223 protein-coding genes, 2 tRNA genes and 5 pseudogenes (1 of these 230 cut by a window edge) are annotated in these 224,839 nt (G+C 70.6%); 125 read left to right on the top strand and 105 right to left on the bottom strand.

Going from position 1 to position 224,839, the window contains the following annotated elements:
• Positions 1-519 precede the first annotated feature (519 nt).
• Positions 520-1,518, top strand: a complete 999-nt coding sequence (gene trpS / locus ACWFR4_RS28360; RefSeq protein ID WP_453655176.1) for a tryptophan--tRNA ligase — start codon at positions 520-522, stop codon at positions 1,516-1,518.
• Positions 1,519-1,584: 66 nt separating this feature from the next.
• Here trpS and ACWFR4_RS28365 read toward each other — a convergent pair whose 3' ends face one another.
• The gene (locus ACWFR4_RS28365) at positions 1,585-2,613 is read right to left on the bottom strand and encodes a GlxA family transcriptional regulator (protein ID WP_453467552.1); all 1,029 of its coding nucleotides are present in this window, start codon (positions 2,611-2,613) and stop codon (positions 1,585-1,587) included.
• Positions 2,614-2,687: 74 nt separating this feature from the next.
• On the opposite strand from ACWFR4_RS28365, the gene ACWFR4_RS28370 reads away from it, so the two are divergent.
• Positions 2,688-3,290, top strand: a complete 603-nt coding sequence (locus ACWFR4_RS28370) for a cysteine hydrolase family protein (RefSeq protein WP_453655178.1) — start codon at positions 2,688-2,690, stop codon at positions 3,288-3,290.
• Between the two features lie 692 nt (positions 3,291-3,982).
• Here the strand turns inward: ACWFR4_RS28370 and proC are convergent.
• From proC to ACWFR4_RS28385, 3 genes are all read right to left on the bottom strand, one after another.
• Positions 3,983-4,795, bottom strand: coding sequence for a pyrroline-5-carboxylate reductase (gene proC / locus ACWFR4_RS28375; protein ID WP_453467547.1), 813 nt, complete (start codon positions 4,793-4,795; stop codon positions 3,983-3,985).
• Between the two features lie 71 nt (positions 4,796-4,866).
• Positions 4,867-5,604, bottom strand: coding sequence for an ABC transporter permease (locus tag ACWFR4_RS28380; RefSeq protein ID WP_453467545.1), 738 nt, complete (start codon positions 5,602-5,604; stop codon positions 4,867-4,869).
• Positions 5,601-6,455, bottom strand: a complete 855-nt coding sequence (locus tag ACWFR4_RS28385; protein WP_453467543.1) for an ABC transporter ATP-binding protein — start codon at positions 6,453-6,455, stop codon at positions 5,601-5,603. Before ACWFR4_RS28385 ends, ACWFR4_RS28380 begins: the two co-directional genes overlap by 4 nt.
• A 267-nt stretch (positions 6,456-6,722) precedes the next feature.
• Between ACWFR4_RS28385 and ACWFR4_RS28390 the strand changes: the two are divergent.
• Positions 6,723-7,884: pseudogene (locus tag ACWFR4_RS28390) on the top strand (SulP family inorganic anion transporter).
• Positions 7,885-7,952: 68 nt separating this feature from the next.
• Here the strand turns inward: ACWFR4_RS28390 and ACWFR4_RS28395 are convergent.
• Together ACWFR4_RS28395 and ACWFR4_RS28400 are read right to left on the bottom strand one after the other, a co-directional pair.
• On the bottom strand, positions 7,953-8,726 hold the full coding sequence (locus tag ACWFR4_RS28395; protein WP_453655180.1) for a class I SAM-dependent methyltransferase: 774 nt from the start codon (positions 8,724-8,726) through the stop codon (positions 7,953-7,955).
• 172 nt (positions 8,727-8,898) lie between these two features.
• A complete protein-coding gene (locus ACWFR4_RS28400; RefSeq protein ID WP_453467539.1) occupies positions 8,899-9,426 on the bottom strand; it encodes an EamA/RhaT family transporter in 528 nt (175 codons plus the stop codon).
• A 140-nt stretch (positions 9,427-9,566) separates the two neighbouring features.
• Here ACWFR4_RS28400 and ACWFR4_RS28405 point away from each other — a divergent pair, with 140 nt between their 5' ends.
• Entirely contained in the window at positions 9,567-10,265 is a 699-nt protein-coding gene (locus ACWFR4_RS28405) for an alpha/beta fold hydrolase (RefSeq protein ID WP_453467537.1), read from the top strand.
• A gap of 86 nt (positions 10,266-10,351) precedes the next feature.
• Here ACWFR4_RS28405 and ACWFR4_RS28410 read toward each other — a convergent pair whose 3' ends face one another.
• Positions 10,352-10,690 (bottom strand): peptidase, encoded by a 339-nt coding sequence (locus tag ACWFR4_RS28410; protein ID WP_453467535.1) that lies wholly within the window; start codon positions 10,688-10,690, stop codon positions 10,352-10,354.
• Positions 10,691-10,853: 163 nt separating this feature from the next.
• Between ACWFR4_RS28410 and ACWFR4_RS28415 the strand changes: the two genes are divergently transcribed.
• A complete protein-coding gene (locus ACWFR4_RS28415; protein WP_453655377.1) occupies positions 10,854-13,163 on the top strand; it encodes a protein kinase domain-containing protein in 2,310 nt (769 codons plus the stop codon).
• Positions 13,164-13,394: 231 nt separating this feature from the next.
• Here ACWFR4_RS28415 and ilvD read toward each other — a convergent pair whose 3' ends face one another.
• The 4 genes from ilvD to ACWFR4_RS28435 all read right to left on the bottom strand — a co-directional run bounded on the left by ilvD (position 13,395) and on the right by ACWFR4_RS28435 (position 18,056).
• Positions 13,395-15,248 (bottom strand): dihydroxy-acid dehydratase, encoded by a 1,854-nt coding sequence (gene ilvD, locus ACWFR4_RS28420; RefSeq protein ID WP_453655182.1) that lies wholly within the window; start codon positions 15,246-15,248, stop codon positions 13,395-13,397.
• Between the two features lie 238 nt (positions 15,249-15,486).
• Positions 15,487-16,119, bottom strand: coding sequence for a TetR/AcrR family transcriptional regulator (locus ACWFR4_RS28425; protein ID WP_453458860.1), 633 nt, complete (start codon positions 16,117-16,119; stop codon positions 15,487-15,489).
• A complete protein-coding gene (locus ACWFR4_RS28430) occupies positions 16,116-16,940 on the bottom strand; it encodes a sugar phosphate isomerase/epimerase family protein (protein WP_453458857.1) in 825 nt (274 codons plus the stop codon). Before ACWFR4_RS28430 ends, ACWFR4_RS28425 begins: the two co-directional genes overlap by 4 nt.
• A gap of 183 nt (positions 16,941-17,123) precedes the next feature.
• Positions 17,124-18,056, bottom strand: coding sequence for a Ppx/GppA phosphatase family protein (locus ACWFR4_RS28435; RefSeq protein ID WP_453458855.1), 933 nt, complete (start codon positions 18,054-18,056; stop codon positions 17,124-17,126).
• A 71-nt stretch (positions 18,057-18,127) separates the two neighbouring features.
• On the opposite strand from ACWFR4_RS28435, the gene ACWFR4_RS28440 reads away from it, so the two are divergent.
• Positions 18,128-19,057 carry a hypothetical protein gene (locus ACWFR4_RS28440; protein ID WP_453458852.1) on the top strand — a complete coding sequence of 310 codons (930 nt, stop codon included), beginning with the start codon at positions 18,128-18,130 and terminating at the stop codon, positions 19,055-19,057.
• Positions 19,058-19,089: 32 nt separating this feature from the next.
• On the opposite strand, the gene ACWFR4_RS28445 is transcribed toward ACWFR4_RS28440, so the two are convergent.
• Positions 19,090-20,808, bottom strand: a complete 1,719-nt coding sequence (locus ACWFR4_RS28445) for a BACON domain-containing protein (protein WP_453458849.1) — start codon at positions 20,806-20,808, stop codon at positions 19,090-19,092.
• Between the two features lie 243 nt (positions 20,809-21,051).
• Between ACWFR4_RS28445 and radA the strand changes: the two genes are divergently transcribed.
• Both radA and disA read left to right on the top strand, forming a co-directional pair.
• Positions 21,052-22,461, top strand: coding sequence for a DNA repair protein RadA (gene radA / locus ACWFR4_RS28450; protein ID WP_266561540.1), 1,410 nt, complete (start codon positions 21,052-21,054; stop codon positions 22,459-22,461).
• 112 nt (positions 22,462-22,573) lie between these two features.
• The gene (disA, locus tag ACWFR4_RS28455; RefSeq protein WP_362900849.1) at positions 22,574-23,698 is read left to right on the top strand and encodes a DNA integrity scanning diadenylate cyclase DisA; all 1,125 of its coding nucleotides are present in this window, start codon (positions 22,574-22,576) and stop codon (positions 23,696-23,698) included.
• A gap of 387 nt (positions 23,699-24,085) precedes the next feature.
• Here disA and ACWFR4_RS28460 read toward each other — a convergent pair whose 3' ends face one another.
• Entirely contained in the window at positions 24,086-24,886 is an 801-nt protein-coding gene (locus ACWFR4_RS28460; RefSeq protein ID WP_453655184.1) for a hypothetical protein, read from the bottom strand.
• A 185-nt stretch (positions 24,887-25,071) separates the two neighbouring features.
• On the opposite strand from ACWFR4_RS28460, the gene ACWFR4_RS28465 reads away from it, so the two are divergent.
• Positions 25,072-25,713, top strand: coding sequence for a phosphatase PAP2 family protein (locus tag ACWFR4_RS28465; protein WP_453655186.1), 642 nt, complete (start codon positions 25,072-25,074; stop codon positions 25,711-25,713).
• Here ACWFR4_RS28465 and ACWFR4_RS28470 read toward each other — a convergent pair whose 3' ends face one another.
• Positions 25,714-26,361, bottom strand: a complete 648-nt coding sequence (locus ACWFR4_RS28470) for a response regulator transcription factor (protein WP_453458871.1) — start codon at positions 26,359-26,361, stop codon at positions 25,714-25,716.
• 933 nt (positions 26,362-27,294) lie between these two features.
• Positions 27,295-27,579: pseudogene (locus ACWFR4_RS28475) on the bottom strand (histidine kinase); the annotation flags it as partial.
• 524 nt (positions 27,580-28,103) lie between these two features.
• Between ACWFR4_RS28475 and ACWFR4_RS28480 the strand changes: the two are divergent.
• The 5 genes from ACWFR4_RS28480 to cseC all read left to right on the top strand — a co-directional run bounded on the left by ACWFR4_RS28480 (position 28,104) and on the right by cseC (position 32,704).
• On the top strand, positions 28,104-29,000 hold the full coding sequence (locus ACWFR4_RS28480; RefSeq protein WP_453458837.1) for an A/G-specific adenine glycosylase: 897 nt from the start codon (positions 28,104-28,106) through the stop codon (positions 28,998-29,000).
• 181 nt (positions 29,001-29,181) lie between these two features.
• The gene (locus tag ACWFR4_RS28485; RefSeq protein ID WP_116511432.1) at positions 29,182-29,730 is read left to right on the top strand and encodes a SigE family RNA polymerase sigma factor; all 549 of its coding nucleotides are present in this window, start codon (positions 29,182-29,184) and stop codon (positions 29,728-29,730) included.
• Positions 29,718-30,374 carry a hypothetical protein gene (locus ACWFR4_RS28490; protein ID WP_453458834.1) on the top strand — a complete coding sequence of 219 codons (657 nt, stop codon included), beginning with the start codon at positions 29,718-29,720 and terminating at the stop codon, positions 30,372-30,374. The genes ACWFR4_RS28485 and ACWFR4_RS28490 overlap by 13 nt, the downstream gene beginning before the upstream one ends.
• An 81-nt stretch (positions 30,375-30,455) precedes the next feature.
• Positions 30,456-31,172 carry a two-component system response regulator CseB gene (cseB, locus tag ACWFR4_RS28495; protein ID WP_366121611.1) on the top strand — a complete coding sequence of 239 codons (717 nt, stop codon included), beginning with the start codon at positions 30,456-30,458 and terminating at the stop codon, positions 31,170-31,172.
• Between the two features lie 152 nt (positions 31,173-31,324).
• Positions 31,325-32,704 (top strand): two-component system sensor histidine kinase CseC, encoded by a 1,380-nt coding sequence (gene cseC, locus ACWFR4_RS28500; RefSeq protein WP_453458831.1) that lies wholly within the window; start codon positions 31,325-31,327, stop codon positions 32,702-32,704.
• A gap of 22 nt (positions 32,705-32,726) precedes the next feature.
• Here cseC and ACWFR4_RS28505 read toward each other — a convergent pair whose 3' ends face one another.
• From ACWFR4_RS28505 to ACWFR4_RS28515, 3 genes are all read right to left on the bottom strand, one after another.
• Positions 32,727-33,173, bottom strand: a complete 447-nt coding sequence (locus tag ACWFR4_RS28505) for a VOC family protein (RefSeq protein ID WP_453458828.1) — start codon at positions 33,171-33,173, stop codon at positions 32,727-32,729.
• 52 nt (positions 33,174-33,225) lie between these two features.
• Positions 33,226-33,663, bottom strand: a complete 438-nt coding sequence (locus tag ACWFR4_RS28510) for a helix-turn-helix transcriptional regulator (protein ID WP_453458869.1) — start codon at positions 33,661-33,663, stop codon at positions 33,226-33,228.
• Between the two features lie 173 nt (positions 33,664-33,836).
• Entirely contained in the window at positions 33,837-35,573 is a 1,737-nt protein-coding gene (locus ACWFR4_RS28515; RefSeq protein WP_453655188.1) for an MDR family MFS transporter, read from the bottom strand.
• A gap of 147 nt (positions 35,574-35,720) precedes the next feature.
• Between ACWFR4_RS28515 and ACWFR4_RS28520 the strand changes: the two genes are divergently transcribed.
• Positions 35,721-36,293 carry a TetR/AcrR family transcriptional regulator gene (locus ACWFR4_RS28520; protein WP_453458822.1) on the top strand — a complete coding sequence of 191 codons (573 nt, stop codon included), beginning with the start codon at positions 35,721-35,723 and terminating at the stop codon, positions 36,291-36,293.
• 71 nt (positions 36,294-36,364) lie between these two features.
• Here the strand turns inward: ACWFR4_RS28520 and ACWFR4_RS28525 are convergent, their stop codons facing one another.
• Entirely contained in the window at positions 36,365-37,042 is a 678-nt protein-coding gene (locus ACWFR4_RS28525; protein ID WP_453458819.1) for a M23 family metallopeptidase, read from the bottom strand.
• A gap of 464 nt (positions 37,043-37,506) precedes the next feature.
• Here ACWFR4_RS28525 and ACWFR4_RS28530 point away from each other — a divergent pair, with 464 nt between their 5' ends.
• Positions 37,507-40,545 (top strand): NACHT domain-containing protein, encoded by a 3,039-nt coding sequence (locus tag ACWFR4_RS28530; protein WP_453655190.1) that lies wholly within the window; start codon positions 37,507-37,509, stop codon positions 40,543-40,545.
• Between the two features lie 80 nt (positions 40,546-40,625).
• Here ACWFR4_RS28530 and ACWFR4_RS28535 read toward each other — a convergent pair whose 3' ends face one another.
• On the bottom strand, positions 40,626-43,154 hold the full coding sequence (locus tag ACWFR4_RS28535) for an ATP-dependent Clp protease ATP-binding subunit (RefSeq protein WP_453458814.1): 2,529 nt from the start codon (positions 43,152-43,154) through the stop codon (positions 40,626-40,628).
• Between the two features lie 442 nt (positions 43,155-43,596).
• On the opposite strand from ACWFR4_RS28535, the gene ACWFR4_RS28540 reads away from it, so the two are divergent.
• Positions 43,597-44,172 (top strand): SCO3374 family protein, encoded by a 576-nt coding sequence (locus tag ACWFR4_RS28540; RefSeq protein ID WP_453655192.1) that lies wholly within the window; start codon positions 43,597-43,599, stop codon positions 44,170-44,172.
• On the opposite strand, the gene ACWFR4_RS28545 is transcribed toward ACWFR4_RS28540, so the two are convergent.
• The 11 genes from ACWFR4_RS28545 to ACWFR4_RS28595 form a co-directional block, all read right to left on the bottom strand.
• A complete protein-coding gene (locus ACWFR4_RS28545; RefSeq protein ID WP_453458808.1) occupies positions 44,151-44,489 on the bottom strand; it encodes a histone-like nucleoid-structuring protein Lsr2 in 339 nt (112 codons plus the stop codon). The genes ACWFR4_RS28540 and ACWFR4_RS28545 overlap by 22 nt on opposite strands.
• A 239-nt stretch (positions 44,490-44,728) precedes the next feature.
• The gene (locus ACWFR4_RS28550) at positions 44,729-45,271 is read right to left on the bottom strand and encodes an amino-acid N-acetyltransferase (protein ID WP_116511473.1); all 543 of its coding nucleotides are present in this window, start codon (positions 45,269-45,271) and stop codon (positions 44,729-44,731) included.
• Between the two features lie 9 nt (positions 45,272-45,280).
• Positions 45,281-45,799 (bottom strand): BlaI/MecI/CopY family transcriptional regulator, encoded by a 519-nt coding sequence (locus ACWFR4_RS28555; protein ID WP_453655378.1) that lies wholly within the window; start codon positions 45,797-45,799, stop codon positions 45,281-45,283.
• Between the two features lie 97 nt (positions 45,800-45,896).
• Positions 45,897-46,079: a hypothetical protein gene (locus tag ACWFR4_RS28560; protein ID WP_266672987.1), complete on the bottom strand. Its 183-nt coding sequence runs from the start codon at positions 46,077-46,079 to the stop codon at positions 45,897-45,899.
• 13 nt (positions 46,080-46,092) lie between these two features.
• Positions 46,093-46,728, bottom strand: a complete 636-nt coding sequence (locus tag ACWFR4_RS28565) for a hypothetical protein (RefSeq protein WP_453655194.1) — start codon at positions 46,726-46,728, stop codon at positions 46,093-46,095.
• A gap of 142 nt (positions 46,729-46,870) precedes the next feature.
• Positions 46,871-48,469 carry a hypothetical protein gene (locus ACWFR4_RS28570; protein WP_453458803.1) on the bottom strand — a complete coding sequence of 533 codons (1,599 nt, stop codon included), beginning with the start codon at positions 48,467-48,469 and terminating at the stop codon, positions 46,871-46,873.
• 241 nt (positions 48,470-48,710) lie between these two features.
• Positions 48,711-49,508: a type III pantothenate kinase gene (locus ACWFR4_RS28575; RefSeq protein ID WP_375986166.1), complete on the bottom strand. Its 798-nt coding sequence runs from the start codon at positions 49,506-49,508 to the stop codon at positions 48,711-48,713.
• Positions 49,509-49,513: 5 nt separating this feature from the next.
• Positions 49,514-50,497 (bottom strand): carboxylating nicotinate-nucleotide diphosphorylase, encoded by a 984-nt coding sequence (nadC, locus tag ACWFR4_RS28580; RefSeq protein ID WP_453458801.1) that lies wholly within the window; start codon positions 50,495-50,497, stop codon positions 49,514-49,516.
• Positions 50,498-50,502: 5 nt separating this feature from the next.
• The gene (locus ACWFR4_RS28585; RefSeq protein WP_453655196.1) at positions 50,503-52,257 is read right to left on the bottom strand and encodes an L-aspartate oxidase; all 1,755 of its coding nucleotides are present in this window, start codon (positions 52,255-52,257) and stop codon (positions 50,503-50,505) included.
• On the bottom strand, positions 52,254-53,243 hold the full coding sequence (gene panC, locus ACWFR4_RS28590) for a pantoate--beta-alanine ligase (protein ID WP_453458795.1): 990 nt from the start codon (positions 53,241-53,243) through the stop codon (positions 52,254-52,256). Before panC ends, ACWFR4_RS28585 begins: the two co-directional genes overlap by 4 nt.
• A complete protein-coding gene (locus tag ACWFR4_RS28595) occupies positions 53,240-54,169 on the bottom strand; it encodes a Rossmann-like and DUF2520 domain-containing protein (protein ID WP_453458792.1) in 930 nt (309 codons plus the stop codon). The genes panC and ACWFR4_RS28595 overlap by 4 nt, the downstream gene beginning before the upstream one ends.
• A 134-nt stretch (positions 54,170-54,303) precedes the next feature.
• On the opposite strand from ACWFR4_RS28595, the gene ACWFR4_RS28600 reads away from it, so the two are divergent.
• A complete protein-coding gene (locus ACWFR4_RS28600) occupies positions 54,304-55,494 on the top strand; it encodes a threonine aldolase family protein (RefSeq protein ID WP_453458790.1) in 1,191 nt (396 codons plus the stop codon).
• Between the two features lie 25 nt (positions 55,495-55,519).
• On the opposite strand, the gene ACWFR4_RS28605 is transcribed toward ACWFR4_RS28600, so the two are convergent.
• On the bottom strand, positions 55,520-55,738 hold the full coding sequence (locus ACWFR4_RS28605; RefSeq protein WP_453458787.1) for a hypothetical protein: 219 nt from the start codon (positions 55,736-55,738) through the stop codon (positions 55,520-55,522).
• A gap of 232 nt (positions 55,739-55,970) precedes the next feature.
• Between ACWFR4_RS28605 and ACWFR4_RS28610 the strand changes: the two genes are divergently transcribed.
• Complete coding sequence (locus ACWFR4_RS28610) at positions 55,971-57,077, top strand: DUF5937 family protein (RefSeq protein ID WP_453458785.1); 1,107 nt, start codon at positions 55,971-55,973, stop codon at positions 57,075-57,077.
• Positions 57,078-57,090: 13 nt separating this feature from the next.
• Here ACWFR4_RS28610 and ACWFR4_RS28615 read toward each other — a convergent pair whose 3' ends face one another.
• Positions 57,091-57,765: a response regulator gene (locus ACWFR4_RS28615; protein ID WP_453458783.1), complete on the bottom strand. Its 675-nt coding sequence runs from the start codon at positions 57,763-57,765 to the stop codon at positions 57,091-57,093.
• A 54-nt stretch (positions 57,766-57,819) separates the two neighbouring features.
• Positions 57,820-59,022 (bottom strand): sensor histidine kinase, encoded by a 1,203-nt coding sequence (locus tag ACWFR4_RS28620; protein ID WP_453458780.1) that lies wholly within the window; start codon positions 59,020-59,022, stop codon positions 57,820-57,822.
• A gap of 181 nt (positions 59,023-59,203) precedes the next feature.
• Here ACWFR4_RS28620 and ACWFR4_RS28625 point away from each other — a divergent pair, with 181 nt between their 5' ends.
• Positions 59,204-60,229 (top strand): SAM-dependent methyltransferase, encoded by a 1,026-nt coding sequence (locus ACWFR4_RS28625; protein ID WP_453655198.1) that lies wholly within the window; start codon positions 59,204-59,206, stop codon positions 60,227-60,229.
• Here ACWFR4_RS28625 and ACWFR4_RS28630 read toward each other — a convergent pair.
• Positions 60,194-61,345: an NADH-quinone oxidoreductase subunit D gene (locus ACWFR4_RS28630; protein ID WP_453458774.1), complete on the bottom strand. Its 1,152-nt coding sequence runs from the start codon at positions 61,343-61,345 to the stop codon at positions 60,194-60,196. The genes ACWFR4_RS28625 and ACWFR4_RS28630 overlap by 36 nt on opposite strands.
• A 31-nt stretch (positions 61,346-61,376) precedes the next feature.
• On the opposite strand from ACWFR4_RS28630, the gene ACWFR4_RS28635 reads away from it, so the two are divergent.
• Entirely contained in the window at positions 61,377-61,889 is a 513-nt protein-coding gene (locus tag ACWFR4_RS28635; protein WP_453655200.1) for a PH domain-containing protein, read from the top strand.
• Complete coding sequence (locus ACWFR4_RS28640; RefSeq protein ID WP_453655202.1) at positions 61,886-63,232, top strand: PH domain-containing protein; 1,347 nt, start codon at positions 61,886-61,888, stop codon at positions 63,230-63,232. The genes ACWFR4_RS28635 and ACWFR4_RS28640 overlap by 4 nt, the downstream gene beginning before the upstream one ends.
• A 97-nt stretch (positions 63,233-63,329) precedes the next feature.
• On the opposite strand, the gene ACWFR4_RS28645 is transcribed toward ACWFR4_RS28640, so the two are convergent.
• From ACWFR4_RS28645 to ACWFR4_RS28660, 4 genes are all read right to left on the bottom strand, one after another.
• On the bottom strand, positions 63,330-64,379 hold the full coding sequence (locus ACWFR4_RS28645) for a hypothetical protein (protein WP_453655204.1): 1,050 nt from the start codon (positions 64,377-64,379) through the stop codon (positions 63,330-63,332).
• 129 nt (positions 64,380-64,508) lie between these two features.
• A complete protein-coding gene (locus ACWFR4_RS28650; RefSeq protein ID WP_453468030.1) occupies positions 64,509-65,486 on the bottom strand; it encodes an ABC transporter substrate-binding protein in 978 nt (325 codons plus the stop codon).
• Between the two features lie 119 nt (positions 65,487-65,605).
• On the bottom strand, positions 65,606-66,286 hold the full coding sequence (locus ACWFR4_RS28655) for an ABC transporter permease (RefSeq protein WP_453468028.1): 681 nt from the start codon (positions 66,284-66,286) through the stop codon (positions 65,606-65,608).
• Complete coding sequence (locus ACWFR4_RS28660; protein ID WP_453468026.1) at positions 66,283-67,062, bottom strand: ABC transporter permease; 780 nt, start codon at positions 67,060-67,062, stop codon at positions 66,283-66,285. Before ACWFR4_RS28660 ends, ACWFR4_RS28655 begins: the two co-directional genes overlap by 4 nt.
• 184 nt (positions 67,063-67,246) lie before the next feature.
• Here ACWFR4_RS28660 and ACWFR4_RS28665 point away from each other — a divergent pair, with 184 nt between their 5' ends.
• Complete coding sequence (locus ACWFR4_RS28665; RefSeq protein WP_453468024.1) at positions 67,247-68,395, top strand: ABC transporter ATP-binding protein; 1,149 nt, start codon at positions 67,247-67,249, stop codon at positions 68,393-68,395.
• Positions 68,396-68,440: 45 nt separating this feature from the next.
• Here the strand turns inward: ACWFR4_RS28665 and ACWFR4_RS28670 are convergent, their stop codons facing one another.
• Positions 68,441-69,556: an alpha/beta hydrolase gene (locus ACWFR4_RS28670; protein WP_453468022.1), complete on the bottom strand. Its 1,116-nt coding sequence runs from the start codon at positions 69,554-69,556 to the stop codon at positions 68,441-68,443.
• Between the two features lie 185 nt (positions 69,557-69,741).
• Here ACWFR4_RS28670 and ACWFR4_RS28675 point away from each other — a divergent pair, with 185 nt between their 5' ends.
• From ACWFR4_RS28675 to ACWFR4_RS28700, 6 genes are all read left to right on the top strand, one after another.
• Entirely contained in the window at positions 69,742-71,559 is a 1,818-nt protein-coding gene (locus tag ACWFR4_RS28675; RefSeq protein ID WP_453655206.1) for a phosphatidylglycerol lysyltransferase domain-containing protein, read from the top strand.
• 60 nt (positions 71,560-71,619) lie between these two features.
• Positions 71,620-72,483, top strand: coding sequence for a dihydropteroate synthase (gene folP, locus ACWFR4_RS28680; protein WP_453655208.1), 864 nt, complete (start codon positions 71,620-71,622; stop codon positions 72,481-72,483).
• Positions 72,480-73,031: a nuclear transport factor 2 family protein gene (locus tag ACWFR4_RS28685; protein WP_453655210.1), complete on the top strand. Its 552-nt coding sequence runs from the start codon at positions 72,480-72,482 to the stop codon at positions 73,029-73,031. Before folP ends, ACWFR4_RS28685 begins: the two co-directional genes overlap by 4 nt.
• Positions 73,032-73,248: 217 nt before the next feature.
• Positions 73,249-73,608: a dihydroneopterin aldolase gene (folB, locus tag ACWFR4_RS28690; RefSeq protein WP_116511517.1), complete on the top strand. Its 360-nt coding sequence runs from the start codon at positions 73,249-73,251 to the stop codon at positions 73,606-73,608.
• Positions 73,605-74,216 carry a 2-amino-4-hydroxy-6-hydroxymethyldihydropteridine diphosphokinase gene (folK, locus tag ACWFR4_RS28695; protein ID WP_453468014.1) on the top strand — a complete coding sequence of 204 codons (612 nt, stop codon included), beginning with the start codon at positions 73,605-73,607 and terminating at the stop codon, positions 74,214-74,216. Before folB ends, folK begins: the two co-directional genes overlap by 4 nt.
• Positions 74,217-74,274: 58 nt before the next feature.
• Positions 74,275-74,763 (top strand): DUF3180 domain-containing protein, encoded by a 489-nt coding sequence (locus tag ACWFR4_RS28700; RefSeq protein ID WP_453468012.1) that lies wholly within the window; start codon positions 74,275-74,277, stop codon positions 74,761-74,763.
• Positions 74,764-74,857: 94 nt separating this feature from the next.
• Here ACWFR4_RS28700 and folE read toward each other — a convergent pair whose 3' ends face one another.
• The 6 genes from folE to dacB form a co-directional block, all read right to left on the bottom strand.
• Complete coding sequence (gene folE / locus ACWFR4_RS28705; protein ID WP_453468010.1) at positions 74,858-75,463, bottom strand: GTP cyclohydrolase I FolE; 606 nt, start codon at positions 75,461-75,463, stop codon at positions 74,858-74,860.
• Positions 75,464-75,542: 79 nt separating this feature from the next.
• Entirely contained in the window at positions 75,543-77,552 is a 2,010-nt protein-coding gene (ftsH, locus tag ACWFR4_RS28710; RefSeq protein WP_453457753.1) for an ATP-dependent zinc metalloprotease FtsH, read from the bottom strand.
• 197 nt (positions 77,553-77,749) lie between these two features.
• Positions 77,750-78,310, bottom strand: a complete 561-nt coding sequence (gene hpt / locus ACWFR4_RS28715) for a hypoxanthine phosphoribosyltransferase (RefSeq protein ID WP_116511523.1) — start codon at positions 78,308-78,310, stop codon at positions 77,750-77,752.
• Positions 78,311-78,355: 45 nt separating this feature from the next.
• The gene (tilS, locus tag ACWFR4_RS28720; protein WP_453457756.1) at positions 78,356-79,378 is read right to left on the bottom strand and encodes a tRNA lysidine(34) synthetase TilS; all 1,023 of its coding nucleotides are present in this window, start codon (positions 79,376-79,378) and stop codon (positions 78,356-78,358) included.
• Between the two features lie 214 nt (positions 79,379-79,592).
• Positions 79,593-80,735 (bottom strand): zinc-dependent metalloprotease, encoded by a 1,143-nt coding sequence (locus ACWFR4_RS28725; RefSeq protein WP_453457759.1) that lies wholly within the window; start codon positions 80,733-80,735, stop codon positions 79,593-79,595.
• 115 nt (positions 80,736-80,850) lie between these two features.
• On the bottom strand, positions 80,851-82,335 hold the full coding sequence (gene dacB / locus ACWFR4_RS28730; RefSeq protein ID WP_453457761.1) for a D-alanyl-D-alanine carboxypeptidase/D-alanyl-D-alanine endopeptidase: 1,485 nt from the start codon (positions 82,333-82,335) through the stop codon (positions 80,851-80,853).
• Between the two features lie 86 nt (positions 82,336-82,421).
• On the opposite strand from dacB, the gene ACWFR4_RS28735 reads away from it, so the two are divergent.
• Entirely contained in the window at positions 82,422-82,913 is a 492-nt protein-coding gene (locus ACWFR4_RS28735; protein ID WP_127832557.1) for an inorganic diphosphatase, read from the top strand.
• A gap of 89 nt (positions 82,914-83,002) precedes the next feature.
• Positions 83,003-84,700, top strand: a complete 1,698-nt coding sequence (locus tag ACWFR4_RS28740; protein ID WP_453655212.1) for a threonine/serine ThrE exporter family protein — start codon at positions 83,003-83,005, stop codon at positions 84,698-84,700.
• Positions 84,701-84,779: 79 nt separating this feature from the next.
• On the opposite strand, the pseudogene ACWFR4_RS28745 reads toward ACWFR4_RS28740, so the two are convergent.
• Positions 84,780-85,439: pseudogene (locus tag ACWFR4_RS28745) on the bottom strand (DedA family protein); the annotation flags it as partial.
• Between the two features lie 131 nt (positions 85,440-85,570).
• On the opposite strand from ACWFR4_RS28745, the gene ACWFR4_RS28750 reads away from it, so the two are divergent.
• Positions 85,571-85,936 (top strand): YbjQ family protein, encoded by a 366-nt coding sequence (locus ACWFR4_RS28750; protein WP_453457767.1) that lies wholly within the window; start codon positions 85,571-85,573, stop codon positions 85,934-85,936.
• 6 nt (positions 85,937-85,942) lie between these two features.
• Here ACWFR4_RS28750 and ACWFR4_RS28755 read toward each other — a convergent pair whose 3' ends face one another.
• A complete protein-coding gene (locus tag ACWFR4_RS28755; RefSeq protein WP_453655214.1) occupies positions 85,943-86,701 on the bottom strand; it encodes a MerR family transcriptional regulator in 759 nt (252 codons plus the stop codon).
• Between the two features lie 139 nt (positions 86,702-86,840).
• Here ACWFR4_RS28755 and ACWFR4_RS28760 point away from each other — a divergent pair, with 139 nt between their 5' ends.
• Both ACWFR4_RS28760 and ACWFR4_RS28765 read left to right on the top strand, forming a co-directional pair.
• Positions 86,841-88,118 carry an ion channel protein gene (locus ACWFR4_RS28760; protein ID WP_453655216.1) on the top strand — a complete coding sequence of 426 codons (1,278 nt, stop codon included), beginning with the start codon at positions 86,841-86,843 and terminating at the stop codon, positions 88,116-88,118.
• 107 nt (positions 88,119-88,225) lie between these two features.
• Complete coding sequence (locus tag ACWFR4_RS28765; RefSeq protein ID WP_453457772.1) at positions 88,226-89,638, top strand: glutamate decarboxylase; 1,413 nt, start codon at positions 88,226-88,228, stop codon at positions 89,636-89,638.
• Positions 89,639-89,710: 72 nt separating this feature from the next.
• Here the strand turns inward: ACWFR4_RS28765 and ACWFR4_RS28770 are convergent, their stop codons facing one another.
• From ACWFR4_RS28770 to ACWFR4_RS28785, 4 genes are all read right to left on the bottom strand, one after another.
• Complete coding sequence (locus tag ACWFR4_RS28770) at positions 89,711-90,481, bottom strand: ABC transporter permease (RefSeq protein ID WP_453655218.1); 771 nt, start codon at positions 90,479-90,481, stop codon at positions 89,711-89,713.
• The gene (locus tag ACWFR4_RS28775) at positions 90,478-91,455 is read right to left on the bottom strand and encodes an ATP-binding cassette domain-containing protein (protein ID WP_453655220.1); all 978 of its coding nucleotides are present in this window, start codon (positions 91,453-91,455) and stop codon (positions 90,478-90,480) included. Before ACWFR4_RS28775 ends, ACWFR4_RS28770 begins: the two co-directional genes overlap by 4 nt.
• A gap of 85 nt (positions 91,456-91,540) precedes the next feature.
• Positions 91,541-92,182: a PadR family transcriptional regulator gene (locus ACWFR4_RS28780; RefSeq protein ID WP_453655222.1), complete on the bottom strand. Its 642-nt coding sequence runs from the start codon at positions 92,180-92,182 to the stop codon at positions 91,541-91,543.
• An 18-nt stretch (positions 92,183-92,200) separates the two neighbouring features.
• On the bottom strand, positions 92,201-92,737 hold the full coding sequence (locus ACWFR4_RS28785) for a DinB family protein (protein ID WP_453655224.1): 537 nt from the start codon (positions 92,735-92,737) through the stop codon (positions 92,201-92,203).
• Between the two features lie 156 nt (positions 92,738-92,893).
• Here ACWFR4_RS28785 and ACWFR4_RS28790 point away from each other — a divergent pair, with 156 nt between their 5' ends.
• From ACWFR4_RS28790 to ACWFR4_RS28805, 4 genes are all read left to right on the top strand, one after another.
• Positions 92,894-93,280, top strand: coding sequence for a glyoxalase superfamily protein (locus ACWFR4_RS28790; RefSeq protein ID WP_453655226.1), 387 nt, complete (start codon positions 92,894-92,896; stop codon positions 93,278-93,280).
• Between the two features lie 5 nt (positions 93,281-93,285).
• Positions 93,286-93,642 (top strand): ArsR/SmtB family transcription factor, encoded by a 357-nt coding sequence (locus ACWFR4_RS28795; RefSeq protein ID WP_453457788.1) that lies wholly within the window; start codon positions 93,286-93,288, stop codon positions 93,640-93,642.
• A complete protein-coding gene (locus ACWFR4_RS28800; protein WP_453457791.1) occupies positions 93,639-94,082 on the top strand; it encodes an SRPBCC family protein in 444 nt (147 codons plus the stop codon). Before ACWFR4_RS28795 ends, ACWFR4_RS28800 begins: the two co-directional genes overlap by 4 nt.
• Before the next feature lie 141 nt (positions 94,083-94,223).
• Positions 94,224-94,466 (top strand): DUF397 domain-containing protein, encoded by a 243-nt coding sequence (locus ACWFR4_RS28805; protein WP_100597687.1) that lies wholly within the window; start codon positions 94,224-94,226, stop codon positions 94,464-94,466.
• Between the two features lie 174 nt (positions 94,467-94,640).
• Here ACWFR4_RS28805 and ACWFR4_RS28810 read toward each other — a convergent pair whose 3' ends face one another.
• Positions 94,641-95,123 (bottom strand): ATP-binding protein, encoded by a 483-nt coding sequence (locus ACWFR4_RS28810; RefSeq protein WP_266672906.1) that lies wholly within the window; start codon positions 95,121-95,123, stop codon positions 94,641-94,643.
• 266 nt (positions 95,124-95,389) lie between these two features.
• Here ACWFR4_RS28810 and ACWFR4_RS28815 point away from each other — a divergent pair, with 266 nt between their 5' ends.
• The gene (locus tag ACWFR4_RS28815; RefSeq protein WP_453457794.1) at positions 95,390-96,256 is read left to right on the top strand and encodes a helix-turn-helix domain-containing protein; all 867 of its coding nucleotides are present in this window, start codon (positions 95,390-95,392) and stop codon (positions 96,254-96,256) included.
• A gap of 158 nt (positions 96,257-96,414) precedes the next feature.
• Complete coding sequence (locus ACWFR4_RS28820; RefSeq protein WP_453655227.1) at positions 96,415-97,872, top strand: aldehyde dehydrogenase family protein; 1,458 nt, start codon at positions 96,415-96,417, stop codon at positions 97,870-97,872.
• 123 nt (positions 97,873-97,995) lie between these two features.
• Here ACWFR4_RS28820 and ACWFR4_RS28825 read toward each other — a convergent pair whose 3' ends face one another.
• Both ACWFR4_RS28825 and rpmG read right to left on the bottom strand, forming a co-directional pair.
• Positions 97,996-98,250 carry a type B 50S ribosomal protein L31 gene (locus ACWFR4_RS28825; RefSeq protein WP_453457800.1) on the bottom strand — a complete coding sequence of 85 codons (255 nt, stop codon included), beginning with the start codon at positions 98,248-98,250 and terminating at the stop codon, positions 97,996-97,998.
• A gap of 5 nt (positions 98,251-98,255) precedes the next feature.
• Complete coding sequence (gene rpmG, locus ACWFR4_RS28830) at positions 98,256-98,420, bottom strand: 50S ribosomal protein L33 (RefSeq protein WP_376599878.1); 165 nt, start codon at positions 98,418-98,420, stop codon at positions 98,256-98,258.
• 93 nt (positions 98,421-98,513) lie between these two features.
• Between rpmG and rpmB the strand changes: the two genes are divergently transcribed.
• The 3 genes from rpmB (at position 98,514) to ACWFR4_RS28845 (ending at position 99,622) form a co-directional block, all read left to right on the top strand.
• Entirely contained in the window at positions 98,514-98,750 is a 237-nt protein-coding gene (gene rpmB, locus ACWFR4_RS28835) for a 50S ribosomal protein L28 (RefSeq protein WP_453457805.1), read from the top strand.
• Entirely contained in the window at positions 98,750-99,055 is a 306-nt protein-coding gene (gene rpsN, locus ACWFR4_RS28840) for a 30S ribosomal protein S14 (RefSeq protein ID WP_453655230.1), read from the top strand. The genes rpmB and rpsN overlap by 1 nt, the downstream gene beginning before the upstream one ends.
• A 75-nt stretch (positions 99,056-99,130) precedes the next feature.
• Complete coding sequence (locus ACWFR4_RS28845; protein WP_453655232.1) at positions 99,131-99,622, top strand: hypothetical protein; 492 nt, start codon at positions 99,131-99,133, stop codon at positions 99,620-99,622.
• A 140-nt stretch (positions 99,623-99,762) separates the two neighbouring features.
• Here the strand turns inward: ACWFR4_RS28845 and ACWFR4_RS28850 are convergent, their stop codons facing one another.
• Complete coding sequence (locus tag ACWFR4_RS28850; RefSeq protein WP_453655234.1) at positions 99,763-101,949, bottom strand: FUSC family protein; 2,187 nt, start codon at positions 101,947-101,949, stop codon at positions 99,763-99,765.
• A 48-nt stretch (positions 101,950-101,997) separates the two neighbouring features.
• The gene (locus ACWFR4_RS28855) at positions 101,998-103,188 is read right to left on the bottom strand and encodes a DUF2786 domain-containing protein (RefSeq protein ID WP_453655236.1); all 1,191 of its coding nucleotides are present in this window, start codon (positions 103,186-103,188) and stop codon (positions 101,998-102,000) included.
• 194 nt (positions 103,189-103,382) lie between these two features.
• Between ACWFR4_RS28855 and ACWFR4_RS28860 the strand changes: the two genes are divergently transcribed.
• The 6 genes from ACWFR4_RS28860 to ACWFR4_RS28885 all read left to right on the top strand — a co-directional run bounded on the left by ACWFR4_RS28860 (position 103,383) and on the right by ACWFR4_RS28885 (position 110,672).
• The gene (locus ACWFR4_RS28860; RefSeq protein ID WP_453655238.1) at positions 103,383-104,273 is read left to right on the top strand and encodes an ABC transporter ATP-binding protein; all 891 of its coding nucleotides are present in this window, start codon (positions 103,383-103,385) and stop codon (positions 104,271-104,273) included.
• The gene (locus ACWFR4_RS28865) at positions 104,267-106,483 is read left to right on the top strand and encodes an ABC transporter permease (protein WP_453655240.1); all 2,217 of its coding nucleotides are present in this window, start codon (positions 104,267-104,269) and stop codon (positions 106,481-106,483) included. The genes ACWFR4_RS28860 and ACWFR4_RS28865 overlap by 7 nt, the downstream gene beginning before the upstream one ends.
• Before the next feature lie 133 nt (positions 106,484-106,616).
• Positions 106,617-106,820, top strand: coding sequence for a hypothetical protein (locus ACWFR4_RS28870; RefSeq protein WP_453655242.1), 204 nt, complete (start codon positions 106,617-106,619; stop codon positions 106,818-106,820).
• Between the two features lie 15 nt (positions 106,821-106,835).
• Positions 106,836-107,762: an NADP-dependent oxidoreductase gene (locus ACWFR4_RS28875; protein ID WP_453655244.1), complete on the top strand. Its 927-nt coding sequence runs from the start codon at positions 106,836-106,838 to the stop codon at positions 107,760-107,762.
• Positions 107,763-108,058: 296 nt separating this feature from the next.
• Entirely contained in the window at positions 108,059-108,898 is an 840-nt protein-coding gene (locus tag ACWFR4_RS28880) for a nitrilase-related carbon-nitrogen hydrolase (protein ID WP_453457821.1), read from the top strand.
• An 82-nt stretch (positions 108,899-108,980) separates the two neighbouring features.
• Positions 108,981-110,672: a bifunctional 3'-5' exonuclease/DNA polymerase gene (locus ACWFR4_RS28885; RefSeq protein ID WP_453655246.1), complete on the top strand. Its 1,692-nt coding sequence runs from the start codon at positions 108,981-108,983 to the stop codon at positions 110,670-110,672.
• 183 nt (positions 110,673-110,855) lie between these two features.
• Here ACWFR4_RS28885 and ACWFR4_RS28890 read toward each other — a convergent pair whose 3' ends face one another.
• The 14 genes from ACWFR4_RS28890 to bldG form a co-directional block, all read right to left on the bottom strand.
• Positions 110,856-112,130, bottom strand: a complete 1,275-nt coding sequence (locus ACWFR4_RS28890; protein ID WP_453655248.1) for a hypothetical protein — start codon at positions 112,128-112,130, stop codon at positions 110,856-110,858.
• Positions 112,131-112,167: 37 nt separating this feature from the next.
• Positions 112,168-112,677: a SigE family RNA polymerase sigma factor gene (locus ACWFR4_RS28895; protein WP_453457828.1), complete on the bottom strand. Its 510-nt coding sequence runs from the start codon at positions 112,675-112,677 to the stop codon at positions 112,168-112,170.
• Positions 112,678-112,991: 314 nt separating this feature from the next.
• The gene (locus ACWFR4_RS28900; protein ID WP_453655379.1) at positions 112,992-113,447 is read right to left on the bottom strand and encodes a carboxymuconolactone decarboxylase family protein; all 456 of its coding nucleotides are present in this window, start codon (positions 113,445-113,447) and stop codon (positions 112,992-112,994) included.
• A 270-nt stretch (positions 113,448-113,717) separates the two neighbouring features.
• Positions 113,718-113,791 (bottom strand) — tRNA-Thr (locus tag ACWFR4_RS28905).
• A gap of 129 nt (positions 113,792-113,920) precedes the next feature.
• Complete coding sequence (locus ACWFR4_RS28910; protein ID WP_453457849.1) at positions 113,921-115,495, bottom strand: alpha/beta hydrolase; 1,575 nt, start codon at positions 115,493-115,495, stop codon at positions 113,921-113,923.
• A 78-nt stretch (positions 115,496-115,573) separates the two neighbouring features.
• Positions 115,574-116,779, bottom strand: a complete 1,206-nt coding sequence (locus tag ACWFR4_RS28915; protein WP_453457852.1) for a DNA polymerase III subunit delta' — start codon at positions 116,777-116,779, stop codon at positions 115,574-115,576.
• Between the two features lie 170 nt (positions 116,780-116,949).
• Complete coding sequence (tmk, locus tag ACWFR4_RS28920) at positions 116,950-120,195, bottom strand: dTMP kinase (RefSeq protein WP_453655250.1); 3,246 nt, start codon at positions 120,193-120,195, stop codon at positions 116,950-116,952.
• 163 nt (positions 120,196-120,358) lie between these two features.
• Positions 120,359-123,181 carry a type I DNA topoisomerase gene (gene topA, locus ACWFR4_RS28925; protein ID WP_453457858.1) on the bottom strand — a complete coding sequence of 941 codons (2,823 nt, stop codon included), beginning with the start codon at positions 123,179-123,181 and terminating at the stop codon, positions 120,359-120,361.
• Between the two features lie 249 nt (positions 123,182-123,430).
• On the bottom strand, positions 123,431-123,628 hold the full coding sequence (locus ACWFR4_RS28930) for a hypothetical protein (protein WP_453457861.1): 198 nt from the start codon (positions 123,626-123,628) through the stop codon (positions 123,431-123,433).
• Positions 123,629-123,828: 200 nt separating this feature from the next.
• On the bottom strand, positions 123,829-125,352 hold the full coding sequence (locus ACWFR4_RS28935; protein WP_453457864.1) for a DUF7059 domain-containing protein: 1,524 nt from the start codon (positions 125,350-125,352) through the stop codon (positions 123,829-123,831).
• 305 nt (positions 125,353-125,657) lie between these two features.
• Positions 125,658-126,248 (bottom strand): small secreted protein, encoded by a 591-nt coding sequence (locus ACWFR4_RS28940; protein WP_453457866.1) that lies wholly within the window; start codon positions 126,246-126,248, stop codon positions 125,658-125,660.
• A gap of 218 nt (positions 126,249-126,466) precedes the next feature.
• Positions 126,467-128,872, bottom strand: coding sequence for a sodium-translocating pyrophosphatase (locus ACWFR4_RS28945; RefSeq protein WP_453655252.1), 2,406 nt, complete (start codon positions 128,870-128,872; stop codon positions 126,467-126,469).
• A 331-nt stretch (positions 128,873-129,203) separates the two neighbouring features.
• On the bottom strand, positions 129,204-129,641 hold the full coding sequence (locus ACWFR4_RS28950; RefSeq protein ID WP_453655253.1) for an ATP-binding protein: 438 nt from the start codon (positions 129,639-129,641) through the stop codon (positions 129,204-129,206).
• A gap of 97 nt (positions 129,642-129,738) precedes the next feature.
• Complete coding sequence (gene bldG / locus ACWFR4_RS28955; RefSeq protein WP_003975386.1) at positions 129,739-130,080, bottom strand: anti-sigma factor antagonist BldG; 342 nt, start codon at positions 130,078-130,080, stop codon at positions 129,739-129,741.
• An 80-nt stretch (positions 130,081-130,160) separates the two neighbouring features.
• Here bldG and ACWFR4_RS28960 point away from each other — a divergent pair, with 80 nt between their 5' ends.
• The gene (locus ACWFR4_RS28960) at positions 130,161-132,704 is read left to right on the top strand and encodes a DEAD/DEAH box helicase (protein WP_453461154.1); all 2,544 of its coding nucleotides are present in this window, start codon (positions 130,161-130,163) and stop codon (positions 132,702-132,704) included.
• A gap of 42 nt (positions 132,705-132,746) precedes the next feature.
• Here the strand turns inward: ACWFR4_RS28960 and ACWFR4_RS28965 are convergent, their stop codons facing one another.
• The 6 genes and pseudogenes from ACWFR4_RS28965 to ACWFR4_RS28990 all read right to left on the bottom strand — a co-directional run.
• Positions 132,747-133,169, bottom strand: a complete 423-nt coding sequence (locus ACWFR4_RS28965; RefSeq protein WP_453461151.1) for an Rv3654c family TadE-like protein — start codon at positions 133,167-133,169, stop codon at positions 132,747-132,749.
• Positions 133,166-133,606: a TadE family type IV pilus minor pilin gene (locus tag ACWFR4_RS28970; RefSeq protein WP_453461148.1), complete on the bottom strand. Its 441-nt coding sequence runs from the start codon at positions 133,604-133,606 to the stop codon at positions 133,166-133,168. The genes ACWFR4_RS28965 and ACWFR4_RS28970 overlap by 4 nt, the downstream gene beginning before the upstream one ends.
• Positions 133,599-133,802: a DUF4244 domain-containing protein gene (locus ACWFR4_RS28975; RefSeq protein WP_453461166.1), complete on the bottom strand. Its 204-nt coding sequence runs from the start codon at positions 133,800-133,802 to the stop codon at positions 133,599-133,601. The genes ACWFR4_RS28970 and ACWFR4_RS28975 overlap by 8 nt, the downstream gene beginning before the upstream one ends.
• 118 nt (positions 133,803-133,920) lie before the next feature.
• A complete protein-coding gene (locus ACWFR4_RS28980; protein WP_453655255.1) occupies positions 133,921-134,706 on the bottom strand; it encodes a type II secretion system F family protein in 786 nt (261 codons plus the stop codon).
• A complete protein-coding gene (locus tag ACWFR4_RS28985; protein WP_453655257.1) occupies positions 134,703-135,635 on the bottom strand; it encodes a type II secretion system F family protein in 933 nt (310 codons plus the stop codon). Before ACWFR4_RS28985 ends, ACWFR4_RS28980 begins: the two co-directional genes overlap by 4 nt.
• Positions 135,636-135,728: 93 nt before the next feature.
• Positions 135,729-136,310 (bottom strand): annotated as a pseudogene (locus ACWFR4_RS28990) (ATPase, T2SS/T4P/T4SS family); the annotation flags it as partial.
• 100 nt (positions 136,311-136,410) lie between these two features.
• Between ACWFR4_RS28990 and ACWFR4_RS28995 the strand changes: the two are divergent.
• Complete coding sequence (locus ACWFR4_RS28995) at positions 136,411-137,889, top strand: recombinase family protein (RefSeq protein WP_453655259.1); 1,479 nt, start codon at positions 136,411-136,413, stop codon at positions 137,887-137,889.
• A gap of 54 nt (positions 137,890-137,943) precedes the next feature.
• Here ACWFR4_RS28995 and ACWFR4_RS29000 read toward each other — a convergent pair whose 3' ends face one another.
• A complete protein-coding gene (locus ACWFR4_RS29000) occupies positions 137,944-138,660 on the bottom strand; it encodes a helix-turn-helix domain-containing protein (protein ID WP_453655261.1) in 717 nt (238 codons plus the stop codon).
• A 146-nt stretch (positions 138,661-138,806) separates the two neighbouring features.
• On the opposite strand from ACWFR4_RS29000, the gene ACWFR4_RS29005 reads away from it, so the two are divergent.
• From ACWFR4_RS29005 to ACWFR4_RS29245, 49 genes are all read left to right on the top strand, one after another.
• Entirely contained in the window at positions 138,807-139,022 is a 216-nt protein-coding gene (locus ACWFR4_RS29005; RefSeq protein WP_453655263.1) for an excisionase family DNA-binding protein, read from the top strand.
• On the top strand, positions 139,019-139,174 hold the full coding sequence (locus ACWFR4_RS29010) for a hypothetical protein (RefSeq protein ID WP_453655265.1): 156 nt from the start codon (positions 139,019-139,021) through the stop codon (positions 139,172-139,174). Before ACWFR4_RS29005 ends, ACWFR4_RS29010 begins: the two co-directional genes overlap by 4 nt.
• A 17-nt stretch (positions 139,175-139,191) precedes the next feature.
• Positions 139,192-139,644: a hypothetical protein gene (locus tag ACWFR4_RS29015; RefSeq protein ID WP_453655267.1), complete on the top strand. Its 453-nt coding sequence runs from the start codon at positions 139,192-139,194 to the stop codon at positions 139,642-139,644.
• A gap of 80 nt (positions 139,645-139,724) precedes the next feature.
• The gene (locus tag ACWFR4_RS29020) at positions 139,725-139,871 is read left to right on the top strand and encodes a hypothetical protein (RefSeq protein WP_453655269.1); all 147 of its coding nucleotides are present in this window, start codon (positions 139,725-139,727) and stop codon (positions 139,869-139,871) included.
• On the top strand, positions 139,868-140,056 hold the full coding sequence (locus ACWFR4_RS29025; protein ID WP_453655271.1) for a hypothetical protein: 189 nt from the start codon (positions 139,868-139,870) through the stop codon (positions 140,054-140,056). Before ACWFR4_RS29020 ends, ACWFR4_RS29025 begins: the two co-directional genes overlap by 4 nt.
• A complete protein-coding gene (locus tag ACWFR4_RS29030) occupies positions 140,053-140,319 on the top strand; it encodes a hypothetical protein (protein ID WP_453655273.1) in 267 nt (88 codons plus the stop codon). The genes ACWFR4_RS29025 and ACWFR4_RS29030 overlap by 4 nt, the downstream gene beginning before the upstream one ends.
• An 83-nt stretch (positions 140,320-140,402) precedes the next feature.
• Complete coding sequence (locus ACWFR4_RS29035; protein ID WP_453655275.1) at positions 140,403-141,263, top strand: toprim domain-containing protein; 861 nt, start codon at positions 140,403-140,405, stop codon at positions 141,261-141,263.
• On the top strand, positions 141,260-142,864 hold the full coding sequence (locus ACWFR4_RS29040; RefSeq protein WP_453655277.1) for a YfjI family protein: 1,605 nt from the start codon (positions 141,260-141,262) through the stop codon (positions 142,862-142,864). Before ACWFR4_RS29035 ends, ACWFR4_RS29040 begins: the two co-directional genes overlap by 4 nt.
• A 156-nt stretch (positions 142,865-143,020) precedes the next feature.
• Positions 143,021-143,440, top strand: a complete 420-nt coding sequence (locus tag ACWFR4_RS29045; protein ID WP_453655279.1) for a hypothetical protein — start codon at positions 143,021-143,023, stop codon at positions 143,438-143,440.
• Positions 143,437-143,751: a hypothetical protein gene (locus ACWFR4_RS29050; protein WP_453655281.1), complete on the top strand. Its 315-nt coding sequence runs from the start codon at positions 143,437-143,439 to the stop codon at positions 143,749-143,751. Before ACWFR4_RS29045 ends, ACWFR4_RS29050 begins: the two co-directional genes overlap by 4 nt.
• A 74-nt stretch (positions 143,752-143,825) precedes the next feature.
• Positions 143,826-144,335 (top strand): single-stranded DNA-binding protein, encoded by a 510-nt coding sequence (locus ACWFR4_RS29055; protein WP_453655283.1) that lies wholly within the window; start codon positions 143,826-143,828, stop codon positions 144,333-144,335.
• A 14-nt stretch (positions 144,336-144,349) separates the two neighbouring features.
• Positions 144,350-144,550, top strand: coding sequence for a hypothetical protein (locus ACWFR4_RS29060; RefSeq protein ID WP_453655285.1), 201 nt, complete (start codon positions 144,350-144,352; stop codon positions 144,548-144,550).
• Positions 144,547-145,173, top strand: a complete 627-nt coding sequence (locus tag ACWFR4_RS29065; RefSeq protein ID WP_453655287.1) for a hypothetical protein — start codon at positions 144,547-144,549, stop codon at positions 145,171-145,173. The genes ACWFR4_RS29060 and ACWFR4_RS29065 overlap by 4 nt, the downstream gene beginning before the upstream one ends.
• Positions 145,173-145,337 carry a hypothetical protein gene (locus ACWFR4_RS29070; RefSeq protein WP_453655289.1) on the top strand — a complete coding sequence of 55 codons (165 nt, stop codon included), beginning with the start codon at positions 145,173-145,175 and terminating at the stop codon, positions 145,335-145,337. Before ACWFR4_RS29065 ends, ACWFR4_RS29070 begins: the two co-directional genes overlap by 1 nt.
• 62 nt (positions 145,338-145,399) lie before the next feature.
• Positions 145,400-145,609, top strand: coding sequence for a hypothetical protein (locus ACWFR4_RS29075; protein WP_453655291.1), 210 nt, complete (start codon positions 145,400-145,402; stop codon positions 145,607-145,609).
• 101 nt (positions 145,610-145,710) lie between these two features.
• The gene (locus ACWFR4_RS29080; protein WP_453655293.1) at positions 145,711-146,025 is read left to right on the top strand and encodes a hypothetical protein; all 315 of its coding nucleotides are present in this window, start codon (positions 145,711-145,713) and stop codon (positions 146,023-146,025) included.
• A complete protein-coding gene (locus tag ACWFR4_RS29085) occupies positions 146,022-146,399 on the top strand; it encodes a DUF6907 domain-containing protein (RefSeq protein WP_453655295.1) in 378 nt (125 codons plus the stop codon). Before ACWFR4_RS29080 ends, ACWFR4_RS29085 begins: the two co-directional genes overlap by 4 nt.
• Entirely contained in the window at positions 146,396-147,205 is an 810-nt protein-coding gene (locus ACWFR4_RS29090; RefSeq protein ID WP_453655297.1) for a helix-turn-helix domain-containing protein, read from the top strand. The genes ACWFR4_RS29085 and ACWFR4_RS29090 overlap by 4 nt, the downstream gene beginning before the upstream one ends.
• On the top strand, positions 147,202-147,366 hold the full coding sequence (locus ACWFR4_RS29095; RefSeq protein ID WP_453655299.1) for a hypothetical protein: 165 nt from the start codon (positions 147,202-147,204) through the stop codon (positions 147,364-147,366). The genes ACWFR4_RS29090 and ACWFR4_RS29095 overlap by 4 nt, the downstream gene beginning before the upstream one ends.
• Entirely contained in the window at positions 147,363-147,689 is a 327-nt protein-coding gene (locus ACWFR4_RS29100; protein ID WP_453655301.1) for a hypothetical protein, read from the top strand. Before ACWFR4_RS29095 ends, ACWFR4_RS29100 begins: the two co-directional genes overlap by 4 nt.
• A gap of 102 nt (positions 147,690-147,791) precedes the next feature.
• Entirely contained in the window at positions 147,792-148,127 is a 336-nt protein-coding gene (locus tag ACWFR4_RS29105; protein ID WP_453655303.1) for a hypothetical protein, read from the top strand.
• 87 nt (positions 148,128-148,214) lie between these two features.
• Positions 148,215-150,341, top strand: coding sequence for an FtsK/SpoIIIE domain-containing protein (locus ACWFR4_RS29110; RefSeq protein WP_453655305.1), 2,127 nt, complete (start codon positions 148,215-148,217; stop codon positions 150,339-150,341).
• A gap of 187 nt (positions 150,342-150,528) precedes the next feature.
• Complete coding sequence (locus tag ACWFR4_RS29115; RefSeq protein ID WP_453655307.1) at positions 150,529-150,729, top strand: hypothetical protein; 201 nt, start codon at positions 150,529-150,531, stop codon at positions 150,727-150,729.
• Between the two features lie 193 nt (positions 150,730-150,922).
• Positions 150,923-151,183, top strand: a complete 261-nt coding sequence (locus ACWFR4_RS29120) for a hypothetical protein (RefSeq protein WP_453655309.1) — start codon at positions 150,923-150,925, stop codon at positions 151,181-151,183.
• 63 nt (positions 151,184-151,246) lie between these two features.
• A complete protein-coding gene (locus tag ACWFR4_RS29125; protein ID WP_453655311.1) occupies positions 151,247-151,537 on the top strand; it encodes an HNH endonuclease in 291 nt (96 codons plus the stop codon).
• 233 nt (positions 151,538-151,770) lie between these two features.
• Entirely contained in the window at positions 151,771-151,992 is a 222-nt protein-coding gene (locus ACWFR4_RS29130) for a hypothetical protein (protein WP_453655313.1), read from the top strand.
• Positions 151,955-153,514 (top strand): terminase large subunit domain-containing protein, encoded by a 1,560-nt coding sequence (locus ACWFR4_RS29135; RefSeq protein ID WP_453655315.1) that lies wholly within the window; start codon positions 151,955-151,957, stop codon positions 153,512-153,514. The genes ACWFR4_RS29130 and ACWFR4_RS29135 overlap by 38 nt, the downstream gene beginning before the upstream one ends.
• 13 nt (positions 153,515-153,527) lie before the next feature.
• Positions 153,528-154,694: a phage portal protein gene (locus ACWFR4_RS29140; RefSeq protein ID WP_453655317.1), complete on the top strand. Its 1,167-nt coding sequence runs from the start codon at positions 153,528-153,530 to the stop codon at positions 154,692-154,694.
• Positions 154,695-155,369: an HK97 family phage prohead protease gene (locus ACWFR4_RS29145; RefSeq protein WP_453655319.1), complete on the top strand. Its 675-nt coding sequence runs from the start codon at positions 154,695-154,697 to the stop codon at positions 155,367-155,369.
• A gap of 87 nt (positions 155,370-155,456) precedes the next feature.
• Positions 155,457-156,683: a phage major capsid protein gene (locus ACWFR4_RS29150; protein WP_453655321.1), complete on the top strand. Its 1,227-nt coding sequence runs from the start codon at positions 155,457-155,459 to the stop codon at positions 156,681-156,683.
• Between the two features lie 64 nt (positions 156,684-156,747).
• The gene (locus ACWFR4_RS29155; protein WP_453655323.1) at positions 156,748-156,972 is read left to right on the top strand and encodes a hypothetical protein; all 225 of its coding nucleotides are present in this window, start codon (positions 156,748-156,750) and stop codon (positions 156,970-156,972) included.
• A 3-nt stretch (positions 156,973-156,975) separates the two neighbouring features.
• Complete coding sequence (locus tag ACWFR4_RS29160; protein ID WP_453655325.1) at positions 156,976-157,566, top strand: phage gp6-like head-tail connector protein; 591 nt, start codon at positions 156,976-156,978, stop codon at positions 157,564-157,566.
• An 8-nt stretch (positions 157,567-157,574) separates the two neighbouring features.
• Positions 157,575-158,024, top strand: a complete 450-nt coding sequence (locus ACWFR4_RS29165) for a hypothetical protein (protein ID WP_453655327.1) — start codon at positions 157,575-157,577, stop codon at positions 158,022-158,024.
• The gene (locus ACWFR4_RS29170) at positions 158,024-158,761 is read left to right on the top strand and encodes a hypothetical protein (protein WP_453655329.1); all 738 of its coding nucleotides are present in this window, start codon (positions 158,024-158,026) and stop codon (positions 158,759-158,761) included. The genes ACWFR4_RS29165 and ACWFR4_RS29170 overlap by 1 nt, the downstream gene beginning before the upstream one ends.
• A 6-nt stretch (positions 158,762-158,767) precedes the next feature.
• Positions 158,768-159,178 (top strand): hypothetical protein, encoded by a 411-nt coding sequence (locus ACWFR4_RS29175; protein ID WP_453655331.1) that lies wholly within the window; start codon positions 158,768-158,770, stop codon positions 159,176-159,178.
• A gap of 35 nt (positions 159,179-159,213) precedes the next feature.
• The gene (locus ACWFR4_RS29180; RefSeq protein WP_453655333.1) at positions 159,214-159,693 is read left to right on the top strand and encodes a hypothetical protein; all 480 of its coding nucleotides are present in this window, start codon (positions 159,214-159,216) and stop codon (positions 159,691-159,693) included.
• A 7-nt stretch (positions 159,694-159,700) separates the two neighbouring features.
• The gene (locus ACWFR4_RS29185; RefSeq protein ID WP_453655335.1) at positions 159,701-160,111 is read left to right on the top strand and encodes a hypothetical protein; all 411 of its coding nucleotides are present in this window, start codon (positions 159,701-159,703) and stop codon (positions 160,109-160,111) included.
• Positions 160,108-160,263 carry a hypothetical protein gene (locus ACWFR4_RS29190; protein WP_389942951.1) on the top strand — a complete coding sequence of 52 codons (156 nt, stop codon included), beginning with the start codon at positions 160,108-160,110 and terminating at the stop codon, positions 160,261-160,263. Before ACWFR4_RS29185 ends, ACWFR4_RS29190 begins: the two co-directional genes overlap by 4 nt.
• Positions 160,264-160,292: 29 nt before the next feature.
• Entirely contained in the window at positions 160,293-162,395 is a 2,103-nt protein-coding gene (locus tag ACWFR4_RS29195; protein ID WP_453655337.1) for a phage tail tape measure protein, read from the top strand.
• A gap of 11 nt (positions 162,396-162,406) precedes the next feature.
• Positions 162,407-166,357, top strand: coding sequence for a hypothetical protein (locus tag ACWFR4_RS29200; RefSeq protein ID WP_453655339.1), 3,951 nt, complete (start codon positions 162,407-162,409; stop codon positions 166,355-166,357).
• A 12-nt stretch (positions 166,358-166,369) separates the two neighbouring features.
• Positions 166,370-166,891 carry a hypothetical protein gene (locus ACWFR4_RS29205; protein ID WP_453655341.1) on the top strand — a complete coding sequence of 174 codons (522 nt, stop codon included), beginning with the start codon at positions 166,370-166,372 and terminating at the stop codon, positions 166,889-166,891.
• A gap of 9 nt (positions 166,892-166,900) precedes the next feature.
• A complete protein-coding gene (locus ACWFR4_RS29210) occupies positions 166,901-167,125 on the top strand; it encodes a hypothetical protein (protein ID WP_453655343.1) in 225 nt (74 codons plus the stop codon).
• Positions 167,126-167,133: 8 nt separating this feature from the next.
• Entirely contained in the window at positions 167,134-168,090 is a 957-nt protein-coding gene (locus ACWFR4_RS29215) for a GH25 family lysozyme (RefSeq protein ID WP_453655345.1), read from the top strand.
• 15 nt (positions 168,091-168,105) lie between these two features.
• Entirely contained in the window at positions 168,106-168,312 is a 207-nt protein-coding gene (locus ACWFR4_RS29220) for a hypothetical protein (RefSeq protein ID WP_453655347.1), read from the top strand.
• A 33-nt stretch (positions 168,313-168,345) separates the two neighbouring features.
• Entirely contained in the window at positions 168,346-168,612 is a 267-nt protein-coding gene (locus ACWFR4_RS29225; RefSeq protein ID WP_453655349.1) for a hypothetical protein, read from the top strand.
• Positions 168,609-169,286, top strand: a complete 678-nt coding sequence (locus ACWFR4_RS29230; RefSeq protein ID WP_453655350.1) for a collagen-like protein — start codon at positions 168,609-168,611, stop codon at positions 169,284-169,286. Before ACWFR4_RS29225 ends, ACWFR4_RS29230 begins: the two co-directional genes overlap by 4 nt.
• Positions 169,287-169,403: 117 nt before the next feature.
• The gene (locus tag ACWFR4_RS29235; protein WP_453655351.1) at positions 169,404-170,639 is read left to right on the top strand and encodes a helix-turn-helix domain-containing protein; all 1,236 of its coding nucleotides are present in this window, start codon (positions 169,404-169,406) and stop codon (positions 170,637-170,639) included.
• Positions 170,640-170,735: 96 nt separating this feature from the next.
• On the top strand, positions 170,736-170,945 hold the full coding sequence (locus ACWFR4_RS29240) for a hypothetical protein (protein ID WP_453655352.1): 210 nt from the start codon (positions 170,736-170,738) through the stop codon (positions 170,943-170,945).
• Positions 170,942-171,268 carry a hypothetical protein gene (locus ACWFR4_RS29245; RefSeq protein WP_453655353.1) on the top strand — a complete coding sequence of 109 codons (327 nt, stop codon included), beginning with the start codon at positions 170,942-170,944 and terminating at the stop codon, positions 171,266-171,268. Before ACWFR4_RS29240 ends, ACWFR4_RS29245 begins: the two co-directional genes overlap by 4 nt.
• Before the next feature lie 963 nt (positions 171,269-172,231).
• Here ACWFR4_RS29245 and ACWFR4_RS29250 read toward each other — a convergent pair.
• Together ACWFR4_RS29250 and ssd are read right to left on the bottom strand one after the other, a co-directional pair.
• Positions 172,232-172,810, bottom strand: a pseudogene (locus tag ACWFR4_RS29250) (ATPase, T2SS/T4P/T4SS family); the annotation flags it as partial.
• Between the two features lie 159 nt (positions 172,811-172,969).
• On the bottom strand, positions 172,970-174,091 hold the full coding sequence (gene ssd / locus ACWFR4_RS29255; protein WP_453461139.1) for a septum site-determining protein Ssd: 1,122 nt from the start codon (positions 174,089-174,091) through the stop codon (positions 172,970-172,972).
• A 582-nt stretch (positions 174,092-174,673) separates the two neighbouring features.
• On the opposite strand from ssd, the gene ACWFR4_RS29260 reads away from it, so the two are divergent.
• On the top strand, positions 174,674-175,519 hold the full coding sequence (locus tag ACWFR4_RS29260; protein WP_453655354.1) for an HAD family hydrolase: 846 nt from the start codon (positions 174,674-174,676) through the stop codon (positions 175,517-175,519).
• A 404-nt stretch (positions 175,520-175,923) separates the two neighbouring features.
• On the opposite strand, the gene ACWFR4_RS29265 is transcribed toward ACWFR4_RS29260, so the two are convergent.
• Entirely contained in the window at positions 175,924-176,748 is an 825-nt protein-coding gene (locus tag ACWFR4_RS29265) for an oxidoreductase (protein ID WP_453461134.1), read from the bottom strand.
• A gap of 101 nt (positions 176,749-176,849) precedes the next feature.
• On the opposite strand from ACWFR4_RS29265, the gene ACWFR4_RS29270 reads away from it, so the two are divergent.
• Positions 176,850-177,830, top strand: a complete 981-nt coding sequence (locus tag ACWFR4_RS29270; RefSeq protein WP_453461131.1) for an ATP-binding protein — start codon at positions 176,850-176,852, stop codon at positions 177,828-177,830.
• Between the two features lie 28 nt (positions 177,831-177,858).
• Here ACWFR4_RS29270 and ACWFR4_RS29275 read toward each other — a convergent pair whose 3' ends face one another.
• Positions 177,859-179,139, bottom strand: coding sequence for a hypothetical protein (locus tag ACWFR4_RS29275; RefSeq protein WP_453655355.1), 1,281 nt, complete (start codon positions 179,137-179,139; stop codon positions 177,859-177,861).
• Positions 179,140-179,486: 347 nt separating this feature from the next.
• Between ACWFR4_RS29275 and ACWFR4_RS29280 the strand changes: the two genes are divergently transcribed.
• From ACWFR4_RS29280 to ACWFR4_RS29305, 6 genes are all read left to right on the top strand, one after another.
• Entirely contained in the window at positions 179,487-181,841 is a 2,355-nt protein-coding gene (locus ACWFR4_RS29280) for a bifunctional SulP family inorganic anion transporter/carbonic anhydrase (protein WP_453655356.1), read from the top strand.
• Positions 181,842-181,962: 121 nt separating this feature from the next.
• Positions 181,963-183,963, top strand: coding sequence for an acetate--CoA ligase (gene acs / locus ACWFR4_RS29285; RefSeq protein ID WP_453461122.1), 2,001 nt, complete (start codon positions 181,963-181,965; stop codon positions 183,961-183,963).
• Between the two features lie 208 nt (positions 183,964-184,171).
• Positions 184,172-185,575: a Na+/H+ antiporter NhaA gene (gene nhaA / locus ACWFR4_RS29290; protein WP_453655357.1), complete on the top strand. Its 1,404-nt coding sequence runs from the start codon at positions 184,172-184,174 to the stop codon at positions 185,573-185,575.
• A 99-nt stretch (positions 185,576-185,674) separates the two neighbouring features.
• Positions 185,675-186,184, top strand: coding sequence for a phage holin family protein (locus tag ACWFR4_RS29295; RefSeq protein WP_453461117.1), 510 nt, complete (start codon positions 185,675-185,677; stop codon positions 186,182-186,184).
• The gene (locus tag ACWFR4_RS29300) at positions 186,181-187,131 is read left to right on the top strand and encodes an alpha/beta fold hydrolase (RefSeq protein WP_116511637.1); all 951 of its coding nucleotides are present in this window, start codon (positions 186,181-186,183) and stop codon (positions 187,129-187,131) included. Before ACWFR4_RS29295 ends, ACWFR4_RS29300 begins: the two co-directional genes overlap by 4 nt.
• A gap of 151 nt (positions 187,132-187,282) precedes the next feature.
• A complete protein-coding gene (locus ACWFR4_RS29305) occupies positions 187,283-187,471 on the top strand; it encodes a hypothetical protein (protein WP_100596324.1) in 189 nt (62 codons plus the stop codon).
• Between the two features lie 36 nt (positions 187,472-187,507).
• Here the strand turns inward: ACWFR4_RS29305 and ACWFR4_RS29310 are convergent, their stop codons facing one another.
• The 3 genes from ACWFR4_RS29310 to nth all read right to left on the bottom strand — a co-directional run bounded on the left by ACWFR4_RS29310 (position 187,508) and on the right by nth (position 190,553).
• On the bottom strand, positions 187,508-188,707 hold the full coding sequence (locus ACWFR4_RS29310; RefSeq protein ID WP_453461112.1) for a MarP family serine protease: 1,200 nt from the start codon (positions 188,705-188,707) through the stop codon (positions 187,508-187,510).
• A 13-nt stretch (positions 188,708-188,720) separates the two neighbouring features.
• Positions 188,721-189,431, bottom strand: a complete 711-nt coding sequence (locus tag ACWFR4_RS29315; protein ID WP_453655358.1) for an NUDIX hydrolase — start codon at positions 189,429-189,431, stop codon at positions 188,721-188,723.
• A gap of 66 nt (positions 189,432-189,497) precedes the next feature.
• Positions 189,498-190,553, bottom strand: coding sequence for an endonuclease III (gene nth / locus ACWFR4_RS29320; RefSeq protein ID WP_453655359.1), 1,056 nt, complete (start codon positions 190,551-190,553; stop codon positions 189,498-189,500).
• A 342-nt stretch (positions 190,554-190,895) separates the two neighbouring features.
• On the opposite strand from nth, the gene ACWFR4_RS29325 reads away from it, so the two are divergent.
• From ACWFR4_RS29325 to ACWFR4_RS29335, 3 genes are all read left to right on the top strand, one after another.
• Entirely contained in the window at positions 190,896-191,570 is a 675-nt protein-coding gene (locus ACWFR4_RS29325; RefSeq protein ID WP_100596519.1) for a Crp/Fnr family transcriptional regulator, read from the top strand.
• A 106-nt stretch (positions 191,571-191,676) separates the two neighbouring features.
• Positions 191,677-192,477, top strand: coding sequence for a nucleotidyltransferase domain-containing protein (locus ACWFR4_RS29330; RefSeq protein WP_453461107.1), 801 nt, complete (start codon positions 191,677-191,679; stop codon positions 192,475-192,477).
• Positions 192,478-192,496: 19 nt separating this feature from the next.
• Entirely contained in the window at positions 192,497-193,372 is an 876-nt protein-coding gene (locus ACWFR4_RS29335; protein ID WP_453655360.1) for a sigma-70 family RNA polymerase sigma factor, read from the top strand.
• Here the strand turns inward: ACWFR4_RS29335 and ACWFR4_RS29340 are convergent.
• The 4 genes from ACWFR4_RS29340 to ACWFR4_RS29355 form a co-directional block, all read right to left on the bottom strand.
• Positions 193,369-194,199 (bottom strand): MBL fold metallo-hydrolase, encoded by an 831-nt coding sequence (locus ACWFR4_RS29340; RefSeq protein ID WP_116511645.1) that lies wholly within the window; start codon positions 194,197-194,199, stop codon positions 193,369-193,371. The genes ACWFR4_RS29335 and ACWFR4_RS29340 overlap by 4 nt on opposite strands.
• Complete coding sequence (locus tag ACWFR4_RS29345; protein WP_453461102.1) at positions 194,196-195,071, bottom strand: NUDIX hydrolase; 876 nt, start codon at positions 195,069-195,071, stop codon at positions 194,196-194,198. Before ACWFR4_RS29345 ends, ACWFR4_RS29340 begins: the two co-directional genes overlap by 4 nt.
• Positions 195,072-195,572: 501 nt before the next feature.
• Complete coding sequence (locus tag ACWFR4_RS29350; RefSeq protein ID WP_453461099.1) at positions 195,573-196,043, bottom strand: RidA family protein; 471 nt, start codon at positions 196,041-196,043, stop codon at positions 195,573-195,575.
• Entirely contained in the window at positions 196,040-196,198 is a 159-nt protein-coding gene (locus ACWFR4_RS29355) for a DUF4177 domain-containing protein (protein ID WP_266672772.1), read from the bottom strand. The genes ACWFR4_RS29350 and ACWFR4_RS29355 overlap by 4 nt, the downstream gene beginning before the upstream one ends.
• Positions 196,199-196,279: 81 nt before the next feature.
• Here ACWFR4_RS29355 and ACWFR4_RS29360 point away from each other — a divergent pair, with 81 nt between their 5' ends.
• Entirely contained in the window at positions 196,280-197,257 is a 978-nt protein-coding gene (locus ACWFR4_RS29360; protein WP_227296510.1) for an ArsA family ATPase, read from the top strand.
• Between the two features lie 6 nt (positions 197,258-197,263).
• Positions 197,264-198,667, top strand: coding sequence for an ArsA-related P-loop ATPase (locus tag ACWFR4_RS29365; protein WP_453655361.1), 1,404 nt, complete (start codon positions 197,264-197,266; stop codon positions 198,665-198,667).
• A gap of 78 nt (positions 198,668-198,745) precedes the next feature.
• Here ACWFR4_RS29365 and ACWFR4_RS29370 read toward each other — a convergent pair whose 3' ends face one another.
• Complete coding sequence (locus ACWFR4_RS29370; protein ID WP_206302096.1) at positions 198,746-199,090, bottom strand: WhiB family transcriptional regulator; 345 nt, start codon at positions 199,088-199,090, stop codon at positions 198,746-198,748.
• A gap of 428 nt (positions 199,091-199,518) precedes the next feature.
• On the opposite strand from ACWFR4_RS29370, the gene ACWFR4_RS29375 reads away from it, so the two are divergent.
• Entirely contained in the window at positions 199,519-201,741 is a 2,223-nt protein-coding gene (locus tag ACWFR4_RS29375) for a transglycosylase domain-containing protein (RefSeq protein ID WP_453461093.1), read from the top strand.
• 130 nt (positions 201,742-201,871) lie between these two features.
• Here ACWFR4_RS29375 and ACWFR4_RS29380 read toward each other — a convergent pair whose 3' ends face one another.
• Positions 201,872-202,336, bottom strand: a complete 465-nt coding sequence (locus tag ACWFR4_RS29380; protein ID WP_453468595.1) for a GatB/YqeY domain-containing protein — start codon at positions 202,334-202,336, stop codon at positions 201,872-201,874.
• A gap of 76 nt (positions 202,337-202,412) precedes the next feature.
• Between ACWFR4_RS29380 and ACWFR4_RS29385 the strand changes: the two genes are divergently transcribed.
• Together ACWFR4_RS29385 and ACWFR4_RS29390 are read left to right on the top strand one after the other, a co-directional pair.
• Positions 202,413-203,351 (top strand): metallophosphoesterase, encoded by a 939-nt coding sequence (locus ACWFR4_RS29385; protein WP_453468594.1) that lies wholly within the window; start codon positions 202,413-202,415, stop codon positions 203,349-203,351.
• A 91-nt stretch (positions 203,352-203,442) separates the two neighbouring features.
• A tRNA-Pro gene (locus ACWFR4_RS29390) sits at positions 203,443-203,516 on the top strand.
• Between the two features lie 837 nt (positions 203,517-204,353).
• Here ACWFR4_RS29390 and ACWFR4_RS29395 read toward each other — a convergent pair.
• A complete protein-coding gene (locus tag ACWFR4_RS29395) occupies positions 204,354-204,944 on the bottom strand; it encodes a hypothetical protein (RefSeq protein ID WP_453655362.1) in 591 nt (196 codons plus the stop codon).
• A gap of 592 nt (positions 204,945-205,536) precedes the next feature.
• Between ACWFR4_RS29395 and ACWFR4_RS29400 the strand changes: the two genes are divergently transcribed.
• Positions 205,537-205,662 carry a hypothetical protein gene (locus tag ACWFR4_RS29400; protein ID WP_453468592.1) on the top strand — a complete coding sequence of 42 codons (126 nt, stop codon included), beginning with the start codon at positions 205,537-205,539 and terminating at the stop codon, positions 205,660-205,662.
• Between the two features lie 40 nt (positions 205,663-205,702).
• On the opposite strand, the gene ACWFR4_RS29405 is transcribed toward ACWFR4_RS29400, so the two are convergent.
• The gene (locus tag ACWFR4_RS29405; RefSeq protein ID WP_453468591.1) at positions 205,703-206,269 is read right to left on the bottom strand and encodes a flavoprotein; all 567 of its coding nucleotides are present in this window, start codon (positions 206,267-206,269) and stop codon (positions 205,703-205,705) included.
• Between the two features lie 201 nt (positions 206,270-206,470).
• Positions 206,471-206,902, bottom strand: a complete 432-nt coding sequence (locus ACWFR4_RS29410; RefSeq protein WP_453468590.1) for a hypothetical protein — start codon at positions 206,900-206,902, stop codon at positions 206,471-206,473.
• 257 nt (positions 206,903-207,159) lie between these two features.
• Here ACWFR4_RS29410 and ACWFR4_RS29415 point away from each other — a divergent pair, with 257 nt between their 5' ends.
• Both ACWFR4_RS29415 and ACWFR4_RS29420 read left to right on the top strand, forming a co-directional pair.
• Complete coding sequence (locus ACWFR4_RS29415; protein ID WP_453655363.1) at positions 207,160-208,155, top strand: ATP-binding cassette domain-containing protein; 996 nt, start codon at positions 207,160-207,162, stop codon at positions 208,153-208,155.
• On the top strand, positions 208,152-208,997 hold the full coding sequence (locus ACWFR4_RS29420) for an ABC transporter permease (protein WP_453655364.1): 846 nt from the start codon (positions 208,152-208,154) through the stop codon (positions 208,995-208,997). The genes ACWFR4_RS29415 and ACWFR4_RS29420 overlap by 4 nt, the downstream gene beginning before the upstream one ends.
• 102 nt (positions 208,998-209,099) lie before the next feature.
• Here the strand turns inward: ACWFR4_RS29420 and ACWFR4_RS29425 are convergent, their stop codons facing one another.
• Complete coding sequence (locus ACWFR4_RS29425) at positions 209,100-212,267, bottom strand: BTAD domain-containing putative transcriptional regulator (RefSeq protein ID WP_453655365.1); 3,168 nt, start codon at positions 212,265-212,267, stop codon at positions 209,100-209,102.
• 181 nt (positions 212,268-212,448) lie between these two features.
• On the opposite strand from ACWFR4_RS29425, the gene ACWFR4_RS29430 reads away from it, so the two are divergent.
• Entirely contained in the window at positions 212,449-212,724 is a 276-nt protein-coding gene (locus tag ACWFR4_RS29430) for a hypothetical protein (RefSeq protein ID WP_453468610.1), read from the top strand.
• 85 nt (positions 212,725-212,809) lie between these two features.
• On the opposite strand, the gene ACWFR4_RS29435 is transcribed toward ACWFR4_RS29430, so the two are convergent.
• Both ACWFR4_RS29435 and ACWFR4_RS29440 read right to left on the bottom strand, forming a co-directional pair.
• Positions 212,810-213,217 (bottom strand): rodlin, encoded by a 408-nt coding sequence (locus tag ACWFR4_RS29435; RefSeq protein WP_453468609.1) that lies wholly within the window; start codon positions 213,215-213,217, stop codon positions 212,810-212,812.
• 109 nt (positions 213,218-213,326) lie between these two features.
• Complete coding sequence (locus tag ACWFR4_RS29440) at positions 213,327-214,226, bottom strand: LCP family protein (protein WP_453655366.1); 900 nt, start codon at positions 214,224-214,226, stop codon at positions 213,327-213,329.
• Positions 214,227-214,602: 376 nt separating this feature from the next.
• Here ACWFR4_RS29440 and ACWFR4_RS29445 point away from each other — a divergent pair, with 376 nt between their 5' ends.
• The gene (locus ACWFR4_RS29445; RefSeq protein ID WP_453468607.1) at positions 214,603-214,842 is read left to right on the top strand and encodes a hypothetical protein; all 240 of its coding nucleotides are present in this window, start codon (positions 214,603-214,605) and stop codon (positions 214,840-214,842) included.
• Positions 214,843-214,851: 9 nt separating this feature from the next.
• Here the strand turns inward: ACWFR4_RS29445 and ACWFR4_RS29450 are convergent, their stop codons facing one another.
• Entirely contained in the window at positions 214,852-215,262 is a 411-nt protein-coding gene (locus tag ACWFR4_RS29450) for a rodlin (protein WP_453468606.1), read from the bottom strand.
• Positions 215,263-215,497: 235 nt separating this feature from the next.
• On the opposite strand from ACWFR4_RS29450, the gene ACWFR4_RS29455 reads away from it, so the two are divergent.
• From ACWFR4_RS29455 to ACWFR4_RS29465, 3 genes are all read left to right on the top strand, one after another.
• Positions 215,498-215,911 carry a rodlin gene (locus ACWFR4_RS29455; protein ID WP_453468605.1) on the top strand — a complete coding sequence of 138 codons (414 nt, stop codon included), beginning with the start codon at positions 215,498-215,500 and terminating at the stop codon, positions 215,909-215,911.
• Positions 215,912-216,137: 226 nt separating this feature from the next.
• Entirely contained in the window at positions 216,138-216,320 is a 183-nt protein-coding gene (locus ACWFR4_RS29460; protein WP_453468612.1) for a chaplin, read from the top strand.
• A gap of 96 nt (positions 216,321-216,416) precedes the next feature.
• The gene (locus ACWFR4_RS29465) at positions 216,417-217,229 is read left to right on the top strand and encodes a chaplin (protein ID WP_453655367.1); all 813 of its coding nucleotides are present in this window, start codon (positions 216,417-216,419) and stop codon (positions 217,227-217,229) included.
• A gap of 253 nt (positions 217,230-217,482) precedes the next feature.
• Here the strand turns inward: ACWFR4_RS29465 and ACWFR4_RS29470 are convergent, their stop codons facing one another.
• The gene (locus tag ACWFR4_RS29470; RefSeq protein WP_453655368.1) at positions 217,483-217,854 is read right to left on the bottom strand and encodes a hypothetical protein; all 372 of its coding nucleotides are present in this window, start codon (positions 217,852-217,854) and stop codon (positions 217,483-217,485) included.
• A gap of 139 nt (positions 217,855-217,993) precedes the next feature.
• Here ACWFR4_RS29470 and ACWFR4_RS29475 point away from each other — a divergent pair, with 139 nt between their 5' ends.
• Positions 217,994-219,334, top strand: a complete 1,341-nt coding sequence (locus tag ACWFR4_RS29475) for a glycoside hydrolase family 26 protein (protein WP_453655369.1) — start codon at positions 217,994-217,996, stop codon at positions 219,332-219,334.
• Between the two features lie 34 nt (positions 219,335-219,368).
• Here the strand turns inward: ACWFR4_RS29475 and ACWFR4_RS29480 are convergent, their stop codons facing one another.
• The 6 genes from ACWFR4_RS29480 to ACWFR4_RS29505 form a co-directional block, all read right to left on the bottom strand.
• A complete protein-coding gene (locus ACWFR4_RS29480) occupies positions 219,369-220,490 on the bottom strand; it encodes a GNAT family N-acetyltransferase (RefSeq protein ID WP_453655370.1) in 1,122 nt (373 codons plus the stop codon).
• On the bottom strand, positions 220,490-221,152 hold the full coding sequence (locus ACWFR4_RS29485) for a lipopolysaccharide biosynthesis protein (RefSeq protein WP_453466954.1): 663 nt from the start codon (positions 221,150-221,152) through the stop codon (positions 220,490-220,492). Before ACWFR4_RS29485 ends, ACWFR4_RS29480 begins: the two co-directional genes overlap by 1 nt.
• 7 nt (positions 221,153-221,159) lie before the next feature.
• Complete coding sequence (locus ACWFR4_RS29490) at positions 221,160-222,302, bottom strand: glycosyltransferase (protein ID WP_453655371.1); 1,143 nt, start codon at positions 222,300-222,302, stop codon at positions 221,160-221,162.
• On the bottom strand, positions 222,299-223,000 hold the full coding sequence (locus tag ACWFR4_RS29495) for a polysaccharide deacetylase family protein (RefSeq protein ID WP_453466972.1): 702 nt from the start codon (positions 222,998-223,000) through the stop codon (positions 222,299-222,301). Before ACWFR4_RS29495 ends, ACWFR4_RS29490 begins: the two co-directional genes overlap by 4 nt.
• A 97-nt stretch (positions 223,001-223,097) precedes the next feature.
• Entirely contained in the window at positions 223,098-224,759 is a 1,662-nt protein-coding gene (gene murJ / locus ACWFR4_RS29500) for a murein biosynthesis integral membrane protein MurJ (RefSeq protein ID WP_453655372.1), read from the bottom strand.
• Positions 224,756-224,839, bottom strand: partial view of an O-antigen ligase family protein gene (locus ACWFR4_RS29505; protein WP_453655373.1) — the final stretch only. 1,296 nt of this gene lie beyond the right edge of the window; the window shows 84 of its 1,380 coding nt (coding positions 1,297-1,380); its start codon lies beyond the right edge, outside the window — the gene reads right to left on this strand; its stop codon occupies positions 224,756-224,758. Before ACWFR4_RS29505 ends, murJ begins: the two co-directional genes overlap by 4 nt.

A 224,839-nucleotide genomic window follows, 5' to 3' on the forward strand; every position in this document is an offset into this window, starting at 1 on the left:
TTTCCCTTTCCGGCGGTTCCGACTCTATCAGATCCTTTCGGGCCTGACTCCCAGTCAGTGGGGCTTGTCTTCGCGGCTGTTGGGCCGTTCCGACGAGTGAGACTTTAGCGGAGTCCTGGCTCCCGAGCTAATCGGGGGCGTCCTTTCGAACGCGGATTCCTCATTTCGCAAAGACGCATGAAAACGAGCCGTGGCGCATCTCAGAGAGAGGCGACATCGATCGTTGAATGGTTCTTGCGGAATGGCCACCCGGGGACCGGTCAGGGACCGGAGCTCACGTCGGGCAACTCGGAGAACACTACGTACCGGGCCCAGGAGTGTCAACTTCACGCCTGTGAGGTCTACTCTTGGGCTCGTGACTACGCATGCGCACACCCAGCAGTGGTGGGCCGCCTGACGGCGGCCGGCAGAAGCATGCACCCAACGGCCGCCGCCTCGGCGGCCGTTCTTGTATCTCCCTCCTGGAGACCACGGAGCCCGGCAGCCGGGCCGCTGCGGTCCTGACCAGGAGGTGGAGTAATGACGCGAATCTTCAGCGGGGTCAAGCCGACCGGGCATCTGACGCTGGGGAACTATCTGGGCGCCGTACGTCAGTGGGCTGAAGTCGATCAGTACAGGGCTGACGCTCTGTTCAGCGTCGTCGATCTGCACGCGTTGACCGTGGACCACGATCCTGGGCGGGTGCGGCGACTCAGTAAGCAGGCAGCGACGTTGTTGCTTGCCTCGGGGCTCGATCCCGAGGTGTGCACCGTGTTCGTACAGAGTCATGTGGACGAGCACGCCCGGCTGTCGTATCTCCTCGAGTGCGTCGCCACGGACGGCGAGATGCGGCGGATGATCCAGTACAAGGAGAAATCCGCGCGCGAGCGGGAGCGGGGCGGGAGTCTACGGCTGTCGCTCCTGACGTACCCCGTGCTGATGGCGGCGGACATCCTCGCTTACGGGGCGGACGAGGTTCCTGTGGGCGATGACCAAACGCAGCACGTCGAGCTATCCCGGGATCTGGCGGTGCGGTTCAACCAGCGGTATGGGCACACCTTCGTGGTGCCGCGGGCGACGCCGCCCGCTGTCGCGGCGCGAGTCATGGACCTCCAGGACCCGACTTCCAAGATGGGGAAGTCGCATGACAGCGGGGCCGGGATCGTCTATCTCCTCGACGAGCCGGACGTCGTGCGGAAGAAGATCCTGCGGGCGGTCACGGACAGCGGCACGGAGGTCGAGTACGACCGCGAGGCCAAGCCCGGGGTGTCGAATCTGTTGGAGATTCTGGCCGCTTGTGAGGGTGGGAACCCGGAAGGCTTGAGCGGTGTACATGAGTCGTATGGCGCGCTGAAGAGGGCGACCGCGGAGGCCGTGGTGGAGTTTCTTACGCCACTGCAGAAGAGGCACAAGGAACTGGTTGCGGATCCCGCGTATGTAGAGGAGGTGCTGCGGCGGGGAGCTGAGCGGGCGAGGGAGATGGCGAAGCCGACCGTGGACGCCGCCTATCGGGCGATCGGGCTGCTTCCCCCTATCTGAGCGTCCCAATCTGAGCGTGCCTATTGGCGGCACGTTCCTGGATGGGCGTTTCTAGGAGAGGCATTCCTAGGAGGGAGTGAAGGGCCGCTGGGCGAAGGAGGCCCGGTAGGAGCGTGGGCTGGTGGCGAGGCGCGATGCGAAGTGCTGGCGCATCGTGACCTCGCTGCCGAAGCCCGCGCGGCGTGCGACCTCGGGCATGGAGAGGTCGGTGCGTTCGAGCAGCTTCTGCGCTGCCGCCATGCGCTGGTCCAGGAGCCAGCGCAGAGGAGTGGTGCCAGTGGCTGCGGTGAAGTGACGGGCGAAGGAGCGCGGGGACATGCCGGCGCGGGCGGCGAGGCCGGCGACGGTGAGCGGTTCGTGGAGGTGCTGGAGTGCGTATGCGCGTACGGAGGTGAGGGCGTCGGCGTCGCGGTTGGCTCGTGGCGTGGGGTGCTCGATGAACTGGGCCTGCGTTCCTGTGCGGAAGGGGGCCGTGACCATCGAGCGGGCGATGGTGGCGGCGGTCTCCGCGCCGTGGGTCCTGCGGACGAGGTGCAGGCAGAGATCGATGCCGGCGGCCGTGCCGGCGGCGGTCCAGATGTTGTCGTCCTCGATGAAGAGGGCGTCGGGTTCGACGGTGACGAGGGGGTGATGGGCGCGGAGCAGGTCGACGAGGTTCCAGTGGGTGATCGCGCGGCGGCCGTCCAGTAGGCCGGCTTGGGCGAGTGTGAAGGCGCCTCCGCACAGCGCCGCGATGGTGACGCCGCGGGCGTGGGCGCGGCGCAGGGACTCGAGGACCGGTTCGGGCGCGGGGGTGAGGTGGTCGTCGAGGCCGGGGACGACGAGCAGGTCGGTGGCCGGCGTGAGGCGTGTCAGCCAGGTGAGGGTGCGATCCGGGGTGAGCGTGAGTCCGCCCCGCATGGGGACGGGTGTCGGGTCTTCGGCGATGCGCCGGAGGTCGAAGGCGGGGACGCCGCGGTCGGTGCGGTCGGTGCCCCAGACCTCGGTGATGACCGAGACGTCGAAAGCCCGGATGCCGGGGAAGGCGAGGAGGGCGATGCGCTGAGTGGGGCGCGGCAGTGTGTGCGGGTCTGCGTGCGGGTCTGGGTACGGCACGGTGGCAGTAAACCATCGATCGCTGTCTTTTGCGCCTCTGGGGCAGGCGCGCTCCCGGCGGCAGCATCGTGGGCATGGAGATCGCAGAGAACACAGCGCTGATCGTGGTGGACGTGCAGAAGGGGTTCGAGGAGGAGGGGTTCTGGGGACCGCGGAACAACCCTGGGGCTGACGAGAACATCGCGTCGCTGATCGACGCGTGGCAGTCGACGGGGCGACCGGTCGTCTTCGTGCGGCATGACTCGCCGAAGCCTCAGTCACCATTGCGGCCGGGGTATGCCGGGAACGGCTTCAAGGAGTACGTGGAGGAGCGGCGTGGGAAGGGGGACGGAGAGGAGCTCCTGGTGACGAAGTCCGTGAACTCGGCGTTCTACGGGACGCCGGACCTGGACGCGTGGCTCAGGGCGGCCGGCATCGCGCAGTTCGTGGTGGCCGGGATCCAGACCAACATGTGCGCGGAGACGACAGCACGCATGGGCGGGAATCTGGGGTACGAGGTGCTGTTCGCATTGGACGCGACGCACACCTTCGACCTGGAGGGCCCGTTCGGCTGGCGCCGCACAGCGGAGGAGCTGGCCCAGGCCTCAGCGGTGTCACTGCACGGGGGCGGCTTCGCCCGGGTGGTCACGACGGCGGAGGTTGTGGCTGCGGCGGAGGCGGGGGCGCTTCGCGGGTGACGGTCGGCACTGGTTCGGTGTTGCCGGCACGCGTGCGGGCGGGCGCGGGGCAGCCAGGTGGCGGGGGCGGCAGCGTCTACCTCGGGTGTGATCCGTCGGGCGCCGGTGCGGCATCACCGTGCCGCGTGTTCGTGGGGTGCCGGGATGACCGGATCGGCCGCCCTGCGGGGTGAGCTGCCGCGTCCAGGTCGGTGCGGGTCGTCGCGGCGCGGGGGTGGGTCGCCCTCGCAGGACCTGGCTCGCGCGGGCGAGTGGTCTGCGGCCCGAGGGAGACGGTAGGGCGCTGCAGTGGCGGGGCGGCCAGATCGGCAGCCAGGTGCGGCGAGCCGCTGCGGCCCACCGCATCCCGGCCCTGCCCGGGCCGGGATGCGGTGGGGTCGGCCCGGGCGAGGTGAAGCTCGCCGCCACGTCGGGCCAGCCCCCGGTTCCGGGCAAGTCGCGTCGAGGCAGGACGGGCCGAACTTCAGCAAGGGCCAGGATCAGCCGGTCACCGGAGATGGCCAGGCCGGGGCAACCCGGCCTGGGTAGCCAGGCCTCGCATCGCCCCAGGCCAGGGTGGCCAGGCCGAGCGTCGCCCGGGTGAGAAATCAGCCACGTGCGTGTTGAGGCCTGTAGGGCGTACGTCCGTGGGGGCATGGGTCCGTGGGGGCATGGGTCCGGGGGGCATGGGTCCGGGGGCGTACGTCGGTGGGTCAGTTGTTGCCGGAGGCCAGTTCGCGGCTGCGGTCTCGGGCGGCTTCCAGAGCGGCGATGAGGGCGGCGCGGACTCCGTGGCTTTCGAGTTCGCGGATGGCGTTGATGGTGGTGCCGGCGGGGGAGGTGACGTTTTCGCGGAGCTTGACGGGGTGTTCGCCGCTGTCGCGGAGCATCGTGGCGGCGCCGATCGCGGACTGGACGATCAGCTCGTGGGCCTTGTCGCGGGGCAGGCCGAGCAGGATTCCCGCGTCGGTCATGGCCTCGACCAGGTAGAAGAAGTACGCCGGGCCCGAGCCGGACAGAGCGGTGCAGGCGTCCTGCTGGGACTCGGGGACGCGGAGCGTCTTGCCGACGGCGCCGAAGATCTCCTCGGCGTGGGCGAGGTGGGCGGCCGTGGCGTGGGAGCCGGCGGAGATGACGGACATCGCCTCGTCGACGAGGGCGGGCGTGTTCGTCATGACGCGCACGACGGGGGTGCCTTCGGGGAGGCGCTCCTCGAGGAAGGTGGTGGGGATGCCCGCCGCGCCGCTGATGACCAGGCGGTCGGCGGGGAGGTGCGGGGCGAGTTCGGTGAGGAGGGCGCCCATGTCCTGGGGCTTGACCGTGAGGATCAGGGTGTCGGCCCGCTTGGCGGCTTCCGCGTTGGTGACGGGGGTGACGCCGTGGCGGGTGCGGAGCTCTTCGGCGCGTTCCGGGCGGCGGGCCGTGACCAGGAGGTTGGCAGGGGCCCAGCCCGCTCGGATCATTCCGCTGAGCAGGGCCTCGCCGATCTTTCCGGTGCCGAGGACTGCGACGTGCTGCTGGGGCATGGAGGCCACCCTTCGGGGCGCGAGGTTCGGTGCGGTTGCGTCCGTCGGGGTCATCCTCGCATCGGCGGCGCTCAGGCCGTACGGCGGCGGAGCGTTGCGGCGCCGAGGGCCAGGACCAGGACGGCGCAGCCGGCGACGACGGCCGCGTCGCGGATGAAGTCGGCCGTGAGGTCGGTGTGGCGGAGGACTTCGTTCATGCCGTCGACGGCGTACGACATGGGGAGGACGTTGGAGATTCCTTCGAGGACGGGCTGCATCTTGTCGCGCGAGATGAACAGGCCGCACAGGAGCAGCTGGGGAAAGATCACCGCCGGCATGAACTGGACGGCCTGGAACTCGGAGGCCGCGAAGGCGGAGACGAAGAGGCCGAGGGCGGTGCCGAGCAGGGCGTCGAGGAGGGCGACCAGGAGCAGCAGCCAGGCGGAGCCGGTGACGTCGAGGCCGAGGCCCCACAGGGCGAGGGCCGTCGCCAGTGCGGACTGGACGACCGCGAGGGCGCCGAAGGCGAGGGCATAACCGGCAATGAGGTCGCCCTTGCCGAGGGGCATGGCGAGGAGGCGTTCGAGGGTGCCCGAGGTGCGTTCGCGCAGGGTGGCGATGGACGTGACCAGGAACATCGTGATGAGCGGGAAGATGCCGAGGAGGGAGGCGCCGATGGAGTCGAAGGTGCCGGGGCTGCCGTCGAAAACGTAGCGGAGCAGGAAGAGCATCACGCACGGGACGAGCAGCATCAGGGCGATGGAGCGCGGGTCGTGGCGGAGCTGGCGCAGGACTCGGGCTGCGGTGGCGAGGGTGCGGGCTGCGTTCATCGGGGGCTCCGCTGGAGGGTGTTGGCCTGGTCGACGAGGTGGAGGAAGGCGTCTTCGACGGTCGCGGCGCCGGTGCGGGCTCGTAGGGCGTCTGGGCTGTCGTCGGCGAGGATCTCGCCTTCGCGCATGAGGAGGAGGCGGTGGCAGCGCTCGGCCTCGTCCATGACGTGAGAGGAGACGAGGAGCGTGGCGCCGCGCTCGGCGGCGATGGAGTGGAAGAGGTTCCACAGATCGCGGCGCAGGACGGGGTCGAGGCCGACGGTGGGTTCGTCGAGGACGAGGAGTTCGGGGGTGCCGAGGAGGGCGACGGCGAGGGAGACCCGGCTGAGCTGGCCGCCCGAGAGGTTGCCGGCGAGGGCGTCGGCGTGGGAGGTGAGGTCCACTTCGGTGATGACGCGGGCGACGTCGTCCCGGCGGTGGGAGGCGGCGGCGCGGCCCGGCTGGAGTACTGCCGAGAAGTAGTCCAAGTTTTGGCGGACTGTCAGGTCTGCGTATACGGAGGGGGCTTGGGTGACGTATCCGATGCGGGAGCGGAGTTCGGCGGAGCCCGCCGGGTGGCCGAGGACGGTGAGCGTGCCGGTGACCTTGGCCTGGGTTCCGACGATCGCGCGCATGAGCGTGGACTTGCCGCAGCCCGAGGGGCCGAGGAGGCCGGTGATCTGACCTCGGGGGACGGTGAAGTCCAGGGCGTGCAGGACGGGGCGGGGGCCTCGGACGACCGTGAGGTCCGTGGCGCGGACGGCGGCCGCCGGTGGTTCCGACGAAGAGGCGGGCGGGGAGGAGGGCCCAGCAGAGGGAGAGGGAGGGGGAGAGGGCTCCGGGGAGGATGACCCTTCGGAGATATTCATCATGTGATGAATATTCCTCGGGTGGGGCCGGGCCGTCAAGCGCCAGGGGGCGCTTTGGCGGCGCCGGTGCTCGTGGGAGCGATCGGAAGCGGGGCCTCCGGGGGCGGGCGCCTCCGCGCTCTCGAGGACATCGGGATGTAACCGCAGCTCGGTCTGTCATCAACTCCCTTACGTGCCAATGGATTTCAGTGCCGGGGCCTCCCCCGCTGCGGGCGCCCACCCACCCCTGCCCCCGCCCGTTGCCTCCCCCGTGGCTTCTCCAGTGCCGATCTGGGCGCGTCCCTCGTCGTCTTTCTTGTCGCGCTCCCCTTGTGTGTCGGCGGACTCGTCGCCGGAGCGCTGCCCGGCAGCAGCCTGCAGGTCAGCGGGCCCGTGGCCGGGCTGACCGTCCTCGTCTGCGAGGCCGTGCACACCCACGCCCCCGTCGCGCTCGGCGTCCTGGTGGCGGCTGCCGGACTCCTGCAGATCGGGCCGGGGGTGCTGCGACTCGGGCGGTGGTTCCGGGCCGTGTCCGTCGCCGTCGTGCAGGGGATGCTCGCGGGGATCGGCCTCGTACTCGTCGCAGGTCAGGTGTACGCGATCGGGGACGCCGCGTCCGTGCCCGCGAGCGGGGTGGCAAGGTGCTCGGGCTCGCGGCGCTGCCCGGTGCGTCGGATCCTGTCGCGCTCGCGGTCGGCGTCGGGACCGTCGTCGTACTGGTGCTATGGCCTCGCTGGTGGCCGGCGGCTGCGGTGACCGGGCGTTCGGGTTACCGGTGCGCAGGGTGGAGGTGCGCGGACTGTTCGACGCGGTGCAGCTGCCCTCGTCGGCGAGTGCGGGGCTGCTGACGCAGGCCGGAGTCGTCGGCACCGTCCCCGCGTTCGCGCTCATCGCGTCCGCGGCGTCCATGTTCAGCGCGACGGCCGTCGACCGGTTGCACGGCGGACCGCGGACGGACTACGACAAGGACCTGATCGCCCAGGGCGCCGGGAACACGGTGTGCGGGGTGCTCGGGGCGCTGCCCATGACCGACGTGATCGTGCGGAGCGCGGCCAATGTACGGGCCGGGGCGCGGACCAAGACGTCGCGGATCCTTCACGGGGTGTGGCTGCTGCTCGCGGCCGCGCTGCCCGCCGCGCTGGGGCTGATTCCGCTGGCGGCGCTCGCGGGGCTCCTGGTGCACGCGGGCTGCAAGCTGGTGCCGGTGCGGGAGTTGGTGCCGCTGTGGCGTGAGCATCGAGAGTCGGCGGGCTGCGGGTCTGGTCGTACGGGTGGCCGGAATGCCACGTTTCTGCGGCTGCCGAAGCTGCTCGACGCTCTGGAGGCGTTGCCTGCCGACCGGGACGTGCGGCTGGAGCTGAGTGGGCTGAGTGGGCTGAGGCATCTTGATCACGCGTGCGCCACGGCGTTGGAGGGGTGGGTGGCGGGGCGGATGTTGACGACGGTGTCGTGAGGTTGTGCGGGCGGCCGCCGCATTCGTGAGGCGGCGTGGGCGGCCGCCGGTGTCGTAGTGGCTGTGGGTCAGGTGCGGGTGGTTACCAGGAGTTCGACCACGTAGGTCTCCTCCACCGTGCCGTCCGGAAAGAGCTCACTGACCCGGGCGCGCTCCTCGGTGAGGAAGGCCTGCGCGTCGCCCTCTTCGAGGACGAGGAACGCCGAGTGGCTGCCGATGTTGGCGAGGTGCGTGTCCAGCGGGACAAGCCGGCTCCAGCGCACATGTCGAAGGGCGACCTCACCGCGTCCCGGCAGGTCCGTAAGGCCCGACAGTTCGGTGGCGCGGGCCTCGTCGGGGCGCTGCCTGGCCCCCGTCTCCACGCCTACGTGGCGCGCGATGCGTTCGTGCTGCGCGGCGATCCACGGGACGTCGAGGGCAACGGTGTTCCACCACAGCGCGAGCGCGCCGCCCGGGCGCAGGACTCGCATCGCGTCGGGGGCCGAGCGGGCCGGCTCGGTCCAGTGCCGCGACTGGGCGTAGGTGAGGAGGTCCAGGGAGGCGTCGGCGAAGGGGAGGGCGTTGCCGTCGCCCCGCACGATCGGTACGCCGGGCAGCGCCCGGCGGAATTCGACCGCCATGCCCTCGCCCGGCTCGACGGCGACCACGTGGGCGCCGCGCGCGTGCAGGAGGGCGGTCGAGATGCCGGTTCCCGCGCCTACGTCGGCCACGCGGGCGCCGGCGAGGGGCCGTCCGGCGGCGTCCTCGACGGCGTCCAGGAGGGCGGGTGGGTAGGACGGGCGGTTCGCGGCGTACTGGGCGGCCGCGGCGTTGAACGAGTGGGCGCGCGAGACGGTGGGCATGCCGCCATCCTGTCCTGTGCGGGGGACTCTCGTCAGTACGTAATGTGTGGCTCGGGCGGTGGCGGGTGCGCGCGCCTGTGGGCCGTGGGCCCGTACGGCTCGCATGCCCGTGGGCCCTTGAGCCCGTAAGCCCTTGAGCCCGTGAGCTAGTAGACCCGTGAACCCGTGGGCGTCAGCCCTTGCGCTTCTTCTTCGACGGGTTGCCGGTGCGGCGCGTGCTGCGGCGTTCGTACTGTTCGCGGGCGGTCGCGTACTCCTGCCTGCGGAGCTTCTCGCCCGGGGCCTCGGAGAAGCAGCGCAGGCAGTAGGCGAGCAGTACGCCGACGAAGCCGATCGACATGAAGCCGCGCAGGGACGCCTGCGCCTCGGGGTCCGGACGCTTGGAGAAGCCGTCCCACGTGCGGCGGAAGGCAAGGGCGCTGCAGATCGCGAACATCAGGACCACTAGTACGTTCACGAAGGAACCGACATCGGCGATGGCCAGGCCCTCGTACGCGAAGCGCAGCACGAAGCAGCCGGCCGCCGCGCCGACGAGCGCGCCCGCGGCGACCGCGACGCGGCGCCAGATGTAGCCGCCGTCGTGCTCGACCCAGGTCCTGCCAAAGAAACGGATCTCCTCGGGCTGGGGGCCCGCGGGGATGCCGCCGGCTGCTTCCGGGGGCTCGGGGGCGGGGCGGGGGGTGCCGGATTCGTCGCTCACGTGTCGATTATGGCGGGCGCCCCCGGCGTCTCCGGGGGCGGAGGTGGGACTGGGGTGAGGCTGGGGTGAGGCCTGCTTGCGGCTTGGGTGGCGGCAGGCGGGTCCAGGGCATTGTCGGACCCCTCCCCTACATTGCACGCATGACGGAATACGTACTAGTCGCAGGCGCGTGGCTCGGGGCGTGGGCGTGGGACGACGTGGTGCCGGAGCTGCGCGCGGCCGGGCATGGCGCGCACGCCGTGACGCTCTCCGGGGTCGCCGACAAGCAGGGCCTTCCGGCCGGGCAGAAGACCCATGTCCAGGACATCGTCGACGAGGTGGAGCGCCTCGGACTGCGCGATGTCGTCCTGGTCGGACACAGCTACTCGGGCATCCCGGTCGGCCAGGCCGCCGAGCGGATCGGTGACCGGCTGAAGCGCGTGGTGTTCGTCGACTCGAATGTTCCGGCGGACGGGGAGTCGTTCGTGTCCGGGTGGTGGCAGGGGCCGGCGGCGCTGGAGGCCGTACTCGCGGCGAACGATGGTTACTGGCCGCCGCTGACTGCTCCCGAGTGCGAGGGGCAGGGGCTCGACGACGCGCAGGTCGCGCGGATCGTAGGCGGGGCCACACCGCACCCGGGGGCGTCCCTGTCGGAGCCGGCCGTGCTGTCCCGCCCGCCGGGCGAGCTTGCGGCGACGTACATCAAGTGCCTGCTCGACGGGCCCGAGCCGACGGACGACGTGGCCGAGCTTCTGCGCGGCGAGAACTGGCGGCTGCGGGAGATGGACACGGGGCACTGGCCGATGTTCTCCCGGCCGGAGGAGCTGACGCGGATTCTTCTTGAGGAGGCCGGGGGGTGAGGGCGGGGTAAGGGCGGCCCCGGGCCGGCGGTGAAGTGACGGGCCGGTCGCGCAGGTCGGACTGCGCAACCGGCCCCCGCCATCCGCTACGCGCAGCGCGGAGCCACATAACCGTCGTTGCCGGTCTTCACGTACGCGTCGGAGACGTACTGGCCGTTCGCGATGTTGTCCCAGAGGTTCGTCGTGCCGTACGTGCCGCTGATGGTCTCGCCCGGCTTCTGGCAGTTGATCGGTACGCGGGCGCCCAGCGGCAGGACCTTGACCAGCTGGTAGTGGGTGCCCGGTCCGCTGCGTACCTTCAGGCGGACTCCGGGGGCGACCGGGTAGCGGATGGCGAGCGCGTCGGCGCTCAGCTCCTCCGCCGACCCCCCGGCCTCATCCGCCGCGATGCCCTCAATCGTTCCCGCACCGTCCTCAACAGCCATGCTGTTTCTCCCCCGTTGATCACTCTGACGTCTGTTTCTGACATCCATGCAGATGCGTACGTGTCGTGCGACCCGCGCAGGCTAGCAAGCCCCTCCGACATCGCACGCACCATCGACTAGGCTCCGTGCGTCGCGCTTGCGGACACAGACACGGGGGTGGGCGATGCCGCCGCTGCGCAGCACCGGGCCGGGCCGGGAAGCGGAACATCCTGAGTACGCCGGGCAGTACCGTCTTGAGTCATGCCTCGGCGCGGGCGGCATGGGTGTGGTGCACCTGGCGACGTCCGCTTCGGGGCTGCGCCTGGCCATCAAGGTCGTACATGCCGAGTACGCGGCGGATCCCGAGTTCCGGGCCCGTTTCCGGCAGGAGGTCAATGCCGCGCGAAGGGTCAGCGGTGCCTTCACCGCGCCGGTGGTCGACGCGGATCCGAATGCTGAACTGCCCTGGATGGCCACGCTGTTCATCCCTGGCGACACGCTCGCCGAGCGGGTGAAGCGGAATGGCGCGCTGGCTCCCGACGACGTACGCAGGCTGGGTGCGGGGCTCGCAGAGGCGCTGCGCGACATCCATCGCGTCGGCGTCGTGCACCGTGACCTCAAGCCGAGCAACGTCCTGCTCGCCGCCGACGGCCCGAAAGTCATCGACTTCGGCATCTCCCGCCCGACGGACAGTGATCTGCGGACCGAGACGGGCAAGTTGATCGGCTCGCCGCCCTTCATGGCGCCCGAGCAGTTCCAGCGGCCGCGTGAAGTGGGGCCCGCCGCAGATGTGTTCGCCATGGGCGCCGTGCTGGCCCACGCGGCGACAGGGCGTGGACCTTTCGACTCGAACAGCCCGTACATCGTCGCCTACCAAGTCGTCCACAACGAGCCAGACCTGGCCGGGGCGCCCGAGGACCTCGCGCCGTTGATCAGGCGTTGCCTCGCGAAGGAACCCGGGGAGCGGCCCCTGCCGGGCGAGATCATGGAGGCGCTCCGGCAGCCTTACACGGCCGGGGCGGGGGCGGCCGGTTCCGGGGCCGGTGCGTTCATACCCGCCCAGCGGCGCCCGAGCGGGCAGCGGGACCCGGACGGGCAGCCGGACGCGGACGACGGACGCGAGCAGAGCACCCAGTGGACCCGGCGGATCCGCCGCCAGGACCGGCCCGCACCCGCACCCGCACCCGCACCCGCACCCGCCGGCCTGGACTCCCCCGCGTCCCGGGCGGACCAGCCCACCCGCCCCCGGCCAAGCGAAAGAGCCAGGCCCGAGCCACCGCGGCACCGTCGCAGCTGGGCGCTGACGGCAGGAGCCGTACTCGCGCTGGCGGCCGTCGGCGCAGGCATCGCGCTGCACACGGGGGAAGACGGTAACGCGACCGGCCCCGGCGGAACGGCCGTGCGACAACAAGCCGGCTCCTTCAAGCCCTGGCACAAGAACCTCGGCGGCGCGAGCGACACCGCCCCGGCGTGTGCCTCCGGGCCTGGTGCCCTCTACTGCGTCAGCGGCGGCGGCAGGACAACGCGCCTCGACCCTCTGAACGGCCACGTCGTGTGGGCCTCGGCCGCGCCCGGGGAGCGGCACAGCTCCGGCACGGCCGCACAGCGGGCCACTCCGGCTGCGCCCACGCTGTCCGGAGGGCTGCTGCACCTGGTCGACGACGGCCGGATCAGGGCTCTGGATCCGCGTACGGGCGAGGAGCGTTGGGCCGTCGACGCGTCCGCGTACGAGGCCGTGGAGCACGGCGCGGACACGACGCTGCTGATCGGATCGGGCGGAACCGTGCGCGCCCTGAACAGCGCGACCGGCGAGCCGCGGTGGACGAAGCACGTCGGAGGCCTCGGCACCCAGTGGATCGCCGGACCGGGCGGCGACGGCGAATTCTTCGCCGTGACGGCGTCCGCCGACGGAGGCACCACGTCGGTCAGCGCGATCGATACCCACGGGGGCGCCGTGAAGTGGACCGCCGAGGCTGCGGGCAGCCTCAGCCCGTTCGGCGCGTCGGACGGCGCCGTGTACCTGCTGTCCACCGACACGGACCTCTTGGTGGACGCCGTCGTACGGCTCGACACCGCCGACCGGAGCGCACACCGTTTCCCGCTGACCACGCCCGCGGACCAGGCCGAGGCCACCGAGAGCGGCGGCATCGCCTACGTGTACGGGGCCGGCGGCTCGCTCGTCGCCGTCGACACCACGGCCGCGAGCCCGCAGAACGCGGTCAGTTGGCGCCTGGAGACCTCGGTCAGTCGCCCTTCGCGGCCCGTCGTATCGGACCGGACGCTCTACCTCACCGCCCCCGACGGCCGCCTGCTCGCCACCGACATCCGCACCGGCAAGCCCCTCGGCCAGACGCGTCCCCGGCTGGGGAGTGAACCCGGGCGGGTCGTCGGGGAGTTGCCCGCGCCCGTCGCGGGTGAGGGAGGTCGCGTCTACGGGAGCGCGCCCGACGGAAGTGTGTTCGGGGTGGACGGGCGGGAGCCTGGGCGCTGGTGATGTGGGCCCGTACGGGCCCTGCCGCCGCCGCCCTCGGCCGGACCGGGCCCTGATGACCTCGGCCGAGACAACACGCATACCTGACGCCGTCCTCGTACAGACATGAGCCCGCCCGGCAGCGAATTCGCCGCCGGGCGGGCTCACGCCTCAGGCAGAACCAGAGCCGGAGTCGAGGTCAGACCCAGAGCCATGGTCAGGCCACCGGTTCAGCCGGAGGCAGCCGGCCGGTCCTCAGCCCAGCTTCGAGACGTCCCGCACCGCGCCCTTGTCCGCGCTCGTTGCCATCGCGGCGTACGCGCGCAGGGCGGCCGAGACCTTGCGGTCCCGGGCGACCGGGGCGTAGACGCCGTTCAGGGCGGTGCGGCGGGTGGCCAGCTCGTCGTCGGAGACGAGGAGTTCGATCGAGCGGTTCGGGATGTCGATGCGGATGCGGTCACCGTCCTGGACGAGGGCGATCGTGCCGCCGGACGCCGCCTCGGGCGAGGCGTGGCCGATGGACAGGCCCGACGTGCCGCCGGAGAAGCGGCCGTCCGTGACCAGGGCGCAGGTCTTGCCGAGGCCGCGGCCCTTGAGGAACGACGTCGGGTAGAGCATCTCCTGCATGCCTGGGCCGCCCTTGGGGCCCTCGTAGCGGATGACCACGACGTCGCCGTGCGTGATCTCCTTCTTGAGGATCTTGTCGACGGCGTCCTCCTGCGATTCGCAGACGACCGCCGGACCCTCGAACGTCCAGATCGACTCGTCGACGCCCGCCGTCTTCACGACGCAGCCGTCGACCGCCAGGTTGCCCCTGAGGACCGCGAGGCCGCCGTCCTTCGAGTACGCGTGTTCGGCGGACCGGATGCAGCCGTTCTCGGCGTCCAGGTCGAGGGCCTCCCAGCGCTCCGACTGGGAGAACGCCTCCGCCGAGCGGACGCAGCCGGGGGCCGCGTGCCACATCTCGACGGCCTCCGCGGACGGGGAGCCCGCGCGCACGTCCCACGTCTTCATCCAGTCGGAGAGCGACGGGCTGTGGACGGAGTGGACGTCCTCGTTCAGGAGGCCGGCACGGTACAGCTCGCCCAGCAGGGCGGGGATGCCGCCGGCGCGGTGCACGTCCTCCATGTAGTACGTGCGGTCCTTCGCCACGTTCGGCGCGACCTTGGCGAGGCACGGCACGCGGCGCGAGACCTCGTTGATCTCGTCCAGACCGAAGGCGACGCCCGCCTCCTGCGCGGCGGCCAGCAGGTGCAGGATCGTGTTGGTGGAGCCGCCCATGGCGATGTCGAGGGCCATGGCGTTCTGGAAGGCGGCGAAGGTGGCGACGTTGCGCGGCAGGACCGACTCGTCGTCCTGCTCGTAGTACCGGCGCGTGACGTCCATGACGGTGCGGGCCGCGTTCTCGTACAGCGCCTTGCGGGCCGTGTGCGTCGCGAGGACCGTGCCGTTGCCGGGGAGGGAGAGGCCGATGGCCTCCGTCAGACAGTTCATCGAGTTGGCCGTGAACATGCCGGAACAGGAGCCGCAGGTCGGGCAGGCGTTCTCCTCGATACGGAGGATGTCCTCGTCCGAGATCTTGTCGTTCACGGCGTCGGAGATCGCGTCGACCAGGTCGAGCGTGCGGACGGTGCCGTCGACCAGGGTGGCGCGGCCGGACTCCATCGGGCCGCCGGAGACGAAGACCGTCGGGATGTTCAGGCGCAGGGCCGCCATCAGCATGCCGGGGGTGATCTTGTCGCAGTTCGAGATGCAGATCAGGGCGTCGGCGCAGTGCGCCTCGACCATGTACTCGACGCTGTCCGCGATCAGGTCGCGGGAGGGGAGCGAGTAGAGCATGCCGCCGTGGCCCATCGCGATGCCGTCGTCGACGGCGATCGTGTTGAACTCACGCGCGATGCCGCCCGCCGCCGTGATCGCGTCGGAGACGATGCGGCCGACCGGCTGGAGGTGGGTGTGGCCGGGCACGAACTCGGTGAACGAGTTGGCCACGGCGATGATCGGCTTCCGGCCGATGTCCGCACCGGGTACCCCGGAGGCGCGCATAAGGGCGCGTGCGCCCGCCATGTTGCGTCCGTGGGTGACTGTGCGGGACCTCAGCTCGGGCATCGTCGCTCGCTCCTTCAAGGGCCCGTTCAGGGGCCCGTGCGGCAGATAGGGCTGCTATCGAGCGTACGCCGCCGATCCAAGATCCGGACAGGGTGTCCGGAATACGGGACGCGTGTCTCGCTGTACGTGCCCCCGACCGTGGCGTCCCGTCCGGGTACCCCGGCCCTCGCGTCCCGTCCGGGCGCCCGGCGGCCGGGTCTCGCGACGGTTCGGGTGGGCATGCCAGGTGGGGCGTGCGTCACTCCCCCGTCAGATGCCCCTGCACCACCGGTGCCACCCGCTCGACGATCCGCTCCATGTCCGCCGACGCCAGCGGTTCCACCTTGATCACGTAACGCAGCATCGCGATCCCCACGAGCTGCGCCGCCGCCAGCTCCGCCCTGAGCTCGGCCTCCTCGGGCGGCAGGTCCAGCTGCCTGGCGATCTTCCGCAGCAGCTGTACGGCGACCAGGCGCCGGAAGACGGCCGCCGCGGTCTCGTTGTTCACGGCCGAGCGGACGATCGCGAGGAGCGGGGCGCGGGTCGCCGGGTTCTCCCACACGGAGAAGATGAAGCGGGTGAGGCGCTCGCCGACGCCGTCCAGCGGGCCGTCCTCGATCGCGGCCGGTGCGTCCAGAGCGGGGGCGAAGGCGACCTCGATGGACGCCTCGAAGACCTGCTCCTTCGTACCGAAGTAGTGGTGCACCAGCGCCGCGTCCACGCCCGCCGCCTTGGCGATGCCGCGTACCGACGTCTTCTCGTAGCCGCGCTCGGAGAACTCCGCGCGGGCGGCCTCCAGGATGCGGTCGCGGGTCGCGGGGCCGGCCGCCTCCGTCTGTGTACGGGAAGGCCGCCCCCTGCGGCGTACGGGCGGGACCTCCGGGTCGGTCATGAGCGGGGGACCCGGACCGCCGACGCGAGGTGGAGGCGGGTGAAGGCGAGGGCCTCGGCGAGGTCGGCCTCACGTTCGGCGCTGGACATGGCGCGGCGGGTGTTGACCTCGATCACGACGTGCCCGTCGAAGCCGGTCAGGGCGAGGCGCTCCAGGAGCTCGGAGCAGGGCTGCGTACCGCGGCCGGGCACCAGGTGCTCGTCCTTCGCCGATCCCCTGCCGTCCGCGAGGTGGACGTGGCCGAGGCGGTCGCCCATGCGGTCGATCATCGACATCGCGTCGGTACGGGCCGTCGCGGTGTGGCTGAGGTCGATCGTGAAGTGCCGGTAGTCGTCCTTGGTGACGTCCCAGTCGGGGGCGTACGCGAGCATCTCGCGGTCGCGGTAGCGCCAGGGGTACATGTTCTCGACAGCGAAGCGGACGTCCGTCTCGTCGGCCATGCGCCAGATGCCGTCGACGAAGTCGCGCGCGTACTGGCGCTGCCAGCGGAAGGGCGGGTGGACGACGACCGTGGACGCGCCCAGCTTCTCGGCCGCCGACTTCGCGCGCTGGAGCTTGGTCCACGGGTCCGTGGACCAGACGCGCTGGGTGATCAGCAGACAGGGCGCGTGCACGGCGAGGATCGGGACCTGGTGGTAGTCGGCGAGCCGGCGCAGGGCCTCGATGTCCTGGCTGACGGGGTCGGTCCAGACCATGACCTCGACGCCGTCGTAGCCCAGGCGTGCCGCGATCTCGAAGGCCGTCGCCGTCGACTCCGGATAGACCGAGGCCGTCGACAGGGCGACCTTCGCATCCGGGATGCGCACCACTGGTTCTGCCACGCAGACAGAGTACGGGCCCCGGCTGAGCCCCGGGGAGATGGTCGGCCCGCGGGTGCTGTGGGGTGCGCCTCAGTACGGCGGCGCCGTGCCGGGTGGGCCCGGGCGGGCGGACCCGGGCGGTGACGGGAGCCTCCGCCCGGGTGCCAGTGATCGCGGCTCGGCCTCCGGCTGCGGTACGTCCCGTCAGACCGTCGGCATGTGGTCGAGCCGCCTGAGGATCACGCCCTCCCGGAGCGCCCAGGGGCAGACCTCCAGGGTCTCCACCCCGAACAGGTCCATGGCCCCCTCGGCCACCAGCGCGCCGGCGAGCAGCTGGCCCGCGCGGCCGTCCGAGACCCCGGGGAGCTCGGCGCGCTCCGCCTCCGTCATCGAGGCCAGGCGCGGCACCCAGTCCTCCAAGGACTTGCGCTTCAGCTCCCGCTGGACGTACAGCCCCTCGGTGGAGCGGGCCGCTCCGGCCAGACGCGCGAGCTGCTTGAACGTCTTTGACGTGGCCACGACGTGATCGGGCTTGCCGAAGCGCGTGAACTCGCCGACCGAGCGCGCGATCTGCGCCCGCACGTGCCTGCGCAGCGCCTTGATGTCCGCGGGGTCCGGCGGGTCGCCCGGCAGCCAGCCCGCCGTCAGGCGCCCCGCCCCGAGGGGCAGCGACACCGCGGCGTCGGGCTCCTCGTCGATGCCGTACGCGATCTCGAGGGAGCCGCCGCCGATGTCCAGGACGAGCAGCTTCCCGGCCGACCAGCCGAACCAGCGACGGGCCGCGAGGAAGGTGAGCCGGGCCTCCTCCTCGCCGGCGAGGACGCGCAGCTCGACGCCGGTGTCCTCCTTGACCCGCGCGAGTACCTCGTCGGCGTTGCTGGCCTCGCGTACCGCCGAGGTGGCGAAGGGCACGAGGTCCTCGACGCCCTTGTCCTCGGCCGCCTCCAGGGCGTCCCGCACGGTGGCGGTCAGCCGGGCCACGCCGTCGGGGCTGATGGCGCCGCGGTCGTCGAGGAGTTGCGCGAGCCGCAGCTCCGCCTTGTGCGAGTGCGCGGGCAGCGGGCGCGCGCCCGGGTGCGCGTCCACCACAAGCAAGTGCACCGTGTTCGAACCCACGTCGAGGACACCGAGTCTCATATACGGAACGCTACTGCGCGTGGCCCGGGCGTCAGTCCCCGAGGGCACCGCAGCGCGTTTACCCTGGAACCGTGCCAAAGACGAAAAAGGCCAACGCCGACAAGAGCGACAAGCGCGGTAAGAGCGACAAGGAAGCCAAGTCGGCCACTAAGCCGTCGAAGGCGCCGAAGTCCAAGGAATCAGGGACGAAGCAGTCCGTAACGAAGGGTTCATCGCCGAAGGTGTCATCACCGAAAGGTTCCGCCCCTGACGAGAAGGGTCTGGACTTCGCCCGCGCCTGGGTCGAGTTCCCCGACCCCGCGGACGACGAGCAGATCTTCCGCTGCGACCTGACGTGGCTGACCTCGCGCTGGAGCTGCATCTTCGGGAGCGGCTGCCAGGGCATCCAGGCGGGCCGCGCGGACGACGGCTGCTGCACGCTCGGTGCCCACTTCTCCGACGAGGACGACGAGAAGCGCGTCGCCGGGTTCGTGGCGCGCCTCACGCCCGACATCTGGCAGCACCACGAGGTCGGTACGCAGACGGGCTGGGTCTCCAAGGACGAGGACGGCGAGCGCCAGACCCGCCCGTACAACGGCTCGTGCATCTTCCAGAACCGGCCCGGCTTCAAGGGCGGCGCGGGCTGCTCGCTGCACATCCTGGCGATCAAGGAGGGCCGCGAGCCTCTGGAGACCAAGCCGGACGTGTGCTGGCAGCTGCCGGTCCGCCGGACCTACGAGTGGATCGACCGGCCCGACGACACCCGTGTGCTCCAGGTGTCCATCGGTGAGTACGACCGCCGTGGCTGGGGCCCGGGCGGCCACGATCTGCACTGGTGGTGCACCTCGGCGACGTCGGCCCACGGGGCGGGCGACCCGGTGTACGTCTCCTACCGGCCCGAGCTGACCGAGCTGATGGGCAAGGAGGGCTACGACCGTCTCGCCGAGCTGTGCGAGGAGCGCCTGGCCTCCCAGCTGCCGCTGCTCGCGCCGCATCCGGCCGATCCCACCACCACTTCCTGAGACCTGCCCCTGCCGGCTCCCGCCGGCCCGCGCTAGCCGCCGCTCGGGCTCGCACCGCCGCCGTCGCTCGGCGGCGGTGCCGAGTCCGTGGGGGCCGACGGGCTCGGTGACGGATCGGACGGCGTGGGGCTCGGGTCGGACGGCGTGGGGTCCGGGTCGGACGGCGTGGGATCGGACGGCGTGGGATCGGACGGGCCGGGGCCCGGGTTTCCCGTGTTCGACGGGTCAGGGCCCGGGTCCGAGGTGCCGGGCTGCGAGGGGCCCGAACTCCCGTGTCCCTCTATTGAGATGACTGCCCCTGAGGGGTCGATGCCGATGCGCGCCGACCAGTGACCGGCGGGCTCCCGGTCGTGATCGACGTACACCCGGATCGTGAACGACTCGCCGGGCCGCAGGGTTCCCGACGTGCTCGTCAGGTAGAGCCAGCTCGCTCCGGTGTGTGCGGACCAGTGGACCGGTGAACTACCGGACGCCGTCAGCGTGATGAGGGTCGCGGAGCCGCTCGGCTGCGCCTCCACGGTGAGTCGGCCCGGGCCGGAGTGCGAGGGCCCGCCGGGGCTGATGACCTCCACGGAGACGTCCGGGGAGCGGCTACCCGCGGTGAAACGCGGGTCGGGGGTCGTACGCGCGTTGCCCGCGTTCTCGTAAGCGCCGTCCGCGCGATTGCCGTCGAGCCCGCCCGGGTCGCCGGCTTCGCTCGCGCTGATCGAGCGCCCGTCCTGACCCTCGCCCGTCTGCGGCGCCCCCCGGTACGCCGCCCACAGCGCCAGCACCGGGGCGGCCACGACGGTGGCGACGACCGTCGTCGTGACGGCACGCGCGCGTAGCCGGTCCCGGCGGGCCGCCCTGTCCTTGGGGTCCATCGGGAATCCGCGCCGGTCGAAGCGGGGAGCCGCGCCTCGCTGGGGGCGGTTGGCGTGGGCCATCGCCCGGTGCAGGGCCGCGCGCGGGGCCGTCGCGATGGGCAGGGCGGCCGGGGTGACCGCCGTGCCGGGCCAGGCGCCGGGGGCGGCGCGCTCGGCGGTGCGGCGGCAGCGGGGGCAGTCGTCGACGTGCCGGACCAGTTCGCGGCGCAGGGCGGAGCTCAGCAGCAGCTGGTTGTCTCCGGTGAGGCGGGCGACGCTCGGGCAGGCGCCCGTCTCCACCACGGCGAGGGCGGCGCGGGTGCGTTCCACCTCACAGGCGGCGGAGGCGAGCAGTTCCCGGGTGAGCCCCGGGTCCGTACCCAGTGCGGCGGCGACCTCTCGGGGCGACAGCTGATGCCGTACGGCCAGCTCCAGCGCCTCGCGCTGTTCGGGCGTCGTGCCGGCGGCCTCCGGCCAGGCCAGGAGCGCGAGCTCTCGGCGGCGCTGCGCCTGGATCTCCTCGGAAGAGGTCTCTTTGGTGTGCGGGGCTTCGGGATGGGGGCGGCCCGAGGCGTGCGTCCCCTGTCTGCGGCGCTTCGCCTCCGCCAGCGCCCGCAGGCACGACCAGCGGGCGAGCGCGTACAGCCACGCCTTACGGTCGGTCTCGGTTTCGGGGCCGCGGGAGCCACGGCGTTCGGCGAGCGCCAGGGCGTCGCCCAGCGCCGCGATGGCGTCGTCGTGATCGCACAGGACGGACAGGCAGTACGTGAACAGGCCGTCCAGATACGGCTCGTAGCGCGATGTCGGGCGCTGGGGTACGGTCCGCGGCGCAGGTCGCCCGCGCCCTTCGCGGTGCGCCCGGTGTGCGCCGGTGGTCTGCGTGGGAGTTTCCGGCCTGCTGGTCATCACCCGTGCGACCGTAGGCGGATGGTGCCGCACCCTTCCTCCCCCTTGGGGACATTTAATCCGTACGGGTGAAACGATCCCTCAAAAGGGGACGGGAATACCAAATTCCATACAGGGGAACATGCGCTCGGCGCATATATGTACGCCGGGGCGCACAGGCGCACACCCGGCGCGGGGCCCTCCGGGAGGCGGCGGGTGGTGGTCGGTGCCGGGTTGTCAGTGGTCTCCGTTACGGTTCGGTGCATGGCTGCCCGTACGAAATCCGGCAAGGACCGGCCGTCCTACCGCTGCACCGAGTGCGGCTGGCAGACGGCGAAATGGCTGGGTCGCTGCGGCGAGTGCCAGGCGTGGGGGACGGTCGAGGAGTACGGCGCTCCCGCCGTGCGGACGACCGCGCCCGGCCGGGTCACGACGTCCGCCGTCCCGATCGGCCAGGTCGACGCCCGGCAGGCCACCGCCCGCTCCACCGGCGTGCCCGAGCTCGACCGGGTCCTCGGCGGGGGCCTCGTCCCCGGCGCCGTCGTCCTGGTCGCGGGCGAGCCCGGCGTCGGTAAGTCCACCCTCCTGCTCGACGTCGCCGCCAAGGCCGCCAGCGACGAGCACCGCACCCTGTACGTCACGGGCGAGGAGTCGGCCAGCCAGGTCCGGATGCGCGCCGACCGCATCAAGGCGATCGACGACCATCTGTATCTCGCCGCCGAGACCGACCTGTCCGCGGTCCTCGGCCACTTGGACGCCGTCAAGCCCAGCCTCCTGATCATGGACTCCGTACAGACCGTCGCCTCCCCCGAGATCGACGGCGCCCCCGGCGGCATGGCCCAGGTCCGCGAGGTGGCCGGCGCCCTGATCCGCGCCTCGAAGGAGCGCGGCATGGCCACCCTCCTCGTGGGTCACGTCACCAAGGACGGCGCCATCGCCGGACCCCGCCTCCTCGAGCACCTCGTGGACGTCGTCCTCTCCTTCGAAGGCGACCGGCACGCGCGCCTGCGCCTCGTACGCGGCGTGAAGAACCGGTACGGGACGACCGACGAGGTCGGCTGCTTCGAGCTGCACGACGAAGGCATCACCGGACTCGCCGACCCCAGCGGGCTGTTCCTCACCCGCCGCGACGAACCCGTCCCGGGCACGTGCCTGACCGTCACCCTGGAGGGGCGGCGGCCTCTCGTCGCCGAGGTTCAGGCCCTCACCGTCGACTCCCAGATCCCGTCCCCTCGGCGCACCACGTCCGGTCTGGAGACGTCTCGCGTCTCGATGATGCTCGCCGTGCTCGAGCAGCGCGGGCGGATCAGTGCGCTCGGAAAGCGGGACATCTACTCCGCGACCGTCGGCGGCGTGAAGCTCTCCGAGCCCGCCGCCGACCTCGCCATCGCCCTCGCCCTCGCCAGCGCCGCCAGCGACACCCCGCTCCCCAAGAACCTCGTCGCGATCGGTGAAGTCGGCCTCGCGGGCGAGGTCAGACGGGTGACCGGCGTGCAGCGCCGGCTCGCCGAGGCGCACCGGCTCGGCTTCACCCACGCCCTCGTACCGAGCGATCCGGGCAAGGTGCCCGCCGGTATGAAGGTCACCGAAGTCGCCGACATGGGGGACGCTCTGCGCGTGCTGCCCAGGAGCCGTCACCGAGAGGCCCCACGGGAGACGGAGGAGCGCCGGTAGACTTTGCCCTGGTCTCGCCCGTGCGTACGAACCCTGGGCATTCAAGATCTGCGCGTTCCGCAATATCTGGGACTTCTGCGATATCTGCGACATCTGCGACCGGAGGAGTGCAGTGGCAGCCAACGACCGGGCAGCAGCTCCCGGCAAGTCCGGCGGGAGCTCCGGTGCCGATGGGCTGATGCGCGCCTCACTGAGCGCGGTCGCGCCCGGTACGGCGCTGCGTGACGGCCTCGAGCGAATCCTCCGCGGCAACACCGGCGGACTCATCGTTCTCGGCTGGGACAAGACCGTCGAGTCGATGTGTACCGGCGGTTTCATCCTGGACGTCGAGTTCACCGCGACGCGTCTGCGCGAGCTGTGCAAGCTCGACGGCGGCATCGTCATCGACAAGGACATCACCAAGATCCTGCGGGCGGGCGTGCAGTTGGTGCCCGACCCCACGATCCCCACGGAGGAGACGGGCACGCGGCACCGCACCGCGGACCGGGTGAGCAAGCAGGTCAGCTTCCCCGTGGTCTCGGTGTCGCAGTCGATGCGGCTCATCGCCCTTTACGTGGACGGGCAGCGGCGCGTCCTCGAGGACTCGGCCGCGATTCTCTCGCGTGCGAATCAGGCGCTCGCCACTCTTGAGCGGTACAAGCTCCGCTTGGACGAGGTGGCCGGGACGCTCTCCGCGCTCGAGATCGAGGATCTCGTGACCGTGCGGGATGTGACCGCGGTCGCACAGCGGCTGGAGATGGTGCGGCGCATCGCCACCGAGATCGCCGAGTACGTGGTGGAGCTCGGGACGGATGGGCGACTGCTCGCCCTTCAGCTCGACGAGTTGATCGCCGGTGTGGAGCCCGAGCGGGAGCTCGTCGTTCGGGACTATGTGCCCGAACCTACGGCCAAGCGGTCCCGGACCGTTGACGAGGCGCTGTTCGAACTCGACGCGCTGACGCATGCCGAGCTTCTCGAACTGTCCACCGTGGCACGCGCGTTGGGGTACACCGGGTCTCCGGAGACCTTGGACTCGGCCGTTTCGCCTCGTGGGTTCCGGCTGTTGGCGAAGGTGCCTCGGCTGCCCGGGGCCATCATCGACCGGCTTGTCGAGCACTTCGGGGGGCTGCAGAAGCTGCTCGCCGCCAGCGTCGATGATCTGCAGACCGTGGACGGCGTCGGGGAGGCCCGTGCCCGGAGCGTGCGGGAAGGGCTCTCGCGGTTGGCCGAGTCGTCGATCCTGGAGCGGTACGTCTAGGGGTGCCTAGGGGCGCCCAGGGGCGTCTCTTGGGGGCTGCTTGTGGGGGCTGCTTGTGGGCCTGGGGTGGGGTCCCGAGTGCGGCTCGGTGGGCTCGCCCCGCCGTCTTCGGGTGCGGGGCCGCGCCGGGATGTACGTGCTCGCTGTTCTACGGGGCCTCGTCACCCAGCTGATCACCTGTACGTGGTGCTGGTGGCTCCGCGCGCACATCCCGCCACGGCCCCTCCCGTTTCGTACGCGGCTGATCGCCGGTGAGGCGCTCGTCGGCCCCTATCGTTTCGCGCTCGGCTGACGCCGGTAGGGCGCTCGTTCGCCCCTCCCGTTTCGCGCTCGGCTGATGCCGGTGGGGCGCCTCGGGCGGGTTCTCCGGGCAGAGGGCAGGTGGTGTTAGTCCTTGGCCAGTACGAAGGATGCCTGGGCCTTGGGGAGTTGGGGTGCCTTTGCCTCTACCAGGTAGGTGCCTGGCGTCACCGGGCCCGTCTTCGGGGTTGCGCACTCGGGGGCGCCGGCCTTGCGGTCCCACTCGATCGTGTGCGTGATGCGGGTGCCTGCCGGTACGCGCAGCAGGAGGCTGCCGGCACCCTTGGGGCAGTCGCCGGAGGACCAGATCTCGGTATCGCTGGAAGCCTGAGTGATCGTCAGGACCGCGCTCTTCGGGCCCAGATCGACCTTGCAGTCCTTCGCCGTCGTGTTCTTGGCGATCAGCTCGAACTTCGGCTTCTCGCCCGGCGCGTACGAGTTGTGGACGCTGCGCAGCGTCAGCGTCACGCCGCCTGTCGTGCAGTCGGGGAGGCTTGAGCTCGCGGGGAGTCGGTCGCCCGCGCCTGTGCCGCCCTTCGCGCCGTCATCGGATCCCGCCCCTGAGCCGGCCGTGTCGGAGCCCGAGCCCGAACCGTCGCCGTTGGCGCCGTCGGAGGAACCGTCGTCACCGCCGCCGCCCGACTCGTCGCGGCCGCCCGGGTGTTCGCTGATCGCCGGTCCGGACCCGGAGGGGCCGGGCGTGATGGAGGAGGGCGCGGTGTCCTTGCCGTTCGAGCCACCGGCGCCTGTCTTGCTGCCTCCGGCACCGGAGTTGACGGCCCATACGATCAGCAGCGCGAGCAGCGCCACCATGGACAGCAGAACGGCCCTCCGTCGCCAGTAGATGGTGGAGGGAAGCGGCCCGATCGGATTGCGCAGAGATCCCACGGCGCAAACTGTACGAGAGATCAGCCCGTTCTCCCGCCCCCACCCGCCGCCACGGCCCGCGAGTTTTGCGGATCATAGTCCCGGGCGGCGGTTTCGGCGCGGGGACAACCCCTGTCTTTCGTCAGGTACGGGACGAGACCATCGCGGGATGTGATGGTGCTGGGGCATTACGTACCGTCCGTGTCATGGGAATCTTCGACTCCGACCTCTACCGCGACATCACCGGCTTCGCCCACGACACCCCGTCGTGGTTCCAGCACCTCATGGAGGTGTTCACCGAGCTGGGGCTGTTGGTCTTCGCCGTGCTCTTCGTCGCCGCCTGGTGGCGGGCCCGGCGCGGTGATCCACGGGCCCTGGCCGTCGCGGTGCTCGCCCCGCTGGCCACCGGCGTCGCCTATGTGTGCAGCGAGCTGGTCAAGTCCGGTGTCGACGAAGAGCGTCCCTGCCGGGCCGTCTCCGGCGCCCTGACCTCTCTTGTCGCGTGTCCGCCTCATGGTGACTGGTCGTTCCCCAGCAACCACGCCACCATCGCTGCCGCCTCCGCCGTCGGCCTCGCCCTCGCCTGGCCCGCCATCGGCTGGCTCACTGTCCCCCTCGCCCTCCTCATGGCCTTCTCCCGCGTCTTCGTCGGCGTCCACTACCCGCATGACGTGGCGGTGGGGCTGGGGGTCGGGGCTCTTGTCTCGTTCGTCGTGGTGCGGCTCTGTGTGGGGAGTGGGGCTCGGGTCGTCGTTGCCATGCGGGGGTCCGGGAGTGGGGTTGTTCGCTGGTTCGCCGGGCCGGCGGCGGTGAGCGGGTATGCGGCCGTCGGCGGTCATCGGCGGTGATCAGACCAGGCCCGCCTCGTACGCCACGATGGCCGCCTGCACTCTGTTCTTGACCTCCAGACGGTCCAGGACCGCGCTCACGTAGGCCTTCACCGTGCCCTCCACCAGGTGCAGACGGCGCGCGATCTCCGGGTTCGAGAGGCCCGCGCCCACCAGGCCCAGCACCTCCCGTTCGCGTGGGGTGAGCGTGGCCACACGGGCCCTGGCCGCCGCCTCTCGGCCCAGGCGCTGTGCCCCGAAGCCGTCGATGACGTGGCGCGCCACCTTCGGTGACAGGAACGCGGCCCCGTCCGCCACCGCTCTGACCCCCGCCATCAGTTCGTGCGGGTCACCGGACTTGAGGAGGAATCCGGTGGCCCCGCCGGCCAGAGCACGGGCCACGTACGCGTCCTCCGAGAACGTCGTCAGCATCGCCACCGCCGTGCCCGGCACGGCTCGTACCATCTCCTCCGCCGCCGCCAGGCCGTCCAGGCGTGGCATACGGATGTCCAGGAGCGCCACGTCGGGGCGGTGGGCCTGCGCCAGGCTCACCGCCTCGCGGCCGTCCGCCGCCTCCGCCACCACCTCGAAGTCGCCACCCGCCGCGAGGATCGCGCTCACGCCCGCCCGGATCATCGCCTCGTCGTCCGCCAGCAGGACCCGGATCATCTCGCCCACCCTCGCCTCTGTTCCTGCGCCTGGTCTGTCGTGCCTGGTCTGGGGATCACGCTCTTCTCCGATTAGTTCGTGGTTGTTGTCCTTGTCGAAGCAGAGCCTGAAGTGGTCCACGGGGACGAACAGTTCGCCGCTCGCCCTGTAGTAGCGGCAGTCCGTTCCCGGTGGTGGTGGGGTTGGGGGCCCCTCCACCGGCGGGTCGCCGATCGTGCGGTCCGGCAGCCGCGGGACCGTCTCCTCCAGCGGCGTTCCGATCTTCAAGGCCGCGTAGGCGGTCGGCGTCAGCACCGCGTGCGTCTTCGTGTACGCGTACCAGGCGAACGCCCCTCCGATCAGGACCGCCCCCACCGCTGCCGCCGCCCCGAACGCCACCCCGACCCGGCGGTGTGCCAGGCGCCTCGCCGATGTGAAGAGGGCGCCCGGTGTTGCGGTGTCGGGGGTGGGTGTCTTCCTGGTCGGGATGTCGGCGCTGACGCGGTAGCCCTCCTCGTGCGGGCCCGCCTCGAATGAGCCGCCCAGTGCCGTGACGCCGGCCCGCAGGCCGATGAGGCCCGTACCGCTGCCCGCCGGGCCCGGGCGGTGCCGGGGGCGGCCGTTCGTGATTTCCACCGTCGTCCCGGTTTCGTTCTGCGTGTGTTCGACGGTGACAGGGGCTCCGGGAGCGTGTTTCGCCGCGTTCGTCAGTGCTTCCTGGATCACTCGGTAAGTGGTGCGGGTCGTGGCGTTCGTGGTGCGGGTCGTGGCGTTCGTGGTGCGGCTGGTGGCGTTGGTGTCTGTTCGGTGCAGTGTTACCGGGAGGCCTGAGTCCGCCGCTCTTTCGATCAGGGCCGCGATGCTTTCGCCCGGTGGCGCCAGAGGGGCCGGCTCGTCGTCCTCGCGCAGCAGGCCGACTATGCCGTGCAGGCGGTCCGTCGCGTCCGACGCCGCCGCGCGCAGTTCGGCCACCGCCGTGCGGTGCGCCTCGGCCATGCCCGGTGCTACCTGGAGCGCGCCCGCGCGCAATGCGATGAGGCTCAGTTCGTGGCCCAGTGAGTCGTGCATGTCCTGGGCGATCCTGGCCCGCTCCCGCAGCCTCGCGCGGTCGGCGATGATCCGGTGCTCGCGTTCCAGCTGCTCCGCCCGTGCCCAGCCCGCCGCGGTCAGCTCCCGGCTCTGGCGCCAGTAGCGGCCGATCAGCCAGGGGAAGACCGCGCCGAACAGCAGCGTGCCCATGAGGACCAGCCACTCGGCGGCCGGGTCGACCTGGCGTACCGCGATCTTGGCCGTGCCCGCCGCCGCCACCGCCGCGAACGAGAGCAGCCCGACACCCGTCGCCGTGCCCCGCAGGCCCAGCAGGAAGGCGAAGACCACCGGCGCGCAGCCGTACGAGAGCGTGAAGAGGGAGGGGGACGTCGCGATGCCCGGTGCGGCCGCGAGCAGGAACGCCGTCGCGGGCCAGGTGCGGTGCAGGGCTGTTGCGGCGGCCAGCACCGCGAGACCGGTGAGCTGCGCCCACAGCGGGCTTCGCTCCAGGCCGAGGCGCTCTGCGGCGGCGACGGGGACGGCCAGGGCGGCCCAGAACAAGGGGCCTGTGCTGCGGGCTGGAGGTCTCACGTCTTCCGAAGGTACAAGCGCCGGCCGGGTCGCCGCCCCTGCCGATCGTCAGGGTGGGCGTCAAGCGAGCGAGGCCGAGCCAACCCGTTTGCGTCACAACGTGGCCGCGCCGTTCCCGTTCCCCATGGCAGGATCGTCCTGCCATGACTGCGCCCACGAGCACCAGCACCGAGTCCCTGCACGCCCCCGTCATCGACTGGTTCGCGGAGAACGCCCGCGACCTGCCATGGCGCCGCCCCGACGCCGGTCCCTGGGGCGTGATGGTCAGCGAGTTCATGCTCCAGCAGACGCCGGTGAGCCGCGTCCTTCCCGTGTACGAGCAGTGGCTCGCTCGGTGGCCGCGCCCCGCCGATCTGGCCAAGGAGGCGCCCGGCGAGGCCGTGCGCGCCTGGGGCAGGCTCGGCTATCCCCGCCGCGCGCTGCGGCTGCACGGCGCCGCCGTCGCCATAACGGAGCGGCACAGCGGCGACGTACCGGCCGCTCACTCCCAGCTGCTCGCGCTGCCCGGCATCGGCGAGTACACGGCCGCCGCCGTGGCCTCCTTCGCGTACGGGCAGCGGCACGCCGTCCTCGACACGAACGTGCGGCGCGTGTTCGCGCGGGCCGTGAGCGGTGTGCAGTACCCGCCGACCGCCACGACCGCGGCCGAACGCAAGCTCGCCCGCGCCCTGTTGCCCGAGCAGGAGTCGACGGCCTCGCGCTGGGCCGCTGCCTCCATGGAGCTCGGCGCCCTCATCTGTACGGCGAAGAACGAGAGTTGCCACCGCTGCCCCATCGCCGCCCAGTGCGCGTGGCGGCTCGCCGGCAAGCCCGAGCACGTCGGTCCGCCGCGCCGCGGGCAGACGTACGCGGGCACGGACCGGCAGGTGCGCGGGAAGCTGCTCGCCGTGCTGCGGGAGGCCGTCTCGCCCGTTCCCCAGGCGGCGTTGGACCGCGTGTGGGACGAGCCGGTGCAGCGGGCGCGCGCCCTGGACGGGCTCGTCGCGGACGGGCTCGTGGAGCCGATGCCGGACGGCTTCTACCGGCTGCCGCTGAGCTGACGGGCATACGGGTTTACCCACGTCTTACGTCTGTTACACAACCGACGGACAGCCGTGCGCCCGCCGCAGGCTGAAGCGGACAACCCCGTGACAACGCCTCCGTAGCTTCTTCCCTGTACCGATCACCCACAGGTGACGGACAGGGAAAGCGCGAACGGTTCGCGAACGGGAGGCGGTTGGCATGGCGCACGGCGAGGTGCTCGAGTTCGAGGAGTACGTCCGCACTCGGCAGGACGCCCTGCTGCGCAGCGCCCGGCGCCTGGTGCCGGACCCCGTCGACGCCCAGGACCTGCTCCAGACGGCGCTGGTGCGGACGTTCGGCCGCTGGGACGGCATAGCCGACAAGCGTCTCGCCGACGCCTATCTGCGCCGCGTCATGATCAATACGCGTACGGAGTGGTGGCGCGCCCGCAAGCTCGAAGAGGTGCCCACCGAGCAGCTGCCCGACGCGAGCATCGACGACTCGACCGAGCAGCACGCCGACCGCGCGCTCCTCATGGACATCATGAAGGTGCTGGCTCCCAAGCAGCGCAGCGTCGTGGTGCTGCGACACTGGGAGCAGATGTCCACAGAGGAGACGGCCGCCGCCCTCGGCATGTCGGCCGGAACCGTGAAGAGCACGCTGCACCGGGCGCTGGCCCGGCTCCGTGAGGAGCTGGAGAGCCGGGACCGCCACGAGTCCGGCCACCGCGTGCTCGAACGGGAGGAGACGGAGCGTTGCGCGGCCTAGGCATACGTGCCGGTCGGGTCCTGAAGGCGGGGAGTACGGCGGTGGCCGCGCTCGCCGCCACCGGCCTTTTCCTCGGCGCCCTCACGGCCTGCTCGGCCGGCGGCACCGGCGCCCGCGACGAAGGGCCCGCCCGCTCCGACCCGGGGCCCTCGGCCGCCCCGAAAGCCGTGTCGTCCTCCCCGGCCTCCCCTGCGCCCAAGACGGTGAACGCGGTCCGGCTCGTCAAGGACGACCCGGCGGTGAGCACGGAGGTCAAGCGCGACCTCAAGCCCTGCGTGGGGCACGAGTACCCGGTTGACGTGTCCTACGGGAACCTGACGGGGAACACGTCGAGCGACGTCGTGGTCAATGTCATGACCTGCGGAGACGCCGTCAGCATCGGCAGCTACGTGTACCGCGACACCGGCGGGAAGTACGAGAACGTCTTCAAGGCCGAGGAGCCTCCGGTGTACGCGGAGATAGACCGGGGCGACCTCGTCGTCACCAAGCAGGTGTACGAGAAGGGCGACTCCGTGGCGTATCCCTCGGGTGAGGACGTCCTGACGTACCGCTGGACCACCGGCCGGTTCGTCGAGCAGGCCAGGACGCACAACGACTACAGCAACGCGGTGAACGGGGACACGCCCGAGCCGTCCGACAACTGAGCGGCGGGCCGGGCAGCCCCGACCATGCAGATGACGGACCAGACCACTTTTCGGACGACGTATCAGGAGCAGCGGATTCGGATGGCAGAGCACACCCACGTCCTCTTCGTCGAGGACGACGACGTCATCCGCGAGGCCACCCAGCTCGCCCTCGAGCGGGACGGCTTCGTGGTCACGGCCATGCCGGACGGCCTCGCGGGCCTGGAGGCGTTCCGCGCGAACCGGCCCGACATCGCGCTGCTCGACGTGATGGTGCCGGGCCTGGACGGCGTGAGCCTGTGCCGCCGCATCCGTGACGAGTCCACCGTCCCCGTGATCATGCTGTCGGCGCGGGCCGACTCGATCGACGTGGTGCTCGGCCTGGAGGCCGGCGCGGACGACTACGTGACCAAGCCGTTCGACGGGGCCGTCCTCGTGGCGCGGATCCGGGCCGTCCTGCGGCGCTTCGGGCACGCGAGCGGGTCGGCGTCCGGCGCGGCGCCGGCCGTCCCTGACGACTCCGGCGCGACCGGCAGTGTCCTGCACTTCGGTGATCTGGAGATCGACACCGAGGGCATGGAGGTCCGCAAGGACGGGGCCACGGTCGCGCTGACACCGACCGAGATGCGGCTGCTCCTGGAGTTCTCGTCCGCGCCCGGCACGGTCCTCTCCCGCGACAAGCTCCTCGAACGCGTGTGGGACTACGGCTGGGGCGGGGACACCCGCGTCGTCGACGTCCATGTGCAGCGGCTGCGCACGAAGATCGGCCAGGACCGGATCGAAACGGTCCGCGGCTTCGGCTACAAGCTCAAGGCCTGACGGGCCGTGCTGGGGCGGGGTGTCGTGCCGGGGCGGGGTGTCGTGTCAGGACCGGGTGGCTTGTCCGGGCCGGTTGTCCGGACGACCGTTTGCCCGGTCGGTACGTGTGCCGGCCGGGTCATTCACTGTCCGACGAGGAACGGGATCGGGATATGAGGGGGGCCGCCGCGACCGTGCGCGCCCGGCTCGGGCAGCCACTGCGGCTGCCGCTGAGACGGCTGCGCCCGGTGCTGCACACCGGGGTCCGCTGGAAGATCAGCGTCGCCATCGCCCTGGTGGGGGCGCTCGTCGCCGTCGCCCTGAGCCTGGTCGTGCACAACGCGGCGCGCGTCTCGATGCTCGACAACGCGCGCGACGTGCAGGACGAACGCATCCAGTTCGTGGCGCGCCAGTACGAGGCCACCGGGCGCGGCCTCCCCGTCGGCTTCAAGGTCGACGACCCGGGCATACCCCGTGACCTGCGCAAGAAGGCGATGGCCGGGCGGCGCGCCACTTTCGTCTCCGAACAGGCCGGCGGCGTACCCGACATCTGGGCCGCGGTCCCGCTCGGCGACGGGCGCCTGCTGTCCGTGCACACCCGCTTCACCGACCGCAGCGCCACCGTCATGAAGGACCTCGACCAGGCCCTGATCATCGGCTCGATCTCGGTGGTCTTCGGCGGGTGCGCCCTCGGCGTGCTCATCGGCGGCCAGGTGTCACGGCGCCTGCGCAAGGCGGCTTCCGCGGCCAGGGAGGTCGCGCAGGGGCGGACCGACGTACGGGTCGGGGACGCCATCGGCGGCGTCGTACGCGACGAGACCGACGATCTCGCACAGGCCGTCGACGCGATGGCCGACGCCCTGAAGCAGCGCCTCGAGGCCGAGCGCCGGGTCACCGCGGACATCGCGCACGAGCTGCGTACGCCGGTGACCGGACTGCTCACCGCGGCCGAGCTGCTGCCGCCCGGACGCCCGAGCGAGCTGGTCAAGGACCGGGCCCAGGCGATGCGCACCCTCGTCGAGGACGTGCTCGAAGTGGCGCGTCTGGACAGTGCGGCCGAGCGCGCCGAGCTCCAGGACCTGCTGCTGGGCGAGTTCGTGACGCGGCGGGTCGGCGCGCGCCACGCGGACGTACGGGTGAGCGTGGTGCACGAGTCGGAGGTCACCACCGACCCGCGCCGCCTCGAACGCATCCTCTTCAACCTCCTCGCCAACGCCGCGAAGCACGGCAAGCCGCCGGTCGAGGTCAGCGTCGAGGGCCGGGTGGTGCGCGTGCGCGATCACGGACCCGGGTTCCCGGAGGAGCTGCTCGACGAGGGGCCGAGCCGCTTCCGTACGGGCGCGGCGGACCGCGCGGGCCATGGGCACGGTCTCGGTCTGACGATCGCCGCGGGTCAGGCGCGCGTGCTCGGAGCCCGCCTTACGTTCCGCAACGTGCGCCCGCCGGGCGCTCCTTCAAAGACTCCGTCCGAGGGCGCGGTCGCGGTGCTGTGGCTGCCGGAGCACGCGCCGACGAACACGGGAAGCTTCCCGATGCTGCGCCTGCCGGACTGAGGGCGGCTCCGAACGAGAGGCCCTAGCTGGTGGCCCACTCCTTGTCGAGGTCGAGCCCCTCGTTCCGCTGCGTGAACGAGAACCAGTTCCCGGAGTCGTCGCGGAAGATCGCCTCGGTCCCGTACGGGCGCTCCTGCGGCTCCTGGAGGAACTGCACCCCGCGCTCCTTGAGCCGCTCGTAGTCCCCGTGGATGTCGTCCGTGACCAGGACGCCGGCCCCGAGAATGCCCTTGGAGACCAGCTTCTTCACCGCCTCGGCCGACTCGGGGTCCATCGCGGGCACCCCGGGCACCATCAGCGTCAGCTCGACGTCCGGCTGGTCCTTGGCGCCCACGGTCAGCCAGCGCATACCGCCCTCGCCCATGGTCATGTCCGTACGCACCTGGAGCCCCAGCTTCTCGGTGTAGAACTCCTTGGCCCTGTCCTGGTCGAGAACCCAGACGGTGGAAATGGCGAGTCCCTTGATCATGATGCGCTCCGCTGTGGTCGGGACACGTGCCGGGGAATCCGGCCGTGCCCTGTCACCGTAGGCAGTCACCCCCCGCTCCCGCTTCTCCAGAATTGCGCTCCTCGGCTGCCCCCTGACCCGCACTCCCGGACGGCCCCCTGCCGGGGAAGCCGCCGGCCCACAACATCGCGTAGCACCCGGGAATGAGCGCCGCCCCGCGCCCCACGTGTTTCGCCCGGTACTCGCTCGGTGTCAGGCCCGTCTGTCTCTTGAACCGGGACGAGAACGTGCCCAGGCTGCTGAACCCCACGAGGCCGCAGATCTCCGTGACCGACAGGTCCGCCGATCTCAGCATCTCCTCGGCCCGCTCGATCCGACGGCGCGTCAGATACTGCCCCGGCGTCTCCCCGTACGCCTCCTTGAAGCACCGGACGAAGTGGTAACGCGAATAACCGGCATGGGCCGCCACCGCGTCCAGATCGAGCTCCGCCTCGGCCCAGTCGCGGTCCATCGCGTCCTTCGCGAGCCGCAGCTGCCGCAATTTCTCCACGCCACCGATGCTGGCACGCCCCACTGACAACGCGGCCGCCCCGGCTGACGACGGCCCCGGCACGGCGAAGGCCCCCGGTGCACGTCAGCGCACCGGGGGCCTTCAGAAAGCCGAGGAGGATCGGGACGACCCGCTCAGACGGTCTCGGAGACCGTCCTGCCGTCCGCCGCGGCGTCCCCTGCCGCGACCCCCTCGACCGGCTTCGCGTCGGCCGTGGCCGTACCGTTCGCAGCCGCGTCGGCCGTAGCCGTACCGGCCTTGGCCATGTCGACCGGCTGCGCGTCCGCCGGACCCGCGACCTCGGGAGAGCTCGACGCCTCCTTGGCGGGGCCCGCGCCCCGCAGCGGCACCTCCTTCACGAAGACCGCCGCGATCAGCGCCACCACCGCGATGACCGAGCCGAGCAGGAACGCCGAGTGCGTACCGGCCGATACCGCGTGCAGGTAGGCGTCGCGCACCACGTCCGGCAGCTTGGCCAGGCCTTCGGCCGTCAGCTGCGTGGAATGCTCCGCGACCTTGCCGCCCATCGCCCCGGCCCGCTCGGCCATCACGTCCTGGACGCGGTTGTTGAAGATCGCGCCCATGATCGCGACGCCGAAGGAGGAGCCGAGCGTACGGAACAGGGTCGTGGAGGACGAGGCGACGCCCATGTCCTTCATGTCGACGCTGTTCTGCGCGACCAGCATCGTGATCTGCATCAGGCAGCCCATACCCGCGCCGAGCACGGCCATGAACAGGCCGGACGTGAGCCGTGTGGTCTCCGTGTCCATCTGCGCGAGCAGGAACAGTCCGGCCACCATCAGGACGCTGCCGACCAGCGGGAACACCTTGTACCGGCCGGTGTTGGTGGTGACCCGGCCCGCGATGAGCGAGACGACCATCATCGAGAGCAGCATCGGCAGGAGCAGCAGACCGGAGTTGGTCGCGTTCGCGCCCTGCACGGTCTGCTGGTAGAGCGGCAGGAAGAGCACGGCGCCGAACATCACGAAGCCGGTGACGAAGCCGATGAGGGACATGACCGTGAAGTTGCGGCTGCGGAAGATGTGCAACGGCATGATCGGCTCGGCCGCCTTCGTCTGCACGAAGAGGAAGCCGACGAGCGCGGCGACACCGATCGCGGCGAGCTCCATGATCACGGCGGAACCCCAGGCGTACTGCGAGCCGCCCCAGGTCGTCACGAGCACGATCGACGTGATGCCGACGGTGAGCAGCGCGGCGCCAAGGTAGTCGATCTTCCCCTTGGAGCGCTTCTTCGGCAGGTGCAGGACCGCGCTGACCATGGCGAGGGCGACAATGCCGAGCGGCAGGTTTATGTAGAAGGACCAGCGCCAGCCCCAGTTGTCGGTGATGGCGCCGCCGACGAGCGGTCCGCCGATCATGGCGAGCGCCATGACGCCGGCCATCATGCCCTGGTACTTGCCGCGCTCCCGCGGCGGAATCAGGTCACCGATGATGGCCATGACGCCGACCATCAGACCACCGGCGCCGAGACCCTGGATCGCGCGGAACGCGATGAGCTGGTTCATGTCCTGGGCCATGCCGCTGAGCCCGGAGCCGATCAGGAAGATCACGATCGAGGTCAGGAAGGCGCCCTTCCTGCCGTACATGTCGCCGACCTTGCCCCAGATGGGGGTCGAGGCGGCGGTCGCGAGCGTGTACGCGGTCACGACCCACGAGAGATGTTCGAGGCCGCCCAGGTCGCCGACGATCGTGGGCATCGCGGTGCCCACGATCATGTTGTCGAGCATCGCGAGCAGCATCGCGATCATCAACGCCATCAGGACTACGCGCACACTGCGCGGCTGCCGCTCCTTGGTGGCCGCCGCGCCGCCCCCGCCGGTGTCCACCGCCACTGTTCCGGTCTCCGCCATGATCCCCACTCCCCAGTTGCTCACTCGCCGCTACTTACTTGCCGCCCGGCAAGTTGACTACACTGAGGGAAGATAGAGCGCTAACTAGCCGGGCGTCAAGTAAGTTTTCGCCCAAGGCCCGCCACCAGCACGAAGGAGCAGCCACAGATGGGCAGCAGCAAGCAGCGCCGCGGGAACACGCGGCAGCGCATCCAGGACGTGGCGCTGGAACTGTTCGCCGAGCGGGGCTACGAGAAGACCTCGCTGCGCGAGATCGCCGAGCACCTCGACGTCACCAAGGCGGCGCTCTACTACCACTTCAAGACCAAGGAAGACATCGTCGTCAGCCTCTTCGAGGACCTGACGCGGCCCATCGACGAGCTGATCGAGTGGGGCCGGGAGCAGCCCAACACCCTGGAGACCAAGCAGGAGCTCATGGACCGCTACAGCCTGGCGCTGCACGGGGCGGGGCCGCTGTTCCGCTTCATGCAGGAGAACCAGGCGACCATGCGCGAGCTGAGCATCGGCGAGCTCTTCAAGGACCGCATGAAGGCGCTCCTCGACCAGCTCCTGCCGGAGGACGCCACCCTGACCGAGCGGGTCCGCTGCTTCAGCGCGATCTTCTCGATGCACGCGGGCCTGTTCGTCCTCAAGGACGTCGAAGGCGACCCCGAGGAGAAGCGCAAGGCCATCCTCGAGGTCGCCACCGATCTCGTCACCCAGGCACAGCGGGACGCCTGAGTTCTGTCATGCGGTTGTGCTTCCTGTGCGGGTGAGCTCATCCACGCGGATGGGCTCGCTCACGCAGCAGGTCAGACGGCGACGCCCATCGACTTCAGGAAGTTGACCGGGTTGACCGCGGAACCGTAGTTCGGGGTCGTGCGGATCTCGAAGTGCAGGTGCGGGCCGCTGGAGTTACCGGTGTTACCGGAGAGCGCGATGTGCTGACCGGTGGAGACCGTCTGGCCGATGCGCACGTCGATGCGGGACAGGTGCGCGTACTGCGAGTACGTGCCGTTGCCGTGCTTGATCACGACGGCGTTGCCGTACGCCGGGCCGTCGCCGCCGCCGTAGGGGCCGGCCTTGACGACGGTGCCGCTGTGGGCGGCCATGACGTTCGTGCCGATCGGCACGGCGAAGTCCTGGCCGGAGTGCTTGTGCGACCACATGTTGCCGCCGAGGCCGAAGCCCGCGGACAGCTTGTAGCTCTTGACCGGGTCTATCCAGCTGACGGCCTTCTTCGCCGCGGCCTTCTTGACCTGCGCGGCGTGCACCTTGGCCTGCTCGGCGGCCTTGGCCTGGGCCTTGGCCTGCGCCTGGACCGAAGCGGCAGCCACGCTGGGCAGCGCGACGGTTCCCTGAGTGCTTTCGGCGGCGACCGCGGCCCCTGCACCCAGCAGCGCCGTGGCTCCCATGGCGGCGGTGACGACGGCCGCCCGAGTACGGAGCAGGGACGAGCCGGAAGAAAGAGTCATGGTGCGCTTCGACATTCGGGGATTACCTCCGCGTTGATGACAGGAGCAGACCGGCACTCGTTGGTGACGTGCCGGGCTGGCTGTTCATTGGTAACCCGGGACCCCATCTCGACTCAAAGGCCCCATCTACTACCCAAAGCCGTACCAAAAGGTCGGGACTTCGACCTCTTGACAGCCCCCGAAGACCCCCTGCGATCTGTCGGTTTTATGCCTCGATTCCAGGTTTAGGGGCACTTCACGCCCTTGCGCCCCGGGGCCCCACCGGCCGCACGCCCTACCGATCCAAGAAACGGACATTTCGGTAGAACCTGTCGATGCCGCAATAACCCCCCATCCTTGCAACGCATCCACTATTGCGGCTAGTACCGGACAAAACGCCTGTGCGCCATGTCACCGGGAGGCAAGATCCAGAGCCCCGCGAATGTGACGCGGGCTACGCTGAAGCGCCTGGTTTCACGGCCTTTCGGGGGGAAGCGCAGATGGATCCCGCAGTCCTCGGCACCCGCCTGGCGTCGAGCGTGCTCTCGCCTCTGGTGAAGCAGCTCCTCACCCGTGACGGCCCCGGCGCGGGCCTGGTGGACAAGCCCGTACGCCTCTCGGGCCTCGTCACCTTCCGCGGCGAGAAGCGGGCCCTCGGGGAGAAGGAGGTCGGGCACCTCGCCGCCCGTCTGGTGCGGGAGGCCGTGCAGTCCCCGGGCGAGCCGCCGTTCCCCGCGGACGAGCAGGAGGCGGTCACGGCCGCCCTCGCCCGCAGGCTCCTCGCCCTCGGCGACCTGGACATGGACGACGTCCAGGCGGTCCGCCTCGGCCACCGGCAGCTGGCCCGCACCCTGCGCGAGGCGGCCCCCTCGCCCGGCCTCACCACCGACGCCGCCTACTTCCTCGACTCGGTCACCGAGTGGGCCTGCCTGCACATCCTGCACTTCTTCACCCAGCGCTCCACGTTCGTGGCCCGCACCCTGGTCGAGCAGAGCCGCGCCCAGTCCGAGCTGATCGCCAAGGTGGACGCGCTGATCACGCGCACCCCACCGCGCGACGGGCAGGACACCGCCTTCGAGGCTCGCTACCGCGCCCACCTCGCGGAGCGCCACAACCGCGTCACCATCTTCGGCCTCGACCTGCGCGACTCCCCCGACGCCTGGCCCCTCGACGTCGCCTACCTGAGCCTCGAAGCCACCCGCGAGACCGGCCCCGAGGACGCGCACGGCGGGCCCCAGGGAGCGACGACGGTCCAGGTCAGGGCCGAGGACGCGTTCGACGGCCACGACCGGGTCCTGCTGCGCGGCGAGGCGGGCTCCGGCAAGACGACCCTCATCCAATGGCTGGCGATCACCACCACGGGCCGTATCCCCTACGTGCTGCCGCTGCGCACCCTGATCCGCGCCGCGGGGCTCCCCTCTCCCGCCGCCTTCCTCGCCTCCGCCGACTGCCCGCACACCCCGCCGGACGGCTGGGCCGAGCGCGTCCTGACGGCGGGGCGCGGCCTCGTGCTGGTCGACGGCCTGGACGAGGTCCCCTCGGCCGACCGGCCCCGCGTGCGCGACTGGCTGCTCGGCCTCGTCCGCGCCTTCCCAGGCAACCGCTGGCTGCTCACCGCCCGCCCCACCGCCGTGCGCTCCGACTGGCTGGCCGGGGGCGCGTTCGCCGAGCTGTCCCTCGCCCCCATGGGCCGCCAGGCGGTCGGCGCGTTCGTACGGCGCTGGCACGCGGCCGCCGGCGCGGCCGAGCACGAGGAACAGCTCCTGGACGCCCTGCGCGCCAAGCCGGACCTGTCGCTCCTGGCGACCAACCCCCTCATGTGCGGGATGATCTGCGCCCTCCACCGCGCGCGCCGCGGCTATCTCCCGCCGCGCCGCAAGGCCCTGTATGACGCCGCACTCCAGATGATCCTCACCGACCGCGACCGCCAGCGCGGCATGGGCGGCCTCGACGGCATCGAACTCGACACCGAGGACCAGACCGAACTCCTCCAGCGCCTCGCCTACGCCCTGGTGCTCGCGGGCCGCACCGAGATGGACGAGGCCACCGCGCTCACCCTCCTCGAACGCGCCCTGCCCTCCGTCCCTGACGCCGCGCGCCAGGGCGACGCCCCCACGATCCTGCGCCATCTCCTGCTGCGCAGCGGCGTCCTTCGCAGCCCCGCCCCGCAGGTGGTCGACTTCGCGCACCGGACCTTCCTCGACCACCTGGGCGCGCGGTACGCGGTCGAGGAGGGCCACCTCGACGTCCTGCTCGGCCACGCAAGCGACACGCAGTGGGAGGACGTCGTACGGATGGCCGTGGCCCACGCCCGTACCCGCGAGCGGACGACGCTACTACGGGGCCTGCTGGCCGTGGACAGCCCGCGCGTGACCCTCCTCGCGCTGGCGAGCCTTCAGGACGCCTCGGCGGTCGAACAGGAGGTCCTCGAAGAGGTACGGGAACGGGCCGCCGCCCTCATCCCGCCCCGGACACCCCAGGAGGCCGAAGAGCTCGCGCAGGCGGGCCTGTTCGTCCTCGAACTCCTCCCCGGCCCAAAGGGCCTGACGGACGATGAGGCCCACGCGGTGGTGACCACGGCCTCCCGCCTGGGCCACGAGGGCTCCCTGCCGGTCCTGAAGCGCTTCCGTGCCCACACATCACTCGACGTACGACGCCAACTCGTCGGCACCTGGCGGAGGTTCGACGCCCAGGAGTACGCGAACGAGGTGCTCGCGCATGTGGGGCGGGAGGGGCTCGACCTGACCGTCACGAGCGAGGAGCAGGTACGGGCGATGTGGACGATGCCGCCGTGGCTGCGGGTCGACCTCAGCGGGGAGTATCCGCTCGACGCGTTCATGGGAGCGCTGGACCCCGACGCCGCCCAGCACTTGACCCTCCGCAGCAACCCCCACATACAGGACATGCGGGCCCTGCACGCGCTGCCCTCGCTCACCTTCCTGTCCCTGATGTACTGCCCAGAGGTCCGCGACCTGGCGCCCCTCGCCGAGATGCGGCTACGGCATCTGTCGGTGATCGACCTGCCCGCGCTGCCGGCCCTCACCGGCCTGTCCCGGGTGACCAGCCTTTCCTCGCTCAGCGTCGTCCAGCCGGTCCCCGGCGACTCGCTCGCCGCGTTCCTGCCGGTCGGGGCGCCGCTCGACCAGCTCATCCTCGGCCGAGGCGCCACGGAGACCACCGGACTCAACGGCCTGGCCGCGTTCCCCGAGCTGACCTGGCTGAACCTGTCCAGCGATGCGGCCGCGCTCGGCCCACGCGACTGGGAACAGCTCGCCCGGCACCCCGCGCTCACCCGCCTCTCCCTCGGTGGCCGGCTCCTGCCACCGCACGGCCCGGCCACCGAGCTGACGGGCGTCCGCGTCCTCTCCCTCCACCTGGAGGCGGGAACCGAGAAGCACGTCTCCCGATTCGCCCCCGCCGTCCCGTACGCGGACGACGTGCGCCTCTTCTTCGCCGAGGACGCCGCACCGGCCGCCGACGAGGTGTACGCCGGCCTCTTCCCGCAAGCCGAGGTCACCGTCCACCGCTGGGGTCGCTGAATCACGGGAGCACGGCAAAGGGGCTGCCCGAGGACCGAAGTCCTGGGGCAGCCCCTTCGTCTCAGCGCATCCCCGAAGGGTTACGCCTCCTTGCTCAGATTCGGCCCGGCTCCGCCGGCCGCCTGCTCGATCGGCGGGACGTCCGGCAGCGCAGACTTCTCCTCGCCGCGGAAGGTGAACGTCTTGGCGTCACCCTCGCCCTCCGTGTCGACGACCACGATGTGGCCCGGACGCAGCTCACCGAAGAGGATCTTCTCGGAGAGCGAGTCCTCGATCTCGCGCTGGATCGTGCGTCGCAGCGGACGCGCGCCGAGCACGGGGTCGTAACCCTTCTTGGCCAGCAGGTCCTTCGCGGACTGGCTGAGCTCGATGCCCATGTCCCGGTCCTTGAGGCGCTCGTCGACCTTGCCGATCATCAGGTCGACGATCTGCAGGATGTCGTCCTGGGTCAGCTGCGGGAAGACGACGACGTCGTCCACGCGGTTGAGGAACTCGGGACGGAAGTGCTGCTTGAGCTCGTCCGAGACCTTGTTCTTCATCCGCTCGTAGTTGGACTTCGTGTCACCCGTGGCCGCGAAGCCCAGGTTGAAGCCCTTCGAGATGTCCCGCGTGCCGAGGTTGGTCGTCATGATGATGACCGTGTTCTTGAAGTCCACGACCCGGCCCTGGGAGTCGGTCAGGCGACCGTCCTCCAGGATCTGCAGCAACGAGTTGAAGATGTCCGGGTGGGCCTTCTCGACCTCGTCGAAGAGAACCACCGAGAACGGCTTGCGCCGCACCTTCTCCGTCAGCTGGCCGCCCTCTTCGTAGCCCACATAACCGGGGGGCGAACCGAAGAGACGCGAGACCGTGTGCTTCTCGCTGAACTCCGACATGTCGAGGGAGATCAGCGCGTCCTCGTCACCGAAGAGGAACTCGGCGAGCGCCTTGGACAGCTCGGTCTTACCGACACCGGACGGGCCCGCGAAGATGAACGAGCCACCGGGGCGCTTCGGGTCCTTCAGACCGGCACGCGTACGGCGGATCGCCTTCGAGAGCGCCTTGACGGCGTCCTTCTGACCGATGACGCGCTTGTGGAGCTCGTCCTCCATGCGCAGCAGACGCGAGGACTCCTCCTCGGTCAGCTTGAAGACGGGAATGCCGGTCGCGGTCGCGAGGACCTCGGCGATCAGCTCGCCGTCGACCTCGGCGACGACGTCCATGTCGCCGGCCTTCCACTCCTTCTCGCGCTTGGCCTTCGCCGCCAGCAGCTGCTTCTCCTTGTCGCGGAGCGAAGCTGCCTTCTCGAAGTCCTGGGAGTCGATGGCCGACTCCTTGTCACGGCGCACGCCCGCGATCTTCTCGTCGAACTCGCGGAGGTCCGGCGGCGCGGTCATCCGGCGGATGCGCATCCGGGAACCGGCCTCGTCGATCAGGTCGATCGCCTTGTCCGGCAGGAAGCGGTCCGAGATGTACCGGTCGGCCAGCGTCGCAGCCTGCACGAGGGCCTCGTCCGTGATGGAGACGCGGTGGTGTGCCTCGTAGCGGTCGCGCAGACCCTTGAGGATCTCGATCGTGTGCGGCAGCGACGGCTCCGCGACCTGGATCGGCTGGAAGCGGCGCTCGAGGGCGGCGTCCTTCTCCAGGTGCTTGCGGTACTCGTCGAGCGTGGTCGCACCGATGGTCTGGAGCTCACCACGGGCCAGCATCGGCTTCAGGATCGAGGCGGCGTCGATGGCGCCCTCGGCGGCACCCGCACCGACCAGCGTGTGCAGCTCGTCGATGAACAGGATGATGTCGCCGCGGGTGCGGATCTCCTTGAGGACCTTCTTCAGGCGTTCCTCGAAGTCACCGCGGTAGCGGGAACCGGCGACCAGCGCGCCCAGGTCGAGGGTGTAGAGGTGCTTGTCCTTGAGGGTCTCGGGCACCTCGCCCTTGACGATGGCCTGCGCGAGGCCCTCGACGACGGCGGTCTTGCCGACGCCGGGCTCGCCGATGAGGACCGGGTTGTTCTTCGTGCGGCGGGACAGCACCTGCATGACCCGCTCGATCTCCTTCTCGCGCCCGATGACCGGGTCGAGCTTGGATTCGCGGGCGGCCTGCGTGAGGTTCCGGCCGAACTGGTCGAGGACCAGGGACGTGGAGGGCGTGCCCTCGGCAGGACCGCCACTGGCGCCGGCGGTCTCCTTGCCCTGGTAGCCGGAGAGCAGCTGGATGACCTGCTGCCGCACCCGATTGAGATCGGCGCCCAGCTTGACCAGGACCTGGGCGGCGACGCCCTCGCCCTCACGGATCAGGCCGAGCAGGATGTGCTCCGTGCCGATGTAGTTGTGACCCAGCTGAAGCGCCTCGCGGAGCGACAGCTCCAGGACCTTCTTGGCACGGGGGGTGAAGGGGATGTGCCCGGACGGGGCCTGCTGGCCCTGGCCGATGATCTCCTCCACCTGCTGGCGGACCGCCTCGAGCGAAATCCCGAGGCTCTCCAGGGCCTTAGCGGCGACACCCTCACCCTCATGGATCAGGCCCAGGAGGATGTGCTCGGTGCCGATGTAGTTGTGGTTGAGCATCCGGGCTTCTTCCTGAGCCAGGACGACAACCCGCCGCGCGCGGTCGGTGAACCTCTCGAACATCGTTAATCGCTCCTCAGAGCGGTCAGGCAGTAAGGGGACGCTCCCCTCCCTGTCCTTCCGCAGCTTAGTCCCGCAAGCGGGGACCGCTCATTCCAACTGCCGACACCCGGACCCCATCTCGGAGGTTCTCCTGACCCGAACGCCGACACCTGCTCCAACACCGATGGTGCGAGACGATGTTCCCGCAGGCCAGGCAGTTACCCCCACCATCAGTACGCCGATGGCGAACGCAAGAGGGCCAGAACCCACGTGTCGCCCCTCCTCACTAGGGATGTCTTACCCGCCAGGAGTGACAGTCCATGCGGCGCGCCCCGGTTCCCTCCGCTACGGGCGAACACCCTTGCGCCGCCCAACAGCTCCGCACGCCCCCATTTGAGAAACTCTGCGCACTCATCCGACAACGCTGCGTAACCCGCGAGGGTTCCCGGCGGTTGCTCCGGACATGGTCTCCATCGTGCCCATCGTGCCCCTGCCCCGTCGGCCGCTCGACGCGGGCGACCCGGTGCGGGAGTGGTACGAGAACGCGCTCGGCTGGGCCACCGCACCGGGCCCTGAGCGCCTTCAGCTGCTGACGGGGCTGCGCTTCGACGTACTGGAGCTGCCCGCGGAGGCGGGACGTGCAGTGCTGCGGCGGCTGGACCCCGGATGTCCGGTGGCCCTGCAGGGGGAGACGATGCGCCTGCTGGTGGCCGCGGGCAGCGCGGAGGAGCTGCCCGGGCTGCTCGACTGGCTGGAGTGGGGGGCGCTGCCCCTCGATCTCACCGTGGTCGGTGCGGGCGGGCGGATCGACGCGCCCGCGCCCCCGGGAGTGCCGGACCCGCAGGAGGCCGCTGTCTGGGTGCGGCCCCCCGAGGCCGGACGCGACGTCGAGCCGACACTTCCGGCTCTGACGGCGCTGTCGGCCGTAGGGGGCGGTGGGGGCGCCCCCGGTCTCGTACGGCTGGTGGAAACGGCGGCGACTCAGTGCCACCGGATCCGGCTGCGACGTGCCTGCGCTCAGCCGTTGGCCTTCTCGTAGGCCTCACGGATGGACGCGGGGACACGGCCGCGGTCGTTGACCTCGTAACCGTTCTCCTTGGCCCAGGCACGGATCTGCGCCGTGTCCTGGCTGCCGCCGGCCACCGCGGCGCGCGCCTTGCCACGTCCGCCGGCGGAACGGCCTCCGGTGCGACGGCCACCCTTGAGATACGGCTCAAGAAGTCCGCGGAGCTTGTCCGCGTTGGCGGTGGTGAGGTCGATCTCGAAAGTCTTGCCGTCCAACGCAAACGTCACGGTCTCGTCCGCCTCGCCACCGTCGAGGTCGTCGACAAGAAGGACCTGAACCTTCTGTGCCACCGGATTTCCTTTCATCGATATCTGCAGGGCCGGACCCCACGACCTCAGTCGTTGATTCGCCGTCCCCTTGTTATATGCAGTACGCAGTACGTCGGAAAGCAAACCGCTTTTGCTGGAAAAACACAAACCCCTGGGAGAGATCCAGTAGAGGCCAAGGACCCCGAGAAGCCCGGAAAGATGCGCGTTTCGGACATAGGGCACCTGGGCAGGGAGCCGCTCAGGAATACCGGGGGGGGCGATCACAGATGCAGAAGCATCCGGCTGTTGCCCAAGGTGTTCGGTTTCACTCGTTCGAGACCGAGGAACTCCGCGACACCCTCGTCATAGGAACGCAAGAGCTCGCTGTAGACATCGGTGTCGATCGTATCGACGGGTGCCTCTCCGATCTCCACGAAGCCGTGGTTCGCGAAGAACTCCACTTCGAAGGTGAGACAGAAAACCCGGCGAACACCGATCCAGCGCGCGGTCTGCAGCAACTTCTGAAGCAGCTGATGACCGACACCAGCGCCCCTGACCACCGGATTCACGGCTAGGGTACGGACTTCCGCGAGGTCTTCCCACATCACATGCAGGGCGCCGCAGCCGACGACCTCCGCGTTGTCGTCGCGTTCCGCGACCCAGAACTCCTGGATGTCCTCGTAAAGCGTCACGGTGGCTTTGTCGAGCAGGATCCCCTCGCGGCTGTACGCGTCGAGGAGTCGGCGCACGGCCGGCACATCGGCCGTCCTCGCCCTGCGTACGGTGACTGCTTTTGCGGTGACTTCGGGGAGCTGTGCTGGCATGAGCGGACGCTATCGCCCGTCGTCCGTTGCCGGCTCCCCGGGTCCTTCAGGTTCCTCGGGCCCTTCGGCTGCTTCAGACGCTTCGGGCTGTTCGGAGTCCTGTGGCTCTTCACGCCCTTCGCCGGCTCCAGATCCTTCCGGCTCTTGAGTCGTGAGGGTCTGCGCCTGAGGTCCCTGCACCATGCGCACGGCATCGCTCAGCGCTTCGCGTTGTTCCGGCGACATCATGCCGAAGAAGGCGACGAGAGCCGCCGCCGGGTTGTCACTCTGGGACCATGCGTCGTTCATCAGCGCGGCGGAGTAGGCGGCGCGGGTGGAGACGGCCTCATATCGATAGGCCCGGCCTTCCGCTTCGCGGCGCACCCAGCCCTTCTGGTGGAGATTGTCCAAAACGGTCATGACCGTGGTGTAGGCGATGGACCGTTCCTGCTGGAGGTCTTCCAGGACTTCGCGAACCGTCACGAGGCGGTTCCACTTCCACACCCGTGTCATCACTGCGTCTTCGAGTTCTCCCAATGGGCGCGGCACGAGCAGCACACTAGTGGCAGAAGTCGGCAATAGGGCACCGGACGTGGCGAACGGCGCCGAATAACGACAAAAAGGGCGCCCGGTGGGGGCGCCCTTCTCAGATGTCGCTCAGCTGCGGGCCGGCCTGGCGGGCCGCCTCGGCGCGGGCGATCGCCGCGTCGACGGCCGCGTCCTCCTTGGCCTTCTTGTCGCCGCCCTGGGACTTCACGATCGTCACGATGAGACCGATGAAGAAGACGGCCATCACTACGGGGGGCACGAGCGCGGAGACGTAGTCCATGCCCCCAGAGTAGCTATCCGACGGCGAGCTCCTGCGGCGGGGCCGCAGGGGGCGCGGGGCGGCGCTTGGGCGGGAAGACCTCGGCCGGGGTGGGCATGGGGCGCGGCGGGGCCGGGGGGTTCGCCGGGGGCCTGGGGTCGGATGCCGGCTTCCCGGTGGCGGCGAGGCCCCCGGGCAGGGCGAGCAGCCGGGTACGGGAGGCCGGGACGCGGGGCTGTGCGCCGCGCGTTTCCGCGCGCGCCGGTGCCCAGCCCTCGAGTCTGGCCCGCACGTCGCGCTCGGCGAGCGTGCGGCAGCGTTCGAGGAGGATGGCGGCGGAGGGGTTGGCGCGCAGGGCGCGCAGGGCGGCGAGGTCGTCGGCGCCGGGCTGGTAGCCCGCCGCGAGCACCTCGTCGAGCAGTTCCAGATAGCCGGTGGTGGTGCCGGGCAGGGCGGCCCGGTAGCGGGCGAGGTCGGCCAGCAGGAAGGCGCGGATGCGGGCGCCTTCGTCGGCTGCCTCGTCGACCGATTCGGCGAGCCGGAGGCAGTCCTGGATGTCCTCGGCGGAGACGGGACTCGGGTGAAGGGCAAGGGCGAGGGCGCGTCGGAGCACACGCAGCTCTTCAGCGCCGAACGCCATGCCGCCGCGGTTTCCGTAGGGCGTGGGCATGGGCCGACGATACGCAGCACGACGGACAAAATCCGCTTAACCGCCAATTTGCGGCGTGGCTCACCGCCGGGCCGCCCACCTGGGTCACTCGGCCCTGAGCCACTCGCCCCGGGTCACTCGCCCCCGGGGCACTCTGCCCAGGTCACTCCGCCCGGCGGCGCGACATGGCGAACACGATCGCGCCCACGCCGAGCGCCGCCGCGGCCGCCGCGGCCAGCCACGGCAGGAACCCCGCACCGGTCGCCGCCATGGACCCGGACGTGCCCGAAGTCCCCGAGCCGCCCGACGTCACGGAGGCCGTGGCGGAAGCGGAGGGCGAGGGGGTCGCGGTGCCGCCCGAGGCCGACGGGGACGGCGACGGGGAGGAAGAGGCGTCACCGACGGTGATCGCCGCCTCGTCGTTCGACTGGTCCGGGTCGTTCAGGACGATCCCGTCGCCGGGGCGCACGGTGACCGTGCCGCGGGCGGCGCCGGCGGCGAGGTCCTTCTCGTAGCCGACCTGGAAGCGGTACATCTGGCCGTCGCCGCTCTCCTCGGAGACGGTGTCCGGGCAGAGGTAGCGGCGGTGGCCCGGCTCGAAGGGCGAGGTCTTGCCGCCGGTGTACGTGTAGCAGTTGCCGCTCGCCTGGTCGTCGGGCTCCTCGTCGACGCCCACGCTCTTGGCGACGACGCCCTCGGGGAGCGTCACCTCGGCGTAGGCCACGGGCTTGCCGTCGGGGTGGGCGATCACGGCGGGGCCCGCGTTGCGCAGGCCGAAGGCCAGCGGGTGGGTGGAGCCCTTCTTGCCGGGCACGAGGACGGCGCCGACCGCGAGGAAATCGGCGGCGTTGTCGGCGTCGTACGTCACCCGGCGGCTGTCGGCGAAGTCCTTGCCCGTGGCGGGGGTCAGGGTGAGCGCTGCGCCCTTGCCGGGGGTGCCGCCGGTGTCTGTACCGGAGGAGGCCGGGAGGGCCTCTGCGGTGATGTCGGTCCAGGTGTGGAAGGCGTCCTTGCCGAGGGACCCTTCGAGCGGGTCGGAGAATCCAACCGTGTCACCCGGGGCGATCGCCGTCTTGAAGACGCAGGTCACGTCGGCGTCGTCCCTGCCGAAGTCGCCCGGCAGATAGAGGCAGTTGCTGTGCTTCCCGGCGAACGCGACCCCCGGGCTGCTCGTGAGGCGGACGGTGATCTGTTCGGTGGGCAGGTCGCCGGTGTTGCGCAGGACCACGGGGTAGTCGACGGACTGGCCGGGCGTCAGGCCGGACCTGGCGGGCAGTGCGGCGACCTGGATCTTCGGGGAACCGATGACGACCTTGGAGGTCTCGGTGTCGGGGGTCGCCTTGTCCGCCGTGACCTCGTAACGCAGCGTTCCGGTGTCGCCGGGCTTCGTGCCGGCGACCGCGCTGAGCGTGAAGGGCTCGAACGGGCCGTGCAGATTGCCGTTGTCCAGGCACGTGACAACGGCGCCGTCCGTCGTGCACTGGTCGTTCTTGGCCTTGATCGTGGCGATGCCCTTCAGGCCGCTCGCATCGATCACCAACTTGGCGTTCTGCGGCAGCGGGAGCCCGTCCACTCCGTCGTCGGCGAAGCCGTAGCCCACCTCGGGGGCGATGGCCGTGCCCGCCGCCGGGACGGCTATCTGCGCGGGCGCCGTGATGACCGCGTAGGGCTGGGTGGGGGGCGTGGGGCCGTCCGCGGCCCGGGCGGTGGCGCTCGTGAGACCGACCCCGGTCAGCGTGATCGCCGCCGTCGCAGCCGCCAACTGTCTGCCCTTACGCCACATTTCGCCCCACATCCCTCGCATGCCGACTCGTGCCCCGTCTCTGCGGAGACGAGCGAAGCGTACGAACGGTTGCGCCCTTCGCGCACGCCCTGTCGAAAGTCCGTGCGCGAAGGGGCAGTTGAGGCGCCGCCAAATAGGCATGCTGCCGAAAAGGTCAGCCGCCGAAATTACCGGCCGCCGAACGGGCGTGCTGCCGAACGGGCGTGCTGCCGAAGCGGCGTCAGGAGCGAGAGATGTTCCGCTCATAGACCAGGCGCAGGCCGATCAGCGTCAGCCACGGCTCGTGCTCGTCGATCACCGCGGCCTCACCGAGCACCATGGGCGCCAGGCCTCCGGTGGCGATGACGGTCACGTCGTCCGGGTCGTCGGCGAGTTCGCGCGCCATGCGGGTCACGACGCCGTCGACCTGGCCCGCGAAGCCGTACAGGATGCCGGACTGCATGGCCTCGACGGTGTTCTTGCCGATGACGCTGCGCGGGCGGGCGATCTCGATCTTGCGGAGCTGGGCGCCCTTGACGCCCAGGGCCTCCACGGAGATCTCGATGCCGGGGGCGATGACTCCGCCGGCGTACTCCCCGCGCGCGGAGACCGCGTCGAAGGTGGTCGCCGTGCCGAAGTCGACGACGATGGCGGGCCCCCCGTAGAGCTCGACCGCCGCCACCGCGTTGATGATGCGGTCGGCGCCGACCTCCTTGGGGTTGTCCATGAGGATCGGGACGCCGGTCTTGATGCCGGGCTCCACGAGGACGGCGGGCACGTCTCCGTAGTAGCGCCGGGTGACCTCGCGCAGCTCGTGCAGGACCGAGGGGACGGTGGAGCAGATCGCGATGCCGTCGATGCCGTCGCCGAGTTCGTCGCCGAGCAGCGGGTGCATGCCCATCAGGCCCTGAAGGAGCACGGCGAGTTCGTCGGCGGTGCGGCGGGCGTCGGTGGAGATGCGCCAGTGCTCGACGATCTCCTCCCCGTCGAACAGGCCGAGGACGGTGTGCGTGTTGCCTACGTCGATGGTGAGCAGCATGGCGACTACTCCGCCGCGCGCAGGTCGAGGCCGATGTCCAGGATCGGCGACGAGTGGGTCAGCGCGCCCACCGCGAGGAAGTCGACACCCGTCGCGGCGTACTCGCGCCCGTTCGCCAGGGTCAGCCGGCCCGAGGACTCCAGGAGGGCGCGGCCGCCCACGATCGCGACGGCCTCCTGGGTCTGCGCGGGCGTGAAGTTGTCCAGGAGGATCAGGTCGGCGCCCGCCTCCACGACCTCGCGCAGCTGGTCCAGAGTGTCGACCTCGACCTCGACGGCGAGGCCGGGGAAGGACTCCCGTACGGCCTTGAAGGCCTGCGCGACGCCGCCGGCGGCGACCACGTGGTTGTCCTTGACCAGGGCCGCGTCGGAGAGCGACATGCGGTGGTTGACGCCGCCGCCCATGCGGACGGCGAACTTCTCCAGGGAGCGCAGGCCGGGCGTCGTCTTGCGGGTGTCGCGGACCTTCGCCGTGGTCCCCTCCAGCGCGTCCGCCCACGCGCGCGTGGCGGTCGCGATGCCGGACAGGCGGCACAGGATGTTGAGGGCGCTGCGCTCGGCGGTCAGCAGGTCGCGGGTGCGGGTGGTGACGCTGAGGAGCTTCTGCCCGGCGGTGATCCGGTCGCCGTCCTCTGCGTGCCGCTCGACCTCGAACTCGTCCGTGCAGACCACGGAGAGCACGGCCTCGGCGACGCGCAGGCCCGCCACGACGCCGTCCTCGCGGGCGGTGAAGTCGGCGGTGGCGACGGCGTCCTCGGGGATGGTGGCGACCGTGGTGACGTCCACGCCGCCGGAAGCCATGTCGAGGTCTTCGGCGATGGCCATGTGCGCGATGTCCTCGACCTCCACGGGGTCGAGCCCCGCGTCGGCCAGGAGCTGGGAGAGGGCGGGGTCGAGGCCGCACTCCATCATGTCGGCGTCGGCTCCGCCGCAGCCGCAGCCGTCGCCGCAGCCGCCGCTCTCGGCGAGGGGGAGGTCGGGGGTACTCACGTCTCTCACTGCTCCTGCTGGTTTGTACGGCACTCGGGGCGGGTCGGGGGGAATTCTGCGGTGGGCGTGGTGTGCGCGGCCAGCGTCCGGTCGGGATTCAGCCGTACGACGATGTGGCGGCGCCAGGCCGCGTCATCGCGGTCGGCGTGGTCCTCGCGCCAGTGGCAGCCGCGGGTCTCCTCGCGGCGGCGGGCCGCGGCGACGAGGACGCGGGCGACGCACAGGAGATTGGTGGCCTCCCAGGTGTCGACGCCGGGCTCCGCGGTCTTGCCGTTCTCCGCGAGAGCGCCCGCCGCTTCGGCGTGGATGCGGCCGAGTCCCGCGGCGGCGTCGGCGAGGGAGTCCGCGGAGCGCAGCACGCCGGCGCCCTGCGTCATGACGCGCTGGATGGCGAACCGCGCCTCGGGCGGCATCAGGGGGTGGGTCGGGGTCTCCGGGTGCGGGACGGGCACGGGCACGCGCGCGTGGAGACCGTTCTCCCGGTGGCTCGCGGCGATGTCGTCCGCGATGCGCTCGGCGTAGACCAGGCCCTCCAGGAGGGAGTTGGAGGCGAGGCGGTTCGCGCCGTGGACGCCGGTGCAGGCGACCTCTCCGCACGCGTACAGGCCCGGGACCGTCGTGCGGCCCTGGAGGTCCGTGCGGACGCCTCCGGAGGCGTAGTGCGCGGCGGGCGCCACGGGGATGGGCTCGGTGACCGGGTCGATGCCGTGGGCGCGGCAGGCGGCGAGGATCGTGGGGAACCGGGTCTCCCACATCTCGGCGCCGAAGTGCCGGGCGTCCAGGTACATGTGCTCGGCGCCCAGCTCCTGCATGCGGCGCGTGATGCCCTTGGCGACGATGTCGCGGGGCGCGAGCTCGGCCAGTTCGTGCTGGCCGACCATGAAGCGGACCCCGTCGGCGTCGACGAGGTGGGCGCCCTCGCCGCGTACGGCCTCGGAGACGAGCGGCTGCTGGCCCTCCGCGTCCGCGCCGAGGAAGAGCACGGTCGGGTGGAACTGCACGAACTCCAGGTCGGAGACCTCCGCGCCCGCGCGCAGGGCGAGCGCGACGCCGTCGCCGGTGGAGACGTACGGATTGGTCGTGGCGGAGAAGACCTGGCCCATGCCGCCGGTCGCGAGGACCACGGCGGGCGCGAGCGCGGCGCCGACGCCGTCGTGCTGGCCCTCCCCCATGACGTGCAGGGAGACGCCCGCCGTGCGGCCGTCGGCGTCCGTGAGGAGGTCGAGGACCAGGGCGTTCTCGACGGTCCTGATGCCACGCGCGCGTACCGCCTCGACGAGGGCGCGGGAGATCTCGGCGCCGGTGGCGTCGCCGCCCGCGTGCGCGATGCGGCGGCGGTGGTGGCCGCCCTCCCGGGTGAGCGCGAGGGCGCCGTCGGCCGACTCGTCGAAGTGGGCGCCGGTCGCGATGAGCCGCCGTACGGCGCCGGGGCCCTCCGTGACGAGGGTGCGGACCGCTTCCTCGTCGCACAGGCCCACGCCCGCGACGAGCGTGTCGTCGAGATGCTGCTCGGGGGTGTCGCCCTCGCCGAGCGCCGCGGCGACGCCGCCCTGTGCCCAGCGCGTGGAGCCGTCGTCGAGGCGGGCCTTGGTGACGACGACGGTCCGCAGTCCGGCCGCCTGGCAGCGCAGGGCCGCGGTGAGCCCGGCGACACCGGAGCCGACGATCACGACATCGGCGGTGACGGACCAGCCGGGCGCGGGCGCGTGCAGGCGTATGCCGGTCGCTGTACCGGTGGCTGTGGTCCCTGTGGCACTCATACGGGAGCTCCGAAGGTCAGGGGGATGTTGTCGATCAGCCGCGTCGCACCGACCCTGGCGGCGACGGCGAGCACGGCTTCTCCGGTGTAGCCGCGCTTCACGTCGGTGAAGTCGGCCGGGTCCACGAGGGCGAGGTAGTCCAGCATGAGCGGCGGCCGGACCCGGGCGGCCTCGTCGAGGACCTGGCGGGCCGCGGCGCGGACGGCTTCGGGGCCGCCGGGCGACGCCTTCGCGACGGCGTGCGCGTCGGCCGCGGCACGAGCCTCGCCTATCGCGTTCAGGGCATCGGCGCGCGCGTGCGTGGAGGGCGCCTCGTGGGCACGAGCGCGCAGGGCCTCCTGGGCGGCGTGCCGGTCGCGGCCGGCGAAGAGCGCCTGGGACAGAGCGAGCGCGGTGCGCCGCTCTTCGGCGGAGAGGTAGCGGTTGCGGCTGGAGAGGGCCAGGCCGTCGTCCTCGCGCACGGTGGGTACGCCGACGATCTCCACGGGGAAGTTCAGGTCGCGCACCATGCGGCGGACCAGGGCGAGCTGCTGGGCGTCCTTCTGCCCGAACAGCGCGATGTCGGCGGCGGTCAGGTGCAGCAGCTTGGCGACGACGGTGAGCATGCCGTCGAAGTGGCCGGGTCGTGAGGCGCCTTCGAGGCGCTCGCCCATGGGGCCCGCGGCGACGCGGACCTGGGGCTCGCCGCCGGGGTAGACCTCTTCCGCGGAGGGCGCGAACACGACATCGGCGCCCGCCTGCTCGGCGATCTTGACGTCGGAGTCGAGGGTGCGCGGATAGCGGTCCAGGTCCTCGCCCGCGCCGAACTGGAGCGGGTTCACGAAGACCGTCGTCACCACTTCTCCGTCGGCGCCCGCGATCGAGCGGGCCGTGCGGATCAGTTCGGCGTGGCCGTCGTGCAGGGCGCCCATCGTCATGACGACGGCGCGCCGGCCCGCACGCGTGCGCGTGCGCAGGTCATCGGCGGTGTGCAGCACTGTGGTCATCGCTTGTCTCCCTCGGCGCCGTCGGCCAGGACCCCCAGCAGGTCCTCGGCGAGTTCGGGCTTGAGCAGACCGTGCGCGAGGGCACGGTCGGCGGTGGCGCGGGCCATCGCCAGATACCCGGCGACGGTCTCGGGCGCGTGCTTCCGCAGCTCGGCGACATGGGCGGCGACCGTGCCCGCGTCCCCGCGCGCGACGGGCCCGGTGAGCGCCGCGTCACCGGACCTGAGGGCGTTGTCGAGGGCCGCGCCGAGCAGCGGGCCGAGCATCCGGTCGGGGGCTTCGACACCCGCGGTCCGGAGCAGTTCCATGGACTCGGCGACCAGCGTGACCAGGTGGTTCGCGCCGAGGGCGAGCGCCGCGTGGTACAGCGGGCGCGACTCCTCGCGGATCCACTCGGGCTCGCCGCCCATCTCGATGACGAGCGCCTCCGCGGCGAGCCGCAGCTCCTCGGGCGCGGTCACGCCGAAGGCGCAGCCGGCCAGCCGCTGTACGTCTACGGGGGTGCCGGTGAACGTCATGGCGGGGTGCAGCGCGAGCGGCAGGGCGCCGGCCCGCAGCGCGGGGTCGAGCACCTTCGTGCCGTAGCGCCCCGAGGTGTGCACGATCAGCTGTCCCGGGCGTACGGAACCGGTCTCGACGAGCCCTTCCACGAGGCCGGGCAGCGCGTCGTCGGGCACCGTGAGGAGCACGAGTTCGGCGCGCGCGAGGACCTCGGCGGGCGTCACGACGGGGACGTCGGGCAGCATGAGGCCGGCCCGGCGCACGGATGCCTCGGAGACCGCGGAGACGGCGACCGGGCGGTGCCCCGCGAGGGCCAGGGAGGCCGCGAGGGCGGGGCCGACACGGCCCGCGCCGACCACTCCGACGGTGAGCCGGGCGGGGCGGTCCCTTGGGTCGGTGGGTTCAGGTCGAGGAGGTGCGTTCACAGGACGACGGCCTTCCGTTCCAGTCCGCTCGGGGTACCGGACGATTTCTCGTCATGTTAACGCGATCTGCTCCACGGGCTCCGGTCCGTCCACAGGCTGTGGGCAACCGCACGCGCGTACGACATCATCGGCGGATGACGGAAAGCGAAGAGCGGGAGAACCCCGCGGCGGACGACGCGACGAAGGCGCGGGAGCGCCGCGCCGCGGCCGTGCGGGGCGCCGAGCGGATCCTGGGCGTGCACGGCCTCGACGCCACCATCGGTGAGCGTCTGACGGCCCTCACGGAGGCCGCGTGGTCCGTCACCGACCCGGGCCGGACCGGCGATCTGTACGGCGACGGCATCGTCGCCGACCTGGAGGAGCGCGTGGCGGGGCTCCTCGGTACTGAGGCGGCCGCCTACTTCCCCACCGGCACGATGGCGCAGCAGGTCGCCCTGCGCTGCTGGGCGGGCCGTACGGGGAACCCGACGGTCGCCCTGCACCCGATGGCACACCCGGAGCGGCACGAGCGCGGCGCCTTCAGCGCGCTGAGCGGCCTGCGCACCGTCCACCCGACGACCGAGCCGCGGCTGCCCGACGCCGACGAGGTGCGCGACTTCGCAGAGCCCTTCGGCGCGCTGATGCTCGAACTGCCCCTCCGGGACGCCGGTTACGTGCTGCCCACGTGGGACGAGCTGGTCGCCGTCACCGAGGCGGCCAGGGAACGGGACGCCGTCGTGCACTTCGACGGGGCGCGCCTGTGGGAGTGCACCACCCACTTCGGGCGCTCCCTGGCCGAGATCGCCGACCTCGCCGACAGCGTGTACGTGTCGTTCTACAAGACCCTCGGCGGCCTCAGCGGAGCGGCGCTCGCCGGGCCCCGGTCGTTCATCGAGGAGGCGAAGACCTGGCGCCACCGCTACGGCGGCCAGCTCTTCCAGCAGTTCCCCGCGGTGCTCTCGGCCCTGATCGGCCTGGAGCGGGAGCTGCCGCGTGTGCCCGAGTACGTGGCTCACGCGCGCGTGGTCGCCGAGGCGCTGCGCGAAGGCTTCACCGAGGCCGGGGTGCCGTGGGTGCGGGTGCACCCCGAGGTTCCGCACACGCACGAGTTCCAGGTCTGGCTGCCGTACGCCTCCGAACGGCTCGACGAGGCGTCGGTGACGCAGGCCGAGCAGACCCGGACGTCGCTGTTCCGGCGCTGGCACGAGCAGGGCCCTCCGGGGCTTTCGGTCACCGAGGTCACGGTCTCCGCGCGCGGGCTCGAATGGACCGCCGACGACGTCCGCGCGGCCGTCGCGGACTTCGTGGCACTGATCCCCCCGGAGACCGCCGCCCAGGACGCCTGACCGGCGTCCGTCAGAGGCCGGCAGGTCAGCAGCCCGCCGCGCCGCGGTGCGGGTGGATCAGGCGGGACAGGGCCGCCCGGATCCGGCCGTGCGCCGGGCGGCCGGCGACGACCGCGCGGAAGCGGCGGTAGTCGCGCAGCTCACGGATGGTGCTCCAGTCGTGGACGCCCGGCGCCGGCGGGGCGGGCTCCCCGTGCAGGGAAGCGCGGTAGACATCCAGTGCGTACTGCTGATTGATGCTCATGACGTACCCCTCACTGGTCTTCTCATTGTCACGTCATGACGAAGAATGCGGCTATTCGTAGAGCTTTATTTGCTTTGCAGGGCTTTATTGGCACTGTCTGGCATTCATCGCTCTTTGCCGCTTCGGTCCGACCTAAAGGAGACTCCGCCCGGCGGCCCCGCCCGGTCACGTGGATTGACGGGAGCCGTCAATCGAGAACTCGGTTGTCCGACCCTGCGTGCACCATGGGGTCATGAGCGTGAGCATCGACATCAGCGGGCTGGCCCCGGAGCAGATCAGTGTCGTGCCCTCACCCCTGTCCGAGCTGGGCATGGCGCTGCACGCGCTGGCCGAGCCCGCGCACCACCCGGGGCTCCAGGGCTGGACGACCGCGGTGTCCGCGCGCCTCGACCCGTGCCTCGCGGACCGGCTCTGCGAGGCGGACTTCCTGTGGCGGGCGACGTTCTCGGACGTGTTCGCGCCGTTCGCCGGGATCCCGGGCCGGGCCACCCTGCCCGGCGCCACCCTCGCCGAAGAGCTCGACCTGCTAGACAAGCTGACCGACCGTCAGTTCGTGGACGCGGCACTCGAGTTCACCTGCCAGAACAGCTACGCGTTGCGCGGGGCCAACCCGCTGGACGACCCGGACATGCGCCGTCGCGCCCTGGATCTCGCGGCCACGCGCGGGCTGCCCCAGGTCCAGTTCACCCAGCGGCTCCTGGACGACCCGCCCGCCGTGCGCGCCTGGTTCCGCCGGCTCGTGGAGGACTGCGAGGAGGCGTTCTTCGCGGACATCTGGGCCCGCGTCCACCACCAGCTGGCGGCCGACGCCCGGCACAAGACCGAGCTCCTGAGGCGCAAGGGCCTGGCCGAGGCACTGACGGCGGTGTCGTCGGTCGTCACGCTCGACGAGACGGCGAACCTGATCACCGTCGACAAGATCACCGTGGGCCGCACGACCACGGAGGACGGCGGCCTCGTCCTCGTGCCGACCAGCCTCGGCTGGCCGCACCTCATGGTGCTGCACCGCTTCGGATGGCAGCCGGCGATCACGTATCCCGTCGGCTCACCCGGCCTCACCACACCGGCGACCGTCGAGCAGCTCACGCGCCGGATGACGGCCCTCGCGCACCCCGTACGCATGCGTCTGTGCCGCCATCTCGCACGCGGCGCGTACACGACGAGCGAGCTCTCCGACGCGCACGGGATGACGGCACCGGAGATATCCCGGCATCTGACCGTGCTCAAGAAGGCGGGCCTGATCACCACGCGCCGCCGGGGCCGCTACGTCCAGCACCAGCTGGATCTGACGGCCGTCGCCCGCCTGGGCAGCGACTTCATCGAGGGCGTACTGCGCTGACCGCTCGGGAAGGTCAGGCAGCTCCTCCGCCGGCCCGTACGAGCCCCGTCTCGTAGGCGAGTACGACGACCTGGACGCGGTCGCGCAGGTTCAGCTTGGTGAGGATGCGGCCCACGTGCGTCTTCACGGTCGCCTCCGACAGGACGAGCCGGGCGGCGATCTCGCCGTTCGACAGACCCTGCGCGACGAGGATCATGACCTCGCGCTCGCGCTCGGTGAGCCGGCCGAGCTCGGCGAGCTGCGGCTCCTTCCCGGAGCTGGGCAGCATCGGCGCGAAGCGGTCGAGCAGCCGCCGCGTCGTCGACGGCGCGACCACCGCGTCGCCGCTGTGCACGGCCCTGATCGCGCCGAGCAGCTCGGCGGGCGGCACGTCCTTGAGCATGAACCCCGACGCCCCGGCCTTCAGCCCCGAGAAGGCGTACTCGTCGAGGTCGAACGTCGTCAGGATGAGCACCTTCGGCGGGTTCTCCTCCATGCAGATCCGCCGGGTCGTCTCCACGCCGTCCAGCTTCGGCATGCGGACGTCCATCAGGACCACGTCGACCGCCGTGCCGCGCAGCACCTCCAGAGCCTCGACCCCGTCGCCCGCCTCGGCGACGACCTCCATGTCCGGCTGGGCGTCGAGCACCATCCGGAAGCCGGTGCGCAGCAGCACCTGGTCGTCGACGAGCATCACGCGGATCGCCATGAAGGGGGTCCCTTTCGGTACGTGTACGGGGTCGGGTTCAGTACGTGTACGGCGTCAGTGGGCGGGCTTGAGCGGCAGCAGCGCGCTGATCCGGAATCCACCGCCGGGGCGCGGTCCCGCGTCGAGCGTCCCGCCGACCATACCGACGCGCTCCCGCATGCCGATGAGTCCGTGCCCGCGGCCGTCGGCGCCCCCGTCCTCGTACAGCTCGTGCGGGGCGCCCTTGCCGTCGTCCTCGACGAGCAGGCCGAGGCCGTCGTCGAAGTAGACGAGCCGGACGCTCGCGCCCGCGTTCGCGCCGCCGTGCTTACGGGTGTTGGTGAGCGCCTCCTGCACGATGCGGTACGCGGTCAGCTCGACGCCGCTGGGCAGCGGGCGCGGGGTGCCCTCGACCTTGAAGTCGACGGGCAGGCCCGCCGTGCGCACCTGCTCGATCAGCTCGTCGAGCTGCTCGACGTCGGGCTGCGGCACGTACTCGCCGCTCTCCTGGTGCTCACCGGTGCGCAGCACTCCGAGCAGGCGCCGCATCTCGGCGAGCGCCTGCCGGCCGGTCCCGGAGATCGTCTCCAGGGCCTTCCTCGCCTGCTCGGGAGCCGTGTCCATGACGTACGCGGCACCGTCCGCCTGCACCACCATCACCGACACGTTGTGGGCGACGACGTCGTGCAGCTCGCGCGCGATCCGGGCCCGCTCGGCGGCGACCGCGACCTTCGACTGGGCCTCGCGCTCCTTCTCCAGACGCGCGGCGCGCTCCTCCAGCTGCGCCAGGTAGGCGCGGCGCGTGCGGACGGAGTCGCCGAGCACCCAGGCCAGGGCGAACGGCACCATCTGGAAGATGGTGATCAGCACGTTGCCCGCACTGCTCGTCTCGTGCATCGGCCAGCGCAGCTGCGAGAGAGGCGCCGCGCACAGGCCGCCGATGAGCGCGAATCTGGACGCCCAGCGCGGGCTGTCCGCCGCCACGGTGTAGATGATCACCAGCATGGCGAAGTCGGCCGGCTGCACGCGGACGTCCGCGACGAGCTGGTAGACGCCCACCACGGCGATGAGGATCAGCATCCGCTCGGGAACGCGCCTGCGCAGGGCGACGGCCAGGCTCAGCGCCAGGACGACGGGGATGCCCAGGAGGCGGGCGTCGCCCTGCATGTTCTCCTGCCCCGCGATCAGACTCATGCCGGAGACCCCGAGGAGGACGACGGCCCAGAAGCTGTCGACCCACGTCGGGTGTAGGCGGAAGAAGTCGTAGAGGCGCTGCACGTAACCCAGCGTAAAGAAGCGTGCAGTGTGCAGAGGTCAACCGGAGGATCGATCCGAGTACCGCCGGCGTACTCCCCAAGGTGGAGGCCGACCCCTTCTCCACGCCTAGGGCCTCTCGTTCGGATCGGGCTGGAGCCCACGAGCCCAGCCTGCTCCGAACGAGAGGCCCTAGCCTTTTCCTGTGACGAACGAGCGGTGGGGTGCCGGGCGCGGGTGGCGCGAGGCGACGGAGGAGGCGCTGTACGGGCCGTGCGGCTTCTATCGCAGGCCCGAGGGGCCCGCGGGGCATTTCCGCACGTCGGTGCATGCGTCGTCGCTGTTCGCCGGGGCCGTCGCGCGGCTTCTGTGCCGGGTGGACGAGGCGCTCGGGGGCCCGCCGGAACTCGACTTCGTCGACATGGGCGCGGGCCGCGGCGAGCTGGTGACGGGCGTCCTGGGGGCGCTGCCCGCCGAGGTGGCGGCCCGCACGCGCGCGTACGCGGTGGAACGGGCGGAGCGTCCCGTCGGCCTCGACCACCGCATCGAGTGGTGCGCACACCCTCCGAAGGGGGTCACCGGGCTCCTCTTCGCGAACGAGTGGCTCGACAACGTCCCCCTGGACGTCGTCGAGGCCGACGCCTTCGGAGTGCCGCGCCACGTCCTCGTACAGCAGGACGGGACCGAGGAGCTCGGGGAGCCCGTGGTGGACGGGCCGGAGGCGGAGTGGCTCGCCCGGTGGTGGCCGCTCGCCGGCGAACCGGGGCTCCGCGCGGAGATCGGCCTCCCCAGGGACGCCGCCTGGGCCGCGGCCGCGGGGACGCTGGAGCGCGGTGCGGCGGTTGCCGTCGACTACGCGCACTCCCGGGATGCCCGGCCCCCCTTCGGGACTCTCACGGGCTTCCGCGAGGGCCGTGAGACCCCGCCCGTGCCGGAGGGCTCGTGCGACATCACGGCCCATGTGGCGCTCGACGCGTGCGCGCTCCCGGGCGCCCTGCTGCTCACGCAGCGCGCGGCCCTGCACGCCCTCGGGGTGAGCGGCGGCCGTCCGCCGCTGTCGCTCGCCTCCAGCGATCCGGCGGCCTACGTGCGGGCCCTGTCCGGGGCGGGAGAAGCCGCCGAGCTGACCGCGGCGGGCGGACTCGGCGACTTCGGCTGGCTGGTGCAGCCCGTGGGCGTACGGGCGCGGGACCTGCTACTTGTCGATGTCGCCGACGACGAAGAACAGTGACCCGAGGATCGCCACCATGTCCGAGACGAGCGTGCCGGGCAGCAGCTCGGCGAGCGCCTGGATGTTGTTGTACGAGGCGGACCGCAGCTTGAGCCGGTACGGCGTCTTCTCGCCCTTGCTGACCAGGTAGTAGCCGTTGATCCCGAGCGGGTTCTCGGTCCACGCGTACGTGTGGCCCTCGGGCGCCTTGAGGACCTTCGGTAGGCGCTGGTTGACGGGGCCGGGCGGCAGCTCGGCGAGCCGGTCCAGGCAGGCGTCGGCGAGGTCCAGGGCGTTGTGGGTCTGCTCCAGGAGGACCTCGAAGCGGGCCAGGCAGTCACCCTCGCGCCGCGTGACGACCTTCAGGGTGTCCTGGAGCTCCCCGTACGCGAGGTACGGCTCGTCGCGGCGCAGGTCGAAGTCGACGCCGGAGGCCCGGGCGATCGGACCGCTCACTCCGTAGGAGTGCACCGCCTCCGGGGACAGCACGCCCACGTTGCGCGTGCGGCCGCGGAAGATCTCGTTGCCGAGGACCAGGTCGTCGTACACGCCCATGCGCGAGCGCACCGAGGCGACCGCCTCACGCGCGCGGGTGGTCCAGCCGGCCGGCACGTCCTCCTTGAGGCCACCGACGCGGTTGAACATGTAGTGCATGCGGCCGCCGGACATCTCCTCCATGACGTTCTGGAGTTCCTCGCGCTCCCGGAAGGCATAGAACACCGGAGTGATTCCGCCCAGTTCGAGCGGGTACGAACCAAGGAACATCAGGTGGTTGAGGACCCGGTTCAGCTCCGCGAGCAGGGTGCGCAGCCACACCGCGCGCTCAGGGACCTCCATGCCGAGCATCCGCTCGACGGCGAGGACGACCCCGAGTTCGCTCGAGAAGGCGGAGAGCCAGTCGTGGCGGTTGGCCAGCATCACGATCTGCCGGTAGTCGCGGGCCTCGAAGAGCTTCTCCGCGCCGCGGTGCATATAGCCGATGACCGGCTCGGCCTGCTGGATGCGCTCGCCGTCGAGGACGAGGCGCAGGCGCAGCACCCCGTGCGTGGACGGGTGCTGCGGGCCGATGTTGAGCACCATGTCGGTGGTCTCGGCGGCGCCGCCGATGCCGACCGTCGTCTCCGTCGTGGGCGTCATGGGAACAGTGTCTCGTACGTAGGGTGGGTGCATGGAAACGGGGACTGAGGGGATGGCGGCTCCGAGGGCGGGAGCCGGGGCGGAGCCGGTGTGGACCGGGCTCCCCAGGGGGCTGCTGAAGGTGCGCAGGCTGCTGCTCGTGCTGTGGCTGGTGCCGCTGACGGCAGCGGTGGGGGTGCTGCTCGGGGTGTTCGCCGGCGGCGTGTGGGCGGCGTTCGCGCTGCTGCCGCTCGCCGGGCTGCTGTGGGGATGGCCGATGCTCGGGCGCAACTGGCGCTCGTGGCGCTACGCAGAGCGCGCCGACGACCTGCTGATCAGCCGGGGCGTCCTGTGGCACGAGGAAACGATCGTGCCGTACGGGCGCATGCAGCTCGTCGAGGTCACGTCCGGGCCTCTCGAGCGGAAGTTCGGGCTCGCGAGCCTCCAGCTGCACACGGCGGCCGCGGCGACCGACGCCACGATCCCCGGCCTGACGCCCGCCGAGGCCGAGCGCCTGCGCGACCGGCTCACCGAACTCGGCGAGGCCCGATCGGCGGGGCTGTGACCACCCCGGACGTCCACGCGGACGTACGGGACCAGGATCTGACCGCCGAGGCGCGGGAGCGGCGCCTGCACCCCGTCACGCCGCTGCGCCGGGCCTGGGCGCCCGTCGCGATCGTCCTCGGCTGGGCGGTCCACGACCTGAACGAGGCGCAGCGCAGGCTCGCCCAGCTCACCACGACCACCCTCCTCATCGGCATCGCCGTACTGGTCCCGGCCGCCGCCCTCTACGGGTTCCTGACCTGGTGGTTCACGCACTTCTCCGTCACCGACGCCGAACTGCGCATCCGTACGGGCCTGTTGTTCCGCCGCACCGCCCACATCCGGCTCGACCGGATCCAGGCCGTGGACGTCACCCAGCCGCTGCTCGCCCGCTTCGTGGGCGTCGCCAAGCTCAAACTGGATGTCATAGGCGCGGACAAGAAGGACGAACTCGCCTATCTCGGTGAGCGCGAGGCCCGCGAGCTGCGCGCCGAACTGCTCGCCCGCGCGGCCGGGTTCGCGCCCGAGACCGTGCGCGACGTCGGCGAGGCACCGGCCGAGCAGATCCTGCACGTGCCGCCCCGCATGCTCGCCGTCTCGCTTCTGCTCACCGGCGGGCCCTGGGCGATGCTGCTCGCCGCGGTCGTCGTGCCGACGCTGCTGTGGTTCGCCACCCACAACCTGTGGACGGTGCTCGCCGTGGCCGTCCCGCTCGCGGGCGGCGCCGGCACGAACAGCGTGGGCCGCTTCATCAAGGAGTACGACTGGACGGTGGGCGAGTCGCCGGACGGCCTGCGCATCGACCACGGCCTCCTCGACCGCGACCATGAGACGGTGCCGCCGGGACGGGTGCAGACCGTACGGATCGTGGAGCCGCTGCTGTGGCGGCGACGTGGCTGGGTGCGCGTGGAACTGGCCGTGGCCGGCTCGTCGAACTCCGTCCTCGTGCCGGTCGCGCCGCGCGAGATCGCGGAGGGTGTGGTTGAGCGGGTGCTTCCGGGGGTGACGGTGCCCGGCGCGGAGGCGCTGACCCGGCCGCCGAGGCGCGCGGCGTGGTGCGTGCCCGTGTGGTGGCGGGGCTACGGGCTCGTGACGACCGACGCGGTGTTCGCGTCCCGGCACGGTCTGATGCGGCGGCGGCTTGCGCTGGTGCCGCACGCGAAGGTGCAGAGTGTGCGGCTCACGCAGGGACCCTGGGAGCGGTTCCGGGGCGTGGCCGACGTCCATGTGGACACGGGCGCCAACAAGACGGTGACGGCCCGGCTGCGGGACGCCGGGGAGGCGGCGGAACTCCTGCGCGCCCAGGCGGACCGCTCACGGACGGGACGGAAGGTGGCACGGCCCGACCGCTGGATGGCCCCGTGAGGGCGGCGGCATGGCGATGGGGCGGGGCCTCGGTGTGTGTCACACCGAGGCCCCGCCCCATTTACGTCGTACGTGCTTACGTCCCCGCCGCCGGAACCTACGCCCGCAGCGCCGACCGCAGCTCCGCCACGTCGATCTGTTCCGTCTCGTCATGAGCGGTCAGGTCGATGACCTGACTGACGCCCTCGCCCGAGGTCGTGGCGTCGGCCTGCTTGAACTCGGCCTCCGCGTCCGCCTTGTGGAGCGCGAGCGCCTCCTCGCCGACGACATCCGCGAGGTCCGTGTTCTGCACGGCCTCCAGGGCCGCGGGCGCCACGCCCTTCGTACCGAAGAAGTCGAATCCACCCTCGACCAGGGGCCGCCGCACCGCCGCGGGCGGCACGACCGCCGCCGCGGCCGGCACGGTGAAGTGGCCGGGGACGCCGGACGGCAGGGCGGCCACGTGCTCGTGCTCCTGTGCGCGGGCCGCCTCGGTCTTCCCCTGCGGCTCACCGCCCTCGGGAGCCTCGGCCTTCGGGCCGTCGCCCCGCGGGGGGTTCGCGGCGCGCGCCATACGGTCGAGCGCGGCATTCGCCCGCAGATAGAGCACCGGAGAAGTCACCGGTGCGCCGGCCGACGTGGCGCGCTGCGCCGGGACGAGCTCGGCGCCGGGCGCCGGGGAGGCGGCCGCGGGCAGCGCACGCGCCGGGGCCGATGCCTCTATCGCGAGCTGCCTGCGGCCCTCCAGGGCGCTGGCCCGCTCCGTCTCCGCGGTCGCGTAGCGCTGCAGCAGGGCCGCGTGCTCGTTGCGCAGGGCCGCCAGCTCCGTGCGCTTGCCCCGCAGCTTCGCCTCCATCTTGAAGCGCAGCTCACGCGACTCCTCGAGGTCCGTCTCGAGCTCGGCGACCCGCTCGTCGTGACGCCATTCGTCGCTCACCCGCGACCGGTTCAGCTCGGCGACGCGCTTGCCCGCCAGCCGGTCCCAGCTGCGCATGACGACCGCGCCCACCACGGCGGCGCAGGCGGCGGCACCGACCAGGCCGCGCAGCACGAGCGGCTCCGCGGTCAGCCAGGCGCCGGCCGCGCAGACGAGCGGGACGCCTGCGATCGCCGAGGGGGGAAGCAGCCTGTGCAGGGGTGGGGAATGGCGGTGACGTCCACGTGGCATGGCCAGAAACTTACCGCGCGTAGGCGAATCGTGGTGCCCCGGCAGCCAAAATCCCGTGGTCTTCTGTCCTGCCACTCCCATTCACCCCTGCAATCGGCGCCTTTGCCGATCAGTCCCTCAGCGGACCGTTCAGTTCTTCAGGAGGCCCTTCGACTGGAGATACTCCTTGGCCACATCGGCCTCCTTCTGGCGCTCCGCGTCGACCTTCCGGTTGAGCTCGACGAGATCGCCGGTCGTCAGCGTCTTGGTCAGCTTCCCGAGCACGGCGGCTATCTCCTTGTCGCCCGCGTCCTTGGTGTTCACGACCGGAACGATGTTGTCCGCGTTCTGGAGCTTCTTGTCGTCCTCCAGGAGCACCAGGCCGAAGTTCTTCAGCGTGGCGTCCGTGGTGGTCGTGAGGACCAGCTGGTCCTCACCGTTCTTGACGGCCTGCTTGGCCTGCGTGGTGCCGACGCCCTTGGGGTCGATCCCGCTGACCTTGATGCCGTACGTCTTCTCGAGACCCGGGGCGCAGAAGGGCCGCTTCTCGCATTCGTCACCGGCCGCGATCTTGACCTTCTGGCCGGACTTGCCGAGGTCCGAAAGAGTCTTCAGCTGGTGCTGTTTCGCGTAATCCGCGCTCACCGCGAAGGCGTTCTGGTCGACGGCCTCTCCGGCGTCGAGCACGGTCAGTCCTTCGGGCCCGGCGAGTCCGCGCAGCGCGGTGACCGTCGCATCAAGGTCACTTGAGGCGACGGGCTTGGCGTCGGCGCCGTTCTTCTTGAGATTGAGGAATTCCGCGAGCGTCGCCGCGTATTCGGGAACGACATCGATGGCGCCCTTGGCGAGCTGGGGCTCGTAGATCTCGCGGTTCTCGACGGTCTTGACCGAGGCGGAGTATCCGGCGTCGGCCAGAACCTGCTTGTAGAGCTCCGCCATCACCTTCGACTCGGTGAACCCGGCGGCGCCGATGACGACCGTGCCCTTCTTACCGCTCCCCGCCGAGCCGGAGCCGGCCTTGTCGCTCTTGCCGCCCTCAAGGCTGTCCCCGCCGCACGCGGTGAGTCCGGTGGTGAGCGCGCCGACGGCGACCGCCGCCACGGCGATCCGTCGCGTTCTGCTGTTCATCGTTGTCCACCCAATCGAAAGCCGGAATGATCGAAAAGCCTTGACGAGATATCAAGTTGGCGTCCCGCCCGCCGCGGCGCCCGTCGGGGTTTCAGCCCGCCGCGCCGCCCGGCCGGGTTTCAGCGCGCCGCGCCGGAGCGGCCCTTCATCGGATCGAGAACCCGCCCCGCGCCCGCCAGGACGCCCTCCACGAGCAGCGCGAGCAACGCCACCAGGACCGCGCCGGCGACCACCTGAGGGGTGTCCTGGAGGTTGAACCCGGCCGTGATGATCCGCCCGAGCCCGCCCTTGCCGGCCATCGCGGCGAGCGTCGCCGTGGCGATCACCTGCACCGCCGCCAGCCGGATCCCGGTCATGACCATCGGGTACGCCAGCGGGAGTTCGACCCGCCGGAACACCTGTCCCCCACTCATCCCCATCCCCCGCGCCGCCTCCACGACGGCCCGGTCGACCTCGCGCATCCCGATGTAGGCGTTGGTCAGCAGCGGCGGCACCGCGAACAGTACGAGCGCGATGAACGTCGGCAGTTCCCCGTGGCGGCCCAGCGGCGTCAGGGTGAGCAGGACGAGCACCGCGAGCGTGGGTACCGCGCGGCCCGCGTTCGAGATGTTGACCGCGAGGCCGCCGCCCTTGCCGATGTGCCCGAGCCACAGCGCGAGCGGCAGGGCGATCAGGCAGGACACGGCGAGAGTGACGCCGCTGAAGTACAGATGCTCGGCCAGGCGATGCCACACCCCCTTCTCGCCCTGCCAGTTGGCCCCTGTCGTCAGCCAGTCGTAGGCCCCCGATATCGCGCTCATGCCGCCTGCGCCGCCTTCTCCTTACGTCGCTCCGTGTCGCCGGAGCCGCCACCCGGGCGGTCCGGACTGCCGGAGCGGTCCGTGCGTCTGCGTATGCGGGTCGTCCCGGACGCGACGCGGGTCCAGGGGGTCAGCCACCGCTGGAGGCCGAGCAGCAGCAGATCGGCGCCCACGGCGAGGAGCACGCACAGCACGGACGCCGTGAGCACCTGGGCCTTGAAGTCGCTGTCGAGCCCGTCCATGATCAGCGTGCCCAGGCCGCCGTAGTCGACGATCGCGCCGACCGTCGTCAGCGCGACCGTGGAGACCGTGGCGATCCGCACGCCCGCGAGCATGGCGGGCAGCGCCAGCGGCAGTTCGACCTCCCACAACAGCCGGACCGGCCCGTACCCCATGCCGCGGGCCGCTTCTCTGGCCTCGTCCGGCACGGCCTGGAGGCCCGCCAGGAAATTCCGCACCAGGATCGTCAGGGTGTAGAGGACGAGTCCGGTGATCACGAGCGAGGCGGAGAGCCCGAACAGCGGGAGCAGCAGCGAGAACATGGCCAGCGACGGGATCGTGTAGAGCACCGTCGTCAGGCCGAGCACCGGGCCCGCGAAGGCGCGCCGGTGGCGGGCCAGGAGGGCCAGCGGGAAGGCGATCAGCACGCCGATCACGACGGAAGCGGCCGTGATGCCGATGTGCTGGACGACCGCGTCGACCAGCTCCGGCCTGCGGGTGCGCAGGTATTCCCCGCACACCCACTCATTGGTCACCATGCAATTGGGACTGCTCACCCGCCCCACCTCCCCCGAATCCCCGTACATATGTCTTGAAACCGCTCGCGCGAGCGCCTGATTCCGACTGCGGACGACCCTAGCCCCCACCACTGACAATCGCCGAGACCCCTCGTCACGACGCAACATGGCCTTCACACAGCGGCCGCCCACAGGCAGCGACTGCCCGGCACAATGGGGACCCATGATCCGGTTCGAGCACGTCACCAAGCGCTATGCCGACGGGACAACGGCCGTCGACGACCTGTCCTTCGAGGTGAACGAGGGGGAACTCGTCACGCTCGTCGGCCCGTCGGGCTGTGGCAAGACCACCACGATGAAGATGGTCAACCGGCTCATCGAACCGAGCGAGGGCCGGATATTGCTCGACGGCGACGACATATCCGGCATCGACCCGGTCCAACTCCGGCGCCGCATCGGCTATGTGATCCAGCAGGTCGGCCTCTTCCCGCACAAGACGGTCCTCGACAACACGGCAACCGTCCCGCACCTCCTCGGCGTCAAGCGCGCCAAGGCCCGCGAGCGCGCCGCCGAACTGCTCGACCTCGTCGGACTCGACCCGCGCACCTTCGGCGACCGCTACCCCGACCAGCTCTCCGGCGGACAGCGCCAACGGGTCGGCGTGGCACGGGCGTTGGCGGCGGATCCGCCCGTACTCCTGATGGACGAGCCGTTCGGCGCGGTCGACCCGGTCGTGCGCGAACATCTGCAGAACGAGTTCCTGCGCCTCCAGCAGGCCGTGCGCAAGACGGTCCTGTTCGTCACCCACGACATCGAGGAGGCCGTCCGGCTCGGCGACCGGATCGCCGTGTACGGGCAGGGCCGGATCGAGCAGTTCGACACCCCGTCGACCGTACTCGGCGCGCCCGCGACCGAGTACGTGGCCGACTTCGTCGGCGCGGACCGCGGCCTCAAGCGCCTGTCCGTCACGCCCATCGAGGAGAGCGACCTGGAGCAGCCGCCCGTCGTACATCTCGACGACCCGCTGCCGGCGAAGCTCGCCGCCCCCTGGGCGGTGGTCCTCGACGGCGACAACAACCTGCACGGCTGGATCTCCGCGGAGCACGCGCGCGTGCACAGCGGCACGGTCCGCGAGCATGCCCGCCGTATGGAGGCGTGGCTGCCGGTCGGGGCCTCCCTCAAGCAGGCGTTCGCCACGATGCTCCAGCACGACGCGGGCTGGATCGCCGTCATCGACGAGCACAGCGAGGGCCGCTTCCTCGGCGTCCTCACCCCCGCGCGGCTGCACGAGGCGCTGCGCCGCTCGACGGCGGCGGACGCCCGGGACATCCCGCGCGCGGAGGTCGAACTGGAGACGGTGACGGGGGCCTGAGGGTTCGTGAGCCCCGAAGCGTGAGCCCCCGGAGCCCCCAAGCCCCTACTCCGTGATGCGCGCGCTCACCCACGCCAGCGTGGCCGGGATCTCGCGGCGCCAGGTGTTGAAGTTGTGGCCGCCGCTGTCCAGGACGATCGACGAGACACCGGTGGGCGGCTTCACCTCGCGGATGAACCTCATCGTGTTCCCGTAGTTGCTCTCGCCGTGCCTGCTCGTGGTGACCAGCAGCGACGTGGCGGGCGGCCTCCCGTGTTCCAGGGTCCACATCAGGTCGGCGTGCCGCTCCAGTGCCTCGTCGCCGTGGAAGAGGTCGCCCGTGGTGGGGTCGACGGGCGCCTTGTAGTACGCGGACAGGCCCGCCCCCGCGCCGTAGACCCGGGGGTGGTGCATGGCGAGTTTCAGGGCGCAGTAGCCGCCCGTGGAGTCGCCCACGATGCCCCAGCCGCCGGACTTCCTGTTCACCCTGTAGTGCGCCGAGATGACCTGGGGCAGGTCCTGGGCGAAGAACGTCTCCGTCTGCGGGCCGCCCGGCACGTCCACGCACTCCGTGTCCCGCGGCGGCGCCACGGTCGGGCGCATCATCACCAGGATCATCGGCCGCATCGCGCCCGCCCTGGCCTGTTCGTGGGCGGTGGTCGGGTAGCGCAGTCCCTTGATGAGCGCCTCGGCGGTGCCGGGATAGCCGGTGAGGACGACCGAGGCGGGGAAAGTGTGGTCTCTGTAGTGGTGCCTGAAGTACTCGGGCGGCAGATAGACGTACGCGGACGTGGCGATGTGCGAGCGCTTCCCGACGATGTCGACCTTCTGGATCTGGCCGCCGACCTTGGGCCGTGAGCCGCCCTGCACGTTCACGTACCGCGTGCCGACCACCTGCAGGGGCCCCCGGGTGCTCACTGCGCCGAGGTCCGTGACCACGCCCTGGCCCTGCTCCCGCCCGAGGAGGTCGTCCCACGTGGCGTAGAACCCGAACGCCTGGTTGACGCCGAGTCCGACCGAGAGGAACAGCGCGAGCTGCGTCGCGAGCAGCAGGCCCACCCGCCCGGCGACGGATCCCCAGGTGCGGCCCGCCAGGCGCGGCCACAGCCAGACCGTGCCGGCGAAGAGGAGCACGGCCAGAATGACCGTGAGCGCAAGGACCTTGCTGCTCGTGAGACCCATCGTGCTGTAACCGCCTACGCTTTCTGGCTTCTGAACCTTTTCCGCCGGTTTACCTGGCCGAGTGAACCCGCCTCCCACAAGTCCCGTCCTAGAGGGCGCAATGTGACCGGATGCCGGAAATGGCACCGGCTTCGAGCTCTCTCGCGGAACCATGGGATGCGATGTCTGTCAGGGTAGATGCTGATATGTCAGGCGAGGTTCCGGGCAGAACGCAGCATCTGCGCCGGATACTGCGGGGCCCCCGGCCCGAGGCTGTCCCCACCCTGATCGCCCGGGCCTGCATCCTCGTCGGACTCCTCGACATCGCGGCGGGCGTCTTCCCGCGGTTCCGGCACAGCCGCATGTACGCGCTGGCCGAGGTCCTGCCCGGCGCCCTCGGCCCGTTCGCGGCCGCACTCGCCATCAGTACGGGCGTCCTGCTGCTCCTCCTCGCGCACGGGCTGCGCCGCCGAAAGCGGCGGGCCTGGCGCGCGGCCGTGGTGCTCCTGCCCCTCGGCGCGCTCGCGCAGTTCGCGTACCGGCACTCTCTGTTCGGTGTGCTGATCCCGCTCGTACTGCTCACGATGCTGCTGCGCCACCGGAGTGAGTTCGCGGCGCTGCCCGACCCGCGCAGCCGCTGGCGGGCGCTGGCGAACTTCGTGCTCATGGGCGCCGGTTCCATCGTCATCGGCCTCGCCATCGTGAGCGCCCACCCGAAGAAGCTGGTGGGCGACCCGAGCCTGTCCGACCGTCTGGAACACGTCCTGTACGGCCTGTTCGGCATGGACGGGCCCGTCGACTACGCGGGCCGCACCTCCTGGACCGTGGCCTGCTCGCTCGGCGCGCTCGGCCTGCTCACCGCGCTGACGACCATCTATCTGGCGTTCCGCCCCGAACACCCGGCCGCACGCCTCACCGAGGACGACGAGGCGCGGCTGCGCTCCCTCCTGGACAAGCACGGCGCCCGGGACTCCCTCGGCCACTTCGCGCTCCGCCGCGACAAGGGGGTCGTCTTCTCGCCCAGCGGCAAGGCTGCCGTCTGCTACCGCGTCGTGTCGGGCGTGATACTCGCGAGCGGCGACCCCGTCGGGGACGTGGAGGCGTGGCCCGGAGCCATCGAGCGGTTCATGGACGAGGCCAAGGCCCACTCGTGGACCCCGGCCGTCATGGGCTGCTCCGAGAGGGGCGGCGAGGTCTGGACCCGCGAGACCGGCCTCGACGCACTCGAACTGGGCGACGAGGCGGTGGTGGACACCGCGGATTTCTCCCTGGCCGGGCGTGCGATGCGCAACGTACGCCAGATGGTCAAGAGGATCGAGCGCAATGGCTACGAGACCAGGGTGCGGCGCATCCGTGACCTCGGCGACCAGGAGCTGGAGCGGATCAGGCGCGCCGCCGACGACTGGCGCGGCACCGACACCGAACGCGGCTTCTCCATGGCGCTCGGCCGCATCGGCGACGCCGCGGACGGCGACTGCCTGGTCGCCACGGCCCACAAGGCCGACGACCCGGCCGGCCCCCACGGCGACCTGAAGGCCGTACTTCACTTCGTCCCCTGGGGCACCGACGGCGTCTCCCTCGACCTGATGCGCCGCGACCGCGCCGCCGACCCCGGCATGAACGAACTCCTCATCGTGGCCACCCTCCAGGCCGCCCCGAAGCTCGGCATCACGCGGATCTCGCTGAACTTCGCAATGTTCCGCGCAGCCCTCGCGCGCGGCGAGAAGATCGGCGCAGGCCCGGTCCTGAGGGCCTGGCGCGGGCTGCTCGTCTTTCTGTCCCGCTGGTTCCAGATCGAGTCGCTGTACCGGTTCAACGCGAAGTTCCGGCCGCGCTGGGAGCCCCGCTTCGTGGTCTACCGCTCCCCGCGCGACCTGCCCCGGATCGGCTTCGCCGCCATGCAGGCGGAGGGCTTCGTGAACCTCGGCATGCCGCGCGTCCTGCGGCGGCGTACGGCCGCGCCCCGGCCCTGCGCCCACGACGGCGCGTCCGACGGCGGTCAGCGCGGAGTACGGGCCGCCTGAGGCCGGTCCGGTATCCCACCGTGGCACGGCCACCGGGCCGCCGGGCCTAGGCTTGAAGGCATGAGCACGTCGCAGGGCCGTCGCGGCCACGTCACAGGCCTTCCCGAATGGGACCGCTGCGCGGTCATGGGAGTCGTCAATGTGACGCCCGATTCCTTCTCCGACGGGGGCCGCTGGTTCGACACGACGGCCGCCGTGAAACACGGCCTCGACCTGGTCGCACAGGGCGCCGACCTCATCGACGTCGGCGGCGAGTCGACCCGCCCCGGCGCCACCCGCGTCGACGAGGACGAGGAGCTCAAGCGCGTCATCCCCGTCGTGCGGGGCCTGTCCTCCGAGGGCGTCGCCGTGTCCGTCGACACGATGCGTGCCTCCGTGGCCGAGCGCTCCCTGGCGGCCGGCGCCTCCCTCGTCAACGACGTCAGCGGCGGCCTCGCCGACCCGGCGATGATCCCCGTCGTCGCCGCGGCGGGCGCCCCCTTCGTCGTCATGCACTGGCGCGGCTTCCTGGAGGGCGGCAACGTCAAGGGCACGTACGAGGACGTGGTCTCCGAAGTCGTCGCCGAGCTCCACGCGCGCGTAGAGGCCGTCATCGAGGGCGGCATCACCCCCGAGCGCATCGTCCTCGACCCTGGCCTCGGCTTCTCCAAGGAGGCCGCCCACGACCTGAAGCTCCTGGCCCACCTGGAAGAGCTGCGCGCGGTGGGCCACCCCCTGCTGGTCGCCGCCTCCCGCAAGCGGTTCCTCGGCCATGTGCTGGCCGGCGACCAGGGCGCCCCGCCCCCGGCCCGCGAGCGCGACGCCGCCACGGCCGCCGTCTCCGCGATCGCGGCCCATCAGGGCGCCTGGGCGGTCCGCGTCCACGAGGTCCGCGCCACGGCGGACGCGGTCCGTGTCGCCCGCGCGGTAGAGGGAGCCCAGTGACCCGACCGAGGGAGCCCGACGAGCCGCGCGGTGCGGCAGCCCGGCGCACCGACGCGGCGGCCGTGGACCGCGCCAACCGCGCCTTCTACGAGGCACTGGAGCGGGGCGACTTCGAACTGCTGACGGCGCTCTGGCTCGCCCCCGAGGACGTCTCGTACAGCGAGGACTCCGACGAGGCCGAGGACACGTCCATCAGCTGCGTGCACCCCGGCTGGCCCGTGCTCACCGGCCGCGGCGAGGTCCTGCGCTCGTACGCGCTGATCATGGCGAACACCGAGTACATCCAGTTCTTCCTCACGGATGTGCACATCAGCATCGTCGCCGACACGGCTCTGATCAACTGCACCGAGAACATCCTCAGCGGCGGCCCGGCCCCCGAGGAGGGCGACGAACTCGGCCCGCTCGTCGGCCAGCGCGTCGTCGCCACAAATGTGTTCCGTCGCACACGTGACGGCTGGAAACTGTGGTCGCACCACGCGTCGCCCGTACTCGCCGAGTCCGAGACCGAGGGCGACGCCGACGAGGAAAACGACGAGACACCCTCCTGAGTCGCTCCTGACGGGGTAGGCGGGTCCACGTGGTGCCCCCACGTGATTGCCGGAGCGCGCTGGTGGGTAGGGGCGCCGCTACCAGCGGTGAGCCGCCCTGTCCATAGCCCCCGCGGGCGAGCGCTGTCGGTGCTCGCAGGTAGATTCGATCGAGGCTGGTGTGCCGACCGCACTCGGTACGAACCCGCCGCTACCGACGATTGCAGGAGTGATTCGCGTGGATCGTGTCGCGCTGCGCGGCCTCAAGGCCCGCGGGCACCATGGCGTCTTCCCCAAGGAACGCGAGGAAGGCCAGACCTTCATCGTGGACCTGGTGCTCGGACTGGACACACGCGCGGCCGCGGCCGACGACGACCTGGCGAAGACCGTGCACTACGGCATCGTGGCGGAGGAGGTCGTGGCCGTCGTCGAAGGCGATCCGGTCGATCTCATCGAGACGCTCGCCGAGCGCATCGCCGGGACGTGCCTGAAGCACGAAGGAGTCCTGGAGGTCGAGGTCTGCGTCCACAAGCCGGACGCCCCGATCACCGTCCCCTTCGACGATGTGACCGTCACCATCACCCGGAGCCGAGTATGACTGCATCTTTCACCGAGGGCCCCAGCGACCCGACCGTACAGCCGGTGCCCGCCTCCGTGGTCGAACAGGTGGACGCGGCCGACACCACACTCTCCAACCCCAAACGCGCGGTGCTCGCCCTCGGCTCGAACCTGGGGAACCGCCTCGAGACGCTTCAGGGCGCCATCGACGCGATGGAGGACACCCCCGGCGTCCGCGTGAAGGCCGTCTCGCCCGTCTACGAGACCGAGCCGTGGGGCGTCGAGCCGGGCAGCCAGCCCGCGTACTTCAACGCGGTGATCGTGCTCCGCACGACCCTTCCCCCGTCCTCCCTCCTGGAGCGGGCGCACGCCGTCGAGGAGGCCTTCCACCGCGTCCGTGACGAGCGCTGGGGCGCCCGCACGATCGACGTCGACATCGTCACGTACGCCGACGTCGTCTCCGACGACCCGGTCCTCACGCTCCCTCACCCGCGCGCGCACCAGCGGGCCTTCGTCCTCGCCCCCTGGTTCGACGTGGAGCCGGAGGCGCAGCTGCCGGGCCACGGACCGGTCGCGGAGCTGCTCGCCGCGGTCACCCGCGAAGGCGTCGCGCCGCGCGCCGACCTGGAACTCCAGCTGCCCGAATAGCCGTTAGGGTCATGCGGGCACACGAAGACAGCGCGGGGACTGAGGGGCGACCACCGGAATGAAGCAACTGCGCATCAGGACGCTGGCCGGCCTCTTCCTGGTCGCCGGTGTACTGAGCTGGGCGGGCGCCCGCCTGTGGGATTCGATCGGCACGCTGCCGAAGGTCCCGCTGGCGGCGCCGATCGTCCTCGCCGTGATCGCCGTCATCCTGCTGGCGACCGCGCTCTCCATCCGGGCCCGGCTGCGCGCCCAGCGCGAGCGGCGCCCCGGCGCCAAGGGCGTCGACCCGCTGATGGCGGCCCGCGCCCTCGTCTTCGGCCAGGCCAGCGCCCTGGTCGCCGCCCTGGTCGCCGGGATGTACGGCGGCACGGGCGCCTACCTGCTCGAGCACCTCGACGTCCCGCCCCGCCGCGACCAGGCGATCTACGCCGGTTTCTCGGTCCTCACCGGCATCGCCGTGATAGCGGCCGCCCTCTTCCTGGAGCACGTCTGCAAGCTCCCTGAGGACAACGACGAGGACCACGGCGGGGCCGCACCGGCGGCCTGACCCGCCGAGGGCCTGACCCGCCGAGGGCCTGACCCGCCGAGGGCCCGGGGGCCACCGAGGGCCCGCGACGTGCCTGCCGCATGCCCGCAAGGGCTCAGCGCGCGATGATCAGGCTCATCGCCTCGTTGCGCGTCGCCGGGTCGCGCAGCTGGCCGCGCACCGCGGACGTGATGGTCTTCGCGCCCTGCTTGCGCACCCCGCGCATCGTCATGCACATGTGCTCGCACTCGACGACCACGATCACCCCGCGCGGCTCCAGGATCTCCATCAGGGAGTCGGCGATCTGCGTGGTCAGACGCTCCTGGACCTGCGGGCGCCGGGCGTAGACGTCCACGAGGCGGGCCAGCTTCGACAAGCCCGTGATCTTGCCGTCGCCCGACGGGATGTAGCCGACGTGGGCGACGCCGACGAACGGCACCAGATGATGCTCACAGCTGCTCTGGACCTCGATGTCCTTCACCAGGACCATCTCGTCGTGACCGAGGTCGAACGTCGTCGTCAGGACGTCCTCGGGCTTCTGCCACAGGCCCGCGAATATCTCCTTGTACGCCCGAGCCACCCGCGCCGGCGTCTCCTTGAGGCCCTCGCGGTCCGGGTCCTCGCCGACCGCGATGAGCAGCTCACGCACAGCGTTCTCGGCCCGCTTCTCGTCGAACTCGCCGATCGGCCCCTCGCCGTCCAGCGTCACCGGGTCGGTCATCTGTGCCTCTTCCTTGAACAAAGAACCGCGTCCCCCACACCGTAAGGCGTGGGGGACGCGGTTATCCATTCCGGGGTGATCAGACCTCGGGACTGTCCGTAGGAGCGATGTCCAGCCCGGACTCGACGCCCGTTGCCGTGCCGTTCGAACCGTTCGTCAGTGACAGCTCCCTGGGGGAGAGCACCGGCGGGCGGGTCGAGGGGGTACGGCGGGAGGAGCCGGTCCACGCGGGGCGGGCCGGGCGCTTCACGATCAGAGCGAAGATCTCGGCGATCTGCTCCTTGTTCAGCGTTTCCTTCTCCAGAAGCGCGAGGACCAGGTTGTCGAGAACGTCTCGGTTCTCGACGAGGATCTCCCAGGCCTCGTTGTGCGCGGTCTCGATGAGCTTCTTGACCTCTTCGTCGACGAGCGCGGCGACCTCTTCCGAGTAGTCGCGCTGGTGCCCCATCTCCCGGCCGAGGAACGGCTCGGTGTTGTCGCCGCCGAACTTGATCGCGCCGAGCCGCTCGGTCATGCCGTACTGCGTGACCATGGCCCGCGCGGTCGTGGTCGCCTTCTCGATGTCGTTCGCCGCGCCCGTGGTCGGATCGTGGAAGACCAGCTCCTCGGCCGCGCGCCCGCCCAGCATGTAGGCGAGCTGGTCGAGCATCTCGTTGCGCGTGGTGGAGTACTTGTCCTCGTCGGGCAGGACCATCGTGTAACCGAGGGCCCGTCCACGGGACAGGATCGTGATCTTGTGCACCGGGTCGGAGTTGGGTGAAGCCGCCGCGACCAGGGCATGTCCGCCCTCGTGGTACGCGGTGATCTTCTTCTCCTTGTCGGACATGATCCGGGTCCGCTTCTGCGGGCCCGCCACCACGCGGTCGATCGCCTCGTCCAGCATCGAGTTGTCGACGAGCTTGAGGTCGCTGCGCGCCGTGAGGAGCGCCGCTTCGTTCAGCACGTTCGCCAGATCGGCGCCGGTGAAGCCCGGGGTACGCCGGGCGACGGCGGAGAGGTCGACATCGGGTGCGACCGGCTTGCCCTTCTGGTGAACCTTGAGGATCTCCAGACGGCCCTGCATGTCCGGGCGGTCGACCGCGATCTGCCGGTCGAAACGTCCCGGGCGCAGCAGTGCCGGGTCGAGGATGTCGGGCCGGTTCGTGGCGGCGATCAGGATGACGCCGCCCTTCACGTCGAAGCCGTCCATCTCGACGAGCAACTGGTTGAGCGTCTGCTCGCGCTCGTCGTGACCGCCGCCGAGACCCGCACCACGGTGCCGGCCGACAGCGTCGATCTCGTCGACGAAGACGATCGCCGGGGCGTTCGCCTTGGCCTGCTCGAACAGGTCACGGACTCGGGAGGCACCGACACCGACGAACATCTCGACGAAGTCGGAACCCGAGATCGAGTAGAAGGGAACCCCCGCCTCACCGGCAACGGCGCGCGCGAGCAGCGTCTTACCGGTTCCGGGCGGGCCGTAGAGCAGCACACCCTTGGGGATCTTGGCGCCGACGGCCTGGAACTTCGCCGGCTCCTGGAGGAACTCCTTGATCTCGTGGAGCTCCTCGACGGCCTCGTCCGAGCCCGCCACATCGGCGAACGTCGTCTTCGGGGTGTCCTTGGTGATGAGCTTCGCCTTGGACTTCCCGAACTGCATGACTCGGGAGCCGCCGCCCTGCATCTGATTCATCAGGAACAGGAAGACGACGACGATCAGGACAAAGGGGAGCAGGGAGAGCAAAATCCCCACGAAGGCGTTCTGCTTCGTCGGAGCGACGGTGTACCCGTCGGGGATCTGCTTGCTCTCGAACTTGGCCTGCAGATCCTTGGCCACCTCGACGCCCTGGTCGCCGATGTAGCTCGCCTGGATCTTGCTGCTGCCCTGGACCTTCTGGCCGTCCTTGAGCTCGACCTTGATGTTGTTTTCGTCGCCGGTGGTCAGCTTGGCCGACTGCACCTTGTTGTCGTCGATGGCCTGAATGACCTGGCCGGTGTCCACCGTCTTGTAGCCACCGGACGAACCGACGACCTGCATCAACACGACCACGGCAAGGACGGCCAGCACGATCCACATGACCGGCCCACGGAAGTATCGCTTCACGTCCATCCCTACGGAGCGATGCCGCCCCGTCCCTCCTGCCATAGTGAGTTTGATAAAGGCTGTTTTGAAGACTGTTCTTCGGACGGTACCCCAGCATTGTCACCCGAAGTCGCAGGGGACGGCTGGGAATCTCGCCCACGCATGCTCCAACGGCGGGAAACCCGCAAGGGTTCCCGACCGTCTCACATGGCTTCGGCGGCCGTTCAGCCGCCGTAGACGTGGGGAGCCAGAGTGCCGACGAACGGCAGGTTCCGGTACTTCTCCGCGTAGTCCAGGCCGTACCCGACGACGAACTCGTTCGGGATCTCGAACCCGGTCCACTTCACGTCGATGGCCACCTTCGCCGCCTCCGGCTTGCGCAGCAGCGTGCAGACCTCGAGGCTCGCGGGCTCGCGGGTGCCGAGGTTGGTGAGCAGCCACGACAGCGTCAGGCCGGAGTCGATGATGTCCTCGACGATCAGGACGTGCTTGCCCTTGATGTCGGTGTCGAGGTCCTTGAGGATCCGCACGACGCCGGACGACTGGGTGCCCGCGCCGTACGAGGACACCGCCATCCAGTCCATCGTGACGGGGGTGGACAGCGCACGCGCCAGGTCCGCCATGACCATCACGGCGCCCTTGAGGACACCGACGATCAGCAGGTCCTTGCCCGCGTATTCCGCATCGATCTTCGCGGCCAGCTCAGCCAGCTTCGCGTCGATCTCTTCCTTGGTGATGAGCACCGACTGAAGGTCGGTGCCCATGTCTTTCGCGTCCACCCGCATCACTTTCGGTCGTCCCACCGGCCGCTGAAGGACTCGCGCCCCTCGTCAGCCTTGCCGGATGACCAGTCTGCCACCCTGGCGCTGAGCCACGACCTTGCCGGGGAGGTTGATCTCCCCCTGGCCGCGCCAACCGGTGATCAAACGGTCGACCTCTTCGATGTGCCGGGCGAACAGAGCGCCCGCCGGGGCGCCGGCCTCGATGGCCGCGCGGCGCAGTACACGGCGGCGTACGGCGGGCGGCAGCGCGTAGAGCTTGGCGCACTCCAGGAGGCCCGCGGGGTCCCGCACCATGGATTCGGCCTGCGCGGCCCACGTGTCCAGGGCGTCGGCGTCGTCACGGGACAACTGGGCCGTACGGGCGAGCGCCTCGACGACGCCCTTGCCGAGCGCCTTCTCCAGGGCGGGCAGCCCCTCGTGGCGCAGCCGGGAGCGCGTGTACGCCGGATCGGCGTTGTGGGGGTCGTCCCAGACGGGCAGCGACTGGGCCATGCACGCCTTGCGGGCGGTCTGGCGGTCGACGTGCAGGAAGGGCCTGCGGTAACGGCCGTCGACCCCCGAGGTCGCGGCCATTCCCGACAGGGAGCGGATGCCGGAGCCGCGGGCGAGGCCGAGCAGGACCGTCTCTGCCTGATCGTCGCGGGTGTGGCCGAGAAGGATCGCGGCGGCGCCGTGCTGGTCCGCGGCGGCGTCGAGCGCGGCGTATCTGGCGTCCCTCGCGGCGGCTTCGGGCCCGCCGTCGCGGCCGACGTGCACGGCCGCGGACTCGACGGGGTCGAGGCGCAGGGCGGTGAGCCGCGCGACGACTTCGGCGGCGCGGAGATCCGAGCCGGGCTGCAGACCGTGGTCGACCGTCACGCCACCGGCGCGGATGCCGAGCTTGGGGGCCTCGAAGGCGAGGGCGGAGGCGAGCGCCATGGAGTCGGCACCGCCGGAGCAGGCGACAAGCACCAGGGGCGGGGTGCGCGGGGCTTCTGGCACCGTCCGGGGGGCGCTTTGGTCGTTGAGTACGTCGTGAAGTACGCGGCGGACCGCCAGGCGTATCGCCGCGACCGCAGGATGGGGACCCATGTCCGGTTCCCTTCATGAAGTTTTCGGTGGGGGTGTGGCTCGGACTAGTCACTCAACTGTGACTCGGTGATTCAGTCACTCAGAGTGTGTCGATGGTGACAGAGCCGGGCCATTCCCCGAGCATTGCACGCCTACCCAGGGCCCACGGTCCCTCGGATGGGTGATTACGGGGGCGTTCTCCTGCCGTTGGCCGTATTTGTTTCACGACCCTGCCTTACGGTGCACCCTCCGACTTGCGGTGCACCCGCGCGACCCAGTCCGCCGGTTTGGCGATCTCCGCCTTGGTGGGGAGCGTGTTCGGCGATGTCCATACGCGATTGAATCCGTCCATACCCACCTCGTTCACCACGGCCCTGACGAACCGCTCGCCGTCGCGGTACTGGCGCAGCTTCGCGTCGAGGCCCAGGAGCTTGCGCAGCGCCAGGTCCAGGCGGGACGCACCCTTCTGACGGCGCTCCTTGAACTTCTCCCTGATCTCGGCAACCGACGGCACCACCGCGGGCCCGACCCCGTCCATCACGAAGTCCGCGTGCCCTTCGAGCAGCGACATCACGGCGGTGAGCCGGGCGAGGATCTCGCGCTGGGCCGGGGACTGCACGAGCTCGACCAGGGAGCGGCCCCCGTCGTCGCCCTCGCCCTGCTCGCCCTCGGGGCGTGCGCCCGCCAGGGACTGGGCCGCCTCCCGGATGCGCTCCAGGAACGTCATCGGGTCGACGTCGGTCTCGGCGAGGAATGACTGGATCTCGCCCTCGAGGTGGTCACGCAGCCAGGGCACGGCCGTGAACTGCGTGCGGTGCGTCTCCTCGTGCAGGCACACCCAGAGCCTGAAGTCGTGCGGATCCACGTCGAGTTCGCGCTCCACGTGCACGATGTTCGGCGCGACGAGGAGCAGTCTTCCGCCGCCGTTCGGCGCGGCCGGCAGGTCCCGGGTGGCGGGGGCGAAGGTCTCGTACTGCCCGAGGACGCGGGAGGACAGGAACGACAGCAGCATGCCGAGCTCGACGCCCGTGACCTTGCCGCCGACGGCGCCGAGGACCGCTCCGCCGGGGCCGGAGCCGCGCCGCTCCTCCATCTTGTCCAGGAGGGGCTTGAGGAGCTCCCTGAACCCCGCCACGTTCGCCCGGACCCAGCCGGGGCGGTCGACGACGAGGACGGGCGTGTCGTGCGCCTCCTCGGTGGCCATCCGTGTGAAGCCCCGAACGTGTTCCTCGGAGGCCTTGGCGTGCCGGCGCAGCTCCGCGACGATCGTCCGCGCCTCGTCCCGGGTCACCTCCGGACCCGGCCGCACGAGTCGGGTCGCGGTCGCCACCGCGAGATTCCAGTCGACCATCCCAGAAGCACCACCGATGCTCGTCATGCGTCAACCGTACGTGCTCGGGTCCTGGTGCACAGGGCCTTGGCCCCGGACAGCGCCCCGGTTGTGCCCCCTAGGGGACACGGCCGGGACAGGCGGGGCCGGGGTGCGGGGCGGGTCAGCGGCAGCCGCAGTTCGCGACCGTCGACGCGAGCCGGTCCAGGGCCGCCTGAGCCTGTCCCGGGTTCACGGTGCCGTCCGTCATGAACGCGAAGACCAGGAGCCGACCGTCCGCGTCGACGACCGTTCCGGCCAGCGTGTTCACCCCGGTCAGCGTGCCGGTCTTGGCCCGTACGAGGCCGATGCCCGCCGCGTCTGCCGCGTCGGTGTACCGCTTGCTCAGCGTGCCCGTGAAGCCGGCGACGGGCAGTCCGGTGAGGACCGGGCGCAGCCCGGGGCGCTCGCGTTCGACGGCGTGCGCGAGGACCTGGGTGAGCAGGTCGGCGGAGACCTTGTCGGCGCGGTCGAGGCCGCTGCCGTCCGCGAAGTGGCTTCCGGAGAGCGGGAGTCGGAGCTTGTCCAGCTCCTTACGGATCGCCTCGCCCCCGCCGTCGAAGCTCGCGGCCTCGTCCGTGGCGAGCGCCACCTGACGGGCCAGGGCCTCCGCGATGTCGTTGTCACTGTGCGTCAGCATGCGCTCGACCAGGGCCGACACGGGCGGCGACGACACCTTGGCCAGCTTCTCGGCGTTGCCCGACACCTTGCCCGGGCCCGGCTCGCCCTTCGTCTTGATGCCGCGGTCATGCAGCAGATCCGCGAACTTCCGCGCGGCGGCGGCCGCCGGGTCGGACTCGCGGGGCGCCGGGCCGCTCGACGAGTCGTCCATGCGCGCCTCGTCGGCCATCAGGGCGCTGACCGGCGCGATGTTCTCGTTGGGCCCGATGGGGTGCAGGAGCGGTCCCGAGTAGAGCGAGGTGTCGTACGAGAGCGTGATCTCGTCCGTGTCCCGGTCCTTGAGTTCCTTCGCGGTGGCGTCGGCGAGGGCGCGCAGGCTCGCGTTCGGTCCGGCGTCCTTGCGGGCGGTGAGCGTGGGGTCGCCGCCGCCGACGAGGACGACCTCGTGCGCCGACGAGCCGGGCCCGATGACGGTCTTCGTGTCGATGCGGTGGTCGGATCCCGGCATCGACAGGGCGGCGACCGCCGTGGCGAGCTTGGTGGTCGACGCGGGCGTCAGGGCGTCGCCGGAGCTCTTGCCGTACAGCCGCTCGCCGGTGGCCGCGTCGACGACGGCCGCGGTGCGCCGCTTGCCGAGGGCCGGGTCGTTCAGGAGCGGGTCGAGCACGTCGGCGAGCGCGCCCTTGGTGGGGCCGGGGACCGAGTCGCCCGGCGCCGCGAGGACGGCACGGGCGCTCGGGGCGATGTCCGGCTCGTCGGGGCGCCCGTCGCGGCCGTGATCTGTGCCACCCCCGGCCTCCTGGGACACAGCCCGGCGCGCCTCCGCCGTACGCTGACCGCTGGAGTCCCACGGACCGGCCGAGGCCACCGCCACGGCCGAGAGCGCCAGGCCCAGGGTGGCAGCGCCCGCTGTGAGCTGCCAGGTCTTGACCTTCGTAAGCACCTTCACTGCCTGTGAAACTGCCTGCGAAGCCTTGCGCTCGGGCACCACGGACCAGCCCCTTTCGCGATCACACACCTGCGTGAGGGACACTTAACCACCAGTCGTATGTGTTGATCATGGAGGAGCCACCGGTGGAGTTCGACGTCACGATCGAGATTCCGAAGGGTTCGCGGAACAAGTACGAGGTGGACCACGAGACCGGTCGGATCCGCCTGGACCGTCGACTCTTCACCTCGACCAGCTACCCGGCCGACTACGGATTCGTCGAGAACACGCTCGGTGAGGACGGGGACCCGCTGGACGCGCTGGTCATCCTGGAGGAGCCGACCTTCCCCGGCTGCCTCATCAAGTGCCGCGCCATCGGCATGTTCCGGATGACGGACGAGGCCGGCGGCGACGACAAGCTGCTGTGCGTCCCCGCCTCGGACCCCCGCGTGGAGCACCTGCGCGACATTCACCACGTGTCCGAGTTCGACCGCCTGGAGATCCAGCACTTCTTCGAGGTCTACAAGGACCTGGAGCCCGGCAAGTCCGTCGAGGGCGCCGACTGGGTCGGCCGCACGGAAGCCGAGGCCGAGATCGAGCGGTCCTACAAGCGCTTGAAGGACCAGGGCGGTCACTGACCTCCCCCGCCACTCACGGGCTGTCCGACTCCTTCGGGGGTGGGGCGGCCCGTTCGCGTATCTGTGCTCATACTGAGGCGTACCGGGAGGTGCGCAAGCGTCATACGAAGGGCGAGTTGGTGACGGAGCGGGAGCCGGAGGCGGCCGAAGACCGCAAACCGCAGTCGGACGAGGCACGCAGCGCCTTCACCCCGCCGCAAGGGGTGGTGCCGCAGACCCCGACGCCCGAGCAGGACGAGTCACAGACGACGTCCGAGTTCGCGCTCCCCGACGGGCTCAGCACCCTGGCCGCCGCACCCGCCGACACCAGCGGCTCGGCCTTCACGCCCCCGCAGACCTACAGCTCCCGGCAGGCGCCGCCCGCGTTCACACCCGCGCACGGCATCCCCATGGTCAAGCTGACCAAGGAGGCGCCCTGGCAGGACCGGATGCGCACGATGCTGCGCATGCCGGTGGCCGAGCGCCCCGCGGCAGAGCCCGTGCAGAAGCACGACGACGAGGGCCCGGCCGTTCCGCGCGTCCTCGACCTGACCCTGCGTATCGGCGAGCTGCTCCTCGCGGGCGGTGAGGGCGCCGAGGACGTGGAGGCGGCGATGTTCGCCGTGTGCCGCTCCTACGGCCTCGACCGGTGCGAGCCGACGGTGACGTTCACGCTGCTCTCGATCTCGTACCAGCCGTCGCTGGTCGACGACCCGGTGACCGCGTCACGGACCGTGCGGCGGCGCGGCACCGACTACACGCGCCTCGCGGCCGTGTTCCAGCTGGTGTACGACATCAGCGACCCGGAGGTCGAAGTCTCCCTGGAGGAGGCCTACCGCCGTCTCGCCGAGATCCGCCGCAACCGTCACCCCTACCCCGGCTGGGTGCTCTCCGCGGCCACCGGACTCCTGGCGGGCGGCGCCTCGATCCTCGTCGGCGGTGACCTCATCGTCTTCGTCGCGGCGGCGCTCGGCGCGATCCTCGGCGACCGGCTGGCCTGGCTGTGCGCCGGCCGCGGGCTGCCGGAGTTCTACCAGTTCACCGTCGCCGCGATGCCGCCCGCCGCCATAGGGATCCTGCTGACCCTCGCGCACAACCTCGTGGACGTGCGCGCCTCCGCGGTGATCACCGGTGGGCTGTTCGCGCTGCTGCCGGGGCGGGCCCTCGTGGCGGGCGTGCAGGACGGTCTGACCGGCTACTACATCACCGCGGCCGCGCGCCTGCTCGAAGTCATGTACTTCTTCGTCGGCATCGTCATCGGTGTCCTGATCGTGCTCTATCTCGGCGTCCAGCTGCACGCACAGCTGAACCCGGAGGCGGCCCTCCAGGTCATCGACCGCCCCTACTGGCAGATCGCGGCCTCGATGGCGCTCTCGCTCGCCTTCGCCGTCCTGCTTCAGCAGGAACGCTCCACCGTGCTCGCGGTGACGCTGAACGGCGGTGTGGCGTGGGTCGTGTACGGGGCCATGCACGTCGTCGGCGGGATCTCGCCGGTCGCCTCGACGGCGGCGGCGGCCGGGCTCGTCGGCCTGTTCGGGCAGCTCTTCTCGCGCTACCGGTTCGCGTCCGCGCTGCCGTACGTGACGGCGGCGATCGGGCCGCTGCTGCCGGGTTCCGCGACGTACTTCGGGCTGCTGGCCATCGCGCAGAACGATGTGGACGCGGGTCTGGTATCGCTGACGAAGGCGGCGGCACTCGCCATGGCCATCGCGATCGGGGTGAACCTCGGGTCCGAGATCGCGCGGCTGTTCCTGCGCTCGCCCGGGGCGGCGGGGCGCCGGGCGGCGAAGCGGACCCGAGGGTTCTAGTACTCCGCTGCCGGAGTACCAGGACGCTGCGAAGCGCCCTGGCGGTCTAGCGCTTCGCGTGGCGGCCGCGCTGGCCCTGCGGCGGCGTCTGCTGCTGAGGCATGGCCGCCTCGGCCTTCTTCGACTTGCTGCGCGCCCTCAGGAACTCGATCGCGATGGGGACCACCGAGACGAGGACGATCAGGATCAGGATCGCCTCGACGTTCTTGTGGACGAACTCGATGTTGCCCAGCCAGGAGCCGAGGAACGTGACGCCCGCGCCCCAGAGCACGCCGCCGATGACGTTGAACGTGATGAACGAGCGGTACTTCATGCCGCTGACGCCCGCGATGATCGGCGTAAAGGTGCGGACGATGGGCACGAAGCGGGCCAGGACCAGGGACTTCGGGCCGTACTTCTCGAAGAACTCGTGGGCCTTGACCACGTTCTCCTGCTTGAAGAGGCGGGAGTCCGGGCGGTTGAACAGCGAGGGGCCGACCTTCTTGCCGAAGAGGTAACCCGCCTGGTCACCGAGGATCGCGGCGACGCAGATCAGGCCGACGGCGCCCCACAGGGGGAAGTCCAGCGTGCCGGCGGTGATCAGCAGTCCGCAGGTGAACAGCAGGGAGTCGCCCGGCAGGAAGAAGCCGATGAGCAGGCCGGACTCCGCGAACACGATCAGGAGCAGGCCCCAGATGCCGAACGTGTTGAGCAGGTGGTCCGGGTCCAGCCAGCTTGGTCCGAGAGCAAGCGTCGTCACGGTTCCGGACTCCTGAGGGGTGGTGAAGCGAGGGCAATGGCGGTGCAAAGTTATCAACGCCGGATGACGCCACCAGGTTCCAGCGGCCCCCTCAGGATGCACTGTGCGTCAACTGTGGCAAACCTGTGTCTATGGGTATCGAAGACTTCGGCGGCGGCCAGAATCCGCAGACGGATGTGCTCGTCGTCACTACGAACGACGTGCCGGGCTACCGGGTGGAGAAGGTGATCGGCGAGGTCTTCGGCCTCACCGTCCGCTCCAGGCACCTGGGCAGCCAGATCGGCGCAGGCCTCAAATCGATGATCGGCGGCGAACTGAAAGGCCTCACCAAGACGCTGGTGGAGACCCGTAACCAGGCGATGGAGCGGCTCGTCGAGCAGGCCCGCTCCCGCGGCGCCAACGGGGTGCTGATGTTCCGCTTCGACGTGTCGGAGGCGGCGGACGTCGGCACGGAGGTGTGCGCGTACGGGACGGCGGTGGTGATCGCACCGATGTAGCGCGGGCTACGCGTTGCGGGCGGCGTTCGCGTGGATCGCGTCCCGCAGGTGCTCGGCGACGCCCTCACCCATGGAGTCGTAGAACGCCTTGAAGCGTTCGTCGGCCACGTACATGTCGCCGAAGCAGACGTGCATCTCGTAGGAAACCTCGAAGTAGTTCTGGCTGACGTGCTGCCGGTGCTCCTCGGCGAGAGCCATCGCAGCCTCGCCGGACGGCTGCTCGCCGGCCGCCACGAGCGCCGCGTACCGCCGGCCCCAGTCGTCGACCTCCGCCTGGATGCGCTGCCAGTCCTCCTTCGTGTACGTGGCCGCGCGGCGCTGGGACTCGGCCCAGGCCTCGGTGTTCCCCCAGCGCTGCTCGGCCTCCTCCTGGTACTGCTCGGGGTCCTTGTCCCCGAAGACCTCGAAGCGCTCTTCCGGTGTGAGCTGGATTCCCATCTTCTGTGCCTCCATGGCGTGTTCGACGGCGTCGGCCATCTTCTGCAACTTCTCGATACGGACGGTCAGCACCCGGTGCTGGCGCCGGAGGTGTTCGCGCGGGTCGATCGCTGGGTCGTCGAGCAGGGACTGGACCTCGTCCAACGGGAAGCCGAGCTCCCGGTAGAACAGGATCTGCTGGAGCCGGTCCAGGTCGGCGTCGCTGTAGCGCCGGTGACCCGCGTGACTGCGCCCGACCGGCGCGAGCAGGCCGATCTCGTCGTAGTGGTGCAACGTGCGCACCGTGACGCCGGCGAACCCGGCGACCTGCCCCACGGAGTAGCTCACGGCTCCCGCCCTCTCCCTGCCGGTGTCGTTGCCGGTGTCGTTGTCGGTACGGGTCCCAGCGTGCGGCCTCACGTCACGTGAGGTGCAAGCGGCATTTTCTCCGGGTGTTGTGCGGCTTTCATCCGCTTATGGTGTGCCGGTGACCACCGACGCGCAGGCCGCGCCCCAGGAGACCACCCCGGCACGGACGTTGCTCCCGCTGGTCGTCCCCGCGCTCGTCGTAGGCGTCGCGTGCAGCCTGCTGTACCTCGGCCTGAGCGAGCTCGCCGAGAAGCTCCAGCACGTGCTGTGGAAGGACCTGCCCGACGCGCTCGGCATCGGCGGGTACTCCTCGCTCTGGATGATCGTCATGCTGACCGCGACCGGCATCCTCGTGGGCCTCGTCGTCTGGAAGGCGCCCGGTCACGCGGGCCCCGACCCGGCCACCATCGGGCTCGCGAGCGCGCCGCTGCCGCCGTTCGTGCTGCCCGGGCTGCTCGTCGCGACCGCGCTGATGCTGGCCGGCGGTCCCAGTCTCGGCCCCGAGAACCCGATCATCGCCGCCAACATCGCCCTCGTGTTCTGGCTCGGCGCGAAGGCCCTGCCGGCCCTGTCCCCCACGCTGTGGGTCTCGCTGGCCGAGGCGGCGACGCTCGGCGCGCTGTTCGGCACGCCCGTCGCCGCCGCCCTCGTCATCTCCGAGGCCCTCGCGGGCAGGAAGATCAGGGGCTCGCTGTGGGACGCCCTGTTCGCGCCGCTCACCGCGGCCGCCACAGGCGCGATGACCACGACCCTCGTCGCACACCCCGCCTTCGACCTCGGCCTGCCCTCCTTCCCCCGGCCGGGCTGGGGCGACCTCCTCGCCTCCCTGGTGATCGCCTCCGCGGCCGCGGTCCTCGGCATGGCGGCCGTCTACGCCTTCCCTCACACGCACGCCGCGTTCGGGCGCCTCAAGCACCCCCTGCTGATGCTGCCCGCGGGCGGGCTCGTGCTCGGTCTGCTCGGCGCGCTCGGCGGACATCTCACGCTCTTCAAGGGCCTCGACGAGGTCGCCGAGCTGGCCCGGAACCCCGACGGCTGGTCGGCCGGCGAGTTCGCCCTGATGACAGTGGTGAAGCTGGCGGCCCTGCTGGTCGCCGCCTCCTGTGGCTTCCGCGGCGGCCGGATCTTCCCCGCGGTCTTCATCGGGTCGGCCTTCGGCCTCCTCGCCCACGCGCTCGTGCCCGGCGTGCACCCCGCCGTCGGAGTCTCGGCGGGCGTCCTCGGCATCCTGCTCGCCATCACCCGGCAGGGCTGGATCAGCCTGTTCACCGCGGCCGTCCTCGTCGCGTCCCCGGCGATCATCACCCTGCTGTGCATCGCCTCGCTGCCGGCCTGGATCCTGGTCACCGGACGCCCCCAGATGCAGCTGCACGACGACGGCACGTCCGTGCGCTGAGCGGTACCGCCGAACGGCGCGGGCGCGCGGTCTCGCCGGGCGGTACGCCCCACCCCTCCGTATCCTCGCGATGAGGCCACGACCCCGTATACAGGGAGCCCGCGACGATGCCGCTGCACCACGGTCCCCACAAGCACGACGAGCGCCCGATGGCCGTCAACCCCTTCTACGGCGAGGCCAATCCGGTCAGCGGCATGACCGACGCCCCGCCCAAGCACCGGCTGCCCGGCAACCCCATGCCACCCTCCACGGCGTACCAGCTGGTCCACGACGAGCTGATGCTCGACGGCAACGCACGGCTCAACCTCGCCACCTTCGTCACCACATGGATGGAACCGCAGGCCGGCGTCCTGATGGGCGAGTGCCGCGACAAGAACATGATCGACAAGGACGAGTACCCGCGCACCGCGGAGCTGGAGCGGCGCTGCGTGTCGATGCTCGCCCACCTGTGGAACGCGCCCGACCCGGACGGCGCGGTCGGCTGTTCCACGACCGGGTCGAGCGAGGCGTGCATGCTCGCCGGGATGGCCCTCAAGCGCCGCTGGATGAAGCGGAACGCCGACCGCTACCCCTCCGAGCACGCCCGCCCGAACCTCGTCATGGGCATCAACGTCCAGGTCTGCTGGGAGAAGTTCTGCAACTTCTGGGAGGTCGAGGCGCGCCAGGTCCCCATGGACGGCGACCGCTTCCACCTCGACCCGCAGGCCGCCGCCGAGCTGTGCGACGAGAACACCATCGGCGTCGTAGGCATCCTCGGCTCGACGTTCGACGGCTCGTACGAGCCGATCGAGGAGCTGTGCGCCGCCCTCGACACCCTCCAGGAAAAGACCGGCCTCGACATCCCCGTCCATGTCGACGGCGCCTCCGGGGGCATGATCGCGCCCTTCATCGACCCCGAGCTGGTCTGGGACTTCCGTCTGCCGCGGGTGTCGTCCATCAACACGTCGGGCCACAAGTACGGCCTCGTCTACCCCGGCGTCGGCTGGGCCCTGTGGCGTACGGCGGACGATCTGCCGGAGGATCTGGTCTTCCGGGTCAACTACCTGGGCGGCGACATGCCGACCTTCGCCCTCAACTTCTCCCGGCCCGGCGCGCAGGTCGTCGCGCAGTACTACACGTTCCTGCGCCTGGGCCGCGAGGGCTACCGCGCGGTCCAGCAGTCGACCCGGGACGTCGCCCGGGGCCTCGCCGAACGCATCGAGACCCTCGGCGACTTCCAGCTCATCACGCGCGGCGACCAACTGCCCGTCATCACCTTCACGACAGCCCCCGAGGTGAAGGCGTACGACGTCTTCGACGTGTCGCGCCGTCTGCGCGAATTCGGCTGGCTCGTGCCCGCGTACACCTTCCCCGCGCACCGCCAGGACCTGGCGGTGCTGCGACTGGTGTGCCGCAACGGCTTCTCGGCGGACCTGGCCGCGCTCTTCCTCGCCGACCTCAACCGGCTGCTGCCCGAACTGCGCCAGCAGGCGCACCCGCTGACCCGCGACAAGGAAGCGGCGACCGGGTTCCATCACTAAGACTGTTTACGGGCCCCATCTGCTGAGCCCCATCTGGTGAGCCCCATTTACCGAGCGCCCCTCTGCTGAGCCCTATGTGCTGAGCGCCGCGAACTTCCGTACCGCCAGCGGGAAGAACACCGCGAGCAGCGCGAGCGGCCAGAGCACCGCGGCCCACAGATGCCCCGGCTCCCCACCGGGGCCGCCGAACAGGTCCCGTACGGCCGTCGCCGTGTGCGACATCGGGTTCCACTCGACGACCGTGCCCAGCCAGCCGGGCATCGAGCCGGGCTCGGCGAGCGCGTTCGACAGGAATCCGACCGGCCAGACCAGGATCTGCACGGCCTGCACCAGCTCCGGCTTCCCCGCCACCATCGCCAGATGGATGCCGATCCACAGCATCGCGAACCGGAAGAGGAGCAGCAGGCCGAGCGCGCCCAGGAGGGCCCCGGTCGAGCCGTGCGGACGCCAGCCGATCACGTAACCGACGCCGGTCATCACGACAAGCGCGGCCGCCGACTGGAGCATGTCGGCAGCCGAACGGCCCACCAGCACCGCCCCGTTGACCATCGGCATCGATCTGAACCGGTCGATCACGCCCTTGTTGAGATCCTGCGTCACCGCCAGCATCGTCGCCTCGAGCCCGAAGGCCATGGTCAACGCAAGCATGCCCGGCACCAGATAGTCGACGTACTCGCCCTCGACGCCCTTGCCGCCGCCGATCAGGAAGCCGAACATCAGCAGCAACATCGCCGGGAAGACCAGACCCACCACGATCTGCGTGGGCTGCCGCGCCCAGCGCGCAAACTCGCGCCGCGTCATGGTCCACGAGTCGGCGACGGCCCAGCTCATCGGCATACTCATGCGGTCACCTCCGGCCGGTCCGCCACGTGTCCACGTTCCGTCGTGCCCTTCTGTCCCGGTCCCGTCAGATGCAGGAACACCTCGTCCAGCGTCGGTCTGCGCACCGCGATGTCCTCCGCCTCCACACCCGCGTCCTGAAGCGCGCGCACGGCCTCGGCGAGGGCGGCCATCCGGTCGGCGACGGGCGCGCTGACCAGCCGGCGGTCCGCGTCGACCGTGGCACCGTCCGGCAACAGCCCTGCCGCTACGTCCAGTTGAGCCCCGTCCCGCACGACGACGTCGATCCGGTCACCGCCGAGCCGCGCCTTCAGCTCGTCGGCCGTCCCCTCGGCGGCGACCCGGCCCCGGTCCACGACCGAGATGCGGTCGGCGAGCTGGTCGGCCTCCTCCAGATACTGCGTCGTGAGCAGCACCGTCGTACCGCCCCCGACCAGCGAGCGCACCGCGCCCCACACCTCGGCGCGCCCACCCGGATCGAGGCCCGTCGTCGGCTCGTCCAGGAAGAGCACCTCGGGGTCCGTGATGAGCGAGGCGGCCAGATCGAGCCGGCGCCGCATGCCGCCGCTGTACTGCCTGACCGGCTTGCGCCCGGTCCCGGCGAGGCCGAAGCGCTCAAGGAGTTCGCCGGCCCGCACTCGCGCGCGCCGGGCGCCCAGGTGGTGGAGGCGTCCGAACATCTCCAGGTTCTGCCACCCGCCGAGCTCCTCGTCCACCGCCGCGTGCTGGCCGAGGAGCCCGATGCGGCGCCGCACCTCGCCCGCCTGCCGCCGCACGTCGTAACCCGCCACCTCGACCCGGCCCTCGTCGGCCCGCAGCAGCGTCGTCATGGTGCGGACGGCCGTCGTCTTGCCCGCGCCGTTCGGCCCGAGCAGCCCGTGGACGGTGCCGCGGGTGACCGTGAGGTCGAGCCCGTCCAGCGCCCACTTGTCCCCGTACCGCTTCCGTGCGCCCTCGACGATGATCGCGTCGGTCATCCGGCTCCTCCCACCGAGAACCTAAGTACTCAAATTTGACTACCTCGCGAAAGGTATCTCCGCCCTCATCGCTAGTCAAACTTGATTAATGCGAATCCTCGGGATGCGGCTCACCCTTGGCGTAGGGGTTCTCCTGCCCCTCGGCGAGCACCCCGACAAAGGGCTCACCCTCCCCTGCGAACGTGTACGCGCCGCCCTCGATCCGGCCGATCAGCCCCCGCGTCCACTCCGCGCCCGTGTCGGCCGAGTGCACCCAGAAATTCATGATCTCGCCGATGTGGCCGAGCCGTTCGGGCCCGTCCTCGGGCGTGTAGTACTCGGTGACCGCGCGCCGCCATTCCTCGATGCCGTCCACGCGCCGCCGCAGCAGCTCCACCGCTTCCCGCCGCGGCAGATCGACGATGAAGCCGAGCGCGGCCGAGAGGACGTCCGGCTTCTGGTCGTACGTCACGAGCGCCTCCCGCAGGAGCGTGAGGAACTCCTCGGTGCCCCTGTCCGTGATCTCGTACTCGGTGCGCGGCGGGCCGCCGGCCGTGGAGGGCGCGATCTCGTGCGCGACGAGGAATCCCTGCTTCGCCATCTGCTTGAGCGCGTGATAGATCGACCCGGGCTTGGCGTTCGACCACTCGTGCGCGCCCCAGTACTCGAGGTCGTTGCGCACCTGGTAACCATGCGCGCGGCCGTGCTGGCGTACGGCCCCGAGGACCAGGAGGCGGATCGCTGACATGGGCCCCAGCGTAGGACGTCACTCCCGCGCCATCGCCACCAGCTCGTACGCCGTCTTCCCGTCCAGGGACTCGCGGATGATGTCCGCGTGCCCCGCGTGCCGGGCCGCCTCCCGGATCAGATGGAGCAGCAGCCACCGCACGGACACCTCCCCCTCGTCCGGCGACCAGTGATGACGGGGCAGCGGGAACGTGTCGTCGAGGCTCGGCACCGACCGGATGAACTCCTCGGTGGCCAGCGCCACCTTGCCCCAGTAGGCGAGCACCGACTCGACGGACTCGTCGCCCACGAGCTGGAAACTGTCGGCCCAGTTCGCCTCGGTGCGCTGCATGTCGGGCGCGACCTGCCGGGCCCGCGCCACCCAGCCCTGCTCGGTCTCCGCGACGTGCTTGACCAGCCCGGACAGCGACAGGGCGCTGGCGCTCGGCGTCGTCGCGGCCTGCTCGTCGGTCAGCCCGAGCACGGCCCGGCGGACGGCGCCGCGCTGCCCGGCGAGGAAGATCAGGAGCGTGCCGCGTTCGTCGCCGCGGATCTCCGCGTTCCCTTGAGTCGCCATCGTGGGCCGCCTTCCATCGGTTCCGCCGCCTGTACGGACGAAGGTAGGGGGAATCGCGGTCCACTCCTGTCCCTTGAGCGGCACCACCCGGGAACGTATCGCGTAGGAATTTCCCTACCTTTGACGCGTAGGGAAATTCCTACCTATAGTCGGGGCATGAGCAGCCACACGAACATCACGCACGCCTCCTTCATCACCCTCCCCGTCGCCGACCAGGACCGCGCTCTGCGCTTCTACGTCGACGTACTCGGCTTTGAAGTCACGGCCGACCGCGAGATGCCGCCGGGCCGCTGGCTCCAGGTCGCGCCCGCGGGCGCGCGGACCGTCTTCACGCTGGCGGGACCGGGCATGGGGGATTTCACCCCGGGTTCGGCGCGGGGGATCATGTTGGTGACGACCGACGTCGACGCCGACTGCGCGCGGCTCACCGCCGCCGGAGCCGAGGTCACCGGCCCCGACGACGTGCCGTGGGGGCGTATGGCCTCCTTCAGCGACCCGGACGGCAACGCACTGATGCTCATCACGGAGAAGGAAGGCTTCTGACGCCGATGGCGACTACGAGCGCGACCGACACCGCCGGCCAGGACCGGCTGTTCGCCGCGCTCGCCAACGGAACACGACGCGAGGTGCTCCGCCTCCTCAGGGACGAGGGCCCACAGCCCGTCCAGGCCCTCGCCGACCACTTCGCGATGCGCCGGCCCAGCCTCTCGGAGCACCTCAAGGTGCTGCGCGAGGCCGGCCTCGTATCGGAGGAGCGCGCGGGACGGCAGCGCATCTACCGGCTCGAGGGCGCCCCCCTGGCCGAGGTGCAGGACTGGCTCCATCCGTACGAGCGGTTCTGGCGCGGCCGCCTGAACGGGCTCGCCGAACTCCTCGACCGCATGCCCGACGATGACGGGTCATGAGCCTCACGAGCATCACCGTCGACCAGTTCCTCCCCCACCCGCCCGCCAAGGTCTGGCGCGCCCTCACCGAACCCGAGCTGATCGCCCAGTGGCTGATGCCGGGCAGTGCGGACTTCCGCCTCGAGGTGGGCCACCGGTACGTGATGACGACCGTGCCGCGACCCAACACCGGCTTCTCCGGCACCGTCGACGTCGAGGTCCTCGCGTACGAGGAGGAGCGGATGCTCAGCGTCCGGTGGCAGGACCGGGATCCGGCCAATTCTGCGGACTGGACCATTACGTGGAACCTGGAGCCAGAAGGCCGTGGCACGCGTCTCTTCCTAGTGCACGACGGATTCGATCCGGACGATCCGGCACAGATGATGGCGCGGAAGATCATGGACGGGGGCTGGCGTTCGCATGTCATGCGGGCGCTGGGGCAGACGCTCGAAGAGCTGTAACCGTGGGAACACCCCCCGTGCACGTGCATCTGCCCATGCATCGGCATGTGAACGCAGCTATGATCCAGGACAGTTGACCACTACACCTGACTCACTGGCCACATGAGCCTCATAGGCCACAGCACGACCGGGGAGCGACCTGTGCACCACGTGTACAACGGCATGGCGGCCACGGAACTTCACGGTGTGGTCTGGCAGAAGAGCAGGCACAGCAACTCACAAGGCTCCTGCGTGGAGTTCGCGAAATTGCCGGGGGGACGAGTGGCTATGCGCAACTCGAACTTCCCGGAGGGCCCGGCCCTCGTCTACACGCCCGCCGAAATCGAGGCGATGCTGCTGGGCGTCAAGGACGGGGAGTTCGACCACCTGATAGCTGACGGGTGACAGTTGCCGGGCGACACCTGACAGATGACAACTGACGGGTGACAACTGGCAGATGACAGATGACGATATCTGTCAGCTGACGGTCAGCTGCCGGGTGACAGGTGACAGCCGCAAGTCGTCACCCGCCACTCATCAGCCGTCAACTGAAAAATAGCACTGGCCAGTTGCCGGGCCTCACAGCCGGAACAGCGCCCACACCACTTTCCCGTTCAGCGTGCCGGCCAGCGGATGCCAGCCCCAGCTGTCGCTGAACGAGTCGACCAGGAACAGGCCGCGGCCCGATTCGGCATTGAAGTCGTCCTCCGCCTCGCGGGCGACAGGGCTCTCGTCGCTGGGGTCGCGCACCGCGCACACCAGGCGTGAGGTCCAGCGCATCAGGTGCAGCCGCACCGGCGGGTCCTGCGAGCGCGGGGTGTCCGAGGGCAGCGCGTGCCGCAGGGCGTTGGTGACGAGTTCGGAGACGACGAGACAGACGTCGTCGAATCTCTCCGCCACGTCCCAGCCGTCGAGCGTCCCGCGCGTGAACTTACGGGCGCTGCCCACCGCTTCGTACCGTGCGGGAAGTGCGCAGGAGGCGGAGCTGGAAACGGCTGAAGGGTCGAGTGGCGGAAGCCCCTGCCTTAACGGCTCGAGCATGGCCGGTCCATTCGTCCCCATGCGAGGCACTCCCGGGATTCGCGGTACATAGCGAGTGGAGCGGTGGTGCGTGGGCCATCGTTCCGAATGCGTACAGCAGATGCAAGGGCAGATGCACGTGCACGCGCCCGTCCTGTCCCCCCGCGTACCACTTGTTGCTCATTTCTTCCCACGACTTCTTGTGGAGACCTTTCGCAACCTTTCCGTTTCTGTAACCGAACGAGTACGGGCCGGAGCGTTTTAATGGCAGACTTCGGCTGCTGGAGCGATCGGGAGGGTGGAGCGACGTGAGTGCGGGAGAGTCGAGCGGCTCGGTGGTGCGACGCATCCTGCTGGGCTCGCAACTGAGGCGTCTGCGCGAATCGCGTGGCATCACCCGGGAAGCGGCCGGCTACTCGATCCGCGCATCCGAATCGAAGATCAGCCGCATGGAGTTGGGACGGGTGAGCTTCAAGGCCAGGGACGTCGAGGACCTGCTGACCCTGTACGGAGTCGCCGACGAGGCGGAGCGCGGCGCGCTCCTCTCCCTCGTCAAGGAGGCCAACGTCGCGGGCTGGTGGCATACGTACTCGGACGTCCTGCCCGGCTGGTTCCCCACCTATGTAGGCCTGGAGGGCGCCGCGTCGCTCATCCGCGCCTACGAGGTGCAGTTCGTGCACGGGCTGCTGCAGACCGAGGGGTACGCGCACGCGGTCGTCGCCCGGGGCATGAAGGACGCACCGAGGGCGGACATCGACCGGCGCGTGGCGCTGCGCCTCGAGCGGCAGAAGCTCCTCGTCTCCGAGCACGCCCCCGAGTTCCACGTGGTGCTCGACGAGGCGGCGCTGCAACGCCCGTACGGCGGACCGAAGGTGATGCAGGGTCAGCTCCAGCATCTGATCGACATCTCCGAGCGGTCCAACGTCACACTTCAGGTCATGCCGTTCGGCTTCGGTGGCCACTCGGGTGAGACCGGCGCCTTCGCGATGCTCAGCTTCCCGGAGTCCGACCTCTCGGACATCGTCTACATGGAGCAGCTCACCAGCGCCCTGTACCTCGACAAGCGCGAGGACGTCACGCAGTACGCGCGGGCGATGGAGCAGCTTCAGGCGGAGTGCCCGACGCCCGCGGAGAGCGTGGACATTCTCCGGGGCCTGCTGGCGAAGGCCGCCTGACCCATACCTGCTGACCAAGGCTGGCCAGAAACCGCTCCTTCCGGCACGATTCCCGATCGGCGGCGATCGGCCAGGCGTCCCAACCAGGCCACAACTCGACTGGTACAGACGTAAGATGACGAGCCATTAGGTGTCTGCCGGCAGCAGCAAGGGATCTCATGTCCTACTTCACCGAACTGGCCCAGCAATACATCGACGGTTCATGGCGTCCCGGCAGCGGGGCGTGGGACATCATCGACTTCAACCCGTACAGCGGCGAGAAGCTGGCCTCCATCACCGTGGCGTCGGCCGACGAGGTCGACGAGGCCTACCGCGCGGCCGAGCGGGCGCAGAAGAGCTGGGCGGACACCAACGCCTACACACGACGCCTGGTGTTCGAGCGGGCGCTGCGCCTGGTCGAGGAGCGCGAGGACGAGATATCCGACGCGATCGTCGACGAGCTCGGCGGTACGCGGCTGAAGGCCGGGTTCGAGCTGCATCTCGCCAAGGAGTTCCTGCGCGAGTCGATCCAGCTGGCGCTGCGCCCGCAGGGGCGGGTCATCCCGTCGCCCGTCGACGGCAAGGAGAACCGGGTCTACCGCGTTCCCGTCGGCGTCGTGGGCGTCATCAGCCCCTTCAACTTCCCGTTCCTGCTGTCGCTGAAGTCGGTCGCGCCCGCGCTGGCCCTCGGCAACGCCGTGGTTCTCAAGCCGCACCAGAACACTCCGATCTGCGGTGGCTCCCTGGTCGCGAAGATCTTCGAGGATGCGGGCCTTCCGGCCGGTCTGCTCAACGTCGTCATCACCGACATCGCCGAGATAGGCGACGCGCTCCTCACCCACCCCGTGCCGAAGGTCATCTCCTTCACCGGCTCCGACGCGGTGGGCCAGCACGTCGCGACGGTGTGCGCCTCGCAGTTCAAGCACGCCGTCCTGGAGCTGGGCGGCAACAGCGCACTGACCGTGCTCGACGACGCGGACGTCGACTACGCCGTCGACGCGGCGGTCTTCAGCCGGTACGTGCACCAGGGCCAGGTCTGCATGGCCGCCAACCGGATCCTGGTGGACCGCAAGGTGGAGAAGGAGTTCACCGAGAAGTTCGTCGCCAAGGTCAGGTCCCTCAAGGTGGGCGACCCCCGCGACCCGTCGACCGTCATCGGCCCGGTCATCAACTCCACGCAGGCGGAAGCCGTTTCGGGCGTCGTCGACCAGGCGCTCGCGGAAGGCGCGACCGCGTTGCTGCACGGCAAGACCGTCGGCAATCTGGTCGAGCCGAGCGTCCTGACGGGCCTGCCGGCCGACTCCCCGGTGCTGCGGCAGGAGATCTTCGGTCCTGTCGCGCTCCTCATCCCCTTCGACGGGGACGAGGAGGCGGTGGCCGTCGCGAACGACACCCCGTACGGGCTGAGCGGGGCCGTGCACACGCGGGACGTGGAGCGGGGCGTCGCGTTCGCGCGGCGCATCGACACCGGGATGATCCACGTCAACGACGGGACGGTGCACGACGAGCCGCTCGTCGCGTTCGGCGGCGAGAAGCGGTCCGGGCTCGGCCGGCTGAACGGCGAGGCGACCATCGAGGCGTTCACCACGCAGAAGTGGATCTCCGTGCAGCACGGCCGGAGCCAGTTCCCGTTCTGACGCGCGCGTTCGACCCGCTCCTGGAGGTCTGAACGCGAGCGGCGGCCCGGCGCGTTTGCGCGCGCAGGCCGCCGATACGCGTTTGCGCGTGCAGGCCGCCGACGATCACTGCTGGCAGCCGGGTCACCGACCGCCCCGCTTCCCGAAGCGCCGCTCGAAGCGCTCCACGCGCCCGGCGGTGTCGAGTACCCGCGCGTTGCCCGTGTAGAAGGGGTGGCTCACGTTCGAGATCTCGACGTCGATGACGGGGTAGGTCCGGCCGTCCTCCCACTCGACGGTCTTGTCGCTGGTGGCGGTCGAGCAGGTCAGGAAGGCGTGGTTCGCGGCACGGTCACGGAAGACGACCGGGCCGTAGGAGGGATGGATGTCCTTTCGCACGGGGCTCAGCGCTCCTCTCGGAAGTCGACGTGGTGGCCTGCGACCGGGTCGTACTTGCGCAGGGTCACGCGGTCGGGGTCGTTACGGCGGTTCTTGCGGGTGACGTAGGTGTAGCCCGTACCCGCGGTGGACCTGAGCTTGATCACTGGGCGGAGTTCGGTGCGTGCCATGTGGCTAGTATATGAAAATGAATCCCGTTTCCAAAATGATCCGGGTCACAGCTCCGCTTACGGGGCCACATTCACCGAGAGAGGTGCGTCGCCATGTCCGCACACTGCATGCCGACCGGGGCCGCCCCCGGCTTCGGCAACCGCATCTCCCACTCCCACCGGCGCACGTCACGCCGCTTCGACCCCAACGTCCAGCGCAAGCGCTACTGGCTGCCGAGCGAGGGCCGGCACGTACGGCTGCGACTGAGCGCCAGGGCGATCAGGACCGTCGACGCGATCGGCGTCGAGGCCGCCGTCGTCAGGATTCGTGCCCGTGGAGTGAGGATCTGATGACCAAGAAGAGCAAGATCGCGAAGAATGAGAAGCGCCGGAGGGTCGTCGCCCGCTGCGCCGCGCGCCGGGCCGAGCTCAACGAGATCGTCCGCCGGCTGTCGTCCACCGGGATGGAGCGGGCAGCCACACAAGAGGAGTTGGCAGGTCAGCCGAGGGACGCGAGCGCCACGCGCGTACGCAACCGCGACAGTGTCGACGGCCGGCCGCGCGGGCGCCTGCGCACCTTCGGTCCCTCCCGGGTGAACCTGCGTGAGCAGGCGCAAGCGGGCTTCCTGCCCGGAGTGCGGAAGTCTTCCTGGTGACGTGAGGGGCGGCTGGTAGCTTGCTGCGGGCCGGGCCACGTACCGGCAGTCACATCCGCAACGTAGGGGGATCTTGTGCTCAAGCGCGTACGGATCGGTGCCGCCGCGGCGGGAGTTGCCGCGGCGCTCGTGATCACCGGATGCAGCAGCGACAGCGGCGACGGGGGCGACAGCGGCAAGTCCAAGGAGACGCCGCAGACCTCGGCGTCCACGGGGGCCGACACGGGTGGGTCCGGTTCCGGTTCCGGCGGGAAGTCCGGGAGCCTTCAGGGGAGTTGGGTCACCGCGTCCCAGGGCAAGAGCGTCGCCCTGCTCATCAGCGGCAAGAAGGTGGCCCTGGTCGGCGAGCACGTGTGCAGCGGGACCGCCGGCGACGAGATGGGCATGCAGATGGTCACCCTGAAGTGCGCCGACGGGAACACCGACCGGAACATGGGGCAGGTCAAGTCCGTCGACGCCACGACGCTGAAGGTGTCGTGGGAGGGCTTCGGGGACGACACGTTCCGCAAGACGGACGACGGGAAGCTGCCGTCGGGGTTCCCGACAATGGGGCTGCCCAAGTCCTGACGCGGGGCCGAGTCGAGCGACTCGGGCGGCTCGGGCGGCTCGGGCGGCTCGGGCGGCTCGGGCGGCTCGGGCGGCTCGGGCGGCTCGGGCGGCTCGGGCGGCTCGGGCGGCTCGGGCGGTTTCTTCGTCGTTGCTCCCCGTTATTGGGCCGCTCGATCCTCCGGACCGGGCGGCCCTTCGGCTTTCCGCGCGCCGAGCTTCGGGGCGCCGGGCTTCGGGGTGTCAGGCGTGTGCGGGCCGTCGGGCTTCAGGGTGATCGGGGGTACGTCGGTGTCGAGTGCGTCCGAGAGGTCCTCCAGGGCTTCGAGGAGCAGGCCCGCGCCCCTGCGTACGACCCGGTCCGGTACGCCCTCGCCGTCCCAGTCCGCGAGAGCGTCCCGTACCGCCTGCCAGCGCGGCACCCGGCGCTCGCGCACCGAACGCGCGCCGTCCTCCGTGGCGGTGAGCAGCGCCTTCACGAGGCGGGCGGCCGCCGGGACCGGGGTCGCGTCACGTTCGGGGAGGTGCGCCTCCATCAGCATCTCGACCCGGCCGATGTGCCGCAGGGCGTGTTCGGCGTCGTCGGCCGCGGCGCGTGAGAGGCCGCGGTGGCGCACCGGTTCGGTCCGCGCCCTGGACGCGGCCTCCTGCCAGGCGAGTTCGGCCGTGCGGGCGGCGAGCAGGGCCTCGCGCACATCGGGCAGGTTCCCGCCGCCGGGCTCCGCGTAGCGGCCGATCACGGCGGCGCCGTACCGGCCGAGGGCGAGCAGCCAGTCCGCGAGCCGCGTGCGCAGTCTGGGCGTCTCCCAGGCCGGGTACACCGCGTACGCCAGCATCGCGAGGAGGCCGCCGACGAGCGTGAGCACGACCCGCTCGGGGACCGTCTGGTCCCACGCCTCACCGCCCATGCCGAGCAGGAACACGACGTACGCGGCGACGCAGGCCTGCGCGGCGAGCTGGCCCGTACGCATCACGAGGTACATCAGGCCCGCGCAGATCACGGCGAGCGTCGCGGAGAGGCCGGTGTCCGGGTGGGCGACCTGGACGAGCCCGGTGGCGAGGGCGACCCCGATGAGCGTGCCGCCGAAACGGGCCACCGCGCGCGAGTACGTCTGCGAGAAGTCGGGGCGCATGACCATGACGGCGGCCATCGGCGCCCAGTAACCGTGACCGAAGGGGAGGGCGGTGCCGATGAGGTAACCGACCGCCGCGACGGCCGACACCCTGATGGCGTGCCTGAGAATCGGCGACCCGCGGTACAGCTCCCTGCGCATCGCTCCCGCCGCGATGGGGACCAGCCGGACGAGGGTGGGGCGGCTGAGATGGGCGGTCTCGTTGCGGGGCTCGGGGTGCTGGGTGTCCGTCCGCGCGCCCGCTGTCTCCAGTACGTCCGTCAGGAGCGAGCCGAGGCGTGCCGCCGCTCGCTTCGCCGGGCCGGACAGGATCGCCCCCGTGTCGGGCGTCTTGAACGTGGCGACCGCCGCCGGGGGCACCGTGACCGGCGCGCCGTGGCGGATCGCCCGCGCCGCCGCGTCCAGGATCGAGCCCGCCGCGCCCAGGAGTTCCAGGACACGCTCGCGTTCGGGCCCCTCGTCCGGGACGCCGACCGCCGGGTCCGCGAGCGAGGCGAGAACCGGGCGGATGCGTTCGGCGATGCCGCGGGCGCCGCGCAGCTGGGCCGGGCGGGTGCGGGCCTGGCGCGGGGTGAGCGCGGCGGCGTTGCGCGCCAGCATCAGCGGTTCGCCGTCGAACGGGGCGACGGGGTCGTGGCGCAGCCGACGCGCGTAGTCGGCCTCCGCGGCGAGCGCGTCGGCCAGGGCGTCGCGGTGCGCGCCCCATCTGCGTACCGGGAAGAGGACCACGAGGGCAGCCTGGACGAGACCGCCGAAGATCATCATCGCGGCGTGCCCGGCGGCGTTCGCGACCGACGTCGGCAGGGTGATCGTGACCAGCATCATCGCGACGTTCGACGACGCGATGATCCCGATCGTCGGGCCCGCCGCCCAGGCCAGACCCGCCAGGAACGTCCACAGGACCAGGAGCGCGAGGAAGAGGACGAGGTGGCCGCCGGTGAGGTAGCCGAGGAACGTCGAGACGCCCAGGCTCGCGCCGGAGACGACGGCCAGCTCGGGGCGGGGGCGCCAGCTGCGCTGGAACGTGGCGATCGCCGCCTGGAACGCACCGAACGCGGAGCTCGCCGCGACCGCCGGGCCGAAGAACGTGAGGCTGACCGTGATCACGATGGCCAGACCGGCGGCGCCACGCAGCGCGACCAGGGGTTCCAGGCGTTTCCGCTCGACACTCAGGCCCGAGCGGGTGGTGTCCTTCAGCGCCCGGAACCAGCTCACTCCGTCAGGATACGGGCGAGTCAGGCATATGGGTCGCGGTGGTTCGGTTCACCGGGGCGTGCCGCCGCCGCGCACCTCGGCGCGGCCGGAGCCGCGGGCGCGGTCCGTGACGCGGGCTCGGTCGGCGGCCGCCACGCCCTCCGCCCAGCCGGCGCCGTCGCTGACGCCCCGTACCCGCGTCGTCACTGTCTGCGGGAACATGTCGTCGGTCCGGCCGGCCACCGCGACATCGCGCGCCGCCAGGACCGGCAGCAGCCCGCCCTCCTGGCTCTGGCCGGTCACCTCCTCCGCCACCGCCGCGAGCCGGTCGCCTATGCGGTGCGCGTACGCGGCGAGGAACGCCTGCCTGAACGTCTTGGTCCGCTTACGCCCCCCGGCGCGCTGCTCGGCCTCGGCCCGCGTCATCGCCGCCGTGCCCTGCACCAGCAGCGACGTATGGAGCAGCTCCACCGCCTCCAGGTCGGACTCGAAGCCGACGACCGTGGAGAAGCCGAAACCGCTGTTCCACACCGCGCGGCAGCGGTTCGCCGACGCGACCGCGTCCAGGAGGGCCGCCTTCGCCATCTCGTACGGGGCGTCCACACCGATCCGGCACGCGACGGGCGTGTCCTTCGCGTGCGTACGGGCCGCGAGAAGCGCCGCGTCGACGCTGTGCCTGGTCATCAGCTCCTGCGCCTTCGCCGCCAGCGCCTCGGCCTCCGGCGGGTAGGCGGTCGCCTCGGCCTTGGCGAGCAGCGCACGGATCCGGGCGAGCTCGCGCGGCTCCCCCGCGACGGGCCGCGCCATGGACTCGCCCGGCACGGGCCCCACGGCCTCGATCGGCGGGAGCCGCAGGAGCAGGCGATACAGCTCCAGGACGGCGGTGGCGTACGAGAAGCGGTCCAGACGCGGGCCCCCGCCAGCACTCGTGTCCTGCGGCAGGTCGGCGAGCTGCACGTCCCAGCGCGGGGGCAGGTACTCGTAACGCGCGGTCTCGGCCCGGATCAGGCGGGCCGCGACGTGTCCGTGCGGGGCCTCTTCGAGGTCGCGTACGACGATGCGCATGACGTCGGCGGGCTGCCAGCCGCGCTCCCAGGCCCGGCGTACGAACTCCTGTCCACGCAGGGCGAGTTGGGTGTCGGCGGACAGGTCGGCGGCGAGCAGGGACGCGCCCGTGTCGAGCCCGGCCTCCGCACCCTCCCCGTACAGGGCGGCGGCGAAGGCCTGCTCGACCGTGGTCCGCGTCGTACGTTCCGTCATGCGGGGGCGCCGCCTCCTTGCCTGTCTGATCTGCCGCGCGGTCTGCCATACGGTCTGCCGTGCGGCCTCCCGTGCGGCCTGCCGTGTCTTCTCTTCCATGGTCTCAGGCGGATACGGGGGGTAGGGCTGGCCATACCCCCGAGACGCCCCCCAGTGGTCGTGTTCGCGGGACTCCGCGGCGGTTGGGTTGAGGCATGACCACACCTGCTGTGCGACTCACCGCCGTACGCCGCGAGTACCGCGGCGTCACCGCCCTCGACGGGGTCGACCTCGACTTCCTCGCCGGGACCTTCACCGCCGTGATGGGGCCCTCCGGCTCCGGGAAGTCGACGCTGCTCCAGTGCGCCGCGGGCCTGGACCGTCCGACGTCGGGCACCGTCACCGTCGGCGGGACCGACCTCACCGGACTCGGCGAACGGGCGCTCACACTCCTGCGCCGGGACCGGATCGGTTTCGTGTTCCAGTCCTTCAACCTGCTGCCGTCGCTCACTGCCGCGCAGAACGTGGCACTCCCCCTGCGGCTCGCCGGTCGGCGACCCTCGCGCGCGCAGGTGCGCGAGGCGCTGGTGCGCGTGAGTCTCGCCGAGCGCGCGGGGCATCGCCCTTCACAGCTCTCCGGCGGCCAGCAGCAGCGGGCGGCCCTGGCCCGCGCCCTGATCACCCGGCCGGCCGTCCTCTTCTGCGACGAGCCGACAGGCGCCCTCGACACGACGACCGGCCATCAAGTCCTTGCTCTGCTAAGGGAGTTGGTCAATCGAGAGGGCCAGACGACGGTGATGGTGACGCACGACCCGGTAGCCGCGGCCCGCGCGGACCGGGTGGTGTTCCTGGTCGACGGGAGGGTCGTGGACGAGCTCCTGGCACCGGATGCGGAGACGGTCGCGGCGCGGATGACGGGGCTCGAGGGGGGTTCGGGCGAGGGTGCGGGGGGTTCGGGGCGTTCCAGGGATTGGGAAGCGGGTGCGGAAGCGACTGCGGGTGCGGGTGCGGGTGCGGGTGCGGGTGCGGGTGCGGGTGACACGTTCGCCGCTACTCGCTTGCTGCCCGGCGGCAACGCGCCCGGCAAGGAGGTCGACGCATGCTGACCACACTCACCTCCGCCTGGGCGAACCTGCGGACGCGCTGGCACCTCTTCGCGGGAGCATTCGTCGCCGTCGCGCTGGGGGTGGCCCTGGTCGCGAGCATGGGGCTGGGGCTAGCGGCGGCCGACGACCCACCTGCGGGCAAACCTCAGCAGTTCGCCGCACAACCCGTCGTGGTCATGCCACACGACACCCTGACCGTTGAGGTCGACCATGGCCCGCACCGCGCCCACGACTCGAAGAAGATTCCCCATCCACAGCCTGTGGACAAAGAACTGCTGCGCGAGCTCACCGAGCTGGGCACCGTCCACCGTGATCATCTCGCGCCGGACGCGGTCGGCGTCGACGCCTCGACTGCCGCCGTACGCGAGGTGGTCGGCGACCGGGCGCAGGTCCTGACCGGCGCGGCACGGCACCTGGCCGACCCGGGCGCGGAGCGCGACGCGCAGGCGGTCGTCGCGGTGCGGGCGATGCTGGGCACGGCCGGCGGAGTCTCCGCGTTCGTCGCCGTCTTCGTCACGGCGTCGACGTTCGCGTTCGTGGTCGCCCTGCGCAGGCGGGAGTTCGGGCTGCTGCGGCTCGCGGGCGCCACTCCGGGACGTGTACGGCGTCAGCTCTTCACCGAGGCCCTCGCGGTGGGGGTCGCGGCGAGCGCCACGGGCTGCGCCCTCGGCTCCTGGGGCGCGCCGCTGCTCGCCCGGGCGCTGATCGACAACGGCATCGCGCCCCCGTGGTTCACGGTGAGCGGCACCGGTACGCCACAGTCGACCTCATGGACCTCATGGCCGTTCCAACTCGCCTTCTGGACCGGCCTGTTCGTGGCGGTCGCGGGAGCATGGGCCGCTTCGCGGCGCGCCGGACGCATCGGCCCGGTGGAAGCGCTGCAGGACGCCGACGTGGACACGGACGTCATGCCGTGGAGCCGCCGGATCGTCGGCGCGGCGCTCCTCGCCCTGGGACTCGGCCTGACGGTCCACACCCTCTGGACCGACCCGTCGGCGCTCCTTAAGCGCAAGACGTACACCACCCAGCCGATGATCCTCATCACCGCGGCGGCCGCACTCGCACCGCTCCTTGTCCGCCCGGTGCTGCGGCTGATCCGGCTGCCGGGAGCCGTCGGTCTCCTCGTCCGCGAGAACGCCGCCGCCTCCGTCCGCCGCACCGCCGCGGTCGCCGCACCCGTACTGGTGACAGTGGCACTCGCGGGCTCCCTGATGGGCTCGGCGGAGTCGGTGAGCGCGGCGAAGGCACAGGAGGCGAACGAGCAGACGAACGCCCAACTCATCGCAACGGGTGATGAGTTGAGCCTGGCACGACGGCCGGTGCCGGGCGCGGCGGCCGTGTCCCCGTCCGCCTCCACCGCGGTCTTCGTGCGGGAGGAGGGCACCGCCCTCGTCCGCTCCGAGGCGCGAGCCGTGAGCGACCCCGCGGCCCTCGCCACGACGAGCCGCCTCCCCGTCGTCTCCGGCGACATACGCCACCTCGACGACCACTCCATCGTCGTCAACGAGGAGTGGGAACACCACCGCGTCGGCGACCGCCTGACCGTCTGGCTCGGCGACGGCCGCCGCACCACACTCCGGGTCGCCGCCGTCCTGGCGCGCGGCACCGGTGACAACGGCGCATACGTCACCACGGCCAACGCCGGCGCGGCGCCGGTCGACCGGATCGACGTACGCCTGACACCGGGCGCCTCACTTGCGGCGGTGACGGACGCGCTGCGAGCGGCCATGTCCGGGCACGACGTGCGCGTACGCACCGCAGCCGCCTGGCTCGACGCCACCCACCCCAGGATCAAACCCCAGACCCGGCAAGGGATGTTGCTGCTCCTGGGCATCGCCCTGACCTATACGGCGATCTCGCTCGCCGGAACACAGTTGATGGCCGCGTCCGTACGAAACGGGGAACTGCGCGCCCTGCGCCGGGCGGGGGCCACCCGGGCGCAGGTCAGGTGGATGCTCGCCGGCGAGGCACTGGTCGCGGTCGCGGCGGGCACGGCCCTCGGACTGGCCGTCACCGCGCTCAACCTGGGCGGACTCGCGGCCGCGCTCGGCCTCCTCTCGCCGGAGCCCGGCGCGGGGGTGGGGCCTGAGGCTGAGGTCGTGGTGCCGTGGGGTGTCGTCGGTTCGGCCGTGGGCGTGTGCGCGGTGGTCGCTGTGGGGGCGGGGGTGCTCGGCGCGGGATGGGGGCGCCGGAGTGGTGTGGGTGGGTGAGAGGGCAGGGCGAGAGGGCGGGGATGGGGGGCGCGGGTGACGCATGGCGGGTGCCCGAGTCACGCCACCCGCAGCCCCGCAGCCCCGCAGCCCCGCAGCCCCGCAGCCCCGCAGCCCCGCAGCCGCAGATTCCATGCCCGTCTCGGAATCCATGGCCGTCTCGGGCGGGTGGTCTTTCGGACAGGCCGAACTGTTCGAAGGGCGGGGCGGCCCGCCCCCGGAGACGATCGACTCCGGGGAACGTATCTCTGGAGAGCGCAGGACAACGTACGAGATCGCCAGGGACTCCAGAGAACACCAGCAGGACCAGCCCCCGCCCGGTTCGACGAAGCAGTGAGAGGTAGACACCGGCATGGAAGCCATCGTTTTCGAGGAGTTCGGCGGACCCGAGGTACTGCGCTTCAAGGACGACGTCGCGGAGCCGCACGCGGGTCCCGGCCAGGTCCGGGTGAAGGTCGCGGCCGTCGGGGTCAACCCCATCGAGTACAAGATCAGGAACGGTTGGATGGAACAGATCTTCCCGACCGCCCTGCCTGCCGTACCCGGCAACGAGTTCGCCGGGACCATCGACGAGGTCGGCGAGGGCGTCACCGGCCTCGCCGTCGGCGACGAAGTCCTCGGCTGGACCGAGACCGGCGCCTACGCGGCCTACGCCCTGGCTCAGGCCTCCGCCATCGCCCCACGGCCCACCGGACTCGAACCCGCCAAGGCGGCGACCCTCCCCATCGCAGGCGAGACGGCCCAGCGCGTACTCGACCTGCTCGGCGTACGCAGCGGCGAGACGCTGCTGATCCACGGCGCCGCGGGCGCGGTCGGCTCCATGGGCGTACAGCTGGCCGTGGCGCTCGGCGCGACGGTGATCGGCACGGCCTCCCCCGCCAACCACGAGTACCTGCGCTCCATCGGCGCCATCCCCGTCGCTTACGGGGACGGGCTCGTGGAGCGGGTGCGGGCGGTGGCCCCGCAGGGGGTGGACGCGGTGTTCGACGCGGCGGGCAAGGGCGCGCTGGCGGACTCGGTCGAACTGCTCGGCGGCACGCCGGACCGGGTCGTCACCATCGCCGACCCCGACGCGGCCAAATACAACGTGGCCTTCGCGTCCGGCGGCAGCAACCGCGCCAAGGCCCGCGACGGCCTCACCCACCAGGCCGCACTCGCCGCGAACGGCAAGCTCCACATCTCGATCGCCGGCACGTTCCCCCTCCGCGACGCGGCCGAGGCGCAGACGCTGAGCGAGTCGGGCCACGTACGGGGCAAGCTGGTGCTTCTGGTGGGGTGACGCGACTGGTGATCCCGGCGGGCCTGGTGGGCCTGGTGGGCCTGGTGGGCCTTGGTGGGGCCAAGTGGTCCCGGTGATCCCGGTGGGCCAAACAGTCCCGGTGATCCCGGTGGGCCAAACAGTCCCGATGGCCCTCGTGACGCTGATGGCCCTGATGGGGTGTGGCCCTCCCCGCTGGCCCCGGGATAGGCCGGCGCACCCGCCCCAGCCCGCCCGCGGGAACCCCGCCTCCACCAACCGGGACGCCACCCGCCCCTGCGGATGCCGACTCCGCCGGACGCTGCGACGCTCGGGGTATGAGAGTGGCGCTTGCGCAGACCGACTGTGTGCTCGGCGACGTGGACGCGAATCTGGCCGTCGCCCGGGAGGAGACCGAGCAGGCGGCGGCCCAGGGCGCCGACCTCGTGGTGTTCCCCGAACTGAGCCTGCACGGCTATCACCTCGGCGCCCTGCACCAGGACGCCTCCCTCCCGGTGACGGACCCGCGACTGGCCGCTCTCTCGACGCTCGGCGCGGACGTCGTGATCGGCCTGCACGAACACACCAGCCTGCGCGCCTACAACACCTCCGCCTACTACGCGAATGGCCAACTCCTCCACGCCCACCGCAAGTTGTACCTGCCGAACTACCTGGCCTGGGAGGAACGCAAGCACGTCAGCCCCGGCCAGCATCTGCGCGCGTACGACCTGCCGCACGGGCACGGCCGCGCCGCGACCCTCGTCTGCAACGACGCCTGGCAGCCGGCCCTGCCGTGGCTCGCCGTGCAGGACGGCGCCGAGGTCGTCATCGTCCCCGCGAACAGCGCGGCGACACTCGACCCTGAGGCCATGGACACGGGCCTGTACTGGGACACGCTCCTCGCCTACACCGCGAAGATGCTCCAGTGCTGGGTCGTCTTCGTGAACCGCGTCGGTAACGAACATGGCGCCTCCTTCTGGGGTGGCTCCCGCGTGGTCGACCCACGCGGGACAGTCGTGGCCCAGGCCCCCAAGTGGGACCCAGCACTGGTGACGATCGACATCGACCTCCACGAGGCCCGCCGGCAGCGCAGAGCCGTCCCTCTGGTCGCGGAGGCCCGCCTCGGCCTGATCGAACGGGAGGTCCGCCGCCTGATCGACGAGGGCGGCGACAGCTGACCCGTGCCCAGGCCCGGTCCCCCGCCCGGACGGGCTCCCCACGCACCCGGCGCTGTCAGTGCTGGGTGTAAGACTCACCGGCATGACCGAGAAGTGGGCCATCGCAGCCACCGAGGACGGCGGAGCCCAGCTCGCGCCGCTCGGTGCCGACGGCACACCCGCCGCCCCGGTCCGTCAGGAGCCCAGCCTCGCGGAAGCGGTCCGCTCCCGTCCTGACGTCACACGCTGGATCTGGCGATCTACAGCGGCCGTCTACCCCAGCCTGCTCGCCGCGGGCGTCCGCGTGCCGCGCTGCTACGACATCGAGGACGCCGAGACCCTCCTCCTCGGTCACGCCGGCCACTTCGGGGAACCCCGCTCCGCGGCCGCCACCCTGGCCAGAATCCGCGGGACGGCCGTCCCCCCGGACCCCCCGCAACGCGCCGCGACCCCCGGCTCCCAGTCCTCCCTCTTCGAACCACAACCCGTTCATGTCCCCCTCGAAGAGCTCATAGAGGTGTACGCCGATCAGCAGCGCCGCCACGACGCCACCGCCCATCCGGGCCGGATGCGGCTGCTCACCGCCGCCGAGTCCGCCGCCATGCTCGTAGCGGCCGAGATGAACACGGCGGGCCTCCCCTGGAGCGCCGACGTGCACCGCTCCGTACTGCACGAACTGCTCGGCGAGCGCTACGCGGGCGGTGGCGAACCTCGCCGCCTCGCCGAACTGGCCGACGAGGTGTCCGAGGCCTTCGGCCGCCGCGTACGCCCCGATCTGCCCGCCGACGTGGTGAAGGCGTTCGCCCAGGCCGGCGTGAAGATCACGTCCACGCGCCGCTGGGAGATCGAGTCGATCGACCATCCGGCGGTGCGGCCCCTGATCGAGTACAAGAAGCTGTACCGGATCTACACCGCACACGGCTGGTCCTGGCTCCAGGACTGGGTCCGCGACGGCCGTTTCCGGCCCGAGTACCTGCCCGGCGGTACCGTCACGGGACGCTGGGTCACCAATGGCGGCGGCGCACTCCAGATCCCCAAGGTCATCCGGCGTGCCGTCGTCGCCGACCCTGGCTGGCGGCTCGTCGTCGCCGACGCGGACCAGATGGAACCCCGCGTCCTCGCCGCCATCTCCCGCGACCCCGGCCTGATGGAGGTCGCCGGACGGGAGACCGACCTCTACCAGTCCGTCTCCGACCGGGCCTTCTCCGGCGACCGCGCCAAGGCAAAGCTGGCGGTGCTCGGCGCGGTGTACGGCCAGACGTCAGGTGACGGCCTCAAGAATCTCGCTGCCCTCCGCCGCCGCTTCCCGCAAGCCGTCGCCTACGTCGACGACGCGGCCCGCGCGGGCGAGGAGGGCCGCCTCGTGCGGACCTGGCTCGGCCGCACCTGCCCACCGGTCGCCGGCGCCGGCGACCAGGAGGAAGCAGGCATCCCCCAGGACGACCCGACGCCCGAACAGACCTCGGGAGGCACCGAGTTCACCCCCGGCTACGCCTCCTCGAACTCCCGCGCCCGCGGCCGCTTCGCCCGCAACTTCGTCGTCCAGGGCAGCGCCGCAGACTGGGCCGACCTGATGCTCGCAGCCCTGCGCCGGTCCTGCACCGGGATGGCGGCAGAACTGGTCTTCTTCCAGCACGACGAGGTGATCGTGCACTGCCCGGAAGAAGAAGCGGAAACAGTGACCGCGGCAATCCGCGAGGCCGCAGAGCTGGCCGGCCACCTCACGTTCGGCGACACCCCGGTCCACTTCCCTTTCACCACCGCAGTGGTGAAGTGCTACGCCGACGCGAAGTGACGTCCGTCGGTAGAGCCACTCACAGCCCACCAGAACCCACAGCCGACGACCGCTGATCGCCGGTCACCAATCTCTGGTCAGCACATACTGCTCACCGGGCACCGGCCCCGAGCCCCGAGCCCCGAGCCCCGAGCCCCGAGCCCCGAGCCCCGAGCCCCGAGCCAAAGAGTGCCCCAATGCGCCTTACCCCCGCCACTTCCCACTCGTGGCTATCGCCTTGAGTTGTGTCATGGTCAGCGCGGGCGTGGTCCTCGTGGCCGCGGTGTTCTGCGCGCCCGAGTTGAACGCCGATATCACCACGCGGAACCCGTCCTTGCGGATCGTGTCCACGGTCCACATCACCACGCCCTGGCCCCCCTTCTCGCCGGGCCCCTGATGCGTGACGACCTTCGTGCCGTCAGGCAAGGTCTGCACGCCGGAGCCGAAGAGCTCACCCTCCACGTCCGACATGTTCGGCTGCACATTGATCTGGACGAGGCTCGCCCCCCTGCCGTCGTTCACCACGACGTACGCGGATCCGTCTTCGCCCTGGCTGGTCGTCACCTTGGCGCTCTTCGGCAGCAGCGACTTGAGGTTCTTGAGGATGGTGTCGCCGCTGGAGGCCTGCGGGACCGGCTGCTGCACGGGCTCGTCCTGGGGCTTCGGCAGCGCCCGCAGTATCGGACGCCACTCCTTGGAGGTCACCAGGGCCCTCAACTGTGCGGTGCTGAGCGGTGGTTCGTCCCGGGATGCGGGTTCGCCCTTCTCCGCCGGTGAGTTCCATTCGCTGGCGTCGACGGTGTAGCCCTCCGGCGTCACCACGTACGCGTGCCACCACTTGGTGTCCGCGCGTTTGTCCGGGTACTCGTAGCCCTGCAGGAGCAGCAGCCGGGAGCCGTCGGCCAGCGTCTTGCTCGAGCAGGAGTCGTACGGCGTGTAGACCTTCTCGGGACAGGCGAGCTGCTCCGCGACTCTCGTGCCCTCAGGGTCGACCCGGCCCAGACTCAGGCCGATCGCCGCCTTACCCCTGCCGTCGTCGAAGACGACCGAGGCGAGCGGCCCGAGCCCATCCGCCGTACCGCGGCCCGACTCGTTGCTGAACTTGCCGTCGGGCAGCAGCCCTTCGAGGGTCTTGATCAGATGGCTGGCGGAGAACTGCGGTCCCTCGCCCGGCCTGCTCGTCTTCCCCTGGGTCGTGCTGCCCGGCTCGGGCTGCGCGGCCACCGGGCTGCCGTGCCCGGCCTCGGCCCCGAAGGCCCCGGCTGCGTATGACGCGCCGAATCCGACCGCGGCGAGCGCGGCGAAGCTCCCGGTGACCGTCGCGGCCTGCCGGCGCCGCAGCCTGCGGCGGCCGCGCGCCATGCCGCCGTCGACCAGCGGCCCACCCGTGGCGTTGAACGTCTCACCGGTTATCCGCAGGGCCTCCCCGAGGCCACCCACGAAGGCTTCCTGGTCACGGTCTTCGTCTGTTCCTGACATACCGAACCACCACTCCTCACACCGAATCGAGTCAAGCTCATGACGCGGCGAACTCAGCCACGCTGCCGCCCAGTTGTTCCCGCAGCCGGGCCAGCGCCCGCGTGCTCCGCGTACGCACCGCCGCCGAGCTGACGTTCAGAATCTCCGCGGTCTCCATCACGGATCGGTCCTCCCAGTACCGCAGCACGATCACCGCCCGGTCCTTCGGCGGAAGCTGCCGCAGCGCGTCGAGAAGAGTGATCCGCAGCGAGGCGTCGCCCGGTGCAATGTCCGAGGTCTCCGGAAGCTCGTCGCTGGGCCGCTCCTGCGCGGAACGCCGCCGCTGGTGCGCGAGAAAGGCACGTATGAGCACGGTCTGGGCGTACGCCGCCGGGTTCCCGACCCGTGGCGACCGCCCCCACACCACGTACATCCGCCCCAGCGTCTCCTGCACCAGATCCTCGGCGAAGTGCGTGTCGCCACTGGTCAACAGGCATGCCGAACGGAACAGGTGTCCTGTCCGGGCTTCCGCGAACTCCCGGAACCCGCTTTCCTTGGACCGCCTCATCAGGCGCCCTCCCCCTCATCGCCCCACACCTTTTAGATGCGGTGAGGCGGACGGGATGTTTCAGCGACGCCGCGATCTCCGAGAGCCTGCGGCGCGCACTCTACGATCGCCGCAAGATACGACGCGGCCCGGTCCGCCCACCCACCTCAAGCCGAGGCGAGCGGACCGGACCGGGCCGTGCCGTGCCGTGCCGTGCCGTGCAATGGAGTCAGAACTCGCGTACCGACCCCTGAACTCACGTACCGGAACTCAGTTGATAGAGCCAGAAATCACGTAATGACGAACCGCGCCAAGGCGGCGCGGGGCAGCCCGCTCTACCAACTCGCGCCCGCCGGCTGCCGCGTGGTCACGTTGAACCGGTTGAAGAGATTGGTGACGCCGATCATGAGCGTCAGCGCCGCGAGCCCGCGCTCGTCGTAGTGACGGGCAGCCTCGTCCCAGACGGCGTCCGGCACCGGGTCCGGAGAGTCGGCGAGCCGGGTCGCCGACTCGGCAAGGGCCAGCGCGGCCCGCTCGGCGTCGGTGAAGTACGGCGCCTCACGCCACGCGGCGACGGCAAACAGCCGGTCGTCACTCTCCCCGCCCTTACGCGCACTGCGCACACCGGCGTCGACGCAGTAACTGCACCCGTTGATCTGACTGGCCCGCAGGTGCACCAGTTCGAGCGTGCTCTCAGGCACACCGCCCTCACGGGTGGCCTTGAGAAGCGCCAGCACGGGCTGCGTAACCCCGGGAATCAGCTGGGCCGGGTTCTGTATGCGCGCCTGGATAGTCATGACTTGCCCTCCGTCAGCTCTGTCTCTCTGCCTTCGATGAACTGACGGATCCCGAGACAAGAGTGTGACGACCTGAACGAAGAATCTTCCTCCGGTCGGCAGCGGCCAGGCCACCACACGCAATCGGGCCCGCTCCGCCCTGCGGCGAGGCGCCGGGCGATGCCATGCAGAAGGCCCCCCGCGATCTTCATCCCGCGGAGGGCCACCACACCAGAACAAGCAAAAGCCCCAGATCACGGCGAGTGAGTTCTGGGGCTTCCACAGAGCCGCCTTCGGGATTCGAACCCGAGACCTACGCATTACGAGTGCGTTGCTCTGGCCATCTGAGCTAAGGCGGCGCGCCGTCTGCACCATGGTGCGGTCAGCAACGTCGCCAAGTCTACACAGTTTTCGGGGGTGCTCTGCACACCCTCTGCGGAGGCCCCGGAACGCGCGCCCCGGGGTGCCGAAAAGTGCCCCCTCACCCCTTATGAGCAGCGCTTTCCGTCCTTGGGCGGGGTGCCGTCCAAGAGGTACGCGTTGATCGCGGAGTCGATGCAGGCGCTGCCGCGGCCGTACGCGGTGTGGCCGTCGCCCACGTAGGTGAGGAGCGTGCCGGAATCGAGCTGGCCGGCGAGGGCCTGCGCCCAGCGGTACGGGGTGGCCGGGTCGCGGGTCGTGCCGACAACGACGATCGGGGCGGCACCCTTCGCCTCGATGCGGTGGGCCTCGCCGGTAGCCTTCACCGGCCAGTACGCGCAGTTCAGCGCCGCCCACGCAAGGCCGTCGCCGAAGACCGGGGACGCCTTCTCGAAGGACGGCAGGGCCGCCTTCACGTCGTCGGGGCTCTTGAAGGACGGTGGCAGGTCGAGGCAGTTCACGGCCGCGTTGGCCGCCATCAGGTTCGCGTACGTGCCGTCGCCGTCGCGCTCGTAGTAGCTGTCGGAGAGTGCGAGCAGGCCCGCGCCGTCCTTCTTCTTGATCGCCGAGCTGAGCGCGGAGCGCAGTTGAGCCCACTCCCCCTCGTCGTACATCGCCGCGATCACGCCGGTCGTGGCGAGGGCCTCGCCGAGCTTGCGGCCCGCGGGGTCACCGGTGGGGATGGGGGTGCGGTCCAACTCGGCGAAGAAGGACTTGAGGTGCTTGCCCGCGTCGGCGACGCTCCCGGTGCCCAGCGGGCAGTCGGAGCGCCGTACGCAGTCCTTCGCGAACGACTGGAACGCCGTCTCGAAGCCGGCCGTCTGATCGCGGTTCATCTCCTGCGCCGACAGGGACGGGTCCATCGCGCCGTCCAGGACCATGCGGCCGACCCGCTCCGGATAGAGCCCCGCGTAGGTCGCCCCGAGGAACGTGCCGTACGACGCCCCGACATAATTCAGCTTGTCGTCGCCGAGCGCCGCGCGCAGGATGTCCATGTCGCGGGCCGCCTCGACCGTGGAGACGTGCGGCAGCACCTCGCCGGACCTCGTCTCACAGCCGGCCGCGAACTTCTTGAAGGCCGCCGACAGTTCGTTCGTCTCCGCCTGGTCGTCGGGCGTGACGTCGGTCTGCGTGAACGCGTCCATCTGCTTGCCGTCGAGGCACTCGACCGGTTCGCTGCGGGCGACGCCGCGCGGATCGACCGCGACCATGTCGTAGCGGGCGCGGACCGCCGCCGGGTAGCCGAGGGCAGCGTACGACTGGAGGTAGCCGATCGCCGAGCCGCCGGGCCCGCCGGGGTTGACCAGGAGCGAGCCGAGGCGCTTGCCCGGGCCGGTGGCCTTCTTGCGGGCGACGGCCAGCTTGATGTCACCGGCGTCCGGCTTCTCGTAGTCCAGCGGGGCCTTCATCGTGGTGCATTCGAAGCCGGGTACGCCGCACTCGCGCCAGCTCAGCGACTGCCCGTAGTAGGCGGTCAGGTTGGCGGGGGTCTCCCTGGGCAGCGCGGCCAGCGAGACGTCCGCCGTTCGTGTGCTCCCCGAACTCCCTGGTGAGCACGCGGACATGAGGAGCCCGGCGGCGGCGAGCAGGGTTCCACAGGCCCGGAGGCCTCGGACGGGGGAATGGTGACGCCTGAAGTACATCAGTCGAGCCTAACTGTCCGCGTTCGGTCAGTAGCGATGTGTGGCGACCGCGCCCCGTACGAGTTAACCGAAGGCGTGTCAGCCCGCCCGCAGCGCCATCGTCATCGCCTCCACCGCGAGCAGCGGCGCCACATTGCGGTCGAGCGCGTCACGGCATTCGGCGATCGCCTCGATGCGGCGGAGCGTGGCCTCGGGCGAGGCCGCGCGGGCGAGGCGCTCCAGGGTGTCCTGCGCGTCGGTGTTCGCGAGGGCGACGCGGGAGCCGAGCTGCAGGGCGAGCACGTCGCGGTAGAAGCCCGTGAGGTCCGTGAGGGCCAGGTCGAGGCTGTCTCGCTGCGTACGCGTTCTGCGGCGCTTCTGGCGGTCCTCCAGATCCTTCATGGCGCCCGCCGTGCCGCGCGGCATCCTGCTGCCGCTCTGTCCGCCGAGCGCTGCCTTCAGCTCCTCGGTCTCCTTGGTGTCGACCTCCTCGGCGAGCTGCTTGGTGTCCTCCGCCGCCGTGTCGATCAGCTCCTGCGCGGCCTTGAGGCACCCGCCGATGTCGTCGACCCTCAGGGGCAGCTTCAGCACCGCCGCCCTGCGCGCCCGCGCGCGGGGATCCGTGGCCAGGCGCCGCGCGCGGTCGATGTGGCCCTGCGTGGCGCGGGCCGCTTCGGCGGCGACGGCCGGCTCGATGCCGTCGCGTCGTACGAGCATGTCGGCCACCGCTTCGACCGCGGGTGTACGCAGCGTCAGGTGGCGGCAGCGGGAGCGGATCGTGGGCAGGACGTCTTCGAGGGAGGGTGCGCAGAGCAGCCAGACGGTCCGCGGGGCGGGCTCCTCCACGGCCTTCAGAAGTACGTTCCCCGCGCCCTCCGTGAGGCGGTCCGCGTCTTCCAGGACGATGACCTGCCAGCGGCCCACGGCGGGCGACAGCTGTGCTCTGCGGACGAGCTCGCGGGTCTCCTTCACGCCGATGGAGAGCAGATCCGTACGGACGATCTCCACGTCGGCGTGCGTGCCGACGAGGCTCGTGTGGCAGCCGTCACAGAATCCGCAGCCGGGGGCTCCGCCCAGCGCTCGGTCCGGGCTGACGCACTGGAGCGCTGCGGCGAACGCGCGCGCCGTCGTCGCCCGCCCCGAGCCGGGAGGACCGGTGAAGAGCCAGGCGTGCGTCATCCTGGAGGTCTCGGGCAGCGGCGCCTTCGTCGCCGTGGCCGTGACGAGCGCGTCGGCGTCCCGCGCGGCGGCGTCGAGCTGCGCGGCCACGCGCTCCTGACCCACCAGGTCGTCCCATACAGGCATGGACTACCACCTCACCGTCGAACTCCGGCACTTCGCTCCACGGATTCATTGTGCGGGACGGCACTGACAACGCCGTCCGGCGACCGATCCGGCGCCCCAGCGATCGGGCCGGCAATCGGTCACCGGACGGCGACAGGTCCCCGGCCGGCTCGACGCCGGCCCCGGTCGGATCAGCGCCGCCCCCGGCGCCTGCCGCCCGCGCCCTCGTCGCCGTCGTCGTCGTGCCCGCCGAGCAGTTCGTCGGCCAGCGTCGGCAGGTCGTCCAGCGGGGTCTCCTCCGCCCAGTCGGGCCTCGGCCGCTGACGGGGCCGGCCCTCCTCGTCGACCTGGGGCAGCTCACGCGTCCGGTCATTCGAACCATGACCGGCACCCGCGCCAGCACGCCCGGCCGACGGCGCCGAAGTCTGGCGCTCATCACGGAAGTACCCCGGCGGAACCCGATCCGCCGACCCGTCATCGCCAACACCAGCACCAGCACCAGCACCGCTACCGACGGAGTCATCACGCACCGGCTGCAGCACCGCCGTCTCGTCGGCGGCCTTGGCCTGCTGTGCGGGATTCGGCGGCATCGGCAGCTGAGTGGTCTCGTCGTTGTCCCCACCCTGCCAAGCACCACGCCCGGCACCAGCACCAGAGGCAGTCCCAGCCGCGGAACCCTTAGCTGCGTCCCTGACCGGCGGCAGCACGGCCGTTTCGTCGGCCGCGCCACCCGTGGGATTCACCACGGGCGTGGGAACGGTGGTCTCGTTGTCGGCCCTCGAGGGCCGGCCGGCGCCCTCGGACCCGGGCCCAGCCGCAGAAGCCGCCACGGACTCGGACGCAGCCGAAGCCGCCGCCGCAGACGCCGCCGCCAGCCGACGGGCCTCCTCCGCCCGCAGCAGCGCCTCCTCCGCCTTGCGCTGCTTCTCCAGGCGTCGTTCCTCAGCCTCCGCGCGCAGGCGCGCCTCTTCCTCCGCCTGACGGCGGCGGCGTTCCTCCTCGGCGGCCCGGGTCTGCTCCTCGGCGAGGAGCCTGGCGCGCTCCTCCTCGGCACGGCGACGGGACTCCTCGGCGCGTTGGCGGGCCGCTTCGGCCTGGCGCTCGGCCTCGCGCCGCTGCGCCTCCTCCAGCTCGCGCTGCTTGCGCTCCTCCTCCTCGGCGCGCAGCTTGGCGAGCTGTGCCAGCCGCTCGCGTTCGACGCGCTCCTCCTCGGCCTTGCGGTCGGCCTCGGCCTCGGCCTTCCTGCGGGCCTCCTCCTCGGCGGCCTTACGGGCCTCTTCCTGGGCCTTCACCTCGGCGTCGGAGAGCGGCAGCACCATGTCGAGCCGGTGCCGGACCACGGTCGTGACGGCTTCCGGCTCCTGGGCCGCGTCGACGACGAGGTAGCGGCCGGGGTCGGCGGCGGCGAGCGTGAGGAAACCGGAGCGCACGCGCGCGTGGAACTCGGCCGGCTCCGATTCGAGGCGGTCGGGCGCCTCCGTGAACCGCTCACGTGCCGCCTGCGGGTCGACGTCGAGCAGAACGGTCAGATGCGGTACGAGTCCGCCGGTCGCCCAGCGGTTGATGCGGGCGACCTCGGTCGGCGACAGGTCGCGACCGGCGCCCTGGTAGGCGACGGACGAGTCGATGTAGCGGTCGGAGATCACGACGGCGCCGCGCTCGAGGGCGGGCCGTACGACGGTGTCCACGTGCTCCGCGCGGTCGGCGGCGTACAGGAGGGCCTCGGCCCGGTGCGAGAGGCCGGCCGACGACACGTCGAGGAGGATCGAACGCAGCCGCTTGCCGACCGGGGTCGCGCCGGGTTCGCGCGTGACGACGACCTCGTGGCCCTTGTCACGGATCCACTCGGCGAGCGCCTCGGCCTGGGTCGACTTCCCGGCGCCGTCACCACCCTCCAGGGCGATGAAGAAGCCGGTGGCGGCGGGGGCCTGCGCCGGATCGTTCCCGCCCATCAGCGCGTCGCGCAGGTCGTGCCGCAGGGGCACTCCGCTGCGGTCGTCGGCCTTGGCGAGTACGAGGGCGGCCACGGGCAGCAGCAGGGCGCCGACGAGCATCAGCGTGAAGGCGGCGCCGCCGTGCGCGAACACGAACTTGCCGTTGACCAGCCGGTGCGGGCCGATCGCGGCCGCGAGCAGGGGCGCGGCGACGGCGGCGACCGCGATGGACACGCGGACGACGGCCTGGAGGTGCTCGGTCGTGCGGGCGCGCCGGTAGTCCTCGGACTCCTGGTCGAGGAGGGTGTGCCCGGTGTTGGCGGCGATGCCCGCGGTGACGCCGGCGAGGGTGACGATCAGCAGGACGCTGGTGACGTCGGGGACCAGGCCGGCGGCGAGCAGGGCGATGCCGGTCAGAGCGATCGCCAGCGCGAGGAGCCTGCGGCGCGACAGCGACGGCAGCACGGAGGGCGCTGAGCGGATGCCGACGACCGTGCCGCCCGTGAGCCCGAGCACGAGCAGCCCGAACATCACCGGGCCGCCGGACAGGTCCTTGGCGTGCAGTACGGAGACAGCGACGGCCGCCGAGATCGCCCCGGCGACGGCGGCGCAGGCGAGGACGAGGAGCGGGATGGCTCCCGTGCGTCCCTTGTCGACACCGCTGCCGGTCTTGGGGCGGCGCATGCCCTCGAGCGGGGACCGCGCGCGCGGGGTCTGCGTGTCGGGCAGTTCGAGGAAGAAGACGACGGAGAGCGAGGCGGCGAACAGACCGGCCGCTACGTAGGAGGCCAGTGCGGCCTGGTGCAGGCCGAACCAGTCGACCCCGGCCCCGATCAGGTTCCCCACGAGAGTGACGACGACGAGCGCGGCTGCCGCGAGGGGCAGCGCCACGAAACCGGTGCGCAGGGAGAGGCGCCGCAGCGCGTCCATGTGGTCGGGCAGCGGGCGTACGGCCGCGCCTTCGAGGGGCGGCGCGGGCAGCAGCGCGGGCGCCGCGCTCTCGCGCGACACGGTCCAGAAGCGCTCGGCGACGCCGGCCACGAAGGCGGTGACGAGCAGGACCGCCAGCGCGTTGTCCGGGGTCCAGTCGATCCACAGGGGCGCGACGATGAGGAGCGCGGCCCGCACACCGTCCGCGCCGACCATCGTCCAGCGCCGGTCGAGGGGACCGTCCTTGGAGGTCAGCGACGTGAGCGGGCCGAGGAGTACGGCTCCGAAGAGCAGAGTCGACAGGACGCGCGCGCCGAACACGGCGGCGACGGCGAAGGCCACGCCCCGGTACCCGCCCCCGAACGAGCCCTCGGAGACGGCTACCTGAAGGGCCAGCACCACGAGCACAAGAAGCCCGAGCGCGTCACCGATGCCGCCCACGAGTTGGGCGCTCCACAGTCGTTTCAGCTGCGGCACCCGCAGCAGGGCGCGGACAGCGCGCTCCCGGGAATCTGCGACCAGGGCGTCGTCGGGGGCCGGATTCTTGGCCGTTGGCTGCTCGGCTCGCGTCATTCGTCCAGCCTATCCGGACCCACTGACTCCCCGAAGGTCCACCCGAACATACGGCCGCCGGGGCACTCGCCCCGGCGGCCGTATGACATTCACGCGCGCGTGCACACTCCCGTGTGCCTACTCCTCCGTAGAAGGACCTCCGTGGAGGACGACTACAGGAGGACTACTCCTCCGTAGAGGTCGATTTCGTAGCCGTCGCCTTCTTGGCGGTCGTCTTCTTCGCGGCGGTCGTCTTCTTCGCAGTCGTCGTCTTCGAAGCGGCGGTCTTCTTGGCAGCCGTCTTCTTGGCGGGCGCCTTCTTTGCCGGAGCCTTCTTGGCCGTCTTCTTGGCGGGGCTCTTCGCCCGCTTCTCGGCGAGCAGTTCGTAGCCGCGCTCGGGCGTGATCTCCTCGACGGAGTCGGACGACCTGAGCGTCGCGTTCGTCTCGCCGTCCGTGACGTACGCGCCGAAGCGGCCGTCCTTGACGACGACGGGCTTCCCGCTGACCGGGTCCTCGCCGAGCTCCTTCAGCGGCGGCTTGGCGGCCGCGCGCCCGCGCTGCTTGGGCTGCGCGTAGATCGCGAGAGCCTCCTCCAGCGTGATGGCGAAGAGCTGCTCCTCGGTCTCCAGGGAGCGCGAGTCGGTGCCCTTCTTCAGGTACGGCCCGTACCGCCCGTTCTGCGCGGTGATCTCGACGCCCTCGGCATCGGCGCCGACCACGCGCGGGAGGGACATCAGCTTGAGGGCGTCGTCCAATGTGACCGTGTCGACGGACATCGACTTGAAGAGCGACGCCGTACGCGGCTTGACCGCGTTCTTGCCGGTCTTCGGGGTGCCCTCGGGGAGCACCTCGGTGACGTACGGCCCGTAACGACCGTCCTTCGCGATGATCTGGTTCCCGGAGACGGGGTCAGCGCCCAGCTCGAAGTCACCGCTCGGCTTGGCGAGGAGCTCCTCCGCGTACTCGACGGTGAGCTCGTCCGGAGCGAGTTCCTCCGGCACGTCCGCGCGCTGGTGGTTCTCGGAGTCGCGCTCGCCGCGCTCGACGTAGGGGCCGTAGCGGCCGACCCGCAGGACGATGCCTTCACCGACGGGGAAGGACGACACCTCGCGGGCGTCGATCGCGCCCAGGTCGGTGACGAGCTCCTTGAGGCCGCCGAGGTGGTCGCCGTCGCCGTTGCCCGCGTCGGCGGCTCCTCCGGAGCCCTCGCCCTCGCCGAAGTAGAAGCGCCGCAGCCACGGCACGGCCTGCGCCTCACCGCGGGCGATGCGGTCGAGGTCGTCCTCCATCCTGGCGGTGAAGTCGTAGTCGACGAGCCGCCCGAAGTGCTTCTCCAGGAGGTTGACCACGGCGAAGGACAGGAAGGAGGGCACAAGGGCCGTCCCCTTCTTGAACACATAGCCGCGGTCGAGGATGGTCCCGATGATCGACGCGTACGTCGACGGGCGGCCGATCTCGCGCTCTTCCAGCTCCTTGACCAGGCTGGCCTCGGTGTAGCGGGCCGGAGGCTTGGTCGCGTGGCCGTCGACGGTGATCTCCTCGGCGGACAGAGCGTCGCCCTCGGAGACCTGCGGCAGCCGGCGCTCACGGTCGTCGAGCTCGGCGTTCGGGTCGTCCGCGCCCTCGACGTAGGCCTTGAGGAAGCCGTGGAAGGTGATCGTCTTGCCGGAGGCGGAGAACTCGGCGTTGCGGCCGTCGGCGGAGGCGCCGCCGATCTTGACCGTGACGGAGTTTCCGACCGCGTCCTTCATCTGGGAGGCGACGGTCCGCTTCCAGATCAGCTCGTAGAGCCGGAACTGGTCACCGGTCAGGCCGGTCTCGGCGGGCGTGCGGAAACGATCACCCGACGGGCGGATCGCCTCGTGCGCCTCCTGCGCGTTCTTGACCTTGCCGGCGTACGTGCGCGGCTTGTCCGGCAGGTAGTCGGCCCCGTACAGCTGCGTGACCTGCGCACGGGCGGCCGAGACCGCCGTGTCGGACAGGGTCGTGGAGTCCGTACGCATATAGGTGATGAAGCCGTTCTCGTACAGCTTCTGGGCCACCTGCATGGTGGCCTTCGCGCCGAAGCCGAGCTTGCGGCTCGCCTCCTGCTGGAGCGTCGTCGTACGGAACGGGGCGTACGGCGAGCGGCGGTACGGCTTCGACTCGACGGACCGTACGGCGAAGTTCGTGTTCTCCAGGGCGGCGGCGAGCGCGCGGGCGTTCGTCTCGTCCAGGGCCAGCACGTTCGCGGACTTCAGCTGGCCGAGCGAGTCGAAGTCGCGGCCCTGCGCGATGCGCCTGCCGTCGACCGCGCTCAGGCGGGCCACGAGGTTCGACGGGTCGCTGGCGTCGCCGGAGCGGCCGGTCGCGAAGGTGCCTGTCAGGTCCCAGTACTCGGCGGAGCGGAAGGCGATGCGCTCGCGCTCCCGCTCGACGACGAGGCGGGTGGCCACGGACTGGACGCGGCCCGCCGACAGGCGCGGCATGACCTTCTTCCACAGGACCGGCGATACCTCGTAGCCGTAGAGGCGGTCGAGGATGCGGCGGGTCTCCTGGGCGTCGACCATGCGCTTGTTGAGCTCGCGCGGGTTGGCGACGGCGCTGCGGATCGCGTCCTTGGTGATCTCGTGGAAGACCATCCGGTGGACGGGGACCTTGGGCTTCAGGACCTCGAGGAGGTGCCACGCGATGGCTTCGCCCTCGCGGTCCTCATCGGTGGCGAGGAAGAGTTCGTCGGAGTCCTTCAGCAGGTCCTTGAGCTTCTTGACCTGGGCCTTCTTGTCCGCGTTGACCACATAGATCGGCTGGAAGTCGTGTTCGACGTCCACACCGAGCCGGCGCACCTCGCCGGTGTACTTCTCGGGCACCTCGGCGGCGCCGCTCGGGAGGTCGCGGATGTGCCCGACGCTCGCTTCGACGACGTATCCAGGACCGAGGTAGCCCTTGATCGTCTTCGCCTTGGCAGGCGACTCGACGATGACGAGTCGGCGGCCGCCGTGTGCGGTCTCGCTGGTCGGGGACAACTTCGCTCTTCTCTCCGGTCGGCGCTGGGGATCCCCCGCGCCCTCAGGACGTGGGGGTCGGCACTGCGGTACGTGCGGTGTCGCTGCGGAGTGTGACGGTACCTCCCGCCCCCGTGTCAAACGGGAAAAGCTCGCAACGGCCACTCGAACGGTAACCCGACTACCGACGATCCTGCCGCCCGGAGTGCCCACAGGGTGTCCGGGACGTCCACCGGGCCCTCACCCGGAACGCCCCCTGCGGGCCGCCGCTCAGAACCGGCCGAAGCACCACACCCCGAGCACCAGAGAGGCCACTGCGACCAGGGTGGCGAGCGTCGCCGATGCGACAGGGTTCACACCGTCCGCGACGGGTGAGCGGTGCATGACACGCACCCCGGTCCACAGCAGCAGTCCCGCCCCGAACAGCGTGAACACGGTCCCGGCGAAGATCGCTGGTCCGCTTTCCATGGCTTTTCCTCCCGGTGCTGGGGTCCCAGGCCGGTGAGGCTGACACGCGCGGGAGGCGTCAGGGCGAACCCCGGGTGAACGACCGCCGTGGCGGGCCTTTGGCAACGATGTCACGGGGCGCCGTCAGAGATCTTTTGAGGTCTTTCGGAAGATCTCCCGAGATCTTCCGAAAGAAAAGCGGAATCGCGTCAGCCCTCGCCTCAGACCTGAGCCGGCTCCAGGAACCCCTGCTCGACGAGCATCCTGATCTGCGCGGGCGTGCGGTCCCGCAGCAAGACCGGATCTTCCCCCACGAGTTGTGCGATGGCGTCGAGGATCCGGCCGGCGCTGAGGGTGCCGTCGCAGACGCCCGCGAACCCGGCGCCGATCGTGTCCACCTTCGTGGCCCGGCGCATCCCGCGGTGCTGGCGCAGCACCACATGCTCCGGGTCCTCGGCCCCCGGCAGCCCGACCTGCTCCTGCACGACCTCGCCCGCGAGCCTGAAGTGGGCGCCGAGCAGGGCGGCGTCGTCGTGCGTGCGCAGATAGTCGAGGCGCTCGAAGTGCGCCCGCACCGTGTCCCCGAGGGGTTGTTCGACGGAGTGCGGCCACTCCTCCACCGTGACGGACGGCTCGACGCCCTCCGGGGCCTTGCGCAGGGTGATCCAGCCGAACCCGACGCCCCGCACCTTGCGCGCCTCGAACTCGTCGAGCCACGCGTCGTACAGCGCCGCGTACTCCGCCGGGTCCGTGCGGTGATCCCCGGCGTCCCGCAGCCACAACTCGGCGTACTGCGTGATGTCCTGCACCTCGCGCTGCACGACCCACGCGTCGCACCCGCGCGGCACCCAGGACCGGAGCCGGTCGGTCCACTCCTCCCCGTCGACGTGCTGCCAGTTGGCGAGAAACTGCGCGTACCCGCCCTCGTTCAGTCGTGCCCCCGCCTCCTGAACGAGCGTGCGGCACAGATCGTCCCCGGCCATCCCGCCGTCGCGGTATGTCAGCCGCGCGCCCGGCGAGATGACGAAGGGCGGATTCGACACGATCAGGTCGTACGTCTCGTCGCCCACGGGCTCGAACAGTGAGCCCTCGTGCAGGTCGGCGGGGCCGGTACCGGAGAGGGCGAGGGTCAGCGCCGTCATGTGGAGGGCGCGCGGGTTGAGGTCGGTGGCGACGACACGCGTGGCGTGCCGGGTGGCGTGCAGGGCTTGGATCCCGGAACCCGTACCTAGGTCGAGCGCGCTCTCCACGGGCGTCCGCACGGTGATCCCGGACAGTGTCGTGGACGCACCGCCGACGCCCAGGACGACGCCCTCGGCGCGACTGCCGATGCCTCCGGCGCCGCCGACGGCGCACCCGAGGTCGGACACGATGAACCAGTCCTCGCCGTCGGGCCCGCCGTACGGCCGTACGTCGACGGACGCGGCGACCTCGTCGTCACCGGCGCGTGTCAGCCACCCGCTCTCCAGGCACTCCTCGACCGGCAGAACGGCCGCCACGCGCGCGTACTCCGCGGGCTGTTGCAACAGGAACAGCCGTACGAGCGTCTCCAGCGGGCTGTCCCCGCGGGTCGCCCGCAGGGCGGGGACGGTCTCGCTCCGCGCGAGCGCCGCGTAGGCAGGCGCCCCGAGCAGCTCGAGCAGGCCGTCGGCGGTGAACTCGGCCCCCAACAGGGACTCCCGCAGCCGGGCGGCGACATCGTCACGGTCAATGGACGGCAACTTGGACAGACTGGAGCTACTCACGCCCCCATTGTCACCCCGGACCCCCGATGGCCACCCACATACGACGTGTCCCCGGCACCGTGTGAAGACGGCACCGGGGACACGGGGGAAACGTCAGCCCTCTGAGTCAGCTCACCCCAGAGCCAGCACCCGGAGTCCGCTCACCGTAGAGCCGAGTCGCTCCGGAGCCAGCTCACCGTAGAGCCGGCTCCCGGAGCCAGCTCACGCAGAGCCGACTTCCGGAGCCAGCTCACCTGAGCCCGCACCCGAAGCCAGCCCCCGAAGTCAGCTCGCCTGAGCCAACTCCTGGGAGCGGCTCACCCGCGTCAGCTCTTGGAGGGAGCCGGGGAAGCGGACGCGCTCTTGCAACTGTCCTGCTTCGCCATCGCCTTGCCGACGTCGCCCTCCTCCAGCTTCTTGAGCGCGTCGCTCCCGCTCTGGCTCAGCTTGTCGAGCTCGCCCGCGATGCCCTTGAGGCCGTCGGCGAACTTCGCCTGGTCCTTCGTGTCGAGCTTGTCGACCTGCTTCTTCAGGTCCGCGTACGAGGCCGAGATCGCGTTGAGTTCCTTGACCGCGTTCTTCTGCTTCTTGTCGCCGCCGTCGACGGGCGGGGCGCCCGCGTTGTCCACGGCCGAACCGATCGCCTTGTAGGCGTCGGACATGTCCTGGAAGGCCTGCGAGTCGGTGCTCTGGACGTCCGCGGGCTTGCTGTTGTCCGAGGTCTCCTTCTGGATCGCGGCGTTGGCGTCCTCGATCTTCTTGGCCTGCGGCTGGACCGAGTCACAGACCTTCTTGGCCCAGGAGTCCAGCTTCTCGTTGCCGTTGTCGCTGCTGCATCCCGACAGCGCAAGCACCAGTACCGCACCGCCGGACAGTGCGGCTGCAAGCTTCTTGTTCACCGGATTGGTCCCTTCCATGGCTCTCGGCCCCGGAACATACACGCCAAGTGGGCGACAATCGCTTGCTGAACGTCCGTTACGAGTGCTTTATCGGCTTTTTATAACCATTTGCACCAAGAGAGATAAGCCTCACTGAAGAACCGTCACCTGACACGGGCGGGCGAGCAGCGCGTCAATACGCGCTGCCCGCCCGCCCGTTGAGCTCGCGGCCGTACCTGACCAGGTGAAACCCGGGGTCAGGAAACCACCGCCGGATCCGCCTGCTGTTTCGCTACCTGGTCGGAGTTGTCGTCGTCGCCGACTGTGATGCCGCGCCTCTTGGAGACGTAAACGGAACCGACGATCACGCCGATCGACAGCACGGCGACGACGATCCGTACGCCCAGGCTCGCGTCCGCCCCGAAGCTGAACTTGACGACCGCGGGCGCGATAAGAAGCGCCACCAGGTTCATCACCTTCAGCAGCGGGTTGATCGCGGGCCCGGCCGTGTCCTTGAACGGGTCGCCGACCGTGTCGCCGATGACGGTCGCGGCATGGGCCTCGCTGCCCTTGCCGCCGTGGTGCCCGTCCTCGACGAGTTTCTTCGCGTTGTCCCACGCGCCACCGGAGTTGGCGAGGAAGACCGCCATCAGCGTGCCGGTGCCGATCGCCCCGGCGAGGAACGAACCGAGGGCACCGACGCCGAGCGTGAAACCGATCGCGATGGGCGCGAGAACGGCGAGCAGACCCGGCGTGGCCAACTCCCGCAACGCGTCCTTCGTGCAGATGTCGACGACGCGCCCGTACTCCGGCTTCTCCGTGTAGTCCATGATTCCGGGGTGTTCGCGGAACTGCCGCCGCACCTCGTAGACCACGGCACCCGCGGACCGCGACACCGCGTTGATCGCGAGTCCGGAGAAGAGGAAGACGACCGCGGCGCCGGCGATCAGGCCCACCAGATTGTTGGGCTGCGAGATGTCCATCACGAGGTTCATCGGGCCGCCGTCGCCGACCTTCTCGCCGACATCCCTGGCGGCGGAGACGATCGCGTCACGGTAGGACCCGAAGAGCGCCGAGGCCGCGAGTACGGCCGTGGCGATGGCGATTCCCTTGGTGATGGCCTTGGTCGTGTTGCCCACGGCGTCCAGGTCGGTGAGGACCTGCGCGCCCGAGCCCGTCACGTCACCGGACATCTCGGCGATGCCCTGCGCGTTGTCGGAGACGGGTCCGAAGGTGTCCATGGCGACGATGACGCCGACCGTGGTGAGCAGGCCCGTGCCCGCGAGGGCGACCGCGAACAGCGCCAGCATGATCGACGTGCCGCCGAGCAGGAACGCCCCGTACACGCCGAGACCGATCAACAGGCCGGTGTAGACGGCCGATTCGAGGCCGACGGAGATTCCTGCGAGCACCACGGTGGCGGGTCCGGTGAGCGACGACTTGCCGATGTCGCGGACCGGGCGCCGACTGGTCTCGGTGAAGTAGCCCGTGAGCTGCTGGATCAGCGCGGCGAGCACGATACCGATGGCCACGGCGACGAGGGCCAGGATCCGCGGATCACCGTCCTTCACCTTGATCGCCGCGTCGGTGATGCCGTTGAGCTCGGCATACGTCGCCGGCAGATACGTGTAGACCGCTGCGGCCACCAGGGCGAGCGAGATGACCGCGGAGATGAAGAACCCGCGGTTGATCGCGCTCATCCCGCTGCGATCGGTCCGGCGCGGCGCCACGGCGAAGATTCCGATCATGGCCGTCACTACGCCGATCGCGGGAACGATCAGCGGGAAGGCGAGCCCGGAGTCGCCGAAGGCCGCCTTGCCGAGGATCAGCGCGGCGACCAGCGTGACGGCGTACGACTCGAAGAGGTCGGCGGCCATACCGGCACAGTCGCCGACGTTGTCGCCCACGTTGTCGGCGATGGTCGCGGCATTACGCGGATCATCCTCCGGAATGCCCTTTTCGACCTTGCCGACCAGGTCGGCGCCGACGTCGGCGGCCTTGGTGAAGATGCCGCCTCCGACACGCATGAACATCGCGATGAGCGCCGCGCCGAGGCCAAATCCTTCGAGGACCTTGGGCGCGTCGGCCGCGTAGACCAGCACGACACAGGAGGCGCCGAGCAGACCCAGCCCCACCGTGAACATGCCGACTACGCCACCCGTGCGAAAAGCGATCTTCATGGCCTTGTGCGAGACGGCGGTGAGATCTTTTTCCGGCTCGCCTTCGGCCGGGGTGGCTTCCCTGGCCGCGGCGGCGACGCGCACATTACTGCGCACCGCGAGCCACATTCCGATGTATCCGGTGGTCGCCGAGAACACCGCGCCGATCAGGAAGAAGATCGAACGCCCGGCTCGCTGATTCCAATCGTCCGCGGGCAGCAGCATGAGCAGGAAGAACACCACGACGGCGAATACCGCGAGGGTCCGCAGCTGCCGTCCGAGATAGGCATTCGCGCCTTCCTGGACCGCTGCCGCGATCTTCTTCATGCTGTCGGTGCCCTCGCCTGCCGCCAGTACCTGGCGTACGAGCACTGCGGCCACCACGAGGGCGGCGAGCGCGACGATCCCGATCACCATGACGATGAGGCGGTTGTCGTCGGTCAGGACCGCGGCTGCGAAGGTTGAGGGGTGGTCAAACGCTTGAGGGGTAGAAAGCCCCGCCATTCGTCCTCCTTGACGCTTGGGCTGAGCTCAAGATGTGGACGGATTGTAGGGAGTGGCGCCTGATCAAAACAGTGCGCGAGAAACGGAATTTGCCATCCGTTACTACCCGGCGAATGATCGTCCAACACGATGGGCGCACAAGAAGCGGTAATGCCCTGAAAGCATTGAAGCTTGATCCAATTATGATCGACGATCTAGGAAACGCAAAAGGACCCTGCTCACCGGGGTGACTGCAGGGCCTCTAGCCAGAAACGATCACATGGGGGTACCGCCGGGCGAAGCCACGGGCGGGCGGATCAGGGGGCGTTGCGTGGACGCCGGGGGGACCGCGTCAGGACGGAAGAGTCACCGGCGTGGTCGGCCAAGTCATCCGAATGAGTCCACCGGACTCGTCCGTGGTGACCTCTACGTCGTCGACGAGGCCACTGATGACGGCGAGGCCCATGTCGTCCTCACCCTCCGCCTCCAGATCGTCCGACCCGCCGGGCGCGCCGGACGACTGATCGCCGGGAACACTCCGCGGAGCCTCGTCCCCGACCTCGATGGAGAACTGCTTCTCCTCCTCGGTGAGAAGTACCCGAACGGGTGCAGTGATACCGCTACTCCGGTGAAGACCGACGGCGCGGCTGCAGGCCTCGCCGACAGCGAGCCTGACCTCGTCGAGCACGGCCTCGTCCACTCCGGCCCTGCGCGCCACCGCGGCCGCCACCAGGCGGGCGGTTCTGACGTGCTCGGGCTGCGCGCTGAATCGGAGTTCGACGGTGGCCATGCATCCCCCTCGGATGTACGGGCGTGCTCTGAAGGGACCGGGCCATCGGCCCGGCCCCCACTTCCGCTCAGCCACCGGCCCGCGGGCCGGCGACCGATCAGTCGGTAGCCGCTACGGCTTCCTCGACCGAGGTGTGGATGGGGAACACCTTGGTCAGGCCGGTGATACGGAAGATCTTGAGAATGCGCTCCTGGTTGCAGACCAGTCGCAGCGAGCCCTCATGGGCCCGCACTCGCTTCAGTCCGCCCACCAGCACGCCGAGCCCGGTGGAGTCGAGGAAATCGACTCCCTCCATGTCGACGACAAGGTGGAAGCTGCCGTCGTTCACCAGCTCGACCAGCTGCTCTCGCAGCTTGGGCGCGGTATATACATCGATTTCGCCACCGACCTCGACGACCGTACGATCGCCGACGGTACGGGTCGACAGGGACAGGTCCACGGATCCTCCAGCACCTTGCTATCGAGCGGTCGTCCCTCGGGACACCTCGGCAGAGCCCCCGGGACGGATCGCCAGCCGCAATGGCATTCAATCACTTACCGGCAGGCGTGCACGACGCCTTAGGAGCATTGTCCGTCACGCCAGTGACACACTCGGTGTCGATGGCCAAGAATCACCGTCGCGGACAACCCACGGCGGACACCGCTTCCCGCCCCTCTCCAGGGGCGATTCTCGACCGGCTCGCCTCGGGTCCGAGCCGGGCTTCGCGCATCACTCATACGGAGCACTTGCCCCCGCGACCGGGTCGTCATGCCGTATGGCCCGACCGCATCCGATCCGAGGTCATCGCCGCCGTCCAGTCGGCCGGAATCGAGCACCCCTGGGCCCACCAGGCACTCGCCGCCGAGCACGCGATGGACGGCGAGTCGGTCGTCGTCTCCACCGGAACGGCCTCCGGAAAGTCCCTGGCGTACCTCGTCCCGGTGCTCTCCCGGCTCCTCGACGGCTCCGAGGCACCGAACGGGCGTGGCGCGACCGCGCTCTACCTCGCACCGACGAAAGCCCTCGCCGCGGACCAGTGCCGATCGGTGAAGGAACTTTCACAACCGCTCGGCACGGCGATCCGCCCCGCCGTCTACGACGGCGACACCCCCGTCGAGGAACGCGAGTGGGTGCGGCAGTACGCCAACTACGTCCTGACCAACCCCGACATGTTGCACCGCGGGATATTGCCCTCACACCCCCGCTGGTCCTCCTTCCTCAAGTCGCTCAAGTACGTCGTCATCGACGAGTGCCACACCTACCGCGGCGTCTTCGGGTCCCACGTCGCCCAGGTCCTGCGCCGTCTGCGCCGCCTGTGCGCCCGCTACGGCTCGGAACCCGTGTTCCTGCTGGCGTCCGCCACCGCCGCCGACCCGGCCGTCGCTGCGGAGCGCCTGACGGGCCTCCCGGTCCTCGAGATCGCCGACGACGCGTCGCCCCGCGGAGAGCTCGTCTTCGCCCTCTGGGAGCCCCCTCTCACCGATCTCCACGGCGAGAAGGGCGCCCCCGTCCGCCGCACCGCCACCGCCGAGACGGCGGACCTGCTGACCGACCTGACCGTGCAGGGCGTCCACTCCGTGGCCTTCGTACGCTCCCGGCGCGGCGCCGAGCTGATCTCGGTGATCGCCCAGGAACGCCTCGCCGAGATCGACCGCTCCCTTGCCCGCCGCGTCGCCGCGTACCGCGGCGGCTACCTGCCCGAGGAACGCCGCGCCCTCGAACGCGCCCTGCACTCCGGCGAACTGCTCGGCCTCGCCGCCACCACCGCCCTCGAACTCGGCATCGACGTCTCGGGGTTGGACGCCGTCGTCATCGCCGGCTACCCGGGCACCAGGGCGTCGCTGTGGCAGCAGGCGGGCCGCGCCGGACGATCAGGACAGGGCGCGCTCGCCGTCCTCGTCGCCCGCGACGACCCACTGGACACATACCTCGTCCACCACCCAGAAGCCCTCTTCGACCAGCCGGTGGAGTCCACGGTCCTGGACCCCGACAACCCGTACGTCCTCGCCCCCCATCTGTGCGCAGCCGCAGCCGAACTCCCGCTCACCGACGACGACTTGCCCCTCTTCGGTCCGACCACCGCCGAGCTGCTCCCCCAGCTGGAGGACGCGAAGCTGCTGCGCCGCCGCACCAAGGCCTGGCACTGGACCCGCCGCGAACGCGCCGCCGATCTGACGGACATCCGAGGCGACGGCGGCAGCCCCGTACAGATCGTCGAGGCGGGTACGGGACGCCTCCTGGGCACCGTGGACGCCGGCTCGGCGCACACGACCGTCCACGACGGCGCGGTCCACCTCCACCAGGGCCGCACATACCTCGTGAAGCACCTGGATCTGGAGGACTCGGTCGCCCTCGTCGAGGAGGCCAACCCGACCTACTCGACCACCGCTCGCGACACCACTGCCATCTCCGTACTGGAGACGGACATAGAAGTCCCTTGGGGTGAGGGCCGGTTGTGCTACGGCTCCGTCGAAGTCACCAACCAGGTCGTCTCCTTCCTGCGCCGTCGCCTCATCACCGGCGAAGTCCTCGGCGAGACCAAACTCGACCTCCCTCCCCGCACCCTCCGCACCCGCGCCGTGTGGTGGACGGTGACGGAGGATCAACTCGACGCGGCCCGCGTGAACCCGGAGATCCTCGGCGGCGCGCTCCATGCCGCCGAACACGCCTCCATCGGCATGCTGCCGCTGTTCGCCACCTGCGACCGCTGGGACATCGGCGGCGTCTCCATCCCGCTCCACCCGGACACCCTGCTGCCCACGGTGTTCGTGTACGACGGCCATCCCGGCGGGGCGGGATTCGCGGAGCGCGCGTTCCACACGGCCCGCGAGTGGCTCACGGCCACCCTCGAAGCGATCGCCTCCTGCGAGTGCGAGGCGGGCTGCCCGTCCTGCATCCAGTCCCCCAAGTGCGGCAACGGCAACGACCCTCTCCACAAGCGTGGCGCGGTACGGCTGCTGAAGGTCCTGCTGAGGGACGCGCCTCCGGCAGGGGCGCCGTCGGCTACGGCGGCACCTGCGGCGCAGGCCTCGCCCGAGGGGCGGCCGACATCGCAGCATCAGGAACCCCGGTCAGGACGCTGACTGACTGATCTTGCGAGGTCCCTCACCCGGGATCGAGGCCCCTCACCCGGGATCAGCGTGGCCGACCGGATCATCCGGATCAGCCGGACCTGCTGGGTCGGTCGGAACCTCAGGTGACACCGGACCCGCAGGCCCCGCCCGGGCCCTGACCTCCGTCGTCAGCGGCGCCACGCCGGCCGCCGCGGTGACATCGGAGACCTCTCCGTACACCGCACACCGCACGAGCCGCGTGTCCTGGGCGGCCGCCACCCTCGCCGCGTGGGCGCAGGCCGCCTTCCGGCCCTCCATCCAGTGATCAGCGGCCGCGAGAGCCGCCAGGTCGGCCGCCCCGCCTGCCCTGTGGCGTACGACGACGGCCTGCCCCATGGTCAGTACACACCCGAAGACCAGCCCGAGCGCGGCCATCGCCATCACTGCCCACACGGTCGCGGAACCCCGGTCCTCAGACTCCCTCCGCCGCTTCATGACTCACCCACCACCTCCGCTGTCCCGGCTACCGCGTCTGCCTCAGCCCTCCCCACCGTCTCCTCAGCCGCCCCCACTGTCTCCTCCGCCAACGCCACCGCGTCGGCCCGCAGATGGACGTTCAGCACCCCCGGCCCGGGCGCGGCGGCCTCGACGGCGACGCGGACCAGGTCGCCCTCCCGGCTCACGGCGACCTTCGCGCCACGCGGCGCGACCCTCTTCGCCGACTCCACGGCCGACCCCTGCGGGTCCTGGCGGGCGAGCGCCCTGGCGCCCGCCCTGGCCGCGTCCACGCACTGGATCTGCGCGGACGCGGCCATCAGCGCCCAGACCAGCGCCAACGTGAAGGTCACGAGCACCGGCAGCACCACGGCCGCCTCCGCCGTCACGAACCCCCGGTCACCGGCCCGTCGCCTGAGCGGGCCGGCCCTACCCATGGAGCGCCCTCTCGACGATCCCCTGCAGCGCAGCCTGCACCTGTCCGCTGGTCAGCACCTTCAGCAGCAGCCCGGCGAACCCGACCGCCGCGATCAGCCCCATCGCGTACTCCGACGTGACCATCCCCGCGTCCCGCTTCGCCGCACGCATCCGACGCACCCACATCCCGGCACGCGCCCGCATCACTCCGTACATTCCAACCCCCATGAAATTCCTCGAAGTTCCTCTGCCGTTCCCCACCAGCTGACGCTCACATGACGTCCACCGAACTCGGGCCACATCGCGCACCGGCCCGGGCCGCCCCCGCGGCCTCTCACCGACCTCCCAACAGCCCGCCGGCCACCCCGATCACCACGGGCAGCACTCCGATTGCCACGAACGCGGGCAGGAAGCACAGGCCCACCGGCGCCGTGATCAGCACGGCCGCCCGGCGCGCCACCGCGGCGGTCGCTCGCCCTCGCTCGGCCCGGGCCTCCGCGGCCAGCCGCGCCACCGGCTCTGCGGCCGGCGCGCCCGAATCACCGGCCCGTTCAAGAAGCCCGGCCAGCGCACCGGCCCCCGGTATCGACGCCAACTGCCGCCACGCAGCGCGTGGTTCACCGCCAAGCCGCACCTGGGCCGCGCCCCGCGCCAGAACCTCCCCAACCTGCCCGCCCAGCGACTCCCCCACAGCCCTCGCCGCCCTCACGGGATCGGCGCCGGCGGCGATGCACGCGGCCAGCAGATCAGCGGCCAAGGGCAGTTGCCGACGCGCCTGTGCGTGTGCGGCCTCCGAGGACGACGCCACGTCGGCCGCCGCACGGGCCCTTCGCCTCCACCGCCACACCCCGAACGCCGCGACCAGCCCCAGACCCAGCCCGGCCGCCCCGCCCACCAGCACGTATCCGGCACACACCGCCCCCATTGACGGCCCCCACCGGCCGACAGCGCCCCGCACATCCACATCCCGCCCCGCGGGCTTCTCAGCCGCAGCCTCCAGCAGGGCATTCAACCTCCGCAGCAGCGCCCGTCCCCTGCGGCATACCGCCACCTCTTGCACGACCCATCCCAGGGCCGCCACGACGCACAGCACGAGCCCCAGCCTGTGGACAACGTTCATCGCTCCTCCGCTCCCCGTACGATTCGCAGCGCCCACCACAGCCCCACTCCCTCCAACACCCCACCCACCAGCAGGCACCCGAACCCCGCACCGGTGTGCAACAGCACCCTCAACGGCCGGGCTCCGAGCACACTCCCCAGCAGCAGCCCCAGAAGGGGAAGCCCCGCGAGCATCACCGCCGTCGACCGCGACCCGGCCAACTGGGCGCGCAGATCAGCCCTTTGGTCCCGTTCGGCCCGCAGGGCGCCCGCGAGACGCTCCAGCCCAGCCGCGAGCCCCGCACCCCGGTCCACCGCCACCCGCCAGCACGCCGCGAGCCCCGACAGCCCCTCGGCCCCCGGCTCCCGCGCCGCCTCCCGCAGGGCCCCCGGCACGTCCCCACCGAACCGGGCAGCGGCCACCACCGCCCCATCGCCGACGCCCGAGCCGCCCACGCCTGCTCCCGTCTCCCCCTCCTCACGAACCGCCACGATCAGCGCCTCCCCCGGCTGCCGCCCCGCGCGCACCTCCCCCGCCAACACCCCGCACAGCGAGATCACTGCGTCCGCCCGACGCTCCCGCACCCGTCGCGCCTCCCGGTCCCGCCGCACCCGCGCCGCCAGAGGCACCCCCGCCGCGCCCACCACCAGCGGCACCACGGAAGCCCCGAGGGCCGCGAACACGGCCCCTACGACCAGCACCCACCACTCCCATCGCTCCCGCCACCGCGCCCAACCCTCACGCCACGCCTGCGCACCCCACGGCACACCACCGCCGGGACCCAGCAGCTCTCTCGCCCGCCGCACCTCCCGCCCGTGCCCACCACCGGCAACCCAGGCCGCGGCCCCCACACAGACCAGAGCCGCACAACCATCAGGCCCCACCCCGACTCCCACCGCCCCAACGCCAGTGCCAACCCCAGCCACAACAACCGTCCCCTCCACGGACATCACCCCTCACCAACCCACGCCCCGCCCAAAGAGCCGCGCCGCCCAACCACCCCGACCGCCCCCACACACCGGCCCACACCAGCCCCAACACGCCTAACCCCCCTCCGCGAACTCCCCGAGCAACCCCCGCAACCGCCCCCACCCCCGCTCCCGTACGAACTCCCCCTCGCCCCACCGCAGCGCCGGCACCGTGACCACCCAGCCGGCCGCGTCACGTTCCAGAACATGGACGTCGGCGATGCGACGGCGGCCCCTCCGGTCCCGTACGAGGTGAAGCACCACCGATAGGGCCGCCGCCAACTGGCTGTGCAGCGCGCCGCGATCGAGGCCGGCCGCCGTCCCCAAGGCCTCGAGGCGGGCGGGCACATCATGGGCAGCGTTTGCGTGGACCGTGCCGCAGCCACCTTCGTGTCCCGTGTTCAGCGCGGCGAGGAGCGCCACCACCTCCGGGCCCCGCACCTCGCCCACCACAAGGCGGTCCGGCCGCATGCGCAGCGCCTGACGTACCAGATCGTCCAGGGCCACGAGCCCCGCCCCTTCCTGGTTGGCCGGCCGTGCCTCGAGCCGCACCACATGCGGATGGTCGGGCCGTAGCTCGGCGGAGTCCTCGGCGAGCACCACGCGCTCCCCCGGCCCCACCAGGCCGAGCAACGCACTCAGGAGCGTCGTCTTCCCGAACACCTGACGAGGACACCACTGGACTGTCAGACTCGGGGCTATGAGCCCAACTCTTCGCTCCGCCGTTGACGTTGCTGCAGGTGGAAAGACTCGCGCGGTGATCTACTGCCGTATCAGCCAGGACCGCACGGGCGCCGGCCTCGGCGTCGAGCGGCAGCGCCAGGACTGCGAGGCGCTCGCGGAACGTAACGGCTGGGAAGTCGTGGAGACCTACGTCGACAACGACGTGTCCGCGTTCAAGGGCGGCAAGAAGCGCAAGGACTACCACCGGATGCTCGCCGACCTCGAGCAGGGCACCGCCACGATCGTCATCGCCTGGCACACCGACCGCCTGCACCGGTCCCCCACCGAGCTCGAGGCCTACATCGATCTGTCCGAGCGCCGGGGTGTAGCTACACACACCGTGCAGGCCGGGACGATCGACCTCGCCACACCGTCCGGCAGGATGACCGCCCGCATCCTCGGCGCCGTCGCCCGCCAGGAGTCCGAGCACAAGGGCCACCGCGTGGCCCGCGCCCGCCAGCAGAAGGCGATGGCCGGCGAATGGGCAGGCGGCATCCGCCCGTTCGGCTGGGGCGTGCCCACCGACGAGACGCGCAAGCGGGTCGACTGGAAGACGGGCGAGGAGTCCGAGGTGCCCGTCCTCGACATGAGCAAGGCCGTACCCGAGGAGGCCGCGGCGATCGAGACGGGCACGGACATGCTCCTGTCCGGCGGCTCGATGAGGAGCTGGGTGAAGTGGCTGGCAGACAAAGGGTTCACCACTCCGCGCGGGAATCCGATCACTCACGTCGAGGGGCGAGACATGCTGATGCGCCCCAGGAACGCCGGGATCGCCATCTACAAGGGCGAGGAGGTCGGGCGCGGGCAGTGGGAGCCGATCGTGCCCGAGGAGAAGTTCAGGGCCGTCGTGGCGATCCTGAAGGATCCGGCCCGGCGGACGAGCCCCGGCGCCCAGCCGAAGTGGCTCGGATCGATGCTGTTCGTCTGCGGCCGCGATGGCTGCGGTGGCGGCGTCAAGGTGACGCAGTCGGGCGGGAAGGCCTACCCGTCGTACAGGTGCCCGACCGGGCACGGCGGCGGACGCAGGGCCGAGATTGTCGACCAGTACGTCGAGGACGTGCTCGCCGAGCGGCTGTCACGTGATGATGCGCAGGACCTGCTGCTGCCCGGTCCGGACGACGTGGATGTGCCGGGGCTGCAGGCGGAGAGCGAGCAGATCCGCCGGCGCATGACGGACCTCGCGGCACTGTTCGGGTCGGGGCAGATCGACATGGTCCAGTTCACGGAGGGCACGGACATCGCGCGCGCCCAGCTGGAGGGTGTGACGCAGCGGCTGGCGCGGGCTGCGACCACCGACCCGCTCGTCGGCCTGGTCGGCGCACCCGATGTGCGTAAGGCCTGGCGGGCGCTGGAGTTGGACCGGAAGCGCAACGTACTGCGCGCCCTGGTCACGATCACGCTGCTGCCGCCGCGCACGGGCCGCATGCCCGACGGCGGGTACTTCGACTACGACGCCGTGCAGTTCGATTGGAAGCGCGGCGCAGCCGACTCGCCGTCATCGCCGAGGCAGTAACAACGCCGGTACGTCGGACCCTTCACGGATACCTCCAGGCCTCGGTCAGTAGGCCTACGACTCATTGTCGCCGTCGCTCGGGAACTCGCGGTATCGCTCCTCGTTCACATTCCGTACCGCCTTCTCTCTACGCCAAGCGGTTGTCGCCTGCATGACGACCTGTTCGACCTGCTTCTCGGTGAGGCCCTGGTCGAGCGCTTCCCCGACCGCTCGCGTGACTCCGCCCATTGCGCTCTGCACGTCCTCGGCTACACCGAAGTGGGCTCGAAGTGGGGGCAGTTGGTTTGCCGCCCGGAATCGTTCCACCCCCCCTTCCGGGAAGGTCACCTTTTCCTCATCGTGCAGGCGCCAAATCTCCCCCAGCGGAACGTCACCCAACGCCCAAGGCCAGGCGTCCCACGGCTCAAGCGCCAGCTCTGGGGCCAGACGGATGACAGGGATGGCAGCACGCTTCTTGCCGCTGGAATCTGTCCAGTCGTTCCACTCCCAGGCCTCTTGATGTGCGGGATCGTCTGCTGTCCCGTCGGTGGGCGGAGGGCCCAGGAGTAGCCGCGTCGGCGTGACCTCGAGGGCCACCGCCAGGGCAACCAAGTCATCGGCGTCTACACGCCGCTGCCCCTGTTCGATCTTGGTGATGCCCGACGGCAGGATCGGCCGGCCGAGCTTGGACAGCCGCGACGAGAGCTCACGTACCGAGGTGCGTCCCCGTAGGCGCGCCACCTCCTTTGCCAGCCGCTGCCCAACACTGCCGAGCTTTGTCGTTGTTTCCATGACACGAACGGTAGATGCCGAAACGGGTACTGCCAACCCTTGTCGCGTTTCCAAAACACGAACAGTCGATGCCACTTGACGAACACCCAACGTTTGCCGCAGTCTGTTTCCACCTTCCGCTGATGCGTTTCCAGAAGGGAAACACCATGACTGCTGCCGAGCAGCACGAGGAGCAGCGCCGCCCCCTGGCTACGCCGGATGAACTGGCCGTCTACCTGGGAGTTCCGAAGGCGACCATCTACCAGTGGTCGTCTCGCGGCGGCGGGGTTCCCCTGATCCGCGTTGGGCGTCACCTGCGAGCACGCTGGTCCGACGTCGACGCCTGGCTGGAGGAGCAGGCGTGCGGGGTGAGTGCGGCATGACGGCCGCCGAGATCCTCGACCAGCCCGCGCTCATCCCGCAGGAGACCGGCACCGCTTCCGTGTACCAGCCGGAAGCGTCCGCCGGAAACGACGAAGAGGCCGGGTACCAGCCGGCCTCTCCTGTCGAGCAATCCGCAGCTACCGCGAAGTAAGAAACGGAAAAGCGCTCATGACCAGAGTATCCATGGCGACAGCGTCGTCGCCTACCCCGACCGACCAGCGCGTGCGCCTCGTCCTCGAGGCCGAAAACTTCCAGGACCCCGACGGCGGACCCGACTCCCTCATCGTCACCACCGACGACCTCGCGTGCGAGCCGATGAGCCCCGCCCGCCTGCTCGGCATGGTCGCCGACGCCCGCGCCCAGCTCGACGCGATGGAGCGGATAGCGAAGGAGTTCGAGGCCCGCGACACGCTTCGCGCCATCGTCGCCGAACACGACCTGCAGCTCGAGGAGCTCGACACCGAGACGCTCTTCCCGGAGCACCTCCGCGGACAGCTCATGGCTTGGTACGGCGAGGTGGAAGACAGCAAGAAGATCGTCGCCGTCCCCGCCGGCCAGAACCCCATCGAGCGCGTGAACGCGGTCGCCGCCCTGGTCAACGACCTGCAGGCCCGGGCATGACCGAGCCGAGGGAACAACTCGCGAATTCCGTGCTCTCCTTGAACTCGGGCGCGGGGCCTGAGCAGTTGGAGGAAGACTGCATGGCCCTTCCGTGCCCTCCGGCCCGCCCCGCCGGTTACTGGGACCGCGTCCGTCGCATCGTCGATCAGGCGCCGCCCCTCACCGACGACCAGCGCGCCCGCATCCGCGCCGCCTTCCACCAGCCCGCATCGCGGGAGGCGGCATGACCGACGCCCTGCGGCCTGAGTGCCGCCACTGGGTCGGCTCCGAACGCCGTCACTGCCGCGAGGCCGACGGCGTCCGCCAGTACCTCCCCGGCCCGCGCTGCCCCGCCCACACCCCGGCCGCCCTGCAGGGCAAGGCCGAACCCCCGACCGGCCCCGGCTGGCCCAGCCTCAAGGAGACGCAGTGACCCAGCACCGTCCCGGGCAGTGGCCCGTCACCGAGCCCGTCGACCTCGACGCCATCGAGCACCAGCACGCCGACGACCAGGGCGAGCTGTACATGAAGCGCGCCGCCGAGAAGGCCCTGCACGAGATGGCCCTCGACTCCATCCGGCACGACCTGGAGCAGCAGCCGAGCCCGCTCACGGTCGTCACCGCCGCACGCAACTGGTGCACGCGCATCACGGCCGCCGCCGAGGAGATCGCCCGCGAGAAGCGGCGCGCCGCCTGAGTCACGGGCAGGCGCAGCCACCCCCTGCTGCGCCTGCCCGTACCCACGAACCACTGATCCAGCTCGTAGAAGAGAGCACGTTCGTGACTGACACCATCGCCTTCAACCGGCTCGCGGATCTCCTCCGCGACATGGGCGAACCCACGCGCTACCAGGGCGGCGCATTGCGTACCCGCGGTATCTGCCACGACGGTGACTCCCCCGACACCGTCGCAGCCCGGCGCGGTAACAAGAACAACGTCGTCATCCACTGCCACAAGTGCGACGGCAACACTGACTTCCTGGCGGCCATCGGCTGGACCGAAGCCGACACCTTCGACGAGCCCCTCGAGCGGCAGCGCGATCGGCCGGCCGACGACACCTGGGTCCCGTGCCGTGACCGCGGGCATAAGCGCGTCGCCCAGTACCAGTACCGCGACGAGAACGGCGCCGTCGTCCACGGCGTCACCCGCTGCGATCACAAGTGCTTCGCCCAGTGGCGCCCCGACAACAGCGCCAAGAGCGGGCGCCGCTGGAGCCTCAACGACAAGGAAGGCAACCGGCTCGTCAGGGTCGTGCCCTTCCGGCTGCCCGAGCTCCTCAAGGCCAAGGTCGACGACCAGGTCGTGTTCATCTGCGAGGGCGAGAAAGACGCGCTCGCGCTCGTCGACAACGGGTTCGCCGCCACCTGCAATGCGGGCGGCGCCGGGAAGTGGACGGCCGAACACGCCCGCCACCTCGAGGGGCTGGACGTCACCGTCTTCGCCGACCGGGACGAGCCCGGCCGCGATCACGCCGTCCACGTCGTCGAGACCCTCACCGGTATCGCCCGCTCCATCTACGTGGTGCAGGCGCTCAGCGGCAAGGACGCCGCCGATCACTTCGCCGCCGGGCACAAGGCGGATCAGTTCGTGCAGGTGTGGGCGCCCGTCCCGTACCCCGGCGACCCGGCGGTGACCGAATGAGTGCCGCGCCCAACTGGGCCCCGAACGTCGAATCCCCGTCGTGGGACAAGGGCGTTCACGCGGAAGACCTCAAGGGCTGGGACGAGCCCGTACCGCTCGACCCGCCGCCGGCACCGCTGTTGGATGCGGTCAAGCTGCGGGGCGTCGGACGGATGGCGCAGGCCGTCGCCGACTCCCTGCAGGTCCCCGTCGACCTGCCCGCCTGGCTGGGCATGGCCGTGGTGTCCACGGCCATCGGCGGCCGCCGCACCGTGAGCCCCAAGCCGGACTGGGTCGAGCCCGTCACCCTCTACACGATGCCCGTCGCAGCGCCCGGCGAGATGAAGTCACCCGCCCTCGGGCTCATGGCGAAGCCGATCTTCGAGGAGCAGAAGCGGCGCCGGCTGGAAGACGGCCCGTCCATCGCACGGGATCAGCAGGACCGGCGCATCGCCGAGGCCTGCGTCTCTGACGCCGAGTCCAAGGTCATCAAGGCGGGCGACCCCGCCAAGCGCAAGTCCATGCGAACCCTCCTCGACGCCGCACGCGATGACCTCGAATCGCTCGGCGAGCCCAAGGTGTTCACGCAGCTCATCGCCGACGACACCACCCCCGAGGCTGCGACAGACGTCATCGCCGAGCAGGGCGAGCGGCTGGCCGTGCTCTCCACCGAGAGCTCGTTCCTCGGCAACGTCGGCGGCAGGTACAGCAAGAACGCCAACCCCGAGATCGTGCTGAAGGCGTGGAGCCAGGAGCCCCACGCGGTCAACCGCAAGAGCGGTCGGCCGCTGCTGCTGGAGCGCCCCAACCTGTCCCTCGGCCTGGCCGTACAGCCCGGCTTCCTGACCGGCATGGGGGAGACCGGCGACGTCTTCGAGGCCCGCGGCCTCATGGCCCGCTTCATCTTCTCCATGCCCGCCAGCCGGGTCGGCGACCGCGTGTACGACACCGACCCCATCCCGCCCGAGACGAGCCAGGCATGGGGTGCACGGGTCAAAGACATGATGGCGTCGATCTGGGACGACGAAGAGCCGCAGGAGATGCAGCTCGACCGCAAGGCGAAGGAATCCTTCCGCTCGTTCTGGGAGGCGCTGGAGCCCCGGCACAAGTCGCACGGCGACCTCGCCGCCATCGAGGGCTGGGCGAAGAAGCTGCCCGGCCAAGTCCTTCGGATCGCCGCGGTGTTGACCCTCTTCGAGAACCCTGAGGCGCTGATCGTGCCGGGCGACGTGATGGACGACGCCGTATCCCTCGTCCCGTACCTGATCGCGCACGCCCGCCTCGTCTCCGATCTGATGTCGGCCGAGCGGCAGTCGAAGCTCGGTCCCGCCCGCGCCGTCCTCGACTGGCTGCGCCGGAAGGAAGTCGAGGGACGCTTCGCCGCTGGCGATATCGAGAAGGGCGTTCGCGGTCAGGCCTGGTGCACGGAGGTGGCCGACGTCGACGACGCCCTCGACGCGCTGGTGCGAGCGGGCTGGGTCCGTCAGATCGACCCGCCCGAGCGCAAGGAGGGGCAGAAGGGGCGCCCGCAGAAGCGCCGGTTCGTGGCCCACCCGGATGTGACGAGCAGGACGGAGAGCCGGGTTATCTCCATTAATTCCATGCCCCGGGGTGCCGCGTAACCCGCCCCGGCATTACTTCCAGAACTCTCCGTAAGCCTATTTCTAACTAATTATTACTCTGCGTAACCAATAACTAACCCCACGGCTACCGACCGCCCCGAGCCTCCCCACCCTGAACGACCCCCATCGCATGGAATTAATGGAGGAAAGCCCGCCGTGAACGTCGACGACATAGTCGCGGCCAAGATCGCCGCCGCCCGCGCCCGAGCCGAGGCAGCCAAGCGCCGGCGCGCCACCCTCACCGCCGCCCGGCAACGCGGCCTCTCCCACCGGCACGCCCAGAAGCTCCGCAACCTCAACCGTGGCGATATCGACACGGTTGCCGACCCAACCGTGGTCCAGAGAGCCACGGTTGCCGAGGACGACGTGGTGACCGAGGTGACCGAGGTGACCGAGGCCGAGTTCCACGCCGCGGTCCGTACCTCGCTCGCCCGGCTCGGCCTCACCTACGCCGAGCTCGAAGACCAAGCCCGCCGCCGCGACTTCACCAGCGCCCAAGCCCAAGTCCTGTGGGTGTCCATCGGCGGCGCCGTCAACACCGACCTGCTCAACACCGACACCGAGGAGAACCAGTGACCACGACCACGACCGTCATCCGGATCGGCGACGACCGCGACACCACGCACACCGTGCAGACCATCGCCGTCGACACCAGCACCTGCAGCCACGGGCGCGGCAGCTGCGGCAAGCCCGGCGCCGTCGCCGTCCGCAACACCATCGACCAGCAGCGGCCCGCCGAGAACAGCACCATGCGGATCACGCTGTGCGCCCACCACCAGGACGAGGCGCCCCAGATGCACGAAGCGTGGGTCGCCTCGGCCCGCGAACTGCAGGACCCGGTCAAGCACGCCGAGTTCCTCGCCGCCGCCGGCATCACCCGAGCCTGACCCGCACGACACCGGCCGGGCCCGCGGATATCGGGCCCGGCCTCCCGCCCAGCACACCACAGAAGGAGACCGCCATGTCTGGCGAGACCGCCATCACGATCGTCGGCAACCTGGTCGATGACCCCGAGCTGCGCTTCACCCCGGCCGGCGCCGCCGTCGCCAAGTTCCGCGTCGCCTCCACGCCGCGCCGCTTCAACAAGACCACCAACGAGTGGGAGGACGGCGACGCCCTGTTCCTCACCTGCTCCGTATGGCGCCAGGCTGCCGAGAACGCCGCCGAGTCCCTCACCCGCGGTACGCGCGTCATCGTCCAGGGCCGTCTCAAGCAGCGCTCCTACGAGGACAAGGAGCAGGTGAAGCGGACGGTCTACGAGATCGACGTCGACGAGGTCGGCCCGACCCTCGCCCGCGCCACCGCCAAGGTCACCAAGAACCCGAGCAGCGGCGGCCAGCAGCAGCGCCCCGCCGAGGACTCGTGGGGCGGGGCCAAGCCCGCCAACGGCCCGCAGCAGGGCGGCGGGTGGGGATCCACGCCGCCCGCCCAGCAGCAGCCCGCCGCGGCCCAGTCCGAGCCCCCGTTCTGATCAAGGAGCACGACATGACACCGCAGGAGATCCAGATGCTCACCGTCGGCATCGTGCTCGGTGGACAGGGCGCGAACGCCGTCCACATGGTCCTCGGCTACCGGGACGAGCGGCGCAGCGATGCGGCCGCCGCCCGCCGCCGACGCATCAACGCCGCCGACGCCTTCCACAGCAGCTTCCGCACGTACCGGATCCAGCACCGGAGTCTGGCGTGAGCGCCAGCTGCGGCCTGTGCGAGCGAGACCTGCCCGACGGCTACCTGTGCCCCGGCGACACGCTCGCCCTCGCCGACCGGCTGGAGCGGCTACCCAAGGTCTACGCCGCGCTCGGCGCGTTCCTCACCCCGGCCGTCAGTCAGGGCGGGGAGCGCGTCTCCAGCGGGCACACGGCGCCCGCCCTGCCCGTCGACGAGGCGGCCCTCGATCTCCGGTACGGCGGCATAGCCCTCGTCCTCGAGTCGTGGCGGGCCGACGTTCAGTCGGTCCGCGGCTGGGGCCAGCCCGCCGTCGAGGGCAGCGTCGAGCAGCGGGTACGCGTCGCCGCCCGCAGCCTGTCCATGAACCTGGAGTGGATCGCCGCCAGCTACCCGGCCGCCGGGGACCTGGCGCGCGAGATCCGCGAGATGGAAGGCGCCGCCCTCTCGATCGTCGGCGCCCTGCCGGACCGGGGCCGGCGCATCGGGCAGTGCGTGGCCATCGACCCGGCCGGGGTGATCTGCGGTGCCGTCCTGCGGCACCATCCGGGCGAGACCAAGCTCGTCTGCCCGTGGTGCACCTGCGTGTACGGGGCCCAGGACTTCCTGATGCTCAAATCACTTCAGCCCGAGGAGGCGTTCTGATGGCGTCCTACGTGACGTGCCGCGTTCTGTCCGGGCGCGGCGTGCAGTGCACGGCCGAGGCGGTCGACCCCGGCGCCGAGCTGAAGATCTGCGCTCGACATCTGGCGGAGGCTCAGCGACTGATCCACGACGCGTTCCAGCGCGCCGGCAGGCGTGAAGCGTGACTGCCGCGCCGAGTGTAGAAGAGGGGGTTGCATATAACCCCCCGTGCGCTATCCTCGGAGAGGTGGAAACACCCTCATGGAGGGACCGCATCCGCGTGGAGGACGAGCTGCTGACACAGCTCGAAGGCCAGGCAGAAGCGTCCCGCAAGAGACGAGCCGAAGCCCTGAAGCAAGGGGCGGAGGAGCTCGGCAGCGTCTACGCCGTGGCGAAACAGCTGCAGCTCAGCTGGACCGCCGTAGCAAAGGCGATCAAGAAGTACACAACCCAATAGGACGAGGGCCGGACAGCAGCTCTCGACGGTGCTGACACACCGGCGAGGCGCGCGCGCCGCCCGACCCTCTACCGAACTACCTGACCTAACCAGGAGTCGGCATGACCGATCTTTCCATGCCCGTACCCGCGGGCAACACCGCCCTCATCGCAGACGAGCCCAGCGACCTCGCCGTCGCAGTGACCGTCGCCCGCCGCATGCTCGGCGCCTACAGCACCGTCGACCACGGCGACACGGAAGCCGTCGCTTACGCGCACCGCGCCGTCACCGAGTCGCTCCGCATCCTCCTGCGCGCCCTCGACAGGACCGCCGAGCGTCAGAAGTACGAGGCCGTCTGCCGGTCCGTCGACGCGCAGTTCCCCGTCGTCGCAGCGTTCCTCGCCGCCGACCGCGCCGAGCGGGGTGAGGGGCAGTGAACGCCGAGCCCCGCACCGTCACCGTCAAGCTCCTCGTGACCAAGACGCTCGAAGTCGACGAACCCACCTGGTGCACCGACCCTCACGAGCGCGCCCAGTTCAAGCCCGACATCACCCACAACGGGCCCGAGATCGCCGCCCGCATCGAGACCGGAATCGGCACCGCCGAATACCTCAGGGCATGGCTCACCCAGGCGCCCTACGGCATCCTCGCCCCCGAGCCGCAGCCCCTGATCGCCGTCGACCTCGGCGGATACATCGCCAGCCTCGACCCCGACACGCTGCGCAACCTCACCGCCGCCACCCGCCTCCACCTCGCCGAGCTCGACGCGCTCGCCGACAGGGCCGAGCACCTGCGCGGAGGTGGCCAGTGAAACGCCTGCGCCGTGCTGCGGCCCGCCTGTTCCGCCGCCCCAGCCCACAGACCGCCCGGCCTGTCGCCCCTCTGTGGGTCCGCGGCCTCACCGCCGGCGGCCGCCCCGTCGTCCTCGGCGTCGCCCTCCTCATGTGCGCCCCCGGCGAGTACCACCTCGCCCGCAACGCCGGATGGGACGACCCGTTCACCTACGGCATGCCGGTCGTCCTGTCCGCCTACGCGGGCATCGCCGCGGCCGTCGCCTCCACGCGCCGCAGTGGAGACCGGGGCCGCTGGTCCGCCATCGTCGGGGCCTGCCTCGCCCTCGGCCTCGCCATGGCCGCACAGATCGTCAGTCACCTGATCGGCACCGGGCACGTCGTCGCCGACCAGCCGCTGCTGATCGCGGTCACCAGCCTCGTCCCGCCCGCCGTCGTCGGCCACCTGCTGCACCTCGCGGCCAGCCCGCCGGACGCACACCAGGACGCCCCGGACACTCAGGACGCGCCCGCGTCCCCTGCCGTCCTGAGCGTCCCGCCCACCCCCGAGGTGGTCCCGTCCGACGCCCGTCCGCTGCCCCTCGTCGCCCGCCCCAGGTCCACCGTGATTCTCGAACGCGAGGACGCCGAGGACGCCGACGACGGGCCGCCGCCCGAGCCGCCCCTCATGACGTCCGCTCAGGTCGCCGAGTGGTTCGACATCGACCCGTCCACCGTCCGCTCCTGGGTGCACGTAGGACGCCTCACCGTCCACACGAAGGACGCCCGAGGACGCAATCTCTTCCACCCGGACGCCCTGCCCGAGCGACAAGGAGTGCTCGCATGATGCGTCTCGTCTTCGGAGCGCTCCTCGGGCTCCTCGTTGCGTTCCCGCCGCTCCTCGGCCTCGTCCTCACGGCCGTGCTGCACCCCGTCGTCCTCGCCGTCCTGACCGGCGTCCTCGTCTGGCCGCGCCTCGCCCGGACCCTGCGGGGGTGGGCCGCATGACCGATGCCCTGACCAAGGCGGAGGCCGCGGCGAGGGAGGCCGCCGTCGACACGGCTGCTGTACAGGTCGCCCTCGCCGCCGTGGAGCTCGCCAAGCTGGCGCAGACCCAGCAGCAGGCGCCCGCCGCAGCGCCGGCCCGGCAGGAGTTCGACGCGACGAAGTGGCTCGTCATTGGTGGCGTCGTCGTCGGCGGGGCGGTCGCTGTGACGGCGCTCGCCATGGCTGCCGCGCTCCTGGCGGTCGCCGTAGCCGTTGGCGGAGTCTGCGCCACCGCCTGCCTGCTCGTCCTGCGCTCCATGTGGAGCGACATCCGCAAGGGCTGACCAGCCCTTCCGCCCTCCGGTGATCACGTTATGGGCTCACCTAAAGCGATCACCGGGGGTGCGGTGGGGCCAGACGGCCCGGCCCACGAGAAGGAGAGACCCATGCCCGCCTCATACACCGGCGCCGAGATGCGCCGCAAAGCCTGGCTCGCTGCCAGGGCCGCCAAGCAGTCCCTCGCAGGAGACCGCGATACCGACACCATCAGCGACCGCATCAAGCGTGAAGTCGAGCGCATCGACGAGCGCGCCGAGGAGCGTGGCAAGGCCGTGGTCGCCGAGCTGGAGCGCCGCCTCAGCGAAGCCCGCAAGGCCGCCGCGAGCTCCAAGGTCACCATGCGCACCAGCAGCGGCAAGGAGCGCGCCGCCGCCCGTCGACAAATGAACGACCACGAGCAGGCCGCCCGCCGCATCGACCGCGAGCTCCGCCGCTACCGATAGCCGCGCCCCGGGGACGGCGTCCAACGACCAAGCCGACCGCCGTCCCCGGGCGTCCCACACCTCTCCGAGAGGCAGGACCAGAACAGCATGACCGAGAACGTGATCCAGCTCCACAAGACCGCCCCACAGGTCGCCCCGGACGCCGACCGCTTCACCGAGGACGCCAAGGACACCCTCACCGAGACGGTCATCGACGTCGTTCAGGACGCCGAGCCGATCCCCGTCGACCCGCCCGAGCAAGCCACGCCGGACGGCACATGGATCGCCGAGCGGCAGGCCTACCTGGCAGACGCCCCGCCCGTCGTCCCGCCCGCCCTCCGACGCTGGGACGCCTTCAAGGAAACCGTCCGCTGGACCGCGTCCTACTACGGGCACATCGCCGCCTTCCACAGCCTGAGGGCGCCCGTCTACCTCGGTCGACTCCTCCTGCGCGCGCCGCGCGGCACCGGCCGGCTCATCGTCCGCTGGGGCCGCTGGGTCGCCGACACCGAAGCCCGGCCCGTCGAGGCCAAGGCCGCCGCGTCCGCCGACATCGAGGCCTGGCTCGCCCTGTCCCGCGAGCACTCCCGCCGGGTGCGACCGCGCCGCATCGCATCCCTCGCCGTGGCCACGGCCACCGGCATCACCACGCTCGTCAGCTGCTTCCTCGTGCCCGGCTGGACCCTCGGCGCCTACGTCGGCGCCGCGGCCCTGGCCGGCCTCAACGGCAAGAAGGGCGACAAGCCCCTGATCACCCGCTACGTCGCCACCAACATCCTGCGCCGCCTCGACTCCAACGAGGTCTTCGAGGCGCTCGCCGCCATCGGCATCGAGGGCAAGAAGGGCCGCAAGGGCGTCGAGTTCGCCGCCGAGGTCATGCGCGACGGCCCGGGCTGGCGCGCCGAGGTCGACCTGCCCCCGGGCATCGAGGCCACCGCCGTCCTGGAGAAGCGCTCCGCACTCGCCGCCGCCATGCGTCGCCCGATCAGCACCGTGTGGCCCGAGGGCGACCGCACCGCGCACCCGGGCCGCCTCGTCCTGTGGGTCGCCCAGCGCGACCCCGCTAAGGCTGGGCGCAAGCTGTGGCCGCTCATGAAGGACGGCCAGGCCGACGTGTACGAGCCCCTGCCCTACGGCTTCGACCCGCGCGGCAACCTCGTCGAGATCACCCTCATGTACTCCAACCTCCTGGTTGGAGGCATCCCCGGCTCAGGTAAGACCTCGTGCGCACTCGCCATCGTCCTCGGCGTCGCCCTCGACCCCACCGCCGAACTGTGGATCTATGAACTCAAGGGCTCCGGTGACCTCGACTCCGTCAAGCCGATCTGCCACCGCTACGTGTCCGGCGACGAAGACGAGGACCTCGAGGCCGGCCTCGCCGGGATGCGGTCCGGGATCGCCGAGTACCAGCGCCGCGCCAAGTTCATCAAGTCCCTGCCCGCGTCCGAGGTGCCCGACGGCCGCCGCGTCACCCGCGCCCTCTCCGAGAAGTACCCCGAGCAGCAGCTCGGCCCGCGCGTCATCGTCATCGACGAGGTCCAGGAGCTGTTCACTCACCCCGAGTACAAGGAAGAAGCCGCCGCCCTGGCCACCCGCCTGATCAAGAAGGGCCGCGCCTACGGCATCATCCTCATCCTGCTCACCCAGAACCCCGACGCCCCGTCCCTGCCCACATCCGTCTCCAGCTCGGTCGGCACACGCCTGTGCCTCGCCGTCATGGACTGGCGCGCCAACAACAACGTCCTCGGCACCAGCGCCTACGAGCGCGGCCTGCGCGCCACCGACATCAGCATCGACGAGCAGGGCACCGGCATCCTCGCCCGCGGCCGCGAAGGCCTCACCGTGCGCGCCGCGTTCATCAAGCAGACCGAAGCTGAGGACATCGGCAAGCGCGCCCTAGCGCTCCGCACCGCGGCCGGCACCCTCACCGGGCAGGCCGTCGGCGCGCAGGTCGAGGAGCAGGACGTCGAGACGATCCTCGACCACCTGCGGGCCGTCTGGCCGGACGGAATCGAGACCGTGCACTCGCACCGGCTCGTCGAGGCCCTCGCCGCGTACCGGGCCGACCTGTACAAGCAGTGGCTCGACATGGACCCGGCAGGCGCCTCCACGGCGTTCAGCGCGGCCCTCAAGCCCTACAAGGTGAACACCCGGCAGCTCACCATCCGGGAGTGCTGCGGAGGCGCCAAGGGCCTTCGGTACGCCGATCTGCCCGCCGCCGAGGACGGCGAGTAGAGCCCCTCAACCCGGTTTCGGATCAAGGCCGCGGTTTCACCTTGGTCCGAAACCGGTTTCGCCCCCGATATCGACGGTGACCTGCGAAGTTTCGAGTTTCGGGCTCTCGCTCCAGACCCCCGAATCGGCCCCGAACGCAGTGATCCGACAGAGCCCGGGAGCGACACCGCTGCCGCATCATGGAGGAATGGAGTCGCAGATCGTCCGCCCCGGCTACCTCACTGCCCACCAGGTCGCCGCACTGCTCGGCATCACCCTCGGAGGCGTCCGACAGCTCGTCCGCCGAGGCCGGCTCCAGCGGTCCGGCGGCAGCGTCGGACAGCCCTGGTACGCCGTCGACGACGTCACCGCCCTCGACACCAAACGCCGCACCAGCCAGGCCGCTTGACCGCAGGTCAGGGCCGTGTCACGCTTTCGGCGTACAACTGTGCCCTCAACCGGCACCACAGACGCACGCGAAGCCCCGGCCAATCCCCCCGGCCGGGGCTTCGTCGTGTCACAGAACAGCTGCACCACTCCCACGCGAGCACGAGCAACGGCAGACTGAGCCCCTCTCATCAGCACGTACCAGGGGGGTACACATGGGGTTCATCAACAACGCCAAGGCCAACGAGGCAACGAGAGTTGCGGCAGAGGCGTACACCAACGGCCGCCAGGTCCTCGCCTTCAAGATCATTGAAGCCAGCTCCACCTCCCGCTCCACCGGGGTCATGAGCGGGGTCGGCGAGCAGATCGAGGCCATCGAGGCACAGGGCTGGACTCTCGACAGGATGGCCGGCGCCGAGGGCAAGGCGCTGACAGGCGAGCGCGCAGCGATGCTCTGCCTCTTCCGCCGCCGCTGACCAACCCCAACCGGCCCGGCCGCAGCCACCCGCGCGGCCGGGCCGCAGCATGCGGAGGCGCACATGGCCGGCAGGTCCGAGCTCGTCAGCTACGACTACCGCAAGCTGCGCGCCCGCATCCTCGCCGAGTCCGACGTCTGCATCCTGTGCGGCCACGGCAGCGCCGATGCCGTCGACCACATCCACCCCGTGGCCAAGGGTGGAGCCAAGCTCGACCCCGACAACCTCGCACCCATCCATGGCGTGGCCGGCTGCCCCACCTGCCTGCGCAAGTGCAACAGCGAGAAGGGCGCCCGCTCCCTCACCGAAGTGCAGCAACTCATCACCTCGGTCGACTGGTTCGCAGGCCCGTGACCTGCGCCGATGTCCGACGATCAGTGATCATTTTTGGGGAGATCGTTTAGCAACCCCGCGCCCAGCTTTCATTTTTCTCCCCCCGGCCCGATTCCGTCGGAAGATCTTGGAAGGGGGCTTCTGTGCCTCGCCCGCCGAAGCGGCCAACCCCCGTCCCGGAGCCCACAGAGGCGCCGCCTACACCCTCGCCAATCTCCAGCCGATCCGATTCCCGAGGGTCTGTGGAGACCGCCGTGCGCGACGACGTCGAGCAGCTCGGCGACCTGGTCGGCGTCGAGCCGTCACTGTCCGAGATGGCGTACACCCTGGCCCGCGAGATTGACGCCGGCGGCGGGGAGGAGGGCCGCCAACTGCCCCAGTTGAACCGCGAGCTCCGGCAGACGCTCGCCCAGCTGCTGGAGGGGCGGGCCGCTGACGATGACGACGACCTCGGAGACCTGGCGTCCCCCGACTGACTTCGCCGAGGACCTGCGCGAGCGGTACGGGCTGGAGTGCCCGCCGCGCTGGGGTACGCCGCGTCACCCGGACCGGCCGTCGCTCGGGCCGAAGCTGTGGAAGGTCATGGCCAAGCTCGGGGCCCCGCCGATGCCGTGGCAGAAGTACGTCAGTGACGTGGCCCTGGAGATCGATCCGGCGACCGGCCGGTTCGCGCACCGCGAGGTCGGCATCAGCGTCTCCCGACAGCAGGGCAAGACGGAGCTGTGCCTCGGGGCGCAAGTCCACCGGGCGATGGCCTGGCAGCGGCAGAACATCGTCTACGCGGCGCAGACCCGCGGCATGGCCCGCCAGCGCTGGGAAGACGAGTTCTGGGAGAAGATCTCCGGCTCCGACCTCCACAAGCGTGCCCGGATCCGCAAGAGCAACGGCAACGAGGCGATCCTGTGGCCCGCGACGCGCTCGAAGATGGGCATCACCGCGAACACAGAGAAGGCCGGCCACGGCCCGCCGCTCGATCTCGGGTTCATCGACGAGGCGTTCGCGCACGAGGACGACCGCTTGGAGCAGGCGTTCAGCCCGGCGATGCTGACCCGGGCCATGGCTCAGCTGTGGTGGGCATCGGCCGGCGGCACGACCAAGTCGGCGTGGCTGAACAAGAAGCGCGAGATGGGCCGCGAGCTAATCGAGGCCTTGTTCGCCGCGCTGGCCGAGGACGCGGCCGCGGTCCGGCCCCGGGCGGCGTACTTCGAGTGGTACGCCCCCGAGGACATGCCGCGTGACGACCCGGCGACCTGGTACGCGACGCTGCCCGCGCTCGGGCACACGGTCACCGTGGACGTCATCCAAGCCGAGCTGCAGAAGATGGACCCGGCCGAGTTCGACCGGGCCTACCTGAACCGGACACGGAAACCGACGCCGCCGACCGACCCGAACGTGCCGAAGGGCAAGTGGCCTGGCCTGGCTGATGCGAAGAGCCGGCCGACTCGGGACGTGGCGTTCTCCATCGACGTCTCGCAGGACCGGGCGCACGCGTCCATCGCGGCTGCTTCGCTGCGGCCGGACGGCAAGGTGCACGTAGAGGTCGTGGCGCGCAGGCCTGGTACGGACTGGGTGGTGCCTGCCATGGCGAAGCTGCACAAGCTGTGGAATCCGGTGGCCGTCGCGGTCGCCTCGTCCGGGGCGCCGGCCGGTTCGCTCATCGACGACCTGGTGGCCGCGGGCATCAACGTGCCCAAGGACAAGGCCAAGCCGGAGCGCGGCGACCTGGCCGTCATGCGTAACGGGGACATCGTCGAGGCGTGCGGGCAGATGGCCGACGCCATGAACCAGGGCACGGCCCGGCACATCGACCAGGTCCCGCTCACCGCCGCGGTGAATGGGGCTCGGACGCGGCGCAACGGCGACGCCTGGACGCTGGACCGCACCAGTTCGCTTACCGAGATCAGCGCGTTGTGCGCGGTCACCTTCGCGCGCTGGGCGCTGCTTATCCGCGGCCCGATGGTCACGGACACCTACGACGTACTCGACTCGGTTCTGTAAGGGAGGTGACCGTATGAGCCGCATGTGGGCCACGCTGGCGGCGCCGTTCAAGCGTTTTGGCGTAGCAACGAAACGGGCCATCACCTCGCTGCCCTGGGGGTCCGGCGGGCCGACGAGTCCCGCGTACAGCGAGCAGCGGGCGCTGTCCCTCATCCCGGTGTTCGCGTCGGTGCGAATCCTGGCCTCATCAGTCGCGTCGCTGCCCGTGCAGCTGTACCGGCGCAACGGCCTGAACCGCGAGCAGGTGTCGTACATCCCGCAGCTGCTCTTCAAGCCCGCCGTGGTCGACGACCTGTACCAATGGCTACAGAAGTGCATGATCTCGCTGGCCCTGCGCGGGAACGCCTACGGGCTGATCACGCAGCGGGACCCGCTCGGCTTCCCCACCATGATCGAGTGGCTGAACCCGGACGACGTGTGGGTCGACGAGCTGCACCCCACAGCCCCGGTCTACTACTGGCAGGGCCGCGAGGTCCCCGCCACCGACGTCGTCCACATCCCGTGGTTCGTCCTGCCGGGCAAGGTCGTCGGCCTGTCGCCGATGGCCGCGTTCGCGCAGACGATCGGCCACGGCCTCAAGGCCACCGAGTACGGCCTGTCGTGGTTCGACAACGGCGGCACCCCGCCGGCCACGATGAAGAACTCACAGAAAACGATCACGCCGCAGGAGTCCGAGGAGATCTCCAACCGGCTGTCCGCGTCGATGCGTTCACGCAAGCCGCTGGTGTTCGGCTCGGACTGGGACTTCACCGCGCTGCAGGTGAGCCCGGAAGAGTCGCAGTTCGTCGAGACGATGCGGCTCAACGCCTCGCAGATCGCCGCGATCTACGGCGTCCCGCCCACCAAGGTCGGCGGGGACTCGGGCGGCTCGATGACCTACGCGAACGTGGAACAGGAGGGCATCGACTTCGTCACCTTCACCCTGCGCCCCTGGCTCGTCCTCCTCGAGGGCCGCCTGTCGCAGCTGATGCCCGGCCGTGAGGCCGTGAAGTTCAACGTCGATGCGCTGCTGCGCACCTCGCTCCTGGACCGCTACAACGCGCACGGCCTGGCGCTCGGTCAGGGCTGGCGTAACCGCGACGAGATCCGCGCCCTCGAGGAACTCCCACCCCTGCCAGACGGCCAGGGGCAGACCTACGGCCCGCAGCCCGCGGCCATCCCACCAGCCCCGGAGGCTTAGATGAGTGACGCCGAGCGCCGGTTCACGCCGGGCCTGGTCGAGGTCCGCGCGGACGGCGACCAGACGAGCAGGATCGGCGGGTACGCCGCCAAGTTCAACAAGCTATCCCGCAACCTGGGCGGCTTCGTCGAGCGGATCGACCCGTCGTTCTTCTCCAAGAGCGAGGGCGACGGCTGGCCGGAGGTCATGGCCCGCTACAACCACGACGACAACCGGCTGCTCGGCACCACCGAGGGCGGCACGCTGCGCCTGGCCGTGGACGGCACCGGCCTCGACTACCAGGTCGACGTGCCCAACTCCCGGGCGGACGTCCTCGAGCTGGTGCAGCGCGGCGACGTCACGCGCAGCTCGTTCGCGTTCTACACGTTCGAGGACGACTGGGCGATGACCGAGGATGGGTTCCCGATGCGGACCCTGCTCTCTGGCCGCCTGGTCGACGTCGCCCCGGTGAACACCCCCGCCTACCTCGACACGTCGACCGGGCTGCGCTCGCTCGCCGAGAAGGCCGGCGCCGACCTCGCCGAGGTCAGGGCCGCAGCCGAGGGCGGCGACCTGAAGCGATTCCTTGGGGCACCGGCCCCCACGATCATTCCGACCAGCGGGCAGGGCGACACCCACCCGCTCGTGTCGGTACGGCAGCGGCGCGCCGAGCTCATGAAGCGCCGCACCTTCTGAGGCAGGGCGAACCCCACCTCGACACACCATCCACCAGACACCCCCGGCGAGGCCGAGCGGGTGTCTTCGTCATGCCCAGGAGGGCAGATGTCCGACTTCATCAAGAGGCTGCAGGAGCGCCGCCTCAACGTGTGGGAGCAGACCAAGGGCCTGCTCGACGCGGCCGAGGGCGAGAAGCGTGAGCTGACGGCCGACGAGGAGCAGACCTACCAGCGGCTGAACGCCGACCTCGACAAGATCGACGAGCGGGTCAAGGAGTTCCAGGAGGGCGAGCAGCGCTCCAAGGACGCCGAGGCCGCGTTCGCCGACCTGCTCGCCAAGCCCGCCAGCGGGCAGCGCGACGAGGCAGCACAGAACGAGGCCGCCAAGGTCCGCGCGTGGCTGACTGGCCAGTCCGGAGCCCGGTCCTACGACGTCCGCCCGGACAGCCCGATGCCGCTGGACGCCCGCACCCTGTCCAAGCTCACCGCTGGCGCCGGCAGCAACACCGTCCCGATCTCGTTCTACAACCAGCTCGTCCAGCACCTGACCGAGAACTCCGGCGTGCTCTCCACCGGGCCGACCGTACTGCGGACCGGGACCGGCGAGCAGATCCAGATCCCGAAGACCACGGCGCACTCCGCGAACGCAGGCATCGTCGCCGAGGCCGGACCGCTCACCGCCAACGAGCCGGTGTTCGGTCAGGTCAGCCTGGACGCCTACAAGTACGGGTTCCTGCTGCAGGTCAGCCACGAGCTCGCCAACGACACCGCGGTCGACCTGCTCGGCTACCTCGCCACACAGGCGGGCCGCGCCCTCGGTAACGGCTTCGGTGCCCACCTCGTCACCGGCACCGGCTCGTCCCAGCCCAACGGCGTCCTCACGGCGTCGACCATGGGAGTGACGGGTGGCGCGGGCGCCGCGCCGACGAGCGACAACCTGATCGACATGTACCACTCGGTCATCGCCCCGTACCGCTCAGGGAACTCGGTTGCCTGGCTGATGCGGGACGCCACGGTCGCAGCGGTCCGCAAGATCAAGGACACGACGAACCAGTACGTGTGGCAGCCGGGTCTCACGGCTGGCGTGCCGGACACGATCCTCGGCAAGCCGCTGTACACCGACCCGAACATGCCCGCGGTCGGGGCTGCAGCGAAGTCCGTCCTGTTCGGCGACTTCTCCACGTACTTCGTGCGGCAGGTCGAGGCGATCCGCTTCGAGCGCTCGGACGACTACGCCTTCAACACCGACCTGATCACCTACCGGGCGATCCTGCGCGGTGACGGCGACCAGGTCGACACCACCGGCGCCATCAAGCACTACGTGAGCGCCTGACGGCCTGACCTCACCGGGCGGGGCCCTGCGCGGCCCCGCCCTCTCAACCCCGAGAGGAGGACCGATGAAGGTCCGCATGAAGGTGCAGATCTCCGGCACCCGCGATGGCCAGGAGTGGCCGGCCAAGGGCGGCGAGGTAGAGCTGCCCGACGACGAGGGCGCGCAGCTGTGTGCATCCGGTCTGGCTGAGCCGCTGACCAACGGCGACGAGCCCGAGACCGCAACCGCCCCGGAAGCGGAGAAGCGTCCCGCTCGCGGCGGCCGTAAGGGCGTCATCACCAAGGAGTAGGCCGTGGCCAACGAGTACGCCGACCGGGCCACGCTGAAACTGGCCCTTGACATCGAGGCGGACGACACCACCGAGGACAGCCTGCTGGACAAGGCCCTGTCGGCGGCGTCCCGCAGTATCGATACGTCGTGCGGGCGCCGGTTCTGGCTGGACACGAACCCGGTGGCGCGCTCGTTCCGCCTGTCCGGGCGCACTGTCCTGGACGACTCCGGCGTCCTGGTCCTCCTCGACGACATGGGCGCCGCCCCCACCCTTGTCGAGACCGGCTCGAACGGCGCCTGGACCGCAGTCACGGACTACGAGACCGGGCCCGACAACGCCCTCCTCGACGGGCGGCCGATCACCTCGCTAGGCCGCTCCAGCTCCTGGGGCAGCGCGACCGGGCGCGTGCGCGTCACTGCCCGGTGGGGCTGGCCGCAGGTCCCCGACGAGATTGGGCAGGCCGCCCTCCTACAGGCCTCGCGGCTCTTCAAGCGCAAGGGCTCCCCGGAGGGCGTCACCGGCTCCGCGGAATGGGGCGTGGTGCGCCTCTCGCGCCGCGACCCAGACGTGTGGGCGCTCATCGAGCACTTCGTCCGGCCCGGCTTCGGATAGGGGGCACCGTGCAGATCACCCCCATCCGCGAGGCCATCGCCGCCGCGGCCAAGACCGTGGCCTTGCCCGCCGGCATCGCCAAACTCAAGACCTACGGCTACGTGCCCGACGCGGTGTCCGCGCCGTGCTTCTTCGTGGCCGAGGTCGACATCACCTACGACAAGACGTTCGGCCGCGGCACCGACCAGCTCGACTTCACGTGCCGCGTCCTGATCAGCGCGACCAATGACCGGGCCTCGCAGCGCATCCTCGACTCGCTGCTGTCCGGCTCCGGCCCAGCCTCGCTCAAGCAGGCCATCGAGGCGGCCCGCGGCGCGGCCGGCGAGTACGCGCTTGGGGGCCTGGCCGACGATCTGCACATTCAGCGCGTGCAGGGATATCGCTGGTACGAGCACGCGGGAGCCGAGTACGTCGGCGCCGAGCTGGTCATCAAGGTCATCGGGAACGGGAGCAGCTGATGGGCAAGTTCGTACTCACTGACGTCAGGCTGTTCACCGGCGGCGCCGATCTGACCGGGAACTCCAACAAGGTCGAAATCTCCTCGGAAGTCGAGGACAAGGAGACCACCAACTACGCCTCCCAGGGCTGGAAGGAAGTCCTGGGCGGGCTCGCCTCGGCCGAGATCGCCGGGGAGGGCCAGTGGGAAGCGGGCGACCCCGGGAAGGTCGATGACGCGGCCTGGGTGCAGCTCGGGGGCGCCGGCCCGTGGTCGGTCGGCCCCGCCGGGGCTGCGGTCGGCTCGCTGGCCTACTTCACGAACGCCCTGCGCTGTGACTACAAGCTGGGCGACGCAGTGGGCGAGGTCGCCCCTTGGGCGTCCACCGGCAAGAGTGCGTGGCCTCTGGTACGCGGCCAGTTCGCGCACCCTCCGGGCACTGCGCGCACTGCTACCGGCACAGGTACGTCGCTGAACCTTGGCGCCGTCCCGGCGGGCAAGCGGCTGTACGCCGCGCTGCACGTGCTGTCGGTGGCGGGCACGGCCACGCCGACGATCACGGCGCGTGTCGAGTCCGACGACTCGGCCGGTTTCGCCTCGCCCGCCACGGTCCTGACGTTCGCCGCGGCCACCGCTCCGGGCGGGCAGGTCCTGCGCACGTCCGGGTCGGCCATCACTGACTCGTTCTTCCGGCTCGCCTGGACTATCACCGGCACCGGGCCCAGTTTCATGTTCGCTTCCACCGTAGGGATCTGGTGATCACCCATGCCGAAGATGGTTCTCCTGGCGCAGTACGTCAGCATCAACGGGGTCGACCTGTCCGACTCCACCCGCAAGGCCGAACTCTCGACCGAGGTCGAGGAGAAGGAAGTCACCAACTACGCCTCGCTCGGCTGGAAGGAACTCCTGGGCGGCCTCAAGTCCGCTGAGTTGGGCCTGGAATTCCTGCAGGACGTCGCTGCAACAAAGATCGACAGCATCATGTGGCCGCTGCTCGGCACGGTCGTCCCGTTCGAGGTGCGGCTGTCCAACGCTGTGGCCGGCGTCTCGAACCCGAAGTACACCGGGTCGATCCTCATCAACGGCTGGAACCCCATCGAGGGCTCCGTAGGTGATGAGGCGTCCGTGTCGGTGGGCTACCCGACGTCGGGCGCCGTGACCCGCGCCACCAGCTGATGGCCGGCGGTGGCGGGCCGCCGTTCACCCTCGGCGTGGAGACGCACGACGGGTTGGCCGCCCTGGTGCGGGCGATCCGCGCCGAGGAGGACGGCAAGGACCTGCGCAAGGACCTCGCGAAGAACATGCGTGAGGCCCTCAAGCCTGGAGCCGCGCAGGCCAAGTCTTCGATCATGGCGATGGTGTCGACGGGGCGCCGCTCACAACCGGCGCTCCGCTCCTCGATCGCCCGCAAGATCCGGCCCGAGGTCAAGCTCGGCGGCCGCTGGTCCGGGGCACGCGTGAAGGCCTTCAAGACGAAGAACGTCCGAGGCTTCCCCAACGCCCCCAAGCGCACCAACCGCGCCTCCGGCTGGCGCCACCCGGTCTACGGCAACCGCGACAACTGGGCTCACCAGCGCGGCAAGTTGGAGTGGTTCGACCGGGCGTTCGCGGGGCGTGAAGGCATCTACAAGCAGGCCGTAGAGCAGGCCATGAACGATATGGCCCGGCGCATCGCGTCCCGGGCCGGATAGGAACTCGATGTACCTGGTCTACACGCCCGAGGGCGCGGACGAACCCAAGCGCTGGAAGTACAGCCCCAAGCGGCTCATGTCCGCCGAGCGGGAGATGCTGGAGCGGCGCACCGGCCGGAACTTCTCCGAGTTCACCCAGGACGTCCTCAAGGGCAATAGCCAGTGCCGCCGCGCCCTGCTGTTCATGTTCCAAAAGCGCGAGCACCCCGGCGTGCGGTACGAGGACATCGACTTCGCGTGGGACGAGCTCACCCTCGAGCACTCCAAGGGCGAGCTGTTGGCGATGCGTGAGCAGGTAGCCGACAACGTGCCGCCCGATCAGCTGACCGCGGTCCTGGCGAAGCTCGACGAGGAGATCTCCGAGGCCTACGAGGATCCGGACGACGAGGGAAAAGCGAGTCTGCCGATCGCCGAATGAGGCGACTCGGCGACGCCGCCCACCTGCTCCACATGCGGCCGCGTGACTGGGACGCGTGCACGGTCGAGGAGACGGACTTCCTGCTCGATTGGCTCGACGGCTACGAGAAGGCCCAGCAGGACGCCAACAACAAGGCCAAGCAGGGGCGCTGAACGCCCCCTCGAAAGGGGGGCGTTGACGTATGTCAGACACCTCACTGGTGTTCAACCTCGTTGCCCGTGACCGGGCGACGGCCACGCTGGGCAAGGTCCGCGAGAAGTTCGACCAGGCGGCCGCGGGCATCGCTACCGGCGTGGCGGCCGGCCTCGGCGTCGGTGTCGCCGCGTCGCTGGACATGTCGGCCGCGAATGCGAAGCTGGCCGCGCAGCTGGGCGTTGGTCCCGCCGAGGCGGCGCAGCTGTCCAAGGCCTCCGCCCACGTGTACGCGAACGCGTGGGGTGACTCTTCTCAGACCGTCAACGATGCGATCCGCGGCGTCTACCAGAACATCGGTGACACCTCGAAAGCCAAGGGCGGCCTCGAGGGCGTCACGACCAAGGCCATGGCGCTGGCCGAGACGTTCGACCAGGAGGTCGGGCCGACAACTGCCGCGGTCGGGCAGATGCTCAAGACCGGCCTTGCGGCCAACGCCGATGAGGCGTTCGACATCCTCACCAAGGGCTTCCAGTCCGGCGCCAACAAAGCCGACGACCTCCTGGACACCGTGAACGAGTACGGCACCCAGTGGAGAAAGTTCGGTATCGACGGCAAGACCGCGATGGGCCTGCTGTCGCAGGGCCTGAAGGGCGGCGCCCGGGATGCCGACCTGGTCGCCGACTCCATCAAGGAGTTCAGCATCCGGGCGATCGACGGATCCAAGACCACCGCGCAGGGCTTCAAGTCGATCGGTCTGGACGCGGGCACCATGGCCGCGAAGATCGCAAAGGGCGGCAAGTCGGCCTCCGGCGCACTTGACCTCACCCTCGACAAGCTGCGCGGCATCAAGGACCCGGTCAAGCGGTCCGCGACCGCCGTGCAGCTGTTCGGCACCCAAGCGGAGGACCTGGGGGACGCCCTCTACTCTCTGGACCCGTCCAAGGCCGTCGACAGCCTGGGCCAGGTCGGCGGCGCCGCCGACAAGATGACCAAGACCCTGTCCAACTCTCCGGCCAAGACGCTGGAGCGCTTCAAGCGGCAGGCCGTCACCAAGCTCGCCGAGGTGTCCGGCTCCTTCATCCAGTTCGCCACCAAGAACAAGACCGTCATGGAGCCGCTGGCCTACACCCTGGCCGGACTGGCCGGGGTCATCCTCGCCATCAAGACCGGCATGATGCTGTGGGCCGCAGCCCAGACCGCATGGGCCGGAGCCACCGCGCTGGTCACCGGTGCCCAGTGGCTGTGGAACGCCGCCCTCGCCGCCTCTCCCGTCATCTGGGTCATTGCCCTGATCGTCGGCCTGGTCGCCATCATCGTGCTGATCGCGACCAAGACGACCTGGTTCCAGACGCTGTGGAAGGCCGTCTGGGGCGGCATTAAGGCGTTCATGGGCGGTGTCGTCGACGGCATCAAGACCGGACTTGCCTGGTTCGGCTCCCTGCCCGGCAAGTTTTCCGGCTGGTTCAACGCGGCCAAGTCCGCAGCCGTGAAGAAGATGTCCGACCTGCTCACCTGGCTGCGCGCCCTGCCCGGACGCGTGGGCGGTGCCATTGCCGGCCTCGTCGGCACCCTGCGCCGCAAGGCCTCCGACAGCTTCAGTGCCTTCCGCGAGGCCGCCGTCGCCAAGGCCTCGTCTTTCATCGCCTGGGTACGCGGCATCCCCGGCCGGATCGCCCGCGGTATCGGCTCCCTCTCTGGGCTCCTGGTCGGCAAGGGCAAGGACGTCATCCGAGGCCTGTGGAACGGCATCAAGTCCATGGGCTCCTGGCTCAAGGGCGTCCTGATCAGCTTCGCGAAGAACCTGATCCCCGGGCCGATCGCCAGGGCGCTGGGCATCGCCTCGCCGTCCAAGGTCATGGCGCGCGAGGTCGGCCAGTGGATCCCCACGGGCATCGTCGCGGGCATCGAGAAGACCGCCCCCGAGCTGGACCGGCGCATGAGCAGCCTCGTCCAGCCCGACCAGGCCCGCCCGGGCGGGCCGCTGACCACCGGCATGGCGCCCCTCATGGGCGCGCAGGCCAGCGGCGGACAGGTGACCGTCCGGTTCGAAATGGGCGGCGCAGACAACGAGTTCAAGCGCCTCATGCGGAAGATCGTCCGCGTGGACGGTCGCGGAAACGTACAGGTCGCCTTCGGGCAGACGAAGTAAGGAGACCCCCGATGCCGTTCCCCCAGTCCCCGCTCGACGTCCTGGTGGAGCTCGGACTGGGAGGCACGTGGACCAACATCACCAGTGACGTCCTGGTCCGCGACGGCATCGACATCTCCCGCGGCGGCCGCGACGAGTCCCCCCGCGTCGACCCGTCCACCTGCACCCTCACCGTGAAGAACCAGGGCGGCAAGTTCAGCCCGCGCAACCCGCTCGGGCCCCTGTACGGGCAGATCGGCCGCAACACCCCCCTGCGCGTATCCGTGAACACCGGCCCCGCGTTCCTCGCGACGACCGGCACAACCAGCTCGGACAACGGGGCCAGCACCCCGGACGCCGCCGCGCTGGACATCACCGGCGACATCGATATTCGCTTCGAAGCGACGCTCGCCAACTGGAGTGCGGCGGGCTCGGTCGAGCTGTGCGGCAAGGGCCTGAAGAACACCAATCAGCGCTCGTGGCTGCTGATGGCGCGTGACGGAAACCTCCACTTCGAGTGGTCCACGGACGGCGTATCGACCCTCCAGAAGGACTCGACTGCGCCGATCCCCGCATTCGCGCACCTGGCTGTACGCGTGACGCTCGACGTCAACAACGGCGCCGGCGGGAACACGCTCACCTTCTACACGGCCCCCTCGATGGCGGGGCCGTGGGCGCAGCTCGGCGCGCCGATCGTCACTGCGGGAACCACCAGCATCTTCAACTCGACGGCGCCCGTGCGGGTCGGCGACGGCTGGGGTGACCTGGGATTCCCGTGCAGCTCCGGCGCCGTCCAGCGGTTCGAGCTGCACAACGGCATCGACGGCACCATCGCCTGCTCGCCGGACTTCACCGCACAGACACCCGGCGCTGCCAGCTTCGTGGACAGCAACGGACTGACGTGGACGGTCGGCAACGCCACGAGCATCAGCAACCGGCGCACGCGGTTCGTCGGCGAGGTCTCCTCGTGGCCCGCCCGCTGGGATGTCTCCGGCAAGGACGTCTACGTGCCGCTGGAAGCAGCGGGCATCTCGCGGCGCCTGGGTCAGGGCGCCAAGCCCCTGGCGTCCGCGCTGCGGCGCCGCGTCCCCTCCTACCAGCCGCTCGCCTACTGGCCCATGGAGGAGGGCACCCTGGCCACGCACGCCGACTCGCCCGTCGAGGGCGTGCGCCCCCTGACCGCGTCCGGCCTGAACTGGGCGCAGAACGACACCCTTCCCAGCTCGGAATCCCTGCCGGTCCTCGCCAGCAACAACGGCGTCCTGCCGCGCATGCGGGGCGAGATCCCCAGCCCGAGCGGCTCACTGACCGGATGGAGCATCTACTGGCTGTACCGGCTGGACCAGGCCAACACCAGCATGCGTACTTACCTGCGCTTCACCAGCACCGGCACCGTGGCGGACTGGTACGTGCAGACATCCGGGTCCAGCGGGTCGACGATCCGCGGCCTGGACGCCGACGGAAACGTCGTCGTCAACCAGGCCATCGGCACCGGCAGCGACCTGTTCGGCCAGTGGGTACAGGTCAATTTCAGCCTGACGCAGTCCGGCGGCACAGTGAACTGGGTGGTCGTTTGGGAAGTCCTCGGCACCGCGGCCGGCCAGTCTTCCGGCAGCTACACCGGCACGACCGGACGGCCCACTGCCGTCCTGTCCCCGCCGGACGGCTTCTCTCCGGAGCTCGACGGGATGGCCATCGGGCACATCTCCGCCTGGCCGGCGCCGACCACGGCGGCCTACGACAATGCGAACCTGGCCTGGGCGGGCGAGACGGCGGGCTCCCGGCTGCTGCGCCTGACCGCCGAGGAATCCATCCCGCTCGCGTTCCAGGGCGATTCTGGCGCCACCGAGCGCGTCGGCCCGCAGACGCCCATCACGCTCCTGGAACTCCTCGACGAGTCCGCGGACGCCGACGGCGGCATGCGCTACGAGTACCTCCCGACCGCCGCCCTGGCCTATCGCAGCCGAGCGACGTTCTACAACCAGACACCGCGCCTGGCCCTCGACTACGCGGCACGCGGCGAGGTAGCCCCGCCTCTGGAACCGGTCGACGACGACCAGCAGGTCCGTAACGACATCACGGTCGCGCGCCGAGAGGGGTCCTCGGCCCGCGCCGTCCTGGAGACCGGCGCCCTGTCCATCAATCCGCCACCCACTGGTGTCGGCATCTACGACGAGCAGGTCACCCTCAACCTGTTCGATGACAGCCAGCCCGAGCAGCACGCCGGCTGGCGCCTGCACCTCGGCACCGCCGACGAGGCCCGCTACCCGTCCGTGCACGTCAACTTGGCCGCGGCCCCGCAGCTTGCGCAGGCCGTGACCGACACCGACATCGGCGACCGCATCACCATCGCGAACCTGCCTGCCTGGATGCCTCCAGGCGGCGCGGACCTGATCGCCCGCGGCTACGCCGAGACCATCGGCGTGTACGACTGGGACGTCACCTACAACTGCACCCCGGCCAGCCCTTGGACCGTGAGCGGCATCGCCCCCGACCCGGCCGCGCAGCCCTGGCAGACCGCCTACACCCAGACCTTCACCGGCGGCGCCGGCGGATGGCGCCTGGTGAGCTCCGGCGCAGGCGCAGACCTGGGACCGGCACCCGTCCAATTGGACGGCGGCGACATGGCCGCCTACGCGTCCACCTCAGTGATCTACGAGGACACGACGACGCTGCCCTACGACCCGATGGCCACCTACCGCATCACCGCGACGTTCCGCACGAAAACGGCGCCGACCTCGCCCGCTCTGGCGCGCGCCTACGCCGGGTTCACCGGGGTCCGCGCCGATGGGACGCGCTGCAACTTCACCGGTGCCAACTCCGTGTCCTCGCAGTCCTACGCCGTCCTGCGGGGCACCGTGCCGCCGGCCACGTACACCACGTACACCGGCTATGTGCACGGCGTCGTCAACCCCGGTGACGCCGGAGCCAACAACGATCCGGCCAGCCCGATGCGGATGCACCCCGACGTCGTCGCTGTGCGCCCGCTCGCCTATCTCCTCAATGGCTGCACCGATGGCGAGCAGTACCTCACCCAGTTCACCATCGAGAAAGCCAAGGGCGCCCCGGACCAGGTCGACACGGACGGCAGCATCATCGGAGCGAACGCCACCTCGACGGCGACGCAGCTCCTGGTCCACACCGTCCCGCAGGGCAACGGGCCACTCATCCCCTGGGCGTCCACGGCCGGCCTCGCCCCGACCGGGCCCGCGGCGTTCCCCATCGAACTCCGGACAGGCGGGGAGGTGGTGCGCGCCTGGGACATTCAGCCCGCAGGCTGGGACACGTTCGACCGCACCGTGGCCAACGGCTGGGGCACAGCAGCCAACGGCGTCGCCTGGGCCATCCCGGGCGGGGCCGCCTCCGAGCGGTCCGTGAACGGCGCACAGGGCGTCGTCACCATCCCCGGCGCGTCCATCTCCACCGTCCGCTTCCAGACCCTCGCCACGGGCATCGCCGACTGTGAGGTCCGCGTCCGCTTGTCGCCCGGGCAGGTCTCGACCGGGGCCAGCATCGTCCCCGCGATCCTGCTGCGGTACGTGGACACGTCCAACTACTACCGGGCCCGGCTGCACTTCGCGACCGGCGGCGAGCTATACCTGTCCATCACCCGCGACACCACCCAGCTCGGCGGCACCCCCCAGCTCCCGCTCAGCTACGCCTCAGGCGACCAGTTCGAGATGCGGGTACGCCTCACCGGGCACCGCATCCAGATGCGCGTCTGGCCCACCGGGGCGCTCGAACCGAGCATCTGGCACAACGACGTCACGGTCACCGCAAGCACCATCGCCACCGGCGCGGTCGGCGTCACCGCCTCCGGCTTCACGGGCAACACCAACACGAATCCGGCCATGGGATTCGACCAGTTCGAGATCGTCTCCCCGCAGACCGTCACCGCCGTGCGGTCCGTCAACGGGATCGCCAAGGCCCAGACCGCCGGCACTGACGTGCGCCTCGCCACCCCACCGATCACCGCCCTGTAGGGAGGCACCCTCTTGCCCCGATACCCCAGCATCCCGGCCGGGCAGCGCCTCACCGGCGCGCTCCTGGCGTCGATGCTGCCTGACATCTACTGGAAGACCGCCAACCTCGATCGGGCCTCGACGACGACGTTCGCCGACGACCCCGACCTGACTGCCCAGTTGGAGGCAGGCGCGACGTATCACGTCACGTTCTACCTGCACTACGCCGCGATCGACCTGGCCCGCTTCAAGACCATGTGGAACGCGCCCTCCGGCGCGAGCGGCCTGCGCTCAGCGATGGGCCCGGACCAGGGCGTCACCCTGTCGGGCACCTCCGCGGGTGGTACCGGCCGCTGGGGTGTCCACAACTTCTCAACGTCGGTCACCTACGGCACCCGCGACCACGCCACCAACCAGTGCGCGGCAATCGAAGAAGGCACGGTCACCACCACCAGCGCCGGAACCCTTGCCCTGCAGTGGGCGCAGGTCACCAGCAACGCGACCGCCGCGCGCATGGGCGCCGGTTCCTCCATGCACGTCCGACGACTCGCCTAGGAGACCGACATGGCCGACTCCATGCCGTACCCGTACTACCGGCTCACCGGCGATGGCCGTAACGAGACCGGGTTCACGCTCACTCTCCGCGTCGAGGAGGGCGCGGGCGGGCCGCTTCCGGGCCAGACGACCGAGTCCCTCCTCGACGACATCCGCGTGCTCCTCGCTGGCTACGACCCGGACGCGACGACGTCCCTGTCCCGTTCCGAGATCACCATCACCAGCAACCTGTAAGGGACCCGATGACAACCAGCCGCGGCATCGACGTATCCGCCCATCAGGGCGCGCAGCACTGGGCAGAGCACAAGGCGGATGGCGTCGCCTTCGCGTTCGCCAAAGCCAGCGAGGGGCAGCACTCCCGCGACCCCCGCTTTGCCACCCACATCACGGGCATCCAGGCGGCAGGGCTGATCGCCGGGGCCTATCACTTCGCGTGGCCCAACCAGTCGGCGGCGACTGAGGCCGCGAACTACATCGGCGCGGTGAAGCCATACGCGGGCAAGGGCTTCGTGCACTGGCTGGACCTGGAGCGCTACAGCGACGGCCGCAACTACAAGGGCAGGTCGGCCGCGCAGATCAAGGCCTACGTAACGGCGTGGATCGCGGCCGTGGAGAAGGCGTTCCCGGGGCAGCGCGTCGGCGTCTACACCTCGGCCGACGACCTCGCCCATGGCCACGTCCCCGCAGGCGTGCCGCTCTGGTACCCCGCATACCCGGGCACGAGCGTGGACTCCTACGCCGAGGCGGAGAAGCGCTCCCGCCCCAAACCGTCCGGTCACTCGCCGCAGTTCTGGCAGTTCGTCGGCAGCCCGCTCGACCGGTCCATCTGCTACCTATCCGCGGCCGAGCTGCGCGCGTGGGCGGGCGGCATCCCCTCCGAGTCGGGCAGCACGCCGGCCAAGCCGACAGTCAGCCTCGCTCACGTCGTATACGCGGCGCGGCACGACCCGGCCGCCTCGCAGGGCCACACCTCGTACAAGGCCGAGGTCCTCACCGTTGAGAAGGCGCTGAAGTCCGAGGGCCTGCTCGCCTCGACCTACGTCGACGGGTCGTTCGGCACCAAGACCGTGGAGTCGTATGCCCGTTGGCAGCGCTCCCCGGCTGGCGGTGGCTACGTCGGCAAGGACGCCGACGGCATCCCCGGCAAGTCCAGCCTGCAGCGCCTCGGCGCCAAGCACGGCTTCACCGTCACCGCCTGAACCCCCGGAGAACTCATGAAGGTCTCGCAGTACCTGAAGGCCGTCGTCGCGGCGGCCGCGGCCGGTGCCGCCTCGCTCGTCACCGCGCTGCAGGACGGCACGGTCACCACGCAGGAAGGCGTCACCGCCGGCTTCGCCGTACTCGCGGCACTCGGCATCACCTGGGCTGTCCCCAACAAGCAGCAGCCCGAAGAGCCCGCGTCCACAGTCACGGGCGTCTGACCCTGCCCACCCAGCGCAACCGGGAGGGCGCACATGGATGCCGCCACAGTCACAGCCCTAGGCGTTCTCGGCAGCGCCGCCGTGGCCGGGGTGGCAGCCATGTACGGCTCCCGGATCGCAGGGCGAACCCAACGGGAGGGCGGAGTCATCGGCGGCTACGACAACCTGACGGCGCGCCTGGTCGCCGAGAGAGACAAGGCGGAAGCAGACCAGGCTAAGGCCGAGTCGAACGTGCAGATGCTGGAACTGGAAGTGGCCCGCCTGCGGCTACTGGTGACACAGCTCGGGGGGCATCCATGACCCGCGCCGAAAGAGCATTCGCCCGCCGGCGTCACCTCCTGTGGATCGCGGCCGCACTGCTGGCGCTGACCGGCGCCGTCATCCTCACCTGGCAGCGCATCGACCACGAGGCGTCCGCCCGTAAGGAAGCGATCGCCGAGGCGAACCTGCGCGGCGACGCCGTGTCCACGTTGGCCGGCGACGTCCGTCAACTCCGGTCACAGCTGCAGGCGAAGGGCGAGAAGCCGGCCGTGCCAGATCCGTCCAGAGCCGTCGAGAACCTCCCTGACCGGGCCAAGGTTCCGGTCCCGATCCCCGGGCCGCCTGGCCCCAAGGGGGATCCCGGAGAGCCTGGCAGTCCCGGCCCATCCGGCTCGCCGGGCAAGAGTGGGGACGATGGTACGGACGGCGTCGGCTCCACTGGCCCGACCGGTGCCGCTGGTGCGGACGGAGCAGATGGAGCGGCTGGCCCCCAAGGGGAGCCAGGCCCGGCCGGACCGCAGGGCGAGCAGGGCCCGGCCGGAAAGGATGGCCAGGACGGCCAGCCCTGCCCCGATGGGTACAGCCTCCAAGCCCCGGCCTCCGATCCGGACGCGCTCGTGTGCCGCCGCGACGGCGCACCGCAGCCAGAGAAGAAGCAGGACAACGGCCTGCTGTCCCTCGGTCTCGACCCGACCCGTCGCCAGTACGCGTGAACGACTACGGCCCCGCTCTCCTTCGGGAGGGCGGGGCCGTTTCGTTGTGCCCCGTGGTGTGTTGACGTGCGCCGTAGGCTGGCAATACGGCACCGCCCCTATCGCGAGGGAGCAGGCATGGACAGTCCCGACGAGCTCAGCACTGGCGAACGGATCAAGGCGCTCCGTGAATCCCGCGGTCTGACCCGTCCCCAGCTGGCGCAATTGTGTGGACGCGGCCCGGACTGGCTGAAGAAGATCGAGACGAGCGAGCGCGAACTCGACTCGTACACGCTCCTGTTGCGGCTCGCCGCAGCGCTGCAGCTCGCCGACCTGTCCGTACTCACCGGCACCACGGACGGGCCTGCACAACCCGCGCCGCTCGGCCGCCTCGCCCACCCGGGCATGCCCGAAGTGTGGTCCGCCGTGATGAACCGGGCGCTCGCCCCGTCACTTCGGCCGGCCGCGCCCGTCGACCCTGCGCTGCTGCAGGGGCGGGCCGATCAGTCGTGGAAGCTCTGGCACAAGTCCGGGTACAACCGGAGCGAAGTCGGCGCGCTGCTGCCCGAGTTGATTCGCGACGGCGAGGCAGCCGTCCGCGCCCTCGGCGGCGACCAGCGCCGCGCCGCACTCGTCGCCCTGTCCGACATCTACCGCCTCACAGGGCAGGCCACCGCGTACATCGCGCCGGCCGAACTCGCCTGGGTCGTAGCCGACAGGGCTCTGGCCGCGGCGCAGGATGCCGACCAGCCCGCCGCCATAGCTGCGTCGGCGTGGAACATGGGCAACATCCTGAGGGAAACGGCGTACCCCGAAGAGGCGCTGCGCGTCGTCAACGAGGCCGCCGACTTGATCCGCCCACACCTCGACGGCGCACCCGAGGACTGGCGCGGTATCTACGGTGCGCTGCAGCTGCACGCAGCCGTGACGGCCGCGCGCGAGGGACGCGAGGGCGACGCCTGGCGCTACTGGGACAAGGGCGACCAGGTCGCCAAGTCCCTGCCCGCCAACTACGTTCACCCGTCCACCGTGTTCGGGCGCGCCAACGTGGACTTCCACGCCGTCTCCGTAGCCACTGACCTGCTGAAGTCACAGAAGGCCCTCGGCCTGGCCGACGACATCGACCCTGACGTCATGCCCTCGCGTGAGCGCCGCGCCCGCCTGTGGGTCGAGGTCGCGCGCGGGCACCTGCAGCGGGGCGACCGCACGGCTGCCCTGCACGTCATGAAGCTCGCGCACGAGATCGGCGCCGAGACCGTCTCGTACACGCCATCCGCGCGTCAGGCCGTGGCGGAGCTCTGGCGCACCGCGCCCCGCGCCATGCGCAAGGAAGCGGGGACGCTCGCCGCGGCCGTGGGCGTGACCACCGGCTGAGCAAGGGGGACAGGCTGGGACAGGGGGACAATCTGTCCCCCTTCTCTGCTGTCTGGGCCCTTACGGTTCTGGCTCCGCAGAACCGAGGGGGTACCCGTGAGCCACGTCCCATTGCACGCCTCCATTCGTCGGGGTGAGCCGCCGACCACCGACCCGGTCACGGGCGAGGTGCGCATCCCTCTCGCCCTCTACGCGGTCGACATCCACCAGGGCGACACCGAGCTGGTGCTGTCCCGCACCGAGGCGCAGCCGGTCCTCGACGCGCTGCTGCGCACGGCACGGCCACAGTTGGAGGTCGTGTCGTGAGCCTCGTCCACGCACCGACGGAGATGATCCCGGTCGACGTGCCGGCCATCGGCAGCCTGAGTGAGAACCAGCAGTGCGGCAGGTCTTGCGCCTGGTGCGACCGCGTGATGCTCGGCAGTCCCGCCGTCGACCTGGGCGAGCGCGACGACGCCGAGTCTGGCCGGCGCCTGTTTCCGCGTGCCTGCCCGGACTGCACCCGCGACCACGTGTACGTGCAGCTCGTCACCCACTCCGCCAGGTGCGGGCAGTGCGCCGACGACGGCGGCCCCTGCCCCGACTCGACGGAGCTGCGGCGCGCACTTCGCGAAGGGCGGCGGCTGTGAGCTACGAGGGCGTGCGGCTCTGCTGGACGTGCCAGAAGCCGATCCGCCCCGGCGAGAAGACCCGGAAGACCGACGTGTTCAGCGCGTCCGGACCCGGCGCCACCGTTGAGTTCCACGCCCCGCTATGCCCAACCACTCCGCCCCCGTACCAGCGGGCACCCGTCCCGCGTAGCCACTAGACCCCCGCCGCCTGTGCGCCTGCACGCACGCACGGCGGCGGGACAGGGCGGGCCGCTCGACGGCCGAGCAGTGGGAGCGGCCCGCCCAACATCTACCGCCCGCCTCGTACCCCCGCTGGGGGCGGGCGGGACCAGGCCCCGACCGGAGTGCATCCCGGTCGGGGCCGTCCCATGCCGCAGGCCCGTTCGCGTTACGGCTATGCGTAGAGGAAAGTCGAGAACTCCGCTACCGTTACGGCTATGCGTAGAGGAATCTGCCGCCAGTGCGGCGCGGAAGGCCTTGAAGTGGTGTACGTCGTGCAGGGCGGCGTCCGGTATCACCGACAGCGCTCTTGGACCCCCGAGCGCCTCCATATCTGCCGGGCCTGTTACGACCTCGGCCCAACCCCCATGCGGGAGTGGCGCGCAAGGCGCGTTTGCTGGACCGGGCTCCCGGGCCGTGGTGAGCTCATGCCGCCCACCTCGTGCGAGCACTGCGGCCTGCTCTTCGTCCGGAACGCCGATCCCCTGCTACGGCGGATGACATGCTCGGCCTCCTGCCTGACATCTCTAACGCGTAGCCGTAACGGAAACAACGGCAACGGTCAGCCGTGCGAGACGTGTGGCGAGCGGATCACTACGGGCCGCGCCGACTCCCGTTACTGCAGCTCAGCGTGCCGACAGAAGGCTTACCGACGGAGAGTCTCCAACGCGTAGCCGTAACGAATTCTGACCTCAGACGCCTCTCCTCGCACCAGCCGTAACGGTCACGCGTTGTCACTTTCACCTAGTGGTGTCTTGATCACATGTTGGGGTTCCCGGAGCCCGTACCGCCGCTGATCAGGAAGGACAGCCGGGCGTCGAGAAGAGCCCGAAGCACCCGGTCCCCGCCAGGCGGCACCGTCCCCGCCGTCACGAGCTCCTCCAGCGTGAAGGCACGCGGCCGCACCACCCGCAGCGACAGGCACGCACAGCCGACGGCGACGGGCGGCAGCACAGCATGCAGCCGGGTCCCGTCCGGCAGCCGGGCGTCGACCCACGGCCTCGCGTCGTCCAGGCGCCGCCCGGCGACCCCCGCGAGCCGTTGCGCGAGCCTGCGCACGGATGAGGTGCTCTCGAACGCCACGCCCGTCAGCTCCAGGCCACCGCCCCGGTCCACCCACACCCGGTCGGGTGCGGACACCAGCACGTCGGTCACCGAGGGGTCGGCGAGCAGAGGTTCAAGCGGTCCGGTGCCCACGAGTTCGGAGCGCAACTGACCGGCCGCGCCCAGCACTTCGGTGTCCCCGAGGAGCTTCCCTTGGGCCCTGAGCGCCTCCGCCACCCGCGCCGGGGTCGCCTCCGCACCGTTCTCCGCGAGCCACTGCCGCACCCCGTCCAACATGCGCGCGCCCACGACCCCACTCACGCGCCGCCCACCGTCATCACCGACCACACCCGTACTCACAGCCCACCCCCGTCGACCCGCCACACCCGCAGCTCACCCGCACTCGCACCCACGCCCACATGCCGACCCCCGCACCCCCACTCCCACGCCCCGCTCTCACGCCCCACCCCCCTCATCCGCCACAACCGGCACCCGCTCCCAAAAGGCCGTGCAGAACCGCGCGAGCGGCCCCCGCGCCGCACCACCCGGCGGCAGTCCACCGCCATCGGCCGCCAACAGCGCGCCCTCCGACGGAAGTTCACCGACGAGCGGAAGCCCGAGAAGCCGTGCGACCTCCTCCGGATCGAGCAAGCCGGCCGCACCCCCGCGCGAAGGCCCCACGACCACGCGCAAGTCACGCAGCACCATCCCCACGCCGGAGGCGACCCGTTTCGCAGCAGCGACAGCCCGCAACTCCGGCGGCACCACGAGGAGCCCCAGATCCAACTGGGCCAGCGCCTCGGCCGCCCCTTCGTCGACCCGGCGCGGCAGATCCACCACCACCGCGCCGCCCCGCCGCCGCGCCGCGGCCAGCACCGCCCGTACGGCTTCGGGCGGGACCGCCACCGTGTCGCCCCGGTCCCAGCTCAGCACCCGCAGGGCATGCAGCTCGGGCAGCGACTCCTCCAGCGCGCCCCCCGCGACCCGCCCCCGCGACTCTGCGAACGCGGGCCACCTCATCCCTTCCGCGGCCTCCCCGCCGAGCAGCACGTCGAGCCCGCCGCCCAGCGGATCCGCGTCGACGAGGAGTGTCCGCCGCCCGGTCCTCGCCGACGTCACGGCGAGCGCGCACGCCAGAGTGGACGCCCCGGCACCACCTCGCCCGCCGATCACCCCGACGGTGAGCGCGGGCCTCCCCACGCCTTCGGCCACGTCGGCGATCCGGTCCATCAGCCACTGCTCGCCGTCCGGCAGCATCAGCACATGGTCGGCGCCGATCTCGACGGCTCGCCGCCACACCCCCGAATCGTCCTGGTCACGCCCCACCAGTACGACGCCACGCCGCCGCGCCACGCCCCGCACCCGCTCGACGGCGTCGTCCCCGACCAGCACCAGCGGCGCCGATTCCCAGCTCCCTCTGCGCTCCGGCACCCCGTGATGGACCTCGGGCCGCGCGCCGGCCGCAGCGCACAGCCGCAGCAGGTCGTCCAGCAGATCCACGTCCTCGGTCACGATCAGCGGTGTGCGCCGCCGCCCGTCGGCGACCGGCGCCCGGCCGCATGTGATGGCTCCCGCCACGATTTCCGCCCCCTCGCTCGCTGTCCCGCTCGCACCTGCGAGCCGGCTACTCCCCTCGCGCAGCCAGACCCGGCCGACAGCCCGACCGGGAAACGGAACCGGTAATGAACACCGGTCCCGACTTCGCGAGTGGAATCACCGTGCAGCGATCCCGGAAATCGTGTGGATCTTGGTCAATTACTGTGGACAAGAGAGCGCTTGTGAATATCCCCATCACCCATACCGGTGACATCACTTGTGCCATCTAGGGCGACCCCTCAACTACCCCCTCCAAACCTTCCACAGAGCAGCCCCTCGGCTACACACAGTGACGCACATCGGGCGCGAGGCGGCATCCGCCGGAAGCACGGCGCGGGGCGACACAAGGGTGGAGAACGCAAAAGTCCGGACCCAAAGTGGGTCCGGACATGCGACGACCCCCGCCGGGGGGGAGAGCGGGGGTCGTCCCCACGGTCCGACTCGGGGGGGGAGGAGCCAGACCGGGTTAGCACGGTCGCGAACGATCCGTGACTTCCATGGTGTACCCGAGAGCCTTCTCAGGCAAACCCACGCGCCAGAGCTTACGCCGAATGGTGGGCGCCTATGCTCGGGCTCGTGGAAAACCACTCCTTGACCCACTCGATGCCCCGCACTGCCGCGTTCTTTGACCTGGACAAGACGGTCATTGCGAAGTCGAGCACGCTCACCTTCAGCAAGTCGTTCTACCAAGGCGGGCTGATCAACCGCAGGGCGGTGCTGCGGACCGCGTACGCGCAGTTCGTGTTCCTCGCCGGCGGCGCCGACCACGACCAGATGGAGCGGATGCGCCAGTACCTCTCGGCGCTGTGCCGCGGGTGGAACGTGCAGCAGGTGAAGGAGATCGTCGCCGAGACGCTCCACGACCTGATCGACCCGATCATCTACGACGAGGCCGCGTCGCTCATCGAGGAGCACCACACCGCGGGGCGCGACGTGGTGATCGTCTCCACGTCCGGCGCGGAGGTCGTCGAGCCGATCGGTGAACTCCTCGGCGCGGACCGTGTGGTGGCCACGCGCATGGTGGTGGGCGACAACGGCTGCTTCACGGGTGAGGTGGAGTACTACGCGTACGGGCCGACGAAAGCAGAGGCGATCGAGGAGCTCGCCCGGTCCGAGGGGTACGACCTCTCGCGCTGCTACGCGTACAGCGACTCGATGACCGATGTGCCGATGCTGAAGGCGGTCGGCCACCCCTTCGCGGTCAATCCGGACCGGGCGCTGCGCCGTGAGGCGCTCGCGCGCGAGTGGCCGATTCTCGACTTCAACCGGCCCGTCCGACTCAAGCAGCGGCTGCCCACTCTGTCCGCGCCGTCGCGGCCCGCCCTCGTCGCGGCCGCCGCCGTCGGCGCCGCGGCGGCCACCGCGGGCCTGGTCTGGTACGCCAGCCGCCGACGCGCCACGGCCAGCTGACCGGCTCCTTTGAGCAGGCCCGCCACACGGCCGCCGAAACGGGCCGCCCTCGGCCGCCCGTTTCGCCCCTAATTGAACCTAAAAGTAAAGAAGTACGGCCAGGGGTTTCGCTTCCTCCACTCCTGGAGTACAAATAAGGCAACGGCCCGCGAGACCAAGGGACATCCGAGAGGATCACCTTATAACCGCAACCAAGGCCCCACGGACCGAGCATGAACGCCAGGCACCCACGCGACGTCGACCCGTCGATTACGGGCCAGCCGCACCAGGCCACGGGCTAAGTTCCCGACCTGATGGGCAATTTTCGAGGACGCTTGGTAACCAGGTGAACATGCCAGCGGCGGTACGAGGACTCGTACCGCCGCAACCCTTTTCAGGGACTTCCCAGGAACCCGTTACGGCGCCTACGCCGCTCCGCGCTGGAGCGCCTCGCACACCGCCGTCGACTCCCTGGCGCCGAACTCCACGGACCGCCCGCAGTGCGCGATCCACGCGGCAACCCCTTCCGGGGTGCCCGACACATAGCCTTCGAGGGCGGCCAGGTACTCCGCGCGCCCCTGCTCCGCGTGTCCCACCTCGGCAGGACAGATCGACTTGGGGTCGAGACCGCTGCCCACCAGGACGATGCGCTCGGCCGTGCGCGCGACCAGCCCGTTGTGCGACCCGAAGGGCCGCAGCGCGAGCAGCTCGCCGTGCACGACGGCCGCGGTGACCAGGGCCGGAGCCGAGCCGCCCGCAATGATCAAGCCGGAGAGCCCTTCCAGCCGACCCGCCACTTCCTGAGCGTCCGGCAGCGGCAGCTCGACCAGCGGCTCATCGACCGGCTCGCCTGCCTGACGGGGGCGCCCCACCGTGTCGCCGTCATCGGCCGCCGCCACGAGGTGCAGGCGTGCGAGCACCCGCAGCGGGGACTGCCGCCAGATCGACAGGAGCTGGCCTGCCTCCGCCGTCAGCCGCAGGGCAGCGCCGACGGTGCGCGCCTCCTCGTCCCCGCCCGCGCCGCTGAAGTCGGAGCGCCTGCGCACCTCTTCGAGCGGCCAGTCGGCGCCGGACAGCGCTGCGCTGCCCCGCGCGCCGCGCAGCGCGGCCTCGGAGGTGACCGCGGTGCTGCGACGGCGCATGACCCGGTGGCCGTAGACCCGGTCCACGGCCTTGCGCACGGAGTCCACGGAGTCGGCCACGCCCGGAAGGGCCCCCAGGGCGGCAAGGGGGTCGGCTGTCGTACTCATGGGTACGACCCTACGCAGTTCGGGGCCCGGCCCCACGAAGGAGTGGTCTTCTTCACGCTGCACGGACACGAGCAGCGACGATCCCACTACCCTTGGTGAACATGAAGATCGCTTTCGTGGGGAAGGGCGGCAGCGGGAAGACCACGCTGTCCTCGCTCTTCATCCGTCACCTCGCCGCCATGGGCGCCCCGGTCATCGCGGTGGACGCCGACATCAACCAGCACCTGGGGCCCGCGCTCGGTCTCGACGACGACCAGGCGGCCGAACTGCCCGCCATGGGCGCACGCCTCCCCCTCATCAAGGACTACCTGCGCGGCTCGAATCCACGGATCGCCTCCGCGGACACGATGATCAAGACGACCCCGCCCGGCGAGGGCTCGCGCCTTCTGCGGGTACGCGAGAACAACCCGGTGTACGACGCGTGTGCCCGACCCGTGGAACTCGACGGCGGGGCCGTGCGTTTGATGGTCACGGGCCCCTTCACCGAAGCCGACCTCGGTGTCTCCTGCTACCACTCCAAGACCGGAGCGGTGGAGCTGTGTCTGAACCATCTCGTCGACGGCCGCGACGAGTACGTGGTCGTCGACATGACCGCGGGTTCGGACTCCTTCGCCTCCGGCATGTTCACCCGCTTCGACATGACGTTCCTCGTCGCCGAGCCGACGCGTAAGGGGGTTTCGGTCTACCGCCAGTACAAGGAGTACGCACGGGACTTCGGCATCACGCTGAAGGTCGTGGGGAACAAGGTGCAGGGCCAGGACGACCTCGACTTCCTCCGTGCACAGGTGGGGGACGACCTGCTCGTCACCGTCGGGCACTCCGACTGGGTACGCGCCATGGAGAAGGGCCGCCCGCCCCGGTTCGATCTCCTGGAGGAGCCCAACGCGGCCGCCCTGCGCACGCTCAGGTCCGCCGCGGACGCCGCCTACGCGGGCCGCGACTGGGAGCGCTACACACGCCAGATGGTCCACTTCCACCTGAAGAACGCGCAGAGTTGGGGCAACGCGAGGACAGGCGCCGACCTGGCGGCCCAGGTCGACCCCGCCTTCGTCCTCCAGGAGAGTGTGGCCGCCACCGCCTGACCGGCGCGGCCACGCCCGACCGGCTCGGCTACTGCTTGACCGCCGGCGCTCCCGGTACCCCCTTGGGTGCCGGGGCGGGGCTGGTCGACATGAAGGATGCCCAGCCCTGCGCGGGGGCCTCTCCGACGCCCAGCGTGGTGAGCCGTTTCAGGGTCCGCGGGTCCTGGGCGTCCAGCCAGTCGGCGAGCTGGCGGAAGGAGACGCAGCGCACCTCGGGTTTGTTGCACACGGTGTGGACGGTCTCGTCGACGGCGCGCATGTAGTTACCGCCGTTCCAGGACTCGAAGTGGTTGCCGACGACCAGCGGCGCGCGGTTGCCGTTGTAGGCGCGGTCGAAGCCCTGGAGGAGGCTGTCGCGCATCTCGTCACCCCAGAACTCCTGCTTGTCGGGATCGCCCTGGGTCGCGGTGCCCGACTGGTCGACCATGAAGTTGTAGTCCATGGTGAGCTGCTCGGACTTGTGCCCGGGGAAGGGCACGAGCTGCATCGACAGATCCCACAGGCCGTCGTTCCTGTTGGGCCAGACCTGATCGTCGACACCGCTGGAGTCGTAGCGGAACCCGAGGTCGTGGGCCGCTCGCCGGAAGTTCTTCCGACCCTCCAGGCACGGGGTGCGGGCGCCGATGAGCTCCTTGTCGTAGTCGAAGGGGAGCGGGGCGGCGTTCTTCATGCCCGTGTTCGTCTTCCAGGACTTCACGAACGACCTGGCCTGGCGGATCTCGTCCTTCCAGTCGGCCACCGACCACTCGCCGACGCCGCCGCCCTTGCCGCAGAAGTGGCCGTCGAAGTGCGTGCCGATCTCGTTGCCCTCGAGCCAGGCGCCGCGGAGCTGGTCCACGGTGCCCTTGATTCCCTGCTCGTCATTGAAGCCGATGTCCGAGCTGCCCGGTGAGTGCTGCGGCGGCCGGTAGAGGCCGCGCTTCTCCTCCGGGAGCAAGGACACGCCGCTGAGGAAGTACGTCATCGTCGCGTTGTTCTGCTTGGCGACCTTGCGGAAGTGCGAGAACAGCTTCTGGCTGCCCTCCCCCGCGCCGTCCCAGAAGAACACCACGAACTGCGGCGGCTTCCGGCCGGCCTTCAGACGCTCGGGCCTGGGCAGATGCGGCTGGCTTCCGGTGAACGCGGTCGAACCGTCCCCGATCAGCCGCATCACGCCTCCCGGCGCGAGGGCGGTGGCCGCCTCCTTCGGGCCGGGAGCGCCCATCTGGGGTCCGGTCGCCTGGTGGTCACCTGTCGCGCAACCGGACAGGGCTGCGGCACACGCCGCGACGGCGGTGAAGCTCGCGGCGAGCTTCTTGGTGGCGGCCATGTCCGCCCACCTTCTTCCTTGGTCTCTTCGGCTCGGATCTCTCCGCACCAGGGCAGATGAAATGCGGTGAGATGCCGCATTTGCCGACGGCGCCGCCAACGTCACACGACGCCCGAGGAAGAATTAATACGACAAGCCAAAGAAAGACCCCATTCACCCATCAGGGTGAATGGATGCCCCATTTGCTCCGAAAATACGTCCGCAATCTTTACTCTGCATTACGATCCATTTACCGAGCGTTGATTCATCCCGCCGCTGCACGCCGTGATCCACGGCCGCGACCCTGCCCCGCCACAGACGGGGCCCCCTCGTTCCGCGACCGCGCTGCCCCGGAGGAGACGGGAAACATGTCAGCCTGCGTCCCCACACGCCCCGCCGATCCGACACGGACCGACGAAACCAGCCGCACCCATCCACCCCACAGCCCGCCGCCGAAGCCGCCCCGCCGCTTCCGCATCTCGGGCGCCGACCTGTCCGCGTCCGGGGCGGTCTTCCTGATCGCCCTGCCGCTGTCCCTCGGAATCGCCCTGGCCACCGGGGCCCCGCTCCAGGCGGGACTCGTCGCCGCCGCCGTCGGCGGACTCGTGGCCGGCCGCCTCGGCGGCTCACCCCTCCAGGTCAGCGGCCCCGCCGCCGGTCTCACCGTCGTCACCGCCGACCTCATCCACCGTTACGGCTGGCGGACGACCTGCGCGATCACCGTCATCGCCGGAATCGCCCAACTCGGCCTCGGCTGCCTACGCGTGGCCCGCACCGCGCTCGCCGTGTCCCCCGCCGTCGTCCACGGCATGCTCGCCGGAATCGGCGTCACCATCGCGGTCGCACAGGTGCACATCGTGCTCGGCGGCACCCCCCAGAGCGCCGTTCTCGACAATCTCCGTGCGCTGCCCGCCGAGTTGACCCACGTGGACCTGGCCGCGCTGCTCCTGAGCATGCTGACGCTCGCGGTCCTGTTCACCTGGCCCCGGATCCCCGGACGCGCCGGGCGGGCCCTGCGAAGAGTGCCCGCCGCGCTCGTCGCCGTCGCCTGCGCCACCGCGACCGCCGCGTTCGCCGGGATCACCGTGACCAAGGTCGACCTGCCGTCCTGGAGCAGCCACGCTCTGGCCGGCCTGCCCGAAGGGCCCGTGATGGGCCTCGCGGCGGCCGTCCTGACCGTGACGCTCGTGTGCAGCGTGCAGTCGCTGCTCGGCGCCGTCGCCGTGGACAAGCTCGCGTCCTCGAAGCCCGCCCTGCGGCCGGAGGCGCGCCGCTCCGACCTCGACCGGGAACTGCTCGGTCAGGGAGCGGCCAACATCGTCTCCGGCACCCTCGGCGGACTCCCCGTCGCCGGGGTCGCCGTCCGCAGCGCAGCGAATGTGAACGCAGGCGGTGAGAGCAGGAACTCCTCGATGCTGCACGGCGTTTGGGTAGTGGTGGCCGCGCTCCTGATGGTCCCGGTGCTTGAGCAGATCCCCCTCGCCTCACTCGCCGCCCTGGTGATGGCCGTCGGTATCCAGATGGTGTCCCTGCACCACATCCGGACGGTCACCCGCCACCGCGAGGTCCTCGTCTACGCCGTGACGACGCTCGGCGTGGTCGCCCTCGGTGTACTCGAGGGCGTGGCCCTCGGCATCGCGGTCGCCGTCGGGGTCGCGCTGCACCGGCTCACCCGCACCCGGATCACCCACTCCGTGGACGAAACAGACGCGGCGGGCGGCGGGACCCATCACGTACGGGTGCGCGGGCAGCTGACGTTCCTCGCCGTACCTCGCCTCAGTCGCGTACTGCACCAAGTACCCCAAGGAGCCGGCTGTGTCGTGGAGTTGGACGGGTCCTTCATGGACCATGCCGCGTTCGAGTCCCTGCAGGACTGGCAGAAGTCACATGTCGCACAGGGCGGCAAGGTCGAGGTGACCGGGCGGGCGGGTACCCGTATCGCCGAGCCCGCGTCGACGTCGAACTCCTGCTGCCGGCCCTGGACACCCTGGCGCAACCACCACTGCGACCGTCCGCAGGCCGAGACCACCGAGCCCCCCGCGGGCGGTGGCGGGTATCAACTGGCCAGCGGAATCAGCGCGTTCCAGCGGAACACGGCGCCGCATGTGCGGGACGAACTGGCCCGGCTCGCCCGTGAGGGGCAGCGTCCCACCCAGCTGTTCCTGACCTGCGCCGACTCCCGGCTCGTGACGTCGATGATCACCTCCAGCGGCCCCGGCGACCTCTTCGTCGTCAGGAACGTGGGGAATCTGGTGCCGCTGCCGGGCGCCGAGAGCGGAGACGACTCGGTCGCCGCGGCCATCGAGTACGCCGTCGACGTACTGAAGGTCCAGTCGATCACCGTGTGCGGGCACTCCGGCTGCGGCGCGATGCAGGCGCTGCTCAACAATCCGCCCGAGGGTGGCGCGCAGACACCCCTGAAGCGGTGGCTGCGGCACGGCCTGCCGAGCCTCGCCCGCATGGCGGTCGCGAACCAGCCATGGGCGCGGCTCGCCGGGCGCGCCCCCGCCGACGCGGTCGAGCAGCTCTGCCTGACCAATGTCGTCCAGCAGTTGGAGCATCTGCGGGCCCACGAGTCGGTGGCCCGCCGCCTCCAGGAGGGCTCGCTCGAGCTCCACGGGATGTACTTCCACGTGGGCGAGGCGCAGGCCTATCTGCTCACCGAGCAGCCCGACGAGGTGTTCGACCAGGTGGAACCGGAGGGCGAACTGCGCCCGGCCTGAACCCGTCCGTGAGAGCGTGCGTGCCGGTGAGTGACGCCATCGGCACGTACACCAAGAGCCCAACAGGTCTAAACCATTATTCGGACCCCCCTTGTCACCGAGGGGGGCCGTCTGATGAGCTGTGGTCTGGGACACAACGGACACCCTGGGAAAGGGAGATGTCGTGAGCAACGAAAGCCTGGCCAACCTTCTTAAAGAAGAGCGAAGGTTTGCGCCGCCGGCCGACCTGGCGGCCGCCGCCAACGTCACCGCGGAGGCGTACGAACAGGCCAAGGCTGACAGGCTCGGCTTCTGGGCCGAGCAGGCCCGCCGACTGACCTGGGCCACCGAACCGACCGAGACCCTCGACTGGTCGAACCCGCCGTTCGCCAAGTGGTTCGCGGACGGGAAGCTGAACGTCGCGTACAACTGCGTCGACCGCCACGTCGAGGCCGGGAACGGCGACCGGGTCGCCATCCACTTCGAGGGTGAGCCGGGCGACAGCCGGGCCATCACCTACGCGGAGCTCAAGGACGAGGTCAGCCGCGCGGCCAACGCGCTGACCGAGCTTGGTGTGCAGAAGGGCGACCGCGTCGCCGTCTACCTGCCGATGATCCCCGAGGCCGTCGTCGCGATGCTGGCGTGCGCGCGCATCGGCGCCGCGCACTCGGTCGTCTTCGGCGGATTCTCGGCCGACGCCATCGCGGCCCGCATCCGGGACGCCGACGCCAAGGTCGTCATCACGGCCGACGGCGGCTACCGGCGCGGCAAGCCGTCCGCGCTCAAGCCCGCCGTCGACGACGCCGTCACCCGCGTCGACGGGGTCGAGAAGGTCCTCGTCGTCCAGCGCACCAAGCAGGACGTCGCCTGGACCGAGGGCCGCGACGTGTGGTGGCACGAGATCACGCAGAAGCAGTCGGCGGAGCACACGCCCGAGGCGTTCGACGCCGAGCAGCCGCTGTTCATCCTCTACACGTCCGGCACGACGGGTAAGCCCAAGGGCATCCTGCACACCTCCGGCGGCTACCTCACGCAGGCCTCGTACACCCACCACGCGGTGTTCGACCTCAAGCCGGAGACCGACGTCTACTGGTGCACGGCCGACATCGGCTGGGTCACCGGCCACTCGTACATCACCTACGGCCCGCTCTCGAACGGCGCGACGCAGGTCATCTACGAGGGCACCCCGGACACCCCGCACCAGGGCCGCTTCTGGGAGATCGTGCAGAAGTACGGGGTGACGATCCTGTACACGGCGCCGACGGCGATCCGCACGTTCATGAAGTGGGGGGACGACATCCCCGCCAAGTTCGACCTGAGCAGTCTGCGGGTCCTCGGTTCGGTCGGTGAGCCGATCAACCCCGAGGCCTGGATGTGGTACCGGAAGAACATCGGCGCCGACAAGTGCCCCATCGTGGACACCTGGTGGCAGACCGAGACCGGCGCGATGATGATCTCGCCGCTGCCCGGCGTCACCGAGACCAAGCCGGGCTCCGCCCAGCGCGCCCTTCCCGGCATCTCGGCGACCGTAGTGGACGACGAGGCGCAGGAAGTCCCCGACGGGGGCGGCGGCTACCTCGTCCTGACCGAGCCGTGGCCGTCGATGCTGCGCACCATCTGGGGCGACGACCAGCGGTTCATCGACACCTACTGGTCCCGCTTCGAGGGCAAGTACTTCGCCGGTGACGGTGCCAAGAAGGACGACGACGGCGACATCTGGCTGCTCGGCCGGGTGGACGACGTGATGCTGATCTCCGGCCACAACATCTCGACCACCGAGGTCGAGTCGGCGCTCGTCTCGCACCCCTCGGTCGCCGAGGCGGCGGTCGTGGGCGCGGCCGACGAGACGACGGGTCAGGCCATCGTGGCCTTCGTGATCCTGCGGGGCACGGCGTCCGCCGACGACGAGGGTCTCGTCGCCGACCTGCGCAACCACGTGGGCACGACACTCGGACCGATCGCCAAGCCGAAGCGGGTCCTGCCCGTGGCCGAGCTGCCCAAGACCCGCTCCGGGAAGATCATGCGGCGCCTGCTGCGTGACGTCGCCGAGAACAGGGAGCTGGGAGACGTCACGACCCTGACGGACTCGTCCGTCATGGACCTCATCCAGACCAAGCTCCCGGCCGCGTCGAGCGAGGACTGACCGCACCGCACACCACGAAATGGGCACCCGGCGCCGAATGCGCCGGGTGCCCATTTCGTGCGTAAAGTGACGATCACCAGCTACGGCCCGCTTACACCCGGTAGGGTGAAACCTCAACTGGTGTGCCGGGAAGTCTGGTCGGCAACGCCGTCGGCGACCCCTCGTCGGCGCGTTCGCGAAAGCCGAACCCGACCGGAGGTCTTCACCCGTGGCCGCGCCCGCCCCCAGCAAGAACAGCCGTAAGGCACTCGGCCGCCTCTCCCTTCCCGAGCGTACGTTCGTGGCGGACGCCCTGCGCGCCGAGACCGTCGGCGGAGTCCTGCTCCTCGTCGCCGCGATCGCCGCCCTCGTCTGGGCCAACACCCCTCTCAGCGGCAGCTACGAGTCCGTACGCGACTTCCACATCGGCCCCGCAGCGCTCGGCCTCAACCTGTCCCTCGAGCACTGGGCCGCCGACGGACTGCTCGCCGTGTTCTTCTTCGTCGCCGGTATCGAGCTCAAGCGGGAACTCGTCGCGGGCGACCTGCGCGACCCCAAGGCGGCCATGCTGCCCGTCGCCGCCGCGCTCTGCGGCATGGCGGTCCCCGCGCTCGTCTACTTCCTCGTCAACGTCGCGGGCGGCGGCTCGCTCGACGGCTGGGCCGTGCCGACCGCCACCGACATCGCGTTCGCGCTCGCCGTCCTCGCCGTCATCGGCACCTCGCTGCCGTCCTCGCTGCGCGCGTTCCTGCTCACGCTCGCCGTCGTCGACGATCTCTTCGCGATCCTGATCATCGCGATCTTCTTCACCAGCGACATCAACTTCGCTGCCCTCGCGGGCGCCGTCGTCGGCCTCGCCGTCTTCTGGCTGCTCCTGCGGAAGGGCGTACGCGGCTGGTACATCTACGTGCCGCTCGCCCTCGTCATCTGGGGCCTGATGTACAACAGCGGCATCCACGCCACCATCGCCGGTGTCGCCATGGGGCTCATGCTGCGCTGCACCCGGCGGGACGACGAGGAGCACTCGCCCGGCGAGCACATCGAGCACCTGGTGCGCCCGTTCTCGGCGGGGCTCGCCGTGCCACTGTTCGCCCTGTTCAGCGCGGGTGTGGCGGTGTCGGGCGGCGCCCTGACCGACGTATTCACCAAGCCCGAGACCCTCGGTGTGGTGCTCGGGCTCGTCGTCGGCAAGGCGGTCGGCATCTTCGGCGGGACCTGGCTCACGGCCCGCTTCACCAGAGCCTCGCTCTCCGACGAACTGGCCTGGCCCGACGTGTTCGCGGTCGCGTCCCTCGCCGGCATCGGCTTCACCGTCTCGCTCCTCATCGGCGAACTCGCCTTCACCGAGAACCCCCTGCTGACCGACGAGATCAAGGCCGCCGTCCTGATGGGCTCCCTCGTCGCGGCGGTCCTGTCGAGCGTCCTGCTCAAGATCCGTAACGCCAAGTACCGCGCGATGTGCGCCGAAGAGGAGCGCGACGAAGACCTCGACGGCATCCCCGACATCTACGAGGAGGACAAGCCGGAGTACCACTTGCGGATGGCGGAGATCTACGAGAAGAAGGCCGCCGAACACCGCAGGCTTGCCCAAGTGACGGGCGGGGCAAGCGACGGGAGCAGTCGTCCGGCATGATCTGACAGCGGGTCCGCTCACGGGCGCGGGCCCGCGACAGACGCCACGCCCGGTACACAGCCCGCTTCACAAGCCCGCGAAAAGACGAGGGAGTACGCGATGAGCGCACCCGACGGCACACCGGTCGGCGCCGAGCGCAGCATCGGCCAGCTGGTCGCCACGGCCACGACCGAGATGTCCGCACTGGTGCACGACGAGATCGCACTGGCGAAGGCCCAGCTCAAGCAGGACGTGAAGCGCGGCGCGGTCAGCGGCGGCGCCCTGACGGCGGCCGGCGTGGTCCTGCTCTTCTCCCTGCCGATGCTGAGCTTCGCGCTCGCGTACGGGATCCACGCGTGGACCGGCGGGCACAACGGCGAGGGCGGCTGGAACCTCGCCTGGTGCTTCCTGCTGTCCTTCGCGGCGAACGTGCTGGTGGCGGGCCTGCTCGCACTGATCGGCGTCATTTTCGCGAAGAAGGCCAAAAAGGGTAAAGGCCCGCAGAAGGTCGCCGCCTCGGTCAAGGAGACGGCCGGCGTACTGGGGAACGTCAAACCGCACCCCCGTCAGGTGACCCCCGCGAACCGAGTCGGTGACACGGTCGAGGCTGTGGCACGCTCGTCTTCATGACGGACCCCGCCACCCCTTCGGCCCAGCCCGCCTCGGTCGTACGCATCGGCGTCCCGGGCGGCGGCGAGCTGACCCACCGGGACGTCGCCGCCAACGGCGCGCGCTTCCACATCGCCGAGATGGGCGACGGGCCACTGGTCCTGCTCCTGCACGGCTTCCCCCAGTTCTGGTGGACGTGGCGGCACCAGATGGTGGCGCTCGCCGACGCGGGGTTCCGGGCCGTGGCCATGGATCTGCGCGGCGTCGGCGGCAGCGACCGGACCCCCCGCGGCTACGACCCGGCGAACCTCGCCCTCGACATCACGGGCGTCGTACGGTCTCTCGGCGAGCCCGACGCGGCACTCGTGGGGCACGACCTGGGCGGCTATCTCGCGTGGACTGCGGCCGTCATGCGGCCCAAGCTGGTGCGCCGGCTCGTGGTCTCCTCGATGCCGCACCCCCGGCGCTGGCGCTCGGCGATGCTGTCCGACGTCAAGCAGACCGCCGCGGGCTCGTACGTCTGGGGCTTCCAGCGGCCGTGGGTGCCGGAGCGTCAGCTCGTCGCGGACGACGGCGCGTTGGTCGGTCGGCTGATCCGGGACTGGTCCGGGCCGCGCCTCCCCGACGACGAGGTCGTGGACGTGTACCGGCGCGCCATGTGCATCCCGTCCACGGCGCACTGCTCGGTCGAGCCGTACCGCTGGATGGTGCGGTCGATGGCCCGCCCGGACGGCATCCAGTTCAACCGGCGCATGAAGCGTCCGGTGCGGGTGCCGACGCTGCATCTGCACGGCTCGCTCGACCCCGTGATGCGTACGCGCAGCGCGGCGGGCTCCGGCGAGTACGTCGAAGCGCCGTACCGCTGGCGGCTGTTCGACGGTCTGGGGCACTTCCCGCACGAGGAGGACCCGGTCGCGTTCTCCAACGAACTGGTCAGCTGGCTGAAGGACCCCGAGCCCGACCGGTGACGGCCGCGCGGCCGCCCTCGCACGATCGGGTGACGCGTTCGAGCCATGTCCGGGAACAACTGTCCTTCGAACTGCCAATTGCCTGGCGCATAGGCCAATTGGGGGGCGTGCGCGCGATTACCGACCTTGGGGCACGGGCACACGTCGGGGTATGGGCTGGACGCACGACTACAGTGACGCAGCACGCAACCGCCGCTCAGCCACGGTGCTGAGCCGTCACCCGGGGGGTGGCCCGCAGGAACCGGGCCATGACCAAACCCCTCCGGGGATCAACATTCCCCGCATTCTGCGCCGCCGGGCCCGCTGGGTCTCGGCCCGGCTGCGGCACACGCGCGACTGACGCGTCACCGGCCGGGCCTGCACCGCCTCCAGAACCTCACAGGGCGCAGCTGTCGCTGTCCACCTGCTGGTTGGCCGTGCGGCCGCGGGCGATGTCCGGGCTGATCTCGTCGCGGGTGAGCGCGTACCCGGTCTGGGCGCTGTCGAGTGACTTCGCGAAGACCACGCCGTACACCTTGCCTTCGGGCGTGAGCAGCGGGCCGCCGGAGTTGCCCTGACGGACGATCGCGTAGAGCGAGTACACATCGCGTCGCACGGTGCCGCGGTGGTAGATGTCCGGGCCGTTGGCCGTGATGCGGCCGCGCACGCGCGCGGGGCGGACGTCGTACGCGCCGTTCTCCGGGAAGCCGGCGACGATCGCGCTGTCGCCGCGCTCGGCGTCCGTGGACGTGAACTGGAGCGGGGGCGCCTTCAGCGTCGGCACGTCGAGTACGGCGATGTCGCGCTTCCAGTCGTAGAGGACGACCTTCGCCGCGTACATCCGGCCCTCGCCGCCGATCTGCACGTTCGGCTCGTCCACGCCGCCGACCACATGCGCGTTCGTCATGACGCGGCGGTCGGCGAAGACGAAGCCGGAGCCTTCGAGGACCTTGCCGCAACTGGGGGCCTGGCCGGTCACCTTGACGATGGAGCGCTTGGCCGTCTGCACGACCGGACTGTTCGTCAGCTTCGCGTCGGGGGGCTGGACCTCGGTGATCGGCTCGTTCGAGAACGGGGTGAAGACCTGCGGGAAGCCGTTCTGCGCGAGCGCCGAGGAGAAGTCCGCGAACCAGGTGTTCGCCTGCGCGGGCAGGGCTCTGGAAACGCCGAGAAGGACCTTGGAGTTGCGCACTTCCTTGCCGAGCGTGGGCAGCGTCGTGCCGGCCAGGGCCGAGCCGATGAGCCAGGCGACCAGGAGCATCGCCACCACGTTCACCACGGCGCCGCCCGTGGCGTCCAGGGCTCGGGCCGGGGACCAGGTGATGTACCGGCGCAGCTTGTTCCCCAGGTGCGTGGTGAACGCCTGTCCCACGGAGGCACAGACGATGACCACGATGACGGCGACGACGGCCGCCGTCGTGCTCACCTTGGCCCCGTCCGTCACCGCGCTCCAGATGGCGGGCAGGACGTAGACCGCGACGAGGCCGCCCCCCAGGAAGCCGATCACCGACAGGATGCCGACGACGAAGCCCTGGCGGTAGCCCACGATCGCGAACCACACGGCGGCTACGAGCAGCAGGATGTCCAGCACATTCACGTGGGCCACCCTGTCATGAGCGCCAGTCGAGTGGGACCTGCTTACTGCGGTCCCAGGGGCGCTCCCATCCCGCGTAGTGCAGGATCCGGTCGATCACTCCGGCCGTAAAGCCCCAGACCAGAGCCGATTCGACGAGGAACGCCGGGCCCTGGTGGCCTCTCGGGTGGACCGCCGTCGCGCGGTGGCGCGGATCCGTGAGATCCGCCACGGGCACCGTGAAGACGCGGGCCGTCTCCGCCGGGTCGACCGCCTGCACCGGCGTCGGTGTGCGCCACCAGCCGAGGACCGGCGTCACCACGAAGCTGCTCACCGGGATGTACAGCTTCGGCAGGACGCCGAAGAGCTGGACGCCGCGCGGATCGAGCCCGGTCTCCTCCTCCGCCTCGCGCAGGGCGGCGCGCAGCGGCCCGTCCGTACGCGGATCGCCGTCCTCCGGGTCGAGGGCGCCGCCCGGGAAGGACGGCTGGCCCGCGTGCGAGCGCAGCGATGTGGCCCGCTCCATGAGCAGCAGCTCCGGGCCACGCTCGCCCTCCCCGAAGAGGATCAGGACGGCTGACTGCCGCCCGGCGCCGCTCTCGGGCGGCAGGAAGCGACTCATCTGGAGCGGCTCGACCGTGTCCGCGGCCTTCACGACCGGGTCGAGCCACTCGGGCAGCCCCTCCCGGCTCAGCCGCACTGGCTCGTCCTTCGTAACGCGCTCCTCGTGCGCCTCACTGTGAGGCATGTGTCATAGGCACCCCCGTCCAACTGAACACAACGCCTGCGTCCCCGCCGTTCGTTCCGCGATGCGTCACTCCCCCGTGGCGGGCGGCGCGGTGGCACCGAGCGGGGGCGCCGGGATACCGCCGGCGTCCAGGTACGACTGCGGGGGCTTCAGGCGCTGGCCGGGGAAGCCGCCCTTCTCGTACTTCAGGAGCTTCTTCGCCTTCTCCGGGTCGGTCTCGCCCTCCCCGTACGCCGGGCAGAGCGGGGCGATCGGGCAGGCGCCGCAGGCGGGCTTGCGGGCGTGGCAGATCCGGCGGCCGTGGAAGATCACGCGGTGCGAGAGCATCGTCCAGTCGCTCTTCGGGAAGAGCTCGCCGACAGCCTTCTCGACCTTGTCCGGATCGGTCTCCTCCGTCCACTTCCAGCGCCGCACGAGCCGCCCGAAGTGCGTGTCCACGGTGATTCCGGGCCGCCCGAAGGCGTTGCCCATCACGACGAAGGCGGTCTTGCGGCCGACGCCGGGCAGCTTGACGAGGTCTTCGAGACGCCCCGGGACCTCGCCCCCGAACTCGTCCCGCAGGGCCGCCGCGAGCCCCATGATCGACTTCGTCTTGGCGCGGAAGAATCCGGTGGGCCGGATCAGCTCCTCGACGTCCTCGGGGTTCGCGGCCGCGAGGTCCTCCGGGGTCGGGTACTTGGCGAAGAGGGCGGGCGTCGTCTGATTGACCCGCAGGTCGGTGGTCTGGGCGGACAGCACCGTGGCGACGAGCAGCTGGAAGGGGTTCTCGAAGTCCAGCTCGGGGTGGGCGTACGGAAACACCTCGGCGAGCTCACGGTTGATGCGCCGGGCACGCCGGACGAGGGCGGTGCGGGACTCGGGCTTGGCGGCGGCCTTCGTCACGGACTTGGCCGGCTTCGTGTCAGCGGCCTTCGTCACGGACTTGGCCGGTTTCGCGGCAACGGCCTTCTTCACCGGCTTGGCTGCGACGGCTTTCTTCACGGGCTTGGCAGCGACAGCCTTCTTCGCCGGCTTCGCGGCGCCGGTCTTCTTCGCGGCAGCCCGCTTCCCTCCGGAACCTGCGGCACCACGGGTACCCGCGGCACCCCCGGCACCACCAGCACCCTTCCCCACGGAAGCCACGCCACCGTCGGCACCCCGAGCCCCTTTTACCCCTTTTGCCGCTTTCTTGGGCGCGGCCGAGGCCTGTTCGCCCACAGCGGAATTACGTCCTGCGGTCACCGTCCCAGCCCCCTTGGCCTGTGCTCTCACCGGCGTTTTGGACACTCGGCCAGCCTAAAGGCAGCCGCTGACATCCGCCGTGGACCCCGCGGATCAGTCCTCGATTGGCCCCCTCCCCCACAGCTTGCGACGCCGGTGCGGCAGACTTGTGCCTGAGTGACTGATCACACCGTTTGGACCGTCCGGCAAAATGGGGAGCGGGAACACGGTCCCCGGATGCAGGTCGACATAGGAGAGAAACTCGTGGACGACGTTCTGCGGCGCGCCCCGCTTTTCGCGGCGCTCGATGATGAGCAGGCCGCGGAGCTCCGCGCCTCCATGAGTGAGGTGACCCTCGCGCGCGGCGACGCCCTCTTCCACGAGGGCGACCCCGGAGACCGCCTGTACGTGGTCACCGAGGGCAAGGTGAAGCTCCACCGCACCTCCCCCGACGGCCGCGAGAACATGCTCGCGGTGCTCGGCCCCGGCGAGCTGATCGGCGAGCTCTCGCTGTTCGACCCGGGCCCGCGCACGGCGACCGCCTCCGCGCTCACCGAGGTCAAGCTCCTCGGCCTCGGCCACGGCGACCTCCTGCCCTGGCTGAACGCGCGCCCCGAGGTGGCCTCCGCCCTGCTGCGCGCCGTCGCCCGGCGCCTGCGCAAGACCAACGACCAGATGTCCGACCTGGTCTTCTCGGACGTGCCGGGCCGCGTGGCCCGCGCGCTCCTGGACCTCTCCCGCCGCTTCGGCGTGCAGTCGGAGGAGGGCATCCACGTCGTGCACGACCTGACGCAGGAGGAGCTGGCCCAGCTGGTCGGCGCCTCCCGCGAGACGGTGAACAAGGCGCTCGCGGACTTCGCGGGCCGCGGCTGGCTCCGTCTGGAGGCCCGCGCCGTGATCCTGCTCGACGTGGAGCGCCTCGCGAAGCGCTCGCGCTGACACCTTCGTACACCGGGTCCCGTCTCCCTCCGGGGAGGCGGGATCACCCGTTCACCGTCGCGGAAAATACCGGGACCTCGCCCTCCCGACCCGGCACAGTGGACCCATGGCGACCACCACCCGCGGCCTCGACGACCGCGGATTCATCGAGCGCGAAGGCTCCCTGAGCCGGATCCAGCCGGACTTCCGCCCCGTGGTGTCCGCGGCGCGCGACAGTCTGCTCGCCGCCTTCGGGCCGCGGATGACGAGCGCGTATCTCTACGGCTCCGTGCCGCGCGGCACGGCCCGCCCCGGCCGCAGCGACCTCGACCTCCTCCTCGCACTGCGCGACGAGCCGACGGACGAGGACAGGGCGGAAGCCAAAGCCCTGGCCGACGTGCTGGACGAAGACTTCGCCCAGATCGACGGCGTAGGCCTGATCATCCTCAGCCGAACCCAGGTCCTCAGCGACCTCGAACGGCACGACCTCGGCTGGTTCGTGGCCTGCCTCTGCACGCCGCTCCTGGGCGAGGACCTGGCCGAGTACCTGCCGCGCTACCGCCCCAACTCCCTCCTGGCCCGGGAGACCAACGGCGATCTGCGCCTGTTCCTGGCGCGCTGGCGCGAACGCATCGAGCGAGGCGACGACCCGCGGACCCTGGACCGCCTGATCTCCCGTCACCTCGTCCGCACCGGCTTCACGCTCGTGATGCCCCGCTGGAACGGCTGGACCAGCGATCTGACGCAGATGGCCGAGGTGTTCGGCACGTACTACCCGCAGCGGGCGGACGCGATGCGACAGGCGGCGCAGGCGGCGTACGAACCGATGGGCGCACCGCACACCCTCAGGGCGTACACCGAAGACCTGGGTCCGTGGCTGGCGGCAGAATACGAAGCCGTGCACGGAGTGAAGGCCCCCCGCCCATGACCCGGGAAGCAGGACACCGATGAGCTCAGCGTCGACGGACACCCTGGCCGAGCGGTTCGAGGAGTCACGGGGTCACCTGCGTGCCGTGGCCTACCGGATGCTCGGTTCGCTCAGCGAGGCGGAGGACGCCGTACAGGAGACGTGGCTGCGGCTCCAGCGGTCCGACGTCTCGGCCGTCGAGAACCTGGGCGGCTGGCTCACCACCGTCACCGGCCGGATCTGCCTGGACCTGCTGCGCTCGCGCAAGGCGAGGGGCGAAGAGCCCCTGGAGACGCACGTACCCGACCCCTTGGTCACGAGCCTGGACACCCCGGATCCCGAACAACAGGCGCTCCAGGCCGACTCGGTGGGCCTGGCGCTGCTCGTGGTCCTCGACTCGCTGGCGCCGGTGGAGCGGCTGGCATTCGTGCTGCACGACCTGTTCGCGGTGCCGTTCGACGACATCGCGCCGATCGTGGAGCGCACGCCGGCGGCAACCCGGCAGCTGGCGAGCCGCGCGCGCCGCCGCGTCCAGGGAGCGCCGCCGCCGGAGACGGATCCCGTACGGCAGCGCGAGATCGTGGAGGCGTTCCTCTCGGCGGCCCGCGAAGGCGACTTCGAACGCCTGGTCGCGGTCCTGGACCCGGACGTACTGCTACGGGCGGACGCCGGCGCGACGGGGCTCTCGCGCCTGGTCCGAGGCGCTCACACGGTGGCGTCCGGGGCGATCACGTTCCAGCGCATGGCACCGCACGTACGCGTCGTGCTGGTGAACGGCGCGATCGGCCTGCTCGCCCTGCCGGAGGGCCGCCCGGCATCGCTGATGTCGTTCACGATCACAGGCGCCAAAATCACCGAACTGAACATCCTTGCGGACGAGGACCGCCTGAAAACCCTGACCCGGGCGGCCCTCTAGATCAGCCCATGCTCCTTCAAGTAATCGAGCTGGGCCAGCACCGACAACTCTGCGGCAGGCCACAGAGACCGGTCCACAGCCGCGTACACATGGGCGACGATCTCTGACGCCGAGACATAACCGCTCTCGACGGCGGTCTCGACCTGGGCGAGCCGGTTGGCTCGGTGGGCGAGGTAGAACTCGACGGCGCCCTGGGCGTCTTCGAGTACGGGCCCGTGCCCTGGCAGCACGGTGTCGACCCCGTCGTCGACGGTGAGGGACCGCAGCCGCCGCAGCGAGTCGAGATAGTCCCCGAGCCGCCCGTCGGGATGGGCGACGACGGTGGTCCCACGCCCGAGCACGGTGTCACCGGTCAGCACGGCCCGGTCGGCAGGCAGATGGAAACAGAGCGAATCAGCGGTATGCCCAGGAGCTGCGACAACACGCAACTCAAGCCCGCCGACAGTCACCACATCCCCACCCGCCAACCCCTCGTCCCCAAGCCGCAGATCAGGATCGAGAGCCCGCACGTCGGTCCGGGTCAGCTCGGCGAACCGGCCGGCACCCTCCGCGTGATCGGGATGCCCATGAGTGAGAAGCGTCAGGGCAACGCGCTTGCCGGCGGCCTCGGCGACCGCGACCACATGCTCCAGATGCACGTCGTCGAGCGGCCCGGGATCGATCACCACGGCAAGCTCGGAGTCAGGCTCGGAAACAATCCACGTATTGGTCCCGTCCAGGGTCATCGCGGAGGCGTTCGGAGCCAGCACGTTGACCGCGCGCGCGGTGGCGGGCCCCGACAGCACCCCGCCGCGGGGCTGTCCGGGAAGGGCTGCGGCTTCGGTCATGCGGAGGCTCCCCCGGAAGCGGTCGGAATGTGCTTGGTGAACTCATCATGACCGGGCCAGGACAGAACAATCTCCCCACCCTCCAGCCGGGCCTTCGCGAGCACAGGGGTGAGGTCCTGCGCCGCGGCCCCCGCTAGGGCCCCCTCGGCGCTGTCGAAACCGGCCAGCGCCCGCAGCGTCGCGATCGTGGGCGGCATCATCATGAGCTCGCCCTTGTCGTACCCCTCGGCAGCCCGCTCGGGCCGGATCCACACGGTCCGATCAGCTTCGGTGGAGGCGTTACGGGTGCGCTGTCCCTCAGGCAGGGCGGCGACGAAGAACCAGGTGTCGTACCGCCGGGGCTCGAACTCGGGCGTGATCCACCGCGCCCAGGCCCCCAGCAGATCGGACCGCAGAACCAGTCCGCGCCGCCCGAGGAACTCCCCGAACGACAACTCCCGCCGGACGAGCGCCTCCCGGTCGGCCTCCCAGGACTCCCCGGTCGTATCCCCCACCACGGACGCCGCATCGGGCCCGGCGAGCAGCACGCCCGCCTCCTCGTACGTCTCCCGCACGGCGGCACACACGATCGCCTGCGCCGACTTCTCGTCCACGCCGAGCCGCGCCGCCCACGCCGCACGCGAGGGCCCGCCCCACCGCACGACCGACTCGTCGTCACGGGGATCCACACCCCCGCCCGGATACGCGTACGCGCCCCCGGCGAAAGCCATGGAGGCGCGTCGACGCAACATATGCACTTGGGGACCGGCGGCCGCGTCCCGCAGAAGCATGACGGTCGCGGCCCGCCGCGGCGCGGCGGCCGCCAGCTCACCCGCCGCGAGCGCACGAATCCGCTCGGGCCACTCCGGTGGATACCACTGCCCATTCGCCATGGCCGGAGGCTATCCGCTACCAAGCGGATGTTCGAGAGCCACAGACGATCAAGTACGACAGAGCCCCAAGAACCACCCACCGCCCCGCAGCCATACACAAGACAGCTGAACCGGCAGATCACCCTCGCCCCTCAGCCGCAGCCGCAGCCGCAGCCGCAGCCGCAGCCGCACACAAACGAGCCGAACCGGCAGACCACCCACCGGCCGACAGCCGCGTACGAAACGAGAGGGGCCGTGGCGGGATGTGCGCGCGGAGCCACCAGCACCACATGCGGGCGATTGGCTGGGCAACGTAACGCCACAGAACAGCGAGCACGTACATCCCGGCGCGGCCCCGCCCTTACTGGACGGAGCGCACCAGAACAGACCCGGACCGGCCCCAGGACCTCAACCGACCCCGACCTCGACCTCAACCGACCTCGGCCTCGGCCTCGGCCGAACTACGAACTACGAACTACGAACTACGAACTACGAACCACGCCCCTCAGCGGAGCGATTCACTCAAGCCGAAACGAGCTCGACCTGAACCTCGACCTCAACAGGCGCGTCCAGCGGCAGAACGGCCACACCCACGGCGGACCGAGCGTGCACACCCTTCTCGCCGAGCACCTCGGCGAAGAGCTCACTGGCCCCGTTCACCACACCCGGCTGCCCGGTGAAGTCGGACGCGGAGGCGACAAACCCGACGACCTTCACGACACGGGCGACCCGATCGAGATCGCCGGCAACGGACTTCACCGCGGCGAGCGCGTTCAGCGCACACGTACGGGCCAGCTCCTTGGCCTGCTCGGCGGTGACCTCGGCCCCCACCTTCCCGGTGAGCGGAAGCTTCCCGTCCACCATCGGCAGCTGACCGGCCGTGTACACGTACACACCGGACTGCACGGCCGGCTGGTAAGAGGCGAGCGGCGGCACGACCTCGGGCAGGGTCAGCCCGAGCTCGGCGAGGCGCGCGTCGACGACCCCGCTCATACCTTCTCCCGCTTCAGGTAGGCCACGAGCTGCTCGGGGTTGTTCGGCCCGGGCACGACCTGGACGAGCTCCCAGCCGTCCTCGCCCCAGGTGTCCAGAATCTGCTTGGTCGCGTGCACGAGAAGGGGCACGGTCGCGTATTCCCACTTGGTCATACGGCCGACTGTAGCCGTTGGACCGGCGATGACCGACAGCCTCCTGCGTAGCCCGCGCGCGGACTGGTTAGGCTCGAAGACGTGAGCAGGCTCCAGGTCGTCAGCGGCAAGGGCGGTACCGGAAAGACCACGGTCGCCGCCGCACTGGCGCTCGCCCTCGCGACCGAGGGCAAGCGCACTCTCCTGGTGGAGGTGGAAGGACGCCAGGGCATCGCACAGCTCTTCGAGACGGAAGCGCTGCCGTACGAGGAACGGAAGATCGCGGTAGCCCCGGGGGGCGGCGAGGTGTTCGCACTCGCCATCGACCCGGAGCTGGCGCTGCTGGACTACCTCCAGATGTTCTACAAGCTGGGCGGCGCGGGCAGGGCGCTCAAAAAGCTGGGCGCGATCGACTTCGCGACAACGGTGGCGCCGGGCCTGAGGGACGTACTCCTGACGGGCAAGGCCTGCGAGGCGGTGCGCCGCAAGACGAAACAGAACAAATACACCTACGACTACGTGGTGATGGACGCCCCGCCGACGGGCCGCATCACGCGGTTCCTGAACGTGAACGACGAGGTCGCGGGCCTGGCCAAGATCGGCCCGATACACAACCAGGCGCAGGCGGTCATGCGGGTCCTCAAGTCGCCGGAAACGGCCGTGCACTTGGTGACACTGCTGGAGGAGATGCCGGTCCAGGAGACGTCGGACGGCATCGCGGAGCTGCAGGCCGCGAACCTCCCCGTGGGCCGGCTCATCGTGAACATGGTGCGCCCGGCAGTCCTCGACGAGGCCGAACTGGCGCTGGCGCAGGGCGGCGTGCCCCGGACGGCCATCGCCAAGTCCCTGTCCGCGGCGGGCCTGGGCGGCGCCCGCAGAGGCGGCGGCGCCGAACGCCTGGTGACGCCGCTCCTCGACCAGGCGGCGGAGTACGCGGAACGGCACGAGCTGGAGCACAGCCAGCGCGCGGTGCTGGCCGACTCGGGCCTGCCCCTGCACGAACTGCCGCTGCTGACCGAGGGGATGGACCTGGCGGGCCTGTACCGGCTGGCCACGGAACTGCGGAAGCAAGGGATCTAGAGACACATGACGTCGTCCCTGAGCCTGAACGCGACAGACACCCACGTACTCGACGTGGACCCACTCATCGACGACCCCAGGACGCGCATCGTGGTGTGCTGCGGCTCCGGCGGCGTCGGCAAGACGACGACAGCGGCGGCGCTCGGCCTGCGCGCCGCGGAGCGCGGCCGCAAGGTCGTCGTGCTGACGATCGACCCGGCCCGCAGGCTGGCCCAGTCGATGGGCATCGACTCGCTGGACAACACACCGCGCCGAGTGAAGGGCATCGACGACACGGCGGGCGGCGAACTGCACGCGATGATGCTCGACATGAAGCGGACGTTCGACGAGATCGTCGAGGCGCACGCGGACGGCCAGCGGGCCGAGGCGATTCTGGGCAACCCCTTCTACCAGTCGCTCTCGGCGGGTTTCGCGGGCACGCAGGAGTACATGGCGATGGAGAAGCTGGGCCAGCTGCGGGCCCAGGACGAGTGGGACCTGATCGTCGTCGACACACCTCCGTCCCGCTCGGCGCTCGACTTCCTGGACGCGCCGAAACGTCTCGGCTCGTTCCTGGACGGCAAGCTGATCCGGGTCCTGATGGCGCCGGCGAAGGTCGGCGGCCGGGCCGGCATGAAGTTCCTGAACGTCGGGATGTCGATGATGACGGGCGCGCTGGGGAAGCTGCTGGGTGGCCAACTCCTGCGCGACGTACAGACGTTCGTGGCGGCGATGGACACGATGTTCGGCGGCTTCCGCACGCGCGCCGACGCGACGTACAAGCTGCTCCAGGCCCCCGGTACGGCGTTCCTGGTGGTGGCGGCGCCGGAGCGGGACGCGCTGCGCGAGGCGGCGTACTTCGTGGAGCGCCTCGCCGCGGAGGACATGCCGCTGGCCGGGCTCGTGCTGAACCGGGTGCACGGCAGCGGTGCCGCGCAGCTGTCGGCCGAGCGTGCGCTCGCCGCCGCAGAAAATCTTGACGAGCGCGGCATTGTGGATCAGGGGGGCGGGAATGTAGAGCTGCGTACCTCTCCCGAAGCAGGCTCCCCCGCCCCAGCAAGGGACACGCCCGACGAGCATGCCCAGACGCCGGACAAAACCCCACATAGCACACCCGCAACGACGCCCGCGCCCAACTCGCCGGCCACAAGCGCGCCTGCCGGCGCGACCACTGACGACGCACCCGCAGACCACGCACCCACGGATCGCACGACCACAGACCAACTCACGGCAGGTCTACTGCGACTGCACGCGGAACGCATGCAGCTACTGGCACGCGAACAACGCACACGCGACCGCTTCGCGGCCCTCCACCCGGAGGTGGCTGTCACCGAAGTCGGCGCCCTGCCCGGCGATGTGCACGACCTGGCAGGCCTCAGGAGCATCGGGGACCGGCTCGCGGCGGGTGCGGACCCGGCCGGAGCTGCGTGAGCCGTACGGGCGTCTCCCGAGGCGCGGGCCACCACACGGCTCGCACTCCTCGGGCGCCCTTGAGGGAACTCGGCCCTCTCACCCCACGGCGGCGTACCTCTCGTACGTCTCGTCGTCATCGATGTCCACAGGCAGCAGGCCCGCACCGCGCTCGTACTCCGTACGAGCCGTCTCGAGCAGCCGGCGCCACGAGGTGACGGTGGGACGCCTGCGCAGAAGTGCGCGGCGTTCCCGCTCAGTCATGCCACCCCACACGCCGAACTCGACGCGGTTGTCCAGCGCGTCGGCCAGGCACTCGGTCCGCACCGGGCATCCGGTACACACCGCCTTCGCCCGGTTCTGCGCTGCTCCTTGAACGAACAGTTCATCTGGATCGGTAGTGCGGCAGGCCGCCTGCGCACTCCAGTCGGTTACCCAGCCCATACCGGCGCCGTCCTCTCCCGAATCGAGGCTCCCCCACGGCGGCAGCGGCATATTCACCGCCGCCAGTTGAGGACGTTACGGAAGGTGGGCACAGCGCAACACCCCCTTCGGGCCCAATCTTGAATGGCCCGAACGGACTATGCGTAAGCGGCAGATCACCCGACGGAGTGAGCCGAGGGCATGCGCGACAAAGCCGGCAAACCGGGGCGTTTCAGTTGAGTCACAGCGGACACCGGGTGACACTCAAGGCGGTTTCGGACACGCCCACACCGACCACGCAATGACCGCGGCGGAGTGGTGAGATGACTACCGGAACGATTCGGGTTCGCCGGACGTCTTGATACGTGACCGTACTGCTGTGACAGTTGAGTGCAGCTTAGGCCAAGGCATATACGCCTGTCCGGAGAATCAGAACGTAGGCTGCCCTCATGGGAAAGAAGCGCTCAGGCGGTGGACTGTCACCGACTCAGCAGGCCGCCAAGTTCCTTGGTGTCAGTGTCCTGGCGGGAGCCGTCCTCGCCGGAATCGCGCTGCCCGCAGCAGGCGCGCTCGGCCTCGCGGCGAAGGGTTCGGTCGAGGGATTCGACGACATCCCGGCCAACCTCAAGCAGCCGCCGCTCAGTCAGCGCACCACGATCCTGGACAACCAGGGCGGCGCGATCGCGACGGTCTACTCGCGCGACCGCACAGTGGTGCCCCTCAAGGACGTCTCGCCGTACATGCAGAAGGCGCTCGTCGCGATCGAGGACTCGCGGTTCTACGAACACGGCGCCGTCGACATGAAGGGCATCCTGCGCGCGATCAACCAGAACGCGCAGAGCGGCGGTGTCATGCAGGGCGCCTCCACGCTCACCCAGCAGTACGTGAAGAACGTCTTCATGGAGGAGGCCGGCGACGACCCGACGAAGCTCGCCCAGGCCACCCAGCAGACGATCGGCCGCAAGATCCGCGAACTGAAGTACGCGATCCAGCTCGAGGACAAGCTCGGCAAGAAGCGCATCCTCGCCAACTACCTGAACATCACGTACTTCGGTGAGCAGGCGTACGGCGTCGAGGCGGCCTCGCGGCGGTACTTCTCCAAGTCGGCGAAGGACCTGACGATGGAGGAGTCGGCGATGCTGGCCGGCATCGTCCAGTCCCCGAGCCGCTATGACCCCGTCAACGACGAGGCGGAGGCCACCAAGCGACGGAACGTCGTGCTCCAGCGGATGGCCGAGACGCACGACATCTCCCAGGCCGAGGCGGACCGCGCCAAGGAGAAGCCGCTCGGCCTGAAGATCAGCAAGCCGCAGAACGGCTGCATCACGGCGGTCAAGGGCGCGGGCTTCTTCTGCGACTACGTGCGCGAGGTGTTCCTCACCGACCCCGTCTTCGGCAAGACGAAGGAAGCGCGGGCGAAGCTCTGGAACCGCGGCGGTCTGAGGGTGCAGACCACTCTCGACCCGCAGACGCAGGAATCGGTACAGGCGTCGATCAAGGATCACGTCTACCAGACGGACAAGGTCGCGACGGCGGCCACGTTCGTCGAGCCGGGCACCGGCAAGATCCTCGGCATGGGCCAGTCGAAGCCGTACGGCTTCGGCAAGAACGAGACGCAGATCAACTACTCGGTCGACCGCAAGATGAGCGGGTCGAACTACGGCTTCCCGACGGGTTCGACGTTCAAGCCGTTCCTCGCCGCGGCCGCCCTGGAGCAGGGCACCCCGGTGACGAAGTCATATCCGGCGCCGTACCGGATGCCGTATCCGAAGTCGGTCCAGACGTGCAGCGGCAAGCCGTGGGTGAACAACGGCGGCTTCACCGTGGAGAACGAGAACGAGTCCGAGGTCGGTCCGTACGCGCTGGAGGAGGCGATGGCCAAGTCCATCAACACCTACTTCGTGCAGATGATCGGCGACACCGGCATGTGCCCCGTGATGGACATGGCCGACAAGCTGGGCGTCGTCCAGGGCAACGGCGACAAGCTCCCCGAGGTCCCGGCCATCGTCCTCGGCTCCAAGGGCATCTCGCCGCTGACCATGGCGAGCGCGTACGCCGCCTTCGCCAACCGCGGCACGTACTGCACGCCGGTCGCCATCGAGTCGATCACGGCCCCCGGCGACAAGTCGCTGCCGGTGCCGAAGTCGTCGTGCTCGCGCGCGATGACCACGAAGACCGCCGACAGCATCAACACCCTGCTGAGCGGCGTGATCGACTCCGGTACGGGCAGGGAGGCCGGTCTGACCGACCGGGCCAACGCGGGCAAGACCGGTACGACCGACAGCCGAAAGAACGCCTGGTTCGTGGGGTACACGCCGAACCTGTCCGGCGCGGTCTGGGTCGGCAGCGCCCTGCAGAACGTCGAGATGGAGAACATCACCATCGGCGGCCAGTACCAGCCGAAGGTCTTCGGTGGCCAGGTCCCCGGACCGATCTGGAAGGACGCCATGGTCGGCGCCCTCTCCGGCAAGCCGTCCCCCGACTTCAATCTGATCGACATCCCCGACCCCGAGAAGGACAAGAGGGACAAGGGCCGGGACGGGGACCCGGACCAGGACCCGGACCAGGGCGACGGAAGCCCGGGCAGCAAGGGCAAGAGCCCCTGGCCGGGCATCTCCCTCCCGCCGGGCGTCCTCGGCGGCGGCAACGGGCACGGGGGCGGACGCCGCTGAGTCCTCCGCCGAGCTGAGTGCCGCTCGGACGGTGACGGTACGCCGATGGGGCGCCCCCTTTGCCGGGGCGCCCCATCGGCGTATGTGTGGTGAGGGGTGAGCGCGGCGACGCCCCGCAGGGCCGGCCCGCTCAGCCGGCGAGCAGCTGCTTCACGACGGCGGCCACGCGGCCGCCCTCCGCCAGGCCCGCGACCTTCGGGTTCACGATCTTCATGACCTGGCCCATGGCGCGCGGCCCCTCGGCGCCGGCCGCCTTCGCCTCCTCGACCGCCTGGGCGACGATCTGGTGCAGCTCGTCGTCCGAGAGCTGCTTGGGCAGGTACTCGGCGAGCACCACGCCCTCCGCCTTCTCCCGCTCGGCCTGCTCGGCGCGGCCGCCCTGCGCGAACGCCTCGGCGGCCTCGCGGCGCTTCTTCGCCTCGCGGGTGATCACCTTCTGCACCTCGTCGTCGGAGAGCTCGCGCGCCGTCTTGCCCGCGACCTCCTCCTTCGTGATGGCGGAGAGGGTGAGCCGGAGCGTCGAGGAGCGCAGCTCGTCACGCCCCCGGATCGCGGCGGTGAGGTCTTCCTGCAGCTTCGACTTGAGCGTGGTCATGCAGCGATTGTCGCAGGTACGCAATGCCCTACGCCCCTTGATTTCCGGGACCTGCCGGGTCTGACACGATGGACGTATGCGCGCGCGATACGGGGTTCCCCTGAAAGTGACAGCAGGCATCACGGCGGCGGGCGCCGCCGGACTGATCTACGCGGCGGGGTTCGAAGCCCGTTCCTTCCGCCTCCGACGGGTCACGGTCCCGGTGCTTCCCACGGGGATGCGCCCGCTGCGCGTCCTCCAGGTGTCCGACATCCACATGGTCGGCGGCCAGCGCAAGAAGCAGCGCTGGCTGCGCTCCCTGGCCGGCCTGCGCCCCGACTTCGTGATCAACACGGGCGACAACCTGTCCGATCCGGAGGGCGTGCCGGAGGTCCTGGACGCGCTCGGCCCGCTGATGGAGTTCCCGGGGGCGTACGTCTTCGGCTCGAACGACTACTACGGCCCCAAGCTCAAGAACCCGGCCCGCTATCTCTTCGAGAGGGCCCGGGGCGCCCACGGTCTCAACGGCAACGCCCCCGCGGTCGGCGTCGTCCACAACCCGTGGGAAGACCTGCGCGACGGCTTCGACGGGGCGGGCTGGCTGAACCTCACCAATACGCGGGGCGCCCTCAAGATCGAGGGCATGGAGATCGGGTTCACGGGCCTGGACGACCCGCACATCAAGCGCGACCGGTACGCGCACGTGGCGGGCGGCCCGGACTCGGGCGCCGACTTCTCGATGGGCATCGTGCACGCGCCGTACCTGCGGTCCCTGGACGCGTTCACCGCGGACGGCTACCCGCTGGTACTGGCGGGGCACACCCACGGCGGCCAGCTCTGCATCCCCTTCTACGGGGCGCTGGTCACCAACTGCGACCTGGACACGGACCGCGTGAAGGGCCTGTCGACCCACGAGGCCGAAGGCCACCGCTCCTACCTGCACGTCTCAGCCGGCTGCGGCGCCAACCGGTACACCCCGGTCCGCTTCGCCTGCCCCCCGGAGGCGACCCTCCTGACCCTGACCCCCAGGCCCTGAGAAAACCGGATTTCGTCTACGGCCGCCGGTCGGCTAAAGTAATCGATGTCGCCACGACCTGCAGAACCGCAGGACAGTGGAGCAACGACATCGGGGTGTAGCGCAGCTTGGCAGCGCGCTTCGTTCGGGACGAAGAGGTCGTGGGTTCAAATCCCGCCACCCCGACAGCTGAAACACCAGGTCAGACCCCCTGCACTCGCTTGAGTGCAGGGGGTCTTTCTGCTTGTGCGGCAGCCCTGGGAGAAGATCTTGGAATTTCTCTCCCGAACGGGCACTGCGAACGCGCCCTCGACCGCTCCCGCAAGACGTCTTGTGCGTGTGCCTCAGCCCATGAGGCGTCAGTCCCTTCGCGATCGGTACCCAGCACGCATCCGCCCGTCCCGTCGCGCCTCCCGAGTCGACTTCACAGAGCTGCCACTCCACACGCAGGCCGGCGGGCCTCAGGAACTCGGGCTCCAGTCCCACCAGTTCGCCCCGTCGCATGCCTGTGCAGCCCTTGGTGACCACGGCAACGAATTCATCGTCACGACTGGAGAGGAGCGAGGCCTGCTCGGCGGAGAGGAGCACGCCCAACGCGCCTGTGATCACTTTCTCCGGGCCTCGGTCCATCGGACGCAATCTCCCTCCCCGATCAGCTCTTGGCCGTTGGCGGGCCTGACATCAACCACTGACATCAACGGCCGCACACACTGACGCACAAGCGCGGACCGGCCAACGAGGCCGGCCCTTGTTCACCGGCTTGGGTTCGCAGGGATATTGGATATTGGTGTCCGCTTACGGCACGCACCCGCCTGCGGATCAGAAGATTGCAGGTTCGAATCCCGCCGAGTGCACACAGGTGAGAGGCCCCCGGAGAGATCCGGGGGCCTCTTGCGCTATGTCATGACGGGGTCTGGCACCCCGGCATCACGGACCCGTAGGAGGGTGCAGGGTTGGGAGTAACGCAGCGTGCGGCCCGGGCGCTGACCGGGCCCACGCATCGCGCTCTCAGCAGGCAGACGGTCAACGTCCGCCGCCACCGCCACCGCCGTCGCCACCGCCGCCACCGCCGTAGCCACCACCGCCACCGCCACCGTCGCCGCCGCCGCCGCCGTAGCCGCCGCCGCCACCACCGCCGCCGTAGCCGCCACCGCCACCGTCGCCACCGCCGCCGTAGCCGCCACCGCCACCGTGGTCACCGCCACCGCCGTAGCCACCACCGCCGCCGTAGCCACCGCCGTGGTCACCGCCACCGTAGCCACCGCCGCCGTAGTCGTTGAAGCCGCGGCCGTAGTCGTTGAAGCCGCGGCCGTAGTTGTTGAAGCCGCGGCCGTAGTTGTTGTAGTTGAAGTAGCCGCGACCGTAGTCGTTGTAGTTGTAGTAGCCGCGGCCGTAGTTGTTGTGCCTGTACTTGTGACCGCTGTACCAGCAGACGTTGTCGTTCCAGTTCCAGTGCCAGTTCCAGCCACGGTTGTAGCAATCCCAGTAGCGGGAGTCGTGGTGGTTCGAGCCCGAGGCCGAGGCCGTCCCGGCTGAGCCGATCGCGGCGCCACCGGCCATCAGAACGCCAGTAGCTGTCACCGCGAAGATGCGCTTCACGCGAAGTGCTCGCATGAGAACTTTCTCCCTTCCATCATCTCGCGCACCCGAGCGCAAGATGGATGGCCGCGCGCGCAAGAAGGACAGGGCGCGCGGTCGAAATGTCACCGCTTTGGAAATTGAGAGACACGCCGTGGCCATCAAACCGGCCGTGCCGGCCAAGTGCGGCTCCACGCGCGAACCCCCGCAGCAGCACGTGCTGCCCACCGCGAGAAGACTTCGCCAATGTGGCGCGTCCCGGGTTGCGGTCTCAGTAATAAACGCTACTCCCTATCCGCTCCACGTCATCTTGAGCGGACACTCAACCCGGCAGACTCAGGTAGATCTGCCAAGCCTCGCCATGGGGACCAAAGGGGGGTCAAGCAGTGAAGCCGGGCAGGGACCATCCCGGACGCCAATGGACTGCCGCGGAGTGAACCCGCGGAGCACAGCGCGCCGAACCAAGGCCACGTAGGGGTCTCATCGCGTTCGGACGAAGAGGTCGTGGGTTCAGATCCCGCCGCCCCGACAGCTGAAACACCAGGTCAGACCCCCTGCACTCGCTTGAGCCGCCGACGCTGTTCCCTGCCACCTTCACTTCGTGGTGCAGCCCGCGTCCCGATCCGACATGACCAGGTACAACGCCTATGGGCCGGTACTGCAGTTGGCCATGTTCGAGGACGATCGGGTGTGCGAGGCAGCCGTCGAAGAGGTGTGCGCTCGTCTACGGGCCGAGCTCGGCGCCTCCGGGTGAAGTTCGCGGTCTCGACCCCTCCGTTACGTGGCTGCGCCGGTCACTGCCCGGCGGGTCGTCCGGAGGCGAGCAGTTCCAGCGCCTCCTCCCAGCGGAAGAGGGCGGCCCCTCCGTCGGCTTTCGGCCGGTGAGGTTCGTGCGTGCCGATCAGGATGCCCATGTCGCGCAACCGGTCCAGGCTCTGGTGGTACGCGGGGTGGGCGGCCTGGGCGGCGTTGAGGTACGGCAGGACGGCGGTGGGGATGCCGAAGCCGTACGCCTCGCACAGGATGCCCAGCGCCAGGGTGTCGGAGATGCCGGCTGCCCATTTGTTGATCGTGTTGAAGGTGGCCGGCGCGACCGCGATCGCGTCGGCGGGCGGCAGCGGGCGCGGGTCACCGGGTGCGCGCCAGGCCGAACGTATGGGGTAGCCGGTCTGGGCCTCCACCGCCTCGGCGTCCATGAAGCCGAGGCCCTGCGGGGTGGCGACGACGCCCACGTCCCAGTTCGCCTCCTGGGCCGCCGTGATCAGCTTGCCGACCTCGCCCGCTATGCCGGACGCGCAGACGACGACGTACAGGAAAGGGTTCTTGGGCTGCTGGGCCGGCTGGTTTGCAGGGTCACTCACTTGGGGCCTCCCCGTTGGCAGCTGAAGCGGTGCCGTTCGGGCAGCGTACGGGGGTGGGCCTGGTGGCTGGGACCCTCGCTGCGTGCATGCCGTCGGCTACGGCGCGGGTCGGGACGAGGAACTGCTCACCGCGATCCCGGGCGGTCGAGCGCCGGTCGGCGGCAGGAGAACAGCCGAGGCCCTCACCGCTCCCCTCGACCTTCAGCGCGCTGACCAGCGGCGACCGCCCGGCCGCCCCGGGCCATGTCCCGTCGACGCAGCGATCACCGCGGAGAGCGCCGAGGTCACGACCAGGCTCCCCACCATGACGAGGCCGACGCCGATCATGAAGAGGCCGCTCGCGTCGTCCGACCAGTCCACGTAGGCGGCCACCGTGAGACCGGCCGTCGGGCCGAGCACCGCGGCTGCGGCGTAGCGCCGGGATGCCGCCCAGTACACCGGTGGCAGCAGGGTCAGCACGAGGCCGATCACCTGCCACGCCTCGTACGGGCCGGTCGTCGAGCCGTCGGGGTGCACGTCACGCTGCTGGTCCCAGCCCAGCCAGCCGGCCCACGCCGCCACTGCCACCCCGGCCAGCGCGATGGTCGCCAGCAGGTGGAACGTTCGCTTCGGCCGTCGCTCATTCGTGTCCATGGGCCCAGGGTTCCGGCTCACTCCATGACCGACCAGAGCGCTGGTACTCAGCTGTGGCCGAGTACAGACCGAGTACGACCGGCACCCGCCCATCCCCTGAGGTCCCTCCTCATCCGGCCCCTGTCAGGTGCTGTCAGGCCCTGTCAGCCTCCCGTCCGCCGTCTGTCAGCGGCTCTCGGCATCGTCGTAGTCACCGAGAACGACGACGCGGAACCACAGCGAAACCGGCAGCAAGACGGACGGGAAAGGGAGAAGCGATGTCATACGCCATCCGGGCCGAAGGGCTCGTCAAGCGGTACGGGGACATGGTCGCGCTGGACGGGGTCGACCTGGAGGTGCCCGCCGGGAAGGTGACCGGCGTCCTCGGGCCGAACGGCGCCGGCAAGACCACCACCGTGCGGATCCTGTCCACGCTGATGCGGCCCGACGCCGGGCGCGCCACGGTCGGGGGGTTCGACGTGGTGAAGGACCCCGTACGGGTGCGGGGGCTGATCGGGCTCACGGGCCAGTACGCCTCTGTGGACGAGGGTCTGTCCGGCGTCGAGAACCTCGTACTGCTCGGGCGGTTGCTCGGGCTTTCGCGGCGGGACGCCAGGGCGCGGGCCGCCGAGTTGCTGGAGCAGTTCGAGCTCACCGATGCCGCCACCCGCCCCATCAGCACCTTCTCGGGAGGCATGCGCCGCAGGCTGGACCTCGCGGCGAGCCTCGTCGGCCGACCGCGGGTGCTGTACCTGGACGAGCCGACCACCGGCCTCGACCCGCACGCCCGCCAGGAGGTCTGGGGTGTGGTGCGGCGGCTCGTCGCGGACGGCGCCACCGTGCTGCTCACCACGCAGTACCTGGAGGAGGCCGATCAACTCGCCGACGGCATCACCGTGTTCGACCACGGCCGCGTCGTCGCCGAGGGCCGGCCGGACGAGCTGAAGCGGCGGGTCGGCGGCCAGACGCTCCAGGTCCGTCCGACCGTTCTCGCCGATCTCGGTCAAGTCGGCCGGATCCTGGCCGACTTGACCGGCACCGCCCCCGTACACGACGCGAACACCGGCCTGCTCACCGTGCCGGTCGCCGATCCGATGCTCGTCTCCGCGCTCGTCCGCCGGCTCGACGGTGCCGGGATCGCGGCCGACGAACTGGGCCTGCGCCTTCCCAGCCTGGACGAGGTCTTCCTCGCCCTGACCGGCCAGGGCACGACACCGATCACCCCCTCGGACGAGGGCACTCAGAACACCCTTCCCGAGAGGAACGCGGCATGAGCACGAGCGTGAGCACCCACCCCGGCACCACCACCTGCGCGGCGCCCCCGGCCGACGTGTCTCCCCTCCGCATCGGCCCCGCCCTCGCCGCCCGGCACGGCCTCTCCCTCGCCTGGCGCGGCATCGTGAAGATCCGCAAGGCCCCGGCGCAGCTCGTGGACGTGATCCTGACGCCGATCGTCTTCCTGCTGATGTTCGTCTACCTGTTCGGCGGCGCCATCGGCGGCGGTGACGTCGACGGATACCTCCGCACGATCACGCCCGGCATCATGGTGATGACGATCTTCCAGGCCTGCGTCGTCGTGGGTGTCTCCCTCAACGCCGACGCGAGTACAGGCGTCTTCGACCGCTTCCGCAGCATGCCGATCGCCCGCTCCGCACCGCTCGTCGGCGCCGTGCTCGCCGATGTCGTGCGCTACGTCGTCTGCCTCGTCACCCTCTTCACCCTGGCTACGGTGATGGGCTACCGGGTGGAGACCGGCCCGGCCGCGGCGCTCGCCGCGTTCGCCCTGCTCATCGCGTTCGGACTGTGCTTCTGCTGGATGTCGGTGTACGTCGGCATGCTGGTCAGGACGCCGGGTTCGGTGCAGGGCCTGATGACGGTGCTCGTCATCCCGCTCACCTTCGCCAGCAACGTGTTCGTACCGTCGGGCACGATGCCGGGCTGGCTGCGGGCCTGGTCGGACATCAACCCGGTGAGCCTGATGGCGGGTGCGCTGCGCGGCCTGCTGAACGGCGGCGAGGTCGCGGGCCCGCTCCTCGGCAGCCTCGGCTGGATGGCCGGCGTGGTCGCGGTGTTCTTCCCACTGGCCCTTCGCGCCTACCGCAGGCACGCCGCCTGAACCGGGCCACGTATGGGAAGAGAAACACCCGCAGCCCCAGGCCACACCGACAGCGGCCGACCGGACTCCCCGGTCGGCCGCTTTCACGCACCCCGACCCCCGTCACCCCCCGAGCCGCCCCAGCGCCTCCTCCCGAGACAGTCCGGCCCCCACCTCATACGCCTCCCGGAACGCCCCCTCTCCCAGTCGCCCCACGAGCCGGGCCGTGAGATCCCGCAGCTCCGGCTCGCCCTCGTCGAAGGCACCACGGATCGCCGCACTCATACCGAGCGCGGTGGCCGCGCCCATCGGTTCGCCCTCCAACAGCAAGAGCCGGGACAGAAGTTCGGCCGCGCGGGCGATCTCCGCGACCTCGAACCGGGCGAGCAGGCCGCCCACCGCCCTCGGCAGCAGCTCGCGCGCCCGCGTGGCCGCGCCCTCCGCGAGCGCGTTCGCCATCCGGGAGCCCGCGATCAGGTCGAGGGCGGTCTCCTCGGGGAGCGGCAACCGGTGGACGAGCCCTTCGAGCTGGTCGAGGGTACGGCCGGCCTCCGGTACGTCGCCCGAGCGGCGGTGCCATTCGGCGACGCCGAACAGGAGCTCGGCCTCCATACGCCGGTAGCCCCGCTCCTTGGCCTGCCGGCGCGCGGCGTGGAGGTCACGCAGGGCGCCGTCCAGGTCGCCGCTGCGCATCCGTTCCGCGGTGAGGCGGGCGCGGCTGTGGAAGAGGTCGTCCTCCGAGCCGAGTTCGGAGGAGATCGCGACCCCGCGCTCGAACGCGGCGATGGCCGCGGCGTGTTCGCCCCGCAGCGAGTGGTCCCGGCCCACGGCGAGCAGAGCGAGCCCGAGGCCCCACCGGTCGCCCACCGCCTCGAAGCCGCGCAGCGCCTCCGCCCGCGAGTCCGCCCCCGCCCGCAGGTCACCGCGCTCGGTGTGGACGAAGTCCCGCGCCCAGTGCGCACTGGCCCGCACCCAGGGATCCGGCCGGTCGAGCGACTGCCGCAGCAGGCGTTCCCCCAGGTCGTCGTTGCCCGACGAGAACGCGAGGAGCGGGATCCACAGCAGCAGCGAGGGGTGGAAGTCGAGTGCTCCGACCGGTTCGCACGCCTCGATGAGGGGCCGTACGGGGACGTCCGGGGCGAGGGAGCTGCCCGCCATGAGCTGTACGACGCCCAGTGCGGCCCGCGCCTGGCCGGGCAGCTCGTCGCCGAACCGGAGGACATCGGCGACGGCCGTCTCGAACTGGCTGCTCATCCCCCTGATCCCCCAGTACCAGAACAGGGCGCCGACGAAGCGGGCCGCCGTGGCCGCGTCGCCCCGGTCGACGGCCACCCGCAAAGCGGTGGTCAGGTTGTCGTGCTCGGCGTCGAACACCGCGATGGAACGCAGCTGTTCACGCGTGCGCAGCGCGGGTTCATGCTCCTCGGCGAGCGCCAGAAAGCAGTCGCCGAACCGCTCCCGCACACCACGGCCGTCCCCGCCCTCATCGAGCCGCGTGGCCGCATACGCCCGTACGGTCTCCAGCATCCGGTAGCGCGGCTCGTCATCGCCCGACGCCTCGACGAGGGACTTCTCGACGAGCGAGCCGACCACGTAGAGGACGTCGTCCACGGGCAGGACCTCGTCCGCGCACACCGCCTCCAGCACGGCGAGCGTCGCACCGCCGGGGAACACGGACAGCCTGCGGGCCAGTACGCGTTCGGGCTCCTCCAGGAGGTCCCAGCTCCACTCGACCAGCGCGAGCAGCGTGCGCTGGCGCGGCAGTGCGGCCCTGCTCCCGGACGTCAGCAGCCGGAACCGGTCGTCCAGGCGCCGCGCGATCTGGTCGACGCCCATCGAGCGGAGCTTGGCGGCGGCCAGCTCCAGTGCGAGCGGCATCCCGTCGAGCCGGCGACAGATCTCCACGACGGCGTCCACGGTCGAGCCGTCGAGGGTGAATCCGGGCCGGATCCCGGTGGCCCTGTCGACGAAGAGGCGCACCGCGGCGGCGCCCGCCGCCTCGGCAGGATCCGGTGTCCCCGCGGGCACGTCGAGCGGCCCGAGGTGGCACAGCGCCTCGCCCGTGACGGCGAGGGCTTCCCTGCTGGTGGCGAGGATCCGCAGCTGCGGCAGCTCCTCGAGGAGCGCGTACGCGAACTCGGCGGCGGCCTCGACGAGATGCTCGCAGTTGTCGAGGACGAGCAGCGCCTCACCGGCCCCGATCAGCTCGGCCACCCGGCCCGCCGGTGTGCTCTTCTGCGCCTGCCGTACGTCGGACACATGCAGGTCCCAGGAACCGAGCGCGCCGAGTACGGCGTCGCCGAGCTGGCCGGGTGTGCCGACGCCGGCGAGCGGCACGAACCAGACCCGCCCGCGCCGGTACGCCTCCTGCCGGGTCACCGCCTCCACGGACAGCCTGGTCTTCCCGGCGCCACCGGGTCCGACGAGCGTGACGAGCCGGGACCCGGTGAGCAGCGCGGCCAGCCCTTCGAGCTCGCCGTCCCGGCCCACGAAACTGGTGAGCGGCGCGGGAATCCTGCTCGGCGCGGCCGCGGGCCGGGCAACGGGCTGCTCCAACTCGCCCCGCAACAACGCCAGATGGATCTCGCGCAGCTCCGCCGACGGATCGACGCCGAGCTCCTCGCCGAGCCTGCCGCGTGTCTCCTCGTACACAGCGAGCGCGTCGGACTGACGGCCCGCAGCGGCCAGCGCCCGCATCCGCAGCCCGGCCAGCCGTTCACTCAACGGCCGTTCCCCGCCCGCCACTTCGACGTCGGCGAGCACATCGGCATGCCGCCCGAGCCGCAGCTCCGCGTCGAACCGGTCCTCGGTGGCCGCGGCCCGCACCTCGTCCATCCGCGAGGCGAACCCCCGCGCGAACGGCGCCTCCAGTACGTCCGCCAGGGCGGCGCCCCGCCACAGCGCCAGCGCGGTCCCGAGCACCGACGCCGCCTCCTCGGCCCGCCCGGCGCCCAGTTCCCGCCTGCCCCGCCCGGCCAGCTGCTCGAACCGGTACGCGTCGACGTCCCCGGCCTCGACGGGCAGCCGGTACCCCCCGGGCACGGAGTCCACGGTCCCCACCCCGCGCAGCGCCTTGCGCAGTCGGGACACCAGCGCCTGAAGGGCGTTGGCCGCGTCCGCCGGGGGCCGCTCGCCCCACAGGCCGTCCACGAGCGCGTCGACGGACACCGGACGCCCGGCCTCGACGGCCAGCCGGGCGAGCAGCATCCGCAGCCTGGCTCCCCCTATGTCGACCGGTGCCGCGCCTTCGGCCGCGCAGGCCTGCACCGAACCCAGCAGAGCGACTCGCACAAGTCCCGCCTCCCCCATGTCCCGCCCCTGGCCCGTGTGCGGAGAGGCCGGTGGCGTACAGATCTACCACGCGCCCCGCGCCTGCCTCAGGACGGGCGATTCCGTACGACTTCGGTACGCCTCCCGGGTGGGCGGGCCGTCGCGCCCGTTTCCCCCGCGTCCGTCGGCCGTTGCTGAAGGCATGATCTCCACACGACGTGTTCTCGCCGCGGTCGCTCTGGCCGCCGGCGCCTCCGCTCTCGCCATGCCCGCGGCCGAGGCCGCTCCCGTCGGTCCCCTCGGCGGCATGAAGCCGATCAGCCTCGACGACATCGCCACCAGCGCCGTTCCGGCCGAGCACAGGGCCGAGATCCCCAAGGTGAACGAGCAGCTCGGCGGCCTGAACCGGCTGAACGAACTGCACCAGGTCACCGACCTGGTGGCCCCGGTGACGGGACTCCTCCCCTCGGTCGGCTAGGGAAACCGGACGGCTGCCGGACAGCGAAGGACGGACACGGAAAAGCGGGGGCAACCGGACACCGGTTGCCCCCGCTTTCGCGCTACTAGTTGTTGCTGGTGCCGTTGGCGGCGAGGACCGGGATGTCGTTCAGGATGTGCGAGAGCGGCTCGTCGCCCTTGGCCTGCGTGGAGTTCTCGACGCACTGCTGGTTCTGCGGTGCCGACAGGACCGGGATGTCCTGGACGCCGATCGGCACGATGCCGACCAGCGAACCGACGTTGGCCTTGGCCGGCAGGCCGACGCAGGGCTTGTTCAGCGAGCCCTGGACGAGCCCGAGCTGCGGGCTCATGGCACCGTGCGTCGAGGAGGTGCCGAACGTCTGCTGGGCGTTTTCGCCGCTGTTCGACGTGGTGCCCGTGTCGTCCCCGACGGCAAGGGCCTGGGGGGCGGCGACTGCCGACATACCAGCGACGGAGGCAGCGATGGCCGCGGTTGCCCACAGTTTCTTCATGGTGAATCCCTTCAATCGGCGGGCTCCGGTCACGGAGCCGCATGGTCATCAACTGAGCCGGGCTGATGCGGTTTCGCGGTGCAACCCGATTGGCCCAGCGCACTTACGGTCAGGAACAGGCCAGCGTGTTCCCGCGCACCACGGTCTCGACCCCGATGCGCGGGGGGTCGGAGGGCTTCACGGTCGAGTTGCGCGGGGTGAGGGTCCGGTCCTTGTTGAGCGTGGCGAACATCTTCTTCGCCGCCGTCTTGTCCCACTTCAGCGTCGTTCCGACGCCTTCGATGACCGGGTTGAACCCGGCGATGGGCACGGTGGTGAACTCGGCCTGCGCGGCGGGCAGCCGGCTCAGTTCGCTGCCGAGGTCGATGAGCTCCTCAGGCGTGAACCCCTGGTCGACCTTCGTCGAGCCGAGCACGGTCCGCGCCAGGTCGATCCCCCTGCCCGGATCGGTGAGGATCCGGCCGGTGTCGAGTCTGTGCATCACGCTGATCAGGAAACGGTGCTGGCGCTGGATCCGACCCAGGTCGGCGCTTGCGTCCACATGGTGCGAGCGGACGTACTGCAAGGCCTTACCGCCCCCGAGGCGGTGCCGGCCGGGCCGGAGATCCAACTTGGTGGCCGAGTCGGACAGCCGCCTGGAAGTGCAGACGTCCACCCCCTCGACCGCGTTCACGCTGTCCATGAACCGCCTGAAGTCGATCTGCAGACAGTGGTCGACCCTGACCTTCGTCATGGCCTCCACCGTGCGGACCGAGAGCGCGGGACCGCCCTCCGCGAAGGCCGCGTTGATCTTCGCGGGGTGGGCGGGGAACTGCTCCCCGGTGCCCGGGTCCCGGTGCGCGGGGATCTGCGCCAACGAGTCCCTGGGGAGGCTGACGACGCTGACCTGGTCACGCCGCTGCGAGACATGGATCAGCATTAGCGAATCGGTGCAGTCGCAGGCGACGCCACCGACGTGGAACTTCTTCTTCCCCCGGCTCGAGATGGTGTCCCGGCCATCCGTCCCCATGAGCAGAATATTTGTGCCGGGGCCCGCGGCAGGGCGGTTCACGGCGCCGCTGAACGCATCTACCCGCTGAATCCTGTACGGCAGCGCGGATACGGAATTACCCACAACGGAAACCGCCGTCGCGATAAGTACACCCAGGACTGCCGCACTCAGGCCGACATTTCTCCGACGGCTGGTTCGTGAAGGGCGTTTCGTCACCGGATTCGCTCCACGCCAGAGGGACAGATCTGACGGCACCGTATGCCAGCCGAATAGCTTGAACGGTGACCGCCTCGCGTGCCGTCGGGAAGTAACTCTTTCGCCTTAAGGGAACTGTTTCGACTTCCGGAGAAGATGGAACAGAAGTCAGAGATCGCCACGAGGAAGGCGAAGCGCCGTGCCGGAGAACAAGAACCGCCGACCGTCCAAGGGCTTTATTCCGCAGAGCCGGGAGTCGCCCGAATATCGAATCGACGAACCCCTTTACGGGGCGCTGCTCGACGACTGGAGGCAGCGGGGGAGAACGCTTCCCGGGCTGCCCGACCGGGAGTGGGACGAGATCGTCGCCCGGGACATCTGGCCCCGCGACGGCCAAGGCCGTTGGGCCGCCGGACAGGCGGACGACCCAACGGAATGACGCTGCGGGTCAGTCGTTGTTCGTGCCGTTGGCCGACAGGACCGGGATGTCCTCCAGGATGTGCGAGAGCGGCTCGTCGCCCTTGGCCTGGGTGGAGTTCTCGACGCACTGCTGGGTCTGCGGGGCCGACAGAACCGGGATGTCCTGGACGCCGATCGGCACGGCGCCGATCAGCGAACCGACGTTGGCCTTGGCCGGCAGGCCGATGCAGGGCTTGTTCAGCGAGCCCTGGATGAGCGCCATCTGCGGGCTCATGGCACCGGTCGTCGAGGAGTTGCCGTACGACTGCATGGCACCGACGCCGCTCGTGGACGTGGTGCCACCGTCGTTGTCGATCGCCATGGCCTGGGGGGCTGCGACCGCCGAGATACCGGCGACCGAGGCGGCGACTGCGGCAGCCGCCATGACCTTCTTCATCACGATGAATTCCCTTCTCGTTGCCCCCGACCCGGGAGCCCCCTGCCCAACTCCGATTTACGCACATGGTTGTCCGGCTTCACTCTGACGGGTTCGCCCGGACATTGCCGAATAAATGACTATCAGCCGATCGCTCTCTGCACGTGCAGCCCGACCGAGTGAAGCGCCGCAACCATTTCGGCCGAGGCCCTGTTGTCCGGGCAGCGTTAACTGGCGTCTGTGCGAAAAGGAACTGGAAATGCTCAAGAAGGCAATGGCAGCGGCTGCGGTCGCCGTTTCGGTCGTAGGCGTCTCGGCCGCGGCCGCCCCTCAGGCACTGGCCCTCGGTGACGACGGCAGCACGACGTCCACGAGCGGCGTCGGCGCCAAGCAGTCGTACGGCACCTCCAAGACCGACGGCGCCCAGAGCCCGCAGCTCGGCGCGGTCCAGGGCTCGCTGAACAAGCCCTGCATCGGTCTGCCGGTCAAGGGCAACGTGGGCCCGCTGTTCGGTCTGCTGGTGCCGGTCGCCGTCCAGGACGTCCCGGTCCTGTCGGCACCGCAGAACCAGCAGTGCGCGGAGAACTCCACGCAGGCCAAGGGCGACGAGCCGCTCTCGCACATCGCGGACGACGTCCCGGTCCTGTCCGCGAACGGCGACCAGAACGGCTGATCCACCAGCCCCGGGAACCCGGGCCGCCCGCCTTCTCCGGCGCGACGGCCCGGTTTTCTTTGCCTTGAGAGTCCTTCTTTAACGCGGACGGCTCAATTCCCTTCCGCCTCACGGCTCGTTTTCACACCGAGGTAATGACCTCAGTCATGAACGACGAGAGAAGGGTAAGAGAGTGAATCTCAAGAAGAGCGCGACGATCCTCGCCGGCGTTGTGCTGGCCCTGGGCATGGCCGCTCCGGCGTTCGCCGATACCGGTGCCGAGGGCGCCACGATCGGTTCGCCGGGGGTCATCTCCGGCAACGTGGTGCAGGTCCCGGTCAACGTCCCGGTCAACCTGTGCGGCGACACCGTCGACGTGATCGGCGCGCTGAACCCGGCGCTCGGCGGCGGCTGCGCCAACAACGACTGATTTCAGCGCCACGGCCGTCGGGCCGCGGCTCCGCCGGCCTTGGACGCGTCCAGCGCTCCAAGGCCGGCTTTCATCTGCGAGCAGGAAGACAACTTGATGCGACAGGCCCTGAACTTGGGAATGGTCGCGGCTGCGGCCGCGACGAGCATTCTGTCCCTGCCGGGCTCCAGTGCGTTCGCCGCGTCGGGCGCAGACGGGCAGGCGGCGGGCTCCCCCGGCATTCTGTCGGGCAACACGATCCAGGCCCCCCTGGACGTCCCGGTGAACGCGTGCGGCAACACGGTCGACGTCGTCGCCGCACTCAATCCGACGTTCGGCAACTCGTGTGAGAACGACGAGGGTTCGCACCCCTGGTCCACTCGCGGCGGCGGCTCCGACCAGGCCGCCCACGGCGCTGCCCACGGAACCGGGGACGACGGATACGGCGGCGGTGACGACATGTCCGGGGGCGGTGCCCACGCAGGGAGTGACGCACAGCAGTCGCCGGGCATCCTGTCGGGCAACTCCGTACAGGCTCCGGTGGACGCCCCCGTCAACGTGTGCGGGAACTCCGGGAACGTGGTCGGTGCGGCCAACCCGGCCACGGGCAACCACTGTTCCTCCGGAGTGGCCACCCCAGAGGAGATCTCCGAGGTGCCGCCGCCCACCGTCCGTACCGTCGAGCCCCCGGCCACGGTCCAGCCCCCGGCCACGGTCCAGCCGCCGGCCACGGTCCAGCCGCCGGCGGTGCAGAGACTGGCTCCCCCGCACGCGAGGGTCCCCGTGCAGCACACCCATCTCGCGGGAGGGCGCGCGCAGTTGGCGCAGACCGGGGCGGACGAGAACCTGCTGGCCGCCGCGGCGGCGAGTGCGGGTCTGCTGATCGGTGGCGGGATCCTCTACCGGCGGGGACGTACCGCCGCCCGGTGACGCGATCGCCGTACGCCAGGCCGGGAAGAGCCGACGTTCGTGCTCTTCCCGGCCGGCGGAGAGGGCCGTTCAAGCGCTTGCTGCCAACCCACGGCGTAATCGCCGGCGGCTGATGGGGGAGGCAGCCGGGCCCATCTCACAACCGGACCAGTCCACCACCGCGCGGCCCCCGCTGCGGAACCGATTCACCCGTTCGCCCGCACCGTCACTCCAAAGGACGCCACGGGCGCGCACGCACCCACGGCGGTCCCGGTCACCTGTCCGACCGTTCAGCGGTCGGCCGTCGCCGGCGGGTCGTGCGCCGACCTGCTGCCCGGCAGCGTGGCGTCTTGTCGGTGACACGTTCGGTGAGGCCGTCGGGCTGGTCCGGCAGGAGGTGACGGGTGAGGAGGTCCTTCCGCAGCCGGCTCGCCGCAATGGTTCCCGCCTCGTCCATGGGGATGAGGACGGCGGGTCCCGCGACGCTCGCCGAGACCCGGCGCAGCGTGGCGCGGATCTCCTCCAGGGAGATGTCCCTGCCCGGCAGCGGATGCTCCCCGCTCACAAATCTGGACGGCCGTACGGAACTTCCCTGCGAGGCGGCCACCACATGGAAGTCCGCTCCCGTGCGGCCGAGTGAGGACACTGTTGTCGAGAGCGCGGGGAGATTCCTGGTGATAGCCCGAACGGGCGAAAGAGGCGTGCGGGCGGGTCCCGGGTTGGCGCATTACCCATTCGTGTGACTGAGTGTCAGCAGTGAAGGAAGTGCGGCACGAGGAGTAGGCATGTCCCCACAACGCCGAAGGGCCACGAGCCGGCGCATCTCCTTGATGACGGCCGGGATATTCGCGTCAGCGGTGATCGCGTCCGGTTCGGTCTCCGCCGGAACGGCCGGGGCCGCCGCGCCCGGCAACACGCCACCGGCCGAATCCGCCTCCCCCGTCCCCGGGGTGGCACAGCCGTCGGCCGCACCCGCCGAGACCCCCGCACCGGCACCGGTCGACACGCCCGCACCCACCACGTCACCCACTCCGGCGCCCGCCCCCACAGGCGGCGTCACGGATACTCAGGCGGGCACCTCGACGTTCCCCGCGTTCGGTGCCTACCTCGACTACGGGTCGAGCGGCGTGCAGCGCATGGGACAGCTCAGCAAGTGGCTCGGCGGCTCCGAACTACGCGTCGGGCACACCTACCTGCCGGGCGACCGGTGGAGCAACATCGAGGGCGCCCCCGAATTCCTGGAGGACTGGGCGAGGTGGCGGCGCGAGCGGGACGACCGGCTCTTCGTGCTCAACGTCCCGATGCTGGAGCACAACGAGGAGCACGTCGGTGACGCGGAGGTCCGCTCGCTCCTGCGGCAGGGCGCGGCCGGCGACTTCGACGAGCACTTCCGCCGCCTCGCCCAGCGCCTCGTCGACCTGAAGGTCCCGGACACGGTGCTCGTGCCCGGCTGGGAGATGAACGGGACGACGTACACGCACCGGTGCGGGCCCGACCCAGAGGCCTGGAAGGCGTACTGGAAGCGGATCGTCACGACGATGCGGTCGGTGCCGGGGCAGAAGTTCCGCTTCGACTTCACGCCCAGCCGGGGCCTCGACGGCGTGCCCTGGACCAAGTGCTATCCGGGCAACGACGTCGTCGACGTGATCGGCATGGACGCGTACGACCAGCCCGAGGGCAAGTCGTTCTCCGAGCAGGTCTCGGAGCCGTACGGGCTTCAGGAGCACGTCGACTTCGCCAAGGCGCACAACAAGCCCATCTCGTACCCGGAGTGGGGGCTGTTCCGCAACGGGGACAACCCGGATTACATGCGGCGCATGCTCTTGTGGATCGACCGGCACAAGCCCCTCTACAACACGATCACGGACTACTGCCCGCACGGCGTCTGGCAGTGCGGCGAAAACCCCCAGGCGTCGCAGGTGTACCGCTCGATGCTCTCCGGTCGCCTGGAGGCGTCGCTACCGAAGCCCACGCAGCCCACGCAGCCCACGACACCCGAGACGCCGCCGGTCACGCCGCCGGTGACGCCGCCCAGCTGTGCGCCGCTCGAACTCGGCGACTGGGTGGAGTACTGGCTCGGCGGGAAGCTGTGCCTGCGGTTCGACTGGTGGTCGCGGCACTCCTGACGCGCCGGTGTCCCGGCCGGTGGCGGCGGGGTCGTCACGACGTGTCGCCACCCCGGGCCTTCCACGCGTGCGCCGCTCTCTTGCCGAGGCGGCGCGCCGTCACGTCGCCGACGGCGAGGGCGAGCCCCGCCGACGTGCCGGGTCGGGCCAGCACGAAACGCTGGTTGACGACGCTGTGGGGACGCCAGTGGCGCTTGTACGGCTCGTCGCCGCGCAGCAGGCTCAGGGAGCCGGACGCGCGCTCCTGGACGTACTCGCTGCACGAGCGCAGCAGCATCGTGGCGATGTCGACCTTGCGTTCGCGCAGGCCCGGATGGGCGCCGTACAGATAGCCGCCGACCAGGCACGGCGACAGGAGGGTCAGGTCGGCGGCGAGGACCGTCTCGTCGATGCGGAACTCGGTCACGACCGCGTCGCCCGACCTCGCCATGCGGGAGACCGAGCGGGTGAGGTGCTCGGAGAAGCGAGGCCTGAGGTGTTCCGTCGTCACCTTGCGGCCCTCCCACTGGAGTTGGTGCAGTTCGACCAGGCGCCGCAGCGAACCGTCGATCTCGTTCTGCGGGACGACCCGGCGCTCGATCCCGAGGGCGTCCAGCTTGCGGATCTTGGCGCGGACGCGCTGCCCGCGGGGCCCCGACAGCCGGCCCACGATGTCGTCCATCGGGACGGGCGGCAGCTCCAGGCAGAGGGAGTCGTCGAGGCGGCGTCTTGGCCCCGGCCACCGTTCGTAGAGGCGCTCGACGGCGCTTCCCGGGCGCGCCTCGCGGAAGTCGATCACATGGGTGCGGGCGAGCCGCCACAGCGCGTCGCCCAGCACGCGGGCCCCGGCGCCTTCTCCCCCACCGCCGCCATCGTCGACGAGGACGTCGCAGAAGTCGGAGATGCTCCCGCCGAGCGGCACCAGGACCGGCAGGGGCCGCCACCGCCGCATCAGCGGCGCCACGGCGACGAGCCGCCCGCCGTCACGGACCAGGACCACGCACAGGCCGCGCCCTGACCCGTACGAGAGCCACCAAGAGTGCAGCCAGGCATGGCTCTGGAACGGGGTGGCGGTGCGTGAACTGCGGTACAGCGCCTCCCACTCCTGGCCCAGCTCGCCGAACCGGACGCTGTCGGTGCACACCTCGACCGACAGGCCCCCGCCCCCGGGCCGCATCAGACTCTCCCGTGCAGATCCGCGGCCGCGGCGGGCCCGGGGACGGTCGCGTTCGTCTCCGTCCGCTCACGCCGGGGCCGGACCAGCATCACGAGCCCGCCGAGGAGGCCGCCCGCGCTGGCGCCCACGAGCGCGGTCACCCGTGGGGACGCCGAGGACGGCGAGGTGGGCTTCATCGCGCGCGAGAACTGGAGGAGCTTCACCTTGGTGCTGGCCTGCGTGAGGTTGGCGTCGGTGGTCAGCGCCCGCGCCACCGCGTTGGCCATGGCGGCGGCCTCGCGTGGCTTCGCGGACGTCGCCGACACCGCGACCATCGGCGCGTCCGGCGACGTCTCCGCCCGCACGCTGCTCTGGAGCTTCTTCACGGGAACCCCCGCCCGCGCCTGGGCGTCGCCGAGCACCGCGATCTGGGTGGCGACACGTCCGTAGGCCTGGGCGAAGCCGAGCGCGGCCGACGGGTCGGACTTCTCGTCCGGCACCGCGATCACATAGCTCGTGGCGGAGTACTGCGGCGTCTTCAGGACGCCGTACGCGCCGCCCGCGACACCGCCCAGGAGGACCCCGGCCGCGATCAGCGACCACAAGGGGAGGCGCTTCACGCGGGCGGGCGTCTGCGCGTGGGGACCGGCCGGGCCGACCCGCCGGTGAGAATCATCGGTCATCACTTACTCACTCTCGAACTCTCGGATCCGAACCGCCCAGAGCCGCCCCGTACACCCGCAGGTGCTGTTCGGCGGATCGGGCGATGCTGTAGTGGTGGGCTGCCGGGGACGGGGTGCGGCCGGAGGGGCGGGCCGCCACGATCCGCAGCGCCTGTCGTGCAAACGACTCCGGGTCGCCGGGGACGCGGACCGCCGCGGACTCCAGGTGCGGCGGCAGGTCCTCGACCGCGGGGCAGCTGACGTAGAGAACGGGCAGCCCCGAGGCGAGTGCCTCCACGACGGCGAGGCCGAACGCCTCCTCGTCCGACGGGGAGGCGAGCAGGTCCATCGCACTCATGAGGGCCGGCAGATCGGGGTCTTCGACACGGCCCGAAGGCGACGCGTAGGGGCACTCGCCGGCGAACACGACGCGGCGCACGACGCCCAGTTCCTGGGCGAGCCTGCGCAGCCGCTGCTCCTCGGGACCGTCCCCGACGAGGAGCAGCCGTACGTAGTCCGGCAGTTGGGCCAGGGCCCGCACGAGGACGTCGAAGCGCTTGCCGGGGACGAGGCGGCCGACTCCCCCGATGACGAAGTCGTCCCGGTGCAGGCCGAACACGTGGCGGGTGGCGTCGCGCAGCGCCGGGTCGTGGGCGAAGCGCTCCACGTCGATGCCGTTGGGCACGACGTGGATACGGTGCCGGGGCACCCCCCACCGCGCGAGGCGCTCGGCCACCGACGGGGAGACCGCCAGGGTGGCCCGGCCCACCCGCTCGCCCGCCAGATAGAGCGCGCGGACACCGGCGGACAGCGGGCGCCCCTCCATCCGGCTCTTGCCCAGCGAGTGCTCGGTGGCGACCACGGCGCGGACCCCGGCGAGGCGCGCGGCGAACCGGCCGTAGACGCAGGCGCGGTACAGGTGCGTGTGCACGAGGTCGTAGCGTCCGTCGCGTACGAACCTGGTGAGCCTGGGCAGCGCGCCCAGGTCGCGGTTCCCGGTCATGCCGAGGTGCACGACGCGGACGCCGTCGGCGGTCAGGCCGCGGGCGACCGTGCCCGGGTCGGTCAGGGTCACCACGTCGCTGTGGACGGGCAGATGGCGCAGCAGGAGCCGCAGCTGCTGTTCGGCTCCCCCGGTGCCGAGGCCCGTGATGACGTGCAGGGTCCTCACGGACGGGCCTCCGGCGCGGTGGACGGGCGGCGGCGCAGGCGGTGCAGGCGCAGCTTCAGTTCGAGGCGCCAGGCCGCGTCCTCCTGGCCGACGTGGACGCGCGGCAGGGCGAATTCGCCGGTGAGGCCGCCCGGCGAGATGGCACAGGCGTAGCGGTATCCGGCATGACGGACGGCGTCCGCGACACGGCGGTCGACGGTGCCGTAGGGGTAGCAGAAGCCGGGGACCTCGCGTCCGGTGAGTTCCTCCAGGCGTCTTCGGCTGTCCTCGGTCTCCGCGCGCAGGACGCGGTCGTCGACATGGGTGAGGTCGACGTGCGTCAGGCCGTGCGAGCCGATCTCGATGCCCGCGGACGCGGCGGACCGGATGCCGCGTTCCGACAGGAGCGGCTTGCGCGGGCCCAGCGGGTCCCACTCGTTGACGCCGTCGAGGCGTCCGGGCAGGACGAACAGGGTGGCGCCACAGCCGTAGTGCCGCAGCAGCGGCAGGGCGTTGTCGACGAAGTCGCAGTAGCCGTCGTCGAAAGTGAGCCCCACCAGGCCGCGGTCCGTGCCGAGCGCGCGGGCCTCCAGGAGCGCCGCCATGCCCACCCCGCGCAGCCCGCGCCTGCGCAGCCGGCGGAGCTGTTCCTGGAGGCGCTCGGGGGAGACGGTGATGCGGTACGGGTCGTCGCGGCAGTCGTCCACGGAGTGGTACATGGCGACCCACATCGGCGCGTCCGGGAGCAGCCGGCGGGCGCGGTCCGGGAGCCGCGGCCGGGAGCGCGGAACGCCTCCTGTCCCGGTGCGTCCTGTGTCAACGGGCATGCCGGAGCCTCCTGGTCGCGGAGCGGACAACGGGAACGAGGGGCGCGAGGGACTCGGCCCTCAGCGCCCACAGGAGGACGACGAACACGGCCGTCACGGCGAGACACCCGGCGGCGGCCGCCGCGAGCGGCGACGTGAAGGAGGCGGCGGCCATCAGCCCCGCCACGGTCGCGCCCGCGGCGGCGAGCAGCGGCTTGCCCATCTCGGCCAGGACCCTGGAGACGTCGACCGGGACGCTGCGCCGGTCCATCGCGGCGAGGAGGAGTACGGCGGTGAGAGTGATGCCGAACGCGTTGGCGCCGGCGATGCCCCGAACGCCCCACAGGTCGACCGCCCAGGAGCCCACGCCGGCGGTGGCGCCCATGCCCACGGCCATCGCGCCCACCGGGTACCAGGTGGGGCGGCCCGCCGAGAAGTAGGAACGGACCAGGGCGCCCACCATGGAGTGGCCGAGGAGGCCGAGTGCGTAGACGCGCATGACGGACGCCGTGGCGGCGGTGTCGTCGGCGGTGAACGCGCCGCGCTGGAACAGGACATGGATGATCTGCGGGGCGCAGGCGAAGATCGCGGCGGCGCCGAGGAGGACCACGCAGGCGGCGAGGCCGAGGTCACGCTCGACGCGGGCGCGGGCCGCCGCGATGTCGCCGCGCGCGACCGCCTGCGCCACGACCGGGAACGTGACGGTGCACAGCATCAGGGAGAGCACCATCGGCAACTGGGACACCTTCTGCGCGTAGTTCAGGTGCGAGATGGAGCCCTCGGCGAGCGACGAGGCGAGGAAGCGCTCGATGAACACCTGCGACTGCTTGCACAGAGCGAACGTCAGGACGGCGGCGATGAGCCCGAGGTGCACGGCCCGCCCCTGGGCCGCGGCCTCGTCCCCGGCCTCACCCGCGAGCCTCTCGGCGGCCTTCGCGGAGATCAACCTCCGGTGGAACGCGGGCAGTTGGATCGCCACCATCAGACAGCCGCCGACGGCCACACCCATCGCGGCGGACCGCACACCGAAGCGCGTCCCGCATACGAGCATCGTGGCGATGATGCCGATGTTGTACGCGACGTAGATCGCGGCGGGTGACAGATAGCAGCCGTGGGCCCGCAGCGCCGCGCTGCAGTATCCGGTCAGGCCGAACGTGAGGGCGCAGGTGGCGGTCAACCGTGTGCAGTCGACGGCCAGTCGGGGGTCCGGCAGGCCGGGCGCCAGGACGTGCACGACGAAGGGGGCGCCGGCGATGAGCAGCACGGCCGCGGCCAGGAACGCGAGGCCGAAGCGGGGCAGTGACGACGAGAGGAGGGACCGTACGGGATCGGTTCCTCTGGCCTGCGCGCGGCGGGCGACGGCCGCGCTGAACGCGGGCACGAGCACGAACGCCAGGCCGTCCTCGATGAGGAGCGTGGAGGCGAACTCCGGGACCGTCCAGGCGACCAGGAACGCGTCGGTCTCGCTGCCCGCGCCGAAGAGGTGCGCGAGGGACTGGTCACGGCCGAGACCGAGGATCGCCCCTGCGGCCGAGAGGAGGGCCGTGAGCAGCGCGGCCCGCGCGAGGCGGCTGTTCGACGCTCCGGACTCGGGGGCGGGCGGCTCGGTCCGGAACTGGGCGGGCAGGCCCAAGGCCGTCCGGGTGTCGCCGTCCGCGGTGGGGATGGTCACGGCGTCGCCGCCTCCTTGAGGGGCGCCTGCGGCGCCAGGCCCCACCAGGCGACGAGGCCGATAACAAGGGCGGTCAGGAC

Source organism: Streptomyces sp. NPDC055140 (genome assembly GCF_053607285.1).

Coding starts and splice junctions, on each gene's coding strand:
- rpmG (WP_376599878.1), bottom strand. CDS start 98,420: ATGGCACGCACCGAACTCCGCCCAGTGATCAAGCTCAGGTCCACCGCG.
- ACWFR4_RS28960 (WP_453461154.1), top strand. CDS start 130,161: ATGGCATTCAATCACTTACCGGCAGGCGTGCACGACGCCTTAGGAGCA.
- ACWFR4_RS29070 (WP_453655289.1), top strand. CDS start 145,173: ATGGCGTCCTACGTGACGTGCCGCGTTCTGTCCGGGCGCGGCGTGCAG.
- ACWFR4_RS29315 (WP_453655358.1), bottom strand. CDS start 189,431: ATGCCTCACAGTGAGGCGCACGAGGAGCGCGTTACGAAGGACGAGCCA.
- ACWFR4_RS29080 (WP_453655293.1), top strand. CDS start 145,711: ATGACCGATCTTTCCATGCCCGTACCCGCGGGCAACACCGCCCTCATC.
- ACWFR4_RS28670 (WP_453468022.1), bottom strand. CDS start 69,556: ATGGGTCTCACGAGCAGCAAGGTCCTTGCGCTCACGGTCATTCTGGCC.
- ACWFR4_RS29175 (WP_453655331.1), top strand. CDS start 158,768: ATGCCGAAGATGGTTCTCCTGGCGCAGTACGTCAGCATCAACGGGGTC.
- ACWFR4_RS28615 (WP_453458783.1), bottom strand. CDS start 57,765: ATGGCGATCCGCGTGATGCTCGTCGACGACCAGGTGCTGCTGCGCACC.
- ACWFR4_RS29400 (WP_453468592.1), top strand. CDS start 205,537: ATGACCAGGTACAACGCCTATGGGCCGGTACTGCAGTTGGCCATGTTC.
- ACWFR4_RS28980 (WP_453655255.1), bottom strand. CDS start 134,706: ATGAACGTTGTCCACAGGCTGGGGCTCGTGCTGTGCGTCGTGGCGGCC.
- ACWFR4_RS29350 (WP_453461099.1), bottom strand. CDS start 196,043: ATGAGCGGGGTCGTCGACGCGCGCCTCGCCGAGCTCGGGCTGACCCTG.
- ACWFR4_RS28855 (WP_453655236.1), bottom strand. CDS start 103,188: ATGACGGAACGTACGACGCGGACCACGGTCGAGCAGGCCTTCGCCGCC.
- ACWFR4_RS28415 (WP_453655377.1), top strand. CDS start 10,854: ATGCCGCCGCTGCGCAGCACCGGGCCGGGCCGGGAAGCGGAACATCCT.
- ACWFR4_RS29380 (WP_453468595.1), bottom strand. CDS start 202,336: ATGACCACGCTCAAGTCGAAGCTGCAGGAAGACCTCACCGCCGCGATC.
- ACWFR4_RS28630 (WP_453458774.1), bottom strand. CDS start 61,345: ATGACGCCCACGACGGAGACGACGGTCGGCATCGGCGGCGCCGCCGAG.
- tmk (WP_453655250.1), bottom strand. CDS start 120,195: ATGACGCGAGCCGAGCAGCCAACGGCCAAGAATCCGGCCCCCGACGAC.
- cseC (WP_453458831.1), top strand. CDS start 31,325: ATGAGGGGGGCCGCCGCGACCGTGCGCGCCCGGCTCGGGCAGCCACTG.
- ACWFR4_RS28425 (WP_453458860.1), bottom strand. CDS start 16,119: ATGACCGACCCGGAGGTCCCGCCCGTACGCCGCAGGGGGCGGCCTTCC.
- ACWFR4_RS29370 (WP_206302096.1), bottom strand. CDS start 199,090: ATGGGCTGGGTAACCGACTGGAGTGCGCAGGCGGCCTGCCGCACTACC.
- ACWFR4_RS28910 (WP_453457849.1), bottom strand. CDS start 115,495: ATGTACTTCAGGCGTCACCATTCCCCCGTCCGAGGCCTCCGGGCCTGT.
- ACWFR4_RS28790 (WP_453655226.1), top strand. CDS start 92,894: ATGAGCAGCCACACGAACATCACGCACGCCTCCTTCATCACCCTCCCC.
- panC (WP_453458795.1), bottom strand. CDS start 53,243: ATGACCACAGTGCTGCACACCGCCGATGACCTGCGCACGCGCACGCGT.
- ACWFR4_RS28485 (WP_116511432.1), top strand. CDS start 29,182: ATGGCGCACGGCGAGGTGCTCGAGTTCGAGGAGTACGTCCGCACTCGG.
- cseB (WP_366121611.1), top strand. CDS start 30,456: ATGGCAGAGCACACCCACGTCCTCTTCGTCGAGGACGACGACGTCATC.
- ACWFR4_RS28785 (WP_453655224.1), bottom strand. CDS start 92,737: ATGGCGACTCAAGGGAACGCGGAGATCCGCGGCGACGAACGCGGCACG.
- ACWFR4_RS29415 (WP_453655363.1), top strand. CDS start 207,160: ATGTCATACGCCATCCGGGCCGAAGGGCTCGTCAAGCGGTACGGGGAC.
- ACWFR4_RS28585 (WP_453655196.1), bottom strand. CDS start 52,257: ATGAGTGCCACAGGGACCACAGCCACCGGTACAGCGACCGGCATACGC.
- ACWFR4_RS28605 (WP_453458787.1), bottom strand. CDS start 55,738: ATGAGCATCAATCAGCAGTACGCACTGGATGTCTACCGCGCTTCCCTG.
- ACWFR4_RS28895 (WP_453457828.1), bottom strand. CDS start 112,677: ATGAGGCGGTCCAAGGAAAGCGGGTTCCGGGAGTTCGCGGAAGCCCGG.
- ACWFR4_RS28770 (WP_453655218.1), bottom strand. CDS start 90,481: ATGAGTATGCCGATGAGCTGGGCCGTCGCCGACTCGTGGACCATGACG.
- ACWFR4_RS28885 (WP_453655246.1), top strand. CDS start 108,981: ATGACCGAGAAGTGGGCCATCGCAGCCACCGAGGACGGCGGAGCCCAG.
- ACWFR4_RS29000 (WP_453655261.1), bottom strand. CDS start 138,660: ATGGAAACAACGACAAAGCTCGGCAGTGTTGGGCAGCGGCTGGCAAAG.
- ACWFR4_RS29005 (WP_453655263.1), top strand. CDS start 138,807: ATGACTGCTGCCGAGCAGCACGAGGAGCAGCGCCGCCCCCTGGCTACG.
- ACWFR4_RS28465 (WP_453655186.1), top strand. CDS start 25,072: ATGGGAATCTTCGACTCCGACCTCTACCGCGACATCACCGGCTTCGCC.
- ACWFR4_RS28985 (WP_453655257.1), bottom strand. CDS start 135,635: ATGTCCGTGGAGGGGACGGTTGTTGTGGCTGGGGTTGGCACTGGCGTT.
- ACWFR4_RS28930 (WP_453457861.1), bottom strand. CDS start 123,628: ATGGAAAGCGGACCAGCGATCTTCGCCGGGACCGTGTTCACGCTGTTC.
- ACWFR4_RS28445 (WP_453458849.1), bottom strand. CDS start 20,808: ATGACCAGCAGGCCGGAAACTCCCACGCAGACCACCGGCGCACACCGG.
- ACWFR4_RS28765 (WP_453457772.1), top strand. CDS start 88,226: ATGCCGCTGCACCACGGTCCCCACAAGCACGACGAGCGCCCGATGGCC.
- ACWFR4_RS28380 (WP_453467545.1), bottom strand. CDS start 5,604: ATGAACGCAGCCCGCACCCTCGCCACCGCAGCCCGAGTCCTGCGCCAG.
- ACWFR4_RS28650 (WP_453468030.1), bottom strand. CDS start 65,486: ATGAACAGCAGAACGCGACGGATCGCCGTGGCGGCGGTCGCCGTCGGC.
- ACWFR4_RS28610 (WP_453458785.1), top strand. CDS start 55,971: ATGAGCGTGAGCATCGACATCAGCGGGCTGGCCCCGGAGCAGATCAGT.
- ACWFR4_RS29010 (WP_453655265.1), top strand. CDS start 139,019: ATGACGGCCGCCGAGATCCTCGACCAGCCCGCGCTCATCCCGCAGGAG.
- ACWFR4_RS29195 (WP_453655337.1), top strand. CDS start 160,293: ATGTCAGACACCTCACTGGTGTTCAACCTCGTTGCCCGTGACCGGGCG.
- ACWFR4_RS28950 (WP_453655253.1), bottom strand. CDS start 129,641: ATGGCCACCGTCGAACTCCGATTCAGCGCGCAGCCCGAGCACGTCAGA.
- ACWFR4_RS28665 (WP_453468024.1), top strand. CDS start 67,247: ATGATCCGGTTCGAGCACGTCACCAAGCGCTATGCCGACGGGACAACG.
- ACWFR4_RS29485 (WP_453466954.1), bottom strand. CDS start 221,152: ATGACCGATGATTCTCACCGGCGGGTCGGCCCGGCCGGTCCCCACGCG.
- ACWFR4_RS29435 (WP_453468609.1), bottom strand. CDS start 213,217: ATGAAGAAACTGTGGGCAACCGCGGCCATCGCTGCCTCCGTCGCTGGT.
- ACWFR4_RS28505 (WP_453458828.1), bottom strand. CDS start 33,173: ATGATCAAGGGACTCGCCATTTCCACCGTCTGGGTTCTCGACCAGGAC.
- ACWFR4_RS29260 (WP_453655354.1), top strand. CDS start 174,674: ATGCTCGGGCTCGTGGAAAACCACTCCTTGACCCACTCGATGCCCCGC.
- ACWFR4_RS29275 (WP_453655355.1), bottom strand. CDS start 179,139: ATGGCCGCCACCAAGAAGCTCGCCGCGAGCTTCACCGCCGTCGCGGCG.
- ACWFR4_RS29385 (WP_453468594.1), top strand. CDS start 202,413: ATGCGCGCGCGATACGGGGTTCCCCTGAAAGTGACAGCAGGCATCACG.
- ACWFR4_RS29215 (WP_453655345.1), top strand. CDS start 167,134: ATGACAACCAGCCGCGGCATCGACGTATCCGCCCATCAGGGCGCGCAG.
- folP (WP_453655208.1), top strand. CDS start 71,620: ATGAGCACGTCGCAGGGCCGTCGCGGCCACGTCACAGGCCTTCCCGAA.
- ACWFR4_RS28370 (WP_453655178.1), top strand. CDS start 2,688: ATGGAGATCGCAGAGAACACAGCGCTGATCGTGGTGGACGTGCAGAAG.
- ACWFR4_RS28540 (WP_453655192.1), top strand. CDS start 43,597: ATGGTCTCCATCGTGCCCATCGTGCCCCTGCCCCGTCGGCCGCTCGAC.
- ACWFR4_RS28385 (WP_453467543.1), bottom strand. CDS start 6,455: ATGATGAATATCTCCGAAGGGTCATCCTCCCCGGAGCCCTCTCCCCCT.
- ACWFR4_RS29170 (WP_453655329.1), top strand. CDS start 158,024: ATGGGCAAGTTCGTACTCACTGACGTCAGGCTGTTCACCGGCGGCGCC.
- ACWFR4_RS28480 (WP_453458837.1), top strand. CDS start 28,104: ATGACTGCGCCCACGAGCACCAGCACCGAGTCCCTGCACGCCCCCGTC.
- ACWFR4_RS29095 (WP_453655299.1), top strand. CDS start 147,202: ATGATGCGTCTCGTCTTCGGAGCGCTCCTCGGGCTCCTCGTTGCGTTC.
- ACWFR4_RS29335 (WP_453655360.1), top strand. CDS start 192,497: ATGAGCTCAGCGTCGACGGACACCCTGGCCGAGCGGTTCGAGGAGTCA.
- ACWFR4_RS28515 (WP_453655188.1), bottom strand. CDS start 35,573: ATGGCGGAGACCGGAACAGTGGCGGTGGACACCGGCGGGGGCGGCGCG.
- ACWFR4_RS28870 (WP_453655242.1), top strand. CDS start 106,617: ATGCCCGTCTCGGAATCCATGGCCGTCTCGGGCGGGTGGTCTTTCGGA.
- ACWFR4_RS29265 (WP_453461134.1), bottom strand. CDS start 176,748: ATGAGTACGACAGCCGACCCCCTTGCCGCCCTGGGGGCCCTTCCGGGC.
- ACWFR4_RS29300 (WP_116511637.1), top strand. CDS start 186,181: ATGACGGACCCCGCCACCCCTTCGGCCCAGCCCGCCTCGGTCGTACGC.
- rpmB (WP_453457805.1), top strand. CDS start 98,514: ATGTCCGCACACTGCATGCCGACCGGGGCCGCCCCCGGCTTCGGCAAC.
- ACWFR4_RS29115 (WP_453655307.1), top strand. CDS start 150,529: ATGGAGTCGCAGATCGTCCGCCCCGGCTACCTCACTGCCCACCAGGTC.
- ACWFR4_RS28575 (WP_375986166.1), bottom strand. CDS start 49,508: ATGCTGCTCACCATCGACGTAGGCAACACGCACACCGTCCTCGGCCTG.
- ACWFR4_RS29440 (WP_453655366.1), bottom strand. CDS start 214,226: ATGGGGACGGATGGCCGGGACACCATCTCGAGCCGGGGGAAGAAGAAG.
- ACWFR4_RS28810 (WP_266672906.1), bottom strand. CDS start 95,123: ATGGGGACGAATGGACCGGCCATGCTCGAGCCGTTAAGGCAGGGGCTT.
- ACWFR4_RS28600 (WP_453458790.1), top strand. CDS start 54,304: ATGACGGAAAGCGAAGAGCGGGAGAACCCCGCGGCGGACGACGCGACG.
- ACWFR4_RS28550 (WP_116511473.1), bottom strand. CDS start 45,271: ATGCCAGCACAGCTCCCCGAAGTCACCGCAAAAGCAGTCACCGTACGC.
- ACWFR4_RS28510 (WP_453458869.1), bottom strand. CDS start 33,663: ATGGACCGCGACTGGGCCGAGGCGGAGCTCGATCTGGACGCGGTGGCG.
- ACWFR4_RS28700 (WP_453468012.1), top strand. CDS start 74,275: ATGAAGCAACTGCGCATCAGGACGCTGGCCGGCCTCTTCCTGGTCGCC.
- ACWFR4_RS29345 (WP_453461102.1), bottom strand. CDS start 195,071: ATGGCGAATGGGCAGTGGTATCCACCGGAGTGGCCCGAGCGGATTCGT.
- ACWFR4_RS29220 (WP_453655347.1), top strand. CDS start 168,106: ATGAAGGTCTCGCAGTACCTGAAGGCCGTCGTCGCGGCGGCCGCGGCC.
- ACWFR4_RS29110 (WP_453655305.1), top strand. CDS start 148,215: ATGACCGAGAACGTGATCCAGCTCCACAAGACCGCCCCACAGGTCGCC.
- ACWFR4_RS28635 (WP_453655200.1), top strand. CDS start 61,377: ATGGAAACGGGGACTGAGGGGATGGCGGCTCCGAGGGCGGGAGCCGGG.
- ACWFR4_RS29025 (WP_453655271.1), top strand. CDS start 139,868: ATGACCGACGCCCTGCGGCCTGAGTGCCGCCACTGGGTCGGCTCCGAA.
- ACWFR4_RS29190 (WP_389942951.1), top strand. CDS start 160,108: ATGAGGCGACTCGGCGACGCCGCCCACCTGCTCCACATGCGGCCGCGT.
- ACWFR4_RS29475 (WP_453655369.1), top strand. CDS start 217,994: ATGTCCCCACAACGCCGAAGGGCCACGAGCCGGCGCATCTCCTTGATG.
- ACWFR4_RS28530 (WP_453655190.1), top strand. CDS start 37,507: ATGGATCCCGCAGTCCTCGGCACCCGCCTGGCGTCGAGCGTGCTCTCG.
- ACWFR4_RS28750 (WP_453457767.1), top strand. CDS start 85,571: ATGGGTATCGAAGACTTCGGCGGCGGCCAGAATCCGCAGACGGATGTG.
- ACWFR4_RS28560 (WP_266672987.1), bottom strand. CDS start 46,079: ATGGACTACGTCTCCGCGCTCGTGCCCCCCGTAGTGATGGCCGTCTTC.
- ACWFR4_RS29125 (WP_453655311.1), top strand. CDS start 151,247: ATGGCCGGCAGGTCCGAGCTCGTCAGCTACGACTACCGCAAGCTGCGC.
- ACWFR4_RS29395 (WP_453655362.1), bottom strand. CDS start 204,944: ATGCGAGCACTTCGCGTGAAGCGCATCTTCGCGGTGACAGCTACTGGC.
- ACWFR4_RS28395 (WP_453655180.1), bottom strand. CDS start 8,726: ATGCCCACCGTCTCGCGCGCCCACTCGTTCAACGCCGCGGCCGCCCAG.
- ACWFR4_RS29060 (WP_453655285.1), top strand. CDS start 144,350: ATGACACCGCAGGAGATCCAGATGCTCACCGTCGGCATCGTGCTCGGT.
- ilvD (WP_453655182.1), bottom strand. CDS start 15,248: ATGCCCGAGCTGAGGTCCCGCACAGTCACCCACGGACGCAACATGGCG.
- ACWFR4_RS29270 (WP_453461131.1), top strand. CDS start 176,850: ATGAAGATCGCTTTCGTGGGGAAGGGCGGCAGCGGGAAGACCACGCTG.
- tilS (WP_453457756.1), bottom strand. CDS start 79,378: ATGGGTCCCCATCCTGCGGTCGCGGCGATACGCCTGGCGGTCCGCCGC.
- ACWFR4_RS29430 (WP_453468610.1), top strand. CDS start 212,449: ATGATCTCCACACGACGTGTTCTCGCCGCGGTCGCTCTGGCCGCCGGC.
- ACWFR4_RS28940 (WP_453457866.1), bottom strand. CDS start 126,248: ATGGAAGGGACCAATCCGGTGAACAAGAAGCTTGCAGCCGCACTGTCC.
- ACWFR4_RS29375 (WP_453461093.1), top strand. CDS start 199,519: ATGGGAAAGAAGCGCTCAGGCGGTGGACTGTCACCGACTCAGCAGGCC.
- proC (WP_453467547.1), bottom strand. CDS start 4,795: ATGCCCCAGCAGCACGTCGCAGTCCTCGGCACCGGAAAGATCGGCGAG.
- ACWFR4_RS29295 (WP_453461117.1), top strand. CDS start 185,675: ATGAGCGCACCCGACGGCACACCGGTCGGCGCCGAGCGCAGCATCGGC.
- ACWFR4_RS28565 (WP_453655194.1), bottom strand. CDS start 46,728: ATGCCCACGCCCTACGGAAACCGCGGCGGCATGGCGTTCGGCGCTGAA.
- ACWFR4_RS29280 (WP_453655356.1), top strand. CDS start 179,487: ATGTCAGCCTGCGTCCCCACACGCCCCGCCGATCCGACACGGACCGAC.
- radA (WP_266561540.1), top strand. CDS start 21,052: ATGGCTGCCCGTACGAAATCCGGCAAGGACCGGCCGTCCTACCGCTGC.
- ACWFR4_RS28800 (WP_453457791.1), top strand. CDS start 93,639: ATGAGCCTCACGAGCATCACCGTCGACCAGTTCCTCCCCCACCCGCCC.
- ACWFR4_RS29105 (WP_453655303.1), top strand. CDS start 147,792: ATGCCCGCCTCATACACCGGCGCCGAGATGCGCCGCAAAGCCTGGCTC.
- ACWFR4_RS28435 (WP_453458855.1), bottom strand. CDS start 18,056: ATGAGACTCGGTGTCCTCGACGTGGGTTCGAACACGGTGCACTTGCTT.
- ACWFR4_RS29455 (WP_453468605.1), top strand. CDS start 215,498: ATGCTCAAGAAGGCAATGGCAGCGGCTGCGGTCGCCGTTTCGGTCGTA.
- ACWFR4_RS28880 (WP_453457821.1), top strand. CDS start 108,059: ATGAGAGTGGCGCTTGCGCAGACCGACTGTGTGCTCGGCGACGTGGAC.
- ACWFR4_RS28820 (WP_453655227.1), top strand. CDS start 96,415: ATGTCCTACTTCACCGAACTGGCCCAGCAATACATCGACGGTTCATGG.
- ACWFR4_RS28875 (WP_453655244.1), top strand. CDS start 106,836: ATGGAAGCCATCGTTTTCGAGGAGTTCGGCGGACCCGAGGTACTGCGC.
- ACWFR4_RS29140 (WP_453655317.1), top strand. CDS start 153,528: ATGAGCCGCATGTGGGCCACGCTGGCGGCGCCGTTCAAGCGTTTTGGC.
- ACWFR4_RS28945 (WP_453655252.1), bottom strand. CDS start 128,872: ATGGCGGGGCTTTCTACCCCTCAAGCGTTTGACCACCCCTCAACCTTC.
- ACWFR4_RS29185 (WP_453655335.1), top strand. CDS start 159,701: ATGTACCTGGTCTACACGCCCGAGGGCGCGGACGAACCCAAGCGCTGG.
- ACWFR4_RS29305 (WP_100596324.1), top strand. CDS start 187,283: ATGGGCTGGACGCACGACTACAGTGACGCAGCACGCAACCGCCGCTCA.
- ACWFR4_RS29200 (WP_453655339.1), top strand. CDS start 162,407: ATGCCGTTCCCCCAGTCCCCGCTCGACGTCCTGGTGGAGCTCGGACTG.
- ACWFR4_RS29365 (WP_453655361.1), top strand. CDS start 197,264: ATGACGTCGTCCCTGAGCCTGAACGCGACAGACACCCACGTACTCGAC.
- ACWFR4_RS29355 (WP_266672772.1), bottom strand. CDS start 196,198: ATGACCAAGTGGGAATACGCGACCGTGCCCCTTCTCGTGCACGCGACC.
- trpS (WP_453655176.1), top strand. CDS start 520: ATGACGCGAATCTTCAGCGGGGTCAAGCCGACCGGGCATCTGACGCTG.
- ACWFR4_RS29230 (WP_453655350.1), top strand. CDS start 168,609: ATGACCCGCGCCGAAAGAGCATTCGCCCGCCGGCGTCACCTCCTGTGG.
- rpsN (WP_453655230.1), top strand. CDS start 98,750: ATGACCAAGAAGAGCAAGATCGCGAAGAATGAGAAGCGCCGGAGGGTC.
- ACWFR4_RS28535 (WP_453458814.1), bottom strand. CDS start 43,154: ATGTTCGAGAGGTTCACCGACCGCGCGCGGCGGGTTGTCGTCCTGGCT.
- folK (WP_453468014.1), top strand. CDS start 73,605: ATGACTGCATCTTTCACCGAGGGCCCCAGCGACCCGACCGTACAGCCG.
- ACWFR4_RS28525 (WP_453458819.1), bottom strand. CDS start 37,042: ATGTCGAAGCGCACCATGACTCTTTCTTCCGGCTCGTCCCTGCTCCGT.
- ACWFR4_RS29210 (WP_453655343.1), top strand. CDS start 166,901: ATGGCCGACTCCATGCCGTACCCGTACTACCGGCTCACCGGCGATGGC.
- ACWFR4_RS28890 (WP_453655248.1), bottom strand. CDS start 112,130: ATGTCAGGAACAGACGAAGACCGTGACCAGGAAGCCTTCGTGGGTGGC.
- ACWFR4_RS29330 (WP_453461107.1), top strand. CDS start 191,677: ATGGCGACCACCACCCGCGGCCTCGACGACCGCGGATTCATCGAGCGC.
- ACWFR4_RS29020 (WP_453655269.1), top strand. CDS start 139,725: ATGGCCCTTCCGTGCCCTCCGGCCCGCCCCGCCGGTTACTGGGACCGC.
- ACWFR4_RS28405 (WP_453467537.1), top strand. CDS start 9,567: ATGACGGAATACGTACTAGTCGCAGGCGCGTGGCTCGGGGCGTGGGCG.
- ACWFR4_RS29150 (WP_453655321.1), top strand. CDS start 155,457: ATGTCCGACTTCATCAAGAGGCTGCAGGAGCGCCGCCTCAACGTGTGG.
- ACWFR4_RS29015 (WP_453655267.1), top strand. CDS start 139,192: ATGACCAGAGTATCCATGGCGACAGCGTCGTCGCCTACCCCGACCGAC.
- ACWFR4_RS29155 (WP_453655323.1), top strand. CDS start 156,748: ATGAAGGTCCGCATGAAGGTGCAGATCTCCGGCACCCGCGATGGCCAG.
- ACWFR4_RS29495 (WP_453466972.1), bottom strand. CDS start 223,000: ATGTACCACTCCGTGGACGACTGCCGCGACGACCCGTACCGCATCACC.
- ACWFR4_RS28410 (WP_453467535.1), bottom strand. CDS start 10,690: ATGGCTGTTGAGGACGGTGCGGGAACGATTGAGGGCATCGCGGCGGAT.
- ACWFR4_RS28780 (WP_453655222.1), bottom strand. CDS start 92,182: ATGTCAGCGATCCGCCTCCTGGTCCTCGGGGCCGTACGCCAGCACGGC.
- ACWFR4_RS28775 (WP_453655220.1), bottom strand. CDS start 91,455: ATGACCGACGCGATCATCGTCGAGGGCGCACGGAAGCGGTACGGGGAC.
- ACWFR4_RS29420 (WP_453655364.1), top strand. CDS start 208,152: ATGAGCACGAGCGTGAGCACCCACCCCGGCACCACCACCTGCGCGGCG.
- ACWFR4_RS29225 (WP_453655349.1), top strand. CDS start 168,346: ATGGATGCCGCCACAGTCACAGCCCTAGGCGTTCTCGGCAGCGCCGCC.
- ACWFR4_RS29410 (WP_453468590.1), bottom strand. CDS start 206,902: ATGGACACGAATGAGCGACGGCCGAAGCGAACGTTCCACCTGCTGGCG.
- ACWFR4_RS28975 (WP_453461166.1), bottom strand. CDS start 133,802: ATGTACGGAGTGATGCGGGCGCGTGCCGGGATGTGGGTGCGTCGGATG.
- ACWFR4_RS28675 (WP_453655206.1), top strand. CDS start 69,742: ATGTCAGGCGAGGTTCCGGGCAGAACGCAGCATCTGCGCCGGATACTG.
- hpt (WP_116511523.1), bottom strand. CDS start 78,310: ATGCGGGTGGACGCGAAAGACATGGGCACCGACCTTCAGTCGGTGCTC.
- folE (WP_453468010.1), bottom strand. CDS start 75,463: ATGACCGACCCGGTGACGCTGGACGGCGAGGGGCCGATCGGCGAGTTC.
- ACWFR4_RS29055 (WP_453655283.1), top strand. CDS start 143,826: ATGTCTGGCGAGACCGCCATCACGATCGTCGGCAACCTGGTCGATGAC.
- ACWFR4_RS28795 (WP_453457788.1), top strand. CDS start 93,286: ATGGCGACTACGAGCGCGACCGACACCGCCGGCCAGGACCGGCTGTTC.
- ACWFR4_RS29145 (WP_453655319.1), top strand. CDS start 154,695: ATGAGTGACGCCGAGCGCCGGTTCACGCCGGGCCTGGTCGAGGTCCGC.
- ACWFR4_RS29235 (WP_453655351.1), top strand. CDS start 169,404: ATGGACAGTCCCGACGAGCTCAGCACTGGCGAACGGATCAAGGCGCTC.
- ACWFR4_RS29100 (WP_453655301.1), top strand. CDS start 147,363: ATGACCGATGCCCTGACCAAGGCGGAGGCCGCGGCGAGGGAGGCCGCC.
- ACWFR4_RS28915 (WP_453457852.1), bottom strand. CDS start 116,779: ATGCCTGTATGGGACGACCTGGTGGGTCAGGAGCGCGTGGCCGCGCAG.
- ACWFR4_RS28865 (WP_453655240.1), top strand. CDS start 104,267: ATGCTGACCACACTCACCTCCGCCTGGGCGAACCTGCGGACGCGCTGG.
- ACWFR4_RS29480 (WP_453655370.1), bottom strand. CDS start 220,490: ATGCGGCCCGGGGGCGGGGGCCTGTCGGTCGAGGTGTGCACCGACAGC.
- ACWFR4_RS28860 (WP_453655238.1), top strand. CDS start 103,383: ATGACCACACCTGCTGTGCGACTCACCGCCGTACGCCGCGAGTACCGC.
- ACWFR4_RS29040 (WP_453655277.1), top strand. CDS start 141,260: ATGAGTGCCGCGCCCAACTGGGCCCCGAACGTCGAATCCCCGTCGTGG.
- ACWFR4_RS28655 (WP_453468028.1), bottom strand. CDS start 66,286: ATGAGCGCGATATCGGGGGCCTACGACTGGCTGACGACAGGGGCCAAC.
- ACWFR4_RS28970 (WP_453461148.1), bottom strand. CDS start 133,606: ATGGGTAGGGCCGGCCCGCTCAGGCGACGGGCCGGTGACCGGGGGTTC.
- ACWFR4_RS29340 (WP_116511645.1), bottom strand. CDS start 194,199: ATGACCGAAGCCGCAGCCCTTCCCGGACAGCCCCGCGGCGGGGTGCTG.
- ACWFR4_RS28470 (WP_453458871.1), bottom strand. CDS start 26,361: ATGATCCGGGTCCTGCTGGCGGACGACGAGGCGATGATCCGGGCGGGC.
- ACWFR4_RS29465 (WP_453655367.1), top strand. CDS start 216,417: ATGCGACAGGCCCTGAACTTGGGAATGGTCGCGGCTGCGGCCGCGACG.
- ACWFR4_RS28965 (WP_453461151.1), bottom strand. CDS start 133,169: ATGAAGCGGCGGAGGGAGTCTGAGGACCGGGGTTCCGCGACCGTGTGG.
- ACWFR4_RS28645 (WP_453655204.1), bottom strand. CDS start 64,379: ATGCCACGTGGACGTCACCGCCATTCCCCACCCCTGCACAGGCTGCTT.
- ACWFR4_RS28725 (WP_453457759.1), bottom strand. CDS start 80,735: ATGACGAGCATCGGTGGTGCTTCTGGGATGGTCGACTGGAATCTCGCG.
- ACWFR4_RS29120 (WP_453655309.1), top strand. CDS start 150,923: ATGGGGTTCATCAACAACGCCAAGGCCAACGAGGCAACGAGAGTTGCG.
- ACWFR4_RS28520 (WP_453458822.1), top strand. CDS start 35,721: ATGGGCAGCAGCAAGCAGCGCCGCGGGAACACGCGGCAGCGCATCCAG.
- ftsH (WP_453457753.1), bottom strand. CDS start 77,552: ATGGACGTGAAGCGATACTTCCGTGGGCCGGTCATGTGGATCGTGCTG.
- ACWFR4_RS29135 (WP_453655315.1), top strand. CDS start 151,955: ATGACGACGACCTCGGAGACCTGGCGTCCCCCGACTGACTTCGCCGAG.
- ACWFR4_RS29460 (WP_453468612.1), top strand. CDS start 216,138: ATGGCCGCTCCGGCGTTCGCCGATACCGGTGCCGAGGGCGCCACGATC.